The sequence below is a fragment of the Tistrella arctica genome (genome assembly GCF_039630945.1).
Lineage (GTDB): Bacteria > Pseudomonadota > Alphaproteobacteria > Tistrellales > Tistrellaceae > Tistrella > Tistrella bauzanensis.
Window position 1 is genome coordinate 288,358 of record NZ_JBBKTV010000004.1, and the last position, 230,686, is coordinate 519,043.

Below are 230,686 nucleotides of genomic sequence, written 5' to 3' on the forward strand. Positions count from 1 at the left end.
GGCGACCCCGTCGATCACGCCCCGGGTCAGGGCCTCGGCGGACTCCGAGACCGACATCGCGACCGCCGTGCCGCCCATGGCCTCGATCACGCGGATACCATAGCGCCCGGCGGTGCGCAGCTTCTGGCCCTGCACATCGGCCAGGCTGGCGACCGGCCTGGTCGCGCTGATCGAGAACGGCGGCGAGGCGAACAGGCCCAGCACCTTCAGCCCGTCGAAGCCCGTCAGCAGCCCGGCCTCATAGAGCCCCCACATGGTCGACGACGCCGCGCGCGACGACGCATACAGCCCGGGGATCTCGGCCACCGTGTTGTCGGGGAACCGGTCGGGCGTATAGGCCGGCACCGGGTAGGTGATATCCGCGACACCGTCCTCGACCATCTTCAACTGTGCCGCCGGATCACGCCCCAGCGTGCCGCCGGTGAAGGGGACGATCTTCAGCGTACCGCCGGAAGCCGCCTCGACCCGCTCGGCCCAGGGCGCGAAGACGTTGACCCATTCATGTCCCTTGCCGCTCAGCCAATAGCCGAAGCGGAGTTCGGCGGTCTCCCGCGCGACGGCGGCCACGGGCTGCATGGCCACGGCGCCCAGAATGCACAACGCAAAGGCGCTTCGTAATATCTGCATGATGTCCTCCCTTTATAAACGGCGATCGGCCGTTTTCAGAAGAACACACGCCCCCTTCTCTCAGGTCACCATCCAAAACGGAAAGACTGTTTTTCAATGATACCATTGCCTTCGCCCCATCATCGGCCGACAATGTTCGGGACGGTAAGGCCACACGCATCATATGGCGTGCGCGATATCTTGACATCGCACATCCGGACCGTGCATCTCGAAGTTCCCTGCACGGGTCGTGTGACACGATCCGACAGGTGGGCCGATCAGGACATCGCACTGCAGCAGCGGGTGCAGGCCGGCATCAGCCCGCCGGCCGCGACCAGTTCCCGCCGCAGCCCGTCGAGCGCCGGTGCCCGCCAGAGCCGATCGAGACCGGTCTCGCGGATGTTGCCGAGATCCATGCGGAAACAGCGGCCATGTGCCGGGATCGCCGCGCCATCGGCATCGATCATCAGGATGCGGAAGGCGTCGCGGCAGCGCCGGCCAACCGGACGTGCCGGGTCGTGATAATAGGTGGCAAGCCCGGCCGGATCGAGGATGCGCGGCTGGAGATGCAGGGCGAAGGGCAGATCCAGCCCGACCAGACGGGTGAGATCGCGGGAGAGCAGGTCAAGATCGATCGCCGCCGGATCTGCGGCAAAGACGTTGGAGGCTGTGGCCGCCAGCGGCGCGGCATACAGGGCGTTGTGGCGTGCGGCCATGGCCTCGTCGACGAAGTTGTTGTGAGTGACCACCAGGCTGGCGATCCGCGCACCGGCGCGATGCCGCCGGGCGAGATCCAGTGCGAAATCCGCCAGATGTCCGACATTCCATTCGGTGATGGTGCAGACCACGCCCACCGGAGGCGCGCCGGCGATGATGGTCAGCCCGGCAATCCCCGCCATTGCCCGGTCATGGCTGCCCACGCGGCCACGAATCCGGTCATGAACCTCGCCCGGCCCATCGATCGAGACATTCAGGGCCGAGATACCCGAACGGGCAAGCATGTCGGCCAGCCGCGGCAGCAGCAGACCATTGGTCGTGACCGTGGTGGTCACGCCGCGGCTGCGGGCAAGGTCGAGCGCGGCTTCCAGATGCGGCCAGGCCAGCGGCTCGGTATAGGCCAGGCCGAGACGCGCCCCCGGCGCATGTGCCGCCATCTGGTCCAGGATGTGGGCGAAGAGGTCCGGCGGCATCGATCGGGCGGTGGCACCGGTCAGGTTGCCGCCGAAATTGGTCTGGCCGTCGCCGGTGCCGACATCACACATCCGGCAGCGCAGATTGCAGAAATTGTTGACGCCAAGGATGATCCATTCCGGTGCGAAGCGCAGATGCCCGGGCAGGAACCGTTCGTTGGCGTTGCGCAGACGCGCGTGAATGGTCATGCGGCACCGTCCCGGGCCACCACCCTGAACAGCAACTTCCATTCCAGCCAGCGCCGGCGGGCATGGACGAGATCAAGGCCAAGGCCGTGCCCGGCCGCGATGGCCGCGATCCTCTCCAGATCACAATCCTCCGACAGCATCATCAGCACGTCGGTGCGATGAAGATCAAGGATAGCGAGTTGCGGGAAAAGCCGTCGGAAATAATCGAAATCCCGCCCGCAGAACCAGGCGAGTTCAGCCGCCGTGGTGGGGTTGGCGGAATAGTAAGGCGGGGTGATGGTGATCAGGTCGAAGACGGATCCGTCGATACCACCGAACTGATCGGCCACCACCACGCCGACCGACAGGCCGTTGAGGCCGGCATTCTCGGCGACGTTCGCCGCGGCGCGCGGATTGATGTCGGAGGCCGTGACCACCGCCCCCGCATGGGCGAGGGCAAGGGCGACGATGCCTGTGCCACTGCCGAGGTCGAAGGCCCGTAGGCCCCGGAGACCATCCCCCCGTGCCGACAGATGGTCGAGCAGGACGGTGGTGCTGATCGTCGGCCCGGGCGGAAAGATGCCGGGCCGGATCACGATCTCCAGCCCGCGCCACCGCCAGCGTCTGGTGACGGCATAACGGCGGTGAAAGCGCCGCTGCAGGAACGGGGACAGCCGACGGCGCACAGGGCCGCGCAGAAACCGGGCAAGCCGGCCATGACGTGGCAGGTTCCACAGGTCGTATCGGGCAGTCATGACGAGGCCCTCCCCCCGGCGCGCCAGGCGATGGCGAGTTGCAAAAGATGTCCTGCGGCAAGGGCCATCTGGACACCGGCCGGACCATGAGACGGGGCGAGCAGCAGCCCGCCCGCGAACGTGATGCCACCGGCGGCAAAGCCGGACGCGGCGACCTGAAGCTCCCGGCCCTGGCGTTGGGCCAGCAGCAACAGGGGACCATAGAGAAAGGCGAGTGTTCCCGTCGCGGTCGCCGCCAGCACCAGTGTCATGGCTGGCGCGACACCGAACAGGGCCGGCACCAGGAACGGCAGCACCATTGCGGCCATGGCCATCAGGCCGGCCCCGACCAGGACATTGCGGCCGGCGAAGCGCAGCACCGCCCGGCGGGGCAGACGCAGCAGGTCCGGCGTCGCGGCCATCACCCAGACGGCCCCCAGGGTTTGCAGATGGATCACGAAGGTCGTGACGATCTGATACTGGCCAAGCGTCTCGGGCGGCAGGGTCAGGCCGACGACATAGGAATCCGCCCGGCTGGCGAGCAGCCCCGAAAAGCCGAGCAGGAAAAACCCCCATCCGGCGCCGAGTTCGGTGAAGACGGGACGCCAGCCGCCGCCCGGCGCCGTGAGCCGATGCCGGAAGATCGCCGTTCGTCCCAGGGCGCGCAGCATCTCGGCGCCGGCCAGCACGCCCACGAGCGGTGTGATCGTGGTCTCCGCCATCCCTGAGCGAAGCGCCGCGATCAGCCCGGCCACCGACAGCCCCGCGGCGGCCAGATCGACGGTGAGCACCCATCCATAGCGGCCATCCTGCACCATCGGCGCATCGAAGCCGCGCGACCAGACCATCGCCACAAGCCAGAGCACCGCCAGGAGCCGGCTGGTGACCCCACCCGACGGATCAGACGCCGCCAGGGCCGTCACCACCACGGCCGGCGGCAACAGGAAGACCAGCCGGCTCACCGTATTGCGCCGCCAGATCATCAGTGCCTGCGCCGGCCGGGCCGCCGCCTCGCGCAGCACGAAATCCCGCGTGCCCCAGCCGACCAGATGGGCGGCAAGGCCGATCACGAGCATGTCGTGCACCACCGCCCCCCAGCCGGCGCTGCCGACGCCCCGGGTGATGATGATCGAACTGGCGGCCGCCAGCACCGGCGTCATCAGTTGCAGCCCGCCCGCGCCCGTCAGACGGCGGAGACGGCGCCTGAGGCGCACGGACTGCCGCTCAGGCGCCATAGAGCCGGAGATGGTCATCGAGCGTGCGCTCCATCAGGCATGGCAGAGAAGGGGCCGGCTGCGGTTCCGACAGGATGCGGCAGGCGGCGGCGATCAGTCCTGCCTCGTCGGCAGCGGTGACGAAGCCCGGGTCCGACAGGCCGGCGGCGATGCCGACAGGGCGGGACAGCACCACGGCGCCGCGGGCCCGGGCTTCGACCATCACCATGCAGAAGCTCTCGAATTCGGCCGTGTGGAGCAGGATCCGGGCCCGGGCCATGGCATCGAGTGCCAGCGGGCGCGGCAAGGCGCCCGACAGCTCCAGCCGGTCGCCGATACCGGCCGCCATGGCTGCGTCCCTGACCCCGGCCAGCAGCGGGCCATCGCCGATCATACGCGCCTTGAGCCCCGGATGATGCCGGGCGACCCCGGCCGCCACCCGCACGAAGGCGAGCGGATCCTTGACCGCGGTCAGGCTGCCTGCAAACAGGAGATCGATGTCGCGCACCGGCGCCACCGCCGGCACCGGCCAGGGATCGACCCCCCAGGGAATGACCAGATCGACATCCGGTCCCCCGGTCTCGCGAAGCTGTGCCCTCTGCCAGGGGCTGACCGCGACCGAGATCAGCCCGGCCCGGCCGAGCAGGCGGCGATAGCGATCATGATGCCTCACCTCCTGGCCCATCAGCGTCACCACCTGACGGGCACCGCTCAGCCGTCCGTAAAACCGGGCCAGGGCCGCGCATTCGCCAAGCCAGAAGGCATGGACCACGTCGATCGGCCCATCGCTGCGGGCGGCCAGATGCATGGCCGCGAGCGTGCGCAGCCCGCCGGCCAGACTGACGGGCAGGCGGGCGGTGCCGCCACCGGCAGGGTGAACCGGAATGCCATGCCAGAGATAGGGCCGGTGGTGACCGGGATAGCGCTGGGCGAAGATGCTGATCCGGAGCCCCGGCCGTCGGCGCCGCAGCCCCAGAATGAAGTCCTGAAGCACGGGGATGCAGATCGTGTCCTCTTCACCATTGGCAAAACCGGGGGTCAGGATCGCAAGATGGTTCAGGCTCATCCGCCGGCCCCCGCGGTATCCGGCCGTGGGGGGCCGACCCGGACCAGCCGCCAGCCGCGGCCGGCATCGGCAACAGGTTCCAGCACGTGCGTCCGCTCGGCCCGCTGCCAGTTGAGCATCGGATTGCGGCCGGCCCATTGCGCGGCCATGGCGTCCGGCGCGAACAGGATCAGGGCGCCGGGCTCGAAATCGTCGATCCGTCGGGACCAGAGATTGACCATGCGCTGTGGAACGTCGCGATTGCCCAGGGCGGGATCGACGTCGAAAGTGTAGAGCAGGCCCGGCCCCAGCGGCTGCAGAAGCGCCGCCAGATGGCGTTCGAACCGGTTCCGGTCGATCAGCGGCGACAACGCGCGCTCGGCCTGGATCATCTGTACCGCCAGCATGACGACGGGAACCGCCAGCACGACCTGCCGAATATGCCGCCGTGCCCACCCCGCAGCCCGCAGCCAGGCCGGATAGAGCAGTGCGGCGGCAAGCGGATGGAGCGGCAGTTGGAAGCGCGGGTTCTGGAAGGGAATGCCGGCAAGAAACAGCGCGTAGAGCCCGGCCGCGGCCGCCAGCAGCATCGCCTGCCGGCCGGAGAGGTCGCGCAGGCGCAGGAAGGGCAGCACCAGCACGAGCGGCAGGTGCGAGGGCCGCGCCAGCGCCGTGACCACATAGACCAGGGTCGGCAGTGGATAGTGCTGGATGCCGTCGGCGGTCGAGACGTCGCGGACAAACCAGTTCGACGCCGACCACAGGGTCAGGGAATAGTGCTGGAACAGGCCACCGGCATCCGACTGCTTCACCGCGATATGCAGCGCCACCCCCGCCGCCAGGATCATGATCGCGCCCGCAAGCCCTGCCCAGGCACGGTGGCGTATCGCCATGGCCGCGACATGCAGCCCGGGCAGCAGCAGCAGCACCGCCATGCCATAGCGGGTGCCCACGGCCGCGACCGCCATGGCGGCGAACCCCATGAGAGCCCCCGGCGACGGGCGGCGGGTGAAGCCTGCCTGAAAGACGATCGCCCAGCAGCCGAAGGCGATGGCCGTCATGTCCGACATCACCAGAACCCCGGCCTGAAGCAGGGCCGGCGTTACCGCGATGGCAAGGAACAGCCACAGGCCGCGCAGGCCCGGCCCGTCATCCGGCAGCCGCCCGTCATCCGGCAGCCCCCCGTCGTCCGGCACCCCCGACGGCCTGTTCAGCCCGTCGATGATCCGCGCGACCGCCGGCACGGTGGCCGCCAGCGACAGGGCCGCGATCATCTGCAAGGCCAGGACCACGTCACCGGTGATCCAGCCCCCGAGCGCACCGAGCAGGGTGAAGCCCACCGGCCAGGCATGCCAGCCCGGCGGCACGCCCTGCGCAATCCAGTCCTGAAGCGCGCCGGCGAACCGGGCGTATTCATGGGCGTCCTGGCCATAGAGACCATCGAAGCCCCAGATCCAGCGCATCGCGGCAAGCGCCAGCAGCGGCAGCAGCATCGCCGGCAACAGATGGCGGAACCGGATGCCGCCCTCAACCATGCCCATGCGCGCCCTCAGAGGGACCGAACCTGCGATGCCACCACATCCCCATCCGGGCACGCCCGGCGGCGAGGCGGTGGCGCAGCGCCCGCGGCCGCCACGCGGCCCCTGCCCGGTCGAGGGCGGCCGCATGGTTCAGATAGCGCAGGGCCTCGGCGTAGTAGCGGTCGCCATAGCTGCGGGGGAAGCGGTTGTCGCGATCGCTGCCGGCATCGAAGGCCGGCCCCACCACGTGATCCGCCACCGCCTGATAGAATTCGGTCCCCCGGATCGGATAGGCGAGCGTGACCGTGAACCGGTCCGGGCGGGCTGCCTGCAGATAGCGCCGGGTGGCGAGGATGTCGGCCTCGGTCTCGCCCGGATAGCCCAGCATCAGGAAGGTGCCTGTTTCGATGCCGGCGGCAGCGGCGGCACGGATCGTCGCCGTCACCTGCCCAACCGTCACCCGGCGGTCCATCGCGTCCAGAATGCGCTGCGACCCGCTCTCGGCACCGATCCAGACCCGCTTGCAGCCGGTGCGGGCAAGCAGCGCCACCACCTCGTCGGTCATCCGGTCGGCGCGGGTGATGCACTCATAGCGGATGGAAAGCCCGGCCGCATCCAGGGCCGCAGCGAAATCCGCCAGCCAGCGGTGATTGACCGTGAAGACGTCGTCGACGAACCAGTACATGTCGGGGGCATGGCGCGCTGAAAGCGCCGCCAGCTCCGCCACCACCAGCTCTGCCGAACGACGGCGATAGCTCTTGCCATAAACCGCCCGGCTGCACCAGTTGCAGGTATAGGGGCAGCCGCGCTGGGTGCTGACATTGAGCGAGGTCTCGCCATGGGCCTGGCGCCAGGCGTTGAAATAAGGCGCAAGGTCGATGCGATGGCGGGCCGGATGCGGCAGATCGTCGAGCCGCGGCAGATGGGCCCGGGCCGGCGTGGTCGTCGGCCGGCCATCGGCGTCACGATGGACCAGCCCCGCGATTCCGGCCAGAACCGCGGGATCGCGGCAATCGGCCGGATCCAGCTCGGCCAGTGCCGCCATGGTCTCCTCGCCCTCGCCCACCACCAGGATGTCGATGCCATGGTCCAGATAGTCGCCGGCATTGTAGCGGGCATCGGGCCCGCCCAGCACCAAGATCAGCCCGGCATGCGCCGGATCGGCCCTCAGCCGCCGGACGATGCCGAGGATGGCGCGCCGGGTCATCAGCGTCACATAGAAGGCGATCATCCGCGGCCGGATCGCGTCCAGTTGTGCCACGACGTCGTCGACGGTGCGGAAGGTGGTGTCGATCACCGCGTGGTCGAGGTCGCGGCCGTCGAGCCAGGCCGAGATCGACAGAAGACCGAGCGGCGGATAGGGCCGCATGATCCGCTGTTCCACCGGATCGTCGGCGAGAAAATATCCATGGCTCAGAACCAGAGGACCGCCGACGGGCGCAGGCGACCGGGTCATGCCACCCTCCGGACATCGATCAGCAGATGATCGGCGCAGCCGGCCAGCCAGGTGCATCGGGCAAGCAGGCGATCCACCGCTTCCAGCCCCGAGATCAGGCGCGGCCGGCGCGCGAAGGCCGGCTCCAGCGCCGAGGGCGGAACAGCCAGTCCGATCGGATGGACGGCGTCACAGACGAAACCCCCGGCGAAGGCCCGGCGCAGGGCTGCGGCGCCGTGATACCAGATGGTGAGCGGCTGATCGCCGATCCGGGTTGCGACCGGCCCGCGGCGAAGCCGGCGAAAGGCCGCACGCGGCCGCAGGCGAGCGAGATTCCAGCCGGCCTCCCACAGGCAGAGATGTGGCATGACCACCAGAATCACCCGGCCTCCCGGCCGCACCAGCCCGGCAAGCCGCCGTGCCAGGGCTGCCATCACATCTGGCCCGATGCAGTTCAGGCCGCCGAAATCCGAGAAGACCAGATCGAAGCCGGCGGCCTCGTCTTCTGCGTCGAGCGGCTCGCCCGCGGCCAGCGCCTCGACGGCCAGTCGCCGCATCCGCACGCCGCCGCCAGGGGCGGTTCCGGCCAGCTTCGCCTCAACCAGCTTGGCCTCCGTCCGGGCCAGCATGGCCCCGGACAGGTCGGTGGCCAGAACCTGATGGCCAAGGCCGGCCATGTGCAGGGCATCCTCGCCCGTACCACAGGTCAGCTCCAGCACCCGGAGCGACCGCCCCGGTTCTGCCAGCCGGCGGTCCAGATGTGCCCGGACCAGGCGGCGCTGGGCGGCGCCGGTCAGACTTCGGGTGAAGTCGCGGTCATAATCCGCCGCGGCCGGATCGAAGGCGGCTATGGTCATATCCTGCCCTCCCCCGCCGGTTGCGACGCCGACGGTATATCGGCCCGGGGCTGCTCCAGCCGCTTCACCCGGGTGCCGTCGAGCACCATCCGCGGCAGGTTGCGGGCAAGCCCGACCAGCCCGCGCAGCCGGCCGCCCCGCCGCGTCTCGGGCAGGCGGCCCCGCAGCACCGCCCAGGCCCGGGCGGCGCCGAAGCGGTGATGCATGTAGCGGTGCAACTGCCGATAGTATTCCGGCGAATACGTGCCCGGAAACATCAGATCGAGATCGTCGCTGTCGGTCCAGTTGGTCTTGGCGCCAAGCGCCGTGCGCACGCGGTCATGAAACACCGTGCCCGGCAACGGATAGGAGACCGAGACCCCGATCTGGTCGGGCAGCAGATCCTCGACCATGGCGATGGTCCGGCCGATATCCTCGCGGGTCTCGCCCAGATAGCCGAATTGCAGGAACAACGCACTGCGGATGCCGCGCACGCGCAGCGCCGGCACCACCTGATCGATCTGTCTGCGGCTGATCCCCTTGTCCATGGCATCGAGGATGGTCTGCGAGCCGCTCTCGGCACCGATCCAGGCCGTCTCCAGGCCCGACGAAGCCAGCGCATCGAGGGTGGTGTCGTCACGCAGCAGCAGATCGGCCCGCGACTGGATGGTGTAGCGGAAGCGCAGGCCTCGCGCCCGGACCAGCGCGTCGAAGCGCTGCACCCAGCCGGGTTTCAGCCCGAAGATGTCGTCGGTGATCCAGAAATGCTCGACACCTGTCGACCGGATCAGCCGGGCGATCTCGTCGACCACCCGCTCCGGCGAGCGGGAATTGTACCGGTTGCCATAGATCGGCTTGGCGCACCAGTTGCACGAATAGGGGCAGCCGCGCGTGGTGGCTAGATTGAGCGAGAACCGTCCATGCCGGCGCATCCAGATCGCGCGATAGGGCGCCAGATCGACCAGATCCCATGCCGGATCGGGCAACTCGTCCAGATCCCGGGTCACCCGGCGCGGCGGCTCGATCACAGGCTCGGCGCCGGCGGTTCTGGGGCGATGGGTGACACCGGCGATGCCGTCGAGCGGGCGATGGGCGCGCCAGGCGTCCAGCACGTCGTGCAGCGTGGCTTCGCTTTCGCCGCGGATCACCGCGTCGGCGCCGGCATCCAGATAGAGTGCCGCATTGTCGGTGGCATCGGAACTCGCCACCGCCACCCGTGCCCCGAAGGCACGGGCAAGCCCCACCATGCGCAATGCCGCCTGACGCATCCGGGTGAGGCACATCTTGGTCAGATAGTTGAAGCCGTCCTCGTGGATCACGACCATGGCCGGGCGATCGGCCTCCAGCCGGGCCAGCAGGTCGTATTCGCTGCGGGCAAGGCCGGCATCGAACAGCGACACCGCGAAGCCGGCTTCGCGTGCCACCGCCGCGGCATAGAGGGTTCCAAGCGGCGGATAGGGCTGGGCGATCCGCCATTGTTTGGGATCAATGCGATAGAAATAGGCCGAGGCGAACAGCACCCGCCCGGGATCGGTCCTGCGGTCGATCGGCACGCCGATCTGCGCGTCCACCGCGTCCAGCCGTGCCTGGTGCAGTTGGAGCGTCCGGTACTTCCATTCGGTCGTATGGCCCTTGAACACATGTCGACCGAGCACGAGACTGCCGCTGGCCTCGATCGCCCTGGCATGGGGGATGCGACGACGCAGATGCAGCCGGGTCAGGGCCAGCAGCGCCCTGTCGGCCAGATCCCCCACCGGTCCTGCGAACACGGCCTCGGCCACGCGCCGCGCCAGCGGCAGCGGCGGTTCGTCGACGACCGGCAACGGCGCCATGTTCGGGCGATGATCGGCGGCCCAGCCATTGGCCCGCCGCATGTCGGCCAGAATGCGATGGCCGCTCACAGGGATCAGCGTCGCCAGTTCGGTTGCCGTGAATGGATCCTGGCGCGTGAAGACCAGTGCAGACCGGTCGACCACGTAATTGGTGCACAGCCATTCGCGACTGGGCAGGCGGCGCGCATAGATCATCAGCAGGCTGCGTGCGATCCACAACCGGCCGGTGCGGGTCACCACGAAGAAGTCGTAATCCCCAGTCTCGGCCAGCACCCCTTTCGACAGCGACCCCGAGATCGCAACCGCGTCGATGAAGGGGAAGCGCATCAGTCCCCGGCCGATGGCTTCTGCCTGCGGCAGATGGTCCGCCGCTCGCTGGTTTGCCACCGCACGACGCGCCGGAAGGTCGATACCGGCGTCCATTCCGGCGATCCAGTAGCGGTCGAGGCCGGGGCGGGTCTCGACGATGCCGCGGTCGACCAGGGCATCGAGGGCCGCCGCCACCGCCGCGCGCGCAATCCCGGGACTGTCCAGAGCGTCCCAGACCTCGCTCGCCGCCAGCGGGTGCCCGAAGACCTGATGATAGGCAAGCGCCCGCAGCACCGCCGCCTCGGTGGCCGTGGGCGCGATGGTCCCGACCGTGCCGATGATGACGCCGTCCCTCATGCCTCGACCTTCCTGTCCGCAGGGCTTCGTGCGGCCTGTGGCGCTGCGATGTCGAGCAGCGGCAGCAGGGCGGCAAGGACACGGGTGGGCAGGATCTCTCGCATGCAGACAGCATCCGTGCAGGGCGTGTTGCGGTGATTGGCTGCCGAGACGCAGGGACTGCAGGCAAGGCCGGCGGTGAGTGCGATGCTCGGCCCGAGCGGCGCATAGAGAGCGGGGGTTTCGGGGCCGTAAAGCACCACGGTCGGCAGGCCCGCGACGGCCGCGAAATGGGCCGGACCGGAATCATTGGTGACCATGGCGCGGGCCAGGCGGTAGAGCGTGGGCAGGCCGGCGATCTCCACCCGGCCCGAAAGATCGATCACACGTGGATCCTCGATCATCCGGCACAGCCGGCCGGCCATGGCGGCGTCCGTGGCCGCGCCGGTGATCAGGACCGCCAGCTCCGGCCGCAGCACCAGCACCTGCCGGATCAGTCGGGCGAAATGGTCGAGCGGCCAGCGGCGCTGGGGCAGCAGGTCCGAGGCGTGGGGATTGATCAGCAGCAGCGGCGACCCTGGCTGCAACCCGGCAGGCAGCAGATCGTCGATGCGGGCGCGAAGCGCCGCCATGGCCACCGGATCTCCGGCGCGCGGGACAAGCCGGATCTCGTCATCCCTGATCACCCGCTTGGTCATCGGCCGCTCTCCGGCCGGCCGGTCCAGCGCATCGACCAGGGCCACGAAGCTCTTGGCGATGTGTTGATGCGGATTGTAGGCCACGCCATGGGTCAGAAGGTTGCCACGATAAAGGCCCTCGCCGGTGACACGGTGAAAGCCCACCCGGCGTCGCGCACCTGACAGGCCGGTGAGCAGGGCCGTAAAACGCGAGAACAACTCCAGATCGATCACCGTGTCGATACGGTTGTGCCAGGTCCAGGCAAGGAAGCGCAGAGTGTCCACGGCGACCTCGACCAGGCTGCCGGTGCGGATCGTGAAGACCCGTTCCGGCGGAATCGTGCCGGTCAGTTCCAGGCTCGCGGCATTGGATGTGAAGATCACGAACCAGGCCTCGGCGCCATGGCGCGCCTCCGCCATGCGGATCGCCGGGTCGGCGAGCACGGTGCTGCCCATTTCCGACAGCTCGACGAACAGGATCCGGCACGGTCGCGGCCCGTGCCGGCGTCGCGCCGCCAGATCCAGCAACGGCCGCAACAGACTGACGACCGCACAGAGCGGCACGCCCAGATGGCGGTCGAGCCGGCGCATGGTGGCGAGCGGGATCGCCCTGCGGGTGTCAGTTCGTCTCGGCACGAAACCCCTCCACTTCTGGCCGGGTATAGCGCCGCAACCGTTGCATCAGCTTCAGTTCCAGCGGCAACCGATAGACACCGGCGCGATAGCGCGGCGCCGCGGCGATCTGCATCAGCCGCCGTCCCCAGTTGCCGATGGTGAAATCGGTGCGGGTCGGATAGCGGGCGTTCAGCACAGTCTCGAATTCGTGGATGTGCCGGACCATCGCCGGCGTCAGCCAGGGTGTGAGCGGGTTGCGGTGCAGGTCGAAATTCTCCCAGGCCGGGCTCAGCCAGTCCTCCAGCGTCTTGGGGAAGGCGAAACCCGCCGCCAGGATCTGGTCGTGCAGGTCGCTGCCTTCGGTCGGCACCGGGCTGTAGAGGTAAAGGATGACCTCGGTCTCGGGACTCTGGTCCTTCAACCGGCGGATGAAGGCGATGTCGCGATGGATCTGCGCCCAGACCTCCGCCTCGGTCGGTCGGGGGAAACCCAGCACGAAGGAATATTCCGGAATGATGCCGAACGACAGCAGGCGCTTGGCGAAGCGCAGAATCTGGGCACCGGACTGGCGGCCGCCCTTGTCCATGCTGGCGAGCATCTCGTCATCGCCGCTCTCGGCACCGAAGAAGATCATCCGGCAACCGGCATCCCGCATCAGTGCCAGCGTCGCATCGGAATACTGGTCGATGGTGTCGATGCGTCCCTCGCCCCACCAGGTGACGCCCTGCCCGACCATCCGGCGGGAAAAGGCCACGACACGCTTCTCGGCCACGAAGAAATTATTATCGGTGAATTCGATCGCGTCGACGCCATGGGCATCGCGCATCGCCAGAACCTCGTCGGCGACGAGATCTGCCGAACGTGCCTTCCAGCGGCCCTGGTAGATCGGAACAACTGCGCAGAAGGAACAGGTAAACGGGCAGCCCATGCTGGTATGCATGGCATGGGTGTGCCGGCCCAGGAAGGTGCGCGGCAGATAGCCGGCGATGGGATAGCGCTCTGCCAGCCGGTCCAGCGGCAGGGGCGCGCGGACATCCTGGTCGGGGATCGGCGCCTTGGGCGTGCGAACCATGCGGCCGTCCCGCTCGAAGATCAGCCCGGGCACCTCGTCGACCGGCGTCCCCCCGGCCAGCGCCAGCAGCAGGGCAGGCATTGCCGCCTCTCCCGGGCCGTCGATCACGTAATCGACCCAGGGGGAACGGATCACCACGGCCGGCTGGTTGGACGGGAAATATCCGCCCCACACGGTGGTCACGTCCGGGAAGGTTTCACGCACCTGGCGGGTGATCGGCACCGCCTGCTGCAATTGCGGACCGGGCATGACCGTACAGCCAAAGACCTGAAAACGGCCGGTGGCCAGATGATCATGGATAACCGACCAGGGATCGGCTTCACGGTTACCATCGACCAACACCACCTCCGCGACTGGATCGATTGCCGCTGCGAGATGCAGGATGCTGTTTGGCACACGAAAGCTGTTTGCGGCCTTCGGGTTAAAGAGAATAACAGACGACCGTGTTTGATTATCCATATCAGCAGTTTATTTTCGCTTAATAAAAAAAGGATTAATACCTATCCAGACGATTCCATCATTCAGTAATACCATGCATATTTATGTGAGAGCAATAATAGAATGTGGACACATACTACAGAGAAATAAATCTACTTATAAGATAGAAAAACTCAGCGTCCCCGCAGCGCAGGGGCAAGCGCCGGCGTTGTCGACAAGGCGTGCGCGAAGAGCACGGCCCCGTTCACCACCCGGGGCAAGCGCATCAGCTTTGCCTTCGACGTCAGGCCGCTCGGCCAAGGCTAAAGCTCAGGGCAGCAACCCGGCCATGCCATGGCTGCCGGCCACGGCGCCCGCGACCGTGATCCAGGCCACCGCCATCAGCAGCCGGTGGGCGCGGGTGATCAGGCGGAAGACGCGGTCGGGCGCGGTCGCGGCCGCGCGGCGGAACCAGGCGTGGAGGAACAGCGGCTCAGCCACCAGCAGCACCACCGCGAACACCAGCCACAAAGCCACCATCGCGTGCATCCACCAGTATTGCGGATCGGCGAAGCGCCACCACGCATCCAGCCGCCAGGTCATATACAGCCCCGACAGCCCGGCCAGCACCACCGATATCCGCGCCTGAACCGAAAAGCGACCTTCCACCGCCTCGAACAGCGCCAGACGCTCGGCTGGCGCCGCGATACGCGCCACCGCCGGCAGCAGAACCAGGGTCACCAGCGTCAACCCGCCGATCCAGTGAACGATCGCCAGCACATGGATCGCGCGGGCCAGCATCATGTCGTCCATTGTCAGCCCCTTCGGCGGCGGCCATGTTCGTCCTGATATATGCATATTATCCGCATCTTCATCGATGCGCGACAGAATCTGAACGGCGCCACAGGGCGGGCACAGGGCGGGCGAAGATGCTATAGATACGGATCGATACCCTTCCCCAAGGATGCGCCCCCGCCATGCGTGCCGCCTGTTTCGAGACCTTCCAAGGCCCGGTCACCGTCACCACCCTGCCCGATCCGGCGCCGGCGCCCGATGGCGTGGTGATCCAGGTCGGCGCCACCGGGCTGTGCCGCAGCGACTGGCATGGCTGGATGGGCCATGATCCCGATATCCGGCTGCCGCATGTGCCGGGGCATGAACTGGCCGGCACTGTGGTCGCCGTGGGTCGCGATGTCCGGCGCTGGCGCGCGGGCCAGCGGGTGACGGTGCCGTTCGTGGGCGGCTGCGGCCATTGCGGCCAATGCGCGTCGGGCAATCATCAGGTCTGCGACAGTCAGTTTCAGCCCGGCTTCACCCATTGGGGCAGCTTCGCCGAGCATGTGGCGATCGGCTATGCCGATACCAATCTGGTGGCCCTGCCCGATGCGATCGACATGGTCACGGCCGCCAGCCTGGGCTGCCGCTTCGTCACCGCCTTTCGTGGCGTGGTCGATCAGGGCCGGCTGCGGGCGGGGGAACGGATCGCGGTTCATGGCTGCGGCGGCGTCGGGCTGTCGGCGATCATGATCGCGGTGGCCTGTGGCGCGCAGGTGATCGCCATCGACATCGACGCCGACAAGCTGGCCCTGGCCAGAAGTCTCGGCGCCGCCACGGTCATCGATGCGCGCGTCGAGGGCGATATACCGGCGGCGGTGCGCGCGGCATCGGATGGCGGGGTCGAGGTGTCGGTCGACGCGCTGGGCCACCCGGTCACCTGCGTCAATTCCATCCTGTCGCTGGCCAAACGCGGCCGCCATGTCCAGATCGGCCTGATGCTGGCCGATCAGGCCCGCCCGGCCATCCCCATGGACCGGGTGATCGCCCACGAGCTGGAAATTCTGGGCAGCCATGGCATGCAGGCCTTTCGTTATGCGCCGATGATGGCCATGATCGCCAGCGGCCGCCTGCGTCCCGACCGGCTGATCGGCGCCCGGGTGTCGCTGGACGACGGCGCCCGCCTGCTGCCGCAGATGGACCGTTTCGCCGGCACCGGCGTCACCATCATCGATCGGTTCTGACATGCCGGAACAGCCAGCAATACCAGACGGACCAACGATACCAGGGGGGCCAACGATACCAGGGGGGCCGACATCTGATGCACAGCCCGCCGCATCCGCCCCTGCCGGCCCCACGGATCGCGGCTTCGGGCTGGTGTTCACGGTGGTCTTTGCCGGGCTCGGCCTGATGCCGCTGCTGTCGGGGCGGATGCCGAACCCATGGCTGCTGGCCGCAGCCGCCGTCATCCTGGCGCTGGCGCTGTTGCGGCCGCGTGTGCTGGCGCCCGCCAACCGGCTGTGGATGGCCTTCGGGCGGGTGCTGCACCGGGTGATCAGCCCGGTGATGCTGGCGGTGATCTATTTCGGGATCATCACCCCCGGCGGCCTGATGCTGCGCCACGTCTTCCGCCGCAACAGCCTGCGCCTGGGGTTCCGATCCGGTGCCGCCAGCTATTGGGTGCGGCCCGATCCGACGGACGCTGCCCGCCACACCTTCCAAGACCAGTTCTGAACCGGACCGGGAACCCGCCGACCATGCGCATTCTGGGGCTTTCGGCCTTTTATCACGACAGCGCCGCCGCCCTGATCGAGGATGGCCGGATCATCGCCGCCGCGCAGGAGGAGCGCTTCAGCCGCCGGCGCCATGACGCCGCCTTCCCCGCCGCCGCCATCCGCTATTGCCTTGAGGATGCCGGCATCACCGCCAGCGGTGTCGACGCGGTGGTGTTCTACGACAAGCCCTTCGTGAAGTTCGAACGGCTGATCGAGACCTATCTGGCCTTCGCGCCGCGCGGTTTCCGGTCGTTCCGCACCGCGATGCCGGTCTGGCTGCGCGAGAAACTGTTTCAGAAGGACCAGATCGGCCGGGCGCTGAACGCCGTCGATCCCGGCTTCGGCGGCACCGGCCGGCTGCTGTTCTCGCGCCATCATCTCAGCCATGCCGCCTCGGCCTTCTATCCCTCGCCATTCGACGAGGCGGTGGTGCTGACCATGGACGGCGTGGGCGAATGGGCCACCACATCCGTCGCCATCGGCCGGGGCCGTGGCCTTCAGGTCTTGCGTGAGATCCATTTTCCGCATTCTTTGGGCCTGTTGTACTCGGCCGTCACCCAATATGCCGGCTTCCGGGTCAATTCCGGCGAATACAAGCTGATGGGGCTGGCGCCCTATGGCCAGCCGCGCCATGTCGACCAGATCATCGGCACGCTGATCGATCTGAAGCCCGACGGCTCGTTCCGGTTGAACATGGATTATTTCGACCACGCGACCGGGCTTGCCATGACCAACCGGCGCTTCCACGCCCTGTTCGGCCGGCCGGTGCGCGACCCCGAGGCACCGCTGCGCCGGTTTCATGCCGATCTGGCGGCCTCGGTTCAGGTGGTGCTGGAACGGGCGGTGGTGTCGCTGACACGGGCGCTCGCTGCCGAGACCGGCATTGCCAATCTGTGCCTGGCCGGCGGCGTGGCGCTGAACTGTGTGGCCAATGCCCGGCTTCGCGCCGAAAGCGGTTTCGCGAATGTCTGGGTACAGCCGGCAGCCGGCGATGCCGGCGGCGCGTTGGGGGCGGCACTGGCCGTGTGGCATCTTCAGGAAGGTGGCGCGCGGGTGATCCCCCCCGCCACATCCGCGCCCACATCCACCCCCGGCGACAACAGCCCGCGTGATGCCATGCGGGGCGCGTTTCTGGGGCCCGCCTTCGATCAGGCCCGGATCGAAGCCGATCTCACCCGGCTGGGCGCCCGCTTCACGGTGCTGGCCGATGACGCGCTGATCCCGGCCGTGGTGGCGTCGCTCACCCGTGGCGACGCCGTGGGCTGGTTCCAGGGCCGGATGGAATTCGGCCCGCGCGCGCTGGGCAACCGGTCGATCCTGGCCGATCCACGCGATCCGGCGATGCAGCGCCGCCTGAACCTTCAGATCAAGAACCGCGAGAGTTTCCGCCCCTTCGCGCCGGCGATCCTGGCCGATGCCGCCGCCGACTGGTTCACGCCCGGCGATGCCTCGCCCTATATGCTGTTCACGGCGACCCTGGCCCCGCATCGCCGCGGGGCTGCACCCGATGCGATCAGCGCCGCCGACGCGGCCGGCGATCCCGATAGCGCCCGCGATCCCGACGCGATCATCACCCCCCGGGCCGGCCCGCCCTCGCCCATTCCGGCGGTGATCCATCTGGACCATTCGGCCCGGCTGCAGACCGTCCATCCCGGCATTCACGGCCGGTTTCACGGCCTGCTCAGCGCCTTTGCCGCCGAAACCGGCTGCCCCGTCCTGGTCAATACCAGCTTCAATGTCCGGGGCGAGCCGGTGGTCTGCACGCCGGAAGACGCCTTCCGCTGCTTCATGGGCACCGGCATCGACACGCTGGCGATCGGCAACTGCCTGCTGACCAAGACCGATCAGGATCCGGCCCTGGCCGTCGCCCGGCAGTTCGCGCCGGATTGATCGACAGGTCGCCAAGGGTTCCACCCACCTTCGGATGGCGCCATGCGGGGACCGCCCGTCAGCCTGACGCGGGGGCACATTTTAGTTGTTATTTGTTCAAAATTATATACACAATGTGGCTTATATAGAACATAACGGAGCGAGCATATGAGCCCGGGATTCCGTCATGGACTGCTTGCGTTGTGGATCATCACCCTTGGAGCCCTGTCCCCAGGCCTCGCGCGGGCCGATATACCAGACACGTTCGAAATTGAGTTGCCCGTTCTCTCGGACAGCGGTGGCCGTCAGGCGAGCACCTATGCGGCAGGCATTCAAACCATCCGCCGACTCTTCGGCCGGCCGGTCCGAGCGGACATCGCGGAACTCTATGGCACGCGGTACACGTTGATGTATCTGCGGCAGCGAGGGGAGGGTCGGGTCGGTATTCTGATCGATCAGAGCAATCTGTATGCTGTGGCATATTATGTAGAAGATCAGAACACCCTATATCACGCCCAGGATTTCACCATCAATAACACCAACATCCATCTGCTGCCGCCACTGCTTCAGACCGCGACCATCGTGCCATTCCGCATGACAACCCACTATAACGACCTGGAACGTCACGCAAGACAACGGCGCGATCAGATCGAATACGATGTTCAAACACTCAATAACATCTATACCGATCTCCATGATTTGACCGACCCTAATGACCATCTGCAAACTGTCGCCCGCGCCTTCCTGCGTGTGGCCACGGCCTTTATGGAGGCCGCGCGGTTCAGAGAGACGGAACCCGGGGCGATCCAGTACGGCATCGAGCAGGCATTGCGCCGGAACGGCAACTACCGCATGGACACCACGGCGATGCGCCTGACCAACACATGGGCGGCGGCCGCGACCCTTGTGCGCGAGGACGCCGGAGCGACCGCCCCCTATCGATATGCGTTTCAGGGCGGCAGCGAGGGGCAGGTGAGCTGGACCACGGTCTACAATGCCTTGCAAAGCCTGGCATTGATGATCGCGATCAATCAGATCCGCTGCGGAAACGGGCGGGAAAAGCGCGATGCGACGATGCCGTCAGGTGTCGGCGAAACCTATTGTTTCACGCCGCCACGGGCCGCGACCCTGATCGAGACACGGGCCCTGCCGGCCCTGGTGGCGTCGATGAACGCCGCCACCTTCAACGCCCTTCACTGACACTCAGACGAATGGAGCGGAAGCAGATGATGCGCCGACATGTTTTTGGCCTGGCTATTTTTCTGGCGGCGACAGTCGCGGGCCAGACCGCCTGGGCGACCTTGTGCAAAGAGAACGTCTATATCACGCAACTCGGTGTCGGAACCCGCGACGGAACCGATTCCAACAGCGATATCGCCTTCGACCTCAGCGACGGCAGCCGGATGTATCTGGACACGTCCTACAATGCCAATGATGCGGTCGGTCGCGTTCTGTATTCGCAACTCGTGACGGCATACACGCTGAAAGTCCCGGTCAACATCTACGACAATCACGGCTCGCGTTGCGATGATGTGAGTGAGGTCTGGTTGATGCGGTTCTGACGGCCGCCAGAGCCGTTTCATGGCGGCATGGCACGATCGGAACGATGGAAGGCGGCGTCAGAAGTCGAAATAATAGAAGGTCTGCGGCCGGCCGGCGGCGATCATCGAACAGCCGATGACCACCACCAGCAGCACCGGCAGGGCCAGCGCCGCCGGCACCCGGGCCACGGCTGACCGCACACGGTCGATGGTGTCGAGCGGATGCAGCACCAGGGTGATCGCGATCAGCCCGGCGATCAGCGGCGCCTGGGCGGGGATCATGCCCGGCCCGTGACCACCGAAGGCCGAGGTCAGCACCACCAGCGCCGTATCGATCGATGGCGCGCGGAAAAAGGTGGTCAGCAGCACCCAGACCACGAGAAGCAGCATGATGCACAGCGCGCGGGACAGTCCGCGCTGGCGTCCGGCCCATTGGGCATAGCCGCTGGCGCTTTCGGCCGCCATGATCACCCCCTGGATCAGCCCCCACAGCACGAATGTCCAGTCGGCGCCGTGCCACAGGCCCGATATCACCATGGTCATCACGATCGCCGCCTGACGGGCATGGCGATAGAACCGCTTGTGCAGCGGCTTGAACACGTAATCGCGCAGCCAGAAGCTCAGCGTCATATGCCAGCGCCGCCACAGCTCGCTCATCGATGTGGCCATATAGGGCTTGTGGAAATTCTCAGGGAAGCGCACCCCGAACATGCCGGCCAGGGCGATCGCCATGTCGGAATAGGCGCTGAAATCGCAATAGATCTGGATCGAGAAGCCAGTCATCGTGAGCCAGGCCTGGATCGTGCCCATGCCGGCGCCGTCGGTCATGCCGGCATAGCTTGCATCCACCCAGGTCCCGATCGGATCGGCGATCAGCACCTTCTTCAGCATGCCCACCGCGAACAGGCCCAGATTGGCGGTGAATCCGGCCCGATCCAGCCGGATCCGATTCAATTGCGGCAGGATCTGGCCGATGCGCAGGATCGGCCCGGCGATCAGATGCGGAAAGAAGGTGATATAGACCGCGGTCTCCATGAAATTGGGCGCAGGCTGCCCCGGCCGGCGGGCGGTATCCACCAGCAGGCTGATGATGGTGAAGGTCACGAACGACACCCCCAGCGGCAGCGTCCAGTGCAGCCGCGGCAGGGGCTGGTTCAGCACCGCTTCCAGCGAGGTCAGCATGAAATCGGCGTATTTGAACAGGGCCAGCGGCAGCAGCGCCAACGGCACCAGCAGCGGCAGCAGCCCCGGCCGGCGCCGCACCAGCAGCCCCGCCACCCAGGTCGCGATCACGAACCCCAGGATCACGACCGTATAGGGCGGATACCACCAGCCATAGAAGATCAGGCTGGCCAGGAACACATAGCCGGGCACCATCGGGCGCGGGCAGATCGCGAGCCCGCCCGCGAACAGCGCCAGGAAGATCAGGAAACTGGGCAGTTGAAACAGCATCGCCGGGCCGGGCCTGTCAGCGCGCCGTATCGGCGACCGGCGTCACCAGATGCGGCACAAGCTGATCGGCGATCCGGCCATAAGCGGCGCCGTTGAAGTGGACGTCACCGGCCGCGACCCAGAAATCGGCCGCAGTCTCGCCCCGGAAGGACGCCAGCAGATCGACGAAGGTCCAGCCATGGGCGCGGACAGCGTCTTCCATGATCCTGGTCATAAACTCGAACTCATAGTCCACGAAATCATTGGGATCCGGCACTTGCGCCAGGATCACCCGCTGGCCCCGGGCAACCGCATCGGCCGCCAGCCGGTCCAGCGCCCGATCCATCGCCTCGCGTCCCGGCCCGCCGCTCCAGGCCTCGCGATAGGCGGCCACAAGATCCTCGCGGCCGGTCTTGCCGCTGCCGGCCTGCCGGATGAAGGTCACCGCCAGCGCCGCGAGTTCGCTATTGCGCACCAGCCAGCCGGCATTGTCGGGCATCTGCGGTTCCGCCGACCGCACCGTCGGCAACAGGATCACGGTTTTCACCGGAATGGCGCCAGCCGGATAGGCGCTCAACCGGTCTTCCATACGCAACCACAGGGCGATGCTCTGCGACAGGGTCATGTTGCCGACACCGGTCGTCAGAACCTGCCATCGGGCATCGGGTGCCGCCGCATCCAGCTTGGCCGCCAACTGGCCGCGCAGGGTGTCCGCCTCCTCGACCCCCCAGCCCATGGCATAGCTGTCGCCCACGATCACCACCGCCGGCCGGTCGGGATCGGGTTCAGGCCCGCGCATGCCCAGGCTGTTGATCGAGACATCCACCCCCTGCAGGCGCGCGCTCCGCCCCGGCCGGTGCTCATGGCCGATGGCGGGATCGTCGCTGCGCTGCTTCAGCAGATTGGCATAGCGCCACATCTCGATGACGTAGTTCTTCTGGTTGGCGGTGCCCAGGCGCACCAGCCCCTCGCCCGCCAGACAGCCCAGAACGATGCCGGCCAAGACCAGCAGTACCGACCGCATCATCCGGCCCCTCCCTTATCCCGGACACCGGCCCGATCAGAACACGGCATAGACGAAGGGCGCCCAGGCCGTCCCCTGCGCCACCACGAACACCACCGCGAACACCAGCAGCACCAGCACGAACGGGATCAGCACCATGCGGGACCGCCTGGAGAACAGAAACCGGAACAGTTCCGAAAGAAACGCCATATGACCCGCCAGAGATAACCGCCAGACACAAACACCAGAGACAACGGCCGCGACACTATCAGCCCCGCGCGTTCCAGACCAGTCACAGACGCATGTCGCCGTCACAGACGCATATCGGCGTCACCGGAACAGCATCACCGGCACCAGACATGACCGCACCATCTCGGCCGTGGTGCTGCCGATGATCAGGGTGCGGATGCGCGAATGGCCATAGGCGCCCATCACCAGCAGATCGATGCCACGGGTCGCCACATGATCGGCGATCACCGCATCCGCCTCGCCGGCCAGGATGTCGGCGGTGACCGCGTAATCATGCTGGCGCAGGGTCTGGACGGCATTGTCGAAGCGGGCGCGGGCATCGCTGGTGGGGTTGCCCACCATCAGAAGGTGGCAGTCCAGACCGGTGAACAGTTTACCGTGGGCGATGTGCTCCACGGCCTTCATCGCGCTGGTACCGCCATCGAAGGCGATCAGGAAGCGGTTGACCGGCCGGAAGGCGCGGGCGGCCACCAGCACCGGCCGCCGCGCCGCCCGCACCACCCGTTCCAGGTTCGATCCCAGATGCAGACGGGCGAAATCGGCGGCCTCGCCGCGCTTGCCGATCAGGATCAGGTCGGTGTCGGGCTCCACCTCGGCCACCGCCTCGATCAGGTCGCCGCCGCGCAGCCGGGGCGTGACCTCGGCGATGCCGGCCGCCTTCAGCCGTGCCACCGCCTGATCGACCACCGCCCGGCCCAGCGTGCGGGCCACCCGCGCCGTCTTCTCGTCCAGCTCCGCCAGTTCGGCCAGCAGGATCTCGCGGGCGTCCATGGTCAGGCTGCCGCTCAGATTGGCGCGGCCGCCGGCCTCGCGCCGCCCCAGCACATGCATGACGTCGACAGAGGCACCGGTGCGCGCGGCCACCCAGGCCGCATGGTCGCAGACGCTGTCGGCATAAACCGACCCGTCGATCAGGGCGAGCAGCCTGGTCATGATCATCCTCCTCAATGCCCCATCAGGCGCTCCATGGCGCCGGGCTTATCGTGGATCGCCAGCCGGTCGACGATGGTCTCGCTGGCGGCATTCAGGCCGATGATCTCGACCTCGGTGGCTTCGCGCCTGAATTTGAGCACGATCATGTCGAGCGCGGCCACACTTGATATGTCCCAGATATGCGCGCGGCTGACATCGATCACCACCCGGTCCAGCGCCTCGCGCACGTCGAAGGCAGCGGCGAAATCCTCGGCGGAGGCAAAGAACACCTGACCTTCAACCACATAGGTGCGGGTGGTGCCGTCATCCGACAGGGTCGAGGTCACGCGGAACAGTTGTGCGATCTTCCAGGCGAAGAAGATGCCCGACAGCAGCACGCCGATCAGCACCCCGATCGCCAGATTATGGGTGGCGACCACCGTGATCACGGTTGCCAGCATCACGATGCTGGAGCTTCGCGGATGGCTGCGCAGATGGCCGATCGAGGCCCAGCTAAAGGTGCCGATCGAGACCATGATCATGATCGCGACCAGCGCCGCCATCGGGATCAGGCGCACCCAATCACCCAGCACCACGATCAGGAACAGCAGAAAGACCCCGGCGCAGAAGCAGGACAGCCGGCCCCGGCCGCCGGATTTCACGTTGATCACCGACTGACCGATCATGGCGCAGCCGGCCATGCCGCCCATGAAGCCGGTGACCGTGTTGGCCAGGCCCTGGCCGATGCATTCGCGGTTGCGGTCGCTGCGGGTGTCGGTCAACTCGTCGACGATGGTGGCGGTCATCAGGCTTTCAAGCAGCCCCACCGCCGCCACCGCCGCCGAATAGGGCAGGATGATCAGCAGGGTCTCGATGGTCAGCGGGATGTCGGGCAGCAGGAACACCGGCAGGGTCGAGGGCAGCTCGCCCATATCGCCCACGGTGCGCAGATCCAGCCCCAGAGCCAGTGACACCGCGGTCAGCACCAGAATGCAGATCAGCGGCGACGGCACCGCCCGGGTCAGGCGCGGAAACAGATAGATGATCGCCAGTCCCGCCGCCACCATCACATAGGTCAGATGCGGCACGCCGATCAGCTCAGGCAATTGCGCCATGAAGATCAGGATCGCGAGGGCGTTGACGAAGCCGGTCATCACCGATTTCGACACGAAGCGCATCACATAACCCAGCTTCAGCAGCCCGGCCACGATCTGGATCAGCCCGGCCAACACGGTCGCCGCCAGCAGATATTGCAGGCCATGATCGCGGACCAGCGTCACCATCAGCACGGCGGTCGCGGCGGTCGCGGCCGAAATCATCCCCGGCCGGCCGCCGGCAATGGCGGTGATCACCGCGATCGAGAACGAGGCATAGAGCCCGATCTTGGGATCGACCCCGGCGATGATCGAAAACGCGATCGCCTCGGGGATCAAGGCCAGGGCGACGACGAGGCCCGACAGAACATCGCCACGGATGTTGCCGAGCCATTCGGACCGGGTCCGACGGAACAGGGTGGTGGACAAGCACAGGATCTCCGGACGAGCCCCGATCAGCACACGCCACCCGCACCCGACCTGGCAGGCCGGCGGCGGTGTCGACAACGGATGATCGGGTAAATTTTTCTGGGCCGCGGGGGATGAAGACAGACGGTCTGCGGGCATGACGACCGGCAGGCGACACCGGGCTGAAACAGCGGGGCGGAACCGGTCAGGGGATCAGTCATGCGGCGACGGTCGGGATCTACATCGGCTTGGGTCGCACTTTCTGGCGAGACAATCGGCAACAGGCGGCAATGCTGCGATGCAGCAGGCCTATCGATACAGCCAGACAGGCGGGGATGCAAGCCTTCAGCGCCACTGTCGCATCGGGCCATACGGGCATGCCGACGCTTTGACGGCGTTCACTGCGTCCAACACGGCACGGATACATTCTCCAGAATGACGGATTGAATATGATTTTACAGTATATCTTTTTGAAATCGATCCACAGGAGGCGTGTCATGGCCAATGGTTACTTCCAGTACATGAACTATTTCCCTGAGCCCGCGGTTCTTCAGCACCGGCTGGGGCACCTGCTCGATACTCTGATGACGCTGGATCTGAACCTTGTCGGCAAGATCACGCGGCTTCATGACGCGGCGGCACGGGCGGCGGATGGCGCATCGCTGACCGTGCCGGCGGCGGCGGCCCTGCTTGGGCGGTTGCGGCCGGGCGATCATGTCGTCTTCGTCACCGGCTGCGCGGTCCGGCCCGGGCTGGTGCCCTGGCTGGGGGAGCCGGACGGCCCCTGCGGGGTCGCGGCCCTGGCGCGGGCGCTGTATCTGGCGACGGGTGCGGTGTCGACCGTGGTCATTGCCACGCCGCTCGCACCCCAGGCGCAGGCGGCCTTGCGCGGCGCCGGCGCCACGCTGGTCGACCACCAGATGCTGGATGCCGTGGCCGCCCAGCCACGGGTGACCTTCTGTGCGACGGTGCAGCCGTTTTCACCCGATACCGATCACGGCCCGGCGATGGTCGCGCTGGTCGACCGTCTGCGCCCGGCGGCGGTGCTGTCGGTGGAACATCTGGGGCGGGCATCCGACGGACAGGCCTATTTCTCGACCGGCGTGCCGTTTCCCGGCGACGTCCTGCGATCGGACCCGCTGTTCGGGCGGGCGGCGGCGCACGGCGCGCTGCTGCTGAGCTGCCTCGACAACGCCAACGAGGCCGGAACCGCCGCCCTGCACGACCCGGCCCATGATCATTTCCCGCCCATCGCCCGCGCCTTCGATCATGTCCTGCCCGGCACCACCGCCAACTGGGCGGCCTATGCGCTGACCGCGGCACTGGCCGCCCTGGCCGGACGGCCCGATGCCACGGTCGATGGCCGGTTCGACATGAACGGCGTCACCGCCACCCTCGCCGCCGGCGCCATCGACCCGTTCGGCGGCTTCGCCGACCCGGAGGCGGGCACCGACACGATCGAGGGCCATTATCACGGGCTGGTCGTCGACCTGATGGCGCGCGCGGCCCATGGCTTCATCGATGCCCGCCGCTTCACCGACAGCCGGCCCACCGACAGCCAGGGCGCCAGGGCCTGAAACGCCGTCACCGCCGCCGTGGCAACCCCCGCGCCGGCCATGGCAGATGCGGCACGACCAGCGCCAGAACCACAAGGCCGATTCCGGCCACGGCCCGTGGTTCCGGCGCCTCGCCGAAGGCCACCGCCGCGATGCCCAGCGCAAAGACCGGTTTCAGGCATTCGACCGGCGCGGCATTGGCCAGCGGCGCCAGACGATAGGCCACGGCGGCGAGCCCGACCGCCAGAAACGTCACCACCCCCGCCGCCAGCGGCAGGGCCACCGCGACGGCCTGCGGCCCGGCCAGAACCGGCCAGGATGTGACGCACATCATCACCGCCGAGGCGATGCCGACATGGGCCAGCGACACCATGGTCGATGCGGTGGTCATCGCCGCGCGCCCCATGGCGCGGGTGGTGAGCACCATCAGCACCGTCGAGACGAAGCTGACGCCAAGGGCTGCGACCGCAAGACCGGCGTCGTCGCCATCCGGCAGCGACGGCATCAGGGCAAGGACCGTGCCGCCCAGCGCCAGCAGGCCCGCCATGCGCCGCGCGGGCGGCAGGGGTTCGGCGAAGATCACCGCGCCGATCGCCGCCGCCGTCAGCGGCGCCGCCAGATTGACCGCATAGACCACGCCCAGATCGAGCCGCGCCACGGCGGCGAAGGTGCCGAAGATCGATCCGAAGCAGAACACCGCCCGCGCCAGGACCAGGGGTTGGGCGAAGCTCGGTCGCAGCGACGGCGACAGGGCGGCCACGACCCAGACCAGCACGGATGGCAGGCCCAGCCCCACCCCCATGATCACCAGCGTGCCGGCATCGGCCACCCTGACCAGGGCACCGCTGGCGGCGACGAGCAGCGCCGACAGGGCCATCGCCATCTCGGCCGTGGATGTGGCGGTTGTATGAAGACGCATGACAGTTCCTGTCATCATTCATGTCGGAATGATGACAGTCTGCGCGCGCGCCGCGTGATATCGGAGCCTGCATTCGCGCATATATCGAAGGATGCGCCACCGACCCCCGCCGCCGCTCAGATCAACTGCATATCCTCGCCCACGAACAACTGGACGCGGTCGGCCGCGAAGCGGGCGATGGTGTAGTCGACCGGTATGCCCGCCGCATCGACCTTGACCGTCTCGGCGATCAGGATCGGCTGGGTCAGCGCCTGCTGAAGATGGCGGGCCTCGTCGTCGCCGGGCAGGCGGGCGGTGATCCGGGTCGCCCTGCGGGTGATCTCGCCCAGGGCGAAGCGGTCATAGACATCGCTGATACAGTCGAAGCCCGAAACCATGCGCGCGGCATCGGGCAGGCGCGCGGCCGGCAGATGGTGGCGGGTCAGTGAAATCGGCACCGTGTCGGCGAAGCCCAGGGTCTCGAAGAACACCACCCCCACGCCCGGATCGACCGACAGCCATTCGGCGATCTCGATGCTCGCCGGAATTTCGGCGGCACGGATGATCCGGGCCGTGGGCCGCAGGTTCTGCTTCAGCAGATTGGTGCCGAACCGGCTGCTGCGGCCGATTTCATACAGCACCGGATGTTCCTGCACAAAGGCGCCGCGCCCCTTCTCGATCCGGATCAGCCCCTTGCGCTGCAATTCCGCCAGGGCCCGGCGCAGGGTGCCCCGGTTCACCCCGAACATCTGCGACAGGGCATTCTCCGACGGCAGCCGTTCGCCCGGCTTCAGGCTTCGCCGCTCGATCTCGCGCATCAGGCTCAACTCGATCTGGCGCCAGCGCGGCACGGTGTCGTCGGCATCGTGGCGATACATCAGCTCCGGATTCCTTCCTCTCGACCGCGCCCCGCAGCACCCGCCCCTGGCGCCAATATCGGCGTCGGCGGAAAACACGGCCGGCGGTCATCAAACTTACATCGTTCGCCGACATACTCCGCATCACATCCTGATCACATGTCTATACAGGCAACCCGACAGCCGCAAGACGAAAAATCACCGAACACTGGCACCACAGGTCGAGCACCCCCGAATGCGGCGGGGCTCAGGAAACGACGCCCATGAACATTGGAGAGCGGTTCATGACACTGTCCCGACGGACATATCTCAAGGGCATGAGCGCCGCCATGGCGGCCGGCCTTGTGACCACCCCGTTCGCGGGCGTGTCCCGCGCCGCCGCCGCCGGCGGCCGGCTGGTGATCGCGGTGCAGGACAATCCGCCGCAGCTCGACCCGCTGCGCCTGACCACCAATGTGGCCTTCCGGGTGCTTGAGAACATCTATGACCGGCCGCTGGGACAGAGCGCCGATGCATCGGGCGTCGCCCGCGCCGGGCTTGCCGAAAAGGCCCGGCGCATCGACCCGACCACCTTCGAGATCACGCTGCGCGAGGGCGTGGTCTTCCACGACGGCAGCCCGCTTTCCGCCGAGGATGTCGCCTTCACCTTCGGCCCTGCGCGCATGAACACCGATGGCGCGCCCGGTGCCGCCATCGGCCGGCAGTTCTTCGGTGTGCTCGACCGGGTGGAGGCGGTCGACGACCGCCGGGTGCGGTTCGTGACCCGCGCAGCCGACCCGTTGTTCGAGGCACGCCTGTCGGGCTGGGCCGCACAGGTCATCAGCCGGCGGGCGTTCCAGGCAGTGGACGGCGACTGGGACCGCTGGGCGCTTTCCCCCGTCGGCACCGGCCCCTATAAGGTCGCGGAGGTGCGCACCGGCAGCGTGATCCGCCTGAAAGCCCATGACGCCTATTGGGGCGGCCGGCCGGCCTTCGACGAGATCGAGTTCCGGGTGGTGCCCGAGGCGTCGGCGCGGGTGAACGGCCTTGCCGCCGGCGACTGGCGGCTGGCGACCGAGCTTGGCACCGATCAGATCCCGCTGGTGGAACGCCGCGGCGGGCTTGAGGTCACCGGCGGCCCGATCGCCAACACCCGGGTGCTGAATTACGGCACCCGCGCCGGCGGGCCGCTGGCCGATGTCAGGGTGCGCCGCGCGCTGGGCCTCGCCATCGACCGTAAACTGATCGTGGATCAGTTGTTCGCCGGCCGGGTCGACGTGCCGCAAGGCTATCAGTGGCCGGCCTATGGCGAGATGTTCGTGGCCGATGCCGCCGCCCCCGCCTATGCGCCGGAAGAGGCCCGGCGGCTGCTGAAAGAGGCCGGCTATGACGGCGCGCCCATCCCCTATCGCACCCAGGTGAATTATTACACCGCCGAATTGCAGACCGCCCAGGTTCTGGTCGAGATGTGGCGCGCGGTGGGGCTGACGGTCGACCTGAACATCGTCGAGAACTGGAATCAGGTCTTCGCCAAGCCCGCGAACGCGATCTTCAACGGCTCGATCAACATGGTGCTGCCCGATGTCATGGGGTCGCTGTGGCCGCTTTATGGCCCGAACGGCTTCATTCAGCGTCAGGTCGGTGCCTGGCAGAACGATGAATTCGACGCGCTCGGCGCCGAGCTTGCCACATTGATGGACCGCGACGCCCGTCTGGCCGCGCATCGCCGGGTGCTCGACCTCTTCGGCCATGACGATCCGCCGGGCACGGTGCTGCATGCCAGCGGCATCTTCTATGGCAAGGACAAGGCGCTCGACTGGCGGGCATCGGGCACGCCGGCCATGTATTTCGGCCCGGCCACGGGCGGGCGCGCATGACCGGCGCGACGGGCGGCATGGGTCCGCGCAACACCCAGCTTCCCAATGTGCTGCTCGTCGTGGTCGACCAGTGGCGCGGCGACTGGATGCCGGCGGATGGCGGTGGCCCAAGGCCGCCGCGTCTGCCGGCGCTGGAACGGCTGATGCGCGAGGGCACCACCTTCCGCCGCCATTATGCCCAGGCGACGCCCTGCGGCCCGTCGCGCGCCTCGCTGCTGACCGGCATGTATGCCATGAACCACCGGGTGGTGCAGAACCGGGTGCCGATGGCCGGCCATATCACCAATCTGGGCCAGGAGGTCCGCAGCACTGGCCATATGCCGGCGCTGGTGGGCTATACCTCGTGGATGCCCGATCCGCGCATGACCCCGGCGGGCGATCCGCGCTATCGCATGCTGGGCGCCAACATGCCCGGCTGGACGGTGCTGGCCAGCCTTGAAGAGCCTGATTTCGAGCAGTATTTCGGCCATCTGCGCCGCAATGGCGTGGATCTGCCCGAAGACCCGTTCGACATCTGGCGGCCGGAGGACGGCATCGCCTCGCAGCCCGCGGCCGCGGTGCCGCGACAGCTATCCGACACCGCCTGGGCGACCGATGCGGCGCTCGACCACATCACAGCCCGCCGCCGGCAGCCCTGGTTCCTGCATCTGGGCTATTGGCGGCCGCATCCGCCGTTTCTGGCGCCCGCCCCCTATGACCGGCTGCATGCGCCCGACCGCCTGCCGGCGCCGGTGGCCCGCGATGCCGCCGGTGCCCATGCCGGCTGTGCCAGCGCCCACCCCTATCAGAGATGGCTGGCCGCCACGACACGGGCCTGCGATTTCGTTCAGGGTGCGCCGGGGCTTGCCGCCGACCTCGACGACGTGGCGGTGATGCGGCTGCGCGGCCAGTATGCCGGGTTGATGACCGAGATCGACGACCATCTGGGCCGGGTGCTCGACCATCTGGACCGGACCGGCGAGATCGACCGCACGCTGATCGTTTTCACCAGCGATCATGGCGAGATGCTGGGCGACCACCGGCTGTTCGGCAAGCTGACCCATCATGACGCGGTCTTTCACGTGCCCCTGGTGGTGCGCGATCCACGGGCGCCCTGCGATGCGCGCGGCCGGGTGGTCGATGCGTTCACCGAAAGCGTGGACCTGATGCCCACCATCCTCGACTGGCTGGATCTGCCGGTGCCCATGCAATGCGATGGCGCCAGCCTGCTGGCGTTCTGCCGGGGCGAGACCGTGGCGGGCTGGCGCGATGCCGCCCATTTCGAGTTCGACTTCAGCGATCCGGTGACCTCTGCGGCGGAACGGGCACTCGGTCTCTCGTCGGATCTGTGCGGTCTGGCGGTGCTGCGCGGCCAGCGGTTCAAATATGTCCATTTCGCCGGGCTGCCGCCGCTGCTGTTCGACATGGTGGCCGATCCGCATGAACGCCGCGATCTGGCCGGCGATCCCGATTACGCGGCGGTGGTGCTCGATTGCGCGCAACGCCTGCTGTCGTGGCGCATCGCCCATGCCGATCGCAGCCTCACCCGCTATCGCGGCAGTCCCGATGGTCTCACCATCGACGGCCGCCTCATCGGAACCGGCTCATGACCGACCCTCTTCTCAGCCTTGAAGGCTTCACCGTTATCTTTGACAGCGCGGGCGGTGCCGCACCCGCCGTCGCCGGCATCGACCTTGCGGTCGGGCGTGGCGAAACCCTGGGCATCGTCGGCGAAAGCGGCAGCGGCAAAAGCGTCACCTGGCTGGCGGCACTCGGCCTGCTGGGCGCGCATGCGCGGACCGGCGGCCGGGTGCGGCTCGACGGCCGCGACGTCAGCCGGCTCGATCCCGCCGCCGCCGCCGCGATCCGCGGCCGGCGCATCGCGATGATCTTTCAGGATCCGATGAGCGCGCTCAACCCCGTGCTCAGCATCGGCCGCCAGATCCGCGAGGTGCTGGCCCTGCATCGCGGCCTGCGCGGCCGCGCCGCGCGCGACGAGGCCTGCCGCCTGCTCGACCGGGTGGGCATCGCCACCCCGGCGGCGCGGCTCGGCGCCTATCCGCATGAACTCTCGGGCGGCATGTGCCAGCGGGTGATGATCGCCATGGCGCTGGCCGGCGAACCCGACCTGCTGATCGCCGATGAACCCACAACCGCGCTCGATGCCACCATTCAGGCCCAGATCCTGGATCTGCTGGCGGATCTGCGCGACGAACGCGGCATGTCGCTGGTGCTGATCAGCCATGACCTTGGCGTGGTCGCCGATCTGGCCGACCGGATCGCGGTGATGTATTGCGGCCGGGTGGTCGAAACCGCGCCCACCGATGCCCTGTTCCGGCACCAGCGCCACCCCTATACCGCCGGGCTGATGGCGGCGGTGCCCCGGCTGCATGGCCCGCGCCGGCGGCTGGTGGCCATTCCCGGCCAGATACCGGCGGCGGGGGCGGCCGGCGCCGGCGCCGCCCGGCGGGGTTGTGTCTTCGCGCCGCGCTGCGCCCAGGCCGACGCCGCCGCCGGATGCGCCGACAGCATGCCGCCGCTGGCGCCGGTCGGCATCGATCGGCGCGACACCGACCCACTCGGGGCCGGGCATCTGGTCGCCTGTTTCAAGGCAACCGCCCGCCCCCAGATCCACCGCCAGCCGATGCTGTGGGAGATGGCCGGATGACCATCGACGCTCCCTTCGTGGCCGTCGACGACCTCGCCTGCCATTTCCGCGGCCGCGCGACCGGCCTGCCGCTGCCGTTTCTGCGGCGCCCGGCGCCGACGGTGGCGCCGGTCGACGGCGTCAGCTTCCAGATCCCGCGCGGCGGCACGCTGGGCCTTGTCGGTGAAAGCGGCTGCGGCAAATCGACCACCGCCCGCGCGGTGCTGGGCCTGACCCCGATCACCCGTGGCCGGGTCACCGTCGACGGCCAGCCGGTGCCGCGCCGGCGCGATGCCGCCTGGCGCCATGCCCGCCGCCGGATGCAGATGGTCTATCAGGACACGCTGGGCGCGCTGGACCCGCGCCTGCCGGTCCTGGCCCAGTTGCGCGAACCGCTCGACATCCACCGGATCGGCGACAGCCGCGACCGCTGCGACCGGGCGCTCGCCCTGCTGCGCGAGGTGGGGCTGGATGGCGCCGTCGCCCGCCGCCGGCCGCAGGAACTCTCGGGCGGCCAGCGCCAGCGCGTGGTGCTGGCGCGGGCGCTGATCCTGGATCCGGCGTTTCTGGTCTGCGACGAGCCGGTCTCGGCGCTGGATGTCTCGGTGCAGGCGCAGGTGTTGAACCTGCTCGACGATCTGCGCCAGACGCGCGGGCTGACCACCCTGTTCATCAGCCACGATCTGAAGGTGGTGCGTCAGGTGTCGGACCGGGTGGCGGTGATGTATCTGGGCCGGATCGTCGAACAGGGGCCGGTGGACATGGTGCTGCACCAGCCTTCGCACCCCTATAGCCGGGCGCTGGTCGCTTCGGTGGCCGGCCGGCGCGATGCGGCCGGCCTGGCCAGCGGCCGGGTGCGGCTGGCCGGCGATCCGCCCGATCCGGCGCGCCGGCCGCAAGGCTGCGCCTTCCATCCCCGCTGCCCGCTCGCGACCGGTCTGTGCCGGACCACCCCGCCGCCGATGCGCCCGGCGGGCGCCGGGCGCATGGTCGCCTGCCATCTGGTCGCGGAGACCGGAAGCACCGCCGCCGTCATCCCCGGCGACCTCGACACCCGGCCGCTGGCCGCATCCGGAGGCCGGCGATGACCGGGTTCGTGGTCTCACGCCTGCTCAGGGCCGTGCTCACCCTGTTGCTGATCGTCAGCCTCGCCTTCGTCGTGCTCAGGGCCTCGGGCGATCCGGCGCTGCTGATCCTGTCGGTCGATGCCCCGGCCGAGGCGATCGAGGCCTTCCGCAAGGCCTGGGGCCTGGACCAGCCGCTATGGCTGCAATACCTGCACTATCTGCGCGCGGTGGCGACCGGCGATCTCGGCCAGTCGATGCTCGACGGCCGGCCGGCGGTGGATGTGGTGTTCGAACGCATCCCGGCGACGCTGATGATCACGGTGCCGGCGCTGGTGATGAAGCTGGCGATCGGCCTGCCGGCCGGTATCCATGCGGCACTGCACCGCGATGCCGCCGGCGACCGGGTGACCATGGCGGCGGCGATGATCGGCCATGCCATGCCGAGCTTCGTCTTCGCCCTGCTGCTGGTGCTGGTGTTCTCGGTGGAACTGGGCTGGCTGCCCTCGGCCGGATCGGGGGCCGGGTCTGGAGACTGGCGCCATGCGGTGATGCCGGTCATCACCCTTGGCATCGCCGGCGCCGCGGCGGTGGCGCGGTTCAGCCGTTCGGCGATGATCGAGGTGCTGGGCCGGCCCTATATCCGCACCGCATCGGCCAAGGGTCTGGTCTGGCGGCGGGTGGTGCGCGATCACGCCCTGCCCAATGCCGCGATCCCCACCGTCACCCTGCTGGGCTTCCTGCTGGGCGGGTTGATCGCGGGCGCGGTGGTGGTGGAAACCGTGTTCGCCTGGCCCGGCATCGGGCGGCTGATGGTGACGGCGGTGGCGAACCGCGATCTGGCCGTGGTCCAGACCATCCTGCTGCTGGCCGGCGCCACCATGGTTGCCGCCAATCTCGCGATCGATCTGGCCTATGGCTGGCTCGATCCGCGCATTCGCAGGGCCGGCGGCGCCGGCAGCCTGATCGAGGATCCGTCATGACCACTGCCCCCGATCTGCCCGCGCGCGCCGGCAGCGCCCCAACCCTTCGGCGCCGGCGGCGGTGGCCGCGATTGAAGGCCGGGCGCCTGCTGATCTGGTTCTCGGCGGGCTGGCTGGCGCTGATGCTGATGGCGGCGCTGGGCGCCGATTATCTGGCGCCCTATGCCTATGACGCGCTCGACCTGCGCCAGCGGCTGGCGCCGCCGGCGGGGCTGGGCGGCGGCATGCTCCATCCGCTCGGCACCGACGATCTGGGGCGCGACATGCTCTCGCGGCTTCTGGTCTCGATCCGGATCAGCCTGACCATCGCCTTCGCCTCGACGGCGATCGCCATGGTGATCGGCACGACCGCGGGCTTTCTGGCCGCGCATTTCCGCGGCTGGATCGAACAGGCGCTGCTGGTTCTGATCGACCTGCAGGCGGCGATCCCGTTCATGATCTTCGCGCTGGCGGTGCTCGCCTTCTTCGGCAACGACCTGCTGCTGTTCGTGGTGCTGATGGGCTTCCATGGCTGGGAGAAAATCGCCCGCATCGCGCGCGGTCTGGCGCTTTCAGCCGGGGGCCAGGGTTATGTCGCGGCGGCGGGCGATCTGGGCGCCGGACCGGTGCGGATCTATCTGCGTCATGTGCTGCCCAACATGGCGGGCACGCTGATCGTGTCGGCCACGCTCAACTTTCCCGAAATCATGCTGATCGAAAGCGGGTTGTCGTTTCTGGGGCTCGGCGTGCAGCCGCCGCTGGCCAGCCTTGGCAACATGGTGGGCTATGGCCGCGACTATCTGGAAGTCGCGCCCTGGATTCCGCTACTTCCCGCACTGGTCATCGTAACGACCGCGCTCGCGGTCGGCCTTCTGGGAGATCTGCTGCGCGACCGGCTGGATGCGCCCCTCGCCTGACCCGGCATCGGCGTGCCCGCCATCGACACGATATGCGCGCAGGATGCGACGACTGATCAGCGCCGGCAGCCGCTCGGCAAAGCCGGCGTAGTAATCCTCGATCACCACCGACCGGTGGGCGCCGGTCGCAGGCGGCACCGCCTCGATCGCGGCGGCGAAGCGCTGCATGGCGTCGACGGCGGCGTCATCCTCGCCGTCCAGCACCCGCAACAGATGCAGATGCCCCTGGATCGCCCGCAGGATCAGCCCCGCCTGAAGACCCACGACGGGGGTGAGCAGGCCATCGAGCGCCGCTTCCATCCGCGCGACCGCGGCATGACCGGGATCGGTCTCGGTGGGCGGCGGAATGATCAGCGCGTCGCCGCGCAGGCGGTTGCGCAGGGTGAACTCCACCAGCGCCTGTTCGGTCCTGAGGAAACCCAGCAGGTCGGCTTCCCGGATGTCGTTGGTGAAGAAGCCGCGGCTGGGCACCAGTTGCACCATGCCTTCGGCCCACAGCCGGAACAGGGCTTCCCGGACAGGCGTGTTGCTGACCCGCGCTGTGTCGGCGATATCGGTGATCGAGAGTTTCTGATTGGGCACCACCGGATCACGAATGAGCCAGTTGCGCAACCGTAGGTAGATCCCCTGGGGGTCGGTATCGTGAGGGCTGTCGCTCATGGTGTTTACAATCGTGGACAAGGGGGCGAGCGATCCGGTCGGCAGCCGTCGGATTCTCCGAAAATACAACCACAAGGTGCATCTCGGTATCACAAACGATATCTCTGTATGCTGACCCATCGCTTAAGGATAGACGTTTCCATTCAGAGATATATCTGTCAATGACGGAAATATGACAAATCTGAACATTTTTAAATAAAAGGGGCGCCGCCGTGGCGATTTTCCGAGCAGAGAATACAACTCACAATTCTCATTATTTCAGTTGAATTACGGTTTTATGAATATATTGCATCGTACATTCCGCAATATATCGTTCCGTGCTCCGGAATACATATCGATGCGCGTACAGGGAATAACATCTAAGAATATCAATCACCGATTTCATGACAGTTATGTGAACATCTTCATCGTTCCCTGATCGATGGAGGACGACATGCCCCTTGACATGCACGCCGACAGCCACCGGCCCGCCAGCCCCGCGACCCGATCCCGCGCATTCCGCGAACTGCTGTCATCGCCCGACCTGACCTTTCTGATGGAGGCGCATAACGCGCTCTCCGCCCGTATCGTCGAGGAGGCGGGTTTTCCCGCCATCTGGGCATCGGGGTTGTCGGTCGCCACCGCGCTTGGCCTGCGCGATGCCAACGAGGCATCGTGGACCCAGGTTCTGGACGTGGTGGAATTCATGGCCGACGCCACCCGCGTCCCGATCCTGATCGATGGCGACACCGGCTATGGCAACTTCAACAATGTCCGCCGGCTGGTGCGCAAGCTGGGCACGATCGGCGTGGCGGCCGTCTGCCTGGAAGACAAGCTGTTCCCGAAGATGAACTCGTTCGTCGGCGAGCGTCAGCCGCTGGCCGATGTGGCCGAGTTCTGCGGCCGCATCGCCGCCGGCTGCGACGCCCGCCTCGACGACAATTTCTCGATCGTGGCCAGGGTCGAGGCGCTGATCGCCGGCCACGGCATGGACGAGGCGCTGCGCCGCGCCGAGGCCTATCACCGCGCGGGCGCCGACGCGATCCTCATTCATTCCAAACGCGCCGAGCCCGATGAGATCCTGGGTTTCGCGCAGCGCTGGGGCAACCGGGCGCCGGTGGTGATCGTGCCCACGAAATACTACCGCACCCCGGCCGCGGCCTATCGCGGCGCCGGCATTTCCACCGTGATCTGGGCCAACCACAACATGCGCGCGTCGATCAGCGCCATGAGCCGCCTGTGCCGGCGGGTCCGCGACGACGAGGCGATCGCCGGTGTCGAGGACGAGATCGCCACGCTGGATCAGGTGTTCGCCATGCTCGATTACGACGAGCTGGCCCAGGCGGAAGGCGTCTATCTGCCCGCCACCTGATCCGGCCCGCCACCTGATCCGCCCCCCACCTGATCCGGCCGCTCATCCCGCGCGTCCACCAACATCGTCAAGGACCATGGCCATGACGCTCGCAGACAGCCCCGCTCTCACGCAGGACCGGGCAACCGCCGGCAGCCGGCCGCAGCGCCAGCCGCTCGCCGGCAGAACGGCACTGGTATCGGCATCGGAGACCGCGCGGATGCGGACGCTGGGCCGCGAGCTTGCCGCGGCCGGCCGGCGGATCGCCAATATGGCGGCCGGCGAACTGGACACACCCCTGGCGGCGCCGGTGCGGCGGGCGGCGATCGCCGCGATCGAGGCCGGGCACAACCGCTATACCGACACATCCGGCCTGCCGGACCTCAGATCCGCGATCGCCGGGCTGGTGGCGGAGAAGACCGGCCTTGCCTGGACCCCGGCCGGCATATCGGTGACCGCCGGCGCCAAGCAGGCGCTGTTCAACGCCGCCATGACCCTGATCGACCCCGGCTGCGAGGTGCTGATCCCCTGCCCTTATTGGACGACCTTCCCCACCCAGATCCGCATCGCCGGTGGCAGACCGGTGGCGCTCGACACCACCGCCACCGGTTATCTGCCCACACCCGCCATGATCCGGGCCGCGATCACCCCGGCCACCCGCATGATCGTGCTCAACACGCCCAACAACCCGACCGGCCGGGTCTATGACGCCGGTCTTCTCGACCAGATCGCCACGATCGCGCGGGACCATGATCTGTGGATCCTGTTCGACGAATGCTATGGCGCGCTGGTGCCGGCACCGGCGGTGCATATCAACCTGCTGCGGCTGCGCCCCGATCTGCGCGACCGCGTGGTTCTGGTCGACAGCTTCTCGAAAAGCTGCGCGATGACCGGCTGGCGCATCGGCTATCTGGCGGCGCCCGAGCCGGTGATCAGGGCCGCCAGCGCCTTTCAGAGCCACACCGCATCCAACCCCAACGTCATCGCCCAGCATGCGGTTCTGGCGGCGCTGACCACCGGCCGCGCCGAGCTTGATGCCTTTCAGGCCGATATCCGCACCCTGCTGGCGGCCAACCGGGCGCTGGCGCTCGACATCCTGGCGGGGCTCGATCGCGTGCCGGTCCGGCCGGGCGAGGGCGGGTTCTATCTCTATCTCGACCTCGGCCGCCTGATCGGCCGGCGGTTCGCCGATGGCAGCCCGGTCACCGATGCCGATGCGGTGGCCGAACGGCTGCTCGGCGAGGCCGGCGTCGCCTCGGTGCCCGGCGGCGCCTTCGGCGACCCACGCGGCCTGCGCCTGTCCTATGCGATCGATGGCGACGATCTCGCGACAGGCCTGCGCGCCCTGGTGGCGACATTGAACCGCATCGCCTGATCCCTCCATCGCCCGATCCATCCCTTGCCCGATCCCTTCACAGCCTGCCGAAAGCACCCGCCATGACCTTGACCGCCACCCCGATCAACGGCGCGCCGCGCGGCCCCACCCGCGCCGTCATCCTGGCCGCCGGCCTGGGCTCGCGCCTGCGCCCCTATACCGACAGCATCCCTAAGCCGCTGGTGCCGGTGGCCGGCCGGCCGATGCTGATCAACGCTCTGGACTGCCTGCACGCGGCCGGTGTGCGCGAGGTGGTGATCGTCACCGGCTATCGTGGCGAGCAGGTGCGCGCCGCCGCCCTGGCGCATGGCCGGCGCCTCGACAATGACAATGGCCAACGGCTCGATATCCGCTTCGTCGACGCGCCGGATTACAGCGCCAGCAACAACAGCGTCTCGCTCTGGCAGGCGCGCGCGCATCTCGATCGCGACCTGTTCCTGATCGAGGGCGATGTGATGTTCGACCGGCACCTGCTGCCCCGTCTGATCGCGGCCGGCCCCGGCAGCGTCACGGCGGTGGCGCCGTTCCTGCCGCCGATGTCGGGCTCCACGGTCGCGATCGACCATGCGTCGCGGGTGCTGGGCTTCCGCACCCGGATGCGGGCGGGCGAGCCCGGCACCGGCCGCCTGCTGAAAACCATCAACATCCACCTGCTGCGACAGGATTTCCTGCAACAGCAACTGGTGCCGGCGCTGGCGGCATCGGTCGCGGGCGGCCATGTGACCGCCTATGTCGAGGAGGTGATGGATCAGGCGCTCACCCGCGGCATGGCCGGCCTGCGGGCGGTGTCGTGCCAGGATCTGCCATGGTTCGAGGTCGACGACGCCGGCGATCTGGAGACGGCCAACCAACTGTTCCGCGACGTCGCCTAGCGCAGATCCCCGAACGGCTGCCGCCACCCGACCACCCACCACGCCACAGGAGGCCCGATCCATGATCCGTGCGCTTCTCGACCTGCCCAATCTGATCACGCTCACCGGGCTGGCGCTGGCCATCGGCGGGTTCGCGGCCCTGCTGTCGGGCGCGCCGGCGGTGGCGATCGTCTGCCTGCTGTGGGCGCTGCTCGCCGACCATTTCGACGGGCTGGTGGCGCGGCGGATGGCGAACCGCGCCGCCGACATGCCGCAGATCGGCAAGCAGCTCGACAGCCTGACCGACATGGTCACCGGCGGCGCGTTTCCGGCGGTGCTGCTGCTTCAGGCCAGCGGCAGCGCGCCCTGGGCGATCGCCATCGGCATCGCCCATGCGGTCGCGGTCGCGGTGCGCCTGGGCTGGTTCACCGTCCACGGGCTGGATGGCGGCCGGTTCCACGGCGTGCCGATGACCTGGAACCTGCCGGTGGTGGCGATCATCCATCTGGCCACCGGCGGTGCAGCACCGCTGTTTCCGGTCGCGCTGGCAGCCGCCCTGGCGATCCTGGCCGTGCTGCATCTGGCGCCGGTCAGGGTGCCGCCGATCGGCGGGGTGATGTATCTGGTCGTCACGGCCTTCGTTGCCGCCACGACCGTGTTTCTGATCGGCTGATCCGCGGAGAGGCGCATTCATGACCACGATCTATGGCATCATCGGCCCCTCGGATGCCGGGGAGATGGCGGCGATGGCCGGCCGGCTGACCCATCATGGCGCCCCCGGCCCGGTCTGGAGCCCGGCGCCGGATGTCCGCTTCGGCCGGGTCGGCCCAGGTGCCGCACCGGCACTCGATGGCGACCGCGTGCTGTTTGCCGGCCATATCGTCGGCGGTGGCGGCACCGCCGGCCAGCCCGATGGCATCACGCCCGAAGCGCTGCTGATCCAGGCGCTTTCCCTGAACGGACCCGACGCGCTGGCCGGCATCGATGGCGGCTTCGCGGTGGCGCTGGTCGACCCGTCCGGCCGATGGCTTCATCTCGCCCGCGATCCATACGGGCTGGAACCGCTGTCGTTCGCGCGGCTGGGGCGTGGCGGCATCGCCTTCGCGGGCGAATATAAGGCCCTGCTCGCTCTCGACGACGTGATCGCGCGGCCCGATCCGGATGCCATCACCCATTTCCTGCACACCGGCTATTGCCGGCCGGATGAATGCTTTCTGGCCGATATCCGGCCGATCCCGCCCGGGCACGGCATCACGTTCGGGCTCGACCGACCTGCCCCTGCCGATCGCCGCCGGTTCGCCCTGCCCGGCCCCTGCACCAGCACCCGCCCGCCCGAAGCGCATGCCGCCGGGCTGGAGGCAGCACTCACCGATGCCGTGCGCCGCCGCCTGCCGCCCGCCGGGTCACCCCCCACCGGGCCGATCGGGGTCTCGTTGAGCGGCGGGGTCGACAGCGCCTTCATGCTGGCGGCAATCCGGGCCTGCCGGCCGGACGCGGACATCCACAGCTTCACGGTCGGCCATGGCGAGGACGACCCTGAAATCGAGGGCGCCCGCCTGGCCGCCGCCCATATGGAGACCCACCACCACGAGGTGATCCTGTCGCCGCGCGATCTGGCGGCGATCCTTCCCGACGCCATCGCCCAAGTCGAGGATCCGATCGGCAACGAGGAATACCCGTGTCTTTTCGCCATGGGCCGTGTGGCGGCGGAGCATGTCGACACGCTGTTCATCGGCAACGGCTCCGACACCCTGTTCGCCGGCATGCCAAGCCACCGCGTCGCCCATGCGGCCTTTGCCCGCCCCCGCCTGCGCCGGGGCCTGGAAGAGCTGATGACCGCCGAGCGGTCGGGCATCCCGCCCGCCAGCCGGGCCGGACGGCTGCTGCTGCATGCCCGTCACGGCGACCACCCGCCGGCGGCACCGCCACCGGTCAACGGCGCACGCCATGTGGTGCCGCCCGTGTCCTTCACGCCCGAGGCACCCGAGCCGCTGACCCGCATGCTTCATCGCAGCATCGCCGATTACGACGGCCGGATGGGCGCCCAGCACATGCTGTTCGCGGGCCCGGGCCTGTCGGTGCGCATGCCCTATTGGGACCGCGACGTCATCCGGGCGGCGATGGAGATGCCCGACGGGGTGAAGATCCACGATGGCCAGGGCAAGCATGTGCTGCGCTCTGCGGCCGCCCGCCGTCTGCTGCCGCCAGCCATCGCCTGGCGACGCAAGGGTATTCAGCAACTGCGCCATGACCGGGATTTCGCCGACATGCTGGACGGGCTGGCCTGCGACCTGCTGCATCCGCAGGCGCTCGATCATCGCGGCCTGTTCACCCGCGACCAGATCGACCGGTTGCAGGCCGCCCGGCGTGATGTCTATGCCAGCGCCGACGCCTATCGGTTGTGGTCGGTGATCGTGGTCGAGATCTGGGCGCGGCTGTTCGTCGATGCCCGGGGCGCGCGGCCGGCCCGTTGATCGGCCATCACGCCATCAATTCACCCCGCGCCCCTGCCCCGCCCAATGGGGTTCGCGCAGCACCCGCTTCAGGATCTTGCCGGCGGGGTTGCGGGGCAGGCGGTCGATGAAGGCCACGTCGCGGATCATCTTGAAGGCGGCGATGGTCTCGCGGGCATGGGCCATCACGGCGGCGCGGGTCAGCCCCGATCCGGGCCGCGCCACCACATAGGCCAGCGGCACCTCGCCCCAGCGCTTGTCGGGGATGCCGATCACCGCCACGTCGTCGATATCGGGATGGGCCGCCAGCACCCGTTCAATCTCGGCCGGATAGATGTTCTCACCGGCCGAGATGATCAGATCCTTGATCCGGTCGGTGATGTGCAGATAGCCATCGGCATCGACATGGCCGGCATCGCCGGTCAGGATCCAGCCATCCACCAGGGCGCGGGCGGTGGCCTCGGGCTGGTTCCAATAGCCCAGCATGCGTGTGGGGGTGTGAAAGGCGATCTCGCCGGTCTGGCCGGGCGGCAGCGGATTGCCCTGGGCGTCGATGATCTTCAGCCCCACCCCGCGCAGCGGCCGGCCGGCGGCGGTGCTGCCGGCGGCCGCAAGCGCCGCGTGTTCCGGCGCCGGCAGGAAGATCGCCATGTTGCTGGTTTCCGACAGGCCGTAATTCTGCGCGAAGCGGCAGCGGAACAGCGCCTGGGCCGCATCCAGAATCGGCCGGGGCATCGGCGATCCGCCATAGATCACCAGCCCCACCGACGAGACATCGGTGGTGGCCGCCGCCGGTTCCGACAGCATGAAGCGCAGCATCGCCGGCACGAAGGCGAGTTTGGTGGCGCGATGGCGGCCGATCGCTGTCAGCGCCGCCGCACCGGTGAAGGCCGGCAGCACGATGTTGGCGGCACCGTTGATCAACCCCTGGATCGCCCACCACAGCCCGCCGACATGGAAGCTGGGCAGGGCCAGCAGCGACACGTCGCCCGGCCGCCAGTCGATGAAATCATCGCCCGCGCGTTCGATCTCGCGCACCAGATCGATGAAGCCGCGATGGCACAGCACCACGCCCTTGGGCCGGCCGCTGGTGCCGCTGGTATAGACCTGGATCACGGGTGCGTCGGGGTCGGCTGCGTCCCGGTCGGGCGCGGCCGCGCCCTTCTCCAGCCAGTCTTCGAACCGTGTGGCGCCGCCCGTCCCCCCATCCGTATCGGCCGTGCCATCCATCACCACCAGCCCGCGCAGGGTTTGGCAGGTATCGGCGATATCGCGCGCCACACCGGCCATATCGGCGCTGACGAACAGCAGTTCGGCGCCGCTATCGGCCATGATATAGCGCAGATCGTCGGGCTCCAGCTTCCAGTTCACCGGCACGAACACCATGCCGGCCCGCGCACAGCCGAACAACAGGGCATAGGCGCGGTCGCTGTCCAACCCCAGAAAGCCCACCCGGGCGTGCCGGCCCAACCCCGATGCCACCAGCGCCGCCGCCACCCGGTCGGCGGTGGCGCGCAGATCCGGATAGGTCGTCACGCGGTCGCCGAAGATCAGCGCGGTGCCTTCATCATGCAGGTCTGGAATGTCGGCAAGCGTGCGCGTGGCGTCATAGAAGCTCAGCATCGGCGTCATCCGGCTTGGGTGTCGATCGCGGCAAGGATCAGGTCGCGCACCAGATCGGGCGCATCGGTGTGCAGGTTATGGCTGCCGGCAATGGTCAGACTGCGCGACCCTGGCAGGTTCAAATCCGGGTCCAGCAGCACCGGCGTACCGGCGAACCGGCTCTCGGCGCCGTGAATGCGGGTGCTGGGCACGCGCAAGCCGGCCAGCAGATCCAGATAGCCCTGGCAGGACAGGCCCGGATCGGCGCCAAGCGGGTTGCGCAACCGTGTATCCCAGATCCACGACACGCCACCGGCAACCGGCCGGGTCACCCGCCGGGCCAGCGCCAGCGCCAGCGCCGCATCCAGATGCGGATGGTTCAGCCCCAGCATCCGCGCGGCGGTGGCGATGTCGGGATAGACCGGATGGGCGGGCGCCTCGGTCAGATAGCGCAGGTCGGTCGCCAGCCGCTCCACCACCGGCCGGCCATCGCGCAGCGCCGGGGTCACCGGCTCCACCAGCACCAGATGCGCCAACCCGTCGGGCGCATGGGCGGCATACAGCGCCGCCGCCAGCGAGCCGATCGAATGACCGACCAGCACATAGGGCCGCCCCTCTCCTGACAGATCCACCACCTGGCGCACGACCCTGGCCAGATCGGCCACGAAATCGAACACCGTCGGCAGCACACCGGCGGGCGCATGGTCGCTGACCCCGTGGCCGCGCAGATCCGGGGCCACCACCTCATGGCCCGCCGCCGCCAGCCGGGCCGCGACCGGCCCCCAGATCGCGCCCTGATCCAGAATGCCATGCACGCAGATGATCAGCGGCGCCGGCGCGCGCGCGGCACCGGTCGCGGCCGCCCAGCGGCACAGGCCCAGGCGCGGGCCGCCACCATCGATCACCGCGCCCTCGATCATCCCGGCCTCGATCATCCCGGCCTCCATCGCCCGGCCGCTGTCGCCATCATCATCGGATGACCGGTTATCCGAGCCCGCCGGCACTGCCGCCACCGCCGCCTCGCCGGTCAGCCCCAGCACCGCGCCGGCCAGATGCCGGCCCAGCGCCTGAAGGGTCGGGTGGTCGAACAGCAGGGTCGGGTTCAGCGTGCAGCGCAAGCCGGCCTCGATCCGGTTCTTCAGCTCCACCGCCATCAGCGAGTCGATGCCCAGCTTCAGCAGGGGCTGATCCAGGCCGATATCGTCGGGTGCCGGCAGCCCGACCACGATGGCCACCTCGGCGCGCAGGGCGGCGATCAGCAGCCGCTCACGATCGGCGGGCGCCGCCGCCTTCAGCCGGTCGAACAGCGCGCCGGTCGCGGCGCCGCCCGATGCAACCGCCTGACGGTCGACAAGGGCGAAGGTGGCGCCGGCGGCGGCGGATGGCAGGCCGCGCCGGAACCGGGGCCAGTTGATATCGGCCACCATCGCCACCGGCAGATCCGCTGTCAGCAGATGGCTGAAGACATCCAGATTATGGGCGGCCGGCATCCGGCCCAGCCCCAGCGCCGCGAAACGCGCGTGGTTGGCGGCCTGCGTGCGCGCGGCCATGCCGCCATCGGTGGCGCCGTCGGTGGCGCCCTTATCGGCGTCCCATGGTCCCCAGTTGATGCAGGTGACCGGCAGCCCCTGTGCCTGACGCAGCCGCGCCAGCGCATCCATGGCGGCATTGGCGGCGGCATAATTGGCCTGCCCCGGCGCGCCGGTCACCGATGCGATCGACGAGAACAGCACGAAGACATCCAGCGCCGGCCCGCCGGCCGCCGCCCATGCCTCGGATGCCCGATGCAGGGTCCAGGCTCCATCCACCTTCGGCGCCAGAACACGGGCGAACCGGTCCATGTCCTGACGGGTGATCACGCCATCATCCAGCACGCCGGCCGCATGGATGATGCCGCCGGGTGGCGCCAGCTCGCGCCCCATCCGCGCCAGAACCGCATCGACGGCCGCGCGGTCGGTCACATCCAGCGGCCACACCCGGATATCGGCGCCGGTATCGGCGAAGCGCGCGATCAGGGCCGCCGCCGCGTCGTCGTCGGCATGACGCCCGGCCAGCACCACATGGCGGGCGCCGTCCTCCACCAGCCGCCGGGCGATGGCGCGCCCCAGCGACCCCAACCCGCCGGTGACCAGATAGCTGCGATCGGCGCGGATCGGCCCGGCGCCACCGGCAGCGGCCTCAGCGTCAGCGTCGGGCATGGTCAGCACCACCTTGCCGATATTGCGCGCCTGGGCCAGATGGCGGAACGCGGCCTCGGCGCGGGTGATCGAAAAGCCGCGCACCGGCAGCGGCCGCAGATGGCCTGCCTCCAGCCCGCGCACCACATCGCCCAGCAATTCGGCCTGAAGCCCGCCACCGGTCTCGTCGATCTCGCCCAGATCGAAGGCCGCGTAACTGATATCGGGGCGATAGGCCGCCATCCGCTCGGCGCTCCAGATGCCGATCTTGCCGATTTCGATGAAACGGCCGCCCGGCGCCAGCACGTCGGCGCTCTTCTCGATCACCGCGCCGGTCAGGCTGTTGATCACGATGTCGACGCCGCGGCCCTCGGTCACCGCCATGATCTCGTCGGCGAAATCCAGCGTGCGGGAATGCATCACATGGGCGACACCCTGCGCCTTCAGCACCGGCCATTTCGCCGGGCTGGCGGTGCCATAGACGATGGCGCCGGCGCGCCGGGCAATCTGGATCGCCGCCTGCCCCACGCCACCCGCACAGGCATGGATCAGCACCCGGTCGCCGGGGCGGATGCCGGCCAGCCGCTCAAGGCTGTAGATCGCGGTCATGAACACGGTGGGCAAGGCTGCGGCCTCGGCGAAGCTCAATTCCCCCGACATGCGATGGCCCGCCGGCATGCGGTGGACCAGCCGCCGGTCGACGGTCACGTGGCTGGCCATCGCCGAGGGCGCCATGGCGAAGACGGCATCGCCCACCGCCAGCCCGCGCACCGCCGCGCCCAGCCGCACCACCCGGCCGGCGCATTCGAAACCCAGCGGCTGATCGGGCGCGGTCATGATCCCGGCGGCCTCGCTGAACGCGGTCAGCATGCCCAGGGCATAGAGCACGTCCTTGAAGTTGACCGCGGCCGCCCGAACCTCGATTTCCACCGCGTCATCGGCCGGCGCCACGCGGGCCGCCGGCAGCAGCCGCAGCCGGTCGAAGGCGCCATAGCCGGTCGCGCGCAGCCGGAAGCCCTGATCGGCGCCCACCGGCGGCAGCGTCAATGCCGGCCGGCCCTGCAACGACACGGCGCGGCTCAACCGCGCCACATGGCGCTGTCCCTGCCGCCAGGCCAGTTGCGGTTCGGTCGCCGGCGCCAGCAGATCGGCCAGAATCCCCGCAACCAGATCGTCGTCCAGCCGGGTTTCATGGGGCGGCAGGTCGATGCAGGTGCAGTCCAGCGCCGGATGTTCCAGCGCGATGCTGCGCCCGAAGCCCCACAACATCGCCTGCATCATCCCGGCCGGGCCGCTATCGGCGACCATCTGGCTGCCGGCGGTAACCAGCCACAGCCGCGGCAGCCGCCGGTCGGGCATCGCCGCCAGCGCCTTCACCAGTCCCAGCGTGCTGCCGCAGATCAACCGCGCCGCCGCCGCGCGCGCGGCCGGATCGTCGCTGTCGGCCACGTCCAGCGCCCACAGGTGCAGGATGCCGGCCAGCGCCATGCCCTCGGCGTCGATCCGCCCGGCGATCAGCCGCATCCAGGCCGCCGGGTCATCCACCGCACCCGCCAGATCATCCGGGCCGATCACCACCACCCGCCGACCACCGGCCGCCAGCGCCGCCGCCAGCCGGGCACCGGCGCCGCCCCGGTCGGCCAGCACCAGCCAGCCGCCATCGCCGGCAGTCGGATCGGGGGCTGGCGGATCGGCGGCTGGTCGCGGTTCCGGGTGCGGCTGCGGCACCCAGCCCGGCACATAGACCTTGTCCTTCCAGCCGGCGGTGACGAAGGCCAGCGCGCGCCGGTCCACCGGCACCGCCTGAAGCCCGTCCACCACCACCACCACCCGGCCATCGGCATCGATCAGCCTGAGATCGGCCACGGCGCGCGGGTCGCCATCCTGGCGCCGGGGGCGCAGCACGGCATGGCTCCACACCATGGCCGGCACGGCGTGCAGCACGCGGACGGCCTCGATCCCCACCGGCAGCCAGGCGGGGCCCATGCCCAGATCGGCGAAGACCGCGCCAAGTGCCTGAAAGCAGCCATCCAGCAGCGCCGGATGCACGACATGGCCGGCCATGGCCGCCGGATCGACCGCCACCTCGGCCAGGCTCTCAAGCACCGGACGATCCGGGTCCGCCGCATCCGGCATCCGGAACACCTGCCGCACGCTGCGGAAGGCCGGGCCGTATTGCAGCCCCATCGCCGCATAGCGGCCATAGAAATCATCGGCGGTCATCGCGTGGCCACCGGCCGCGAAGCGCCGGCGCAAGCCCGCCAGATCAACGGGCTGTGGCGCGTCCTGGTCATGATCCCCGGTCACGATATCGCCGGCGGCATGCAGCGCCCAGGCGGCATCCGCCTCAGCGCCGCCATCGCCAGCGGCGGTGCTGAAGATCCGGAAACCGCTGCCACCGCCATCATCGCGGGCGCCGATCACGGTCTGCACGACCTGCGGCCGATCGGCGGCCAGCACCATCGCCGCCTGGATCGACAGATTGCGCAGGGCCGGCCGCCCCCTGCCCCCCGATGCCGCGCCGCCCGCCGCCGAGCCGCCCGCCGCCAGGGCCATGTCCACATAAGCGGCCCCCGGCACCACCACCCGGTCATACACCCGGTGATCGGCCAGCAGCCGCGACCGTCCGGTCGACAGCACCGCCTGATACAGCCGGTCGCCGGCCGGCTGGGCGGCATTGATCAGGGGCTGGCCCAGCAAGGGATGATGGCCGGTCTCACCGTCGCGGGCGGCGGCGGCCGCGATCACACCGCCGCCGGCCTTGGGCTCGGGCAGCCAGTACCGGCTGCGCTGGAAGGGATAGACCGGCAGCGCCAGACGCCGGGGCAGCGGCTGATCCAGCCGGCCGGCGCGGCGCCAGTCCAGCGCCACGCCGCCCAGATGCAGCCGGGCCAGCGCGTCGAGCATCCGCAACCAGTCGTCACCATCGGCGGCAAGGCTCGCCACCGCCAGCGGCGGTGCTGCCATATCGAGGCAGGCGTGGGCCAGCCCGGTCAACGTTGCGCGCGGACCGATTTCAAGCCAGGCACCCACCCCATGCCCGGCCATGCAGGCCACGGCATCCATGAACCGCACGGGCGCCAGCACATGGCGCACCCAGTATTCCGGATCGCGGATCTCGTCGCCGGCCACCCGTCCGGTCAGGCCTGAGACGATGCCGATCGACGGCCGGGCATAGGTCACGCTGCGGGCGACCGCGCGGAAATCATCCAGCATCGGTCGCATCAGCGGCGAATGAAAGGCGTGGGAGACGTCGAGCAGGCCGCGATCGGCGACGCCATAATCGGCCTTCATCCGCGCACACACCGCCAGCACGGCATCGCGTGCGCCGGATATCACCGTCTGATCGGGGGCGTTGATGCCGGCGATCGCCACCACATCGCCCATCCGCTCCACGATCGCCGCCACCGCCGGCGCCACCTGCGCTGCACCCGCCGGCACCACCGCCATGGCGCCGCCGTCCGGCAGAGCCTGCATCAGCCGGCCGCGCGCCGCGATCAGCCGCAGGCCGTCATCCAGGCTGAACACCCCGGCGATACAGGCGGCGGCAAATTCACCCACGCTATGCCCGGCCACGAAGGCCGGCCGCAGCCCCCAGGACAGCCACAACCGCGCCAGCGCATATTCCAGCGCGAACAGCGCCGGTTGGGTGAAGCCGGTCTCGGACAGGCGATGGCCAGGATCGCCCCACAGCAGATCACGCAGATCGGCGCCGATCAGCGGTGCCAGGATCGCCGCCGCCCGGTCGATCGCGGCGCGGAACACCGGATGCAGGTCATAGAGCCGCCGGCCCATACCCGGATACTGCGCGCCCTGGCCCGAGAACAGCAGCCCCAGGCGCGGCGCCGATGCCGGCGCCTGCCCGCGCCGGCCGGCCGCGCCACCATCCGCCGCCCGCTCCAATGCCATGGCCAATCCGGCCATATCGGTCGCGGTCACCGCCAGCCGGTGGGGCAGATGGTCGCGACCGGTGGCGAGTGTCGCACTCAAGGCATCCAGCGGCAGATCGGGATGGGCGCGCAGATGGGCCGCATGGCGCGCGGCAAGCGCGGTGAGCGCCGCATCGCTGCGCGCCGACAACAGAAACAGATGCGCGGGTTGCGCTGGAACCGGCACCTCCTGAACTGGCGCCTCCTGAACCGGCACCTCCGGCGCCTCGACGATCAGATGGGCATTGGTGCCGCTGAAGCCGAAGCCGCTGATACCGGCGATCCGTGGACCCGGGGGCCAGGGCATGGGCTCGCGCACCACGTTGAACGGCAGCGCCGCCCAGGGGATATGCGGGCTCAGATCGCCAAGCTGCGGATAGCCGGGGATGATGCCGTGGTTCAGCGACAGCACCAGCTTGATCAGCCCGGCCATACCGGCCGCGACCTCCAGATGCCCGACCAGGGTCTTCACCGATCCCAGATACAGGGGCCGGTCGGCCGAATGGCTTTGGCCGAAGACCTGCCCCAGCGCGCCCACCTCGATCGGGTCGCCCAGCGCCGTGCCGGTGCCATGGGCCTCGATATAGCCGATCTGGTCGGGTGCCAGGCCGGCATTGGCCAGGGCCTGACGGATCAGCGCCACCTGTGACGGGCCGTTGGGCACGGTCAACCCGCCGCTCGCCCCATCCTGATTGACGGCGCTGCCCCGGATCACCGCCCACACCCGGTCGCCATCGGCGCGGGCGCGGCTCAAGGTCTTCAGCACCAGCACCGCCGCCCCTTCAGAGCGGACATAGCCATTGGCGCGGGCATCGAAGGTCTGGCAGCGGCCATCGGGCGACATCATATGCGCCTTGGAAAAGGCGATGGTCGGCTCGGGCGCCAGAACCAGATTGGCGCTGGCAGCCAGCGCCGCGTCGCATTCGCCGCGCCGCAGACTGTCGGCCGCGCAATGCACCGCCACCAGCGCCGACGAACAGGCGGTGTCGATCGACATGCACGGGCCGGTCAACCCGAAGCTATAGGCGATGCGCCCGGCGGCGACGCTCGGCACATTGCCGGTGCCCCAATAGGCGTTGAGGTTATCGGCATCCGCCGCCGCCATCCGGCCGTAATCGGAGGCGCAGATGCCGACGAACACCCCCGCCGGCGTGCCCTGAAGGCTGTCGGGGGCGATGGCCGCATGTTCCAGCGCGTGCCACGACAGTTCCAGCAGCAGCCGCTGCTGCGGGTCCATCAACGCCGCCTCACGCGGTGCAATGTTGAAGAACCCGGCATCGAACCGGTCGACCCCGCTGATGAACCCGCCACGCCGGGTCGACATCCGCCCCGGCCGGTCGGGATCGGGATCATACAGCGCGTCGATGTCCCAACGCTCGGGCGGCACCTCCACCACCGCGTCGCGACCTTGCGACAGCAGCGACCAGAACCCGTCCAGCCCGCCGCCGTCGCCATCGTCGCCGGCCACCCCCGGCATCCGGCAGGCCATGCCGACGATCGCCGCCGGCTCGGCCAGGGCATCCGCCGGCGCCCTGGCCCCGCGCAGCGCCGCCACCTCGGCTTCAAGGTGCTGGATGACCCTGAAGGCCTTGTTGAGCTGATCGGATCCCTGCATCATCTGGCGGCGCTCCCGGTCGTCTGGTGTCTGGTGGTCAGAGGTCGTATTTCTCTAGCATCCGGCGCAGCGCCGCGCCGGGATCGTCACCGGCCGCATCGGCATCGGACGCGGTGTCGGGCGCGGCGTCGGGCGCGGCCTCGGCCAGCCCCACCGCATCGATGATGAAACCGGCCAGCCGGTCGGGGGTGGGGTAGTCGAACATCAGCGTGGTCTGAAGCGGATGGCCCAGCGCCTCTTCCAGATCCTCCTTCATCTCCAGCGCGCGCCGGCTGTCGATGCCCAGATCCTTGAACCGGTCATCGGGGCCGATCGCGGCATCATCCTCCAGCGCCAGCGCATCGCGCAGCCGCGCCATGATGTCGTCGACCAGCATCAACCGCCGGATCGCCGGCGGCGCCTCGGCAAGCCGCACCCGCAAAGCGCCGTTTTCCGCACCCGACCAGGTCATGACAGCGTGGTCTCCATCTGCTGCGCGGCCGGCTCTCGGGCTGGGATCGCCTCGGCCACCTGATTCTCGATGATCTTGGCCAGCAGGTTCAGCCAGCCATGGACGACATCGGCCGCGAACAGCCCGGTGTCGTAATCCAGCTCGATCCGCAGGCCATCGGGCAGCGGGAACAGGTTGATCATCAGATCGCATTCGATCCGCCCGTTCACCGGCGCCACCAGTTCGGGCACCGCCCCGCCGAATGACGGCATCCCGGTCAGCGGCTCGACATTGAAGGTGATGTCGACCGGGGTTTCGCGGCCGGCCACCGCCGCCGATCCGGCAGCGGCGGCCCGTGCCTGATAGGCATCGCAGATGTCGTGATACGCATAGCGGGCATGGTTGAACAGGCGGCTGGTCGCCTCGCGGGTGGCGGCCAGCGCCGCCGCGAAATCGCCCGCCTCGGCCGGCAGCAATGGCAGCAGGTTCACGCAATTGCCCACCAGCCCGCGCAGCCGGCTGGTGCGGTTGGCGACCGGCAGGCCGATCACCGGCAGCCGGTTGCGCGATACCCGGTTCAGAAACAACTGGGTGCAGGCCAGCAGCCAGGTGAAGCTGGTGGTGCCGGCGGCGCGGGCGGCATCGCCCACCCCGCGGCTGACCTCACCCGTCAGCGTCAACCGGGCGCGGGCTCCCGGCCGCGCGCCGATGCGGCCCTGGCGGAACCGCCCGCCGTCATTGCCGGGCGGGGTGGCGGCTGCCACCTGATGCGCGATCAGCGCCTCGATCGCCGGCCCCCAGAACGCCTTGTCGGCCAGATGGCGTTCGCTGGCCCGATAGTCGTGCTCATGGGCGATCCAGTCGCCATAGGCCAGCGCCGGCGCCGGGGTGTCGCCGGTCATGGCGGCCGCGATATTGCCCAGCAGCACGCTCAGGCTCCAGCCATCGGCCACCAGATGATGCAGGGTGATGCCAAGCAGGGCGGCGCCATCCTCGAACACATCGATCCGCAGCCGCAGGGTCTCGCCGCGCGCCAGATCCAGCGGCGTCATCTGCTCGGCGGCCATCATCCGCTCCACCCGATCGGGCGAGGCCGGCCCCGCCTGATCGGCCACCACCACCGCCAGCCGTTCAGGATCGGCCGGCGCCTGGGCGCCAAGGTCGAGATCGGGCACCAGCGACAGGGCGTCATGGCGGCGGATCTCGTCGGTCACGGCGCGCGCCAGCCGTGCCGGATCGATGCCGGCCTCGAACAGAAAGCCGAAGCTGATATTGCAGGCGGCCCGGCCATCGGGCCCCGACCGGTCCAGCCGATAGAAACGCTGCTGGGCATCGGAGAGCGGCAGGCGGTCGTCCACCACCGCCAGGGCATCGCGACTGGCGGCAGTTGAACCGGTGGCAGTTGAACCGGCGGCGACTGAACCGACGGCGGTGGGCAGCGCCGGCATCAACCCCAGCGGCACCAGTTCGGCGCAGGTGGCGCGCACGACATCCACCAGCCGGTCAAGATCCGCCTGGGCATGGGCGGTCGACAGGAAGCAGTTGCGGCCTTCCCAGATATAGATGCCGTTGGCCAGCAACTGATAGAAGAACAGGTCCAGATTGCCCTTCGACGCGAAGCGGAACAGCGAGCTGAACTGTTCGATCGTCACATCGGCGCCGGTGTCGCGGAACACCTGGGTCAACCGGCCGGCCAGGGCCTCGGTGGTGGCGTTCAGGCGGTCGTGCAGGCTGCCGTCATCGGCGGCCAGATGTTCCAGCACCGCCAGCGATGCCGCCATGGTCAGCGGATGCTTGGAGAATGTCCCGGCAAAGAAGATCGTCGATCCGGCCGGATAGCTTGCATCGCCATATTGCCACCAGCCGCCGTCGATGCCGTCGAGGCAGGCGGCACTGCCGGCCACCACGCCGATCGGCATGCCGCCGCCCACCACCTTGCCATAGGTGCAGATATCGGCGCGCACCCCGAAATAGTCCTGCGCCCCGCCACGGGCGCAGCGGAAGCCCGATATCACCTCGTCGAAGATCAGCACGATGTCGCGGGCGGCGGTGATCGCGCGCAACTCCGCCAGAAACGCGGCCGGCCGCATCGCCGGCGCCCGGCTCTGCACCGGCTCCACCAGCACCGCCGCGATCCGGGCGTGGTTGTCCTCGATATGGCGCAGCGCCTCAGGGTCGCCGTAATCCAGCACCACGGTGTCGGCGACCATCGATGGCGGCGTGCCCAGGCTGGCCGGCCGGGTCTGCCCGCCGGCAGCACTGCGGGCCAGGAAGCCATCGAAACTGCCGTGATAGGAATTGCGGAAGATGACGACCTGTTCCCGGGGGGGCTGTTCCCGCCCGGCCATCGCCTGACCCGCCTTCAGCCGCGCCAGCCGCAAGGCGGTCATCGTGGCCTCGGTGCCGGAATTGCAGAACACCACCCGGTCATGGCCGGTCAGCTCGGCGATCAATTCGGCCACCCGCCCGGCCATAGGCGATTGCGGCCCGATCGCCATGCCCCGGTCGATCTGCGCGCGCACGCGGCTGGTGATGAAATCGGGCGCATGACCGAACAGATGCACACCGAAGCCCATGGTGAAATCGACATAGCGGTTGCCGTCGATATCCACCAGATGCGCGCCCTCGGCGGTCTCGGCCAGCACGGGATAGACCATGTCCTTCAGCAGCGGCCGGAACCCGGCCGATACCCGGTTGTCGGCCAGCACCCGGCGGTATTGCTGCGCCATCGCCTTCGATCCGCCGGTGCGGGCGTTATGCGTGCGGGCCAGCGCCGTGATATGGGCCAGCTTGCGCGGATCCTCGTCGCGGCCGTCACGGTCCAGCTTCACCGCAAAGGCGCTGAACCGGTCGCCATCCCCGGCCGGCGCGGCCGGCGCGGCGGTAACCGGCGCGGCGGCAACCGGTGTGGGGGTGGCCGACACGATGGGCGTCGCGGCCACGGGCGGCACCACCGCCGGCTGCCCGGCCAGCAGCCGCAACTGCCGCTCCATCAGATCGAGCTGGCGGCGGACGATGTCTTCGACCGCCCCCGCCTCTGCCGGCACAGCCCCCGCCAGTGCCGGTGCGGGCGCCATCGCCGGTGCGGGTGCCTCGACAGCCTCGCGCCCCGGAACCTTCTGCCCCGGAACCTCCCGCCCCAGAACCTCCGACCCCAGAACCTCCGACCACTGGCCATGGTTGTGGATGTAATCCGCCACTTTGGCGATGGTGTTGACGGACTCATAGATCTCGCCGATCGGCAGCGACACCCGATAGCGCTGGTTGATGTCCTGAAGCGCCTCGGCCAGCATCAGCGAATCCGCGCCCATATCCACGAACAGCACATCCGGATCGATGCTGGCCGGCGGCTGGTCCAGGCTGTGGGCCAGTTCCTGAACGATATGGTCGATGATGGCCGAAACCGCGCCCGGCCTCTGATTGTCAGCCATGACGGCCGCCCTCCCGCTGCATACTGGTCCGGTGTTTCAGGGTTTCGATCAGGCTCAACTGGTCGCGCATCACATCCAGTTGCCGGGCGATGATCTCGCGCGCCGGTGGCATCGCCACCACATCGGGCGCCGGTGGCGTCGCCGCCACATCAGGCACACATGGCGTCGCCACCGTATCAGGCACCCGTGGCGGCACTGTCGCCGTATCGGGCGGCGGATCGTCGCGCGCCACCGCCACGCCCCAGCACGGCCGGCACGCCAGATGCCGCGCCGGCAGCCGCACCGGCGGTGCGGCCGCGAACAGCGGCGTGGTGTCGAGGCCAAGCCCGGCCTCGAACGCCCGCCCCAAGGCCCCCAGCAACGTCATCACCCCATCCGCCCCGCGCTGTTGCAGGCTGATCGCGGCCACGCCGCCATGGTCGCGGGCAATCAGCGGCGCCAGCACCCGGTCGGGGCCGATCTCGATGAACAGGTCGATGCCCGCGCCGTCGAGGTCGTCGCCCGCCACCAGCCCGGCGATGCCGGGCGCGAACGCCACCGGCGCCAGCATCTGCCGGCTCCAGTAATCCGATCCGGCCGGCAGCGCCGCCAGCGGCCGGCCATCCAGGTTCGATATCACCGGAATGGCCGGGGCCGCCGGCCGGATGTCGCGGCTGGCCCGCGCCAGCCGCGCCGCCGCCGCGGCGAAGGCCGGGGAATGAAAGGCATGGCGGGTGCGCAAGGGCCGGCTGGCGATGCCACGGGCGGTCATCGCCGCCGCGACCCGCGCCACGGCCACAGCCGGGCCGCTGATCACGCAGGACCGCGCGGCGTTGATCGCGGCCAGATGGCACGGCTCGCCACCGGCATCCGCCGTAAGATGGCCGCGAACCGTGTCGGCATCGGCCGTGACGGCGAGCATGGCGCCCCCCGATACTGTTTCCTGTGCCGTCTCCTGCATGGCGGCGGCCCGCTCATGCACCAGTCGCACCGCCTGATCCGGGGTCAGCATGCCGGCGATGGCTTGTGCCACCAACTCGCCCAGGCTGTGGCCGATCAGGGCGGCCGGCACCACCCCCGCCGCCATCACCAGCCGCGCCAGCGCCTGTTCGTGGCAGAACAGCGCCAGTTGCGCCAGATGGGTATCGGCTTCAAGCCGGTCGTTGCCCCCGGCCCCGCCATGCAGCAGATCATCGGTGGTGAAGCCCGCCACCCGCCGGATCAGCGCCGCGCAGTCATCGAAGGCCGCGCGGAACACCGGGTTGCGGGCATGAAGATCGGCGCCCATGCCGGCATGCTGGCTGCCCTGGCCGGTGAACACCAGGGCCACGCGCGGTGCTGCGGCACCCGCCTGGCCGGCATCGGCCGCCATCACCCGCAGCCGGCGGACGGCATCGCCCCGGCCGGTCGCCGCCACCGCCACCCGGTGGCGCAGAGCGTCGCGGTCGCGCGCCAGGGCATGGCCATAGGCGGCCAGCGGCGCGGCGCCATCCTCGATCGCCTGGGCCAGATGCTGCATATCGGCCGCCAGCAGCCCGGCATCATGGCTGGACAGCATCAGCAGCGCCGGCCCGTCCGCAGCCGGCCCGTCCGCACCCAGGCCGTCCGCATCCAGCGCGGTGTCGTCGTCGTCGTGATCGGCCGGTGCGGCCTGAAGGATGACATGGGCATTCGACCCGCCGAAACCGAACGAGCTGATCCCGATACAGGCATCGGCACGGTCGATCGCCACGGCACTGGTCGTAATCGCCAGCCGGCCCCCCGCCCGCGCCACCACATCGTTGAACGGCGGCGGCACCGGATGCGGCGGGATCATGCCGTGTTCCAGCATCAGCATCGCCTTGATCAGCCCGCCCATGCCGGCCGCGGCCTCCATATGGCCCAGATTGGCCTTGGCCGATCCGACATGGCAGGGCGCCGCCGCACCATTGTCCCGCCCCTTGCCCTGGCCCTTGTCCGGGCCGAACACATCGGCCAGCGCCTTGAATTCGATGGCGTCGCCCAGGGTGGTGCCGGTGCCGTGGGCCTCCATATAGGCCATGTCGGCGGGGGTGACGCCGGCGCGCGCCATGGCGCGGCGGATCACCTGCACCTGAGCCAGCCCGTTGGGGGCGGTGATGCCGTTGCTGCGCCCATCCTGATTGGCGGCCGATGCCCGGATCAGCGCGCGGGCCCGGCCATGGCCGCCGCAGGCCGCAAGCCGGTCGGGATGCGCCAGGATGACGACGCCCACGCCTTCGGCGCGGCCATAGCCATCGGCACCGGCGCCGAAGCTGTCGCAGCGCCCCGATGGCGACAGCATATTGGCCTGCGAGAAGGCCAGCGTCAGATCGGGCGACAGGATCAGGCTGACCCCGCCCACGATCGCCAGATCCAGATCATCCTGTGCCAGCGCCCCCAGCGCCACATGCAGCGCGGTCAGCGATGACGAGCAGGCGGTGTCCACCGTCAGGCTGGGGCCTTTGAGGTTGTAGTAATAAGACAGCCGGTTGGCGAGCAGGCTGTGGGAATTGCCAAGGCCGTGATAGGCATCGATGCCGGGTTTGTCGCAGGCGCCCAGCAGCATGTAATCGGTGCTGCCGGCGCCGATGAACACGCCCACCGCCCGGCCGCGCAGGGCATCGCGGGTGATGCCCGCATCTTCCAGCGCATCATGGGCCACCATCATCAGCAACCGCTGCTGCGGGTCCAGCTTCGCCGCCTCGCGGGCCGAAATGCTGAAACAGGCCGGGTCGAAGCCGGCGATGTCGCGCAGATAACCGCCGGTCAGCGTGGTGATGCGCGGCCCCAGCACCGGATCCGCCGCCGCCCGCCACAGGCTTTCGCGCCGGCGGTCGGGCGCGCCCGCCAACCGGTCGCCCGCCATCAGCCGCCGCCAATAGGCCGCCGGATCGTCGGCGCCGGGAAACCGGCAGGCCGCGCCGATGATGGCCGCGGTGCCGGCGGACGGGCGGGGGTCAGAAACGGGGCTGGCGGGCATGATGGCGGGCGCTTCCGGTGCGGGGGGTATGCGGCGATCAGGCGGCGCGGCGCATCTCGCGGCCGCGGGCCAGCAGGCTGTCGAACAGCCCGGCCCAGATGTCGAGCAGCCCGGCGGTGAAGTGCTCGATCTCGTCGTAACGCGCCGGGGTCAGCGCCTGGCGGACCACGTACCAGCTATCCTCGGAATGGTCGTCATCGACGAAATGACCCTCGTCATCCTCGACATGCACCGAGTGATAGCCATTGGGCACGTTCAGCGCCGGGCAGACCTTCAGGCTGTTCATCGCCCAGGGGCTGTAATAGGGCATGAACACGGTCTCGATCCCGGCCAGCAGCACCGCCAGCTTCAGGTGGTCATCCTGGTTCTCGTCCATGGTCCGGCGGGTCGCCGCGGCCTCGGGCGATGGCTGGTGGCCGCGCCAGTCGGCCTCGGTCAGCCCCAGCGTGGTCATGGCATCGGCCAGCCGCCAGTAATGCGCCAGCGACGGATGGCCGACGAAATCGCCGGTGCCCTTGGCATCGGGCTGGAAGCCCAGTTCTTCCAGCACGTTCAACTGCACCAGGAAACGCGCCGCCAGCTTGGCCTTGTAGCCGTGGGTGGGCTCAAGCTGCGAGGTGGTCTGCATCAGTCGCAGCAGGCTTTCGGTGAACACCTCAAGGAAGGCCGCGCGCACTTCCATATGCACCAGCCGGATGCCGTCCATGGTGAATTCACCGGCCTTCCAGGCATCGAGGATCGGGTGATTGTGCAGGCGATGGGCCTGCATGGTCTGCACCAGCCGGCGGGTGAAGGCCTCGTTCTGCGCCCACAGCGCCGGATCGACCGTGTCCTTGATCAATTGGCGGGAGCTGTGGCGCGGGTCGGTGGTCAGGTCGGACATGATTGCCTCCCGGTTTTTTGTGGCACGATGTGTTTGATGGTCTATGGAGCGGGTGTGCTCGATCAGGCAGCACGGACCCGCGCGTTCAGGCCGTGCCGCGTTCAGGCCATGCCGCGTTCAGGCCGTGCGCATCCGGCCGCGGGCGCGGCGCTCGGCCAGTTGCGTGCCCCAGCCCTTGCCCTGAAGCTCGGCCGGCATCTTGCCCGCAAGCTCGGCGTGATAGGCCGGAAGCTGGCTCCAATGCAGGGCCTGGCGGAAATGATGGGCGGCGTGATAGCCGGCATTCCAGGTCAGCCAGTTATAGAACCGGCCGGTATTGGTGCGTGACCCGGTATAATCGTCGCCCATCGGCAGCCCGCTGTGATGGGCATAGGCCGCATATTTCAGCATGTAGATCATCATCAGCATCGGCACGATGAACACGATCAGCGACGCCACCGGGTCATAGATCGTCACCGCCGCCAGCAGCACCGCGCACAGCGCCGTATAGACGATGAAGTTGCGCCGCAGCGCCTTCTTGCCCCGGCTGAGCGGAATGCACGACGGGTAGTGCCACAGCGCCGCCTTGATAGTGAACTCATGCGCGCCCATGGTCGACCCGTCGGGCCGCGTCCAGTTCAGCGTGTCGAGCTTGGGATTGAAGTAGTTGGCATGGTGGCCGACGATGTGGTTCAGCGTGCCCGAGAACGGCGTGGTGCCGGTCTGGAAGAACATCATGATTTCCAGCACGCGGTTCAGCGCCGGCGACACGAAGGTGAAGCTGTGGATGTGGTTGTGGTTATAGGCCACGATCGACAGCCGCGCCGGCAGCAGCAGCACCGAGGCCGCGATCATCCACCAGATATTGTCGACATAGGCATAGATCGCGAACAGGCCCGCGAACAACGCGACGATAAGCGCGGCCGGCCATATGTCGACCGGGTTGCGGAAAAGGGTCTTCAGCACGGCTGATCTCCTGGCGACAGGTCGGTTTCGGCATCAATGTCGGGTGGCGGCGGCCTCATGACGGCCGTGGCGTCATCACTTCGCCGTGCACGAAGCCGGCGAGTTCCCGGATGCTGGGATAGTTCCAGAACACGGTCGGATCGAGATCGAGGTCGAAGCGCCGCGACAGATCGATGCTCAATTCCCCTGAATCGATCGACCCCAGCCCCAGCATGGCGAACTCGGTCTCGGGGCTGACGGCGCCGGGCTTCAGCCCGCAGCGACCGGCGATCCAGCGGGCGATGAAGGCCTCGACCTCGGTCAGACGACATGATGCGCCGGCGGGTGCTGCCATGGCGGGCGCCGGTATCTGCGGCTCGGGCACCTCGGATAGTGGCTCATCGGACATCGGCAGATCGGACATCGGCAGATCCGGCGCCAGCAGCGGATCGCAGGCGGTCTCGGGCATGGCGGCATGGCTGTGGCCCTGCCCGATGCGGTCGTCGGTCTGCCGGCCGAAATCGACCAGCGATGCCACATCCGCAAGCGGCGGCCCCGCGCCGTCAAGGCCTGCATCCAGCGCGCGCCGCGCCGCCGCCAGCCGGTCTTCGGCCCAGGCGGCGCCGGCATCGCTGTCCGCCGGCGCCGCATGCAGCACCAGTGCCGAGACATAGGTGCCCATGGCCAGCGCGCGGCCATGCAGCAGCCCGGCATCGCCATCGCCCGCGACATGGCCGATCCCCGGCCGGTCGATCACGCCATCGACATGGCGCGCCACGAAATCCTCTCCGGCCGATGCCGCCAGCCAGTCCCGCAGCCGCGCCGGGTTGCGGATCGCCGCCTGACCGATGAAATGGTGCAGGGTCTCGGTCGGCCCCTCGAAGATCCGGAAGATCCGGGCATCGCGGAACAACTGCGCCACCGGGTTGCTCTCGATATAGCCGCGCCCGCCGGCCATCTGCATGCATTGGTCGATGCTGGTCCACAACTGCTCGGTGGCGATGCATTTGCAGGCCGCCAGAATTTCGGGCAGCGGCTCGCGACCGGCATCGACCTCGGCTGCAACCCGCGCCACCAGCCGTTCGATCGCCACGATCGCGGTCATCGTGTCGCCCAGGATGCGGCGGGTCAGCGGGTTGTCGATCAGCCGGCCGGTTGATACCTCGCGCCGGTCGGCATAACGCCACATCAACTGGTAACAGCGCCGCGTGGCGCCCAGGCAGACCGCGGCAATGGTCAGCCGGCCATGACACATGGTGTCCTGCGCCACCGCCATGCCGTGGCCGGGGCTGCCCAGCACCTGATCGGCGGTGGCCGGCACATCCTCCAGGATCACGGTGTTCTGGATCATGCCGCGCATGCCCATGGTCAGCGCTTCCGGCCCCTGGCGCAGCCCGGCGGCATCTTCCGGGATCGCGAAGCCGGTGATGCCGGTCATCCGGCCGTCGCGGTCATGGGTTCTGGCGAACACGGTCAGCACCCCGGCCCAGGCGGCCGAGCCGCTCCAGTATTTGGTGCCGCTGATCCGATAGCTGCCATCCGGCATCTGGCGCGCCACCGCCTGGATGGCGGCCGGGTTCGATCCGGCGCCGGGTTCGGTCAAGGCGAAGGCGGCAAGCTGGCGGCCCTGGGCCAGATCGGCCAGAAACCGCGCGCGGGTGGCATCGGTCGCATGACGCAGGATCGGGCGGATGCCCAGCGCGTTGTTCAGCCCCACGAACAGGGCCAGCGTCAGGTCACGCGCGCCCAGCACCTCCAGCACCCGCAAGGTGCAACTGGTGGACAGCCCCAACCCGCCGGCCGATACCGGCGCCACCATGCCAAGCAGGCCGCGCCGGGCGAAATCCAGCACCACATAGGGCGGAATCGTGCGGCGTTCGTCGATCATCCGGCCGTTCACCCGGCGCGGCAGATAATCGTGCAGCCAGGCGATCAGATCGCGCGCGGTATCGGACAGCGCCAGCGGCGCCGGCATCGGCGCGGGCATCGGTTCTGGCGTCACCGCGCGCACCGGCGCCGCATCGGCCGACCAGTGCGCCAGCAGTGGCAGGTCGCCCGCAACCAGCCGCTGGCGGATCAGGCCACGCTGGATCTTGCCGCTGCTGGTCTTGGCGATCTCGCCCGGATTGACGAAACCCACGAAAGCCGGCGCAATGCCGTGCACATCCCAGACCGCGCGCCGGATGCGGCCGATCTGCTCCATCAGCGCCTCGGGCCCCAGCTTCGACCGGTTCAGCCCCTGGATCACCGCCAGCCGTTCGCCGGGCAGCGCGAAGGCGGCGCCGGCATGGCTGCGGAACAGATCGCCCAGGCCCTGAACCGTGTCCTCCACATCCTGCGGATAGTGGTTCACGCCATTGATGATGATCAGTTCCTTGATCCGGCCGGTGACGTAAAGCCTGCCATCGCGCACGAAGCCCAGATCGCCGGTGCGCATGAACGGCCCCTCACCGGTGTCGGTGGTATAGGCCTGGAAGGTCTCGGCGGTTTCCACCGGCCGGTTCCAATAGCCGCGGGCGATGCTGCGGCTTTTCAGCCAGATCTCACCCACCCGGCCGTCACCGGCCAGGGTCCAGCGGCCGGGATCGACGATCCGCAGCGCCTGATCGCGGAAACCGTGATGCACGCTCACCACCGGCGCCACCGTATCGGCGGCGCCATCCTGGCCAGCGGCCGGCGCCGCATCTTCCACCCGGCCGGCGCTCAACGCCGCGCGGTCGAGCTGCACCGCCTCGGGCGCATCGGGGCGCAGATGGCCGCCGGTCACATACAGCGTGGCCTCCGCCAGCCCGTAACAGGGAAAGAACGCCTCGCGCCGGAATCCGGCGCGCGCGAAGCGGCTGGCGAAACGGTCGAGGGTCGCGGTCCGGATCGGCTCGGAACCGTTGAACGCCGTGCGCCACGACGACAGGTCCAGCCCGTCGATCTCGGCATCGGTGATCTTGTCGGTGCACAGGTCGAAGGCGAAATTGGGCCCGCCCGAAATGGCGCCGCGATAGATCGATATCGCCCGCAGCCAGTTGGCCGGATTGCGCAGGAAGCTGAACGGCGACATCACCACCGCATGCGCGCCCACGGTCAGCGCCTGCAGGATCACGCCGATCAGGCCCATGTCGTGATAGAAAGGCAGCCAGCCGACATTGACCGCATGGCGGTCGTTGCCCATGCCCTGCGCCTGCTGGCGGGCGTTGTGGATGATGTTTTCATGCGACACCATCACGCCCTTGGGCGTGCCGGTCGAGCCGGAGGTGTATTGCAGAAATGCGATCGCCGACGGGTCGGGCGCGGTCAGCGACACCATGGCCGCCGATGCGGCCGACCCGCTGCCGCCCGACACCGATGGCCGCTCATCCATGAAAATCGGCATGCAGCGGTCGGCACCGGGCACGGCATCCAGGTCGCGGCCGAACCGCGCGGCCAGCGCCCGGGTCAGCAGCATCGCCGCCGGCTGGCAATTGCCGATCACCGCCCCAAGCTTGGCCCAGTCGCGCTTCGCCTGTGGCGGATACATCGGCACCGCCACCGCCCCCGCCGCCAGACAGGCCAGGAAGCCCAGCACGTAATCCGGCCCCGACGGCATCATGATCAGCACCCGCTGGCCCACCAGCCCGCGTGACGCCAGATCCGCCGCCAGTGCCGTCACCTCGCCGTGCAGGGCCGCGAAGGTCAGCCCGCCTTCCTGTTGGCCCCGCCCTTCCTGTTGGCCCCGACCTTCCTGTTGGCCCCGACCTTCATGGCCATCCTGGTGCAGCTTGTCGCCCAGAAAGCTATAGGCCAGGGCATCGGGCGTGACATGGCGCCAGTGCGACAGCAGGTCGACGACCGTGCGGTGGGAAACAAGGTTGGAGATGTCGTTCATGACGATCCGTCCATTCCGTCTGCATGTCTTCCAGGTTGCACGAAACGATCTTTTACCCGCTTGACGGGAAGATCCGCGCACAGGCGGTCCCGGCCGGGGTCGACCGAGCGATCTCACGGGGTGCGGTCGTCGCAGCGGATGCAGCCATCACACCGGGTGCGACCATCACATCGGGTGACTGAGCCCGGCCCGCCGCGCGAGCCATAACACGTGACTAGATTTTGATATGTCTTGAGGGCCGGTGCGCCGTTCTAGGGCGCCGGGTCTCCGCTGCCGGGCGAGGATGATGCCATGGCTGGCGCTCCGCGGTTCTGCAACAGGGGGGGATGTTGGCCGCCGCACCGGGTGGGATGCGGTGCCCGCGATCGCAGGCAGGATTGCGAATGATCCACACTCAGCAATCTGCGATTGTGGACCGAATATACTGATCGGTGCCCGCAGCCGCAACGCTAATTACCCATGGGTCGATCTTTTTCCAGAAGGTCAGCAGATTCAACCTCTTAACAGATTATGAACGAAACGCGCGGATATCACATAACCTAACGGCGTTATTTCTTCATAACATACTCGTATAAGTACTATTATACCCGCAATACGGTGCTTTTCAGCGCTTTTCCAATCTGAAACTGTGCCGCGACTCGCCGCCATGTCGCGATTTGCAACGAAAGATTTGTGCGTATCAATCTTCTGAATTGAATTTTATCGCCGGGGCCGGCATCATTCTGGCGATCAATACGCGCATACGGTGATGATCAAGCCGCCATGCCGGCCAGGCCCGCCCGCCTTGGCGGCGCGCGCCATCAACCTGAACGGGAGGGTTCTTCATGTCGTCACGGGCAGCCCACGACCATCTCGCCACCATCTTCAAATCGGTGCCGATCGCCAGATCGATGGGCCTGACGCTCAGCTATGACGAAGACGGCAATGCCGTCATCTTCATGCCGCGCAATCCCGGCTTCGACCACGGCATGAAGGACACCCATGGCGGTGTGCTGGCGGCGATGCTCGATAGTGCCGGATGGTTCACAGTTGCCGCCCAATGCGCCAAGATGATCCTGACATCGGATCTGCATGTCCGCATGCTGCAGGGGGCCAAACAGCAGGATCTGACCGCGACCGCGCGGATCGTGCGCGCCGGCGCCAAGCTGGTGGTGGCGGAAATGCAGCTCACCTCGGCCGATGGCGAACTGGTCGCCACCGGCAGCGCGTCCTTCTCGGTGCTGGGCGATCTGCCGACCGGATAGGCCGGCCCCCGCCCCAACGAATGCTCACCCCTCGCGCAGATGGGCCGCCCACTCGGCCCGCGCCTTCAGCGCATCGCCATAGCGCCGGCCGATCTTCGCGATCCGTTCCGGCGCGAAATTCTGCTGGGCCAGGGCCATACCGCGGTCGAAGACCTCGCTGTAATGCCGGATCAGGCCGCTTCCGGCATCCAGCTCCAGGCAGGCGATGCCATCGAAACAGACCCGCGCACCCTGAGTTTCATGCGCAGCCTGACCCTCACACCCGGCCTGGGCCTCGGGTGCGGTCGAGGTATAGCTGAACCGATAGCGGGCATAGCCGCGTGTGCCGACCGCCACGGCGTCGTGAAACGTCCAGCGAAACGCCCGCCCGCCCCGATAGAAGCCGGCGAGCACCCGGGCGATGCCCTCGGGGCCTTCATGGGGGCCGAAGAAATAATCGTCATACACCCCGTCCGGGGTGAAGCAGGCGGCCAGGGCTGCCGCATCATCCGCCTCCACCGCCGCCGCGAACCGCGCCAGCACCTGTTCGATCGTCACCATGTCAGCCTCCCGAACCGCATTATCCCCGCCGCATGCCATCGCCGGCGGTGCCTTGCGGTCAGTATGGCCGGGGAGGCGGCAGAATGACCAGACGGGGATGTCGGTCAGGCAGAGCGGCGCCCGCCATCCGGCGCCCGGCGGCCCGCCGCGGCGGTCAGGGCACGGTCGAAGCTCTCGGCCAGGCACATGATCACCTGCAGCAGCGGTGCCGCGCCGATATCGTGACCTTCCGCCAGGGCTGCGGCATGCAGGCCGCGGGCAGCGGCGGCGGCGGCAAGACGTTCGGCCAGAACCGGATCGCCGGCCACCCGCCGCGCCAGCCGGTCGAGGGCTGCCAGATCATCCGGATGCGCCACGGACCCTGCCCGATCGGCCGCACCGGTGGTGGCGGCTGCCGAGGCATGCAATGACATAGCCTGCGCGTTCATGGCACCAGATCCTCACGGCACGTTGTCCTGGGGGCCGGCATGGCCCGTCACCGAGTGTATCAGGCGGCCGGTCGTCGCACCCGGCGCCGCGTCTCAAAGATCAGGCCATGCGTCTCGATCGGCGGGCGTGATAGTCTTGACGGCCTGATCCTTCGCCCCCCTCTCCCGTCCCTCCGCCACCGGCCCCGCCGCCCATGACCATGCCTCCCAACCATCAACCCCCCATTGCCACCACGGTGACCGTGCAGCGCTTCGGCCCCGTGGCACCCGACATGCCCGCCGACGCCGACGTCTCAGATGCGCCCGATATCTCAGATGCGCCCGACGCCGTCGATGCAACCGACGCCTTCGATGGCTGGCGCTCTGCCCTGACCGGCGTGTTCGATGTCAGCCTGGAGCCGCGCGCGGCGCAGGATTTCCGGGCGCGCATCATCGCCCATGATTTCGGGCAGGCGGTGATGGTCGACAGCCGCGCCGGCGCCCAGCGCTTCCGCCGCGACGGTCGAACCATCGCGCGCGGCGGCCTGGATCACATCATGATCCAGCTCTATCGCCAGGGCGGATTCAGCGGCGAGGCCGAGGGCCGGGCCATGACGGTGACGCCGGCTTGCGTGAACCTGTTCGACATGTCACGGACCATGCAGTCCGATGCCGGTGCCTTCGATGCGCTGACCCTGATCGTGCCACGCATGCTGCTGATGCCGCTGCTCGACCGGCCGGAGGATCTTCACGGGCTGGTGCTGGGCGCCGACAGCGCCGCCGGCCGCATCCTGGCCGGCCATATGGAAAGCCTGTGGGCAGAAGCCGCCCGCAGCGGTCAGCCGCCGGGCGCGGCACTGATCCAGGGCACCGCCGGCCTGATCGCCGGCTGCGTCCGCGACCGCATCGCCGCCGCGCCCCTGCCCGACAGCGAGGCCGGCGCGATCATTCGTCACGGCCTGCGCGCCGGGGTGGTGTCGGCGATCCATCGCCATATCGACGCCAATCTGGCCTCGCCCGAGCTGTCGCCCCAGCAGTTGATGCGGCAGTTTCATCTGTCGCGCCCCACGCTGTACCGGCTGTTCGAAGCCTCGGGCGGGGTGATGAACGAGATCCGCAACCGCCGGCTGCGGCGCTGCTTCGCCGATATCATCGACCCGGCCCATCAGCACCGCCGGCTGGCCGATATCGCCTATGCCTGGGGGTTCAACGACGAGGCCGGCTTCAGTCGCGCCTTTCGCCGCGCCTTCGGTCTGTCGCCCCGCGATGCCCGGCGCGCGGCCAGTGACGGCCTGCCGGCCATCGGTGACGACGCATCCGAAATCGGGCCCGGCCCCCGCGATCGGGCCCTGGATCGCTGGATTCGCCACCTCAGGGCCCTCTGACCCCGCCTGTCGGATATTTTTGCTGCAAGTGCGAAGAGAAATGCATCCGGCTTCGGCAGGGCCACGCGCATTCGCTCGCGCTGGCCCCGGTAATCGAGCACACTGGGCCAAAGCAGATCAAAATGACAACCGCAACCGGTGGGGCAGAATGACCAGATTTAAAAGTGGCGGTGCCGCAGACGCGGCGCTGATGACCGGCATGATGCAATTGTGGATGGAAGCGGGGTCGGTGATCGCGATGCGCACCACCATGAGCCTGCTGCAGACGGCGCCCGATGGCGAAAACTTGCGGATGGTGACCGAAAAGCCCGCCGTTTTCCTGCGCGCACAGATTGCCGCCACCTCGGCGGCCGGTGCCTCGCTGATGCGCCGGCCCTTCGATCCGGCAGCCGCCATGGTCGCCGCCGGCCGCGCCTGGACCGGCACGGTCTCGCGCAAGACCAGCGCCAACCGCCGGCGCCTGAACAAGCACATCGCCGGGGCCTGATCCCGTCCGAAGGGGGGCTATCGCCAGGGCATCCGTCGCCAGGGCCATCCACCACCGGGGTTGATCATCCCATGATCAACCCCGCTGACCGGAACCGCCCCCGCCAGCACCCTGCCGGGTCAACGGCTGCGGGGGCTGGTCGTCAGCCATACCGCGCAACGCATCGGCGGCGCGGCCGCTGCCCGCCGCCGCCGCGCGACGCCACACGACCAGAGCCGTCGCGATATCGCCGCGCTGATGGAAATGACGGCCGGCCTGATACATGTCATCGGCCGGCAGGCTCAGGATCGCGGCCAGATCGGGCGCCATCACGGATGCGGGCCCCCTGCCCGCTTCAATCTCTGCCAGAACGTCATCGGCCAGAACGCCCTCGGCCACCGCGCCGGGCATCGGCAGCGGCATGTCCAGGCTCAAGGGCAGCGGCCCGGCCGGTTCGGCCGCCGCAGGCGGGCGCCGGTGGCTGAAGCCCAGCGCCACCAGACCAGCCAGCGCCACCGCACCCAGACCCATCAGCGCCAGCGCCCGCGGGCTCCAGCCATCGACGGCACAGGACCGGTCCGGCTGCGCGTCACGGCCAGGGCCGCCTGCCGCATCGGCACGCGGTAACGGATGAGGAGTTGAGGGCGGCGTGTCGGCCATCGGATGGCTCCAGAGACTGGGACGCCGGGTCAGGGCGCATGGGAGATGCAGACATGTCCGCCCCCTGCCTGCCCGCCAGCACGCGCCCCGGTCAGGATCGCTCTTCGGTCACAGCCCCACCGTGGCGGTGTCGCCATGGCCGGCCAGCTCCCGCGGCGGCGGGTCGCGAAACGGCTCGGGATCGCGATAAGGGGGCGGCATGTCGTCCGGATCCGGATCGGGAATGCTCTCAGGGTCGCGGATCGGCACCGGATCATGCAGCGGATCGGGATCCGGGTCTTCGACCGGCACCGGGTCGGGATCGCGTGGCGGCACCGGTGGCGCCTTGGGCGGACCGGGCGGGCGCTCCGGTATTCCCGGGCCGCCGGGCGGCACCGGCGGTGGCGCGGGCGGATCGGCCGGATCGCGTTCAGGCCCGGCCGATTGCCCGGCTCGGGCAGGCCCGCTGGCCTGTCCGTCATATGCGGCGTCACCGTCATAGGCGGGCGGCCGGACGCGGTGGCGGCATGCCTCTTCGGTCACGGGCTGCATCCTGAAGCTCCTCGTTGCGGCAGGGCGCTGCATCCAGAGCGGATCCGGCTCAGTTGAACGTCAGGCGCCCGACGCTTGTCCAGCCCACCATATCCCGATGGCCGGTCACATCCAGTGGCATAAGAGTGGCCAGGATGAGGCCAGGCCGCCCGCCGGTCACGCGGCCGGTCATAAGATGGCGCGTCTGCCGTCGCCATCACCGCCGCCGCCGGGCCCGTGAACCTCCACGATCTCGGACACCGCGACCAGGTCCTCATCGGCCAGGAAACAGCGCTGCCCCAGCCCGACCACCGGCCCACGGCCGGGCAGTCCGCTGGTGATCCAGTCGGTGCGCCGGCCCAGCTTGGCTGCGTCGTCATCGATCTCGGCAGTGCCGGCATAGATGGCCGGCATGAACAGCGCCCCCTCGGGAAGCGCGTCGACCTCCAGCACCACCGGGCGCCAGATGGCGTCGATGAACCGCCGCGGGCGCCGGAAATGCAGGCATCGGACCTGCTCCATCGGCACCCATAACAGCAGCCCGCCATCGGTGATGATCTCGAACACGCCCAGGCTGAGGTCGCAGGCATCCCGCAGGTCGGTCACATCCTGGCCATCGATGGTCATGGCCACGTGAGGCCGCAGGCTGCGGGCCTCGGCCGCCAGGGTCGCCGCCTCGACCGCGGCACCCTCGGCCAGGGCCTCATGCATTTCGATGGTCTTCTCGACATGATCGGGCGGTGGCGACAGAAAGCCCGGCCGGACCCCGCCGGTCGCCATCGACAGCCGCAATTGCTCGGCCTCGATCAGCCGGATCAGTTCGGTGGCGGCCGACACCTCGGCGGCGGCATCGCCCGGGGCGTCCAGCACGGTCTCCAGATGGCGGCGGGCATCGCCGAAGGCACCGTCGACGATCAGCAATTCCGCCAGCAGCAGCCGGGCGCCGACATCGTCGGGGCGGCTCCAGACCCGATGGGCCTGGGCGCTCAATGCAGCGCCCAGATGGCCGGCCTCGATCAGATTGATGGCGCCATGAACGTCGACCTGCCGACGCTGGCCCCTCGGTCTCCCGTTATGGGTTGATGTCGCCATACAGGCGGTTCCTTGTTGTGGCTGCTACCACGGCGTCCCCTGTCGTCCGGACGCCCCGTAACGGCGCCGGCCGGTCAGATGCCCGGCAATACGGCTCTGAATGAGCCCGCCATCGGGAATGGGGCTAGCCCTCAAACCGGCGAGACGCCATAGCGTTGCATCGACCTTACAACATCCGTCAGATGATGCCACGCCTGACGCCTGACGCCAGACGCCGACGCCGGATCGCAGCCTACCCGAATGCGCCGGCCCCGGCCGCCTCGCGGGCGAAGTCGGCAAAGTCCCGCGGCGGGCGGCCCGTCACCTGCAGAACCGTGTCGGTGACCCTGGCATTGCGGCCATCGAACAGGGTCGAGAACAACTCAGCCATCAGATCCTGAAGCGGTGCCGGAACCCCGGCCTCGGCCAATCCGGCGAGGAAATCAGCCAGCGGTATTGTGGTATAGACGATCGGCCGGCGGGTTGCCCGGGCGATCTCGGCCGTGGCATCGGCAAAGCTCAACAGGCGCGGGCCGGTCAGTTCATGAATGCGGCCGATATGGCGCCGGCGGCCGGGATCGACATCCGGGCCAACATCGAGATCGACATCGGTCAATGCCCTGACCGCCACATCGGCGATGTCGCGGGCATCGATGAACGGCTCGGGCATGTCGCCCACCGGCAGCGCCAGATGGCCAACGGCGATGCCGTCCCGCATCAGGCTTTCGGTGAAATTCTGGTTGAACCAGCTTGCGCGGATCACCGTCCAGTCCGCCCCCGAAGCGGCCAGCGCCCGTTCCGCCGCCGCCGCCGCCGGCTCCCCCCGACCCGACAGCAGCACCAGCCGCCGCACCCCCTGATCCATTGCCAGCGCCGCAAAGGCCGCGATGTCATCCACGGCACCAGCCGCCACCAGATCCGGTGCATAGGCGATATAGGCGGCGCGGCATCCGGCGAGAGCCGCCGCCCAGCCATCGCGGTCGGCCCAGTCGAAGGCCGGGCTGGTGTTGCGCGTGGCGATGCGCACCGCCTGACCGCGCGCCATCAATCCCGCCGCCACCCGCCGGCCGGTCTTGCCGGTGCCGCCCAGAACCAGCACCGGGCGCGCATCATCCGCCTGATCGATCGATGTCATGGCCGTTTCCTCCCCTGTATAAACATGAGATATCCTCATATTTGTAAATGTGAGGGTTTCTCGTATTATCAGTCAAGCGGAATGTCGCAGACCCGATCGTCGGGGCGCGGACAGCCACCATGCCGTCAAACACAGGGAACCACCGGATGACGAAGACCAAACCAATGACCGACGACGACATACCGGCCGAGGCCCCTGGCGCGGCGCGGCGCCAGCCCAGCCAGCAGCGCAGCCGCGAGCGGGTGGAACGGATGCTGGCGGCCGCGCAGCAGATTATCGCCGAGCGGGGCAGCGATGGCTTGCGCATGGCCGATGTCGCCGAGCGGGCCGGTGTCTCGATCGGATCGCTCTATCAGTTCTTTCCCGACAAGGCCGCGATCATCCGCAGCCTGGCCGAACGATGCACAAGCCAGAGCCGGGCCTGTATCGAAGACGGTCTGGCGGCGGTGACGGATGACGCTGGTCTGCGACAGGCCTTCGCAGGGCTGGTCGACGCCTATTACGCCATGTTCCTGGACGATCCGGCGATGTGCGACATCTGGTCAGGCATGCAGGCCGACAAGGGCTTGCGAGCCCTGGAGGTGGCCGAAAGCCGGATCACCGGGGCGATGCTGGGGGCGGCCATACGCCGTGTCCGGCCCGATGCCGATCCGGCCGAGACCGAACTCCGCGGCTTTCTGATCATGCATCTGGGCGAGGCGACCATGCGGCTTGCCGTTGCCGTGCCCAGGGACGAGGGCGACCGGCTGGTTGCCGCCTACAAGGCCATCGCCGACACCGCTCTTGCCCCGGGCTGACCCGTCCCGAACTGGCCAGTCACAGGCCTCACCGGTGTCGTGGCGCGCCATCGGCCGGGTTGATGGTGTTGCAGCATCGGCGGTACCAGGCATCAACCCGGCCGCCAGGTCTGCCGGCCATGGCGACGGCCAGCGCTCGCGGCCAGTCTGCATGGTCGAGGCCTCGATCGGTGTGGTCCGGCCCGTCTGCCGGCTGGTCTGATCCATCAGATCATCTCCGGATCCGGAATCCGGATCTGGAGTCTGGAAGAAGACAGGACTCTTTCCAGATGTCTCTCTGGGGGCCAGGCTGCCCTGGGAGGGGTGTCTGACAGGCTGATCTGCCCGCAGTGGACGGTCTGGGCCACGTAGCTGCGCGCGCAGATCAGCGGCCTGCGGCGGCATCGGCATCATGCCCTGATCGACCGCGTGCAGGGCCAGGGCGATGGCCGCCACCGTCTGATCGCGAAGCCCCCAGCACGGCGCCGCCCGGCCGCTTGCAACCACCAGCGCATCGAGCTGCCGCCGCCGTGCCGGATCGAGCCCGGCGATCACCACCAGGCTTTCGGCCTCGGTCTTCAGGCGTGGGGGAATGGCATCGGTTGCGGCTGTGCGGGACGGTGCCGCCATCCGGGGCGTGGCATCGGCCGGCGACAGGGGGGACAGGGTCGACAAGGCGACCGCGATCTCATAGGCCGGGCGACGCGGCTCGGCAGCCATGGCCTCGGCCAGGGCCGCCACAGCCGCGACCCCTGCCCGATCGATGGCAGCCTGGACCGCCAAGGCCGCTTTGCTGCGCTTCCATCCCGGACTTGCCGCGAGTTGCTGAACCCGGCTGATCAGCCGTTCGACCGGGTCCTGGCCGGCGTCGCGCCCGGTATCGGGCGCGATATCCTGCGCCGTGCCGATATCCTGGGCGGTGCCGGGTGTGGTGGCATCAATCTGCCGGCGTGTCGCCGCTGATGATCGCGACGGCGCCGTGCAACCCTCGGCCATCTGGCGTGCCGCCTGATCCGGGGCGCAGGCCAGCCGGTACAGCCAGCGCGGCCGATGACCGCCGGTTTCGCCGGTGCCGACCATGTCCAGCAAGCCTTCGCTGGTCAGGCGGTGGATGCGGTCATTGGCGGTTTTCGGGCTGATCCGGGCGATCTCGGCCACGTCGCGCAGGCTGGCATGGATGATGTCGCGCTCATCGGCCAGAAGCATCAATCCCGCCGCGACCGCGAGGCCATAGGCATCCGTTGACCGGTTGCGTTGCACAGCATGCAACCAGCCGGTCCGGTTCCGTGCAGGTACCGTTTGCACAGCAAAAACTCCCCATGCGGACCATATGGTCCGGGGCTTCGTTCGCAGGCAACAGGCAAAGGGATACCGTCAGCGCAGTCAGAGCGCTTGAAAGCGTTTGTCGAAACGCCTAGAATCAGACTTGTCACGGTGCTGATGAAGGCGGCTTCGGCAGTCTGTCAGTCTGAGGTTGGTCCCGTTTGCGGTGTCGCCCATAGCGGCTTCGTAAACGGGACTATCTCATGTCTGGGCCATGTCTCGATCTCCTGCCATGTCTCGATCTCCTGCATGAGAAAACCGGTGCAACTCCGGTCTGATACAAGAGAAACGCACCGCGAACCCTTGAGTCAAGACGAGTCACGGCCGCAGCCCGGGCCTGTCAACCTCCTTATTCGCCAGTTCACCTAATAGATATCGGGGTTTTGGCCCCTGCATCATTCGGGGTTTCGGCCCCCCTGCTCTTCGCTGGTATTGCAACGTTCCGTGTCGGGGGAGATGGGGCCGTCCGGGCCCTTTCCTGAGGGGCCGCTTTGTTTCAGCGGCTTGACAGGGGCGGATTTGCTGGTGATTCAGTTCGGGATGGCCATCAGCCCCTTGCGTGTGCGGGTTTTATCGGCGGGGGCCGAAACCCCGAGCCGGTTTTTCCGAGCGGGCCTTTGCGGCTGGATTGCTGCGTGACCGCCATGTCGCACGTCATATCGGGGTTTCGGCCCCGCAAAAAAAAACGTTGCCGCATACGGACCGGGCTGCCGGGCTGCATGTCTGACGCTTTGCCCGGCATGCCCGTCGTATTCCGCCGTCCGGAACCGCCGATGGTGGCGGTCGGGCCATGCTTTTGCGGGGCATTGTCGGGGTTTCGGCCCCTGATTGCGGCGATATCGGAGCATATCCACGGGGTTTCGGCCCCCGATGTCGCGGGTTCCTGACCGGATGACGGCTGCAAGAGCACGGGGTTTCGGCCCCCGGAGGGCATCGGCGTGGTGCGTGACCGCCGGCATCTATCGGGGTTTCGGCCCCCGTCTGCCTGTCTTCACCGGCGCGGCATCATGCCTGGCCGTCGCGTGAAGGCTCGGGGTTTCGGCCCCCCGAACCTGCCGCCGGCCCTGCACAGTCGCGACATCCGGTCAAGAAATCTGCTGTTGCAACAATGGGTTGCATGTGAGCACCCCTTCTGTTCCGTCCCCGGGCACAGGTCGGATCGGCGCGGTCGGCTCAGGGGCCGTGTGTGGACCTCATCCGGACGGGCATCAACCACGGGCGGTCGGCAAGGTCCGGCACAGCACGACGCCGGCATCGGCAGCCGGTCGGCCTCCATTCCAACCTCTTGAAACGACAGCGGAAGCCGTTCGGCTTGTGGCTTGTGTCCGTCGGTGTCGACAGTCGGGCCGGGGCCGTATCCGGCGCTATCGGGGTTTCGCCCCCTTGGTTGCGACGCGGTGGCTGGCCGGCTGTGGCTTGGCACGGGGTGTCGGGGTTTTGGCCCCCGTGGCGCCGCGTCGTGCGCCCGACGTGTCGGCTTTCGGCGCGGCGCTTTGTTCTGCGAGATCGGCGGTCAGGGGCTGGGCGATCGGGGCATCGGCGGTGGTGCCGGCCTTGCGTCGCGGGGCACGTGGCTTACGGGGCCGGCTGGGGCTGGCGGTTGTGGCGGTATCGGCATCAGATGCGGGGCCGGCTGTCCCGGCGACATGCGGTGCCCCATCTTCGGCTGGTCCGGCGCGCCCGCTGGTGCGTGGTGCGGGCGCGGATGATCCGCTGCCGGCCTTGCGGCGGCGTGCAGACGTGCGCGTGGTGCGGCTGGCTGGCCCCGCGCTCCCCTGGGCCGGGGGCGTTTCCGCCGCAGCGCCGTCGTCGGTGCCCGTGTCGCTGCGGGGTGCGGGACCGGCGTCGGCAGCCTCGCTGAAGCCGCCCGTCCCCGTTTCGGCCTCTGTCCTGTCGACCCCTGCCCTTTCGGCTCCAGGTTGGGGATCGGCGATCAGCGCGGGCTGGGAGGCTGCCGCCGCCTTGCGACGGCGCCCGGTGGGCTTGGTGTCGCTGTCGGGCGCCGGCAGGGCCGTTACGTCGAGATGCTCGCGGGCGATGAAATAGAGCACCTCGCCCACGCCGTTCTGGCTGCGCAGATCCAGCCAATAGCCGGGCAGGCGCTGGCGGGCGATGCTGCGGCGCAGTTCCTTGGCAAAATCGGCGTAGCGCTGGGTGCTGCCGCTGGTTTCGTGCAGGAAGCGCAGCGGCAGGGCATAGCCCTGGGTGTTGCTGGCGCTATAGCGGCGGATCAGCCGATACAGCCAGCGTTCGATGCCGCCCGACAACTGGAAGTATGACCGGTCGATGGTCAGCACCAGGCGGTCGGTGACGATGCCCTTGTACAGCCAGTCGGCGATGGTGAATTCGATGCCCAGCGAGCGGCCGTTTTCGTCCAGCGGTGCCGAATACGACTCCAGCCAGTGAAAGCCTTTCGGGTCGCGGCGCCGGCCGCTGCGGACGTTGGTGCGGATGAAGGTGGCGTTCAGCCGTTCCAGGGCCTTCAGGATCCGGCGGTATTCATCGCCGCCGGTCGGCCGGCCGATGCCGCGCAGCAATTCATACAGCGAGACGCGGATGGTCGGCGATGTCGCCTCGCCGCGATCGAGCGCTGCGCGCAGTTGGCTGGCGGCCCAGATCAGGATGTCGGCGTCCCAGATCGTGGCGATGCCGATGCTTTCCGGCGCCGTCACATTGATATGGATCTCGGTATTGCCGTCGGTTGCCCGATAGTCGATGGCCGCGCGCCGCGAGGTCGGCGTCGGTTTGGCCAGCGAGAAGAAGGGCAGTTCCATCGTGTCCTGCTGGTCATAGGTCGGGATGGTGCCCGGCAGTGCCACAAACAGGTCGATCTGAGTATCCGTTCGTTTGGTGGGTCGCTTCATCGGTCTCGCCCGGCGGCCGCGGTGGTCGCGACCTGACGCCATGTCGACTATGGCCCATCCGCCCGGTGGAACCGGTTGGGCAAGCGCTGACCGGCAGATTAGCACAGCACGAGGCGGGGGCACAGTCGGCCTGTGCGGGGCGGGATGACTGCCGCCTCGATCGGGAGCCGGCCCGTTGCTGCCGTATCAGGCGATATCAAGACAGATCACGCTGGAACGATCCTGATAAAAATTGCGCGAGGCGATGCCAGCCACCAAGGCTGACCTGACCCCGCCATATCGGCTCGGGGTCGGATATTCGGCACGCTATATCAAGGATATACCGATTATACGGCATCCTCCGGCCACTCCATTCATGCAGGTGCAATCAGGAAATAGAAAAGACATGCAATAAACAGAGTGAACCAGTTTGCTCATTGTGGGGTGGGCCGGCTGAGACGCGACAGGTTGCGGGTGCCCTGCCCTCCCTCCCCCGCCCTTCCGTTCGTCCGGCCGGTCTTGTCGGCCCGCCGCCATGTCGCTCCCCCGGCTGATGACGAGGGATTTGGTGGTTGACGGCTCGATCACTCAGCGGCCGGATCGCTGAATCCGGCGCCACGCCCACCGGCCTGAAATCACCGGCTGATGTTGGGGCCAGGCGGTGGATCATCTTCCAGATCATGCACAGCCGCCGATAGGGCGGGCTTGGCGCCCGATGCATCGTCCTGCCATGACGTGGCTGGTGGTATGAGCCGCGCCATTGCGGGCTGGGCTCGTATCGGCGCCGGACTGATGCTGTATGCGGGCGCTTTATAGAGAGGGCTGCGGCTTTCCCCGCCGGCCCCCGGCCATGGCTATGGCCGGTGATCTGGTGCGTCGACCGGCCCGGGTGCCGGATGAGGGGCTGACGGCGACAGCGACGCGCAGGGTTCCCGCGTATAATCAGCGAGAGTCCGGTCGTTCAGGCCGCGCCTTGGTGAAAATGAATCAGCTCCCCTTTCAATCAGGCGCAATCAAGAAAGAGCCAGATAAAACAATCAGTCGCGCCCCGCCCTGCGGCGGGACTGAGGCGAATGGTGCGCGCCTGCCTCCCGCGGAATGGACTATCACCCTGAGCGCTGGATTGCCCGGACCCGCAGTAAATCGACGGATGAGGGCGGTGCCGTGCATACCGTTGACAGATGAATTGTGTCACCGTGCCTGGCGGGTTGGTTGAAAAGCTGCGGGGATTAATGGCCGTCCATTTCTATCAAGCTCAATCATGAAACAGACTGATATAGCAGTCTCTGGCGGTCGGTGGTCATGCTGGGCGGCGGCGTTGGAAGTGGACGTCCGGGGGCGTCGCTGGGTGGAGAAGGGTATGACCCCGGTCGCCGGCGCCCTCCTTGACGCGGATGCATCGGCAGCCAATCCGGCCGAATGCCGGCGGCTTGGCGGGTACCTTCGGTGGATGAACTGTCGCCCTGCCCGGTGCTCGGATCGCACGGCCGCAAGACCCGAATGGCCACCGATTTCTATCAAGCGCAATCATGAACTGGCTGGTTGAAACAGGCACTGATGGCGGATGGCAGCCGCTGGCTGCAGGCGTTGGAGGTGGACGGCGAGGGCCGCTCGGCGGAAGCGGGTATGGACTCCGACCGTCGACCTGCGCCATGGCTCGTCCGCATCGGCAGCCAATCCGGCCGATGGTGGCGGCTGAATGCATGCTGGTCGGGGACGGGTCGTGTTGCCCTGCCCGGTGTTCAGGTCGGACAACCGCGAAGCTCGAATGGCCGCCAATTTCTATCAAGCGCAATCATGAACTGGCTGGTTGAAACAGGCACTGATGACGGATGGCGACGCTGGGGTCGCGGTGTTGGAGGTGGAGGGTGAGGGCCGCTCGGCGGGAATGGGGATGATTCCGACCATCGACCTGCGCCATGGCTCGTCCACATCGGCAGCCAATCCGGTCGATGGTTGCGGATTCATGCGCGCTGGCGGGGGACGGGTCATGTTGCCCTGCCCGATGTACAGCTCGGACAGCCGCGAGAGCCGAACGGCTATCGATTTCTGTCAAGCGCAATCATGAAACAGATGGATCAAACTGGTGATGGTGTCGCGCCGGGGCTTGGGCGTGGGCGGAGCCGAGGGTCTGGCTAGCCAATGAGCAGCCGGCGGCGTGGCTGGTTCTGGACGTCTCCGTTGCCGGTGGCCGGGCCGTATTTCGCCCGGTCCGTCGTGCATGGGACCCGATGCCTGGTGGCAAGACACGTTGGGGGGCAGTGTGACCTGCAATATTGGCTTTCGCAGGTCTTGAGGTGTAACTGCGGCAGCGTGCCATGGGCATCGTGCGGCGCCGACGCAACGGTGCGGTGGATGGTCTGGAAGGGGACGGGTGATTGCCGGCCCGATGTCGTCGTCGTGGCAGATTGCAATTGCCCTCAGGATCGTGTGGCGCGCGGTTGGATGGCGATTGGACCACCTGATGGTGGGCGATGAATGATGGTGCCGGGCCCCGGACCGGTGGCCGGACGGCGATGGCTCGGGCTATCGGTCGTGTGGCGCGCGTGAATGAGCCATCGATGGTTTGGGCATCGGCGGCGGGGATCGTATCGATCACCCGGTCCTTACATCAGCAGGACGAATTACGGCCGTCGGTGCCGGCATGGCCAAGGCGGGACATGCCGGAGGGAGGCGAGGGGGCAAGTTCTTGCAGGAACAATCTCGAAATAACTTGATAAGGCGGGATCATACTGTAACGACAGGTCAGCTCCGGACGCTGGTCAGCCGCCGCGGCGGGTGTTGAAAACAGCGATGGCAACTCACGTATAAAGTATTGATTATCAAACAGATATTATGGCACATGCCTGGTTCGTGACATCATGGTTATACCAGCGCTGCAGATGACGGATTGGCAGCGGCAAGGCGGTTGGTCGGCGGGTATGGTCGGTCGTGCTGTTGCGAGACTATTCCTGCAAGCGCAATCAGGAAACAGCCATATACAGCGAGATCAAATGCCAAAAGCCAGCGATGCCGCAGAACGTGTCAGGCGGTCGGCGGTCAGCGGACAGAGGGCGTGGGCCATGGGGAGGTGTGGCCTGCGAATTCGTCGCCGCATCCGGCCGCGATGCTGCAGGTAGACGCCAGCGCAGGGGAGGGGCCGGCCGCGCGACCGGCTGGCCCCGGGGCCGGGGGCAGACCAGCGCCATGCAGATGCCCGTGTGTCGAGAAGGCCGCAGATCCAGCCGGCGCCGCCAGGGTGGTGGCGGATGGCTGGTTGTGTGGCGCCCGCGCGGCAGCGGTCCCCGATCGGGCGACGTCATCGGATCGGGTGACGATGCCGGCCCCACCTATGTCGGCCGGATGATGGCGGCGGCGACGCCGGATGGGGCAGGGCGGGTGATGGCGATGCAGGGGGAGGGAGGGGATAAGGACGACACTGTGTGCGTCTGGCGCATTGGATGCAACCGGGTGCCCGGCAGGTCTGCCGGACGCCGTGGGGTCGGACTATGAGCCTGCGGCAGGCTGTGGGGCACCACGCGGCACCGGGTGACGGCCACCGGTCGATGTAACGGGGTCGGAGATGGCGCACTGCCGATGGCGGGCCGGCCGGTGCATCGATGGTGTCGTCGCAGGCGTTTGGGTCGGTGGATCGTTGGCATGGACATGCCGGCGCCGAAGGCCGCGCCTGTGGCGAGGATGCCCAGGATGGCGGGCGGGATGGGCCGAGCGGGATGGCATGGTCACCGACGCGTCTGAGCGGATGTCAGGCGGTCCCGCCTCGCCCGGAGCATTCCGGACCACGGGCAGAAGGCTCGATGGCGCATGCCATGGCGGTCCGATACCGGGCGAGGGGTGCAGCGCGCGACCGTGGGAATGACTGTCGGAACCAGGATCAGGACCGCAGATGCAGATACGACGGAGCGGGTGCGACATCATGACGGCCGGCATGCCGGTGGCCGACTCTCGCAAGATTGGATCGACCGATCTGTTGGCCAGCTTTTTGATGCAGGAAACAGCTTGAAAGATCATGCGCAATACAGATCAAACAGGATCATGTGTGATAGGCGCCAGCTTACAGGCGGCGCCCGGTTCCCTCACCCCGCTGAAACTCTGAAGAAAGTGCCAATGCGCAGCGATAAATGCCAGATAAAAACAGATCAATCAGGAAACAGCAGGCGGAAGCTGGTTGCCGCTTGTTCATGCGGCCCGGTGCGGTATCATGCAGCCGGCAGGTCGTGGCGGCGATGGCGCGACCGCACCCGGCGCCGCCCCTGCCGCGGCAACCGGTGTGGCCGCATGATGCGGGCCGGCCGGCCAGCGCCTGAGCGGGGCTGTGCCAGAGTCGGGCGGCCCGTGCCTGGGTCGGGCCGTGCATAACCAGATCGAGGGATCCCCAAAGATGGCGATCATCGCGTTCGCAAACCCCAAAGGTGGCGCCGGCAAGACCACGTCGGCGCTGGTTCTGGGCACGCAACTGGCGGCGAAGACGCGGGTGGCGGTGATCGACGCCGACCCCAATCACCCGATCACCGATTGGGCCAAGCTGCCGGGCAAACCCGACACCCTGACCGTGCTGGGCGATATCGGCGAACACAATGTGGTCGAGGTGATCGATGCCGCCGCCGAGGACCATGCCTTCGTTCTGGTCGATCTGGAAGGCACCGCTTCGACCGTGGTCGCCTATGCCATCGGCCGCGCCGACCTGGTGATCATTCCGCTTCAGGCCAAGCAGCTCGACGGCAAACAGGCGGTGCGGGCCATACAGTTGGTCAAGCGCCAGGAAAAGGCCTTCCGCCGCCGCATCCCGCATACCGTGCTGCTCACCCGCACCAGCGCTGCCATCCGCTCGCGGGGCTTGCGCGCCATACTTGAGGATCTGCAGGCCGCCGAGGTCAACGTTCTGGGCGTGGAGTTGATCGAGCGCGGCGCCTTCGATGCCTTCCTCGCCTATGGCGGCACGCTCGACCAGCTCGACCGCAAGGAGGTCTCGGGCGTCGACAAGGCGATCGAGAATGCCCGCGCCTATGCTGCCGCCGTGGTGCAGCTTCTGCGCGACAATGAACGTGCTGATCAAGACCATGCCGCACAAGGAGGGCAGGCCCGGTGACCGAACGCAAACGTCCGCGTCTGTTCAGTGACGACGATGCCACGACGCCTGAGACCGCCGGCGCCGATCCGCTGCGGGATCTGAGCGACTTCCGCCCCGGCCGCCGCCATGCCGACGACCCGCGCGCCACCCGCGATCTGGTGCGCCCGGTGGCCGAGGAATCGGGCTTCCGCAGCCGCGACCCGCGCAACTGGGCCGACGACACCCCGCGCCCGCGCGGCCGCCCGCCCGGCCCGCCGACCGTGGCGGTCAGCCTGCGGGTGAATGTCCGCACGGCGGCCCTGCTCGACCAGATCGCCGCCGACCGCGAATGGACCAAGACCCGCACCTTCGAACGCGCGGTCGCGGCCCTGGAACGTCTGCTGGCCGAAGGCGTGGACCCGAAGACGCTGGGCTGAGGCGATGACGGGGCAGGGCGCCTGCGGCGGCAGACGCCAAGCACCGGGCGGTCTGACGAATTGACCGCCCGGTTCGCCGTTCACAGGCTTCGGGCGATGATCATCCGCATGATTTCGTTGGCGCCACCATAGATGCGCTGGGCGCGCGCATCGGTATAGGCCCTCGCCACCGGGTATTCAGACATGTAGCCGTATCCGCCGAAGAATTGCAGGCAGGTGTCGATGACGCGGGACTGCATCTCGCTCAGCCACATCTTGGCGGCGGCCGCCTCCGCATCGGTCAGTCGGCCCTCCAGGCGCCTGGTTATGCAACGGTCGACATAAGCCTCGCCGACCATGATCTCGGCCCGACACTCGGCCAGCTTGAACTGGGTGTTCTGGAACGTCATCAGGGGGTTGCCGAAAACCTGCCGGTCGCGGGCGTATCGCACCGTGTCGGCCAGAACGCCTTTGGCCCAGCCGATCGCGCTGACGGCGACGGCCAGCCTTTCCTGCGCCAGTTGCCGCATCAGATAGCTGAAGCCCTGATTCTCGTCTCCGATAAGGTTCGATGCCGGAACCCTGACCTCGTCGAAGAACAGTTCGACGGTATCCTGAGCTTTCTGTCCCATCTTTTCCAGAATCTGTCCGCACCGGAACCCCGGGGTCGTCGTCTCCACCACAATGAGCGAAACGCCGTGAGCACCCTTCTCTGGCGCGGTCTTGGCGACGACGATGACCAGATCGGCGAGATAGCCGTTGGTGATGAAGGTCTTGGCCCCATTGATGATGAAATCGCAGCCGTCGCGGCGGGCATGGGTTCTGATCGCTTTCAGATCGCTGCCGGCGCCGGGCTCGGTCATCGCGATGGCGGCAATCGCATCGCCCGAGGCCATCCGGGGCAGCCAGCGCCGCTTGAGTGCCTCGCTGCCAAATTCGAGAATATAGGGCGCAATAATATCAGAATGCGTGTAGAAGCCGGGCGCCGAGTATCCCTGCCGCATCTGCTCTTCGATGATGACGCTGGCTGTCAGGAAGTCACCGCCGGGTCCGCCATATTCTTCCGGCACCGTTGAGCAAAGCAAACCCAGAGATCCGGCCTTACGCCAGACCTCTCTATCAACATAGCCTCGCTTTTCCCAGGCCGTATAGTTCGGAGCGACCTCGCTCTCGAAGAAGCGCTGCACGGAGTAGCGTAGAGCATCATGCTCCGGCCCATAGTTCGCACGGTCTGCCAGCATGTCATGCCTCCTGTTTCTTATACGGCTTTAAGGCTTGATGGCTTCGGTTGTCAAGAAAAATGAACTATGGTTCGCGGTTCACATTTATTGACGCGGCCGGCACAGGCGCTATGGTGACAGCTCTCCCCCCCGGACATGAGGAGATCGGGCGATGTACAAGGCGATTGAATGGCGCCAGGACGGACGCACCCTCTATTTGACGATGAACAGGCCCGAGAGCCTGAATGCCGTGGATGCCGCCCTTCACACCGAGCTTGCGCAGGTGTTCACGGATGCGGCCCGGGACGAGGCGTCCGACGTCATCGTTCTGACCGGCGCGGGGCGGGCCTTCTGCGCCGGCGGAGATCTTGCCTGGCAGCAGCAGGCCGCCGACGACCCTGACTCCTTCGAACAGACAGCGGTCGAGGCGAAACAGATCATCTTTTCGATACTCGACTGCGAAAAGCCGATCATTGCCAAGGTGAACGGCCCGGCGGTCGGGTTGGGATGCACCATGGCGCTGTTCTGCGACGTGATCTTCGCCAACGAAGACACGTTTCTGTCCGATCCGCACGTGTCGGTCGGCATGGTCGCGGGCGATGGCGGGGCGGTCATCTGGCCGCAACTGATCGGCTATGCGCGCGCCAAGGAATATCTGATGACCGGCGATCGGATTCCGGCGCGGAAAGCCGCCGAGATGGGGTTGATCAACCATGCGGTTCCCGCCGCGGAGCTGGATGTGGCGGTCTCGGATTTCGCGCGGCGCCTGGAGGCGTCTGCGATCAAGGCCGTGCGGTGGTCGAAGGTCAGCGTCAATATCGGGCTGAAGCAACTGGCGCACACGATCATGGATACCTCGATCGCCTATGAAGCGCTGACCAATGTGAGCGCCGATCACCGGGAGGCACTGGCGGCGCTGCGCGAAAAACGCGCGCCGGTTTTCGGCGCGCGGAGGGGGAAGACCCATGGCTGACAATGTGATCGACCTGTCGCAGAAGGTCGCGCTGGTGACCGGCGGCGCCAACGGCATCGGCCGTGCCATCTGTATCAGGCTGGCGGCCTGCGGCGCGCGCGTCGCGGTGTGCGACCTGTCGCCGGGCGATGCCGAACGGACCGCCGGAGAGATCGGCGAGGGCGCGCGCGCCTTCGCCCTCGATGTCGGCCAGGAAGCCAGTTGCGCCGCCTGCGTCGATGCCGTCGCCGGGGCGATGGGCGAGATCGACATCCTGGTGAACAATGCCGGCATTGCCGAGCCCGTCGTCGGCACGCTGAAGCAGACGTCCACAGACTGGCAGCGGGTCATGGACGTCAATCTCAGGGGCGTCTTTCTGATGTCCCAAGGTGTCGCCCGCCGCATGGTCGCGGCCGGCCGCCCCGGCGCCATCGTCAACCTGTCCTCGATCACCGGTCTGATGGCGCATCGCGCGTCCAACGGATATGGCGTCTCGAAAGCCGGGGTGGTCATGATGACCAAGACCATGGCCGCGGATTTTGCCAGACGCGGCATCCGGGTGAATGCCATCGCGCCGGGGGTGATCCGAACCGCTCTGTCAAAAGACCTCGTCGAGGGCGGCAAGGTCGCGCGGGCGGCATTCCTGAACCGCATCCCGATGGGCGATTTCGGCGATCCCGACGACATCGCGCGCGTCGCGGCCTTTCTCGCCTCGGACTGGGCCTCCTACATCACCGGCGCCACGCTGCCGGTGGACGGAGGCTGGTGCGCATTCGGCGGTCCGTCCAGCGGCGCATGACCGCATGGCGGCGGTGATTTCCGCCGGCGACCATCCTGCCCGCAGCGCACGAAAGCAGTTTTTTGATGGCGCGCGAATGTGTACCCTTACGTCAACCCAAGTGAAAATAAATATAGTATTGACGAGTCTATGAAGCAAAAGCTGACGCGATCTGAGAAAACCGAACGAAATCGCGCTGCATTGATCGATGCCGCCGCAGTCGTGGTCGGCAGGGTCGGATATCTGAATGCATCCGTTGCCAAGATCACCCAGGAAGCTGGTCTGGGGCAGGGAACGTTCTATCGCTATTTCGACAATCAGCAGGAACTATTCGATCTTCTCCTGCCGCTCAAAGGGCGGGAGGCGCTGGATCATATCGGAAAGGCCGTGAAAGGGGCGGACTCGTTCATCGAGGTGGAGCTTCGCGCCCTCCGCGCCTTTATTTCCTGGGCGCGCGAACGGCCATGGTTTTTCCGCCTGCTCCACGAAGCGCATATCGCGGCACCTGAAGGATACCGCCTTCATATGGACCATATCAGGACGCGGTTCAGAAGTTCGCTGCGCCGCAGTTGGCAGAACGGCGAATTTCCATCCTTCGGTGAGCATGAGCTGGATACGATTACAGTCACCCTGACGGCGGCACGGGACTATCTGTACAACGAGTTCGCGGCCCAGAGCGATCAGAGCGACGCGGCGCTGGACGACGTTCTGAACACCTACAGGAAGTTGATCACCTTCGGTTTGAGCGGTGCGCCCGGTTTACACGGCGCACCTGGGGCAACCGGGGCGTAAACCCGGCGATCCTGCCGGCACAGGGGTCGCGGCCGATCGCGTCGGCGTCAGCGATCCGCCGCGACCCGGCGGCCTGCCCATCTATTCAAGGCCGAGCCATTCGCGCGCGGTCACGCGAAGCTCGGTTTTGAGGATCTTGCCCATCGGGTTGCGCGGCATGCTGGGGATGGCCACGACATGGCGTGGCACCTTGTAATCGGCGAGCATGTCGCGGCAATAGGCAAGCAGAGCCGAGGTGTCGAGCGTCCGGCCGTCTTTCATCACGACGAAAACGAAGACATCCTCGCCCAGTTTCGGATGCGGCACGGCGACGGCGGCCGCTTCCTCGATGTCGGGGAACTTGTAAATCACGTCCTCGACTTCCATCGAACCGATATTATGGCCGCCCCGGATGATGATGTCCTTCTTCCGGTCCGTGTGGTGGAAGAACCCATCGGCATCGCGATAGCCGATATCCCCCATCAGTACCCAGCCATCCTTCAGGGTGGCCCGGCTGGTTGCGGGATCGTCGAGATAACCCGCGAAGACTGCCGCAGACCGCACCGCGAATTCGCCCTGCACGCCATCGGCAACCTCGGTTCCGTCGTCGGCGACCAGTTTGACCGCGGTATAGGGCCCGGCGCGGCCCACGGACCCCATCTTGGACAGCGTATAGCGCGGATAAAGAATGGTGCCGGTGGCGCCGGTTTCCGTTGAGCCGAAGGTCTGAGCCAGCCCGACCTCCGGAAAAAATTCGGCAAGCTGCCGGATCGGCGTCAGCGGCATCGCGGCACCGCCATAGATAAACAGGCGCAGCGCGGGCGGGCGTTCCGGTTGAACCCGCATATGCTCAAGAAGGAAGATATAAAAGGCGGGGACGCCATAATATATCGTCGAACCATAGGTCTTCATGCGGGCGAGACTGTCGGGGATCGACATGCCGGCATCGATGATCGCGGCGCCGCCTGCCGAGAGGATTGGCAGGATCACGCATTTCGTGCTGGCGGTCGTGAAGATCGGGAAGAAACTCTGGAGTCGGTCTTCCGGCCGGAGGTCCAGCATGGTTCTGTAGATATGCGCCGCGGCGGCGGTGCGGCCATGAGTGACGATCGCGGCTTTGGGCGCGGCGGTTGTCCCGGACGTGAACATGATCTCGCTGATGTCGTCCGGCGCGAGCTGCGGCCAACCGTCCGCATCGGGGGCGCCCAGGTTGAGAATGGACTTGAAATCAGCGGCGCCGTTGCCGTTCTCCATCAGAATGATCTCGCGAAGCGCCGGCAGATCGCCGCGGACGCGGTTCACCGTCGGGGCCAGCCGGTCGGCCGCCAGAATGACCGAACAGGCGGCACGCCGTGCGGCGTCGAGCAGCTCGCGCGCCGTATAGCGGGCATTGAGCGGGACGAACACGGCACCCAGCAGGTTCGCCGCCAGGATCGCCACGATGGCCTGACAGGCATTCTCGTTGTCGGCGAAGATCCCGATCCGGTCGCCCCGCGCCACCCCTCGGCGCCGCAATCCGTCGGCAAACCGCAGGATGTCTGCACGCAGCGCGCCATAGCTCCGACTGACCTCGACACCGGCGCTCGCCGTCGCCACAAGCGCCAGGGCATCCGGAGACGTCTCCGCATGCGCCAGAATCCTGTCGACAACGGGTCGGGCGATGACCGTCGCAGGCATGTCCTCGGGACCGGGTAAATAATCGTCTTGCATTGGCACCTCCCGTCTGCACCGAAATCTTTCCACTTGGTGCATTGTCTTTTCGAAATGCATCCTCCAGGCCAGAACGACCTGAAGTTTCAGACGCGCCGCGAATCTCCACGCCGACGGTCAAGTATTGCCGGGCGGCCCTGTCCGTCAACAATAAAATGAATTGCGAACCGCCATTCATTTTGATATGCCAATCAGGGTGCGAGGAGGAACCGCAACGACGGCGCACCATCTGGGAGGAAAAAAAATGAAGCGATTTATGACAGGAATTGTGGCTGCACTGACCGTCGGTCTGGGAGCGACCAGCGGTTGGGCGGAAGAGTATCCGGCGATGACGCTCAACATGGCGCATTTCCTGCCCGAGACTTATGCGGGCGTGGAATGGGAACGATGGTGGGCCGATCAGGTCGCCGAACGATCGGGCGGCGCCATCACCATCGAGATTTTCTGGGGCGGCACGCTGGGGGGCGCGACCGAGATCCTGGAACTGGTCGGCTCGGGCGCGGTGCCTCTTGGGGTGACGGCGCAGGGCTACTTCATGTCGGACCTGCCGGTGGCGGGAACCGCCGGCAATCTGATGATGCGGACCCATGCCGATCCTGCCGCGGCGCTCGACACCTGGCGGCAGTTCCAGCAGGACCCCCAGGTTCAGAAGGAACTCAAGGATGCCGGGGTCATCGAGCTGACGGCACAGGCCCCGAATCCTTACAAGCTGACCTGTGCCAAGCCGGTGCGCACCCTGGAGGACATCAAGGGGCTGCGGATCCGCGTGCCCGGCGCCTATATGCCGGAATGGTGGGCGTCGCTGGGTGCTGTGCCGGTGAACGTCCCGCTGGCCGAGCAGTACGAGGCCATCCAGAAGGGGACGGTCGATTGCGCCTATTCCCCCCATGACCAGATCTTCTCGACCAAGCTCGACGAGGTCGCGAAATACGCCATCGATCTCAGCACCGGTTCGCATGTCACCTGGAATATTTTCATGAACCGGGATGCCTATGAGGCACTGCCCGAGACCGTGAAAACGCTGTTCCAGACTGTCAGCGACGACATGATGGCCCGGATGGTCGCGGCGTATGACAAGCTCGCGCGCGACACCGTCGAGGTCACGATGCCCGCAAAGGGTGTCGAACTGGTGCATTTCGACGATGTCGACAAGGTCGACGCCGCGGCCCTGGACACCATCGATCTCTGGGTCCAGCGACTTGGCGAGCAGGGCCTTGGCGATGCGGCGGAACGCCTTGCCCCGATCCTGCGTGAAAAGCGCGAATCCTTCGATGATTAAGACGGCGGCTCGCCTGATTGAGGCGACGTCTCTGGTGGTGTGCGGTCTTCTGATCGCCGCCACCATGATCATTGGCGCGCTGGATGTGGTGTTGGGCCTCGGCTTCAATCATTACATCGCCGGCAAGGTGGAGCTGAGCGAAGTCATGATCGCTGCGGCCACCTTCCTGGCGCTGCCCGGCGTGACCTGGCACGCGACCCATATCCGGGTCGATATCGTGTCCCGGAATTTTCGGGGGTGGTTCAGGGTGTTCGGCGACGTCGTCGTGACCGTGGTCGCGTTGGCGACATGCGCATTCTTCTCCTATACCTCGTGGCTCGCGTTCGAAAGCAGTTGGGCCAAGACCGAAACCGCGCAAGGCCTGCTGCCTGTGCCGGTGTATCCGGTCAAGTTCGCGGCTTTCGCGGCATTCGCCATATGCGGCCTGATCGCGATCGTCCAGTTCCTGCGTCTCGTCGTGAAGCACCGATCTCATAAGAAAATCGTCTAACAGAGGCGGAACATCATGGATGCCCTGACGAATGGTGGCCTCGCGATCGCCGCCCTGTTGCTCCTGTTGTCTTTTGGCGTGCCGATCGTATGGGCCATGTCCCTGGTCGCGGCGTCCGGAATGTATCTCGTCGCCGGCCCGGTCTTTGCCATCGCGACGTTCAAGACGCTGCCGGTGGCCACGGTTTCGAACTACTCGCTGGTCGTGATCCCGATGTTCCTGCTGATGGGGTCGTTCTGTTTTCGCGCGCGGATTATCGAGGGCCTGTATGACGCCGCGCACCGCTTTACCGCCCGCACCAAGGGCAATCTGCTGATCGCGACGGTTCTGGCCTCCGCGGCCTTTGCCGCCGCATCCGGCTCCAGCCTGGCGGCATCGAGCATGTTTGCGCGCGTGGCGATGCCACAGATGCTGAAATACAAATATGCGCCCGGCGTGGCCGCCGCCTGCATCGCGGCCACCGGCACCCTGGCCGCCATCATTCCCCCGTCGGTCGCGATCGTCATCGTCGCGTCCCTGACCAGCCAGTCCGCCGGCAAACTGCTGATCGCCGGGGTTCTGCCGGGCCTGCTGACGGCCGCGGTCTATGTCGTCGGGATCAAACTCTTTCTGCTGCGCTTCTCCGACTGGGCGCCGGATACCGACGAACGGTTTTCCTGGCGGGAAAAGATCGTCGGGCTCAAATCGGTGTGGAGCGTGGTGGTCCTTGGCGGTTTCGTCATGGGCGGGATCTATGTCGGCTGGTTCTCGCCGTCTTCGGCGGGTGCCGTCGGCGCCGCCGGCGCGCTGCTGATCGGCCTGTCGACGCGCACGATAAAACTGCCCGGCATCTGGGACTCGCTGGCGGAATGCGCCTATGGCACGGCGCGCCTTCTGGCCATCATCGTCGCGGGGCTGCTGTTCAGCCGGTTTCTGGCGGTCAGCGGTTTCATCACCACAATGAACACGACGATCGCCGAGCTCGGGGTCTCGCCGTTCACACTGATGGCCTGCATGATCGCCATCTATCTGATCCTCGGCATGTTCGTGGACTCTCTGTCGCTGCTCGTCATCACCTTGCCGACGCTTTTCCCGATCTCTCAATCCGTCGGGCTGGATCCGGTCTGGTTCGCGATCATCTCCATCAAGCTCGTCGAGATTGCCGCGATCACGCCCCCGGTGGGGTTGAACCTGTTCGCGGTCCTTGGCGCCACGGATGCAGTCTCGTCGGCTCAATTGTTCAGGGGGATCGTGCCCTTCATCGTTCTGGAACTGGTCACATTGACCCTGCTGATCGCGTTTCCTGTGATCGCAACCTGGTTGCCGAGCCAGATGTAGCGCCCGGCATGCGGGCTTCAAAAGCGGTGCCGTCAAAAATACAATTCGCCTGTAGGCATAGCCGATCTGTCCGCAGTATCGTCTTACGGGACAAATGCGCGTGACCGGCGGGTGGCGCGCCGGGGATCGATCGGGGCGGGTGCGTGGTTCAGGTACGGGCGGGGCAGACAGAAGAGGCGGACGGGCCGGTGGGGGCCGGCCGACAGATCCGGTTGAACGCGTTCGAGATGAACGCCGTCGGGCATATCGCCCATGGGTTGTGGCGGCATCCGCGCGACCGGGCCACCAGCTATACCGATATCGGCTGGTGGCAGGATCTGGCGCGGTGTCTTGAACGCGGGCTGTTCGACGGCCTGTTTCTGGCCGATGTCAGCGGCATCTACGACGTTTACAAAGGCGGGCCGGAGACGGCGATCGCCCATGCCATGCAGGTGCCGGTGAACGACCCGGCGATGCTGGTGCCGGCGATGGCGGCGGTCACCCGTCATCTGGGCTTCGGCATCACCGCCAATCTGTCGCAGGAGCCGCCCTATCTGTTCGCGCGGCGGATGTCGACGCTGGATCATCTGACCCGCGGCCGGATCGCCTGGAACATCGTGACCGGCTTTCTCGACAGTGCCGCGCGCGGGGCGGGGCAGGGCGCGCAGATGGATCACGACGCCCGTTACGACCGCGCCGACGAATATATGGAGCTGGTCTACAAGCTGTGGGAGGCAAGCTGGGACGACGACGCGGTGGTCTCGGACCGCGTGGCCGGCATCTATGCCCGGCCTGATCGGGTGCGCGCCATCCACCATCACGGCCGGTTCTTCGATCTGGACGCGATCCATCTGTCGGAGCCGTCGCCGCAGCGCACGCCGGTGCTGTTCCAGGCCGGGGCATCGGCGCGCGGGCTGGCATTCGCCGCCACCCATGCCGAATGCATCTTCATTCCCACCACCGGCCGCGGCAGTGCCGCCACCCTGACCGCGCGGATCCGCGCCGCGGTCGCCGCCGCCGGCCGGCACCCGCGCGACGTGAAGATCTTCGCCTCCCTGATGACCGTGATCGGCCGCACCGAGGCCGAGGCGCGGGAGAAATTCGAAGACTATGGCCGCTATGCCGCCGCCGAGGCGGGGCTGGCGCAGCTTGCCGCCGCCACCGGCATCGATTTCGCCCGCTTCGCGCCCGATGAGCCGATCGTGGTGACGGGCGAGGCCGGCAATGGCATCCGGTCGCTGGTGGCGCAGCTTGGCGCCGGCGATGACGGGCCGCCGACCGTGAACCGTCTGCTGGCGGGCATGACCCTGGGCGGGCGGTTCAAGCCGGTGGTCGGCACCCCTGAGCTGGTGGCCGACGAGATCGCCGCCTGGATCGCCGAGGCCGATATCGACGGCTTCAACCTGATCCGCACCGTCACCCCTGATTGTTTCGCCGATGTCGCCGACCTGCTGGTGCCGGTGTTGCAGGAGCGCGGGTTGTACAAGCACGGCTATGGCGACGGCACCCTGCGCGACCGGCTGTTCGGCCAGGGGCCGCGCCCGGCGCCCGGCCACCCTGCCGCGGCGTTGCGACAGCCGGCCACGCCCTCGACACCTGCCGCGGAGGACCGCCCATGACCAGCCTGTCCGAGGGGGATATCGGCCCCCGCAGCCATGATGCCTGGATGGCACTGGCCGGCGAGGTGGCGGCAGTTCTTGCCGCCGACATCGCCCGCCGCCACCGCGACCACACGCCACCGCATGACCAGATCCGGCTGTTGAAGGCAAGCGGGCTTGCCACCATGGCGGTGCCGGCAGCGTCTGGCGGCGGCGGCGCCCGCTGGTCGACGGTGGTGGCGGTGGCGCGTGAACTGGCGGCTGTCGACGGCTCGGTCGGCACCCTGTTCGGCTATCATTCCATGGGGGTGCTGCATCAGAGCATCGGCCGGCCGGCGCTGGCCGGGCCGCGCCTGGCCGAGATCACGCGCGACCGGCTGTGGCTGGCCGGCGTCACCAACCCGCGCGACGACGATGTTCGGGTGCGGCCCGATGGCGGCGATGTGGTGCTGGATGGTACCAAGAGCTTCTGCACCGGGGCCGCCTTCGCCGACCGGCTGGTGGTCTGGGGCCGGCGCACCGATACCGGCGCGCCGGTTCTGGTCTATCTGCGCGGCGACGCGCCGGGGCTGCGCTGCCATCACGACTGGGACAGCCTGGGGCTGGACCGCGCCGACAGCGGCGGCTTCACGCTCGACGGGGTGCGGGTGCCGGCCGCCGACATGCAGATGGAAGACCGCGACGGCGTCGACGCCTTCGCGGTGGCGGCCCGCACGCCGGTGAACCAGCTCACCTTCGCCAATCTGTATCTGGGCTTCGCGCTGGGCGCCTTCCGCGCCGGCCGCGACTATGTCCGCACCAGCACCCGGGCATGGCCGGCATCGGGTGTGGCGCGCGCGGCCGACGACCCGCTGGTCGTGTCTCAATTCGGCGAATTCTGGATCGCGATACAGGCGGCCATGGCCCTGGCCGATCGCGCGGCGGGCAAGGTCGATGCCATGCTCGGCGCAGCCCCACGGTTCGATGCCCAACTCCGGGGTGACGCGGCGGTTGATGTCGCAACCATAAAAGTATTATCTAGCCGCTTGAGTCTTGACGTCGCGACCAGAATCTACGACGCCATGGGGGCGCGTGCGACCCATAACCGCCATGCCTTCGACCGGTTCTGGCGTGATGCCCGCACCCATACGCTGCACGACCCCCTGGCCTACAAGATCCTGGAGATCGGACACTTCGCTCTGAACGCGCGCCTGCCCGAACCGCAGGCCTATAGCTGAGATGACATCAGACCGGCTGAACCGGTCGAGCTGGAGACGTTAGAGAATGATGGATCGGCGCGATTTCCTGAAGACCGGCGCTGCCGCCGGCTTGTTTCTGTCGGTGGGTGGTGTCGCCATGCCGCTGGGCCGGGCCTTTGCCCAGAGCGCCGACGGCGCATCCCTGCGGGTTCTGGCCGAGGACGGCCCCAATTCCCGCGACCCGCATGGCGACGGCGTCAACCGGGCGTCGCTCGGCGCCTTCACCAACATCTATGACCGGCTGATCAATTTCGACCGGATCGAGGTGTCGCCGGGGCTGTATCGCTATGACTACAGCCGCTTCAAGGGCGAGCTGGCCGAACGGTTCGAGGTGCTGGAAGACGGCAAGGTGCTGGTCTTCCACCTGCATCCTGATGCCACCTTCCATGACGGCAAGCCGGTCACCGCCGCCGATGTCGTCTGGTCGCTGGAACGCGGCATCAACCTGCCGGCATCCAAGCGCCAGCTCGGCACCGGCTCGATCGTCTCGGCCGATCAGTTCGAAGCGGTCGACGACCACACCGTGCGGCTGAGCTTCCCGCGCGCCGACCGTTACACCCTGCCCAATCTGGCGCTGACCTTCGCCTCGGTGCTGAACAGCGAGCTGGTGCGGTCGCATGCCACCGAGGCCGATCCCTGGGGCACCGAATGGCTGCGCAACAACGCCGCCGGCAGCGGTGCCTTCAAGGTCGAGAGCTGGACCGCCGGCCAGCAGGTGATCTACAGCCGCTTCGACGACTGGAAGGGCGGCGCGCTGCCGCAGATCCGCCGGGCGCTGGTCCAGGTGGTGCCGGCGGCCCCCGGCCGGGTGGCCGCGGTCACCCGCGGTGACGCCGATGTGGCGCTGCAACTGCCGCCCAAGGATGTGGCCGCGATCGATGCCGATCCGAAGGTGAAGCTGATCTCGCTGCCGGTCACCAACAGCTTCCGCTTCGTTGCCTTCAACACCCGCACGGCCCCCTTCGACGATGTCCGCGTGCGCCAGGCCATCGCCTGGGCGCTGCCTTACGACGACATGTTCCAGGGCGCGATCTTCGGCCGTGGCATGCCGCTTTATGGCGCCGCATCGGGGACACCCGAAGGCTCGGCCTTCCCGCAGCCCTATCCCTATCAGACCGATCTGGACCGGGCGCGGGCGCTGCTGGCCGAAGCCGGGCTCGGCGACGGCTTCGAGACCACCTTCAGCTACAATGTCGCCGATGCGGTGACCGCCGATCCGATCGCGCTGCTGGTGCAGGAACAACTGGGCCGGATCGGCATCAAGGTGACGATCGAAAAGGTGCCGACCGCCAATTGGGGCACGCTGCTGACCGAAAAAAAGGTGCCGTTCTATGTCGAGGGTTCCTCGGCCTGGTTCAACGATCCGGACTATTTCTTCCGCATCTTCTTCCAGGGCGACTGGCGGTGGAATTTCGGGTCGTTCCAGAATGCGGAACTGGCGGTGCTGGTCGAGAAGGCGCGCTGGGAAACCGACAAGGACACCTATGACGATCTGATCAAGCAGGCGATCGAAATCGTGTTCCGCGAGCTGCCGATCATGCCGCTGTGGCTGCCATCCTTCGATGCCGCGATGCAGCCGGCTGTGGACGATTTCACCTATTACATTCATGGTCAGGTCGACTTCCGGCCGCTGACCAAATCCGCCTGACCTCTGCGGTCCGGCCTTCACCGTCAACCGGAGCCCGTGCCACCCGTGCCTGCCCTTCTGAGCTTCATCGGCAAGCGCAGCCTGGCGACCCTGCCGATCCTGGCCGGCGCCCTGGTGTTCACCTTCGTGGTGATGCGGTTGCTGCCGGCGGACCCGGCCGCTTTCCTCGCCTCGGGTCCCGGCATGGGGCCCGAGGAGATCGAGGCGATCCGGGTCAATCTGGGGCTGGACCGCAGCATTCCCGAACAATTGCTGATCTATGCCGGCGATATACTGCGCGGCGATCTGGGCCGGTCGTTCACCACCGGCGAGACGGTGGTGGACGATCTGGCGGCCCGGCTGCCGGCCTCGCTGGAACTCACCGTCACCGGCTTTCTGCTGGCGATGCTGGTGGCGCTGCCGCTTGGCATCGCCGCCGCGGCACGGCCGGGGTCGTGGATCGACCATCTGTGCCGGATCATCGCCACCGCCGGCACCTCGCTGCCCAGCTTCGTGATCGGGCTGCTGCTGATCCACATCTTCTATTTCAACCTGGGCTGGGCGCCGGAACCGGTCGGCCGCTTCGACATGATGCTGTTTCCGCCGCCGGTGGTGACCGGATCGATGGTCATCGATGCGGTGCTGGCGGGGGATGGCGCGGCCGTGCGATCGGTTCTGGGGCGGATGGTGCTGCCCTGCCTGACCATGGCGCTGTTCGCCCTGGCGCCGCTGGCGCGCATCACCCGGGGTGCGATGATCGGCGTGCTGGCATCGGATTTCGTGGTGGCGGCGCGGGCGGCGGGGCTGCCGCGCCGGATGGTGCTGTGGCACTATGCCCTGCACAATGCCGCGGTGCCGATCGTCACCACGCTGGGGCTGGTGTTTTCGTACATGCTGGGGGCCAATGTTCTGGTGGAAAAGGTCTTTGCCTGGCCGGGCATCGGATCTTATGCGCTGGATGCGGTGATGAATGCCGATTACGCGCCGGTGCAGGGTTTCGTGCTGCTGGTGGCGGTGGCCTTCGCGCTGGTCAACCTGCTGATCGATATCCTGTACGGGCTGATCGATCCACGGGTGGGGCGGATGGGATGACCGTGACCGCCGATCCCCACCCCCCCGCGCCCGCCACCACCCGCAGCCGCGTCCGCCGGTTGCTGGCGCTGGCCGTGGATAATCCGCCCGGCTTCCTGGCGCTGCTGGTGGTGGCGCTGATGGTGTTCGCCGCGGTTTTCGGGCCGGCGATCGTGCCGCATGATCCGCTGGCGACCAATGTCGCCCACGGGCTTGAGCCGCCATCGGCCGGCCACTGGTTCGGCACCGACCAGCTTGGCCGCGACATCTTTTCGCGCGTCGTGGTCGCCACCCGGCTGGATCTTGCGATCGCGATCTCGGCGGTGGGGCTGTCCTGTGTGGCCGGCACCGCCGTGGGCGCGCTGTGCGGCTGGCGGGGCGGCTGGCTGGACCGGGGCGTCGGCCGGCTGGTCGACGTGCTGATGGCATTTCCGCTGTTCGTGGTGGCGATGGCGATGGTGGCGGCGCTGGGCAACACGGTTGCCAACATCGTCTGGGCGACCGCGATCATCAATCTGCCGTTCTATATCCGCGTCACCCGCGCCGAGGTGGCGGCACGGCGCGATGCGGCCTGGGTGCAGGCGGCGCGGCTGGGCGGTTACGGCGATATGCGGCTGCTGTTCACGGTTCTGCTGCCGGCGCTGCTGCCGGTGCTGGCCATCCAGGTGTCGCTGAACCTGGGCTGGGCGGTGCTGAACGCGGCCGGGCTGTCGTTCATCGGCCTGGGCGTGCGCCCGCCCGCCGCCGAATGGGGCATCCTGACCAGCGAGGGCGCCCAGTTCATCATGACCGGGCAGTGGTGGGTGGCGGTGTTTCCGGGGCTGGCGCTGTTGATGGCGGTGTTCGCCTTCAATCTGGCCGGCGATGCGCTGCGCGATCTGCTGGACCCGAGGCGCCGGTGACAGTGCCGCTGCTGGACATCCATGATCTGGCCATCGGTTTCGCGGGCAGTCCGCGCCCGGCGCTGGATGGCGCCAGCCTGTCGATCGGCCCCGGCGAGACGCTGGGGCTGGTGGGGGAAAGCGGGTCGGGCAAATCGGTGACGGCGCTGGCGGTGCTGGGGCTGCTGCCGCCGGCCGGCCGCGTTATCCGCGGCCGGATCAGTTTCGATGGCGTGGACCTGACCGCGGGCGGCGAGGCGGCCGTGGCGCCTTTGCGCGGCCGGGCGATCTCGATGGTGTTCCAGAACCCGCGCCGGGCGTTGAACCCGCTCAGGCGGGTGGGGCGGCTGATCGGCGACGTGCTGCGCGCCCATGCGGGCCAGGGAGAGCAGGGGCGGGGGGACCACCGGCATCTGCGCGGCGCCCGGCTGCGCGCGCGGGTGGTGGAGCTGCTGGCCGCGGTCGGCATTCCCGATCCGGCCCGGCGCGCCGATGCCTATCCGTTCGAATTGTCGGGCGGCATGTGCCAGCGGGTGATGATCGCGATCGCGCTGGCCGGCAATCCGCGGCTGCTGATCGCCGACGAACCCACCACCGGGCTCGATGTCACCACCCAGGCGATCATTCTGGATCTGATCGACGATCTGGCGCGGGCGCGCGGCATGGCCACGATCCTGATCACCCATGATCTGGCGGTGGCGGCCGAACGCTGCCGGCGGCTGGCGGTGATGCGCGATGGCCGGGTGGTCGAGGCCGGGCCGACCGCCCGGTTGCTGGCAGCCCCCGCCCATCCCTATACCGCCGCCCTGATCCGCGCCACCCCCGGTCCCACCACCCGGATCGAGGATCTGGGCGCATGACCATCGCCATCACATCGCAAGGGGCGCCGCCGCTTCTGGCGGTCACCGGGCTGGTGAAGACCTTTTCAGCCGGCGGCCGGCCGCCGCAGCGGCTGCATGCGGTGGATGGCGTCGATTTTACCCTGGCGCGGGGACAGGCGCTTGGGCTGGTGGGGGAAAGCGGCTGCGGCAAATCCACCCTGGCGGCGATACTGGCCCGGCTGACCGATCCGGATCGTGGCCGGATCCTGTTCGATGGCGTCGACCTGACGGCGGTGCCGGCGCGCCGTGCCGCCCACGCGCCCTGGCGCCGGCGTATCCAGATGGTGTTCCAGGATGCCGGCGACAGCCTGGACCCAAGGCTGACCGCGATCGAGGCCGTGGCCCGGCCGCTCGCCCGGCTCAACGGCCTGCGGGGTGCCGCACTCACCCGTGCGGCGGCCGAGGCGCTCGACCGGGTGCACCTGCCGGCCGCCCTGTTCGGCCGGCTGCCGCATCAGCTCTCGGGCGGGCAGTTGGCGCGGGTCGGGCTTGCCCGCGCCATCGCGCCGGGGCCCGAACTGTTGATCCTCGACGAGCCGACCTCGGCGCTGGATGTCTCGATCCAGGCGGTGATCCTGCGGCTGATCGACGATCTGCGCCGCGAACTGGGCCTCGCCTGCCTGTTCGTCTCTCACGACCTGAACGTGGTGCGGATGATGTGCGGCGAGGTGCTGGTGATGTATCTGGGCCGGGTGGTGGAGCAGGGGCCCGCCGATGCGGTTTTCGACCACCCGGCGCATCCCTATACCGCCGGCCTCGCCGCCGCGATCCCGCGGCTCGACGGGCTGAGGCACGAGAGCGCCGCCCCCGCCGCCCGCCGCCGCATGACCGGCGAACCGATGAGCCCGATCGACCCCGATCCCGACCGCTGCCGCTTCGACCCGCGCTGCCCGCTGGCCTTCGACCTCTGCCGTCAGCGGATGCCCGTGCTCACGCCCCAGGCCGGCACGCCAGCCGCCCCCGACGCACCCCCCCATCTGGCCGCCTGCCATCTGGCCGGCGGCACCGGCGGTTGAGGTGCCGCTCAAGAACGGGCACGGCGCTTCCTGTCGATCAGCGCCTGTGCCTCGTCCATGACCTGTTGGTGTGCCATGGTCTGTGCGTGTAACTTTGTCGGCCGAATGTCATCCAGCGCTTCCAGTACCTTGTCTCGAAACCAGGCATCATAGGCAACGGGATCTGCGGTCAGGCTGGCCGGAAGTGCCTTCTCCCGGACCACGCGGGTCAGCAGGATCCGCACGGCGTCCGAGACCGTCAGGCCCAGCCCTGCCAGCGTCTCGGTGGCGTCGGCCTTCAGTTGCTCGTCGACGCGAATATGAAGCATGGTGGTCCGCGCAGGCATAAACGCCTCCCTTGATGACGTCTTATCATGCATCTCGATTGAGATGCATGATAAGAGAGGCGCGGCGCCAGGGCAGCGCGCAGGCGGCGGACGGGTCGCGCCGTCAGCCGGTGTCCTCGCGGCCGGTGGCGCGGAACTCCAGATGGGCCAGCAGCACGCCGCGCAGGTTTTCGGCCAGCCATGCGGCCATGGCGCGTTCTTCCGACAGGCTGGTCTGCAACAGCTTGGCGGCCTCGGCCTGATCGGCGGCGGTGGCCAGGATCACCAGGCTTTCATAGGATGCGATCTCGAAATTCGCCATGCCGAACATCGCCAGGCTGTTCTTCAGGATTTCGTCATCCTTGGTGGCGTTCATCCGGGTTGCCAGATCCCCGGCGGTCGCCATCATCATGTCCTTCATCGACGACCGGTCGTGGCCCAGCCCGTCCAGTATGGCCTCCACCCGCTTCAACTGGGCGGTCTTGTCCTGCTGATGGGCCTGCAGCCGCTCGGCCATCTGCGGATAGCGCTTCAGGCGGGGCAGTTGCGCCTGAAGCATCGCTTCGCCCTGGCGGATGGCGGCATGAATGTCGCGCAGGCCCTTGATCAACAGGTCGCGGGCGTGGTCGCGGGTCTCGCTCATGGCTTTCTCCAACGGGTCATAGCCGCTGTCCTGCACCCGGCCGTCGCTGCGCCGATATAGCAGCGCCACCTTGCGCGCGGCCAGCCGGCGGCCGACCGCTGCCAGATCCAGGCCGCTCTTGCGGACAGTCGGGAACATCTCGTCTTCCTCATCCTCGACGTGATGTTCGATGGCGTGGCGCAGCGCATGCACGTCCTGATCCGGCGGCTCGCCGCGGCCCAGGGCATTGTCGATGCGCAGCATGATCTCGCGCGCCTCGCCATGCTCCTTGCGGCCGTGTTCGGTCAGGTCGTCGCGGCCGGTCGCGGCGGCGGCTGCGGGATAGAAGATCTCTTCCTCGATCTCCATATGCCGCAGCAGGGCGCGGCACAGCCTGCGCACCAGCGCGGCCTTTTCGGCCGGATCGGTCTGTTCGTCACAGGCATCGAACATCGCCATCGCCTCGCGATGGTCCTGTTCCAGCAGCAGGGTGGCGTCGGGCGCCACCTTCTTGCCCGCGATCAGCATGGCCGACAGCGACACCGGGTCGCCCATATGCCAGTCGACCGTGTGGTCGGTCACCTCGGTCACAGTCATGATTGTCGTCCCTGTTCCGGTTCAGCGCAGGCGGCGGGCATAGGCGGTCTGCGCCGCCCCGGCATCGGCGCGCAGCGCCTCGACCGGATGCGGCCCCTCGGTCTCCAGCCGGTATTCGCCACCGTCGCGCCGGGCGCGATCGATGACGTCCTCGGTGGGCACGCCTTTCGCGTTGACGGTGCGGTTCCATTTGAAATAGCGGTCGTTATCGGGCAGATCGGCGACCGGCACGAAGGCGCTGTCCTTCGACGTCAGATCGACCTGACGCGCCAGCACGTCGCGGATGAAGGCCTTGTTCTCCTTGAACGCCACCGTCTGGCCGATGTCCTGGGGCAGCAATGCCTCAGGGTCGCGCTTCTCCACCTTGCGCATCAGCTCGCAGGCGACGCGCAGATGTTCGATCTCCATGGCCAGATGCAGCTCATAGATCGCCTTGACCCGGGGGTCGATCTCGTCCTGCATGAACGAATAATACATCCAGCATTCATGATACTGATGCAGGACCAGATTCTCGAACCAGCCGACGGTCGGGTCCAGAATGCTCTCGTAATGGGTGACGTGCTGTTCCTCGATCTGGGCGATTTCCAGATAGGTCGCGCGCGCCAGCGGCTCCATATAGCGGTTGCCGATGTTCATGTAGAAATTCATCGTCTGCTGTTCGGCCGACATGATGGTCAGCGCGTTCAGCACCGATTGCGGATCGGCGGCAAGGGCGGTCATCGGCCGGCGCAGTTCGTCGCGCGGGTCGCGATGCTCATAGATCGTCGGCCGCCCGGGCATGATCTCGGTCAGCCGGTCGGTGATCTCGTGGGCCTTGCGGCCTTCCAGCATGCCATAGAGGTTGGCATAGCGGTAAAGATGGTCGAAATCCTCCAGCAGACCGAATTCATAGACCTGTCGCAGATAGGGGTCCGGCTCGTGCTGGGCCACCCAGGCGGTCAGATCCACCGCCACCTGTTCATAGCCCAAGGTCACCTCCAGCGTGGTTTCGTCGCCGGGGATCAGCCAGTTCATCACCTTCTGCTGCTGCGCCTCGATCCGGCGCATCAGTGACAACTGCTTCTTGATCTCGGGGTCCAGCGTGTTGCGCGCCATCTGGTGCGAGAACATCACCGCCTCGACCTCAATGCCGTTCATCACGATGCCGCGGCAGCGGCTATAGGGGTGGACCGCGTCTTTCTTGTAGGGCTCGACGTTCAGCTCCGCCCAGTCGCGGCACTGCTTCTCAAGAGGAATACCCTTTTCCTTCAGCGGATTGAATGCCATCGGTCGTCTCCGGTCGGAATGGTAAGGGGCGGATCGGGATGTCCGGGCCGGGCGAGGGCTCAATAGCCCTGGCCGCGGGCCATGTCGCGCACCGCGTCCAGATGGCGCTCCACCGTGTCGGCGATGTCCTCGGCCACGTCGCGCAGCGCTTCGTTCTCGCCATTGCCGGCATAATCGCGATGCAGCTTCAGGGCCTGTTCATGGGCCGTTACCTGCATGTCGACATACAGCCGGTCGAACTGCCCGGTCGGGATCTCGTTCAACCGCTCAAGAAGCGCCATGCGGCGGTCGTCGAGCTGTGTCGGCACGCTGATATCGCCGCCGATATCCGCCAGGGTCTTGCGCAGTCGCTCGCTGGAATTGGTGTGGTCCAGCACCATCCGGCCACCGAATGCGCGGATGTCGTCGTTCTGCGATTTGTTGCGGGCAAGCTTGCCCGACTGGATCTCGAAGATGTCCGACAGGGTCGCCTGGTCGATATAGCTCTGGGTCGACATCGGCGCGGTCTGGGCGTCTGCCGCAACCGCCATGCCGGCCATCCCGGTGGCGAGGGCGATACCCGCCGCACCGGCTGAGGGCAGCCGGCTGAGGGCGGCCCGCAGCGACGCTGCGGCGATCAAGCGGGGGAACATGATGGCGCCTCCGGTTGCGTGGTGATGATGTGGGCTGTTCATGGCCAGTCCAACGCGGTCCGGCGGCGGCGGTTCCGATGCCGGGGAACGGAATCGGGTCGCCCACGGTTTTGTCAGCATCTTCAACCGGCCGGTGCATCCGGGCCTTCAGGGAGGTCGGAGGTGAGCCGATCGGAAACGGGCGATGCCAACGCGGTGGCGACCGGCGATCACACGCTGTTGATCGGTCTCGGCCGTGCCGCCGCCGGCGCGCTGCTGTTCACGCTGCCGATCCTGATGACCATGGAAACCTGGTGGCTGGGCTTTTCTGTCGAGCCGCTGAGGCTGGCGCTGCTGCTGGTGATGACCCTGCCTTTGCTGGTCGGGCTGTCGCGGATCGGCGGCTTCCGCCGGACCAGCAGCATTCTTCAGGACGGCGCCGATGCCTGCATCGCCATCGCCATCGCGGCATTGGCCGCTACGGGCCTGCTGTGGGTGTTCGGGGTGCTGTCGCCCGAGATGCCGCTGTCGGAAATCATCGGCAAGATCGCGGTCCAGATCACGCCGGGCGCGATCGGCGCCATGCTGGCGCGCAGCCAGCTTGGCTCCAGCGGCAACGACGCGAAGCGATACCAGATGGAAGATAGCTATCCCGGCGAATTGTTCGTGATGGTGGCCGGCGCGCTGTTTCTGTCGTTGAACATCGCCCCCACCGAGGAAGTCCTGCTGATCGGCTATCAGATGTCGATCTGGCAGCAACTGGGCCTGCTGGTCCTCACGCTCGCCCTGATGCATGGCTTCGTCTATGAGCTGGACTTCTCCGGCAGTGCCAGCGTCACCCGCACCGGCGGGTTCTGGAGCCTGTTCCTGCGTTTCACCATCGCGGGCTACGTTCTGGTGGCCCTGGTCAGCCTGTATGTGTTGTGGACCTTCGGCCGGCTGGACGGCACCTCGGCAATCGACATCGTCAGCATGGTGGTGGTGCTGTCGTTTCCCGGCGCCATCGGCGCCGCCGCCGCAAGGATCATTCTATGACCGATGGCACAGGCGATGGCCGGCATGACCCGCGACCGCGCGGCGATGCGCCGGATGACGACGCGCCAACCCCGCCGGGGCCCTGGGAATGGGCGATCGGCGCGATCGGCGCCGCCCTGCTGGTGGCGATGGTGGTCTGGCTGCTGGTCCAGGCGATCACCACGCCTGCGGGCGTGCCGGCGATCCGGGTGCAGCCGACCGTGGTCGCCGCCGCCGGTGAGGGCTGGGTGGTGACCTTCGAGGCCTGGAATGACGGCCCGCGCACGGCATCGGCGGTGGAGATCGAGGGTGTCATCACCGATGGCGGCGCGGTGGTGTCGCGCGGCCGCAGCCGGCTGGATTATCTGCCCCCGGGTTCGGTCCGCAAGGGCGCGATCCTGTTCGACCGCGATCCGCACGGGCTGCGGGTGGAAATGCGGGCGCTGGGCTATGCCGACCCGTGATCCGGCCAGCATCCCTGTGTCACCCGCATCCATTTGTCACCCGCATCGATGGGTCAATGGTTCTGGATCAGGTAGTGCAGGCTGAACAGGCGCTCGGGGTCGGTCCAGCAGGCATCGGTGCGCCAGCCGCCGCGACGCGCCAGCCGGGCGAACCCGGCCGGCGTGTATTTATGGCTGTTCTCGGTGTGGATCGTCTCGCCTTTCCGGAAGCGGATGCCGCGCCCGGCCACCTGCACGATCTGGTCGGCCAGGCTTTCCAGATGCATCTCGATCCGGCCGGCATCGGCGCGCCAGATGGCGCGATGGGCGAAGCGGTCCAGCCTGAAATCGGCCGCGGCCTCGCGGTTCAGCCGGGTCAGCAGGTTCAGGTTGAAGGCGGCGGTGACGCCCTCCGGGTCGTCATAGGCGGCGATCAGCCGGGCGGGATCTTTCTCAAGATCCACGCCGACCAGCAGATGGCCGTCATGGCCCAGCATGCAGGCGGCGCGGCGCAGGAAGGCGACCGCCTCGTCGGGCAGCAGGTTGCCGATGGTCGATCCGGGGAAGAAGCCCAGCCGGCGGCCGGCCGTGCCGGCTGGCGCATCGTCCAGAGGCAGGGTGGTCATCTGCATGAAATCGCCATGCACCGGTCGCACCGTCAGCCCCGGATGGTCGCGGGCGAGCGCCGTGCTTGCGGTCATCATGTGGTCGGCTGAAATGTCGATCGGCACATAGACCGCCGGATCGCGCAGCGCATCCAGCACCAGCCGGGTCTTGACCGACGCGCCGCTGCCGAATTCGACCAGCGTGGTGCCGCGTCCGGCGCGGGTGGCGATCTCGGCCGCCTGCATATGCAGGATCCGGCTCTCGGTGCGGGTGGGGTAATAGGCGGCGAGGCCGGTGATGCGGTCGAACAGGCGTGAGCCGGCGGCGTCATAGAACAGGCGGGGCGGCAGACATTTGGGGGTGGCGGTCAGGCCCGCCAGGGCGATCGCCGCAATGTCGTCGCCGGCGCCGTCTGCGGCGGTCGGCCTGTCTGGAGCGGCCGCGGCCGGCGGTGGCGTGTCGACGCGGGGGGCAGTGGTGGTCTGGCGCATGGGACTGGTCCTCGACGAAGGCGTGGCAAGGGGCTTGCGGCATGCGGGTTCAGGCATCGGCGGCCAGCCGCAGCCCGGCAAAGGCCCAGCGCTGCCGGGGATAGAAGAAGTTGCGATAGCTGGGCCGGATATGGTCGCCGGGCGTGACGCAACAGCCGCCGCGCAGCACCATCTGATTGGCCATGAATTTGCCGTTATATTCGCCGATCGCACCGACCGGCGGCTTGAAGCCGGGATAGGGGCCATAGGCGCTGCTGGTCCATTCCCAGACATCGCCATAGATCTGCGCGGGCCAGGTGGCGGCGTGATCGGCCGGCATCGGCCGCAGCGTGCCCTGCGGCAGCAGATTGCCGATAACCGGTGCCTGTGCCGCCACCACCTCCCATTCAGCTTCCGTCGGCAGCCGGCAGCCCCGGAAGCGGGCGAAGGCGTCGGCTTCGTACTGGCTGACATGCACCACCGGGGCGTCCAGATCCACGGGCTCGGGGCCGCGCAGGGTCATCGTCCACCACGGACCATCCTGTTCGGGACGGAACCAGTAGAGCGGCGCGGTCCAGCCTTCGGCCTCGGCCTCGGCGATGCCGTCGGACAGCCAGAATTCGGCGCGGCCATAGCCGTCCTCGGCGATGAATTCCAGCCAGTCGCCATTGGTCACCGGCCGGCTGGCCAGCCGGAACGGCCGCAGCAGCACGTCGTGGCGTGGTCCTTCGTTGTCATAGGCGAAGTCATCGGCATCACCGGCCGCCGGATCATGGCCGATGGCGTGGATGCCGCCGTCATGGTCGATCCAACCCGGCGCCTGTGGCCTCGATGCCACGGCCATCGTCGCGGCGCTGTCCATGGCCCCGGCACTGTCCATCGTATCGGCCGGCAGATAGGCGGGCCGCAGCGGGTTGCACGAAAACAGGTGCAGGACGTCCATCAACAGCAGTTCCTGATGCTGCTGTTCGTGATGAATACCGGTTTCGATCAACGGGTCGATGCGGGCGCGCAAGCCTGCATCCGCCCGGTCCAGCAGCCCGGTCACGGCATGGGTCACGCTGTCGCGCCAGGCCAGCACCCGCGCCAGCGGCGGCCTTGTCAGCAGGCCACGCTGCGGCCGCGGATGGCGGCTGCCCAGGCTGACATAATAGGAATTGAACAGATGGTCGAAACCCGGGTCGAACGGCCGGTAGCCGGGCAGGAACGACATCAGCACGAAGCGTTCGAAAAACCAGGTGGTGTGCCCCAGATGCCATTTGGTCGGGCTGCAATCGGGCATCGACTGCACGACCTGATCCTCCGGATCGAGGGGGGCGGCCAGGGCCTCGGTCTGGCGACGGACCGCCCGAAACCGCGCGGTCAGATCGGCGCGGGCGATGTCGGATGGCGCGAAAGGCAGGGTCGTGTGCGGGCTTGGTCCGTCCATGGTCATCATCTCCACCGGCAGGGGCCGGAGATGAACCCCTTGATCCGGCCCTTGTTCCACCGCCACAGGGCATCGCCGGCTCCGGCCGGCCTCGGATCGCCGTGGAACAAATCGCTTGGCCATCCGTTATGGGGGTCGAACCGCGTCGGTCACGGCGCGGACGCCATAGGTTTCGGAGAGTGACATGACCGACGACCGGACAGCCACCAATCGCCTGAACGAGGATCTGTCCGCGCTCAAGCGGCAGGTCCGTGATCTCGCCGACCGGCTGAGCCACACCGCCCATGACAGCACCTCGCCTGAGGCGATGCGCGCGGCCCGCCGCCGCGCCGCCCAGTTGAGCGGCGGCGCCCGCCGGATGACCCGCGAGCACCCGCTGACCACTGGCCTGGTGGTCGCCGGTGTGGTGGGCCTTGCCGCTTATTGCCTGGCCTGCAGCCACCATGACGACGACGACGGGCCGGGCGATGGCCGCCGTCACTGGTACTGATCGCGGCATCGCCGCCATTCGGACCCCCCTATTCAATGCCTGAACGGAGTATCTCCATGCGCAAGCTCGCTTTGATGACCGCCACTATTCTTGCCGCCGGAACCCTGGCGGGCGCCCCGGCCTTCGCCGCCGGCACCAGCGGCACGCCGGTCGGCAATCAGCCCGACGCGGCGGCCATGCCGACCACCCGCGATCCGGGCAACACCACGGCCGAGCGCAGCGAGGTGAACCGCACCGCGGTGGCCGACGAAGATCCCGAGGATCGGGCCGAGGACCGCGCCGAGGCGCAGGAACTGGTGTCGCGTGCCACCGACGTCGTCCAGCAGATGACCCAGGACGGCAATGTCATGACGCTGCTCGCCAAGGCCAAGGGCGTGTTCATCATTCCCGATTACGCCGAGGGCGCGCTGATCGCCGGCGCGCGTGGCGGCGAGGGCGTGTTCGTGGCCAGGCAGGGCGACGAATGGAGCAACCCCGCCTTCTATGACATGGGCGGCATCAGCCTTGGCGCCCAGGTCGGCGGCCAGTCGGGCCCGGTTGCCTTTCTGCTGATGAATGACGAGGCGGTGGACCGCTTCAAGCGCGGCGACAGCTTCTCGCTGAACGCCGAGGCCGGCTATACCTTCGCCGATGCCAGCGACGGCGCCCGCGCCTCGACCGGTGAGCGTCAGGTGGTGATCTGGTCGGGTGTCGAGGGTGCCTTCGCCGGTGCCGCCGTCAGCGTCGGCGACATCTCATGGGACGAGGAGCAGACCGCGGCCTATTACGGCGACACGATCGGCACCGACGCCACCGCCGGCGACATCATCGAGGCCAACCCCGACAGCGAGCGGGGCAGCGAACTCCGCCAGGCGCTGAGCAGCTGAGCGCCTTCCCGCTGACGGTGACGGCCGGCATCCCGCTCTCCGGGTGACGGCCGCCGCCCTATGCCGCGCGCCCTCGCCGCACGGCAGACAGAACCCGCCCGGATCCGTGCTCCGGGCGGGTTTTTATGGGACAGGGTGGGCGGTACGAGGGCGGGTGGTGCCAGCGCAGGCGACGGCAGGATGGGGGGCTCAGGCCGGCTCGTCCTGGCCCGCCACGCCGGGGTTGCCGGCCATCCAGCCGGCGCCATCGGCCGATCCCAGGATCAGCCCGCCCCGCCAGTCGCGCAAGGGTGTGGCGACGAAGCCCTCGAAGGGCTGCCATCGCTTGCCGCGCCCGCGCGTCAGAACCTGACCGCCGGATTCCTGGACCAGCAGAATGCCGCCGGCAACATCCCAGATATTGGGGCTGTTGAAGCTGGCGGCTTCCAGCAGCCCCGCCGCCACGAAGGCGCATTCGATGGCGGCCGACCCGGTCTTGCGCAGGTCGTATGGATGGCGGCCGCCGCGGAATTGCGGCACGCCGGCCAGCCGGCGATGGACCATGGGGTTCGACGCCCGCGCCAGGGGCTGGCGGTCGAAATGCAGCCCGCCGCCCAGGCGGGCATGATACACGCCCGATCGCAGCGCATGGCTGGTGGCGCACCACACCGCCGCCACCACCGGCCGGCCGCGATGCAGCACGCCGATCGATGCCGCGAACAGCGGAAAGCCATTGATGAAATTGCTGGTGCCGTCGACCGGATCGACGGCCCAGATCATGTCGAGATCGGTGTCGTGGCTGTCGGCCATCTCTTCGCCGATCACGCCATGCTCGGGGAACCGCGCGGCCAGGCGCTCGCGGATCACGCCTTCCACCTGTTCGTCGACCTCCGACACCGGATTGCGCAGGGTCGCCTCGGTCTCGGCGCCGGTCTTGTAGCGCACCGACAGCAGCGAGCCGAGCCGCGAGGTGATCGCCGCGCCGGCCTGTTCCGCCAGCTCCACCGCCAGCATCTCGATGTCGCGCAGAAGGGATGTGTCCAGTGATTGCCCGGTCGTGGCCAGTGGGCGGTCGGTCATGGCCAGTGGTCGCTCGGTCATTGACTGCCTCTGGCGGTTGGGGGTTGGTCGGGCAGCCGGCCGCGCACCGGCCGGTGCGACGGGTCGGTGACGATCCGGAACGGTTGCGGGTCGCGGTCGACGACCAGTCTGGCACCGGCCGCATCGTCGGTCAGGCGGTCGTCGTCGATGCGCAGCGGGCCATGCAGCCCCGCGACCATGATCATATCACCGATCCAGGGGGACAAGGGCGGTGCCGCCATCGCTTCCCGATCGGGCGTCTCTGGCGCCGCCAGCCAGGCGACCGCCGCGTCGCGATCCGCCGGGCCGATCAGGGCCGCGACGGCACGGCGGTCGTCGGGCCGGATCTCGGGGCCCAGCCACAGCCACGGACCGGTCCAGGGCAGGCAGGGCAGTTCAAGGGCGATCGCCTGAGCATGCCTGTGTATGCCATCGACGGCGATGTCGCAGGACAATGACGGGGCACGCGCCAGAGCCTGGGCCAGCGCCGCCCGGCCGAAGGTGACCTTGGCGATGCCGTGCAGCGGGCGGGGCGGCTGCATCTCCATCGCGGTGATCGTGGCGCCGGCGCCGATGCTTTCAAAATAGGGGATCGGCGGATTGGACCCCAGGCGCACCCGTCCGGCATGAAACGGGCGGGTGTCGCCGGCCAGCAGCCATCGGCGCAGATCGCCCGGCGTGGCCGGCATCCGGGCACCCAGCGCGCCGGCGATGTTGTTGGCGCTGCCGGTGGGCAGGATCGCTACCGGCAGCCGCCGGTCGGGCAGGCGCGCCAGCACCTTGGCGACGGTGCCGTCACCGCCGGCGACGATCAGCGGCCCGGTGGTCGCGGCCACGGCGTCGTCCAGACCATCGGCCTTGGTCGACTGCCACCCGGCGGCCTGGATGCCCTCTGCCGCCAGAACCGCCATCAGCCGCGCGGCTGGCCAGTCGCCACCGCCGGCGGTGGGGTTGTGAAATACCCGCACCACCGGTTGCATCGCCGCGTCAGGGTGCTGCATGACCGACCATCCGGCCGGCGGCCACGACATGAGAGGTCATTGCATCCAGCACCGCCTGACGGCCGGCCATCGGCGGCACGTCCAGGCGCTCCACATCCAGCGCCAGCACCGTGATCTGATAGGGGTGAGGCCTGTCGCCGGCGGGCGGCCGCGGCCCGGTATAGCCGATCGAGCCCCGGCTGTTGGTGCCCTGGCGGGCGCCTTCGGGGTCCTGCAATCGCGGATGGGTCGGCAGGCCCTCGCGCAGCGCCGACAGGTCGGCCGGGATGTCATGAATGATCCAGTGCACGAAGGGCACCTGACCGCTGGGCGCGGCCGGGTCGGTCGCGGCCGCGTCTTCCATGATCACCGCGAAGGACCGCGCGCTTTCAGGCGCGCCCTCCCAGGTCAGTGCCGGCGAGGCATCGTCGCCCCGGGCGCGGTTGGTGTCGGGGATGGTGCCGCCATCGCTGAACCCGGCGGTCAGGGCCAGTTCGGCGGCGCCATCCGGCGCCAGATGATCCAGCGCCATCACCGGTTCGGCCATCGCTGGATTCTGTGGTGCCAGTTTCTGCGGCACGGGCTTCTGCGGCACGGGCGTCCGCGGCGGGGCCGTCGGCGCGCCATCCTTACCCTCGGCGCTGATCCGATAGATCACGCCCTGGGTGTCGTCGGCCACCATGATCGCGCCATCGGGGGCGATGGCGATCCCGGTGGGGCGTCCCAGCATGCCATGACCGCCATCCTGGCCACTGACCAGGAAGCCGGTCAGAAACGGCGTGATGCCGCGCAGTTTGCCGTTGTCGAAATCGATGCGCACCACCTCATAGCCGCTGGGTGGCTGGCGGTTCCACGATCCGCGCATGGCGGCGAAGGCGTCGCCGGCCACGTCGGCGGGCATGCCGTGGCCATCATGGAAGGCCATCTGCATCGGCGCCGCATGGGCGGTATAGCCGGCGACCGCCGGGGTCGACAGCCGGATCCAGTCGTCGATGCTCATCCCCTGCGGCGGATCGGCGCGCGGGGTGGGGTTGTTGAAATCCACCACATGCGGCCAGCCATAGCGGCGGCCCTGCTCGATGCGGTTCACCTCCTCCATCTGGCCGTCATCGCCCAGCCAGTCGATGCCGTGATCCAGGCCATAGAGCGCGCCGGTGCCCGGCTGCCAGTCGAAGCCGATGGTGTTGCGCAGGCCCGAGGCGAAAATCGTCCGCGACCGGCCATCGGGCGTGGCACGCAGGATGGTGGCGTGTTCGGGGTTGGTCTCGTCGCAGGCATTGCAACTGGACCCGACCGAGATATACAGCATGCCGTCGGGGCCGACCGCCAGGCTGCGGTTGGCATGCTGGCCGCCATCGGGCAGGTCGTCGATGATCCGCTCCAGCCGCCCGAAGCTGCCATCGGCCAGCACGTCGGCGACATAGACATCGCGCACCGTCGCCAGATACACCCGGTTGCCGTCGAAGGCGATGCCGTGCAGCCCCGGCCGGCTGGCGACGGTGACCGGCGCCCGGGTGGCGCCGTCATCGCCCTGCCGCAGCATCACCACGTCGCCAAGCTGGCGCCGGGTGACATACAGAACGTTATCGGGCAGCACGCCATCGGGCGAATAGGCCAGCATGCGCGGGTTGATCAGGTCGCGGGCATAGACCTCGACCTCGAAGCCCTCGGGCACCGACAGCCGGCCGGCCAGATCCTGGTCCGAGGGGGGCAGGGGGATGGCCGCAGGCTCGACCACCGATCCGGTGATGCGCACCGCACCGGGTGTCGCGCCGCGGGTGGCATCGGGGGCGGCCGATGAACCGGCGCTGTCGGCGCCGGGGGCGGGGGCCGACGCTGCCGGGGCCGCTGCCGCCAGCAGAAGCGCCAGCGCCAGACCGATGGCCGCGCCGCCGGGCGCCGGCCATCGCTTCGGATATCGGGGACGGGCACAGATCATGGCATCCTCTCGCCTTGCAGAGCGTGATCAGGATGCAACCGGCGATGCGCCGGATTGATCCCCGGCGGCGCAAGATCCGCTCAGATCAGCAACTGGCTGACCACCAGCCAGAAGCCGCCCAGGCTGACCACGAAGGCGATCGCCGCCAGCAGCCCGTCATGGGCGATCAGCGCCAGACCGAAGATGGTGATCGCGGCCGACGGCACGGCGGCGCCCATCGGCACGATTTCCAAAGGCGGCATGATGGCGCCCAGCGCCACACACACGGCCGCGATCACCCGGTTGGCGGGGGTCGTGGTCAGCCGGGTCAGGCGCGGCTTCAGGATGCGGTCCACCACCCGTGCCACCGGGCGCGACCATGCGACGCTTTTGGTCAGCCGGGATTTGTCGGTGCGGATGCGCAGGATGAAACCGGGCAGCCAGAAATGCGACATGCCCAGCAGCAACTGGCCGGCGATCAGGCAGACGATGACGCCGAAAATCGTCGGCACGCTGGGAATGCCGCCGATCGGCGTGATCACGACCAGCCCGCAGACCAGCAGCAGCGGCCCGAAGGATCGCTGGCCGATGGTCTTCCAGATGTCGCCGACCGAGACCTTGCCGCCATCCTCGCCGGCCTCGCACAGCCGGTCGAGCATGTCGTTCAGGCTGCCGGGATCCTGCCGGTCGTTGTCCTCGCGGCCGCGTCCGGCGGCGGTCTGGTTGCGCGGCTCGTGGCTCCGGGTCTGGTCCGTCATGGCTCCGATCCATTGGCGGTGTGCGGGGCCGCGGGGCCCTCGCGGGCGGTTGAAAGATCTTCGACCAGTTGACGCCAGGCGCGGTCACGCCCCGGGCGGTCGCGCTGTCGCAGAATGAACGAGGGGTGCACGGTGACCAGGGCAATGGTCGCGGGCACCTCGGTCGCGGGCGCGACCTCGCGGGCGTCCAGCGGCCAGAACCGGCCCCGGCTGCGCGAGATGGTGACCGCGCGGCCCAACACCGCACGCGCGGCGCTGGCGCCCAGCGCCACGATCACCCGGGGGCGCACGAATTGCCGTTCCAGATCCAGCCACCAGCGGCAGCGGTCGATCTCGCCGGCATCGGGCCGGCGGTGCAGCCGGCGCTTGCCGCGCGGCTCGTTCTTGAAGTGCTTCACGGCATTGGTCAGGTAGATCCGGGCGCGGTCGATACCCGCCGCCTCCAGCGCCTGATCCAGAATCCGCCCCGCCGGTCCCACGAACGGATGGCCGGCCAGATCCTCCTTATCCCCCGGCTGTTCGCCGACCAGCATCAGATGCGGGCTGCGGTCGGCCGGCGGTGCGGCTTGGCCGTCGGCGCCTTCGCCGAACACCGTGCGGCTGGCGCCGCGCCACAGGTCGCACCGCCGGCACCCGGCGGCCAGCCGCCGTGCGGCGGCAAGCGAGGCGACCGGCTGTACCGGCGGGTCGTCGGGCCAGTCGGCATGGCGGTCGGCAGGGCACATCGTCGCGGGCTCCGTCGGTATCGGTCGTGTCCATCGATGGCTGAACGCCCGGCGCGTGCTGCGGTTCCAGCCGTTGCGACGCGCGGCGATCCGGACGGAACCATGGCGCCCGCAAGCGGTTGCACAGAGCACGTACCCACAGAGCACGTACCCACAGAGCACGTACCCACGGAGCACGCATCCGAAGCACGGCGTCGGCGCGGCATGCGAAACGCCCGGCCCGCCCGTCGAGACGGAGATCAAGAGTCATGCAGGTCCAGAAGATCATGAACCGCAATGTCGAGATGGCGCGCCCCGACGAGACACTGCGCGAGGTGGCGCGCCGGATGGCGGAGCAGGACATCGGCTATATGCCGGTCGGCGACGACGACCGGCTGGTCGGGGCAGTGACCGATCGTGACCTGGTGGTGCGCGGGCTGGCCGATGGCCGGGACGGCAGCGCCACGGTCCGCGACGTCATGACCCCCGACGTCAAATACTGCTTCGAGGACGAGGATGTGGAGCATGTCGTTCAGAACATGGGCGACATCCAGTTGCGTCGCATCCCGGTGATGAACCGCGACAAGCGTCTGGTCGGCGTGCTCTCGCTGGCCGATACGGCACTGGCCTATTCCCCCGACAGCACCGGCACCGCGATGTCGGGTGTGGTGGTGCCGGGCGGTGCCCATAACCAGCGCGGCCCCGGCCATGGCTCCGCCGGCAATGGCGGTGGCGGTCGCTGACCGGCGCCTCTCTTCTCATGTTTCAATCCTCCGGAGACCAGACCCATGCCCAGCACCACCGACCCCCAGGCCCGCAAGACCGTGACAATCCATGATCAGACATTGGAACGCGGACCGGGTGGCGAGCTGCACCAGACGGCCGGCGCGGATACCCCCGCGCTGACCACCAGCCAGGGGATGCCGGTGGCCGACGATCAGTCGTCGCTGAAGGTCGGGCCGCGCGGGCCGACCCTGCTGGAAGACGTGCATCTGCGCGACAAGATCTTCCATTTCGATCATGAGCGCATCCCTGAGCGGGTGGTGCATGCGCGCGGCATGGGTGCCCATGGCTTCTTCGAGGCGTATTCGTCTCTGGCCGACATCACCATGGCCGATCCGTTCCAGGAAGCCGGCCGGCGCACCGAGGCCTTCGTGCGGTTTTCCACCGTCGCCGGCAACAAGGGCTCGTCCGATCTGGCGCGCGACGTGCGCGGCTTCGCGGTCAAGCTGTATACCCAGGCCGGCAACTGGGATCTGGTCGGCAACAACATCCCGGTGTTCTTCATCCAGGACGCGATCAAGTTTCCCGATCTGATCCACGCCGCCAAACAGGAACCGGATCGCGGCTTCCCGCAGGCTCAGACCGCCCATGACAATTTCTGGGACTTCATCTCGCTGACCCCGGAAAGCCTGCACATGATCATGTGGATCATGTCGGACCGGGCTATACCGCGCTCGTTCCGGTTCATGGAAGGCTTCGGCGTTCACACCTTCCGGCTGGTGAATGCCGATGGCAAATCCACCTTCGTCAAGTTCCACTGGAAGCCGAAGCTGGGCATGCAGTCGGTGGTGTGGAACGAGGCGCTGAAGATCAGCGGCGCCGATCCCGATTTCCATCGCCGCGATCTGTGGGACGCGATCCAGTCGGGCGACTTCCCGGAATGGGAGCTTGGCATGCAGCTTTTCGACGAAAGCTTTGCCGAAGCCTTCGATTTCGACGTGCTGGACGCGACCAAGATCATTCCGGAAGAGGTGGTGCCGGTGCGCCGGGTCGGGCGGCTGGTGCTCGACCGCGTGGTCGACAACTTCTTTGCCGAGACCGAGCAGGTGGCGTTCTGCACCCAGAACATCGTGCCCGGCATCGACTTCACCAATGATCCGCTGCTTCAGGGACGCAACTTCTCGTATCTCGATACCCAGTTGAAGCGGCTCGGCAGCCCCAATTTCACCGAGATTCCGGTCAACCGGCCGCGCTGTCCGATGCATAATTTCCAGCAGGACGGCCATATGCGGATGGCGGTCAACAAAGGCCGGGCCAATTATCAGCCGAATTCCTGGGGTGAGGGGCCGCGCGAGACCCCGAATTCCGGCTTCTCAAGCCTGCCGGTCGCCGAGACCGAGCCCACCAAGCTGCGCATCCGCCCTGAGAGCTTCGCCGATCATTACAGCCAGGCGCGGCAGTTCTTCATCAGCCAGACGCCTGAGGAACAGACCCATATGGCCTCGGCGCTGGCCTTCGAGCTGAGCAAGGTGGAGCGGGCCGATATCCGGGTGCGGATGGTGGCGCATCTGCTGAATGTGCACGAGGATCTGGCCGAACGGGTGGCCAAGGGGCTGGGCCTTCAATCGATGCCCGATCCGGCGCCGGCCGCGAAGCCGACCCGCATGGACCTGCAGCCCTCGCCGGCCTTGAGCATCATCCTGAACGGCCCGGGCAGCTTCAAGGGCCGCAAGCTGGGCGTGCTGCTGGCCGACGGTGCCGATGCCACGCTGTTCAACGCCCTGACCAGGGCCGCCGGGGCCGAGGGCGCGATGGTCGAGGTGGTCGCCCCCGAAATCGGCGGCGCCACCCTGGACGACGGCACTCTGGTGCCGGCGAAACAGAAAACCGATGGCGGGCCGTCGGTGCTGTATGACGCGGTGGCGGTGCTGATCGGCGCCGATATGGTGAAGAGCCTGGCGCGCGATCCGTCGGTGCTGGATTTCATCGGCGACGCCTTCGCGCACCGCAAATTCCTGGCCTATGCGCCGGCGGCCGACGGCCTGCTGGATGCGGCGGGTGTCGACAAGGCGAAACGCGACGACGGCATCGTCGCGCTCTCTGCCGCGGCCGATGCCGACGATTTCATCGCCACCTGCCGCAAGCTGCGCTTCTGGCCGCGCGAACAGTCGATCAAGCCCGTCTGAGGCAGACCCGTGTGAGGCAGGCCGGTGTGACGCCCGGCTGTCCATCCCCTGTCAGACGACAGAACGCCCGGTACCCGATTTCAGGTGCCGGGCGTTTCACATGACTGCCTGCGCGTGCCGCCGGTTCAGGACACAACCAGGAATTTCGGCATCGAGAACAGGTCCGACAGGGCCTCGGCATCGCGCATGTCGTCGCAGGTCAGAACCGGCGCCTGCCAGAGCTTGCGGGCCGGGTTGGTCCGCGGCTGATCGGAAGTGCGGATGGTGGTCATTGGCTCGTCCCCTCTGGCTGGTGCGGTGTCGCGACTTATGAGGGCGGACCGTAACCTGATGGCGTCCGCATTGTCAATTCATCTGGCGATCCGCCATCATCAGACGACGGAACGCCCGGCATCTGACGTCAGGTGCCGGGCGTTTCACATGACTGCCTGCGCGTGCTGTCGATTCAGGACGCGATCAGGAATTTCGGCATCGACAACAGGTCCGACAGGGCCTCGGCATCGCGCATGTCGTCGCAGCTCAGAACCGGGGTCTGCCAGAGCTTGCGGGCCGGGTTGGTCTGCGGCTGATCGGAAGTGCGGATGGTGGTCATTGGCTCGTCCCCTCTGGCTGGCGCGGTGTCGCGATTTATGAGGGCGGACCGTAACCTGATGGCGCCCGCGTTGTCAATTCATCCGGCGATCCGCCTCTGCCCTCAAGGCTGCCGTCCTGTGGAGCTGGCCGAGAGGCGGTCCCTGCCCATTGACAGGAGGCGCGGCCGGCAGCTTCCGACCATTATTTCACCGGGCGCAATGATGAAGTGTCCAGCTCGATCATTCTCGTCGCGCCGGCAATGCAGCAGTCTGGCGACGCGGAACGGGAGGCGCCCGTTCAGAGGATCGGAGGACCTGGAAATGAAACTCTACCACCACCCCCTGTCGGGCCATTCGCATCGCGCGCGTCTGTTCGTCTCGCTTCTTGGCCTGCCCCATGAACTGGTCGAGCTCGACCTTAAGGCCGGCGCACACAAGACCCCGGAATTCCTGAAGCTCAACCCCTTCGGGCAGGTACCCCTCCTCGATGACGGGGGCGTCATCGTCGCGGATTCCAATGCGATCCTGGTCTATCTCGCCAAGAAGGCGGGGCGTGCCGATTGGCTGCCGGAAGATCCAGGCGGCGCTGCCGCCGTTCAGCGGTGGCTTTCCGTCGCAGCCGGAGAGGTGGCATATGGTCCCGCGGCGGCCAGGCTCATCACGGTGTTCGGGGCGACCTACAATGCCGACGAGGTCATCGCCCGCGCTCACGTCCTCCTGAAGCGGCTCGAAAGCCAGCTCGACGAGCATGACTGGCTGGTGGGCGAACGGCCGACCGTCGCGGATATCGCCATCTACAGCTATGTCGCGCGGGCACCGGAAGGCAATGTCGACCTCCAGGATTATCCCTCGGTCAACGCCTTCCTTCGCCGGGTCGAGGATCTGCCGGGCTTTGTGTCCTTCGTCCGGACACCGGTTGGCCTTGCGGCATGACCCCTTAAGCGGGCGCGTCTGACGCGCCCGCACCCTTGAGCCGGACAGGACATGAGCGATGACCGCGACCCTGGCGACGCTGCCCACGTGGCACGAAGGTGAGACGTTCATTCAGGAAAGGGTGGGTGTCGCCGAACGCATGGCGGCCGTCGGCGAGCGCGTGGTTCGCGACCACATGCCGGACCAGCACCGCGAATTTTACGCGCAGCTCCCCTTCATCGTGCTGGGCAGCGTCGACCCGGACGGCGATGCGTGGGCGACGGTCCTGACCGGCGCGTCAGGCTTCATGTCATCGCCAACGCCGACCACCCTCGACATCGCCGCTCATCCCGACCCCGGCGACCCGGCGAGCAAAGGCATGATGGACGGTGATGCGATCGGTCTCCTGGGGATCGAGATGCACACCCGCCGCCGCAACCGCATGAACGGTATCGCCACGGTCGGCGCGGCCGGGCTTCGGGTCGCCGTCGACCAGAGCTTCGGGAACTGCCCTCGCTATATCCAGCGTCGCGATGTCGAGGTTGCAAGGGATCCCGCCGAGGGGGATACGGGTGCCGTGGAAGACGCGGGTGCCTCGGAAGACGCGAGCGCCGTGGAAGACCTGGCGCAGTTCGATTCCGCGGCGCGCGCCATGATCGCGGCGGCCGATACCTTCTTTGTCGCGACCTATGCCGATCGCACGGAGCGTCGGCAGGTCGACGTGTCCCATCGCGGCGGCAAGGCGGGTTTCGTCCGCATTGCCGAGGACGGCGGCCTCACGATCCCCGATTTCAACGGTAATCTCTTCTTCGCGACGCTCGGGAACATCGTTCTCAACGGCAAGGCCGGGCTGGTCTTCGTCGATTATGCGAGCGGCGACATGCTGCAGATAACCGGCGATGCCGAGGTGGTTCTGGAGTCACCCGAGATCGCAGCGTTCCAGGGCGCCGAGAGACTATGGAAATTCCGGCCGCGCCGCATTGTGCGCCGTTTGGGCGCACTGGCGCTTCGCTGGTCCTTCCGAGAGGATGGCTGGTCACCCAGCTCTCTGATGACCGGAGATTGGGATCAGGCGGCTGCTCGCCTGCAGGCGGCCGAACTCTCGACGCGCTGGCGGCCCTACAAGGTGACCGGGATCGTCGACGAGAGCCCGTCGATCCGCTCCTTTCATCTTCAGCCGGATGATGGGGCCGGCCTTCTTCCATACGCCGCCGGTCAGCATCTGCCGATCCGCGTGACCGTTGCAGGCGCAGACAGGCACACGATCCGGACCTATACGCTGTCCGCAGCACCGTCCGATGGCCTGTACCGCATCAGCGTCAAGCGCGACGGTGCGGTGTCGCGTCACCTTCACGACACCATAGGCGTGGGCGACCGCATCGAGGCGCGTGCGCCGGATGGGCAGTTCACCATCGACGCTGACGTGGCGCGGCGCGCGGTGTTGCTGGCCGGGGGTGTCGGGATCACACCATTGCTCGCGATGCTGCGTCACGTCGTCTACGAAGGGCTGCGCAGGCAGCGAATGCGGCCGGTCATCCTCGTCCAGGCCGCGCATTCGAAGGTGGATCGGCCGTTCGATCGGGAGATCGCCGCGCTTGTGGATGCAGCACAAGGGGCGGTGACCTGGATCAGGGTGCTCAGCGATCCCGGCGGCGCCGACGAGGCCATAGACTATGATGCGGCCGGCCGTATCGACATGGCCCTGCTGACGCGCTTTCTGCCGTTCAACGACGATGACTTCTATCTCTGTGGCCCGCCCTCTTTCACCCAGGCGCTGTATGACGGGCTGCGACGCTATGGCATCGCCGACACGAGAATTTACGCCGAGACGTTCGGGCCGTCGTCATTGAAACGCGCTGTGGATGTTGGTGCCGGCACGCCTGTTCGCCGTCCGCCGTCGACCAGGGCGGTGCCGGTTGTCTTCATGGGCTCGTTGAAGGAGGCCCGCTGGGCGCCGGGGGCGGGCACGTTGCTCCAGCTCGCGGAAGCGCGCGGGCTGGAGCCGGCGTTCGGCTGCCGCGAGGGGACATGCGGAACATGCCGGACCAGGCTGCTCAAGGGTGCCGTCACGTACATCCGGGAGCCGACCGCCCGTGTCGCCGCCGACGAAGTCCTGATCTGCTGCGCCGTGCCGGCCGAGCCGGAGTCGGATGACGACGATCGGATCCAGCTCGCCCTCTGACGCATGTTTCGCGCCGTCGATGGCGTGGTGATCCTGATCCAAGGGTCTTGTGCCGGTCCGGATGGTGCTGCACTGTCCCTCGACAGCCGCGAAACGGGCGAGGCAAGACCATGGATCGCTGGCAAGCCATGCGGATCTTCGTAAAGGTGGCGGAGACGGAGAGTTTCACGGAGTCCGCGCGCCACCTGCACATGAGCGCGCCGGCGGTGACGCGCGCGGTCGCCGCACTCGAAGACCTGATCGGAGCGCGCCTGTTCGTTCGCACGACCCGTTCCGTGAAGCTGACGGAGCCGGGCAGTCGCTACCTGGATGACTGCCGCCGGATCCTGTCGGACATTGCCGAGGCGGAGGCCGCCGCGGCAGGCTCCTATGCGACGCCCTCTGGAACGCTGGCCATCACAGCCTCGGCGTTGTTCGGGCAGATGTACGTGCTCCCGATCGTGCACGACTATCTCAAGGCCCATCCCACCCTGTCGGGTCGACTCCTTTTCGTCGATCGACTGGTGAACATTGTCGATGAGGGCATCGACGTGGCCATCCGTATCGGCCGCCTTCCGGATTCGGGATTTTCCGCAACCCGGGTCGGCTCCGTGCGGCGTGTGGTTTGCGGAGCACCGGCCTATTTCGAAGAGCATGGCGTTCCGTCCTCTCCGGCCGACCTCAAGGACCATCGCATCGTGGCCTCGACGAGCGCGTGGACGTCGCCCGAGTGGAGATTCGCGCGCGACCAGCGGGTGACGATCCATAGCTGGCTGCAATGCAACACCAACGATGCCGCGATCGCGACGGCTGTGGCTGGTTCGGCCCTGACAAGGATCCTTCACTATCAGATCGGTCCGGCCTTGCTCGAAGGCCGGCTTCAGATCGTGCTCGCCGACCATGAGGAGCCGCCACTACCGATCCACGTGCTTTATCCGGAGGGCCGCCATGCACCCGCCAAGGTGAGGGCTTTCGTCGATCTGGCGGTGGCGCGGCTTCGTGAGAACCGGCTTCTCAACTGAGAACGGGACAGGCGCCGGCGCCATTCGGTGCGACGGCCCAAAAGCGGTGTCGGTCCGACGGCCGGCCGATTTCGATCCAGATCGTCACAGCTATCGCCCGTCGATCTCCGCCACATCCGCCGCGGTCACGTCGCCGGGGCGGCCGCCCCAGCGGGTGCGGAGGTCATTGACCAGCGTTGCCATCTCGTCGTCGCTCAACCGGTCGCCGAAGGGCGGCATTTCCTGAAGCCGTTCCTGATTGGCCAGCCGGCGGGCCGGCACGCCGTCGCGGATGATCTTCACCAGATTGATCGGGTCGTCGAGCATCAGGGTGGTGTTGGTGTTCAGCGGCACCGAGGCATGGGGGCGGCCCTCGCCGTCGGTGCCGTGGCAGCCGGCGCAGAGGCCCACATACAGCCGGCGGCCGTCGTCGCCGTCCGGTGGTGGCCCGGCATCCCGCGTCGGGGCTGCCGGGCCGCCGCCCTCGGCCCCGGCCCCGGTCGCGTCATCGATCAGATAGCCGGCCATGGCGGCGATGTCGGCATCGGTCAGGAAGCGGGTGGAATGGTTCAGCACCGGATACATCCGGAAGGTCATGGTGCCCTGCGGGGCCAGACCGGTTGACAGGAAGGCTTCCAGATCCGGCCGGGTCCAGCCGCGCGCGGCCAGGCCGTCGGCGCTGATATCGGGGGCAAGCGCGCCCTCGATCACCTCGCCCTTCAGATGGCGGTCGTCGTCCTTCGCATAGGCGATGGTGCGCGGGGTGTGGCATTCGCCGCAATGGCCCAGCACCTCGACCAGATAGCGGCCGCGCCGCCAGTCCTGGGGGGCGCCCGCCGCATTGCCGGTTCCGGGGGCGACATCGTCCTCGCCGTCGGGATCGTCTTCGTCGTGGGGCCGGAACACCATGTTCCACAGGGCGATCGCCGGGCGGATGTTGAACGGGAACATCATCTCGGCCGGCCGGTCGGGCTTTTCAACCGCAGGCCGGCTCATCAGATACAGCCACAGCGCGTCGACATCGGCGCGGGTCATGGCATGATACGAGGTATAGGGCATGGCCGGGTACAGCCGGGTGCCGTCGGGCATGATGCCATAGGCCAGACTGCGATACAGGTCGTCGGCCGACCAGCCGCCGATGCCGTGATCGGCCGATGGCGTGATGTTGCTGCCATAGATGGTTCCGAACGGGGTTTCCATCGGCAGCCCGCCGGCATAGGCCAGATCATCCTCGGATGTGTGGCAGGCGGCGCAGTCGGCGGCGCGGGCGACATAGCGGCCGCGCGCCACCAGCTCGGCGCGGCTGTCATCGTCCAGCCGGTCGAAATCGACGGTCGCCACGGGGATCGGGCCGGGGCCCGTCAGCGCGAATACCGCCACCCCGCCCGCGACGACGATCACCGCGCCGGCGGCCAGTGTGATGCCAAGCCAGCGTTTCATGGCCCATCCCCCTGGCTGTCACGCCCCTGGCCGCCACGCCCCTGGCCGCCACTGGGCCGGGCCGGGCCATCGACCGTCAGGCCCGGCGTCGACAGGATCACGTCCTTGACGGCGGTGAGATAGCGGACATAGCCGGTGCAGCGGCAGATATGCCGGTTCATGCCGTCCAGCACCACCTGTTCCACATCCGCCCGGTTCACCGGTTCGCGGGCCAGCCGCTCGACCAGCACCGTGGCGCCGTTCACGAAACCGGGCGTGCAATAGCTGCACTGGAACGAGAAATGCTCAAGATAGGCCTGCTGGATCGCCGACAACGCGGTCACCGTGCCGGCATCGTCGCGGGTGGCGTGGCCCTCGATGGTGCGGATGCGGGCGCCGTTCAGATAGGCGGCACCGGTGATGCAGCTTGCCACCGCCTCCGAGCGGCCGTCGGGATGATCGATGATGATGGTGCAGGCCCGGCACACGCCTTGGCCGCAGCCATAGCGGGTGCCGGTCAGGTTCAGATATTCCTGCAGGAATTCCAGCATCATCAGATCCTGTGGCACCTCCACCGGCCCCACCGGGCGGCCGTTCACGGTCAGGCTGACGGCTGTGGTGGCGATGGTCATGACAGCACCTCGCGGATCTTGTCGGCGGTGACCGGCAGGTCGCGGAACCGGTGGCCGATCGCGTGCGCGACGCCATTGGCGATCGCGGCCACCACCGGGATCATCGTCACCTCGGCGATGCCTTTGGGCGGGTCGGATGGCGACAGCGGCGGGATCACCTCGCCGGTCTGGCGCCACACCGCCACATCGGCCGCGCGCGGCAGGCGATAGCGGTTGAAATTCCAGGTGCCGTTGCCGGGGCCGTCCTCATAGAGCGGCAGGTCTTCATACAGCGCATGGCCGATGCCCATGGCGATGCCGCCCTGCAACTGGCCCGAGACCAGCTCGGGCACGATCATGTTGCCGCATTCCATCCAGGAATGATGCGACAGCAGGGTCACCTCGCCCGATCCGCCATTCACCGCCAGTTCCACCAGCGTCGCCACCGGCGCGTAATAGACCACGGCGGCGTTGTTGCGCTGCACCGGCGGATAGAACACCCGCCGGCGTGGCTGAAAGGCATAGCCGGCATCGGTCATCAAGGCCCGGCGGTCGGCCGGCGCGCCCTCGCCCCAGCGCAGCGCCAGGGCATCGATCGGCCAGCGCACCACCGCGCCGTCCAGATCGAATTCGGCCTCTGTCCAGGCCCAGCGATTGAAGGTGTGCACCACCGTGCCGGTCACCAGCCCCATGGCATGGGCGCGCGCGGCCAGCCGGTCGAGCGACAGCGGTTCCAGCGACAGCGCCCGCAGCATCCCGCCCTGCCAGACCGCGTGGCGGCGATCCACCGCCAGGGGGGCCGCCTGACCGCCGCCGATGCCCTCGCCCCAGATCGACAGCGCCGCCGGCCACAGCCCGCGTTCGAACAGCACCCGTGCCGCCTCACGCGTCGCATGCGACAGATAATAGGCCGAGTTCGAGGCACTGCGCGGCGAGGTGATCCGGGGCACCCAGTGGGGATCGCGCGCCCGCTGGTCCTGGTCGTCCTGGGTCATGCTGTATGGTTCGTCATTCGAGGTCAGCTTCAGGTTCGGCCAGTCGATCACCGCGAAATCGGCATCATCGGCCGGTCGGCCCAGCCAGTCGGCCACCACCAGCATCTGCGACGAGGTGGCGCCGTTGCCGATTTCGGTACAGACATGGCGCAACAGGATGCGGCCTTCCGGGCTCACCTCGACCTGGGCGATCGCGGCCTCGGCGCCGGTGCCGTAATCCTTGTGCACGCAGGCGAAGCCGACGCCATAGCGATAGCCGGGGTGGTCGGCCTCATATTGGCGCTTGCGGTTGGCGCGGCCGGTCCACAGCGGATGGCGGGCGGCGCGGTCCAGCAATTCATGGGCGCGGATCGATCCGGCGGGGATGGCGCCCTGCGTGTTCTTCATGCCGGCGCGCAGCACATTGCGCCGGCGCAGCTCGATCGCGTCGATCCCCAATGCCTCGGCCACCTCGTCGACCAGCATCTCGGTCGTGGCCATCGATTGCAGGGTGCCATAGCCGCGCATCGACCCGGCGGTGGGGGCGCGCGATGCCTCCATCCGCACCGCCAGATCGCTTCTGGGCAGGTAATAGATCGATTGCAGCGCCGTCGCCGCCACCTGACCCACCGAGGCGCTGAAATTGGCCCGCCCGCCGCCATCGCCGGTCAAGGCGCTGCGCAGGGCCAGAAACCGGCCGGTGTCGCGGTCGACCGCCAGCGTGGTGTCGATGGTGAAGGGATGGCGCTTGATCGCGCTCTGGAAATGCTCCCACCGGTCCAGCGCCATCCGCACTGGCCGGCCATCGCCGTAAAGCGCCGCCATCGCCACGTAATAGGGGAAGGAATGATGTTCCTTCTGGCCATAGCCCACCGTATAGCCGGGATGGAAGGTCAGCCCGTTCAGCGCGAAGCGGCTGCCTTTGACCATGGTCATGATGTGATCGGCATTGGTATAGGGCGACTGGGTGCCGGTCACCACATGCAGCCGGCCGCTCGCCGGATCGTACCAGGCGTTGCCGTTATCGGTTTCCATCGCCGCCGGATCGACATATTGCGAGGAAAACCGCCGCCGGATGACCAGATGACCATCTTGTGGCGCGTCGAGGTCGCGGGCGATCTCGCCCGCCCAGTACATCGCCTGTTCGGGCGGGCCGCCGCTCTGGTTCCGGTCGGGCCACGCCTCGCCCCGGTTCTGCACCGCCGGCATCAGCATGGTGTTCTTCAGGGCCGAGAACCGGTCCTCGTCGTAAGGCGTGGCGCCGCCGACCCGGACATAGCGCGCGCGGCCATAAGGGTCGCGCTGCCGAATGCCGGTGTCGCGGCCATAGCGCACGGCGCGGTGGTCGAACTGCACCAGTCGTTTCGCCGCCCGGAAGCGGGCATAATCGTGATAGATCAGCAGCGCCACCGGATGGCCCAGAAAAACCGGCGTATCACCGCGCGCCAGCAGCAGATCGCCATAGAAGTCGCGCTCCGGCATGGCGACGCCATCGGCCTTCAGGTCGGCGTCGCGCACGATCCGGTCGGGCGCCAGATCGTCCGGCAGCATCGCCAGGTCGATATCCTCGAAAACCCGGTCGGCGCGGGTCGCGCGGATCAGGAAGCCATGGGCCTGTTCGTCCGGCCAGCCCGGCATGTCGCGGGCGCGGATGTCGATGGCGAACACCTTGTCGCCGGTCACCTTGGTGATGCCGTCGCGACGGAACCGGATGCGGCCGGCCTCGTCCAGCCAGTGCGGCGGCTGGGCGACCCTGGCATCGGCCATGGCGCCAAGTGCCTGGTGCAGCGGAATGACGGCCGCGGTGACACCGGCGGCGGCGGCGGCCTTCAGAAACGACCGGCGCGAGATGTCGGCGGGCCGCTGGGGCGATCGGTATGGGGTGCGGGGCATAAGGGGCGGGGGCTCCCTGTCGTCGGTATGTGCTGTGTCATGGCGGGGCGCGTGGAGTGGTCTGCGGCATCATTGTCGTCGGTTCAGCCGGTCCAGCGCCGCCTGGGTCAGGGGCTCCTGACCCTCCGGCGGCGGGGTGCCGCCCGGTTCCTCACCATTGGCGCGGCCACGCGGATACAGGTCGCTGCGCAGGCGTGGCATGGCTTCCGGGCATTCCTGCTGCATCCAGACCAGCATCTTCTCGCGGATCTCGCAGCGCAGATCCCAGGCGGTGGGCGAGGTGCCGGCGCTCATCAGCGCGCGGATGGTCACCGTGCGCTCGGTGGTGTCGATGACCTGCAACACCCGGACATTGCCGTCCCATAATTTGCTCTCGTCCAGAAACGCGTTCAGTTTCGCGCGCATGCGGTCAAACGACATGCTGTAATCCACCTGCCAGACCACCGATCCGATGATCGCGGCGCTGTGGCGGGTCCAGTTCTGGAACGGCTTCTGAATGAAATACGACAGCGGCAGCACCAGCCGCCGCCAGTCCCACAGCCGGATCACCACATAGGTCGAGGTGATCTCCTCGACCCAGCCCCATTCGTTCTCCACCACCACCGCGTCTTCCAGCCGGATCGGCTGAGTGATGGCGATCTGGATGCCGGCGATCAGGTTCGACAGGATCGGCTGTGCCGCCAGACCGAAGATGATGCCGGCAACGCCGGCCGATGCGAACAGGCTGACACCGAACTGACGCACCGACGGAAAGGTCATCAGCATGGCGGCGATGGTCAGCACCACGATCAGGCCGATGACCACCCGTTGCAGCAGCATCAACTGGGTGCGGTGCTTGCGGGCCAGCAGGTTGTCGGCGACATCGATCCGATAGCGGCGCTTGTTGATGTCGACCACGGTCTGCACGATGGTGATCGCGATCCAGCCGATCAGCCCGATCACGCCCAGTTGCAGCACCCGGGCGATGATCACGCTCTGGCTTTCCTCGGGCGCCACTTCCGGCGCCACGGCGCGCAGCGCCAGCAGGATCAGCGCCAGCCGCACAGGCCCCTTCAGGCGCCGGATCATCTCGGTGCGCAGGCCGATGCCGGTATGCGGGATCACCAGCCGCAGAACCCGGAAGAACAGCCGGTGGGCGATCAGGGCCAGCCCGATCGCCACCACCAGCAACATCAGGGCGCCGGTGCCGGCCGGCATCGACGCCGCCAGCGCCGCCAGCCATTCAGGGGTCTGCAGGCGGTCCACCGGTCGTCAGCCTTTGATGCCGTGGCCGGCCGCACCGTTGGCGGCCGGTGTCAATGCCACCTTCAGCCAGCCGTCGCCCTGGCTGTCGAAGGCCTGATAGGCGTCGATCGCCGACAGGATCGGCCGGTGGCGGGTCAGCACCTTCGCCGGGTCGACCGCGCCGCTCTGCACCAGGTCGATCAGCCGCGGCAGATAGCGGCGGTGGTTGCAGTTGCCCATGTTGATGGTGACGTTGCGGTTCATCGCCTGGCCGATGGGGAAGCTGCGGATCTGCTGTGGATAGACGCCAATGATCGCCAGCGTCCCGGCCTTGGCCATGGCCGGGATCGCCCAGTCCAGCACCTGGGCGCTGTCGGCGCCGGGCGGACTGCCGGGTGCGGCGGCATCCACGCCCACCGCGTCGATCACCCGGTCGGCGCCGATGCCGCCGGTCAGGGCGCGGATCGCCTCGACCGGGTCTTCCTCTTCGAAATTCACGATCTCGGCGCCCTGGGCGCGCGCCGCCTCCAGCCGGTCGGGCAGGCGGTCGACCGCGATCACCCGTTCGGCCCCAAGCAGACGGGCCGAGATGATCGCGAACTGGCCCACCGGCCCGCAGCCGAACACCGCCACGGTGTCGCCCTCGGTGATCTCGGCGATGTCGGCACCGAAATAGCCGGTGGGGAAGATGTCGGACAGCATGATCGCCTGATCGTCGCTGATCCCGTCGGGCAGCCGCATCAGCCCGACATTGGCATGGGGCACGCGGGCATATTCCGCCTGCAAGCCGTCGAACGGTCCGGTCTGTTCCGGTCCGCCGAAGAAGGCGGTGCCGGCCTGCGGCCCGTTGGGGTTGGCCGTGTCGCATTGCGCCAGATAGCCCGAGCGGCAATAGGCGCACCAGCCGCAGCCGATGGTCGACGGGATGACCACCCGGTCGCCGACTTTCAGGTTGCGGACGTCGGCGCCCAGTTCCTCGACGATGCCGATCCCCTCATGGCCCAGGATCGTGCCGGGCTTCATCCCCGGCATGGTGCCGCGCACCATATGCAGATCGGTGCCGCAGATCGCGCTGGTGGTGATGCGCACGATCGCGTCGGTCGGGCCGCGCAAGGACGGCTCGGCGACCTCGTCCAGCCGGATGTCGCCGATATCGTGGAACACAACGGCTTTCATGATGGGATATCCTCGGTCTGTCGGTGTATCAGGTGGCGTCCGGGCGGTCGGGCGCGGTGGCGACGAACAGCCGGTCCGGCCGGATCGGCAGCCGTCGCTGGCGTCGCCCGGTCGCATGATGAACGGCATTGGCGATCGCGGCGGTCATGCCGACATTGCCAAGCTCGCCCAGGCCTTTGATGCCCGACGGGTTGCCGGCGGTGTCGTGTTCGGGCATCAGGATGACGTCGACCGCGCCGATATCGGCATTGACCGGCATCAGATAATTTTCCAGATCGCGGTTCACGATCCGGGCGGCCCGCCGGTCCAGAACCGTCTCCTCCATCAGCGCCGCCGACAGGCCCCAGATCATCCCGCCCTGCAACTGGCTGCGGGCGGTCAGCGGGTTCATGATCCGCCCGGCGGCAAAGGCGCCCACCATCCGCGGCACCCGGATATCCAGGGTGCGGCGGTGGATGCGGATTTCCGCGAACACGGCACCCATGGCATAGCGGGCCATGTCGCCCGAACCGCCGCCGCGCATCGGCGTGCCGCCCTGGCGCAGTTTGTCGACGGCGTCGGGCGTCATGCCGTCGGGCACGAATTCGCCCAGATGGTCGATGGCGGCGATGCCGGCCGCGGCCATGGCGTCGTGCAGGCTCATCGACGGGCCATCGGCGGTGACGCGGCCGTCCGTCAGGTCCAGGGTGGCCGCATCCATGCCGGCGAAGGGGCCGGCGCCGGGGGCGGTCAGCCGGGCGAACAGATCGGCGCGCACCGCGTCGCAGGCGCGCGCGATCGCCGAACACACGCTGGCGGTGGAATTGGATCCGCCTGAGACGGGGGCCGGCGGCAGGTCGCTGTCGCCGACCTGGATGGTCACGGCATCCAGCGGCGCGCCCAGGCATTCCGCGGCCATCTGGCTGGCCACCGTGCGCAGACCGGTGCCGATCTCGTGGCTGGCGGTATCCACCAGCACCGCGCCCGATGCCAGCAGCCGCACCCGCGCGGTGGCGGCGGCGATGTTGGCCGGATACACGGCACTGGCGCAGCCCATGCCCACCAGCCAGTCGCCATCCTGCATCGATCCGGGGCGCGGATCGCGATCGGCCCAGCCGAAGGCCAGGGCGGCGGCGTCATAGCAGGGCATCAGCATGCGGCTGCTATAGGCCCGGTTGGTCAGCGGATCGATCAGGGTGTCGTTGCGGCGCCGGAAATCGATCGGGTCCATCGACAGCGCCTCGGCCATCTCGTCCATGGCGCTTTCCAGCGCGAACAGATAGGGCGTCTCGGGCGGCGATCGCATATAGCCCGGCGTTGCCCGGTCGGCCCGCACCAGATCCAGCCGGGTGGCGACACTGCCATAACCATACAGGCGGCCGGTCACCGAATTGCCGCCGACCAGATACGGATCGGCGCGTGAGGTGACCTCGGCGCCGTTATGGACGAAGCCGGTGATCCGCGCCTCGCCATCCACCGCCATGCGGATCGTCTGGCGGGTTTCCGCGCGATAGGTGGTGGTGGTGAAGCCCTGCGCGCGGGTCGCCACGCAGCGCAGCGGCCGGCCGACATGACGGGCGGCAAAGGCGATCAGCGCCGTGCGGCCGGTCATCGGCCCCTTGCCGCCGAAGGCGCCGCCCACGAAGGTGGACACCACCCGCACGCGGCCCGGGTCGATGCGCAATTGCCGGGCCAGCTCGTGGCGCCAGCCGTTCACGTTCTGCGACGGGTCATGGACCGTCAGATGATCGCCATCCCAGACCGCGGTGGTCGAGAACAGCTCGATCGCATTGTGGTGCTGGGTCGGGGTTTCGTAATCGGCCTCCAGCACCCGCGCCGCCGTGGCGAAAGCGGCCTCGACATCGCCCATCGCCGGATCGCGGCGGCCGGCGGCATCTTTGGCCGCCACGGTTTCGGCGCCGGGGCTGTCGAAACCGGTTGCGGGTTCCTCGGTCTCATAGTCGGGCCGCAGCAAGGCCGCCGCCTCCACGGCGATCTCGGGCGTTTCGGCCACCACCACCGCGATGATCTGGCCGTCATGCCGGATCATCCGGTCGTGCAGCGGCGCCATCGACGATGCGGCGACCCCGAAGCGGGGCGTTTCCATCCGGCCGGCCACGTCGTCATGGGTCAGCACGCCGATCACGCCGTCAAGCGCCGTCGCGGCGGTGGTGTCCAGCCGCAGCAGCCGGCCACGGGCGATGCCGGCGGTCACCAGCATCGCATGGGCCAGCCCGGCAATCGGCGTGTCGGCGGGATAGACGGCGCCGCCGGTCACCTTGGCGCGTCCATCGACGCGCGGCGCCGGGGTGCCGATCGATCGCGGTGCTGGCGGGCGGGGCTGGCCGCCGGCTGCCGGATCGGGGGTGTCGGTGGGGTCGCGCGGGCTCATGGCTGTGCCTCATCGCTGGTGGCGGGCGGCGTGATGGCAGGCGGCAGATCGCGGGCCGCCAGCAGGGCGCGGGTGATGGCGGCGATGCCCAGATCGCGTTTGAAGGCGTTGTCGGGGCGCAGCGCCGCGCCGGTGAACGCGTCGACTGCCGCGGCATTGGCGGCGTCTTCGGTCAGCACCTCGCCCTTCAGCAGCGCCTCCGACGCCGGCAGCCGCCAGGGCACGGTCGCGACCCCGCCCAGGGCCAGCCGCGCCTCGCGGACATGGCCGGTGGCGTCCAGGTCCAGCGCACAGGCCACCGACACCAGCGCGAAGGCAAAGGATGCCCGGTCGCGCAGTTTCACGAACACCGACCGTGCCGCCCAGGCCGGCGCCGGTACCTCGATCGCGGTGATCATCTCGCCGGGCGCCAGCGTGGTCTCGACGTCCGGCCGGTCGCCCGGCAACAGGTGCAGATCGGCGATCGGCAATGGTCGCCTGCGGCCGTCTGCCCCCAGGATGTCGAGCACCGCATCCATCGCCACCAGCCCTTGCGCGAAATCGCCGGGATAGCTGGCGATACAATGGCGGCTGGTGCCCAGGATCGCCGCTTGCCGGCTGCAGCCGTCGATCGCCGCACAGCCGCTGCCGGGCGCGCGCTTGTTGCACGGCCACGAGGTGTCGCGGAAATACATGCAGCGGGTGCGTTGCAGGATATTGCCGCCCAGGCTCGCCATGTTGCGGATCTGCGGGCTGGCGGCCAGTTCCAGGGTCTGGGCCAGCATCGGCAGGTGCCGGCGCAGCAGCGGATCGGCGGCGGCATCGGCCATGCGGGTCAGCGCCCCCAGCCGCAGCATGTCGGGCCGGGGCCGGGTGATGCCGCGCCGGGCCTGCGCGGGATCGTCGGCCGCATCCTCCGCCGCGTCCAGATCCAGCAGCCGGGCGGGTGTCGCCACGCCCAGATGCATCAGATCGACCAGATTGGTGCCGCCGGCGATGAACTGGCCTTGGTCGGCCCCGGTCGGCGTCATGGGCGGCCCTGCATCCGGGTCGCGGCCGGTCGTCGCGGGTTCAAGCTGGAACGGCTGCATCATCCATCTCCACCGGCTGCGGGGCGGCGCCATCCACGGCGTCGTCGGCGGCGATGTCGCGTCCGGCGCCGGCCGCGCGCATCCGCGCACCGCCGTCGCGCACCGCCGCCAGAATGTTGGGATAGGCGGCACAGCGGCACAGATTGCCGCTCATATAGTCGCGGATGGCGTCGTCGCCGCGATCGGCATGGCCTTCCTCGACACAGGCGATCGCTGACAGGATCTGCCCCGGCGTGCAATAGCCGCACTGGAAGGCGTCGTGGTCGATGAAGGCCTGCTGCATCGGGTGCAGCGGCGCGTCGCCGTCTGCCCCGGCGCCGGCCAAGCCCTCGATACTGGTCACCGACCGGCCGCCCATCCGGGCGGCCAGGGTCAGGCAGCCCAGCACCCGCCGGCCGTCGACCAGCAGGGTGCAGGCGCCGCATTGGCCGTGGTCGCAGCCCTTCTTGGCGCCGGTCAGCCCCAGATGATCGCGCAGCGCATCCAGCAGGCTGGTGCGCGGGTCCAGGCTCAGGGTCCAGTCCTGGCCGTTCACGGTCAGAGAGACGGCGATCCTGTGGGGGGCGTGCATCCTGTCCAGGCGGATATCTGTCGGGGCATCCATTGGGGGGGCTCCTGTGGCGGCGGCTCAGGGCGGCAGGGTGTGCGGATCAATCGGTGTCGCGCCGGTCGGGTGGCCAGCCTTCGGGAAAGCGGTCCTCGTGCTCGTCCTCGTCCTCGATATCCGCAAGGTCCGATCCGGGATCGTCGGGGTCGCCGGTGTCGGTGATCTCGTCGAACACGTCCTCGGCGTTGTGGCGGATGCTCTCCTCCGTCGCGTCCAGCCCGTCGGTTTCCCCGGTGACCGGGTCGTGATCGGTGTCGTCGGGCGCGGTCGGCGCGTCATCGCGCGCGACACCGGCGAACCGCCCGCCATCGGGCGCGCGGGTGTCGCGGGCATCCGGGTCGCGACCTTCGGCGCTGCCGATCAGTGGGGCTTCATCGGCCGTCACCTCGGTTGGCCGGTCGGTCGACAGCTTGGGTCTGGCCATGCGAAACGGTCTCCTCAACAGGTGCCGGGCACTGTTGGTCAACGCGGCAGCATCGGTTGGGTTCCGTGGCGCCGGGCTTTCAGCCCGCGCCACCGATGACCGCGGCCAGCCCGTCCAGCCCGCGCGCCAGTTCGTCGTCGGTCAGGGTGGCGAAGCCCAGAACCAGCACGCGCCGGCAGGCACGCCGGTCGGCGCCGGGGTGCAGATAGCTGCCAAGGGTGGGGGCGGCGATGTCCAGTTCCGCCAGCCGCCGGCTGGTCTCGTCCTCGTCCAGGGCCACGCCGCCGGGCCAGCCGGCCGGGTCGTCGGGCAGGGTTGCCAGCAGATGAAAGCCCGAATCGGTGGTGGCGATCGGCAGGCGGTCGCCGAAGCGGCGGGCCAGACCGTCGACCAGCGCCTGTTGCCGGCGCCGGTACAGATGGCGCATCCGCCGGACATGGCGGGCGAATTCGCCGGTCTCGATCAGCCGGGCCAGCATCGCCTGGGTGGCCGTCGGCACAACCTTCTCGTGGGCCAGCGCCCGTCCCAGTGGCCCGGCCAGCGCCTGCGGCACCACCAGATAGCCGATGCGCAGCGCCTGGGTCAGCACCTTGCTGAGCGAGCCCATATAGATCACCGATCCGTGGCGATCCAGGCTCTGCAGGGGCGGCAGCACCCGGGTGGTGTACTGGAATTCGCTGTCGTAATCGTCTTCCACGATCCACGACCGCTGATCATGGGCCCAGTCCAGCAGTTCCAGCCGGCGGCCCAGCGACATCGCCATGCCCAGCGGATAGTGCCGCGACGGCGTGACCAGCGCCAAAGCGGCATCCGGCGCCGTGCGGCGGCCGGCCTCGACCACCAGCCCCTCGCCATCGACCGGCAAGGGCACCGGCTGCACCTGATGGGCCGCGAGCGTCTGGCGTCCGGTGGGCCAGCCGGGATTCTCGGTCCAGGCGCGGCTGCCGGGGGCCGCCAGCAGCCGCGCCAGCAGGCCGATGGCATGGGTGCCGCCGGCGGTGATCAGCACCTGATCGGCGGTGCAGACCAGGCCGCGGGCGGTGCGCAGATATTCCGCCAGCGCCGCCCGCAGGCCGGCATGGCCGGCGGGTGGCGCCTTGCGGAAGTCATGCGGCGCGGCCATCCGCCAGTGCCGTGCCGCCAGCCGGGCGAACACCGCGCGCGGGAACTGGTCGGCCGCGGGCAGGGTGGGGGAAAAGGCACCGGTCGACCGGGTGTCGAAACCTGTGGTCTCAGTCAGCGCCCGGCCGCGTGCCGGCAGGCGGGCGATCATCGCGTGATCGTCGGGGCCTGCCGGCGTCGTCGCCGCCGCTGCCGCCGGCAGCCGGCCATCGGCGCGCGCCCGCACCACGGTTCCGGCGCCCTGGCGGGCGTCCAGCAGGCCCTCGGCGGTCAGATGGTCGAAGGCTTCGCGCAACGGGCGGCGCGACACGCCAAGCTCGGCCGCGATCGAGCGGGTGGATGGCAGGCGGGTGCCCGCGGCCAGCCGCCCCGACAGGATGCCCCGGCGCAGTTCGGTATAGATCTGGTGATACAGCGGTATCGGGCTGTCGCGGTCGATGTCGAGGAAATCGAGCACCGGACCGCCGGAATGCCGCGTCATACCATCGCCCTTTCCGCGCCGGCCCGGAATGGGCCCTTGGATCTGGGGAAAATGGGCACGAATTCCGCCCACTCTGTCAACAAGCCATCATCGATCGCGGGGTATCAAGGCGTCAGCGGCCGCAATGCAGATCCAGCGGGCCGGCCACCGTCTCGGGGAGAACAGTGATGCAGCGCATGACGATCAGGGCCCTTCTTGCCACCGCGACCGCCGTTCTGGCGCTTGCCACCGCCACCACCGGGCCGGCGGCGGCGGGGGAACTGGTGCTCTATACCGCCTCGAACCCGGAAATCGAGAAGGATGTGATGGCGGCGTTCCAGGCGGCCCATCCGGACATCACGGTCAAGGCGGTCAACATGTCGACCGGCCCGATCACCGAGAAGGCGATCGCCGAAAAGGGCAATCCGCAGGCCGACGTGATCTGGATGGTCAATGATTTCGCCCTGGCGAAGCTGAAGCAGGACGGCGTGCTGGCCCCCTATACCCCGCGCGGCATGATCATCGACGATGCCTTCAAGGACACCGACGGCTTCTGGTACGGCCACAACGCCACGATCATGGCGATGGCGGTCAACACCCGCGTGCTGACGGAAAAGGGCCTGCCCGAGCCGACCGACTGGGTCGATCTGATTCGCCCCGACTATAAGGATCAGGTGACCGTGGCCGCGCCGACCAAATCCGGCACCGGCTTCACCATCTTCACCGCCATGGACGACATGTTCGGCTGGAACTTCATCGACAACCTGCATCAGAACGTCGTCCAGTACAATTCCAGCGGCAGCGCCGCCGCACGGCAGGTCAGCGCGGGTGAGAACGCCATCGGCCTCAGCTATGACACCGCCATTCTTCAGCAGGTGCAGGCCAACCCGGATGTGAAACTGGTGATCGGCCGGATGTCGCCGAACATCATCGAAGGCGCCGGTCTGGTCGCGGGCGGCCCCAACCCGCAGGACGGCCAGGTGTTCATGGACTGGCTGTTCGGTCGGGGCGGCATGACCGCGCTCGCCCCCCATGTCGGCATCGGCGCCGCACCCGGCTTCGGCAATGTGCCGCTGGATCAGGTGCATCTGTGGAAGACCCGCCGGCCGATCGACCAGGACGGGTTCAAGCAGGCCTGGGCCAAGCGCTACGAGAACTGATCGGGCCTTCTGCATCACCGGTCTTCCGCATCACCCGAACCGGACGGAGCCCCCTGATGGCCGTGCTCGATCTTCGTGGCATCACCCGCCGCTTCGGCGCCACCATGGCGCTGGACGGTGTGGACCTTACCGTGCCATCGGGCGGCTTCTGTTCCCTGATCGGCCCCAGCGGCTGCGGCAAGACCACGCTGCTGCGCATCGCCGCCGGTTTCGTCGCCGCCGATCGGGGCCAGGTGCTGCTGGATGGCCGCGACATCGCCGGTCTGCCGCCGCATCGTCGCGGGCTGGGTTTCGTGTTCCAGAGCTATGCCCTGTTCCCCACCAAGACCGTGGCCCAGAACATCGGCTTCGCGCTGATGCTGCGCGGCGACAGCCGCCGCGCCATCGACCGGCGGGTCGCCGATCTGGCGGCCATGGTCCGGCTGACCGGGCTGGAAGACCGGTTTCCGCATGAATTGTCGGGCGGCCAGCAGCAGCGGGTGGCGCTGGCACGGGCGCTGGCGCCGGAACCGCCGGTGCTGTTGCTGGATGAACCGCTCTCGGCGCTGGATGCCGGCATCCGGGTGCATCTGCGCGCCGAAATCCGCCGCATCGTCGACAGCCTGGGCATCACCACGGTCTATGTCACCCATGATCAGGAAGAGGCGCTGGCGATTTCCGACACCGTGGTGGTGATGCGCCACGGCCGTATCCTGCAATCGGGCACGCCCCAGGCGGTCTATCTGCGCCCGGCCCACAGCTTCGTCGCCGGCTTCGTCGGCACCGCCAATCTGCTGCCCTGCACGATCGATGCCGCCGGCGCGGCCGTCCGCGTCGGGCGCATGACCGTCGCGGTGGACGATATGACGGCGGCCCGTGGCGGCGCCGGTCTGCTGGTCTGGCGGCCGGAACACACCACACTGACGCCGATGGACCACGCGGTGCCGGGCGAGGGCCTTGCCGGCACGGTCGAGGCCAGTGCCTTTCTGGGGCCGGTGGTGCGGCTGACCCTGCGGATCGACGCCGGCGGCACGGTCACCGCCGATATCGCGACCCGCGCGTGGTCTATAGCGGGCGGCACCATGGCCGCGCGTGGCAGCCGGTTCCGGATCGGCATCGACCCGGCCTTCGCCCGCGTGCTGCCCGCCGACGACGCGTCGCCACCGCCGCCGGAGGCGCTGCCCCATCCGGTCGCGGCCGGCGGCATCACCGGCCGGATGCTCGCCGATGCATAAATCAGCGTCCGATCGCATCCTTCTGGTTGTAATGCTGGCCCTGGTGGTGCTGTTCATCGCCTGGCCGATCGGCAGCATGCTGATCCGCAGCGTTCAGGTGCCGGTGCCGCTGTCGACGGCCCGGCTGGCCGACATGACCCGTGCGGCGCTGGCGGCATTGCCCGACGACCGCGGCACCACCCTGCGGGCGCGCTGGGCGGCAGAGGCCGCGCCGCGCCCGCGGATGGAGGCGATCGCCGCCGCCTTCACGTTGAACGGGCTGGAGGTGCCCTGGGACCGGACGGCCGCCTTCGACCGCCAGATCCCGGCGGCGGAGCAGGCGCTGGCCGGGCTCGCCCCGGACCTGCGGGCGCGGGTGACCGGCGACCTGCCACTGGCGGTGGCCATGCTGCACAAGCGCGCGGTGCTGGTGCATCTGGCGGGCGAGGCCCTGGCGCCCGCCATGCGTGAGGCCCTGCGCAGCGGCCAGACCACCACCATCGGCATCGATCATTACAGCCGGGTCGCCCGCGAACACCGGCTGCGGGCCGCCGGGCTGAACGCGTTGCTGCTGGCCACCACCACGACCGTCATCACCACCATGCTCGCCTTTCTGGCGGCCTTCGGCATCAGCCGCGGGCTGGTGGTCGGCGCCGGCCTCGCCCGGTTCGGCCTGCTGGTGCCGCTGGTGTCGCCGCCGGTGGTGGTGGCGACGGCGGCGGTGCTGCTGTTCGGCCGCAATGGCGTGGTCACCCACGACCTGCTCGACCGCACGCTCGGCTGGACCGATGCCGCGCATGACAATCTCTATGGCCTGGGCGGGGTGCTGGTCGCCCAGGTGCTCAGCTTCCTGCCGGCGGCGTTCATCGTGTTCGACAACCTGTTCACCCGCCCCGACGGGCGGCTGGACGAGGCGGCGGCCAGCGCCGGGGCGTCGCCCTGGCAGCGCTTCCGCCATGTCACCCTGCCGATGGCGCAGCCCGGCATCGTGCGGGCGGCGACCCTGGTCTTCATCCTGTCGATGACCGATTTCGGCAACCCGATGGTGATCGGCCGCGATCTGCCGGTGCTGGCGGGCGTGTTGTATGACGAGATGATCGGCTTCCACAACACCGCCTTCGCCGCGGCGATCGCGGTCTGGCTGATCGTGCCGGCGCTGGCGATCGCGCTTGCCCTGAACCGGATCGGCGGCCGGCGGCGCTTCACATCAGGCTTCGGCGGCGGCGATGGCGGCGGCAACCGGCAGGCCGCGATGGCGCCGCCGCCGGCCTTGCGGCGCGGGTTCAGCCTGCTGGTCTGGTCGGTCATCGCCGCCACCGGCGTGATCTATGCCACCATCATCGCCGGCGCCTTCGTGAAGGTCTGGGGGCGCGACTGGGGGCTGACACCGCATCATTTCACGGCAGTGGAGGCGGTGCCCGGTTTCGTGTCGTCGGTGGTTGGGGTCACGCCGGTCTGGACCAGCCTTGTGGTCGCCGGCATCGCGGCGCCGCTGGGCGGCCTGCTGGCGGTGATCGCGGCCTATCTGGCCGAACGCCACCGCTCCACCCTCACCGAATGCATGGCGCTGATCATCCTGCTGCCGGCGATCCTGCCGGGGGTGGTGTTCGGCATCGGCTATCTCACCGCCTTCAACGCGCCGTTCGGGATCAGGGCGCTGTCGTTGAACGGCACCCATGCGGTGCTGGTGCTCAACATCCTGTTCGGCAACATGTTCGTGGGCGTGCTGGCGGGCCGCGCCCTGCTCAGGCGCATCGACCGGTCGATCGACGAGGCGGCGGCCGCCCTCGGCGCCAGCCCGGTGCAGCGCATCCGCCATGTCGTGCTGCCGGTGATGCGCCATGCGGCGATCCTGGGGGCGCTCTATGTCTTCGTCGACGGGTTGTCGACCGTCTCGGCCGTGGTCTTCCTGCAAGGGCCGGACATCGATCTGGCGGCGGTCGCCATCCTCAATGCCGCCGAGGGCACCTATTACGGAGCCGCCTGTGCGATGAGTGTCGCCATTCTGATCATCGTTTTCACCGTCATGGCCGCGATCCGGCTGGTGGAGCGCGGCCGCCTGCCCGCCAGGGCTGCCGGCACGAACCCCGCCGCCGCCATGGGTGCGGCATGACCGGGCCGGAGCCGGCCATGCTGGTCGCGCGCGATGCGGCGGCCTTCCTGCATCAGCGCGGCTCGACGCCGGTGGCGCGCGCCGTGGTGGCGGCCGAGGGGCCGTGGCTGACCGATGGCGATGGCCACCGGGTGCTGGATGGCCATGGCAATGGCTGCCACCATATCGGCTATCGCCATCCCCGGCTGGTCGATGCGCTGACCCGCCAGCTTGCCACGCTGCCCTTCGCGCCGCGCCGCTTCACCAATGCGCCGGCGGTGGCGCTGGCCGAACGGCTGGCGGGCCTGTGGCCATACGGGCCGGCGCGGGTGCTGTTCGCGCCCAGCGGCAGCGACGCGATCGAAATCGCGCTGAAGCTTGCCTATGTCGCCACCGGCCGCCAGGGCAGCATCGCCTTTGCCGGTGCCTGGCATGGCGCGGGGCTGGGGGCGCTGTCGGTCGGCGGCCGGTTCGCCGAGGCGGCGCCGATGCCGCGCCTGTCCGGCTGCCGCCATGTGCCGGCCTATTGGCCCGCCGACGGGCTGAGCGATGCCGATGCGGCGGCGCGGGTGTCGTATCAGGCACTGGTCGCGGCCTTCGCCAGCGCCCCGCCGCCGGCGGCGCTGCTGGCCGAACCGGTGCATTCGGCGCCCGGCCTGCCGCCGCCCTGGTTCTGGCCGGCGGTGGCGCGGCTGGCGCGCGACCATGGCAGCCTGCTGATCTTCGATGAAATCCCGACAGGTCTTGGCAAGACCGGCCGCTGGTTCGCGTCGCAGCATTTCGATGTGACGCCCGATATCACCGTGCTTGGCAAGGCGCTGGGCGGGGCGGTGATGCCGCTGGCGGCGGTGATCGCGCGCGAGGATCTGGACCGCGCCGGCCATCTGGCGATCGGCCATGTGACGCATGAGAAGAACCCGATGCTGGCCACGGCCGGTCTGGCCACGCTCGACGTGCTGGCCGATGGCGATCTGGTGGCGCGAGCGGCGGAACTGGGCGCGCGGCTGGCGGCCGGGCTCGACCGGCTGGCGGCGGCGGGGGGCGCTTTGCGCGGTGCGCGGGTGGCGGGGCTGCTGGCGGCGCTGTGGCTGCGGGCCGATCAGGATCCGCTGGCGGTGGAACGGCGCTGCTATGCGCTGGGGCTGAACCTCACCGCCGACCGCGCCGGGCGGCTGTCGCTGTCGCTGCCGCTGATCGTGACCGCGTCGGATATCGACCGGGTGGTGGCGGTTCTGGCCCAGGCGCTGCCGGCTGTGGAACCCGTGGCGCTGCCGGTTATGGAACCCGTGGCGCTGCCGGTTATGGAACCCGTGGCGCTGCCGGTTATGGAACCCGTGGCGCGGCCTGGCGATTGACCGCACACCGGCGCCAGCGCCTTAAAGCCACATGGAGTGCCACCATGCCAAGCCCCTCCCATCCCCGCGGCGGCTTCACCGATGCCGAACGCGCGCGCCGCATCCGCGACCACATGCAGCAATTGTGGCGCGACGAGGGCGCCATCCCCGGCCGGGAAGAAGACTATCGCGGCCGGGCCGCCGAGCTGGTCGCGATCGAGGAAAACCAGTCGCTCGCCACCATCCGGCCCGGATCGGAGACCGACCGCATCCGCAACGATCCGGTCGAACCGCTGGAGGCGGTGGAAAATCAGGGCGATTTCCCCACCATGACCGACCAGGGCAACCGCCGCACCAGCCCCCGCCCGGTCCCGCCAGAGGATGATGCCGGGCGGTGATGCCGCCGCCGGGTGCAGATACCGGGCGACCAGCCAGGGGATGACGGCGACGCCACCGGCGCCTGCCTCCCGCGTCATGGAGCCTTCGGACCCTTGAAGTTTTAGAATGCTAGCATATTATATGCTGACATACATAAAGCTGACGCCAGATAGAGGAAAGAGGGCCAATGCCAGGATTGTATTACGACGAGATGAAACTGGGCGCGACGTTCCGTCACGATATAAGACGAACCGTGACAGAAGCGGATCACGTGTTCTTCTCGGCGCTCACACACAATCCCGCCCGTCTTCATCTGGATGAAGACTATTGCAGAACCCAGACCGAGTTTGGCGCGCGGCTGGTGAACTCGGCATTTACCCTTGGCCTCATGGTGGGTATTTCAGTGGGGGACACGACGCTTGGCACCGCCATTGCCAATCTTGGCTGGGATGAGGTGCGCTTTCCCAAGCCCGTGTTCCACGGAGATACGCTTCGGGTCGAGACGGAGATCATCGGGCTCCGCGACAGCCGTTCGCGACCGGATGCCGGTATCGTGACCTTCCTGCATCGCGCCTATAACCAGCACGGAGATCTGGTGGCGAGCTGCAAGCGATCGGGGCTTCAGCTCAAACGACCTGAGGCGGACAAAGGAAACGTGCGGGCGGCATCATGACGCTCCGCTCGTGGTTGTTCGTGCCCGCCGATAGTGAACGCAAGCTCGCCAGATCCGACGACAGCGCTGCCGACGCCTTGATCCTGGATCTGGAAGACGCCGTGGCGCCCGGCCGCAAGGCGGTCGCCCGGGATCTGCTGCGGGATTTCCTGACGGCGCGGCCGCGCGCCGGGCGCCACCGGCAGCTCTGGGTCCGGATCAACCCCCTCGATGACGCCGCCCTCGCCGATCTGACCGCGGTCATGGCCGGCGCGCCGGACGGGGTGGTCGTCCCCAAGGTCAATGGCCCGGCAGACGTCGTCCGGCTCTCGCACTGGCTGGATGCCTTCGAGGCGGCCGCGGGCCTGCCGGCCGGGTCGACACCGATCCTGCCGGTCGCGACCGAGACGCCGGCGGCGCCCTTTGCCCTTGGCGACTATGCCCGCCAGCCGCTTCCCCGGCTCGCCGGTCTGACCTGGGGGGCCGAGGATCTGAGCACCGCGCTTGGCGCCTCGACCAATCTCGACCCCGCCGGCGGCTGGGCCTTCACCTATCGCATGGCGCGCAGTGCCACGCTTCTGGCCGCCAGGGCGGCGGGGGTGATGGCGATCGAGACCCTCTATACCGATTTCCGCGACCCGGACGGTCTGCTCGCGAGCTGCCGTGCGGCGGCGGCGGAAGGCTTCGACGGCCGCATCGCCATCCATCCATCCCAGGTGCCGGTGATCAATGCCGGGTTCGCGCCCACGGATGACGCCGTCGACCATGCCCGTCGTATTGTCGAGGCCTTCGCCGTGTCTCCCGGTCTGGGCACCGTCGGGCTCGACGGCCGCATGCTCGACATTCCGCATCTGCGTCAGGCCGAACGGGTGCTGGCCCGCCACGAGGCCATCATCCGGCGCGCCGCCGACGAGCGTTCGGGCCTCGGTTCCAAGTGAGGATGGCATTCATGGACAAGATCATCATCAGCTGCGCGGTCACCGGCTCGATCCACACCCCCAGCATGTCGCCCCACCTGCCGGTGACGGCGCACGAGATCGCCGATCAGGCGGTGGCGGCCGCCGAGGCCGGGGCGGCGGTTCTGCACCTGCATGCCCGCAACCCCGCCGACGGCCGGCCGTCACAGGATCCGGCGCTGTTCGCGGCCTTCCTGCCCGCCATCCGCGACCGCTGCGATGCCATCATCAACATCACCACCGGTGGCGGGCTGGGCATGAGCCTGGACGAGCGGCTGGCGCCGGCGAAATGGGCGGCACCGGAAATCGCCTCGCTCAACATGGGGTCGCTGAATTTCGATATTTCAGGCGCCGCCGCGCGTGTCCCGGCCTTCCGCCACGACTGGGAGCGGCCCTATCTGGAGATGACCCGCGACTTCATCCTGTCGAACACCTTCGCCCAGATCGAACGCGGCCTGCGCGATCTGGGCGCGCTCGGCACCCGGTTCGAATATGAGTGCTATGACGTCGGCCATCTCTACAATCTGGCCCATTTCGTCGATCGGGGCCTGGTGAAGCCGCCCTTCTTCGTTCAGGCGATCTTCGGCATTCTGGGCGGCATCGGCGCCGATCATGCCAATCTGATGCACATGAAATCCACCGCCGATCGCCTGTTCGGGGCCGATTACCGCCTGTCGGTGCTGGCCGCCGGCCGCCACCAGATGCCGTTCGTCACCATGGGCGCGATCCTGGGCGCGAATGTCCGGGTCGGGCTGGAGGACAGCCTCTATATCTCGAAGGGCCGGCTCGCCACATCGAATGCCGAGCAGGTGGCGAAGATCCGTCGCATCCTCGACGAACTGTCGCTGGAGGTGGCGACCCCAGACGAGGCCCGGGCGATGCTGCGGACCAAGGGCGCCGGCGGCGTCGCCTTCTAAGTCCGGAACCTCAGACATGCCACGAATGCTTGCCCCCGGTGGGTTGCCCGACCATCTGCCACGGGGCGGGCTGGTCTGGGTGCAGGGATGTTCGGCCTGGTCATCGGCGGTGGAGGCGGCGATCGCCTCGGCCGGCGACCGGCTTGCCGGCACCACCTTCACCGGCATCTTCGTCCCCGGCCTCAACCCCGCCGCCCGCCTGCTCGGCGGCGGGCGGCGGCTGCACGGCTTCTTCACCACGCCGGACCTTGAGGCGGCAGGTCCGGCGGCCAGGTTTCTGCCGCTCTGCTATGGCGCCGTGTCGGATCATCTGCGGCGGCTGACGATCGATGCCGCCTGTTTCATGGTCGCGCCGCCCGATGATCACGGCATCTGCAGTTTCGGGCCGGTCTGCGATTTTCTGCCGGATCTCTGGGCACGGATTCCCATCCGGATCGGGGTGATCAACCCCCGCCTGCCGCGCAGCCATGGCACCGCCGGCATTCCGCTTTCAGACCTCACGCTGGCGATCGAGGACGATCAGGAGCTTCCCGTCGCCAGCCCCGGCGGCGACGACGCCACCCGCGCGATCGCCCGCCGGCTGGCCGGTCTGGTGCCCGACGGCGCCACCCTTCAGGTCGGCCTTGGCCGCACGCCCGAAGGGGCGCTCGCCGGGCTTCGCGGCCATCGCGGGCTCGCCATCCATTCGGGGCTGATCGGCGACGCGGTGGTCGATCTGCTGGAGGCGGGCGCCCTGCGGCCGGGCGTGTCGGTCACCGCCGGCGTGGCGATCGGCACGCGCCGGCTCTATGACCTGACGGGCGATCCCGCCATCCGGTTCCGGCCGGTGTCATACACCCATGCGCCGGCCGTGCTGGCCGGGATCGAGGGGCTGGTGACCGTCAACGCCGTCAACGAGGTCGATCTGTTCGGGCAGGGATATGCCGAGATGCGTGTGGGCGGCTTCATCTCGGGGCCGGGCGGGGCGGTGGATTTCGCCCAGGGTGCCGGGGCCGGTGGCGGATTGCGCGTGGTCGTGCTGCCGGCGACGGCGGCCGGCGGCGGCATCAGCCGGATCGTGCCGCCGGGGGCCGGGCAGGGGCCGGTCTCGCTCGGGCGTTTCGACATCGACGTGGTGGTGACGGATCACGGCATCGCGGATCTGCGCGGGCTCACCCATGATCGCCGCGCCGAGGCCCTGATCGCCGCCGCCGCGCCGGCTTTCCGGCCGGCACTGGCGACGGGGTGGGAGGATTGGCGTCGCCACGCCCTGCCCATCGTCCGAGATGGTGCCAGCCCCGGGTGATCAGCCCCCAGGAGCCGGCGGGCAGCGCGTACATGAACACCACCACGAAGACGCCGAAGACCACCCCGGTCGCCGCGGTCGACACCTGGGTTGCCAGATTGGGGGCGAGAACGATGAAGGCGGCGCCCAATACCGCGCCGGGCACCGTTCCGACGCCGCCGACGACCAGCCCGACCAGCAGGAAGACCGACAGGTAGATCGGGAAGCTCTCTGGCGCCACGAATTCGATGGCAAGCGCGCTGACACCGCCGGCAAGCCCGGTCAACAGGGCGCTGATCCCGAAGGTGAGGCATTTGTAGACATGCAGATCGATCCCCATGGCCTCGGCGGCCAGCGGGTTGTCGCGGATGGCGGTCAGCGCCCGGCCGATCCGGCCGGAGAGCAGGTTGTGTGTGGTCACGAACGCGATCACGGCGACCGCGAGGGCGATGTGATAGATCCAGCGGTCGGCATCCAGCGGCAGCCAGCCCGGCACCTCGGGACGGGTGACATAGAGGCCGGCCACGCCGCCGGTCCAGTCTGCCAGCGCGTCATGCTTCAGCAATTGGGGGATGGCTATGGCAAGGGCGAAGGTGGCGAGCGCCAGATAGTGACCCTCCAGGCGCAGGGCCGGCAGGCCCAGGGCCAGACCCGCCAGGAAGGCCAGGGCGGCGGCGGCGGGCACGGCCGACCACCAGGACCAGCCACCATGAACCATCAGGATCGCCGTGCCATAGGCGCCGATGGCATAGAAGGCGCCATGGCCGAGGGAGATCTGACCGCTATAGCCGGTGAGCAGATTGAGCCCCAGGATCGCGACCGCGTAGATCAGGATCTGGGTTGCCTGAAAGACCTGGAAGCCGCTCAGGCACCAGGGCAGCAGCAGGCCCGCGAGGACCGCGGCGGCGAGCAGGCGGAACGAGGCGGTGGATGCGGGCATCGTGATGATTTTCCCAAGGAATGATGCGGCCGGGGAGGGCGGCCCGAAAGACGCGACGCGGCGACAGGTGACTCGGGGGCGTTGAGACCGGCCGGGCGTCAGACCCGTTTGACGCCCGGCCGTCCGAACAGCCCGTTCGGACGGATGACCAGCACGGTGACGACGACCGCCAGGGCGAAGCTCAGCTTCAGGTCGTTGCCGATCACATAGGTGCCGGCCAGATTTTCGAGCACGCCGAACAGCAGGCCGCCCGCGACCGCGCCGGCGGGGCTGTTCAGCCCGCCGAGCATGGCCGCCGCGAAGGCATAGAGCAGCACGCTCATCATCATGCCCGGTTCAAGATAGGTGACCGGGGCGATGAGCAGTCCCGCGACGGTGCCAAGGATGCCGGCGAGCCCCCAGCCGAGGGCGAGCATGCGCTCCACCCTGATGCCGATCAGCCGGGCCGATGCGGGATTGCGGGCCGCGGCCCGCATGGCGAGACCGAGTAATGTGAAGCGGAAGAAGACGAACAACACCCCCAGAAGGGCGAACGACACCAGGATGACGAACAGGTCATGCGCCCCGATCAGGGCGCTGCCCGTGGACATGCCGCCCACGGGGCTGGGGAATTCCTTGATCGTGTACCCCCAGATCCAGCCCGCGCTGGCATTGAAGGCCAGCAGCAGGCCCACGAACACCACGACCAGCGCCAGATGCGGCGCGTTGCGGAAACGTCGGATCACCAGCCTGTCGACCGCGACGCCGAAGACGAAGGCGGCCACCATGGTGATCGGGAACACGGCCCAATAGGGCAGTCCGATCGCGAGCAGCGTCCAGGCGACATAGGTGCCGAGCAGGGCCATTTCGCCCTGGGCGAAATTGATGTGGCCGGTCGTGTTGAAGATCATCACCAGGGCAAGGGCCAGCGCCGCATAGATGGCGCCGTTCGAAATGCCCGCGAGCGTCTGCTGGAGGAAGAGGTCCATGGGCAGGGTATCCTTCAGTTCCCCAGATAGGCACGGCGGATGCCATCATCGTTCCGCAGCATCGCGGCCGGTCCCGACAGGGCCACGCGGCCGTTTTCGAGCAGCACCGCGGTATCGGCGAGGCCGAGCGCCAGGGCGGCGTTCTGCTCGACCAGCAGGATCGCGATACCGTCCTCGGCGTTGATCCGGCGCATGATCGTGAAGATCTCGGCGACCACCAGCGGGGCCAGGCCGAACGAGGGCTCGTCGAGCAGCAGCAGCCGCGGGGCGCCCATGAGGGCGCGCGAAATGGCCAGCATCTGCTGTTCGCCACCGCTGAGCGTGCCGGCCATCTGCCGGCGACGCTCGGCCAGACGCGGGAAATAGCCGAAGACGCGGTCGAGATCGCGGGCGATCCCGGGCGCATCCCGCCTTGTCCACGCGCCGAGGCGGAGGTTCTCGTCGACGCTGAGGTCGATGAAGGTGCCGCGACCGTCCGGAACATGGCCGATCCCGCGACGGACCCGGTCCTCGGTCGCGAGCCGGTCGACCCTTGCCCCGCTCAGAACAATGTCTCCCGTGGTCCGGATCGTTCCGCAGATCGCCCGCAATGTGGTGGTCTTGCCGGCGCCGTTGGCGCCGATGATCGTGGTGATGCCACCGGCCGTGACGGTCAGGTCGATGCCGAACAGCGCCTGGGTGCCGCCATAGAAGGCTTGCAGGTTCTTGACGTCGAGAAGGATGGTCATCAGCCGCCCATCCCCAGATAGGTGCGGATCACCTCGGGATCCTGTGCGATCTCGGAGGGCAGACCCTCGGCGACCTTGCGGCCGAAATTCATCGCGACCACCTTGTCGGATACCGACATGACCAGGTTCATGTGATGTTCGACCAGCAGGATGGCCGTCCCCAACCGGTCGCGGATGGCGCGGATCTGGTCCTTCAGCACCTCGACCTCTTCATGGTTGAGGCCGGCCGCCGGTTCGTCCAGCAGCAGCAGATGCGGCCTGGACATCAGCGCGCGCGCGAGTTCCACCCGTTTGCGGACCGGGAAGGGCAGGTCCGCCACCCGGCGATTGTCGAGGCCGGCGAGTCCCATGAACGCGATCATCTCGGAGGCGCGGTCATGGAGCTCCGCTTCTTCCCGCGCCACCCGGCCAAGGCGCAGCGTGTGCGCAAGAAAGCCCGCGCGGCCCAGCACATGGCCGCCGACCAGGATGTTGTCGCGCACGTCGAGATGATCGAACAGCGACACGTTCTGGAAGGTGCGGCCGATGCCGGCCCCGGCGATGCGGTGACGCCGCAGGCCCGACAGCGGTTTCCCCCGGAACAGGATATCGCCGGCATTGGGCCGGCACAGCCGGCTCAGGCAGTTGAACACTGTGGTCTTGCCGGCGCCGTTGGGGCCGATCAGCCCCAGGATCCGGCCGGCCTCGGCGGTGAAGCCGACGGAATCCAGCGCCAGGATGCCGCCGAACCTGACGACCAGATCGCGGATATCGAGAATGACCGTGGGGGTGGCGGCGGGGGCGGGGTGTGTGGCGGGGGCATGCGGCAAGGCCGGTCCTCCATGCGTCACGCGCCGTGCGTCATGCGCCGACGGCGCTGATGTCCATAGGCCGAGCGCCGGCGGCGCGGCGCGCGCGGGCGCCGTGGTGTCAGCGTGCCGTCGAGGAGATCGGCGCGCCGAAGCTCTGCCAGCGTTCGCCGTCGAAGCGGATCATCTGGAAGGTCTTGATGGGGTCCAGATCCTGTGGCGTCACCGTATAGCGCACGCCATCGATGTACATGCCGGGCTGGACGTCGATGTCGCGGGCGATGTCCCGGATGTTCGTGCGGGTCAGGTCGTCGCCGGCACGCCGCAGAATCTCGACCAGAACCTCGTTGGTCGCATAGGCGAGCACATTTGACAGGCTCGCGACCTCCCCCGACGGGAACCAGGTCTTCATGAAGTCGAGATAGCGCGCCATGTCCGCGTCATCCTTCCAGCGCGGATCGTCGGGATGTTTGGCGATCGCGGTGCTGATCACACCCTCCGCGTTGTCGAGGCCAGCGGGCTTGAGCACATAGTCGATGCTCGTCGACGCCCAGCCGAGATACACCGTGGGATGCCATTGAAGGTCGCCGATCTTGCGGATGGCCTGCGCCGCATGCTTGGCCAGGGCCGCGACGATCACGACGTCGACGCCGCGCGCCTTCAGGTTCAGGATCTGCGTGTCGACGGTCGGATAGGCCAGGTCGAAGGTCTCGATCGCGACGATATGGTCGTCCGCCGTGTCGCCGAAGCCCTCGCGCAGGCCCGCGACATAATCCTTGCCGTAATCATCGGCCTGCTGAAGCAGGCCCACCTTGGCGTCGGGCATGGTCTCAAGGATGTGGCGGGCGAAGATCACCGCCTCGGTCCGGTTCTGCGGCAGGCCGGTGGTGACCCAGGGGTTCTCGGCCGGCACCAGCCATTTCGACGCGCCGGAATTGATCAGCACCTGTGGCACCTTCCTGGCCGCCAGATAGGGCCGCACGGCCGTGTTCGCCGAGGTGCCGAGGGCGTTGTACAGGAACAGGACGTTGTCCTGCTCGACCAGCTTGCGGGTCTGTTCGATCGTCCGTGGTGGCGAGAAGCCGTCATCCTCGCACAGTAGTGTCAGCGCGCGGCCGTTGACGCCGCCATCATGGTTCACCTTCGCGAAGAAGGCCTGGGTCGCGGCGCAGGCGATCCCATAGGCCGAGGCGGGCCCGCTGAGCGGCACCGTCATGCCGATCAGGATCTCGTCGTCGTCTGCCCCGGGGCTGTGGGACGCCGCCGAACCCGCCGCCGGGCCGAACCCGATGCACGACATGACCGCCATGGCCGCCAATGGCGCCAATCTTCTCTTCATCTGCCTTGGTCCTCCCCGTTGGTGCTCGCGGGCACGGTCTGCGCCGCATTAAGTACGCAAGCTTATCGTTTTTAACAGTATGATATGCATGAGACCAGCGCAACGGCCGAGTGCACTTTTATTTGCTTGCATATGATATGCTATATAATTATCCATGAACCGAAGCCGGAAAGCGGCACGGCCCGCCACAGCCAGGGAGGATATGATGGCGCCATCACCCATCGCCCGATCACAGCCGCCATCCCGGCCGCCCCTGTCGGGGGAGATCGTCGCCAGCCCCTGGCATCATGCGCGGGAGCGGCCGGACCGGCCGGCGGTGATTGTGGCGGATACCGGCGAGATCCTGAGCTATGGCGACATGACCCGCCGGGCGAACCGGCTCGCCAATCTGTTTGTGGGGCTGGGGTTGAATCCGGGCGATTGCGTGGCCTTCTGCCTTGAGAACCACGTCCGCTATTGCGAGCTGGTCTGGGCGGCGAAGGCGGCCGGCCTCTATTACGTCTGCATCGCCCGGCAATCGGGTGTCGACGATCTGCGCTATGTGCTGACCAATTGCGGCGCCCGGGTGTTCATCGCCTCGGCCGCCGTCGCGGACACGGCCGCCGCCGCCATCCAGGGGATTTCCGGGCTGCGCGCGTTCATGATCGATGGTCAGGCGCCGGGCTTCGCGTCATATGAGGCCGCCGTCGCGGGGCAGGATGATCAGCCGGTTGAGGGCCGGCCGCGCGGCGCGTCGATGCTCTATTCGTCCGGCACCACCGGGCGGCCGAAGGGCATACGGCATCCGCTCCAGCAGGTGTCGCCCCATGTCGCGCCGCCGCGCCATCGGCAGATGGTCGAGACCTACGGCTTTGGCGAGGACATGGTCTTCCTCAATCCGGGGCCGCTCTACCATACCGGTCCGCTCAGGTTCATGATGCATGCCCAGCGCGCCGGCGGCACCGTCATCGTGTTCCGAAAGTTCGATGCCGGGGCGGTGCTTCAGACGATCGGCCGCCATCAGGTCACCCATGGCCTGTTCGTTCCCACCATGTTCGTGCGCATGCTGGCCCTGCCCGACGCGGTGAGGGCGGCGGCGGTGCTGGACAGCCTGCGCGTGGTGATCCATCTGGCGGCGCCGATCTCCATCGCGACCAAGCGGCGGATGATCGACTGGTTCGGGCCGATCCTCCACGAGATGTATGGCGGGACGGAATCGGTTGGAACCACCGTCATTACCTCGTCCGAATGGCTCACCCATCCGGGGTCGGTGGGCCGGCCATCGGCGGGGACGGAGCTGCACATCGTCGACGACCAGGGCGAGGAATGCCCGGTCGGGACGCCGGGCCTGATCTACATGTCGAGTGGCAAGGGCTTCGAGTATCACGGCGAGGCGGCGAAGACCGCCGCCAGCCGTCATCCGAGGGGATGGCACACCCTGGGGGATGTGGGCTATGTCGACGGCGAGGGTTATCTCTATCTCACCGACCGGCAGTCGAACCTGATCATCTCGGGCGGGGTCAACATCTACCCGCGCGAGGTCGAGATGGTGCTGGCCGATCATCCGGCGGTGGCCGATGTCGCCGTGCTGGGCGTGCCCGATCCGGATTTCGGCGAGGCGGTCAGGGCGGTGGTCGTGTGCCGTCTTCCGGCCGTCGGCGGCGAAGACCTTGCGCGCGCGCTGGTGGCCTTCTGTCGTGAGCGGCTCAATCCGGTGAAATGTCCGCGCGTGATCGACTTCGTGGATGCCCTGCCGCGCAGCGAGGCCGGCAAGATCCTCCGCGCCGAGCTGCGCCGCCGGTACTGGCCGGAGGGCGCCGGGCTGGTCGTGTGAGGCTTGGCGCGGTTATATAGTAATCTTATGTATCATATACAAATGAACCGCTATCCTGGCGGTCCGTCTGACGGGAGTGTCATATGCATCTGGCGAAGGTGAGGGACCACCGCTTCGCGCCGGTCGAGCATCGGTTCGATTTCAGGGACACGATCCTCTATGCCCTGGGCCTTGGTTTCGGCGCCGATCCTCTCGACCCGGCCGAGCTGCCCTTCGTCTATGAGGATGGGCTGAAGGCGGTTCCGTCGATCTGCGTCATCCTGGCCCATCCGGGCTTCTGGGCGAAACGGCCGGAATTCGGGATCGACTGGGTGCGCATTCTGCACGGCGAGCAGAGCTTCCAGATCCACAAGCCGATCCCCGTCGCGGGCGTCGTGCATGGCGATTATAAGATCGAGGCGGTCGAGGACAAGGGGGCGGGCAAGGGCGCCCTTCTCCATCAGGTCAAGCACCTGCGCGACGGGGCTGGTGATCTGGTCGCCACCGTCCGCAGCGTGCTGTTCCTGCGCGGCGATGGCGGATCGGGCGGCTTCGGCACACCGCCCGCCGCGCCGGCGCCCCTGCCCGACGGCACGCCCGACGCGGTGGTCGACCTTTCGACCCTGCCGCAACAGGCGCTGATCTATCGGCTGAGCGGTGACTACAACCCCATCCATGTCGATCCGGCCCCGGCACGCGCCGCCGGCTTCGACCGCCCGATCCTGCATGGATTGTGCACCATGGGCATTGCCACGCGGGCATTGCTGCGGGCGCGGGCCGGCAATGATCCCGCCCGTCTGACCGCGATGGCCGTCCGGTTCAGCAAGCCGGTCTTCCCCGGCGAGACCATCATCACCGAAATCTTCGACCAGGACGACGGCGGGGTGCGCTTCCGCTGCCGGTCGAAGGAACGCGACGTCGTGGTTCTGGATCGCGGTCATGCCGCGATCACGGGCTGACGACATGCCTCTGGCCTTCCTTCCCCCTCTCAAGGACATGACAGAATGACCGACAACACGCTTCTCGCGGGCAAGGTCGTGCTCGTGACCGGTGCCGGCGGCGGCATCGGATCATACATCGCCAAACTCGCGGCCAGCCGCGGCGCCAAGGTGGTCGTGAACGATCTGGGCGGCTCCCCCAGCGGCGACGGCAACGATACCGGGCCGGCGCGCATCGTGGCGGGCGAGATCAATGCCGCCGGCGGCGAGGCCGTCGCCGACACCGGCAACATTGCCGACTGGGACGACGCGCAGGCCATGGTGCAGCGGGCGGTCGACAGCTTCGGCCGGATCGACGTGGTGGTGAACAATGCCGGCATTCTGCGCGACCGCATCTTCCACAAGATGACCAAGGACGACTGGGACATCGTCGCCCGGGTCGACCTCGACGGCTATTTCTATGTCTCGCGGGCGGCCGCATCCTTCTTCAAGGAACAGCAGAGCGGCTGCTATGTCCACATGACCTCGACCAGCGGTCTGATCGGCAATATCGGTCAGGCGAATTACGGCGCCGCCAAGCTGGGCGTCGCCGGCCTGTCGAAGATCATCGCCCTCGACATGCAGCGCTTCAACGTGCGGTCCAACTGCATCGCGCCCTTCGCCTTCACCCGCATGGTGGGCACCATTCCGCAGAACGACGAACGCAACCGCAAGCGGCTGGAGGTGGTCCGCCGGATGACCCCCGACAAGATCGCGCCGCTGGCCGTGGCGCTGATGTCTGATGCGGCCGCCGATATCAACGGTCAGATCTTCGGCGCGCGCAATAACGAGCTGATGCTGTTCAGTCAGCCGCGCCCGATCCGCACGGTTCAGGTGTCCGAAGGCTGGACGCCCGAGACGACGATCGAAACGGCGCTGCCGGCGCTGCGCGGCAGCATGGTGTCTGTCGACACCTCGCCCGACGTGTTCCGCTGGGATCCGATCTGACGAAAGGGATCTATGCCCATGAGCCCGATCACCGAAGCCCCGGGCTTGTCGTCGTCGCTGGACGACGGCGTGCTCCGTATCACCTTCGATCGTCCGGGTGCCCGCAACGCGATCTCCCGCGAGATGACGGTGCCGCTCACCCGGATCCTCGTCGCCGCGCGCGCGGATGACCGGGTGCGCTGCATCGTCTTCGGCGGCGCGGGCGGGGTGTTTTCGGCCGGCGGCGACGTGGCGGGCTTCCGCCGCGCGCTCGCCGAGCCGGTGGCCGAACGGCAGGCCGGGTTCCGGGCCCGGCTGGATGACGCGGCGGCGATGGTGGAGGCGCTGCTCCAGGTCGACCGGCCGGTGGTGGCGGCCCTGCGTGGCCCGGTGGCCGGGGCGGGGCTCGCCTTCGTGCTGGCGGCCGATCTGGTCGTCGCCGACGAGACGGCGCGGCTCATCTTCGCCCATCGCGCCATCGGGCTGACACCTGATGGCGGCGTCACCTGGCTGCTGCCGCGTGTCGTTGGCTGGCGGGTCGCCCGGCGCCTGGCCCTGACGGCGGCGACAGTGGCGGCGCCAGAGGCGCTGGCTCTGGGGCTGGTCGACCGGATCGTGCCGGGTGCCGCCTTCGATGACGAGGTGGCGGCCGCGGCGGCCGGCTTCGCCCGCGCACCGCGTGACGCCATCGCCCGTACCAGACGGCTGCTGGATGCGGCGATGGATGCGACGCTTTCAGCGCAGCTTGCCCGGGAACGCGATGCGATCGCAGACAGCGTCGCCACCGCGGATTTCGAGGAAGGTGTTTCGGCCTTCCTCGAAAAACGGCCGGCCCGCTTCCCGTCGGCCCGGTGACTGCGGCGGCCGGCGGGGCTCAATCGACCCCGCCGGCCTCCGGATCGATCAACTGGCGCAGATTCTCCTTCATCTGCGCCAGAACCGCCTCGGCGGTGGCGATGTCGTCGGGGGAGATGCCCTTCAGGATGCTGATGTTCAGTTGCCGGCCGATCGAGGTCATGGCCTCCAGGATCTCATAGCCGCGCTCCGTGATGATCACCCGCTTGGCGCGGCGATCCCGGCCGTCGGGCAGACGCTTGACGAAGCCGCCCGCTTCCAGCCGGTCGATCAGGCCGCCGACGGTGACCTTGCCGACATCCAGGATCCGCGCGAGATCGGTCTGCAGCATGCCGTCCTGGCCATGCGAGAGACTGCGCGAGAGCTGGGCCATCACCCACCATTGCGAGCGGGTGATGCCGAGCGGCTTCATCTCCGCGTCGAACAGGGTCCGTCGCATCCGCGAGACGTCGTGCACATAGAAACCGATCCTGAATTCATGCGGCCCCACCAGGCCCGGGGGCGGTGGGGCGACGGTTTCGGACGGGGCCTGCGGCTGTGCCTGCTTACGCTTCATTCGTGACTCCGGGATGGAAGACAAGGCCACGCCCCGCGCTGTGCCCATTGTCACCGGGGAGTCCGAGGCCATGCATATCGATCACAAGCTTACCACATCAGCGGCGATCGCCACATCCCGCCGGCCGGCAAGTTGGCGATCGCCGGACGACGAAGCATGAGGTCAAAGCTGAAGCCCGCCATCCACCGCCAGGCTCTGTCCCGTGATATAGCCGGCCGCGTCCGAGAGCAGGAAGGCCGCCGCCGCGGCGACGTCCCGGGGCGTGCCCATGCGGCCCAGCGGCGTGCCGGCCAGAAGCCGGTCGAGCTTGGCGGGCGTGAACTGCGCCGCCACCACGCGGCGACCCATGCCGCCGTCGATCCAGCCCGGGCCGACACAATTGGCGCGGATACCGTTGCGGCCCTCTTCCTTGGCGATGCCCCGGAACAGCGTCTCGATCGCGGATTTCGGTGCCGCCGACAGGATGTCGGCCTTGGGCACGCGCGCCACGGCGGCGGTGGTGATCGCCACCATTGCCGAGGATGGCTGACGGCGCAGATGCGGCAGGGTGGCCGCCACCAGATGGAAGGCGCCCTTCACGTCGACATCGATCACATGCGACCATTCGGCCGGGGCGAGCGCCGAAATCGGCTTGAGGCTGAGATTGGGGCCAGCGGCATAGACCACGGCATCGATACGGCCGAGGATATCGGCCACATGATCGGCGAAGGCGGCGACGGCCGCGGCATCCTCCAGCGGGACGGCGCGGTAGACATGGCGGGCACCGGCCGCGGCCAGTTCGGCGGCAAGCGTTTCGGCGCCGTCGTGGTTGCGGCCATAGGTGAAGGCGACGTCGAAGCCATCGGCCGCAAGGGCCGTACAGACGGCATGGCCGATGCCACCCGTGCCGCCGGCGACGAGCACGGATTTCCGGTGTGAAGGCGTCATGGGGCGATCCTGTTGACGGAAAGGAAGGGCGTGCCCGGCAATGGGTGGGCGTGCCCGGCAATGGGTGGCGGGTTCAGGGGCGGCGGGATGCCAGCCGCGCCCGGACGGCGGCGATGCTCTCGCGGTATTCCGGACCCATGACCAGGCTGCTGACGGCCAGTCGCTCGACATTGCGGCCCTGCGCGCGATCGAGATCCGTGGCGAGTTCGATCGCGAGCTTGCCGGCGGCGACCGCTTCGGCGGGAAGGGTGGCGAGATGCCTGCAGAAGCGCATCGCCGCCTCGTCCAGCCGGTCGTCGTCGTGGACGTCATGGACGAGGCCGGCGGCGAGCGCCTGATCCGCATCCATCTGCATGTTGGCGATCACCAGCCAGCGCGCCCAGTGCGGCCCGACGATGCGGGTGAGGCGACTGATGCCGCCCGATCCCGGCAGGCCGCCCAGGGCGATCTCGGGCAGGCCATAACGCGCGGCACGGCCGGCGATCCGGAAGTCGCAGGCGAGCGACAATTCAAGCCCGCCGCCCAGGCAGGGGCCCTGATGGATCACGACGACCGGCTTTTCCACCGCCTCGATCATGTCGAACAGCGGATGCAGGCTGCCGCGGCCGCCCCGATACCAGCGCCGGAACGCGGCCGGGCCGGCGAGATCGGGATCGGGAAACAACGGGCTGTCGAGATCGGCGCCGGCCGAGAAAAATCGGCCCTCGGATCTGATCGCCATGACCCGCGATGCCGGGTCGGCCGCGAAGCACTCGACGGCGCGGAACAGGCCGTCGGCGATGGTGAGATCGATGGCATTGTGTTTTGCCGGGCGACGGATGGTGACGGTCATGACGCCGTCGGACAGATCCGTGGCAACCGTGTCTTCAGCCATGGAGAGCCTCCGTTGGCGGCGGGATCAGCGGGCGGTGACGCCGCCATCGACCGGCAGGGCCACGCCGGTCACGAAGGATGCCGCGTCCGAGGCGAGCCACAGGGCCGCCTCGGCGATTTCCTCAGGCCGCCCCAGTCGGCCCATGGGAATGGAGGCGAGCAGCCGGGCGCCGATCTCCCGGCCGCGCTCGCCTTCGGTCAGCGCGCGGAGCATGGGCGAGTCGACCGGTCCCGGGCAGATCGCGTTGACGCGGATGCCGTCGGGCGCATAGCGGATCGCGAGGGATTTCGCGAGGCCGACCAGGGCGGATTTGGCGGCCGAATACAGCGGGTTCTGGATCGACCCCACCAGACCGGCGACCGAGGAGGTGAGCAGAATGGCGCCGCCGCCGGCCGCCCGCATCAGCGGCACCGCCTCGCCGCAGGTCACGACCGTGGCGGTCAGATTGATGGCCATCATCGTGTCGTAACCGGCAAGGTCGAGGGACTCGAAGGCGGGACCGTTGATGCCGGCATGGTTCCAAAGCACGTTCAGCCCGCCGAGCGATCCGGCGGCCTCGGCCACCAGGCCACGGACCCGCGCCGGATCGGACAGATCGCGCTGGATGGCCACGGCGTGGCCGCCCTGATCGCATATCCCGGCCGCGAGGGCCTCGACGCCGGGGCCGTCGATATCGACCAGGGCGAGCCGGGCGCCTTCGCGGGCGAAGGCCAGCGCGCCGGCGCGGCCCATCCCCGACGCGGCCCCGGTGATCAGCACCTGTCGGCCCTGCATCTGCATTCGCCCCCGCATCCGGCTGTCCTCCCGGTTGTTTGCTACAATAGCTTATAGTAAGCTTGCATATCTAAAATACGATAACAATAGACAGATGGAACAACCACCATCCGAGGGGGAGGATCTTCATGCGCGTGAGTGGCCCACCGATCGACCGGACAGCGGTGGCGTGGATCGCCGATCTGCCGGCGCGCTTCGCCGCCGACACGCCGGACAAGCCGGCCATCGTCTTCGATGGCCGCGAGACCAGCTTTCGCGCGCTCGAAGACGGCAGCCGGCGGCTGGCCGCCCGATGGCAGGCGGAGGGGTTCGAGCCGGGGACCGTCATCGCCTATTTCGGCCGGAACAGCGACCTGTTCTATCAGGCCCTGTTCGCCTGCGCGCGTGGCGGTTTCGTGCTGGCGAGCCTCAACTGGCGCTATGCGGTGGCCGAGCTTGCCTATGTGCTCGACGACGCGCGGCCCGCGCTTCTGATCCATGATCCGGATTTCGCTGATCTGGTGGCGAAGGCGCTCGACGGCCAGGCATCGCGGCCGGCCCTGCTGCCGACCACGGCCGAAGCCGGGTCAAGCCTGGCGGCGGCGCTGCACGGCCCGGCGGGACGTCTGGTCGAGGCGCCCCGGCACTATGACGACCCGCTGCTGCGGATCTATACCAGCGGCACGACCGGGCGGCCCAAGGGGGTACTGTTCAAACATGGCGCGGTCAGCGCCTTCCAGTCGGCCTATGACGCCTCGCCGCAATGGGATGACTGGCGGCGCGACGATACAGGCCTGTCGGCCATGCCCAATTTCCACATGGCCGGCATCGGCTTCATGATGATGGGGCTCGCGGTCGGCGCCACGATGATCCACACCGCCGATCCGTCGCCGGCCAGCCTGATCGCCCTGTGTAACCGCCACGCCGTGACACGGATATTCATGGTGCCGACCGTGATCCGGATGGTGCTCGACGACATTCGTCGGACCGGCGCGCCGGCCCCAAGGCTCGCCGGGCTCTATTACGGAGCCTCGCCTGTCGGCTCCACCCTGTTGAACGAGGGGATTGCCGCCTTCGGCTGCGGCTTCACCCAGTTCTATGGCATGACCGAGGCCTGTTCGACCCATGCGCTGGGGCCGGCGGAGCACGATCCGGCACGGCCGCATCTGATGCGCTCGGTCGGTCGTCCGCTCGCGGGGGTCGCCTGCGAGATCCGGCGGCCGGATGGCGCCGTCTGCCCGCCGGGCGAGCATGGTGAGATCTGGATCCGCAGCGACATGCTCATGGCCGGTTATGCCAACCGGCCCGAGGACACGGCGGAGGCGATCGTGGATGGCTGGTTCCGGACCGGCGATGGCGGCTATGTCGACGCGGACGGCTATCTGTATCTGACCGACCGGCTGAAGGACATGATCATCACCGGCGGCGAGAACGTCTATCCGATCGAGGTGGAGGACGTGATCATCGATCATCCGTCGGTCGCGGCGGTTGCCGTGGTGGGTGTGCCGGATCCGGTCTGGGGGGAACGGGTGACGGCGGTGGTGGAGCCGGCCGGCGGCGGGGCCGGCCCCGATCTCGACCAGCTTCGAGACTTCGCCCGCCACCGGCTGGCCGGCTATAAATGCCCGCGCGCCGTGGTGGTGGTCGAGGCTCTGCCCCGCACGGCATCGGGCAAGATCCAGCGGGCCACGGTCCGCGATATGCTAAGATCCCGCGCATGACGGCCTGAGCCTGCCGGCAGCCAAGGCGCCTGCGTCAGACGACGCCGCCCCATCGCCACCGGTCTGGTGGTGATGGGGCGGCGGGCCCAGCGGCCGGGCAGAGGGGGGTGACCGGCCGTGGTGCCGGGTGGGCCGAAACCGTCAGAGGACGGTTTTGGCGATGATGTTGCGCTGGATCTCGTTGGTGCCGCCGAAGATGGACCAGCACCGGCCATAGAGGTAGTGATGGGCCATGGCCGATGCCTCATGGGCGGCGGTTTGCGGCAGGTCCGGCGCATCGTGCAGCATGGCCGGGTCATGCACGGCGCCATAGGGGCCGGATAGATCGAGGGCGACCTCGGTCATGGCCTGGAGCACCTCTGTGCCACGGATCTTCAGCATCGATCCATCGGCGCCGACCGGCCGGCCATCGGCCCAGGCCGCAACCAGCCATGCCTCAAGCGCGACCAGGGTCCGCAGGCGGACCGACAGGCCGGCGACCCGGTCGGCAAGCCGCGCGCGCAGGCCGGCCGGAACCGCCGGGTCGGCCTGGATGGCCGCGTTCATGGCGCGGATGCGCTGCATCAGCCGCAGTTTGGGGCCGGTATCCGCGATCGACATGCGCTCATGGCCAAGCAGGAATTTCGCGATCGCCCAGCCCCGGCCTTCTTCTCCGACCAGATTGGCCGCCGGCACGATCACGTCGTCGAAGAAGATCTGGTTGGTGTGATGCTGGCCATCGATGGTGATGATCGGGCGGATCGTGATGCCGGGGGTGGTCATGTCGATCAGCAGAAAGCTGATCCCGTCCTGCTGCCGGCCGCCATCGGATGTCCGCACCAGGCAGTGCATCCAATCCGCCCAATGGGCCTCGGTGGTCCACATCTTGGTGCCGTTGACCCGGTAGACATCCCCCTCGCGCACGGCCCGCGTTCCAAGGGCCGCCAGATCCGATCCGGCGCCGGGCTCGGAATAGCCCTGACACCACCAGACGTCGGAGGTGACGATGCCCGGAATGTGCCGCGCCTTCTGGGCGGGCGACCCGAAGACCTGGATCACCGGCCCGACCATGTTGACGCCATAGGGAATGATCATCGGGGCGCCGGCCAGCGCGCTTTCCTGCAGGAAGGCAAGCTGGCGGGCCGGCTCCCAGCCGCCGCCGCCCCAGGCCTCGGGCCAGGCGCCGGTCAGCCAGCCCCGCTCATGCAGGATCTTCTGCCAGCGGACATGGTCGGATTTGCCCGGCGCGCGGCCCCGCGCGACCGTGGCCGCGATATCGGCCGGCAATGCATCATGGACAAAGGCGCTGACCTCGGCGCGGAAGGTTCGGAGTTCGTCGGTGGTCATGCCAGGGCCTCCAGGTCGATCAGCCGGGCGGCCCGGGCATCATGGCTGCCGGCCTGACCGCGGATGGCGGCGATACGGCGGAGATAATGGCTGACGACAAGCTCGTCGCTCACCCCCATGCCGCCATGCAGTTGAACCGCCTCATGCACGCAGTGCCGGGCGTCGGTGTCGGTGGCGAGGCTGGCCGCGAGGATCGTCTGTTCCCGGTCGGAGCCCGGAGGCAGGTCGAGCGCCGCGATCGCGGCGGCGGCCATGGCGGCCGCCTCGGTGGCGGCGATCTCCATATCCGCCGCCCGGTGCTGAAGCGCCTGGAAGGTGGCAAGCGGCCGCCCGAACTGTTCGCGGATCGCCAGATAGGCAAAGGTCGCGTCGGTGGTGGCCCTGGCCAGCGCCGCCGCCTCGACCGCCAGACCGGCCAGGGTCCAGTCGAGGGCGTCGCGGATGGCGGCATCGGCGGCGGCGCCCTGAAGCAGAGCCGCCGAGGCCGGCAGCGACGTGTCCGCGAAGACGAGGTCGGCGGCACCGGCGCCGTCGATCAGCCGCAGCGCCGTCTGGCCTATCCCCGGCGTCGTCATCGGGCAGAGCAGGATCACCGTGCCGGCTGTGGCGTCCCGGCCGGTGACGAGGACATGGCTTGCCACATCGCCATGGCGGACAGCGGGCTTGCGACCGGTCAGCCGCCAGCCATCGGGCGTGGCGGTGACGGCCAGCCGTGGCGGCTGCCAGGGATCGAAGCCTTCGGTATGGGCAAGAACCGGGATCATCCGCCCGTCGAGCACCGCATCGATCGCATCGGTGGCGCCTGCCGCCGCCAGGATACGGCCGCAGGTGACGGCGGCGGTGAGCAGCGGCTCGACCGGCAGGAAACGTGCCAGCGCCACCTGCATGGCGGCGAGATCGGCCGGGCCGCCGCCGCATCCGCCATGGGCATCGCCGAAGGCCATGGCCGGCGCCCCCGCCTCCAGCAGCGCCGGCCATGCCGCCAGACGGCCGGGGATGTTCGCGCCGCCTGTCGCCGCCATCACGCGTTCCAGCGTGGCGGCCATCAGGCGATGATCTTCCGTCTGGTTGGGCAGAAACATCCGGGCACCTGAAGAGATGAAGGAGGGGGTCACGATCCGCCGTCGGGCTCGGCACGAAGCTGGTCACGCAGCACCCGGCGCAGCAGTTTGCCGATGTCGGAGCGCGGCAGACGGTCGACCACGCGGATCTCGCGTGGCTGCTTGGTCCGGCCGAGCCGGTTCCGGCAGAAATCCGCGACCGCATCGATGAAGGCGGCCTCATCGGTCACCGCCTGCGATGGCACCACGAAGGCGATCGGGGTTTCGCCATAGTCGGCGTGCGGTTTGGCCGCCACCGCGCATTCCGCGACCAGCGGCAGTTCCTCGATCGCGTATTCGATTTCCTGGGGATAGACGTTCACTCCCCCTGAGATGATCAGATCGCCCTGACGGTCGGCGAGGAACAGATAGCCGTCATCATCGACCCGGCCGATCTCGCCCAGGGTCTGGAAGCCCTGGCGGCTGGTCTGGCCCGCGGTCTTCACCGGATCCTTGTAGTATTGAAAGGCGCTGATGCCGCTGAAGAACACCCGCCCGGTCCCGCCCGGGGGCAGTTCCCGATCGTCGTCGTCGAGGACATGGAGCACACCTTTGACCGCGCGCCCCACCGATCCGGGCTTGCGCAGCCATTCGGCGGTATCGAGGCAGGTCAGGCCCACACTTTCGGTGCCGGAATAGTATTCGGTCAGGATCGGCCCCCACCAGTCGATCATCGCCCGCTTCAGATCGGGCGAGCAGGGGGCGGCGGCGTGGATGGCGGTGCGGTGCCAGGGGGCGTGGAAGGCCGCCCGGCGCGCGGCGGGCAGATCGAGCAGGCGCCGGAACATGGTCGGCACCCATTGCGACATGGTGATGCCGCGGGTTTCGATCAGGTGCAGCGCGTGTTCGGCATCGAATTTGCGCATGATGACGGCGGTGCCGCCGGCCGCGGTGATGGCCAGCGACCAGCGGAGCGGCGCCGCGTGATAGAGCGGCGCGGGCGAGAGATAACGCAGTTCGGAGGTCAGGCCGAAGATCTGGATCAGATCGCGCGCGAAAACCGGCGGGCCGTCGCCGGCTTCCTCACATGTCCACAGCGGTCGCCAGATGCCCTTGGGGGCGCCGGTCGTGCCCGAGGAATACATCATCAGCGCGCCGGGGGTCTCGTCTGCCACCGGCGTCGTCGGCATCGCCGCCAGGGCCGGCCCGACGGGGGCGAAGCCCGCGATGTCCCCGATGGCATAGTGTTGCCGGGGGTGGGGGGGCTGCCGGCCGAGGGGGGGCTGCCGGCCCTGGTCGGGCATCGTTGCCAGCGCCGCCGTGGTGTCGGCATAGCGGGCGTCCGCCAGAACCATGCGCGCATCGCAATTGTCGACGACATAGGCGATTTCGCTGGCCGAGAAGGTGTTGGCCACCGGGGTATAATAGAGCCCGCAGCGGTAGGCCGCCCAGACGAGGGCGATGGAATCGGCCGTGTTGCCCAGGATGGCGGCGACATGGTCGCCCCGGGCCAGACCGTGATGGCGGAACAGCTGGGCATAGCGGTTGGCGAGCGCTTCGAGGTCGCCATAGGAGACCGGGCCCTCGTCGAATTCAAGCGCCGGCCGCCCCGGCTCGCGAAGCGCCCAGTCTCTTAGTCCGTACTGCATCTTTGCTGCCCTTTTCGGCCGGTTCCATCCCGATACGGTCTCTGTGCCGCTGATCGATTTATAACATATAGTATGCAAGGTTACTAGTGAGTCGACGAGGAGACAAACGGCTTGCGCCGCCTCCGGCATATGATAGTCTATAATATAATATACTAGCATATCAATTTCGTTGACGGAGATGCCATCCACCATCCGCCATCGGGCGCGCATCGCTTATCCGATCGATGAGAAAGTGCCGACCGAGGTCATCGGAGAACCGCTCAGCGAGCATCTCCCATGCCGATCGGTCGGGGCACAAAAAAACCCAGGGGGGACTACCACATGACCAGCGCCTTCTACGTCAGGGCCATCCTGCCGACCGCCATCGCGGTGACTACTGTCGCGATGGCTGCAAGTATCACGGTGGCTTCGGCGCAGACCACGCTCAGATATACAGATTACAGCCCGAATCGCGGCATTCGTGCCGAGATAGTCGAGGACTTTCTGAAGCGGATCGAAACCGGATCGGATGGTCGCATCAAAATCGAACGCTATTGGGCGCAGTCGCTGCTTCCGGGAACCAAGACGCTGGAAGGCCTGCGTAATGGTGTGGCGTCGTTTGGCACCATCACCGCCGACTACACGCCCAACGACCTGTTCGCGTATCGCGTCGGCGATCTGCCGGTCGACAATCCGCACGAGGTGGCGGGCGCGCTTGCACTTTACGATCTCGCGACCACCAATCCGGTCCTGCAGGCGGAATTCGACCGTCTCGGGGTCGTCTATGTGGCGAATTACAGCCTCGGGCCGATCCAGATGATGTGCAACAACGTGGATATCGTGTCGGCCGACGACTTCGCCGGCAAGAAGGTGCGTGCCGTCGGCAACTGGAGCCAGATCTATGCGGCGCTCGGCGCCGTCCCGGCCATGGTTCCACTGTCGGAAGCCTATCAGGCACTTGGCTCGGGCATGATCGACTGTTCCCAGGCCTATGGCTATATCGCCGAGGCGTACAAGCTCTACGAGGTCGGAACCAGTTTTACCGTGATCGATGGCGGGACGATCCAGGCCAATGGCATGTTCTTCGGCAAGCGCGACTTCCAGCGCCTCACCCCCGGCGACCAGGAGATGATCCTCCGGCTCGGGCGTGAGCTGACCGGAGAGATCGCTGCCGCAACACGCGCACGCAACCAGGACGTGATCGCCCGAATGGAGACGGGTATCGATGGCCACGTCATCACCGTCCATCGCTTCAACGACGCCGATCGGGCCAGGATCGACCAGGCCAGCCAACCTTTCCTCGACGCCTTCGTGAAGGATGCTGCTGCGCGGGGAATAGACGGTGCCGCCTTGCTCGCGGACTATCGCGCCCGGCTCGCAGCCCATCTTGAAGCCCTTCAGCGCTAGAGTATCCGATCCCGATCAGGTGGAACCACCTGATCGGGTTACGCTCTCGCCGACGGCTTCCATCCGATCGTGGCCCGGAAAGGCCTTTTCCCTATGGTCCAGAATGTGATCTCCGCCGGGCACCGTGTGCTCGGCGGTGTCGAACGTTGTCTGCTCGTCGTCGCGTCGACGGCCCTCGTCATGATCGCGGCGCTGATCCTGATCGAGATTGTCGGGCGCTGGCTGCCGATCTTCCGGATTCCCGACAATGTCATCATCGTCCGCCAGCTCATGGTGGTGTCGATCGCCTGCGGCCTTGGCTGGGTCACCGGTCGCAACGGCCATATCGCGATCGATCTCCTCTACCGGCACATGGCACCGCGATGGCAGCGCCTCTGTCACGGCCTCGCCCTCGTGGCCGGGCTGGTCATGGCGGTGCCGCTGGTGATCTGGGTCGCCGAGGATGTCGCCGCGCTCCATGCGTCGAACAGCTTCTATTTCGGCGAACTCAAACTGCCGGAATGGCCGGTGCGGACGGCGTTCCTGCTCGGGCTTCTGGCGCTGGCGGCCCGGCTGTGCCTGCAACTCGCCGGCCTGATCGCCGGGGTCGACGAAACCGTGCCGGCCGATGCCGGACACGAGGGGTGATCGCTGATGGATCCCTACCTTCTCGGCCTCGCCGGTCTCGGCCTCTCGCTGGTGCTCATCGCCCTCAGGGTGCCGATCGCCTTCGCGCTGGGCGCCGTCGCCCTGGTCTGCATCTTCCTGTTCTTCGCCCTGGCGGGTGGCGGCGCGCCGCGCTTCGCGATGGCGGTCACGCCGGCGATGACGCTGGCCTCGGGATCGCTGTTCGAACTGTTTCACAGCTATGAACTGACCGCGATCCCGATGTTCGTGGCGCTTGGCCATGTCTGTTTCCGGGCGGGGATCACCAGCGACATCTATTTCGCCGCCCGGGTCTGGCTCGGCCGGGTTCCAGGCGGGCTCGCGATGGCGTCGGTTCTGGGGTGCGGCGGATTCGCGGCGATCTCTGGCTCCAGCCTCGCCTGCGCCGCCACGATGGGCCGGGTCGCGGTTCCCGAGATGCTCCGCTATGGCTATGACCAGCGGCTCGCCACCGGCTCGGTCGCGGCGGCGGGCACGCTGGGATCGCTGATCCCGCCCGGTATCCTGTTCATCCTCTATGGTCTGTTCGCCGAGCAGTCGGTCGCCAGACTGTTCATGGCGGGGGTCGTGCCGGGCATCATCTCGCTGGTCGGCTATTGGGTGGTGATCGGTATCTGGACCAGATTGCGGCCCCATCATGCGCCGGCGGCGACCGAGCGGTTCGACCTGTCGGCGCGTGGCCGGGCCATGCGCCACGCCTGGCCGGCCGTCACCATTTTCGTGATCATCATCGGCGGCATCTATGGCGGCGTCTTCACCGCCACCGAGGCGGCCGCCGTCAGCTTCGTGACCGGAACCGTGATCGCCTTCGCCACCCGCCGCATCACCATGGCCGGTTTCGTCGCGGCGCTCGCCGAAACCGCCAGCCAGACGGCGGCGATCTTTCTGATCGCGGGGGCGGCGAAGATCTTCGTGTCCTTCGTGTCGCTGACCGGCATCGCCCATGTGATGGTCGATCTGGTTCAGGTCGCCGATCCCGGGCCGGTCCTGCTGCTGCTGGGGGTGGCCGCGGTCTATCTGGTGCTCGGCATGTTTCTGGATCCGCTTGGCATCCTGCTGCTGACCCTGCCCTTCGTCCTGCCGCTGATCGAACAGAACGGCTTCGATCTGATCTGGTTCGGCGTGATCCTGGTCAAGCTGCTGGAGATGGGGCTGATCACGCCACCGGTGGGCCTGAACGTCTTCGTGCTGGCCAGCGTCACGCAACCCAAGGTCGCGATCGACAAGGTCTTTGCCGGTGTGATGCCGTTCTTCCTGATGGACATCGTCGTGCTGGGGCTGCTGCTCGCCTTCCCGGTGCTGTCGCTCTGGCTGGGTCAGGCGCTCTGACACCGGCTGGCCGGCTCCCGGTCCCGTAACGCAACGCCCCGACAAAAAAGACGCCCCGCAGGACAAACCCGCGGGGCGTTCATCCGCGTGCCATTCCGGGGGAGGCGCCGGGTGGCCATGGCGGAAAGTCGATGTCTCAGGAGAGCTGGATCAGCACCTTGCCGCGATTGTGCCCGCCATAGAGCAGGGTCAACGCGCCGGGGGCGGCCTCGATGCCGGGCAGGATGTCATAGTCGATGACCAGCCGGCCTTCGCTGTGCCGGTAAGGCCAAGGGTTGTGCAGCCCAGGATGTGGCCGACCAGACTGCCGACCGCGCCCGCGGCGGTGGACACCAGGACGACGTCTCCCGGCCCCGGCCGGCCCAGCCGCGCTGGGCCGGGTCGACCGAGAGATAGATGTTGCGCACCAGGAAGCTGCCAGCGCCGGCGGTTGGCGGTGGGCAGGCTCAAGGGCGGAATCCGGTCCGGGACGGCGTCTGGCGTGCCGTCTGTCACGACCGGTCCTCCCGCGTGAACAGGTCGCGGCCGATGATCTGCTTCATCACCTCGGCGGCGCCGCCGGCGATCCGGGTGATGCGCGCATCGACATAGGCGCGGGCGATCGGATATTCCTCCATATAGCCATAGCCGCCAAAAAATTGCAGGCACTGGTCGACGGTCTTGCAGTGCAGATCGGTCGCCAGCAGCTTCACCTTGGCGGCATCGACCGGGTCCAGATCGCCGGCGACGAAGCGGGCGATGCACCAGTCGACGAAGACCCGGACGCCGGTCACCTCGGCGTCGAGCGCCGCCAGCACGAACTGCGTGTTCTGGAAGTCGGCGATGGTGCCGCCGAAGGCCTTCCGTTCCCGCGTGTAATCGACCGTCCAGCGGATCGCGCGTTCGGCGACGACGATGCTGCGGATCGCCTGGGTCAGACGTTCCTGGGCGAGCTTGGTCATCATCATCGCGAAGCCGCGGTTCTCGTCGCCGAGCCGGTTGGCGACCGGCACCCGCACATCGGCATAGAACAGTTCCGAGGTGTCCTGTGCCTTCAGGCCGATCTTGTCGAGATTGCGGCCGCGCTGGAAACCGGCTGTGTCGGTCGGCACCACGATCAGGCTGACGCCTTTCGCCCCGGCCTCGGGATCGGTCTTGCAGGCGGTCACGACCAGATCGGCGTTCTGACCGTTGGATATGTACACCTTCTGGCCGTCGAGCACATAATGGTCGCCGTCGCGCCGCGCCCGGAGGCGGATGTTCTTGGCATCGCTGCCGGCGCCGGGTTCCGTTATGCCGATGGCGCCGATCGCCTCGCCCCGCGCCATGCGCGGCAGCCAGTGGCGTTTCACCTCCTCGCTGCCCCAGGCGAGGATATAGGGCGCCACCATTTCGGAATGGACCATGAAGCCCGGGCCGGACAGGCCGGCGCGGGCCAGTTCCTCGATGACGACGACGTTATAGAGCCAGTCGGCCCCGGCGCCGCCATAGGCCTCGGGCAGGTTGCAGCAGAGCATGCCCATCTCGCCGGCGCGTCGCCACACCGCGCGCGGGACGATCTTGGCGGCTTCCCATGCGGCATGATGCGGCACGAGTTCCGTTTCGACGAACCGCCGCACCGAGGCCCGGAACTGGTCGTGCTCCGGAGAGAACAGGCTTCGCGCGGCGGTCATGCGTGGAGCCCCAGGATCGAGATGGCGGCGATGCCTTGATAGGGAACGCCCCCCAGATTGTGGGACAGTCCGAATGCCGGGGCGGACAATTGCCGGGGGCCGGCGCGGCCGAGCAGTTGATTGTAGTTCTCATAGGCCATCCGCAGGCCCGAGGCGCCGATGGGGTGGCCGAAGCATTTGAGCCCGCCATCCACCTGGCAGGGCACGCCGCCACCCTCGCGGTCGTAGAAGCCGTCGAGCACGTCGTGGACCGCGCGGCCATCCTCGGAAATGAACAGATCCTCCATGGTCACCAGTTCGGTGATCGAGAAGCAGTCATGCACTTCCATCAGGCCGAGCTGCCGGCGCGGGTCGGTGATGCCGGCCTCCTGATAGGCCCGGCGGGCCGCGACGCGGGTGTTGCGGACGTGGCTGCCATCCCAGCCGCTGGTCGCGGTCTCGACGCCTGAACTGATCGCGAGCTGGATGGCCTTGATGGTGACCATGTCGCGGTGGCCGAGGGCGCGCGCGATCTCGGGCGTGGTGACGATCGCGGCCGCGGCCCCGTCGCTGACGCCGCAGCAATCGAACAGGCCCAGAGGCTCGGCGATCATGGGTGCCTGAAGGATGGCCTCCATCGTCACCGCCTTGCGCAGATGCGCCTTGGGGCTGAGCACGCCGTTCTGATGGCTCTTCCACGACACATGGGCGATGCCGCGCTTCAAATCCTCTTTCGAGATGCCGTGCCGCGCGCGATAGCCGGCGGCAAGCTGGGCGAAGCCCGCCGGGGCCGAGCCCATCGGCAGCCAGAGGTCGTTGAAGGTGCCCTTATACGGCGGCGGCAGGCCGCCATAGCCAGTATCCTTGAGCTTTTCAGCACCGACGGCGAGCGCGATGTCGACGGCACCCGAGGCGACCGCATAGGCGGCCCCGCGCAGCGCCTCGGTGCCGGTCGCGCACATGTTCTCCACCCGCGAGACCGGGATGCCGTCCAGGCGCAGGGCCATCGAGGCTGGGATGGCCGAGTTGCCGACGTTCACCTGATCGATGCACGAGCCGAACCATGCGGCCTCGATACGGTTCTTCTCGATGCCCGCATCGGCAAGGGCCTCGTCGAACGCCTCGGCGAGAAGGCCGTCGGTTCCGACGTCCCAGCGCTCGCCGAATTTAGAACAGCCCATCCCGATGATGGCGACTTTGTCCTTGATGCCGGTGGCCATATCTTCCCCTTTCGAACTCTGTCGGCTGATCTCAACCAGGAAGGGCGACCGGTGTCGCCTTCCAGAAATAGCGCCGGAATCCCCGGGCGGTGTCGGTCTGCTTGATCCGGCAGACCATGCGCAGCGCCATGCCCACCTCAAGCGCACCCACGGGCACGTCCACCACCTCCATCATCAGTCGCGCTCCGTTGTTGAACTGGACGAAGCCGACATGGAGCGGCGGTGACGGATGGTATGACAGCCAGTCGGCCGTGAAGGTCATGAGGTCCGCGGGCACGTCGGCGAGCGATACCTGCCCGAAATCCCGGGCGGAGGCGCCGCAGCCGGGGGTCACGCAATAGGCGAGCTGCGGGAACTGCACGGCCCCGCAGGCCGGGCAATGGCCGGCCTTGAAAGCCGCGAGCTGCCGGGACGTGCGATAGGCCTCCGTCAGCGCCGGCTTGTCGTTCTTTTCGCCGCGCATGCCCCAGTCCAGGCGGATCCCGCCATAGAACGACAGCATGCGCAGATAGTCGTCGGTCGCCAGCCGGTCCGCCAGAACGGCCGCGACGCCGCGAGCGCCGGCCATTGCCGGCGTCCGGCCGCTCGCTTCCAGCACCAGGGCGTCGGCACCCTGGCCGAAACCCACCAGCAGGATCCGGTCTCCCGCCGCCGCCACCTCAAGCACCGCCCCCAGCATCAGCAGGGCATGGGCGGTGCCGGTATGGCCGCAATCCGCGTCGAGCGCATCGGCGATCTCGCCCTTGAAGCCCAGGGTCCGCGCGACCGATACCGCCGCGCCACGGATCGTCGAGGGCATGACGAAATACCGGATATCCCCGATGGTGAGCCCGGCCGAGGCGAGGGCGGCGGCGACCGCCTGCGGCACGATCTTTCCGAACCCTTCGTCGCGGATCCAGCGCTCCTCCCAGACATAGTCATAGGGCAGGTCCGCGGGGCGGAAATGATCGGCGAAGGTGGCATTGACGCTCGCGGCGCCCACAAGGCGGGCGATCACATCGCCGCCGCCAAGGATCACCGAGGCGGCCCCCGCGCCGCAGATCTGTTCCAGCGGGCTTGCCGGCTGCGCGCGCGGGCGGTCGGCGGCGACGATCAGCGTGCCGTCCCGTGCCTGGGTGAACGCGTCGATCAGCGCGGTGGTCGCCGCCCGTTGAGAGCCGGTGCGGTCGTCGGCGCGGATCGACGGGTCCAGGTCCAGCGCCGCGGCGACCTGCCCGGCATTCGAGAAATCCGCATAGGGCAGGGTGGTCGATGCGAGGGTCAGCGACGAGACCACCGCATGGCGGCCGGCGGCGCCGGCGAGGGCATCTCTGGCAGCCTCGACCGCCATGGTGACGCTGTCCTCGTCCCAGCTACAGAAGGCCCGGTGTCCTGTCGCCCTGGGCGGTCCGCCGGTCATCCACCGGTGAGCCGTGGCGATCGCCTGTCGCGACAGCCTGAGGCGTGGGACATAGGCCCCGAACGCGGTGATGCCGAAGGTCATCTTGTCCTCCCGGGATATGTGCGGGCCTGACGCCCGTCGTGCCGGCCGGCCGCTCCGGTCCGTTCAATATAAGTACACTAGCGAACTATTAGCTAGCATTTCCAGATCGGCGCTGCCACCATAAAACACGAACGAACCGGGCCGGGCGGCGGTTGTCCCCGGCCAGAGGCGGTTGCATGACTGGAAGGAAATGCGGGGTGAACCCGGATCCGACAACGGCTGTTGGCGGGCCGCTCAGCGGTCTGCGTGTGGTGGAATTCGCCGGCATCGGCCCGGCACCGTTCGCGGCGATGCTGCGCGCGGATGTGCTGATCGAAGGCCATCGGCCGGGCACCGACCTGCTCGATGACGGCGCGCCGTTCTACGACACCTATCGGTGCGCCGACGGCAGATACGTCGCGATCGGCCCGCTGGAACCCCGGTTCCACAGCCGAGCTGTTGCGGCGGCTCGGCATCGATGACGCGGGCTTCGCGCATCGCGACGATCCGGCATGGTGGCCCGAATTGAAGGCCGCCTTCGCCCGCGTGTTCGCCACCCGTGACCGCGATGCATGGTGCGCGCTGCTGGATGGCGGCGATGCCTGTTTCGCGCCGGTGCTGGAACTCGACGAGGTGCCGGATCATCCGCACCACCAGGCGCGGGCGGCCTTCTATGACGACGACGGCGCGCGCTATCCCGCTCCGGCGCCACGTTTCCCGGCCTTTCCGGCGGCGCGTCCGTCGGCGGGCAGGCCGATCGATCTGGATGACCTCATGGACCGCTTGCCGGCGGTGGCCAGCGATTGAGACGGCCGGGGATCGAGGCTGTCGGACTATCTGCGAAAAACTTCGGGAGGATATCAATGGACATGGCCCTGACGGAAGAACAGGCCGCGATCGATGCCGCCGTGCGCAAGATCTGTGGTAATTTTACCGATGAGTACTGGACGGCATGCGAGACCGAGCTACGCTTCCCTGAGGAATACTATCAGGCGATGGCGGGGGCGGGTTTTCTTGGCATCACCATGCCTGAAGATCTGGGCGGCGCCGGGCTGGGGGTGACGGAAGCGGCGATCATGATGCAGGCCGCATCGTCGAGCGGCGGCGGATATTCGGCGGCCTCCGCCATTCACATCAACCTGTTCGGACCTCATGCCATCGTCGTCCACGGCACCCCTGAGCAGAAGCAGCGCTTTCTGACGCCGCTGATCCGGGGCGAGGAAAAGGCCTGTTTCGGCGTGACCGAGCCGGATGCCGGCCTCGACACGACCAGTATCACGACCTTCGCGAAACGGGCCCCCGGCGGCTATCGCATCACCGGCCGCAAGATCTGGACCTCGACCGCACAGGTCGCCTCGAAGATCCTGATCCTGGCCCGCACCACGCCCAAGGACGCGTGCCGCCGGCCAACCGACGGGCTGTCGCTGTTCTTCACCGATCTCGACCGGTCCCGGATCGAGGTCCGGCGCATCCACAAGCTGGGACGGAACGCGGTCGATTCGAACGCGGTCTTCATCGACGATCTGTTCGTGCGGGAAGAAGACCGGATCGGCGAGGAAGGGCGCGGCTTCCACTACCTGCTCGACAGTCTCAATCCCGAGCGCATCCTGGTCGCGGCGGAATCCATCGGCCTTGGCCGCGATGCCCTGGCACGGGCGGCCCGCTATGCGCGTGAGCGGGTGGTCTTCGGCCGGCCGATCGGACAGAATCAGGGCATCCAGCACCCCTTGGCCGAATGCTGGATCCAGCTTGAATCCGCGTGGTGGACCTGCATGCGGGCGGCGTCGCTCTACGATGCCGGCAAGCCCTGCGGTGCCGAGGCCAACGCCGCCAAGTTCCTGGGCGGGCGGGCCGCGTTCGACGCCTCGACCCGGGCGGTGCTCACGCATGGCGGGATGGGTTATGCCCGGGAATATCAGGTCGAGCGGCTGTTCCGCGAATCGATCCTGCCGCGCATCGCGCCGGTGACCGAGCAACTGATCCTGTCGTTCATCGCCGAGAAGGTGCTGGACCTGCCGAAATCCTATTGAACGGCCCGGCCTGATACCGGGACCAGCCTGCCGGGAGAGCGACCATGACCACACCCACCTGGACCACCATCCAGGCCGATCTGCGCGACGAGATCCTCACCCTGACCCTGAACCGTCCGGAGCGGTTGAACGCGTTCGACCGGGTCATGCACCGCGAACTGGGGGAGGCGATCGGCCATGGCGCCACCGCGGCCGGTATCCGCGTGATCGTCCTCACCGGTGCCGGCCGGGCCTTCAGTGCCGGCGGCGATATGTCGGCGGCTCCTCCGGATGCGGGGGACTTCGCCGCCGAGGCCGAAGATGCCCGCCGGATCGTGTTCGGCATGCTGGATTGCGACCGGCCGATCGTCTGCCGGATGAACGGCGACGCCATCGGCCTGGGCGCCACCATCGCGCTTCTGTCAGATGTCGTGGTCGCCACCGAGGATGCCCGGCTGGCCGATCCCCATGTCCGGGCAGGGCTGGTCGCCGGGGATGGCGGCGCGTTGATCTGGCCGCTGATCTGCGGGGTCATGAAGGCGAAATACTATCTGCTGACCGGCGACATGATGCGGGCCACGGAAGCGGAACGCCTGGGGCTGATCACCCGCGTCGTCGCCAAAGACGGTCTCGACCGCGAAACCGCGCGCATCGTCTCGATGCTGCGGGCCAACGCGCCTCTCGCGCTCAAATGGACCAAACGGGCGATCAATGCCCATATCGACGCCACGGGACGGGCCATATTCGAAATGTCGCTGGCCCATGAGGGCCTGACGATCATGTCCAGCGACCATCTTGAATTCAGAGCGGCCTTCAGGGAAAAACGGACGCCTGTCTTCACCGGCAGATGAGGGATCGCCCGTGCCCGTGCCCGTGCCCGTGCCCGTGCCCGTGTCCTGCCATCGAGCCGCGAGGGCATTGTTTCGGTGGAGACAATCCGGCACCGGCGTAGACTGCCCAAAAGAGGTTTTGGGCAATGCAGGACGCAACGCATGTCGTCGTTGTCGACGATCACAACGACGTTCGAATGACCCGTCTTTGGCGAAGAAGCCTGGCCGCCCTTCGTCCGGCTGGAAACGTCGCGGAACCGGCAGACCGGCGGTATCGGCCTCGGCCTGTCGATCGCGCGCCCGGTCGCGTTCCTGTTGTCGGGTCTGATGGCCTTCGCCTATGTCATCGTTCACAGCCCGCAGGGGTTCTGTCCCGTTCTCAATCATGGCGAAGCGGCCATGCTGTACTGCTTCTTCTTCCTGTATATCGCAGCCGCCGGCCCGGGTTCGCTCAGCATCGACGCGTGGGTCGAGCGCGGCCACGAGCCGGCGCCGGCGGAATCACGCTGACCGCCGCGTGCGGTACCGGCGCTATCGCCTTGGCCACAGCACGTCCCGAAACGCGGTGGCGAAGCGCGCGTCGGGGCTCAGCGACAGCAGGCCGTGGCCGACCCGTTCGCCATCGATGGCCGATCCGGCATGGGTCAGGCACGCGGTCAGTTTGGCGATCAGTCTGTGGTCCGGCACCGGGGCGGCAGCACTGCCGTCGAGGGTTTCCACCGTTCGCGAGACACTGGCTCCCGCCCGCGAACCACCGGATCCCGCTCTCAGGCGGACCGTCACACGCGCCCAGCGTGGCAGCGGCGCGCCGTCGGCTTCCGTCGTGGTGACGCGGGGCAGAAGCGCCTGCACCGCCGGCCGGGCGACCTGCCGATCGGTGAAGCTCGCAAGCGTAACCGCGCCGTCGATCAGTGCCGCCGCCATCGCATACTGCATGCTGAACTTGCCTTCCAGCCCGGTGCGCGGCCGGGCGAAGACCAGCGGCGCCTGGGCGGCAGCACTGGTGACGACCTCGACCGCCGCCACGTCATCCGGCCCGATCCCGTGTTCCCGGCGAAGCGACAGCATTGCCTGTACCGCCCGATGGGTGGCATAGCAGTTGGGATACAGCTTCACGTCCAGGCCCGAGCGGTGGATCTCCAGCAGGGTGTGGCCCATATCCGCCAGTGCCGGCGCCAGGGCTTCGCCGCCGCAATAGAGCCGGACGAAGCCCGAGGGGCCGTCGAGTGCGTCGGCGCCGGCGGTGAAGCCCAACCGGGCGAGGCCTGTTGCCCGAAGAGCGGCGGCGGCGGCCTGCCCGGCCTGAAAGGCTTTGGCCATGGCGCCGAAATTGGCCCGCGTGCCGGCGGCCTGGGCGACGGCAAGGCCCAGCGCCGAGATCGTGGTCGCACGGTCCGCCGCGATCAGATGGCAACAGGCGGCCGCGGCCCCGATCACGCCCAGTGTCTGGGTTGAATGCCAGCCACGGCCGACATGGCCGACCGCCACCGCCCTGCCCAGCCGGGCGATGACCTCCATCCCCACCGCGAAGGCGGCGAAAACCTGCCTCACCGTCGATCCCTCGGATGCGGCGAGGCTGGCGAGGGCGGGCAGGAGCACGACGCTGGGATGGCCGCGCATGGGTGAGGTGACGTCGTCATAATCGGCCAGATGGCCGATGGTGCCGTTGACCAGGGCCGCGGCCTCGATCGACAGCGCGCGGCCGGATGTCCAGACCATCGCCGTCGGGGCCGAGACCATGCTGCCCGCATAGCGCATCACCAGTGCCGCCGCCGGCTCGCGGCTTCCGGCGACGGCGGCGGCATAGGTGTCGAGCAGTGCCCGCCGGCCGGTATGGAGTGCGGCATCGTCCAGCGCGTCGGCAGGCCACGTCGCCACGAATTCGGCGATGCGCGCCGATGCGCCTACAGCCGGCATGTCTGCCGGGCTCCAGGCCGGGGGCGGGTTCATCTTGTCATCCTCCGTATCATCCGACCGGGTTGACCAGCGTGCCGAGGCCGGTCGCCTCGATCCGCACCACATCGCCGGCCTTCAGGAATTTCGGCGGCGTGAAACCGATGCCCACGCCATCGGGGGTGCCGGTGGCGATAACGTCGCCCGGCTCCAGCGTGATCCTGCGCGAGATCGTGGCGATGATCGTCGGGATGTCGAAAATCAGATCCGCCAGCACCGCGTTCTGGCGCAACTCGTCGTTCACCCAGGTCTTCAGGCGGATGTCGGCCAGTGGCCCCAGCTCGTCCGGGGTGGCCAGCCACGGGCCCATCGGGCAAAAGCCGTCGATCGACTTGCCCAGCAGCCACTGCTTGTGATCGCGCTGCAACTGGCGCGCGGTGACATCGTTCACCAGCGTATATCCCCAGACATGCTCCAGCGCGGTCGCAGGCGTGATGCCCCGGCCGCCCTTGCCGATCACCACGGCGATCTCGCCCTCGTAATCGGTGGTGGCGGTGTCGTCGAGGAAGCCGGGCACCGTCTCACCGGCAGCGATCACGGTCGATGGCGCCTTCGAGAAGATGATCGGCGCCTCGGGGACCGCACTGGCAGCCCCGGCCGACGAGGCGTCGAAGCCGCTGCGATGGAATTCCTCGGCGTGGGAGTGATAATTCTTGCCGACGCAGAAGATATTGCGCCCCGGCCTTGGCAGCGGCGCCGCGAGCCGGACACCGTCGAGCGGGATCCATTCGTCGCCGCGCGCCGCGGCCACCGCCGCCGCGGCACGGACAAGGCCGTCGGCACCGTCGGCGATCAACCCGGCCATGGTCTCAGGGCATCCACGGGCGGTGAGATCGACCACCCGTTCGGCCGTGGCATCGAGGGCGCCGATCCTGGCACGGGCTGTGTCGGTGGTGGTGAAGGTGACGAACTTCATGAGCGGCATCCTGACGGCATGTGACGAGGTACATATAAATTTTGTTCGATCTTCGAAAATATGGCAAGGCGGAAATCCAGCCCTCGAACGCACCCCGAGCCGCGATGACGGCCGGCGGAGCATGCTTTCCGGGGGCGGCCGCGCGGTGCGGCCCGTGTGCCAGAGCCCGAATGCCGGCGGCCCGGCGCCGGGTGGCGGCACCAGGCGGCGGCGCCGACTGGCCGCGCGCCGGGCGCCGCATACGGGAAAAGCCCGGCGGATCTTATCTTTCAGCGCGGTAACCGGCGTTCCCAGGGCAGTCGTGCAGGCCGGAGCGGTCGATCCCGGGGCCGCGACGATATAGAACAGGCTGCCTGCGCGCCCGAAACATGACAACATCATTGCAGCGGGCGCCCAGAGGTCGGACGGCACCGCCCCATCTGCGGCGGGCGGTCACGGCCGCCGCGGAACCGCTGATCCCCACGCTATCGGCACAGCGGTTCTATAGGTCGGAGCAAAGTTTCGAATCTATTTGACATATTCGAATATCGGACCCACCATTCTTGGCAACGGGGCGGCCGCGGGAACGGCACGCCCACGACGCCAGGCGCAAAGGCTGGCACCATAATCAAAAAAACGGGATGGCTGATCATGAAGGTACGGGATCATCTTGTATCCGCCGTGGCCGTGCGGCTCGCCGCCGGCCTGCTTGCCTGCACGGCGCTTGCCGGTGGCGTGGCGCTGGCGGACGAGGCCCGCAAGCGGGGCGGCGCGGTCACGATCGCGCTCGGCAACGAGCCGAGCAACCTCAATCCGGATCTGTCGAGCGACTACGCCAATCAGATCCTGGGCTGCATGGTCTATCAGGGCCTGGTCCAGGTGACCCGCGATGGCGAGATCGAGCCGCTGCTCGCGCGCTCGTGGACGGTGTCGGATGACGGGTTGACCTATACGTTCGATCTGGTGACGGCCAACTGGCATGACGGCAAGCCCTTCACCTCGGCCGACGTCAAATACTCGCTCACCGAGGTCAGCGCCAAATTCGGCCCGATCTTCTCGTCCGCGGGCAAGATGATCGAAAGCGTCGAGGCCCCCGCCGCCGACAAGGTGGTGGTCACGCTGCGCAAGTCGTTCGGGCCGTTCCTGATGTCGCTCGCCTGCCCACAGAACGGCGCCATCATGCCCGCGCACATCTTCCAGGGCACCGATCCGGTCACCAACCCCGCCTCTCAGGCGGCACCGGTCGGCACCGGCCCGTTCAAGCTGGCGGAATGGCGTCGCGGCGAGTTCATCCGCATGGAACGCAACGACGACTACTGGGAAGACGGCAAGCCCTATCTGGACGAAGTCTACGCCCGGGTGATTCCCCAGCCGTCGTCGCGCCTGCAATCGCTGCGCGCGGGCGAGATCGACTTCATCGGCGGCTATTATCTGCCGGCCAGCGACTATTCGGTCGTGCAGTCGACGCCGGGCATCAAGCTGGAGAATTCCGGATTCGCGCCGGGTGCCAAGGTCCTGTTCCTGAACACCACCCATAAGCCGCTCGACGACAAGCGCGTGCGTCAGGCGCTGATGATGGCGACCAACCGTGACTTCCTCTACAAGGCGGTCTGGTTCGGCACCGGCGGGCTCGGCATCATGCCCTTCACCAGCAAGCTGCCCTGGTCGGCCAATTTCGACATCGACTACCGCAAGATGTATCCGCTGGATACCGACCGCGCCAATGCGCTGCTCGACGAGGTGGGGTTGAAGCCCGGCGCCGACGGCAACCGCTTCTCGATCACCTTCGTCTATCGCTCGGGCGATGCCGATGTGGGCCAGGTCGCCGAGGCGCTGAAGAGCATGTGGCGCAAGATCGGCGTCGATGTGAAGCTTGAGGTGACCGAAGGCTCGTCCTTCGCCGGCCGGATCTATGACAAGGCCAATTTCGACATGACCATGGTCGGCTATACCAGTTTCGGCGATCCGGCGCTGGGCATCAGCCGCATGTTCACCACTTCGGCGATCGGCCGGCCCTTCGGCAACGCGTCGCGCTATTCGAACTCGAAGGTCGACATGCTGTTCGAGAAGGGCGTGGCCGCGACCGCCCAGGCCGACCGTGCCGGCTATTACAAGGAGGTTCAGGTCATCCTGGCCGATGAACTTCCGGTGCTGACCTTCCACGAATACCAGCACGAGGACGCCGCCACCGAACGGCTGAAGGGCCTGTGGGGCGGCCAGGGCTATGGCATGTGGAACAACGCCTGGGCCGATGACTGACCCCCGCCTGCCCCCGGCGCCGGTTTCGCCGGCGCCGGGGGCAGGCACCGATGACCGCCCCGCTGACCGCCCCTGCAAGACGGCGCCAGACCGTCACGCGCGCGCACCGTGTTGAGGACAGATGAAGCCAGGCAGTTTCGAATATGTGAAGGCCACGACGATCGAGGCCGCGCTCGACGCGCTCATGCGCTTCGACGGCGAGGCACGGCTGATCGCCGGCGGTCAGAGCCTGATGCCGCTGATGAACATGCGCATGCTGCGGCCGGCGGGGCTGATCGACGTCAACGGCATCGACGGGCTGGCGGGTATCCGCATCGAGGCCGGAGCGGTGCATATCGGCGCGCTGACCCGCTATGTCGATATCGAACGCTCCGACATCGTCGCCCGCCATCTGCCGCTGGTGTCGCATGGCATCCGCAAGGTCGCCGACCGCCAGGTCCGTAACCGGGGTACGCTGGGCGGCAGCCTGTGCCATGCCGATCCCGCCGCCCAGATGCCGCTCTGCGCGCTGACCATGGATGCCCGCATGCGGCTGGTCGGCCCCGACGGCCCGCGTGAGGTGCCGGCGCGATCCTTCTTCCTGGGCGCCTATGCGACCGCGGCCGACCCGCTGGAGATGCTGGTCGAGATCATCTATCCCGATGCGGAGGGCAGTGTCGGGACCATCGCCCAGCAGATCCGACGCCATGGCGATTTCCCCTCGGTGAGCGTGGCCGCGAGCGCGCGCCCCGCCGGCGATGGCCGCTGGGTCGACTGGCGCATCGGCGCCTGCGGCCTCGACGACCACGCCATCCGTCTCGACGACGTCGCGGCGGCGCTGGAGGGCATGCGGCCCGATCCGGCGCTGATCGGCCGGGCCGCGCGCCTGCTGGGCGACGATCTGGATCCGCCCGAGGATGTGCGGGCCTCGGCCGAATACCGCCGCCATCTGGCCCCGATCTATGTGGAACGGGCTGTCAACGCCGTCGTCGAGGAGGCCCGGGCATGAACGAGCTGCACGAGATCGACATGCACGACATCACCATCACCGTCAATGGCGAGCGGCACCGCGCCCGCGTCTCGTCGCGCCGGACCCTGGTCGACTTCCTGCGTCACGATATGCAGTTGTATGGAACCCATGCCGGCTGCGAGCAGGGCGGCTGTGGTGCCTGCACCGTGCAGGTCGACGGCCGGGCGATCAAGTCCTGCCTGATGCTGGCGGTTCAGGCCGACGGCCACGAGGTGCGGACGGTCGAAGATCTGGCCGGGCACGGACCCCTGCACCCGGTGCAGGAAGCCTTCCGCGACGCGCACGGCCTGCAATGCGGCTTCTGCACGCCGGGCTTTCTGATGGTCGCCGAGGCGCTGGGCCGTCAGGGCAGGGTGCTGTCCGGCGAGGCGCTGCGCAAGGAGCTTGCCGGCAACCTCTGCCGCTGCACCGGCTATGTGAATATCGTCGCGGCCGTTGAACGTTACCTGAAGACGGTGGCCGACAGTGCCGCGGCGGAGGCGGAATGATGGTGAAGGACAGCCTGATCGGCCGGAGCGTGCCGCGCAAGGAAGACGAGCGCCTGCTGCGCGGCGCCGGCCGCTTCGTGGATGATTGCGACGATCCGCGCATGGGCCATGTCGCGATCCTGCGCAACCCGTTCCCCCATACCCGCATCCTTCGGATCGACGCCAGTGCCGCCCTGGCCATGCCGGGTGTCTTCGCGGTGCTGACCGGCGAGGAGGTGGTGCGGCGCACCGACCCGATCACCGTGCTCCGCCCCCTGCCGGGTCTGCGCAAGCACGATTATTTTGCCATGGCCCACCGGATCGCCCGCTTCGAGGGCGAGCCGATCGCGGCCGTGCTGGCCGCCGACCGCTATCTGGCCGAGGATGCGCTGGAGGTGATCGAGGTCGATTTCGACCCGCTGCCCCATGTGGTCGATGCCGAGAGCGCGGTGGCGCCCGGCGCGCCGGTGCTCCACGAGCATCTGGGCAGCAACGTGCTGGTCGACAACACCACCAGCGGTGGCGATGTCGAGGCGGCACAGGCCGGGGCCGTGGCCACGGCCGCCGACCGCTTCACATTGGGCCGGGTGCTGGGGCTGGCCATGGAGACGCGCGGCGTGGTCGCCCGCTACGACATCGGCTCGCATGCGCTCGACATCGTCTCGTCCAATCAGTCGCCGCATATCACCTGCACCCAGCTCGCGACCGCGCTGCGCATGCCGGAAGGTCAGATCCGCTATCGGGCCGGGGCGATCGGTGGCAGCTTCGGCAACAAGCTGGGTCTTTATCCCGAAGACATCATCTGCGCTCTGTTCGCGATCGATACCGGCCGGCCGGTGAAGTGGATCGAGGATCGGCTGGAGCATTTCCGGTCCTGCGTCCACGGCCGCGAAGCGGTGCACCGGATCAGCCTGTCGGCCGCGGCCGACGGCACGCTGCTGGCGCTCGACGACGACTATATGATCGACATCGGCGCCTATAACGGCCCCTGGGGGCCCAGCGTCCTGGTCCATGTCACCCTGCCGGGGCCTTACAACATCCACAATTTCCGCGCCCGGCGGCGGGTGGTCGCCACCAACAAGGTGCCGATGGGTGCCTATCGCGGCTATGGCCCGCCTGAGTCGAATTTTGTCCGCGAGGTGCTGATCGACCGGCTGGCGCGGCAGTTGTCGCTCGATCCGGCGGCGATGCGGCGGGCGAATTTCGTCGGGCCGGAGCAGATGCCCTATACCTCGGCCTCCGGTGCCATCTATGACAGCGGCAACTATGCCGCCTGCTTCGATCTGGCGATCGCGGCGATCGGCTATCACGACATGCGCGAACGCCAGAAGGCGGCGCGGGCCGAGGGCAGGCTGGTCGGCATCGGCCTGTCCTGCTATGTCGAGCATTCCGGCTATGGCGCGGCCTATGTGCCGCGCAATTCCGGGCGGCGCTTCGGCAGCTACGAGGCGGTGACGGTGCGGCTCGATGCCTCGGGGCAGGCGACCGTGTCGACCGGCATCCCGAATTTCGGCCAGAGCGTCGAGACCGCCTATGCGCAGATCTGCGCCGAGGCGCTGGGTCTCGCGACCGCGCAGGTACTGGTGGTGGCGGGCGACACGCTGGGCACGCCGCAGAGCGTCGGCGCCATGGGCAGCCGCGGCACGCTTGCCGGCGGCGGTGCCATCGTCACGGCGGCTGGAACCATCCGGGCCAAGATCCTGCGTCTGGCGGCCCATGAATTCCAGGTCGATGCCGGCACGCTCGACATCGTCGACGGTGTCGTGGTGTCGACGACCGATCCGGAGCTGCGCATGACGGTGGCCGAGATCGCCGAATGGGCGATGCTGGGCCAGGCGCTGCCGCAGGGCGAGGAACCCGGGCTGGAGGCCACCTCCTATTGGCCGCAGCCGGCGCCATCCTTCGGTTTCGGCACGGTCGCCACAGTGGTCGAGGTCGACCGGCGCAGTGGCGAATTCAAGCTGGAGCGGTTCCTGATCGCCCATGACTGCGGCACCATGCTGAACCCGACGCTGGTCGAGGGGCAGGTGGCCGGCGGCATCGTGCAGGGGCTTGGCGCCACCCTGATGGAAGAGATCGTCTATGACCGCGACAGCGGCCAGATGATCAATGGCAGCATGGCCGACTACATGGTCCCGACCGCCGCCGATCTGCCGCGTTTCGAGATGGCGCATATGGAAACGCCGTCGCCCTTCAGCCCCTTCGGTATCAAGGGCGTGGGCGAGAGCGGGGTGATCGGTGCCGCGGCCGCGGTCGCCAACGCCATCGCCGATGCCTTGCAGCCCTATGGCATCGAGATCGACCACATTCCGATCAAACCGGAAACCATCTGGCGCGCCCTGGCCGAGGCTGAAGCCGCCGCCGCCGAGTGATCCGCCGCCCGCCGCAGGCCCCGGCCGCGGCGGGATGCATCAGGAGTCATCATGGAAATCCGCGAATCCTTCGTCGTCCCCACCCCGGTCGACACGCTCTGGCGCTTTTTCGAGGACGTCGAGAGCGTCAGCACCTGCGTGCCCGGCCTGCAATCGCTGACCATCCTCGGGCCCGACGAATACAAGGTCGTGGTCAAGCAGAAGGTCGGCTATTTCTCGGCCACCTTCGAGATCACGACCAGGCGCGAGGAGGCCGAACCCGGCCGCTATATGCAGTTCTCGTCGGTCGGCCGCACGGTGCGCGGCGCCATGGGCAATCTCCGCTCGAAGGACCGGGTCGAATTCGAGGTGCTGGACGATGGCGGCACCCGCGTGCACGTGCTCTGCCATCCGGCGCTGGGCGGTGTGCTGGGGGCCGTCGGCCACAAGGTGATCCTGTCCAAATCGCGCGAGATGACCGAACAGTTCGCCGCGGCACTCTGCGAACGTCTGGGCGGCACCGCCGGCGGCGGCGACGGCGGCGAGACGGGTGCCCTCGGCAATGACGCGACCTGACCGCGAGGCCGGCCAGGGCGCGCGGGCACCGGAGATGCGGGGAGAGGGCGCGAGACGATGGTGAGATTTCTGATCAGCCGGCTGGTCTGGGCGGTGCCGGTGGTGCTGGTGATCCTGGTGTTCAACTTCGTGCTGACGCGTCTGGCGCCGGGCGATCCGATCACCGCGATCGTCGGCGAATATCCGGCGCCCGAGGCCTACATCGCGCAACTGCGCGAGGCGCTGGGCCTGGACCAGCCGATCTGGGTGCAGCTCTGGCTCTATCTGGGCAACGTGTTTCAGGGCGATCTGGGTTATTCCTTCGCCAACCGCCAGCCGGTGCTGGACCTGATCATGGTTCGGGCCGGCAACACGCTGGCGCTGATGGTGCCCGGGTTGATCCTGGCCTCCGTCCTGGGGGTGGTGCTGGGCCGGCTGTCGCTGCTGGCGCAGGGCAGGTTCCTCGACAATCTGCTGACCGGCATCTCGCTGTTCGGCTATTCGGTGCCGGTGTTCTGGTTCGGCCAGATCCTGATCATCCTGTTCGCCGTGGAACTACAGGTGCTGCCGGCACAGGGGATGCGGTCGCTGCGCCCCGACGGCCCGGTCTGGCTCGACTATCTCGCCCATTGGGCGCTGCCTGGCTTCGTGGTCACGATCTTCTACGCGGCGATCGTCGCCCGGGTGGCGCGCGCCAGCCTGAAGGATGCCGCCACCGGCGATTATGTGCTGACGGCGCTGGCCAAGAGCGGCAGCGACCGGCGGGTGTTCTGGCGCCATGTGCTGCCCAACGGGCTGATCCCGATCATCAGCGTCATCGGCTATAATTTCGGCCTCGCGCTGACCGGCGCCATCCTGGTCGAGTCGGTCTTTGCCTGGCCCGGGCTCGGCAGCCTGTTCATGCAGTCGATCATCACCCGCGACTATGCAACCTTGCAGGGCATCTTCATCCTTGCCGGCGCGTCGGTCGTGTTTGCCAACATCATCACAGATGCCCTCTATGGCGTCGTCGATCCGAGGGTGCGTCATGGCAGCCATGGCCGGTAATCGTGCGCTTGCGCGCCTTGGCGGCTCCAGTGCCGCCTGGGCCAGCGCCGGCTTCATCCTGATCCTGCTGGTGGCCGCGATCTTCGGCCCCCTGCTCTATGGCAGCGCCAACCCCGACACCATCTCGATGGATGTGCTGGCGCCGCCGTCGTCCGAAGCATGGCTCGGCACCGACGAGCTTGGCCGCGATGTCTTTCAGTACATCGTCTATGGCACGCAGGTCTCGCTGCATGTGGGTTTCTCGGCCGCCTTCGCCGCTACCCTGGTCGGCGTTCTGGTCGGCGCGCTGGCGGGATATCTGGGCGGCCGGGTCGACATGGCGATCATGCGGGTGACCGAGATCTTCCAGTCGATGCCCAATTTCGTGCTGGCGGCGCTGATCGTGGCCCTGATGGGGCCGGGCGAGAGCCGGGTGATCTTCGTGATCGCGGCCCTGTCGTGGCCGCAGACCGCGCGGTTGATGCGCGGCGAGGTGATGCGGGTCAAGCAGTTGGAATTCGTCAAGGCCGCCCGCTGCCTGGGCAAGAGCGAGAGCCGGATCCTGTTTTCCGAGGTGGTGCCCAACTGCCTGGCACCGGTGATCGCGATCGGCACGCTGACCATCGCGCAGGCCATCCTGCTTGAAGCCTCGCTCAGCTTCTTCGGCCTCACCAACCCCGACACCATCAGCTGGGGGCGCATCCTGACATCGGGGCAGCGCTTCATCTTCCAGGCATGGTGGCTGTCGCTCTTTCCCGGCCTCGCGATCTTTCTGACCGTGCTCGCCTTCAACATCCTGGGCGATGCGCTGCGCCAGGCCTTCGATCCGAAATCCTGACGGGAGACGGCATCATGACCGCAACCATGCCGGTACCGGCCACCGCGTCGCCCGCCTTGCTCGACGTCCGCGACCTCACCGTCGTCTACGAACTGTCCGCCCGCACGGTCCATGCGGTCACCGGTGCCTTCCTCGACGTCCGGCCGGGCGAGGGCGTCGGCATCGTCGGCGAAAGCGGATCGGGCAAGTCGACCTTCGTGCGGGCGCTGATGGCACTGCTGCCCGGCGGCAATGCCCGGGTGGTGTCGGGCCGGCTCAGCATCGGCGGCAAGGACTATGCGATGGCCGATGGCGCGCGCATGCGGCGCCTGCGCGGACGCACCATGGCGATGGTGTTTCAGGATCCGCTCAGCTACCTGAACCCGCTGATGACCATCCGCACCCAGATCGTCGAGGCGATCCGCCTCAACGATCCGGGGGCCGCGATGGACAAACGGGTGCGCGAGCTGCTCGACCTCGTCCGGCTGCCGCATCGGGTTCTGGCCTCGTATCCGCACGAGCTTTCGGGCGGCATGCGCCAGCGGGTTCTGATGGCGATCGCGCTGGGCTGCCGGCCCAGGCTGCTGATCGCCGACGAGCCGACCACGGCACTGGATGTCACCACCCAGGCCGAAATCCTGGCCCTGTTGAAAGACATCATGCGCGAACTCGACATGTCGCTGGTGCTGATCAGCCACGATCTCGGCGTGGTGTCGAGCCTGTGCGAGCGGGTGTTCGTGATGTATGGCGGCCGCACCATCGAATCCGGTCCGCGGGACGCGATCCTGTCGCGGCCCGGCCATCCCTATACCCGGGCGCTGGTCGATGCCGCCCGATCGGTGCGGGGGCCGGACGGCCGGTTCGTCACCCTGACGGGCGATGCGCCAAAGCTTCAGGACGGGGCGGAGGCCTGCCCGTTCATCACCCGATGCACGTCGGCGATGCCGGCCTGTGCCGCGGCGGTGCCCGAGCTGTTCGTCGTGGCCGATACCGGCGGACATGTGGCGCGCTGCCTGCTGCACAGCCCAGCCGCACACTGATCCCGTCCCGGGCCCGGCCTCGGCCGGGCCACCGACACAGCATGGGAGACAGGACGATGCCGAACGACCCTATGCCGGTCCTTCAACTCGAACAGGTCCGGCGGACCTTCATCCAGCGCGACGGCAGCCGTGTCGACGCCGTCCGCCCCACCGACCTGGTGGTGGCTGAGGGCGAGGTGGTCGCCCTGGTCGGCGAGAGCGGGTCGGGCAAGAGCACGCTTGCGAACATCGCGCTCGCACTTGAAACGCCCGATTCAGGCCGGGTGCTGCTCGATGGCCACGATCTGAGCCGGCTGTCGCCGCGCGATCTCCGGCGCAGCCGCACCGCCATGCAGCCGGTGTTTCAGGATTCGACCGCCGCGTTCAACCCGCGCCGCACCGTGTTCCAGATCCTGCACGAGGCGCTGGAATGCCGCCGGGGCAAGGTCGAAGCCCCGCGTGAGATGGCGGCCGACATTCTTGAACGGGTGGGTCTGCATCCCGGCGCCAGCTTCCTCGACCGCTATCATCACGAACTGTCGGGCGGGCAGCGCCAGCGGCTGGGCATCGCCCGTGCCATCGCCGCCAAGCCTCGGGTGATGATCGCCGACGAGCCGCTGTCGGGGGCCGACGTCTCGATCCGCGGCCAGATCCTGAACCTGCTGCTCGACCTGCAACGCGCCGAGCGGCTGTCGATCCTGTTCATCACCCATGACATCTCGATCGCCGAGGTGTTTGCCGACCGGGTGGTGGTGATGTATCGCGGCGAGGTGGTGGAAGAAGGGCCCGCCGGCGCCGTGCTTTCGGCGCCGGCCCATCCCTATACACGGCTGCTGAAGGCGGCGGTGCCGTCGATGGATGCCGGCGACGTCGCCATCCGCGACCTGCTGGTCTCGCGGCCGGCCGGCCATGGCTGCACGTTCAACGCCCGTTGCGCCGTCGCCATGGAGCGCTGCGCCACCGAGGTGCCGGATTACGGCCCGCGCCGCCATGGCCGGCGTTACAAGTGCTTCCGTGCGGCCGACAGCGCATCGGGCGACGATCCCGATCTCCGGCCGGCCACGGTGGCCCATGCGCCGGCACTCGGTATGGCCTGAGCCCTTGGCCGGCCCGCCGCCGCTCCGTCGTCGTCGACGCCCATCCACCCCGGCCCGCGCCATGCGGACCGGGGTTGCGTCGTCTCGTCACGGTACTCCCCGGCGCCTGTGGCGCGCGGCCATGAAAAATCCCGGCAGCCCCATGCGGGATCTGCCGGGGCAGCGGTGGGGCCATCCGCCCGGTGGCGGGCGGATGGCCCGCGGGTCAGCGCGGCACGGCGCGGCGCGGCTCGCTCTCCAGCGGCAGGAAGCCGGCGGTCGATGTCCGGTCGATGACGCGGCCGTCCTTGATCACCGCCTTCAGCCGCTCGGGCTGTTGCAGAACGGTGATGTCGGCCAGCGGGTCGGCGTCCCAGATGATCACATCGGCCAGCATGCCCTGGGCGACCACCCCCACCTGGCCGTCCAGGCCGATGACCTTGGCATTGCGGCTGGTATAGGCGGTCAGCACCTCCATCGGGCTCATGCCGATCTCGCGGACCAGGATCTCGCCTTCGCGGCCATGATGGCGGCCATGGTGGAAGGCGGCGGCGTTGCCGGAATCGGTGCCGACCAGAATTTCGATGCCGCGGGCGCGGGCGCGCCGGATGGCCTCGAAATTGGTGTCGAGCTGCGCCTTCACCCGGTCGCGCATCTTCGGATCGAAGCCTTCGGCCACCGACAGTCCGGTGATGATCTGGCACTGGGTGAAGACCGGCATGATCGGAACCCCGCATTCCGCCACCGTGTCCAGATCCTCGTCGGTGGCGAGGTCGGCGTGGAAGATCCAGTCGACGCCGGCCAGGGCCGCATCGCGGGTCGATCCCGAGCCGCGGGCATGGATCGAGACCTTGCGGCCGCGACGATGTGCCTCGTCGACCACGGCCGCGATCTCGTTGCGGGCAACCGTCTGGGTGTCGCCCCAATAGCTGTCGGCGATCTTGATCATGTCGACGCCGCGGCGGCATTGCAGGCGGGTCTCGCGGATATAGTCGTCGGCGGTGTTGCACAGCACGCCGACGGCGTCGTCGCTGCCCTTGCCGGTCAGCGGGTTCGAGGTGTCGAAGATCCCGCCATAGGGGGTCAGCGCCCGGCCGGCGCAGAAGACCCGCGGGCCTTCGATCAGCCCGCCATTGATCGCCTCGCGCACGGTTGCGTCGACGTACCACTTGCCGCCGGGCACCGAAATGCCGGTGACGCCGGCATGCAGCACATTGGCCACGATCCGGGCGGTCCACAGCGTGGCATATTCCGGCGTGCTGGTGAACGGCACCCCCGGAATGAAGCCCTGATGCGAGGAGAGGTGAACATGGCCGTCGATCAGCCCTGGCATGATCCAGCCGCCGGCGGCATCGATCACCCGGTCGCCCGGTGCCGGGTCGAGCGGTGCCTGCGGCGCGTCGCCCGCGGTCACGACTTCCGTGATCCGGTTGCCCTCGATCACGATCCGCGCCGACGCCACCGGGTCCGCCCCGGTGCCGTCGATCAACGTGCCGTTCCTGATGATGAGGCGTCCGCCTCCCGTGCTGGTCATGGTTTTGTCATCCTGATGGTGCTGCGGTCGTGGTTGTCGCGGTGCGTGCTCAGGCCGAAATTGATGCCGGGCACGAAGCCTGCGATCTTGAACGGGTGGCGTGGGTTTGAACGGGCGACGTGGAGCCGGCATCCGGCCCTTGCCGCCGGATGGCCCCGTGCCGGTCCCGTCGGAGGTTGGCCGATCAGAGGTGCGCCGGGCCGGTCTCGGGCCAGGCATCCCGCGCGGCATTGTGCGCCGCAAAGGAATATCATATAAATTCAAACGCAAAATCGAATATAGAGCAAGCTGAATGTCAACGGGGGAGACGGAGCCGATGGCGACCATCACACCTCTGCACGCCGCAGAGGATTCGCGCACGCTGGGATCGCGGGTCTATGACCTGCTGCGCGACGATATCATTTCGGGCGAGCTGGCGCCGGGGCAGAAGCTGACCCTGGACGCGCTGAAGCTGCGCTATTCGGTGGGCATCACGCCGCTGCGCGAGGCGCTCTACCGGCTGTCGACCTCGCTGCTGGTGCTGGCCGAGGATCAGCGCGGCTTCCGGGTGGCGCCGGTCTCGCCCGAACACAAGGCCGAGATCGTGGCCGCGCGCCAGCATATCGAGGTCCTCGTGCTCCGCGATGCGCTGGAACACGGCGACGTCGCCTGGGAAAGCCGTATCGTATCGGCGTTCCACCAGTTCAAGAACACGCCGATGTACGACGAAACGACCGGGGCCATCACCCGCGCCTGGGAAATCGCGCATCGCAATTTCCACAGCGCCATTTCGTCGGCGGCCAAATCCACCATTCTGCTGCACTTCCAGGCGATGCTCTGGGACCACGCCGCCCGCTATCGCAACCTGCGCAAACCCACGGCCATTCAGCCGACACTGCATGACGAGCATGAGGGTCTGGTGGCGGCGATTCTGGATCGCGATGTCGAATTCGCCTGCCTTCTCATGCGCCGGCATGTGATGGGCACGGGCGAGCCCGCCACCGTGCCGCTCAGGCGGCTGGGCGGGGCGGTGCCGGCGGAATGATGTCAAATCTTCGAAGATATTTGACATCATCGAAATTATGACCGATCCTTGGTGCTGAGCCAATCAGCCAAGGGAACGAGGCATGCCATATCTTGAGCGCGGGGTCTTTCTGCGGTTCGACCCCACGGTGCCGCCGGTGCCGGTGATGGTCGACGTGTCACGCAGCGGACGGGAATATCCGGCGGAATTCCGGTCGGCTGTCCCGTTCACGGTGCTGCACGATAACGTGTCGATGTATGTCGACGATCTGTGGGGCGAAGCGCCGGAGATGGGCGCGACGATGCTGTATGCGATGTTCCCGAGCTTCTGGGTGGATGCGAACCGCAATGAACTCGACATCGATCCTGACCTGATTGACGGCGAGTGGCCGGTGCCGCTCAACCCGACCGTGTCGAAGCGGGGGTTGGGTCTTTTGAAGTCGAAGTCCCGCTATGGTGAGCCGGTGCATGAGCGCAAGCTGACCGTGGCCGAGGTCATGGAGCGGCTTGAGAAGTACCATCGGCCATATTATCGGGAACTGGGCCAGAACATCGACCGGCTGAAGCAGGCCTATGGATTCGTCTATCACCTGAGCTGCCATTGCATGTCGGCCGTCGGCGCCCCGACCCATCCGGATGCCGGCCAGGAGCGTGCCGATTTCTGCGTCGGCAATCTGAACGGCCAGACGTCGTCGGATGCCTTCATCAATTTCGTCGCCGAGACGATCCGGGCGCGCGGCTACAGCTGCACCATCAACACCCCCTATACCGGCGGTGAACTGAATGGCCGTTTCGGCGCCCCGGCCGATGGCGTCGAGAGCATCATGGTCGAGATCAACAAGAAGCTGTTCATGGACACGAAGACCTTCCGCAAGACCGAAGGCTTCGACCGCGTGAAGGCCGATGTGTCGGCGATCCTGAAGATCGTCGCCGACGAGGCGCGCGCCCGGGTCGCCGCCGGCTCCCGCGCGGCCTGACACCGGCCACCGACGTCCCCCATCACCGTCCGCCGCGCCGGCCGGCGCCTCCGGTTCACACCTCCCGGCCGGTCGTCTCCCCCCCGGCCGGCATGCGCGGGCAGTGTCTTGAGGGCAACTTTCCGGTCCTCCTCCACCGGGGCCCCCGCATCCATACTCCCCAACCTGCTCCCCGGATGCGGGGGTCGTCTTTTTCAGTCATGTCCGGCACGCCGGATCCCGCCGAGGTCCAGATCATCATGACCGCGATCACCGAACGTGACGTGCCCTTCGAAGGCACCACCATCCATCTTTACGAAGGTGGCGAGGGGTTCCCCATCTGCCTGTTCCACGGATCGGGCACAGGTGCGGCAACGCTGTCGAACTTCCGGGCGATCCTGGGGCCGCTGGCCTCGACCTTCCGGGTGATCGCGGCCGACCTTGTCGGTTATGGGCAGTCGGGCCTGAAGCCGGCCGAGCCCTATTTCGACATGGCGATGTGGAGCCGGCAGGTGGCGCATGTGATCGGGCTTGCCGATGCACCGCGCGTCGGCCTGATCGGTCATTCGCTGTCGGGCGCCCTGGTGCTCAAGGCGGCGGCAATATGCCCGGCCGTGGCCGGTGTCGTCACCACCGGCACCATGGGTGTGGCGGCGCCACGCCGTCATGGCAGCCGGGGCTGGGTTTTTCCTGAAACGCAGGATCAGTTGCTTGCCCAGGTGCGCAACACCGTCACCGACCCGTCGCTGATCGACGCCGCCGAACTCGACCGGCGGCGCGCGGTGCTCGACCGGCCCGGATACCGCGACTATTTCACCCGCATGTTCGACGGCCAGCAGGAGAGCTTCATCGGCGCCTCGGCGGTGACGGCCGGGGAACTGGCCGCGATCCGCTGCCCGGCGATCCTGTTTCACGGCAATGACGACCGGTCCTTCGCGCCGGAGGCCACCTCGATACCGCTTGCCCGCGGGATCGCCGATGCCGATGTCGTTCTGCTCGCGAACTGCGCGCACAGCGTGGCGCTGGAGCGGCCGGAGCGGTTCCTCGACATCGTCACACCATTCTTCCGGCGGTGCGCCACCGCCGCCTGAGGCGTCTCAACCGGCCGAAAGCGTGCCCTTTGCCTGGCCAGGAGTGGTGGATGAAGCGCGGTCTGCCCGAAGGCGCGTTGCCCGCAGGCCGGGCCTCGGCCTTCTCACCACTCAGACACCGGCTGTTCCGGACCATCTGGCTGGCACTGCTCGCCTCCAATCTCGGCATCTGGATCCAGACCGTCGCCGCCGGATGGCTGATGACGACACTGGTCTCCGCGGCCGACATGGTGGCTCTGGTCCAGTCCGCGACCGCTCTGCCGGGGCTGCTGTTCTCGCTGCCCGGCGGCCTGATGGCCGATTGGTGGGACCGCCGCAAGGCCCTGCTGGTCAGTCAGGCGCTGTTGTTCGCTGGCGCCGCGCTGCTTGCCCTGCTCGATGGCACCGGCGGCATGACGCCCTGGCTGCTGCTGTCCCTGATCTTCGTGACCGGCGCCGGTGCCGCGCTGCGCCTGCCGGCCTATCAGGCGGTGCTGGGCGATATGGTGCCGCCGCGCGACGTGCCCCAGGCCGTGGCGCTGGGGGCTGTCGCCTATAATCTTGCCCGTGCCGCCGGCCCGGCGCTGGGCGGTGTCATCGTCGCCAGTTGTGGCGTGTTCACGGCCTTTGTCGTCGGTGCGGTGCTCAATGTGGTTCTGTGCGTGGTTCTGCTCGCCTGGCGACCGGAACGGCCGGTGTCGGATCTGCCGCGTGAGCCCTTCGGCCGCGCTCTTGCCGGCGGCTTCCATTATCTGCGTCAGACCCGGCCGGTTCTTGCAACCATGGCGCACTGCGCGGCATTTACAACTTTCGCGAGTGCACTCTGGGCGCTGCTGCCGCTGGTCGCGCGTGACGATGCGCCGGATGCGCCATCGCGTTACGGCGTGCTGCTGGCCTGCATGGGCGCGGGGGCCACACTCGGGGCGATCGGTTTCCCGCGCCTGCGCGACCGTCTGTCCGGACCACCGCTGATCGCCGTGGGGCTGGTCGCTTTCGCGGCCGGCACGGTGCTGCCGGCGGTGAGCCCGTCGCTCTGGCTGCAGGTGCCGGGATTGGTGCTGGCCGGCGCTGCCTGGATGACGACGCTGACCAGCTTCAACGTGATGGTGCAGTTCTCGTCGGCCAGTTGGGTCCGCGCCCGCATGCTGGCGCTCTATTACATCTCGATGCATGCCGGCATCGCCTTCGGAAGCTGGGTCTCCGGCGTTGTCGCCGACAGGGCCGGGCTGGAGACGGCCCTGCTCGCGGCGGCCCTGGCGCTGCTGGCGTCGCTCGGCCTGTTCCCCCTGTTCAGGCTGCCGCGCCACAGCGCCGACGACCTGGCCCCGATCGACGATCTGCCGCCGGCCGACCTGGCCCCCGGTGTCGAGCCCGGCCGGGACCCTATCGTGGTTCAGGTGACATATCGGGTGGTCGCCGAGGATGGGGCCGGCTTCCGCCGTGCCATGGACGGCATCCGCCGCATCCGCGCCCGCGACGGCGCGCGCCGCTGGACGCTTGCCCAGAATGCCGGGCGGCCGGAATGCTGGGTCGAATCCTTCGAGGTCGGCACCTGGGTCGAGGATCAGCGCCGCCGGCGCCGGATGACGATGTCCGACCGCGAGACCTTCCTGGCCGCCCGCCGCTTTCATCGGGGCGCCGACAAACCCCGGGTCGGCCGCTGGATCATACGCGGCCCCAGGTGAGGCCCTGAACATGCAAAGACCCCATACCTGACGGGCAGGTATGGGGCCTCGGAAGGCAGCCATCGCGGCGACAGGTCACCGCGATGGCTTATTCCGGCAGGGCGTCATCCGCGAGATGCGGGTGTCAGCCCAGAACCTTCAGGCTGTCGGCCGACATCTTGCCGCTCTTGCGGTCGGATACCAGCTCGTAGCTCACCTTCTGGCCTTCGCGGAGGTCGCTGAGGCCCGAGCGCTCGACAGCGCTGATATGGACGAAGGCATCATTTCCGCCACCATCGGGCGCAATGAAACCAAAGCCCTTCTGGGCGTTAAACCACTTCACGGTTCCCGTCGCCATGGGAATCCCTTTCACATCGATTTATGTATCCGCGTCGCCACGGATCGTCGAAATCATATCTCGGATCAGAAAATTTTCGGCCTTGGACGAATTTTCTTCAGAGAGAGGCCAAGTCATCTGGCCATGGATCGACTTCCGACACTGTGGCCCGGTCGCGCCGGAAAGACAAGGATGAAGACTCGGGCGCCGGTGCATCTTGCAATAATTTTGCGTTGCAGCATGATGAAGGGTCGAAGGTCTGTCGCGCCCTCGTACCCCCGCATCCCCACGCCCCGCACGCGCGCGCCGGTCATGGCGGATCCGCCATGGGGCCCCATATCCCAGCAGACGCCCCCATATCTCAGCAGACGCCCCCATACCTCAGCAGACGCCCCCATACCTCAGCAGACGCATCGCATCCGGAGACAGGCGCCGTGACCATCCTCACCATTCAGCACACGACCAGCTATCGCTATCGCCAGCCGGTGGAGCCCTGGCCGCACCGGCTGATGCTGCGCCCGCGCGAAAGCCGCGACCTGCGGTTGATCGCGCATGACGTGACAGTTTCGCCGCAGGCGAGCGTCACCTGGGCGCATGATGTCGCGGGCAACGCCGTGGCCACCGCCAGTTTCGCGGGCCCCACCGACCGGATGGCGTTCTACAGCCGCGCGGTGGTGGAACTGACCGCGCCGGCCTGGCCGGTCTTCGCCATCGACGTGGCGGCGATGCGCTATCCGTTCCGCTACAGCGACGACGACTGGACCGATCTGGGGCCGCTGGCGGTGCGACAGTATGAAGACCGCGCCGGCAGCCTGGCCCGCTGGGCACGGGCTTTCGTTGCCGGCGAAACCACCGACACGCTGGCGCTGCTGAAGGATATCAGCGCCGGTCTGGGCGGCTGGGTGTCGTATGAGATCCGCGACGACGAGGGCACCCAGTCGCCCAACGAGACGCTGGAGCGCGGCCGCGGGTCGTGCCGCGATTATGCGGTGCTGTTCGTCGAAGCGGTGCGCAGCCTGGGCTTCGGCGCCCGGATCGTGTCGGGCTATCTCTACGACCCCGATGCCAGCCTGCTGGGATCGGCCGGTGCCGGTTCCACCCATGCCTGGGCCGAGGTGTTCGTGCCGGGGGCGGGCTGGATCACCTTCGATCCCACCAATCGCAGCGTTGGCGGCGCCAATCTGATTCCGGTCGCGGTCGCCCGCGACATCCGCCAGACCCTGCCGGTTGCCGGCAGCTATGCCGGCGCCGCCGATGCCTTCGACGACATGACGGTCGAGGTCAGCGTGACGGCCTGAGCAAAGCGCGCCAGGATCAGCCTGTCAATGGCGCGGGTCCGCGCCGCTCCAGCCGGCCCACCAGCACCAGCAAGACGCCGGGCACCAGCAGGCAGTACAGGCCCATGGCGGTGATCTGGGCGGGGAAAGCCACGCCCAGATCGATCAGCGCGCCGCCGATCCCCGGCCCCAGGGCCGATGCGAACACCATCAGCGCCACCACCGCGGCGCGGATCGCGCCCAGAAAGCGGGTGCCATAGATTTCCGGCCACAGGCTGCCGAACAGCGCCAGTGACGCGCCGTCCGAGATGCCATACAGCATCATGAAGCCAAAGGCCGCCCATGGGGCATCGACCAGCCCCAGCAGCAGGCAACCGGCCCCCATCGGCAGCAGATAGGCCGGCAGCAGGGCGCGGGCCGAGAACCGGTCGATCAACTGGCCCGCCAGCAGCACGCAGGCCACCGTCACCAGCGCATAGCCGGTGAAGGCCGAGGCGAAGACATCCGCCGGCCAGCCGCGCAACCGGCCAAGATGCACCTGATGAAAGAAGATGGTGTTGCTGATGAAGGCCGGCGGCAGCATGCCCAGCAGCAGGCCATAGAAACACGGGTCGCGCAGCACCTGTGCCCGCGTCCAGCCCGAGTCCGGGGCGGGGGCCGGGGCCGGGGCGGGGGCGGGGCCTGTTTCGGCGAGGCGGCCGGCAGGGCCACCTGTCACCGTCTGGCCCGGCACCCGCTCCACCCGGGCCAGCCACACCGCCAGCGGCATCACCACCAGCAGCAGCAGGGCGGCGGCCACCAGCCAGTTGATCTGCCAGCTTCCGGCCGCCATCCCGGCCACGAAGGCCAGCGGCAGCACCGCCTGCCCCAGATTGAGCCCCAGTGCCGACAGCGACACCGCCAGTCCTCGCCCGGCCGTACTGCCTCGCCCGGCCGTACTGCCTCGCCCGGCGGCACTGCCATGACCGGCGGCGAACCAGCGGCCGATGGCGGTATAGGCGATATGCACCATCATCCCCTGCCCGAACAGCCGCAGCAGGCACAGCGCCAGAAACAGCACGGGCAGGGCAGGCAACACGGGCAGGGCAGGCAGCACCGGCAGGGCAGGCGCCAGGGCGATCGTCACCATGCCCGCCGCCAGCGCCGGCATCGCGATCAGCATCACCCGCCAGGGCGCCATGCGGTCGACGATCGGCCCCAGCCAGACCAGCCCCAGCGCGCCGGTCAGGGTGGCCGCCATATAAAGCGCGCCGAAACCGCCATCCGACAGGCCGAACTCCGCGCGGATCGCGCCACCCGACAGGGCGATGAAGAAGGTCTGGCCGAAGGATGACGCGAACAGCAGCAGAAAGCCGGCGGCGATCCAGCGCAGGTTGGCGATGATGAAGGGTCGCATGCGGTCTCGGCCCCGGTTCGGGTGGTTCCCGCGCCGAGCTTAGCGGCATGGACCGGGCCGGCGCTACCGCCGGTTGGCGTCATGGCCGATGGTCTGGTGTCGCGCCGCCTGCATATCAGCCCGGCTGGCGTGGATCCACCCCCAGCGCCCGCAGCGCCGCGGCCGACAGGCTCTGGCGGATGCCGTCATAGCCGGCCCAGGGGTCGGCACCGGGCAGGGGATCGGTGATGCGGAAGGCGTCGGCGCGGTCGATATCGGGCAGATCCGCCCAGGTGACCGGCCGCGCCACCGGCGCGCCGGGGCGGGCACGTGGCGACCAGGGGCAGATGGCGGTGGCCGATCGGGCGTTGCGGAAATGGTCGATGAAGATCCGGCCCCGGCGCTTGGCCTTGCTCATCGTCGCCACATAGCGCGCCGGGTCGTGGTCGGCGAAGCGCTGGGCCAGCGCCTTGGCGGCGGCGGCGATCACCGGCCAGCCGTGGCGCCGGCCGATCGGGGCCACGACATGAATGCCCTTGCGGCCGGTCAGCAGCGGCAGGCTGCGCAGGCCCAGGGCGTCAAGCGCGTCCCGCAGGTCGAAGGCCGCCTGACGCACGGCTGGAAAATCCACCGCCGGGTCGGGGTCCAGATCGAAGACCAGCCGGTCGGGCCGGTCCGGCCGGTCGACATGCGATCCCCAGATATGGAATTCCAGCACGCCCATCTGGGCGGCGCCGATCACGCCGGCGGTGTCGCGCAGATACAGATACGCGGCGGTGCCGCCGTCCTTTTCCGCCATGGCTTTGCGGGCGATGCTGCGGGGCAGGCCGGCGCCGGCATGACGCTGAAAGAAGCAGGCCTTGTCGTGGCCGTCGGGGCAGCGCACCAGACTGACCAGCCGGTTGCGCAGATGCGGCAGCATCAGATCCGATGCCGCATCCAGCCAGCGCGCCAGCGCGCCCTTGGTGACGCCCTGTTCCGGGAACAACACCTTGTCGGGGTGGGTCAGGCGGATGCCGGCAATGGTGGTCTCGGCCGTGTCGGTCATGTCCAGGGCCTCGTCGATGGGGCGGGCGGTTTCGGGGCCGACCTCGCCGGCGGGTTTATCGTCGCGCAGGCCCAGAAACCGCGCCTGACGCGCCTGCCCATCGCCGGTGAAGCCGGCGAAGGCCACCTGAACCACCAGGTCGGGGTCCACCCAATGGGCGGTGCGGCGGATGGACGGATCGATATCGCCGGCATCCACCGGCGGGTGGGCGCGTTCCAGCGCCGCCAGCCGCCGGGCCAGATCGGCCATGCTGCGGCTGGTGAAGCCCGATCCGACCCGGCCGGCATAGCGGCACCGGCCGCGGTCTTGCAATCCCAGCAGCAGCGACGCGAACGGCCGCATGGCGGTCGATGGCGACCAGCCGATGACGATGAATTCCTGGGTGTGGCCGCATTTGATCTTCAGCCATGTGCGGCCGCGGCCCGGTCGATAGGGGGCGTCGATGCGTTTGGCGATCAGTCCTTCATGGCCGCCGGCGCAGACGGCGTCGAGCAGCGCCGCGCCCGGGCCGGGGGCGTGGTCGATGACATGGATGCCGTCGCCCTGCGGGTCGTCGGCGTCCAGCAGCGCCCGAAGCCGCACCTTGCGGCTGGACAATGGCAGATGCAGCAGGCTCTGGCCGCCCTCGGCCAGCAGGTCGAACACGCCGAAGCTCAACGCATCGGCCGCGCCATCGGTCAGCACCGCCTGAAGGGTGGCGAAATCGGGCCGGCCGTCGCGGTCCAGGGCGGTGATCTCGCCGTCCAGCAGCACGCGGTCCAGGGGTTTGGCCGCGCCGCGCCGGGCCAGGGCGCTCGCGATCCCCGGATAGCGCGCGGTCCAGTCCAGGCCGCTGCGGGTGCGGATGATCACCCGATCGCCCGAAATCGAGGCCAGGGCGCGATAGCCGTCGAGCTTGATCTCGAACACCCAGCCATTGCCGCGCGGCGGCCGGTCGACCAGGGTTGCCAGCGCCGGTTCGACGAAATCCGGCGGCGCCGCCGATGGTGGTGGCGGCTCGTGCCCGGCTTTCACGCTGGTCTGGTGGGTGCGGGTGATGTCGCGGCCCGGATCGGCATCGGCGTCGTCGCGCTTGATCAGCAGCCAGTTCTCGCGCTTTTCGGGCTTTCTTCCCGCGCGCGGCGCCATCTTCACCAGCACGAACCGGCCGCGCAGCCGTTCGCCATGGATGACGAAATCCAGCCGGCCCGCTTCCAGCCCCGCCCCGGCATCGCCCAGCGGTTCCCAACCGCCGCGATCCCACAGCAGCACGTCGCCGCCGCCATATTCGCCCTGGGGAATCCGGCCCTCGAAGCCCGCATAGCTCAACGGATGATCTTCGGTGCGCACCGCCAGCCGCTTCTGTGCCGGATCGAGGCTGGGGCCGCGGGTGATGGCCCAGCTTTTCAGCACGCCGCCCCATTCCAGCCGCAGATCGTAATGCAGCCGCCGGGCGGCGTGTTTCTGAATGGCATAGGTCAGGCGCCGGGCCGGCGCCGTTGCGGGTTTTGCCGGCCCGGCATCAGGCTCTGGCGTCCGGCTGAAATCGCGCCTGGCACGATAGCGGGTCAGCGGATCGTCGGGTGGCGGCGTGCTGGCCATTGCCGGTCAGCCCGCCTTGCGGCGCCCGCTGCCGCCGCCCTTGCCGCCGCCGCTCTTCTTGCCGGCGCCCTTCACCGAGCGGCGCAGCGCCTCGACCAGATCGATGACCTTGGCGCCGCCGCCGGTCGCCTCGTCGGTGCCCTCGTCGATCTCGACCTGCTTGTCGTGGGATTTGGCCTCGATCAGCTCGCGCACTGCCGCGGTGTAATGATCCTCGAAGCGTTTCGGGTCGAAGGGCGCGGTTTTGCGGTCGATCAGCTCGCTCGCCATGTCCAGCAATTCGGGGTCGCCGGCATCGTCGTCGATTTCGGTGAAGAACGGGGCCGCGCGGCGGACCTCGTCGGAAAAACGCAGCGTTTCCAGAATCATGCCGCGGCCGCAGGGCTTCAGCGCGGCGACATATTCCCGGCCCCGCATCACGAACTGGCCCAGCCCCACCCGGCCGGCGCGGGTCAGCGCGTCGCGCAGCACGCCATAGGCCTCCATCGCCAGATCGCCGTCGGGGACGACGTAATACGGCCGGTCATACCAGATCGGGGCGATCTCGCCATGGTCGACGAACTGCACCAGATCGAGGGTGTGGCGGGTCTCGATCTTCAGGGCGTCGATGTCCCGCGGGTCGACCAGAACATAGCGGCCCTTCTCCAGCTCGAAGCCCTTCACGATCTCGTCGGTGTCGACCGGGCCGATGCCGGGGACGATCTTCTGATAGCGGATGCGCTTCTGCGACGGCTCATGGACCTGATGAAAGCTGATCCTGGGCCCGCTGCTGGTGGCCGCGTACAGCTTCACCGGCACCGAGACCAGCGCCAGGCGCATATGCCCCGTCCAGACCGGCCGCGAGGCCGGGGCATCGGTTCCGGTGGCGCCGGTTCCTGTGGCGGGCTTCCGGGCTCTGGCCATGGTGTCTGCCTCCGTGGATCCGGGCAACTGCGATCGGGCATCAACCGCGATCGGGCATCAACCGCGATCGGGGGGCGCCGGTTCCGGGAACCCTGTGGGGGGGCAGCGGATTGTCGGGGTGCACCATCTGCACAAGGAGGTTCGGACATGTCCGACAGCCAGACCACCACCGACCACGACACGATCCGGAAATGGGCCGAGGCGCGGCAGGGGCATCCGGCCGCGGTCAAGGCCACCCATAAGGGCAGGGACGCCGGGATATTGCGGATCGATTTCGACGATGGCGAGCCGGACGAGGGGCTGGAGCGGATCGACTGGGATCTGTTCTTCCGCAAGTTCGACGACAGCGGCCTGAGCTTCCTGTATCAGGACAAGACCGCCGACGGAAACACCAGCCGGTTCTTCAAATTCATCCGGGCCGATGACAGCGGTCATACCGGCCATACTGGTAATACCGGTAGTGCCAACCGGGGGGATCGGGTATGACCACCGAACGGCCATTGCGGGCGGTTGCGATCAATTGCACGTTGAAGGGCGTTGACGCCGCATCGGGGAAGCCCAACTCGTCGACCGAGAAAATGCTGCAACTGTTCATGAAGGCGTTGGCCGAACAGGGGGTGGTGACGGCGCCGGTCATCCGCGCGGTCGACCACGACATCAAGCCGGGCATCACCTCGGACGAGGGGCCGGGCGATGCCTGGCCGGCGATCCGCAAGGCGGTGCTGGACGCCCGGATCCTGATCATCGGCACCCCCATCTGGCTGGGCCAGCCGTCGAGCGTCTGCAAGCGCGTGCTGGAGCGGCTGAACGCCTTTCTGGGCGAGACCGACGACCATGGCCGGCTGGTATCCTATGACCGTGTGGCCGGCGTCGCCGTGGTCGGCAACGAGGACGGCGCCCATCATGTGACGGCCGAACTGTATCAGGGGCTGGCGGATGTGGGCTTCACCATCCCGCCCAACGCCGCCGCCTATTGGGTGGGCGAGGCCATGGGCCGCATCGATTTCAAGGATCTGGACCAGACACCCGACAAGGTGGTGGAGACCGTGGGGCTGGCCGCCCGCAACATCGTGCACCTGTCGCGCCTGCTGGCCAGCAACGGCTATCCGCCCGAAGGCCAGCCGGCGAAGTTCCGTGACGGGTGAGGCCCGCGATCAGAGGGCCACGATGCCGCCGCCATTGGGATGCAGCACCTGGCCGGTCATATACGAGGCCTCGTCGCTGGCCAGGAACACATGGCAGGCGGCGACCTCGTTGGGCTGGCCGGGGCGCCCCATGGGCGCGCAACCGGCCTGCTCCGCACCCGGCTGTGTGAGGGGGGTCTGGACCGGCCCCGGCGCCACCGCGTTCACCCGGATGCCCCGCTCGATCAGCAGGGTGGAGAGCGAGCGGGTGAAGGCCACGACCGCGCCGCGGGTGGCGGCGTCATCGGTCATGGTGGGATAGCCCTCACAGGCGCCGCCCCGATACTGCATGATGGAGGTGGTGTTGATGATGGCGCCGCCGCGCGGCAGATGCTGCAGCGCCGCCCTGGTCATGAAGAAACAGCCGAAGACATTGGTCCTGAAGGCCTCTTCCAGCCGCTCGGCCGACAGTGCGGTGAAATCGACCACCTCGTGCTGCTCGGCGGCGGCGTTGACCAGGATGTCGAGACGCCCGAAGGTCTTCACCACCTCGTTGACCGCGTTGCGGCAGATGGCTTCCTGGCCGACATCGCCGGCGATATGGATGGCGTTGCGGTCCTCGGTCTCGACCAGCCGCACGGTTTCCTCGGCATCACGATGGTCGTTCAGATAGACGATCGCGATATCGGCACCCTCACGCGCCATCGCCACGGCCACGGCGCGGCCGATACCGCCGTCACCACCGGTAATCAGCGCCACCTTGCCGGTCAGGCGTCCGGCCCCCGGAAAGCGTGGGGAGTAGTCGGGCTTCGGGCGCATATCCTGCGCGCGTTCGGGCCGGGTCGACTGCTTCCGTGGCGGATGAAGATGATCCGACATATCCTGCTCCGACGCGATGAAGTGTTGCAGACACGTCGCATCAACAGACGCTTATCGCATTGGTTCCAAACGTAGGAGCAACCCTCTTCGGCCGTATATGTTTAGATGATGACCATCGGAGTCCCGATGGTACCTGTGGCCTCCGTTGCAGATTGCATCATCCGAAGGCTGTCTGCTTCGCCGGGCAGGCCGATACCGCCCGTGTCTGCCGCGATGAGGCGTGGCGACACGGTGAAAAATGACCTGAAGGGCCGCTGATCCGGTGCAACTCCGGCATCGTGCAACAATCGGCAGTCTTGTTATTCCAGCAGCCGCCCTGGTGGGGCTGGCGGGGTGAACCGGCCGGCGGAGCGATCCGGCGGTGGATCTCATTGCCGGCGCCGCGACCGGGCCGAGCCGCAGACTGAAGGAACACCCTCAACTCATGGCCAGCGCAAACCCCGACAGCCGCAAGAGCCGTATCGACACCAGCCATGCGGACAACGGCGACGCGGCCGCGATCGATACTGAGCTTCAGGATCTTTACGCCGCTTATGGAACCGAAAGCGACACCCCGCCCGAGATGCTCAATCTGGCACGCCAGGCTGCCGCGGCGTTGAGTGCTTATGGCGCCGGGGCCGACGACCGCCCGCTGGCGGCCGATACGGCTCGGGACGGCACCGGCGGCACGCAGGCGGACGCCGCGCCGATGCCTGCCGACGACGAGGTCGAGGGCGGCACCGGCAGCGGCGCCGCCGGCCGGACCTGAGTCCGGTTCAGCGACGGCGGCAGAGTGTGATTTCTGCCGCCGGCCGCGCCAGAATGTCGAATCCGGCGCTGCGCAGCATGGCTTCGGCGCAGGCGCGGTTGGGCAGCCACCAATTGGTCGGATCGCCGCAATAGCGATGCTCGATGAAATGCAGCCGGGGGAAATCCGGCTGGTCGAAAACATCTCGATTATAAAAATCATAGTTTTCAGCAACCTCTGCGGGTGATGCGCCCACCGTGCCGGATGCGGGGCCGCCACGTTCCATCGACTGCATCACCAGCAGATCATCGGCCACGTGTTCATGGATCAGGTCCAGCGCCAGCAGCGGGTGGCGCAGGTGATAGAGCACGCCCATGAACAGCACGATATCGAACCGCGCGCCCAGTTGGCCGATGTCATAGACCGACAACTGCCGGAAGCTGATATCCAGATCATGCACCTCGGCCGCCAGCTTCGCCTGGGCCAGATAGCGCGGATCATGATCGACCGCCACCACCTGATCGGCACCGAGCTGCTTCATCTGGATGGAGAAGAAGCCGGCATTGCAGCCGATATCCAGCACCCGCATGCCGGTCAGATCGGCGGGCAGCGCCGGACGCAGCCGTTCCCACTGGAAGGCCGGATAATCCCCCAGAAAATGGTTGGGCGCGGTCTGGACACCGCCCAGATCCATGTTGTGGAACCAGTCTCCCAGCGCCGCGATGCGCTGGCGAAGGGCGTCGGTGCGGGCATGATCTGGCATCTATGATTGCTTCCGTTGCTGGCGGGAAGGGTCAGCCCCGGCCGTTGCCGGCCTGGCCGAACAGGGCGTCGACCAGCGCTTCGGCGCGGGTGCGCCGTCCGCCGGCGCGCATCCGCGCGTAAAGCCGCTTGAGGCCGCCGGCTTCGAACCGGTCGACCAGACGGCGATGCACATAGCTTCTGGCCGCGACCGCGGGCGTGTTGCCCAGCATGGCCGCCACCTCGCGCATCACCGCCGCGATCTGGCGGCGCCGCGCGGTCTTCGACCCCGCCGGATCGATCAGGGCCAGCCGCGTGCCGGCGGCGGCGGTGGCGGCAAGGGTGCGGAAGTCCTTGGCGGTCACGCGGGCCGGGGCGTTCGCCGCCACCCGCGTCCGGGCGATCTCGGCCAGATAGGCGTTCACATCCGCCGCCGTGACCTGACGGGGCCGACCGTCGGACCCGAGATATTGGAACAGCCTTGGGCCTTTCAACCCGCCGAGCCGCCGTATGGCATCGGCGAGCGGGCCATGGTCGAGCGTGCAGGCGATGTTGCGGCCGCTCTTGCCCCGGAAATCGAGCGCCACATGGCTGCCGTCGACCATGACCTGCCGCTTCAGCAGGGTGGCGGCGCCCCGGCTGCGGCCGGTCTGGACATAATCCTCGCAGCCGATCCGGATATGGGTCTGATCGATGATCGACACCACCGCCGCCAGGGCGCCGTCGCGGCTGTGGCCGGCGCTGTCCAGGTCGCGGGCGACCCGGGCGCGGATGCGGCCGATGCCGGTGGCCAGCGCGGCAAGCCGGTCGATCTTCTCGGCTTCGCGGACCCGCTCCCAATCGGGATGATAACGGTATTGCAGCCGCCCGGCACGGTCGCGGCCGGTGGCCTGAAGATGGGCCTGGGGGTCGGCGGCGATGCGGACGTCGCGGTAATCGGGCGGAATGGCCAGCGCCTTGATCCGCCCGATCACCTGGGGCTCGGTGATCCTGTCACCATGCTGATCGAGATAGATGAACCCGCGGCCGGCACGCCTGCGGCCGAACGGCAGATCATCGGCCGCCGCCTTGTGCAGCCCGGCCGCCCGCATCCGGGCCGACCGCCGGCGTTTCACGCGCCGGGGATCGGCATCGGCCGCGACCGCCATGGTGGTCAGGCGCGACGTTCAGGGGCAGCCAGCCCCAGCGCCACACTGCCGGCGGCGGCCCCCCGGTCTGGAGAGGCCGCGCCCGGAGAGGCTGTGGCCGGAGAGGGTGGGACCGGAGAGGCCGAAGACGGCATCACCCCGGCGGTGTCGATCTGGCCCGCGAACCAGGCGATGGTCGCGGCCAGCCCTTTGCGCAGCGGCACGGTGGGCTGCCAGCCCAGCAGGCGGCGGGCGAGGGTGATGTCGGGGCGGCGGCGGCGCGGATCGTCGGCGGGCAGCGGATCATGGGTCAGGCTGATCTCGCGGCCGGTGAGACGGCCGATCAGATGGGCCATGTCGATGATGCTGTATTCTTCCGGATTGCCGATGTTCACCGGCCCCTCGGGTCGCGGGGTCACCCGCATCAGCCGGACCAGCCCCTCGATCAGATCGTCGACATAGCAGAACGACCGGGTCTGGCGGCCGGTGCCATAGATGGTGAGCTTGCGGCCGGTCAACGCCTGGGCCACGAAATTTGACACGATGCGGCCATCATCCAGCCGCATGCGGGGCCCATAGGTGTTGAACACCCGCGCCACCCGGACATCGGTCTGATACTGGCGCACGAAATCATAGCACAGCGATTCCGCCATCCGCTTGCCCTCGTCATAACAGGCACGCGGACCGATGGTGTTGACGCAGCCGCGATAGCTTTCCGGCTGCGGATGCACCTCCGGGTCGCCATAGATTTCCGATGTCGAGGTCATCAGGAACCGCGCGCCCAGATCATGGGCCAGTTCCAGCAGGTTCAGCGTGCCGACGACACTGGTGGTGGCGGTGCGGATCGGCTGATCCTGGTAATGGGGCGGCGAGGCCGGGCAGGCCAGATTATAGACCTCGGTGACGCCGCTGATCCGCGGCAGCGGCCGGCGGATATCATGGTCCATCAGCACGAAATCGGGATGATCGGCCAGATGATCCAGATTGTCGGCGAGGCCGGTGTGGAAATCATCGACCGCGTGCACCCGATAGCCGTCATCGATCAGCCGCGTGCACAGATGCGAGCCCAGAAATCCGGCGCCGCCGGCGACGATTGCTACCGGTCGTGGCGCCGCCGGTCGTGGCGCCAGCCGGCGCCGGGCGCGCAGGGCGCCGTTGGCGGTATGGCTGCCGTTCACCGGGCGGGGGCCGTTCTGCGGCCGCTGATCAGGCAGGTGTATGCGCTTCATCTCCGGTCCTTTCGGTTGGCCCCGCCAGATCCAGGCTGCGTGTTTCGGGCTTGCCCCCTGTTGCCGCCGGTCGCCGATGCCACAGCCCCGCCGCCAGCTCCCGCGCCCGATGCAGGCCGGTATGGCCGTCGAGCACGATTGCGCGGGCGCGCGCGGCGAGCCGGCGGCCGGTGTCGCCGTGGTGATCGGACAGTGCCGCCACCACATCATCGGTGCCGTGCGCGACCAGGATCGCCTCTCCCTCTGGGAAGAACGCCTCGATCCCGTCCCACGGGTCGGTGATCACCGGCGTGGCGCAGGCGGCCGCTTCGAACAGCCGCACGCTGGGCGACCAGCCGGTCGCCAGCATGTCGGCGCGGGTGATGTTCAGGGCATAGCGCAGGCTGGCATAGAAGGCCGGATGGTCGGCCGGTGCGACATGGTCGAGCCGGGTGACATTCGCCGGCCAATCGATGTCGGCGGGATATTGGGGACCGGCGACGATGAACCGACGGTCGGGCATCCGGCGCGCCGGCTCGATCAGCAGGCGGTTCAGGGCGGGCTGGCGATCGGGGCTGTAGGTGCCCAGATAGCCAAGGTCATAGAGCGGTCGCGGCGCGTCTGCCGCATCGGCCGGGGCATAGCGGGTGGCATCGACCGCGCAGTACAACGGCCGCGCCCGGCGCGCGCCATACTGGCGTTCCAGCCGGTCGAGCAGCGGCCCGCCGGTGAAGCTGAAATAGACGTCGAAGGCCGGGATCAGCCGCCGGCTGAGATAATCGCAATCGTCGCGCGCCAGCCGGGCAAGGGTGACGGGCGTGTCGATGTCATAGAACCCCACCACACCGCCGGCGATGGTCAGCACTTTGCGGATCACCTCGATGCCGTCGGGAACATAAGACCCGACCAGCACCGCATCGGCATTGGCGATCGCCGCGCGATGGGTGGTCAACAGCTCCGACGGGTGCCGATAAAACGCCAGCCGGCAGAAATCGGGATCGGGCAGATCGCGGGCGGCGGCGTACCACGGCACGTCGCGTTCCAGAAAGGTGATGCTGTGGCCGCAGGCAGACAAGCCCCGGATCAGCGCCCGGAAGGTGGTGGCGTGGCCATTGCCCCAGGATGAACTGAGCGACAGCCCCAGAATGGTGATGGTCATCGGCGGCACGTCGCCCACCGGCGACAGGGTATGCGACAGCACGTCGCCCACCGGCGACGGGGCATGCGAAGGCATGTCGCCCCCCGGCGACGGGGCATGCGACGGCATATCGGGCCCGGCTATGGTCGCGGTCATGCGGCCGTCTCCTTGCGTTTGGCGGCCAGACGCGCGCGGAACAAGTCGTCGACGGTGTCGGCGCGGCGGGCATAGGTATGGCAGGCCAGCATCCGGGCGCGGGCCTTCTGACCGATCGCCTGCGCCCGTTCCGGTGTCAGACCGTTCAGGATCGACAGCACCTCGCGGCCGTCATGGGCGACCAGCACCTCGGCATCGGGTTCAAGGAAGGTCTCGATTCCGGGCCAGGCATCGGTGATCAGGCAGGCGCCGGCGGCGGCGGCCTCGAAGATCCGGGTGGGTGGCGAAAAGCCGCTGGTCGCCATGCTGTCGCGGTTGATGTTCAGCACCGCGCGCGGCGAGACGTTGAAGGCATTGTGGTCGGCGGTGCGGACATGGCCGATCGCCCGGACATTGGGCGGCAGGTCGGCCTGCACCCAGCCCGATCCGCCCAGCAGCATCGTCAGATGCGGTGCCTGACGGGCGGGTTCCAGAAAGAAGTCGTGCACCCGGGCCTCGCGGTCGGGCAGGCGGTTGCCGAGAAAGGCCAGATCGCAGGCGAAACGCGGCTCCGGCGGCACCGGGAAATGGGTGTCGGCATCGACGGCGTTATAGACCGGCGTGCAGTCTTTCGCGCCGAAGCCGGCATAATCGGCCGCGACCCCCGGGCCCCCGCCATAGGTGAGCACCCCGTCGAGCGCCGGCAGCACCCGGCGCAGCACCGGTTCACGGTCGTCGCGCATGGCGGCCAGGGTGGCCGGTGCGTCGACATCCCAGAACATCCGCAGCGCGTCGGGCCGGGTGGCGGCGGTGACGGCGGCAAGCAGGGCGTCGTCGAACACGCCGACGCCGCTGGCCTTGATCACCACATCCGCCCGTGACGCCTGGGCGGCGGCATCGGCCATGCCGGCGGGGGTTGCCGGATAGACCACCACCTCGCACCAGGATGGCGGGTCGATGTCGCGGTTCTCCTGGCGGCCCAGCGCGTCGGGCTCATAGAAGGTCACCTGCCAGCCATGGGCGGCCAGGGCGCGGATGATGCCGCGATAATAGGTGGCGGCGCCGTTCCAGTAGCTGGACAGGATGCTGGAGCCGTAAAAGGCGATCTTCATCACTCTGCGACCTCCCTGGCGTCTTGATGACCGGCGTCGTGATGTGCGGCGTCGTGATGTCCGGCGTCGAGATGTCCGGCGTCGAAACGGTGAGGCGCCAGGCCGCTCAGGATCTTCAGCAGCTGGTCCACCCGGTGGTTGCAACCATGACGGGCCAGGATTGTTTCACGGCCCCGCGCCGCCAGATCTGCGGCGAGGTCGCGATCGGCCAGGATCCTGCGGATCTGCTGGCGCATCCGGGGTCCGGTGTCGGCGGTGAGATAGTCGGTGCCGGTGCGGAACAGCCCCTCGGTGTCGGTCCACGGCGCCGAGACCAGCGGAATGCCAGAGGCCAGCGCCTCGAACATCCGGATGGTGGGGATGCCGGGCAGGTCGGTCGCATAGAACCGCCTGGGCACGTGCACGGTCATCCGGTGGCGGGCAAAGGCCCGGGGCACATCGGCATTGGCGATCCAGCCGGCGTAATCGATGCCGGCCCGGGCCAGAGCCTGGCGCACCGGATCGGGATAGCGCACGCCGTGGATGGTGGCGGTCAGAGCCAGGGCCCGCACCGGCTCGACCAGAAATTCATCCAGTTCGGCACCGCGTTCGCCATCGCCCCAATTGCCGATCCAGACCAGATCGCGCCGGTGTCTGTCATGATCGGGCCGGCTATCGGGGCGCGGCCCGAACAGCCGCAGATCGGCGGCTTCATGCCAGACATGGACATTGCGGCCCCAGCCATGGCGCCGCCAGGTTTCGGCCAGAACCGCGCCGAAGGCCAGCACCGCGTCATAGCCATCCAGATCCAGCGCCGCCATCTCGTGCGGGGCTGAAACCGCGCGGTGATGGGTGTCGTGGAACAGCAGCAGAAAGGGTGCGCCGGCGATGCGCCGCCGGCCCAGATCGGCGACCAGCGCCGGATCGGTCCATTCATGCACGATCACCACGTCGGCGCCGTCGAGCATCGGGTCGATATCGGCGGGGCCTGTATAGGAAACGGCGCGGATCTCGGGGAAGGTGTCGTGGAACCGGGCGACCGCCTCCGGCCCCTGGCTGGCCACCAGATTGGTCCGGCTCCAGCCGTCGGCGGGTTCCAGCACCACGACCTCGTGGCCGCGTGCCGACAACTCGCGCACGATGCCGCGCTGGAAATGGGCGTTGCCGTGATTCCAGCACGACACCACGGAATGACTGAACAGAACGAATTTCATGGTCGGGCGGCTCCTGACTCCGGGCTGGCGGGGGCCGGGGGTGATGCATCCGGTTGCGGCCGGCCGGCATGGCGTGCCAGAACGCCGCCATAGAGCGCGAGCAATGCCTCGGCCTGTCGCGCCGGCGAGAAGGTGGCGGACCGGGTCATCGCCAGCAGCCCCATGCGGCCGCGCGCCACCGGATCGCCGGCCAGCCGGTTCACGGCATCGCGGGCCGCCGCCGGATCGTTGGGGTCGACGAACAGGGCGCAGTCCTCCCACAATTCGCGATGGGTGGGGATGTCCGACAGCACCAGGGCGGCACCGGCGGTGGCGGCTTCCAGCACCGCCAGCCCGAAGGGTTCGTAAAGCGACAGCGAGACGAAGACCGGCGCCCGCGCCAGCCGGCGGCGCAGCGTGTGATGATCGAGCACGCCCAGCGCCGTGACATGCGACACCGCCACCGCATGGCCGGCGGGATCGTCGAGCGGTCCCGCTATGTCCAACGGCCAGATCATGCCTTGGGCGGCGGCATCCAGCACGGCGAGGTTCTTGGCCGGATCCCACCACCGCGCCGCCGCCAGCACCCGCTGATCCTTGGGCGCCGCCATCACCGGCCGGGACGCGTTCGCCACCACATGCAGATCGGGCAGGGCGCCATAGATGGCGGTGAGGTCATCCGCGAAAGCCTGCGACGGGCACAGCACCGCATCGGCGGCGGCAAGCCCGCGCGCGGTGGCGTGATTGTGCCAGACGAGATCGGCCGGCAGCGTCTGGCCGCGCACGGCGCGCCACCATGTGGCCATGCAGGAATGGGCGGCGGCGATGCGCGGCAGTTGCGGATCGACGAACGGCAGAAAGGGCGGGTTGTTCAGATGCAGGATATCGGGTGCCGCCTGCGCCACGGCATCGGCGACGATCCGGCCGCTTCGCGCCAGCGCCTCGGCTCCGTCGACCTGCCAGTCGAGCGGCGTGTGCGCCCAGGACAGCGCGATCCCGGCCTCGGCCGCCTCGGCGGACTGGCGCTGTGACGGATCGGGGCCGATGCCGAGCAGGCTGGCGGCGATGGTTCGGGGGGCGGCCCCCGGCACCGCCAGCGCGCGGCCGTTCAGCGCGCGCGCGGCATCCATGGCATAGCGCCAGACGCCCCCCACCGCATCGGCGGTGATCAGCAGGCGCAGTGGCGGGGTCAGCGACCGCATGCCGCCTCCAGACGCGCCAGCGCCACCGGCCGCTCGTCCTGAATGTCGCTGAACCGGTCGAAGGCCGCGAGGTAGTGGTCATGCGCCCGTTCCCAGGCATGATCGTCGGGCAGGCCCCACATCTGGCGGTATTGCGGCGAGGCGGGATAGGGATAGAGCGGCACCGGATCATTCGCCCAGACACCCTTGCCCTGCACCAGATTGCGCCAGGCTGCGACCTCGGCCGGGTCATCCTCAGGCGTGCCGATCAGATTGGCCTGGACGAAGGGCACGTGTTCGCGCGCCGTGATCAGCAGCCGGGTCAGCTCGTCGGTGCCGATCTTGCAGCGCTTGTCGAGCGCCGCCCGGCCGGCGACGGTGAGGCTTTCGACCCCGGCCTCGATCGACACGCAGCCGGCCCGGCCCAGCAGCGCCAGCATGTCGGGCTTCCACAGATCGATGCGGGTCTGGATGCCGAAGCGGATATCGCGGGCGGCCAGCGCCTCCAGCAGCGGCGTCTGCGGCAGGAAGATCTCGTCGATGAAATAGAGATAGGTTACGCCCTGCGCGATCAGCCGGTCGATTTCGGCCAGCAGCAGGTTCAGGTCGCGGCGGCGATAGCGGTCGCGGAAATCCAGCTTGGCGCAGAAGGTGCAGGCATAGGGGCAGCCGCGCGAGGCTTCCACTTCGGCGCCGGGGCCATCAGGGGCGGCATCGAAGCGGTGATGATGATGGCGGTGGCGCTGCACCCAGTCATCGGGCCAGGCGAGCGGCGGCAGATCGGTGAAGCGGCTGGCATGGCCGGTGCCGTTGACCCGGAGCGTGCCGTCGCGGTCGATCCAGGCGGTGGCGGCGATGCGGGTCATGGCCGCACGGCCGCCGGCTTCGGCCAGGGCCGCCACCACCTCTTCGCATTCGCCCATCACCACGGCATCGGCCTTCAGCTTGCGCAAAGTGGGGCCGGGGGTGGTGGAGCCATGCGGCCCGACCGCGACGACCAGCCCGCCCCGGCGGTTCAGATCGCGGATGAAGGTCGCCGGCACCCGCAGTTCCGGCTGGGCGCAGCGCCAGAACAGATAGGTGGGTGCGGTGGTGACCACGGTCATCGCGGGGCTGAAATCCGCGACCATGGCCGCGGCATCGGCGCTGTCGATCGCCTGAAGATGGGCGTCGATCAGCAGCACCTGGTGGCCGGCGGCTTCCAGCATCGCGCGGGTATAGCCCAGTTCCAGCGGCAGATGGGGCTCGCGGCAGCCGAAATAGATGCTGCCGTCGAAGGTCCAGGGCGGATTGACGAGCGCGATCTTCATGCCATGAGACTCCATTGCTTGCCGCCGCCATCGGCGCCGGCTGCCCGCTCCGCCAGGGCGGCGGGGGGTGCGGCGCCGGTGATGGCGGTGCCGTCTTCGACCAGCCAGTCGTGCAGGCTGGTCAGCCCCGCCTTCCACTGGATCTGGCGGCGCCAGCCGGTGGCGGCCTCCAGCCGCCGGGTATCGGCCACGAACCACAACTGGTCGCCGGTGCGCGGCGGCTCGAACCGGGTGGTCACCGGCCGGCCGGTCAGGCGGGCGATTTCGTCCAGCACCGTCATCAGGCTGACGGCGTTGGTGGGGCCGCCGCCCAGATTGAAGGCGCGGCCGGCATGGGTGGTGATCTGGTCGCGCAGCAGCAGATAGGCCGCGACCGCGTCGTGCACATGCAGGATGTCGCGCACCTGATGGCCATCGCCGAACAGGGTGATGGTCTCGCCTTTCAGCGCCCGGATCAGGAAATGCGCCACCCAGCCCTGATCCTCGGTGCCGAACTGGCGGGGGCCATAGATGCAGCTCATCCGCAGCACCGCCGCGGGCAGGCCGAAGGAGCTGGCGTAATCCAGCACATACTGATCGGCGGCGCCCTTGGAACAACCATAGGGCGTGGCAAGGTCCAGGCTGTGGCCTTCGTCGATGCCGCCCTGGCGCAGACGGGCGTCGACCGGCAGATGGCCTTGCGGCCCCTGTTCCAGCGCCAGATGGGTCAGATGGCCATAAACCTTGTTGGTGCTGGCGAAGACCAGCGGGGTCGGGCAGGGCTTGGCGCGCAGCGCCTCCAGCAGATGGAGCGTGCCGGCGGCGTTGATGGTGAAGTCCTCGACCGGTGCCGTCAGGCTTTCGGTCACCGCCACCTGGGCCGCCAGATGAAACACCGATCCGGCGTCGCCGGCGGCCTCGCTCAAGGCATCGAGGTCGCGGATGTCGGCGGCATGCAGCGCCACATGGTTGCCGTGGCGGGCGCGCAGCCAGTCGACATTGGTGCTGACCCCCGGCCGGCTGAGGTTGTCGAACAGGATGACGTCCTCGCCCCGCGTCAGCAGCGCGTCGGCCAGATTGCTGCCGATGAAGCCGGCGCCACCGGTGATCAACACCGGAGACGCGGCCCGGCGGCGGGTGGTGCCACGGGTGGTGCCGGCGGGGTCGGCATCGCCATCATCGGCGCGGCGCGGGCTGTCTTCGCTGATCGCGATCTTGCGGCGCACGGCGGCCACCCCGCCCTGGCGCAGCAGCCGGGCCAGAAGCTTGTCGCGGCCGCGATCGTCCAGCATGCCCATGTGGTAATGGCGGATGTCGAACTGGCGGCCTTCCTGCACCGCCACATCGGGCGGCAGGTCGCGCAGGCCGTACCAGTACAGCCGGTCGGCCGGCGCATCCAGTGCCTGAAGGAAGCGCCGGGCCTGTTCGCGCTGGTCGTGGCGCCAGGTGGAATAGCCGCCTTCGGTGATCCAGATCCCGGCCCGGGGATTATGACGGTCCAGCAGGCCGCGCAGAGCGGTGATATGCCGGGTCCAGCCTTCCCAGCCGCCGGCCTCGCTGTCCCATGTGCCGGGAAAGCCGTGGATGCCGACGGCGGACACCGTGCCCAGCACGCCGCGCTCGCCCATCAGTTCCAGCCAGTTCAGATCGAACGGGCAGGGGCCGCCCAGCACCACCGGCCAGCCGCGATGTTCGGACCACCAGGCGGCGGCGCCGATCATCTCGCAGAAGATCTGCCAGTCGGGATCGGCCCGCCAGTCCCAGTCCAGCAGGTTGTTGGGTTCGTTCCACAGTTCGATGCGCGGGAAATGGCCGCCATAGCGGGTGAGGACCAGATCGACGAAATCGGCCAGATCCTGCGGCCGGCGCGGCGGGCCGGCGCTGGTGCCGGTGCGCGACAGCGATGGCGGGGTGTAATGGATGCAGGGCAGCACCTCCACCCGGGCCGCCAGGGTCGGGATCAGCCAGTCATACCAGTCCTGGCCGCCGGGCGCGTGGAAATCCGCCCACGAGAGATGCGTGCGCAGCCACGAGGCGCCCAGCGCCTCGACATGGTCCAGGCTGTCCAGCACCCGCATATGATCGCCGGGGCGGAACCATTCGGCGACCCCGAAGGCCGGTGCCGCGCTGGTCTGTGCCGCCCTGGTTTGCGAACGGGCCGATGTCATACCACCAGCCCCCGCGTCTCAAGCTCCTGATGGGCCTGACGCACGCGGTCCTGAGCCCGCTGGGTCGATACCCAGTCGACCAGTTCCAGAACCGTGTCTTCCAGCGGCAGTTCGGGTTGGAAACCCAGCCGGGCGCGGGCGCGGGTGATGTCGGCGAAACAGTGCCGCACATCGCCGACCCGCGATTTCTGCAGAATCTGCGGCGCCAGATCCTCGCGGTCCATGGCGCCGGCCAGCAGCCGCGCCACCTGCGACACGGTATAGATCCGGCCGCTGGCGATGTTCAGGATCTCGCCGCCAAGGCCCGGGGTTTCCAGGGCCAGACGGAAGGCGCGGGCGACGTCGCGGACATGGACGAAATCGCGATGCTGCTCGCCATCCTCGAACACCATCGGTGACTGGCCGTTCAGCAGCCGGCCGGCAAAAATCGCCAGCACCCCGGTATAGGGGTTCGACAGCATCTGGCCGGGGCCGAAGGTGTTGAACAGGCGCAGGCTGACCGCCTCGATGCCATAGGCGGCACCCAGGATCAGGGTCATCTGTTCCTGATCGAACTTGGTCAGGGCATAGATCGAGGCGAGGTCCGGGCGCTTGGTCTCAGGGGTCGCGGCCGGAATCAGCGGCCGGCCGCAGGCCATCACCGGATCCCAGCGGCCGGCCTTCACGGCCTCGGCCGTGCGACGGACATCCTCGACGGCGGCGCCTTCAGGGGTGAGGTACAGGCCCTCGCCATAGACGCTCATCGACGAGGCGACGATCACCTTGCGCACGCCGCTGTTGACCACCTGCTGCATCAGCACGGCGCTGCCCAGCGTGTTGACCGACACATAGCGGTCGATCTCGTACATGCTCTGGCCGACACCCACGTCGGAGGCCAGATTGATCACCGCATCGGCGCCGTCCAGCGCCGTGGTCACCGCTGCGGGGTCGCGCACATCGCCCAGGATGAACTCGACCGCCGCGGGCAGGCCCCCGGCTGGCGACGGCGACGGGCCATGCGCCTGTTCGATCAGGCTGTCCAGAACCCGGACCCGGTGCCCGGCCCGCAGCAATTCGGTGCAGACGTGCCGACCGATGAAGCCGGCACCCCCTGTGATCAGGACTGTGCTCATGCGGTTGTCTTCCCGGTATCAGTCCGGCGGGCGTCGGGCCGCCGGCTCGTGATGTCAGGAGGAACAACTGCTCGGGCAAGAAAAGGTTTCCTGCTGTTGTAGATGATCCGGCAGCAGAAGAAGCAGGGGGCGGAGAAGAAGAAGATGAAGAAGGCGGCCGGGCCGCCGACAGCCTTAGCTGTCGGCGATCCCCGGCCTGGCGGGCTGGTTCTGTTCGCGCGTCGTCAGGCGGTCGTGCCGCCGACTGCTGCCGCCGACCACGTCATCAAGAAAATCATGCTCGTCGTCGCTGTCGAGCAGGCGCAGCAGAGCGGTCCGCGCCCGGCTGACCCGGCTCTTGATCGTGCCGAGGGCGCAACCGCAGATCTCGGCCGCTTCCTCATAACTCATGCCACCACCACCGACCAGCATCAGCGCCTCGCGCTGATCGGGTGGCAGCTTCTGCACCGCCTCGTCGACCAGCCGCAGCTTCAGCGACCATTCCTGCGAGGGCTTCACATGCACACCGGGCAGGTCTTCGACCACCAGAACCGGCTCGCGCTGCTGCTTGTGATACAAGGTGTAGAATGTATTGCGCTGAATGGTGAACAGCCAGGCGCGGAGATTGGTACCGGCGGTGAACTGACGGGCGTTGGCGATCGCCTTGGTCAGCGTTTCCTGCACCAGATCATCGGCTTCGCACGGGCTGCGGGTCAGGGATCGAGCGAAGGCGCGCAGGGACGGGATCAGATTGACGATCTCATCATGGAGAGTGGGCTCGTCCTGGAGAGATGGTTGATGTTGTTCCATCATGCGTGGCCTTTGTCCGTTGCTTGTCGCGTCAGATGCACTGGATGGCGTTGGCCTGCTCCTGCGTTGGAACACCGCAACGCGACCGGCGGGTGATTGCCCGGTCGTCGAGGTCAGATCAGTCTGCACTGGTTGTCGTGGCATCCGTGTGTCCTCCCTGTTCCAACGGGTGGTTGCGGAGTGATGCGTGCAAATGACCCGGTGTCGTAATTGGTTAAAATTGACTCTTTCCTCACCTGAGCCAATTTCACCGGTGGTCCGTGAAACACATCTTATGCGAATTGCTTCGTGAGCTGTTCAAGAGGTAGTGGTTCCCGTGGATTTCTCAACAACCCTAGCCGCAAAAGCCCCGAGGTTCTTTAATCTGCATTAATGCCACAGGTGCGCACCTGACGTATGTATGGCGGGCGGCGCATTGATTTCGACGCGCCCGGTATTAACCTTGTGGGCGGGGTGTCGTGCGGCCGGCGGGACGGTGAGGTGCGATGTACCATATGCCGGACCCGGCGCGCGCGGCAGGCTCTCACGCGCGAAACGGCCGCAGCCCGCCGGTTGGGCGCCGGCAGGCTGCGGCCGTTTCAAAGCGGGTGAGTGGTGCATGCCGGGTGGTGGAACAGGCGCCGTCCAGGTGTCCCTCAGCGCACCAGCGCTTCGACCAGGACGACGACACATATAAATAATATTGTCAGGACGGCGACGACGATCAGCCCGCGCGGAACCCGGCGCGGCCGGCCGCCTCCATGGCGCGCGAAGCGGTCGCCGCTCAAGCCCGGGGCGTTCACCGGATCGGGGCGCCCGCGGGTTTCCTCCGCCATCGCGGCGCCGGCCGCCGCGGCATCGGGTGGCGCGCCCGCGGCCTCGTCGTCGGTGCCCAGGCCGGCCGCGGCCGGATCGACCAGCGGCACCTTATCGCCGGTGTCGCCACGGTCGATGCGGTCGCGGAGCTGGGCCGCATTGGGTGGGCCCGATGCAGGCGGAGCCGATGCGGGCGAGAGTGGCGCCAGATGTTCGCCGGCCGGCCGGGTGGTCCGTGGGTCACGGGAGGGCTGGGGGTCGCGGGACGGGCTTGTGTCAGACATGTGGCAACTCCGCTGCGGCCCCCGACTTTCCGTATGGGCCTCACTTCCGGCAGGGGCCTGTACTCTGTCAACGGCTTGCGGACAAGCGTGTTCCACGGTCGCCGGCGCCGGCATAGAAGGCGGCCACCGCCGCGATGTCGGCGTCGGTCAGACCGTGGGCGGCGCGGGCCATCAGATGCGCATGGCTGCCGCCGCCGCGCACGGCCGCGCGCCACAGATATAGCTGGGTTTCCAGATAGGCCCGGTCCTGACCGGTGAGGCGCGGAAAGCCGGGGCGCGGTTGCGTGACGGCGCCATCGACGACAATCCCGCCATGGCAACTGCCACAGGCCGGTACCCGCTGATCGGGCAGACCGTCGGCGGCGATGGCGCCGCCACGGTCGGCGATCTGCCGGCGGACGTCATCCGGCACGGCGGCCGGCTGCGCCGGCTGTTGTGGCCGCCGGCCGGCGTAATGCCGGGCGAGGCGGGCGATCTCGTCGTCGCTGAGCCCGCTTGCCGCCAATTGCATGATCCCTGAGCCGCGCCGGCCATCGCGATAAGCGGCGAGGCTGGTGGCCAGATAGTCGGCCGACTGGCCGCCGATCACCGGAAACGCACCGCCATCCGAGCCGCCATCAATGCCGTGACAGGCGACGCAGCCGGCCAGGGCCGGATCGGCGCCGTCTGCCGCATCGGCGGCTGGTAGCGCCGGTGCGGTGGCGCCCCGCAACCGGTCGTAGCTGACCTCGTCCATCTCGGGCAGGGCGCGCAGAAAGGCGACCATCGCCCAGACCTCGTCATCGCGCGGCGGCGCCGGCCAGGCCGGCATGCCGCTGAACTTCACGCCATGTTTGACGATGGTGAACAATTCCGCCGGCGTCCAGGCATCGGCGGAATTGCCCAGGCCCGGCGGCGCCGGGGTCATCTGATAGGGCACGGGACCGGTGGCCTTGCCCGGTGCGCCATGGCAGAAGCGGCAGGACGCCTCGAAATGCCCGGCGGCGCGCCGGACCAGCGCCGGGTCGTCGACGATGGCGGGTTCTTCCACCGACATGGCGTTCAACCGCACGGAATTCTGCATCACCCAGTGCAGGAACCAACTGGTGATCCGCCAATGCCCGGAACTGGCCGAAATCGGCATCAGCCCGACCCAGAGCCCGATGGTGACCACGGCGGCAAGCACGACCAGCCCCGAGGCCAGATGGCGGATATGGATCTTCATGATGCCGTCTCCCCGGTCTGGCGGAACATCCGCGCCATCAGCACCACGCCGCCGGCCAGATAGGCCGCCCCGCCCATCAACAGCATGATGATGCCGCCGAACTGCTGGTCGGCGATGACCGCGAGCGGATCGACATCGGTGCCGTGCAGCCCGCTGAGCGCATGGGTATAGAGCGGCCGGCCGGCGAAGGCGATCAGCGCGCCGAGCAGGGTCATGTGAATGGAGGTGAGCAGCAGGCCCAGCGTGCCCAGCAGGCTCTGGCCCCGGGGCCCGCGCGCGCCCCGGCCCAGACAGGCGATCCAGACCAGCAGGCCGGCGGCAAGAAAGCTGCCTTGTTCAAGGATATAGCCGGTGCCGCTTGTGCGCGCCCAGCCATGCAGCAGCGGCGCATGCCAGCCCCAGACCACCAGCAATTCGACCAGCGAGGCCGGCAGCGGCCCGAACAGACGCGGATGACGCGGGGTCGGATCATACCGGCTGCCGGCGATGCCGATGGCGATCAGCGGCGCCACGATTGTGACCAGCCCCATATGCACCGCCATATGGGCGGCGAAGGACGTGGCCGAGGCCCGCGCCAGCGGCCCCGCCCACAACGCCGCCAGCACGACCAGCCCGGCCGCCACCGGCAGCCAGATGGCGACGGGCGGGCGCACCGATGCCGATGATGGCGTGGCGCGGGGTATCGGCGCGGCCATCACCGGCAATCCGTCATGAACACGGCCGGCAGGCCGCTATAGATCACCGCGACGAAACTGAGCGCCGCGACCAGAAAGGTCGCCGCCCCCATCTGGCGCCGGCGGTCTTTCAGCGTGGGGGCGTCGTGGGGGCTGGTCTCCATGCTGAAGCCGGTATAGCGGTGCGCGGCCACGGCCGCCGCCAGAATGAACACCAGCGCCAGCCCGGTGGCGATGGCGATGGCCAGACGCACCACGCCCAGATCCCAGCCCTTGGCACAGGCGATGGCGGCGAAGACATAGGCGAACAGGAAATGCAGCGCCCAGACCGTGGGCGGTGCGATCAGCGTGATCAGATTGGCGCGGTCTGGTCTGGTCAGCATGATGATCCGGTCCTTGGGCCTCGTCTTCTTCGGGTCGGGGTGGGTCTTCGGGTGAGGGTGGGGCTTCGGGTGGGGGGCATCGTCAACTGGCCAGCGGGAACAGGCCGGTCACCGCGACAGTGACCACGGCGGTGATGACTGCGAAATGCCAGTAGAGCACGATGTTCTGAAGGTCGATGTCGTGGGTGGCGCTCAGATGGCCGGCATGGCTGCGCGCGCAGCAATAGAGCTGCATGATCACCCCCACCACCAGATGCAGCGCCGTCCACAGCGCGATCACCCAGACGGTGGCGTCATAGACATGCGCCGCCGGATCGAGCCCGGTCATGGTGATGGCCATCACCAGCGCCGCGCCCGAACCCAGTGCCGCGGCGGCGGCCAGAACCAGGGCCGCACGGGTGCGCGCACCAAGTCCTGCGGTGTTGGCGCGGCGCGCGGCGAGGGTGAGGCCCCAGGCGATCACCGCCAGCAGCCCGGCGATCGCCGGCCAGACCTGCCCCGGCCCGGTGGTGCCGGCGGGCGGGAAATCGGTGTGGATGGTCCAATAGAAGAAATAGCCGAAGATCAGGCTGGCGAAGGCGGTGCTGTCGCCGACCATGGTGATGAACATCGCCCACCAGCCGACGGATCGCGGGCCCGAACCATAGAGCGGCAGCGTCAGCCCGCGCCCGGCATCGATGGTGGCGGCCTCAGGAATGCGGGCGGTGCCGGTCCACAGCCAGACGATGATCACGCCGATGCCGATCACCCCCGATATCAGCGCCGGCATCCACCAGTGGAAGGTGGCGCCGATGAACGAGAAGCCGACGAAGATGGCGGCGAGCATCGGCAGGAACGAATTGGCCGGCAGGCGCAGCACCTGTTCGGGTTCGGCATCCAGCACGCTGGTGATCAGGGTTTCCCGCCGGCCGGCGGCGGCATCGGGCAGATAGCCGCGGCCCTGGTCGATCTCGTCGGAAATCCCCGGCTGGTCCCAGAGGGGATAGCGGCTGGTGACATGGGGCACCGACCGCACGCCCCAGGCCTCGTCGTCCATGGTCGACCATTCCAGTGTGCCGGCCTTCCACGGGTTGGGCGGGGCGGCGCGCTTGCCTGGGCGCAGAAGATCCCACACCACCACCAGCACCCCCGCCGCCATCACGAAGGCGCCGACGGAGGAGACGAGGTTCAGCCAGTCCCAGCCATGGCCGGCCGGATAGGTGAACACCCGACGCGGCATGCCGCGCAGGCCGGTGAAATGCATCGGCAGGAAGGTGATGTTGAAGCCCGCGAACATCAGCCAGAAGGCCCATCTGCCCAGCCGGTCCGACAGCATCTTCTTGGCGACGAAGGGATAGAAATAATACAGGCCGCCGATCAGCGGAAAGAACATGCCGCCGATCAGGGTGTAGTGCAGATGGGCGACGATGAAATGGGTGTCGTGGGCCTGCCAGTCGAAGGGCGCGATGGCGACCATCACCCCGGTCAGGCCGCCGAAGACGAAGATCGCGAGCGAACCCGCCGCATAGAGCATCGGCACCGCGAAGATCACCCGCCCCGCCAGCATGGTGGCCAGGAACACGAAGATCTGCACACCGGTCGGGATCGCCACGGCTTCCGATGCCGCCGAGAAGAAGCCCAGCGAAATCGCCGGCAGCCCGATGGTGAACATGTGATGCGCCCACAGGCCGAAGCTGAGAAAGCCGGTGCCGACGGCGGCCAGCACGATCCAGCCATAGCCGACGATCGGGGTCTGCGCGAAGGTGGGCACGATCATCGCCATCAGCGCGATCGAGGGCAGGAAGATGATGTAGACTTCCGGATGTCCGAAGATCCAGAACAGATGCTGCCACAGCACCGGATCGCCGCCGCGCGCCGGATCGAAGAACGGCCAGTCGAGCAGGCGCTGGGCTTCGAACAGGATGTCGCCGGCGATCAGCGGCGGGAAGGCGAACAGGATCATCCCGGCGACGATCAGCACATACCAGCAATAGAGCGGCATCAGATGGATGCGCATGCCCGGCGGCCGGCATTTCAGCACGCCGACGATGAGTTCCACCGCCGCCGCGATCGAGGCGATCTCGATGAACGACAGACCCAGCAGCCAGATATCGGCGCCGATGCCGGCGGTGTCCTTGTTGGTCGCCAGCGGCGGATACATGAACCAGCCGCTGTCGGGGGCCGCCCCGAAGAAGATCGACCCGGCGACGAACACGCCGCCGATGACGAAGCACCAGAAGCCGAAGGCCGACAGCCGGGGAAACGGCAGATCGCGCGCCGCCAGCATCTGCGGCATGATCAGGATCGCCACCGCCTCGAAGATCGGCACGGCGAACAGGAACATCATCATCGTGCCGTGCAGGGTGAACAACTGGTTGTAGAAACCCGGCGTCACCAGATCGTTGTCGGGCACCGCAAGCTGCGCGCGCACCACCAGCGCCAGCACGCCCGCGAACAGGAAGAAGAAGAAGGCGGTGACGCTGTACCACACGCCGACCTCGGTGTTGTTGACCGCCGACCAGTAGCGCCAGCCGCGCGGCGTGAGCCAGGCCCGCCGGAGCCGCGCCGCCTGGGCCAGCCGCGGATCGTCGTCGTCCTGGCGCTGCTGCTGGTCGTGCGCGGTCATTCCAGGCTCTCCAGATAGGCTGAGAGGTCGGCCAGGGCCTGCGGCGCCAGCATGCCATAGGGCGGCATCAGCACCCCCGGCTTGACCGTGGTGGTGGCGCTGATGAAATCGGCCATGCGCGCGGGTGTGTTGGGTAGGATGCCGGCGCCGATGCTGTGGCGCCCGCCGATCCGGGTGAGATCGGGGCCGATCCTGCCCTGGGCTTCGGTGCCGCGCACGCTGTGGCAGGCGCCGCAGCCCTGATCGGCGAACACTCGGGCCCCGCGCGCGGCCGGCGTGCCGGGGGCCGGGGTCCGCGCGGGGCCGGCCTGATCGGCCAGCCAGCGGTCGAAATCGGCCTGCGGCATCACCTCGGCCGTCAACGCCATCAGGGCATGGGCGGTGCCGCAGAATTCCGCGCAGGCGCCACGATAGATGCCCGGTCTGGTCGGCTTCAGCGTCAGCCGGGTGGTGCGGCCAGGGATCATGTCGATCTTGCCGCCGATCGCCGGGATCCAGAACGAGTGGATCACATCGGGGCTGTTCAGCACCAGATCGACCTCGGCCCCGGCCGGCAGGCGGAGTTCATTGGCCGACACCACCGGCGTGCCGGCGGCCGGATGGCCGGCGGGCGGGTGATAGACCACCCGCCACCAGAACTGTTCGCCCACCACCTCGATCGTCAGATCGCCGCCGCCCGTGCGCAGTTCGGGCATCAGCCGCAGCCCATGGACCAGCAGCGCGGTCAGCACCACGGTTGGAAAGATGGCGCCCATGGCGATGATGAACCGCTTGGCGGTGAACAGGCTGATCGGGCGCTTGCGGCGGGCGGCATGGATGGCGATCGCCATCACCATCACCCAGATGATGCCGGCACCGGTCAGCATCACCCAGAACAGCGACGCCACCCGTTCGGCGCCGATGCCGGCCGGGTCCAGCGTCGATTGAATGCCGGTGCAACCGCCAGTCAGTAATATGACGGCTGATACACCAATAGCGATCAGATATCGCCTGCGATCCGGGCGGTCAGCCATTCGGCGACGCCTCGCTGTCCGGCAGCGCCAGGTTTTCCGGTAGCGTATAGGCGATGACCGCATCGCCGGCATCGGTGCCGAGCGAGCCATGGCCGCCGGCCACCACCAGCAGATATTGCCGGCCATCGCGGCCCAGATAGCTCATCGGCGTTGCCTGACCGCCGGCGGGCAGGCGGTCTTCCCACAGCTTGCGACCGGTTTCCAGGTCATAGCCGCGGACGTAATTGTCGATCGTGCCGCTGATGAAGGCGGTGCCGCCGGCGGTGATCAGCGGCCCGCCCAGATCGGGCACGCCCATCTCGAAGGGCAGCGGCACCGGCGCGCGGTCGCGGACCGTGCCGTTGCGGCGCATCCAGGCGATGTCGCCGGTGCGCAGATCGGCGCCGGCGACATAGCCCCAGGGCGGCGCCTGACAGGGCAGACCCAGCGGCGACAGCATCGGGCCGATATCGACCGCGAAGGGCGCGCCGAAATTCTCGTTCAGGCCGGGGGGGCCGTCGGAGACATAGGTCTCGGTGTCGTTGTCGCGCGGGATCAGGCGGATGACGAAGGCGAGATAGGCCGGCGTCGCGAACACCACCTGTCGTTCCGGATCGACCGCGACGCCACCCCAGTTGAACACCCCGAAATTCCCCGGATAGACCAGGGTGCCGCGCACCGAGGGCGGGGTATAGGCGCCGTCGTAATCGAGACTGCGATAGCGGATGCGGCAGGCGAGCTGATCGAACATGGTGGCGCCCCACATGTCGCGTTCCTGAAGCGGTGGCGGGCGGAACGACAGGGCCGATGCCGGCTGGGTGGGGGCGGTATGGTCGCCCTCGGCCGCCCCCTGCGGGGCCGGTTCTTCGGTCACCGGCAGCAGCGGATCGCCGGTGCGGCGGTCGAGCACGAAGATGTCGCCCTGCTTGGTGGGCTGAACCAGCGCCGGCACCGTGCCGTCGGGCCGGGCGCGCGGGTTGTTCGGCATCGACAGGTCGATCAGGGTCGGCTGGGCCGGCACGTCGCGGTCCCACAGATCGTGATGCACGGCCTGGAACACCCAGCGCACCTGACCGGTGGCCAGATCGAGGGCGGTGACCGAGGATGAGAACCGCTCGACGCTGTCGGACCGGCGGCCGCCCCACTGGTCGGGCGGCTGGTTGCCGATCGGCAGATAGACCAGCCCCAGCGCTTCGTCGACGCTGCCGATCGACCAGCTGTTGGGCGAGTTCTCGGTATAGGTCCGACCATCCTCGATCGGCTGGGTGGCATCGGGATTGCCGGTGTCGAAATTCCACACCAGCGCGCCATTGTCGATGTCATAGGCGCGGATGACGCCCGAGGGGTCGCTGGTCGAGACATTGTCGTTGACCGCGCCGCCGATGACGATCAGCTCCCGCGTCACCACCGGCGGCGAGGTGGAATAATAGAAGCCTTCCTTCAGGTTCGGCATGCCGCGCCACAATTGTATGGCGCCGTTCTCGCCGAAATCGCGGCAGACGTCGCCGGTGCGGGCATCCAGCGCGATCAGCCGGGCATCGGCGGTGGGCATGAAGATCCGGGCCACACAGGGGGCCTGCTGGTCGGGGGGCGTGGCGGGGTCGGCGGCGTCGCCCAGATGGTATGACACACCCCGGCAGGTGAGGTGCTGGCGGTTGGCGCTGTCGGGCACCGCGGGGTCATAGCGCCAGCGCTCCCGGCCGGTCACCGCATCCAGCGCGATGACGTAATTATGCGGCGTGCACAGATAGAGCGTGTCGCCCACCTTCAGCGGCGTGACCTGATAGGTGGTCTCGTTGGGGTCGGTGGGCTTGCGGACATCGCCGGTATGATAGGTCCAGGCGACTTCCAGCCGGTCGATGGTCTGCGGCGTGATCTGGTCGAGCGGGCTGTAACGCTGGCCGCCTTGCGTGCGGCCATAGGCGTGCCAGTCGCCGGCCGGCACGCCGCCGCTGTCGGGTGGGACATCGGCCACGGCCTGCATGGGCAGGCGGCCATCGATGCCATGCGACGGCACGGCCATGGCGATCACCGCCACGACGATGGTGGCCGCCAGAGCCAGCGGCAGCGGCAAAGCCCGTGGCGCCAGCGCCCGCACACCCAGCCGCCGGGTCGTCCACGGCATCGCCAGCCACAGCCCCAGCACCACGATGACGTCGCCGCGCGGCGCCAGTTGCCACCAGTCGAGCCCCACTTCCCCGACCGCCCAGACCAGCGATGCCAGGGTGAGCAGGGCATAGGTCCAGAGCGCGGCGGCGTGGCCGCGAAACAGCAGCCATGCGACGATCAGGAAGCCCAGCCCGGCGGCGACGTAGTACCAGGAGCCACCATGCGCCGCCAGCCAGCCGCCGGCCGCGACCAGACCCAGACCGATGATCAGAAACACCAGCGCGGTCAGGACCAGCAGGGTCGATCGCCGATGGGTGGGGATCTCGGGCATGGGCTGTCTCCGCGTCGGGGTGGGGGCGCGTCTGCCCGGTCAACCGGGTTGGCCACGCGCAGGTTCCACAACCGGTCGCGGAAAATGCCGGCTCATGCATGACGTGGTCGTGAGGCGGAGGTCAGCCGCTGACCAGAACCGCCACCGGCAGCCGGGCGAGCAGCCCTGCGACCGCGACGCCGCCGGCGGTAAGCCCGATGCTTTCGCCGGTCAGCGCGTCGTGGTGATGGCCGGCCAGATCGTCGGGGACCTCGATCAGCGTATCGGCCCAGCCTTCACGCGGTACCAGCGGCAGACCGCCTTCGGGCAGCAGGCGGTCGGCGAGGCGCGAGACCAGCACGATGACATGGCCGATCGGCCCCGGCTGGCCGGTTTCAGGGGCGTGTTGCGTCTCAGGGCCGTGTTGCGTGTCAGGGTCGTGCTGGCGGGCGAAGGCCAGGACATGGGCGGCGGCGGGGCCGGTCGCGGTCAATGGCCGATATGCGCCTTGAGTGAACAGCAGCGGGTCGCGCGCCCGCAAGGCCAGGATGGCCGCCAGCACCGCCTGTTTGGCGGCGCCATGATCGCGCGGCATCTCGATCAGGTGATCGGGCGGGATCTGCTGGTTCAGCAGGCCCGCCAGCGCCTCGTGATCGACCGGCCGGCGATTGTCGGGGTCGACCAGCGACAGATCCATCACGTCGGTGCCCTGATAGATGTCGGGGATGCCGGGGGTGGTGGTGTGCAGCACGCACTGGGTCAGGCTGTTGATCAGGGCGGCGGGGGCAAGCCGGCGCACGAACCGGTCGAGTGCCGCCGGAAACTGCGCCTCCGGCCCCAGAATGGCGCGCAGGAACGCCGTGCAGGCGGCTTCATAGGCCGTGTCGGGCACCACCCAGTTCGACCGGCGCTTGCCTTCGCGCAGCGCCTTGACCAGCCAGCCTTCCACCCTGGGCAGGATATCGGCCGCCACCGCGGCCAGACTGTCGGCGGTGCTGTCGGTGCCCTCGGGCCAGACGCCGATCAGGGTCTGATACAGCATCACCTCGTCGGCCGGATGGGGGGCCGTCAGCGTGCCGTCGCCGGGATCGCCCTGGCCATCGACCTCGTGTCCGTGCCGCAATGGCGCGTTCATCCGCCGCCACGCCCGCAGGGTCTGCGCCCATTCATCGGTCATCTGGCTGAGCACGGCGATGCGCATCCGGGCATCGGCGCCGCGCTTGTGGTCGTGGGTGGCGGTGGCCAGCAGCCCGCGCGGGTGGCGCGCCTGCCGCTCCAGGCAGACAGCGTGGAAGTCTTCGGGCGTCAGGGTCGGCGCATCGGGGTCGGCGCCGACCTCGTTGCACGACAGCAGCGGCGCCACGCGATAGAACAGCGTGTCTTCCACGGCTTTCGCGGCCAGGGGCGCGGTCAACTGCTGGAACCGGATCAAGGCGATCCGGCGCAGATCGGCGGGGGATGCGGCAGCACCCTCGCCGGCCTCGGATGCCGCATCGATCCCGCCCTGTTCCACCGCCCTGCCGCCATGCAGCCAGTCGGCCAGCCGCTCCAGCGTCAGCCGGTCGCCAGCCACGACATGGGGACGGGCCTGATCGACCGCGAAGGCGATGGTGGCGTCGCAGGCGGCGCTGTGGCCCTGGCCGTCATCATAGATCCGATAGACCGGGAACTGTGCCAGCACCTCGATCAGCACCCGGCGGATGGCGGCGCGGGTGATGTCGCGGTCGCGACGGCGGCTCTGCGCCAGATCTGTGAAGGCCCGCACGCAGCGCTCAAGATCGCTGTCGAAGGCGGTGGCCAGCATCTGCCGGCGGGCGAGGGCCAGTTCGTCGAGGGGGGCGCCCGGGCTGGTGGCATCGCCGGCGCTGGCGGTGATCTCTGTCCACAAACGGCGCAGCGGCCCCCGGCCCGACGGGTCGTGCAGCAGGCACGACACGTCGTTCATGAAATCATAGCCGGTGGTGCCGTCGACCGGCCAGTCTTCGGGCAGCCGCTCGCCGGCCGCCAGGATCTTCTCGACCAGGATCAGCGGGGCGTGGGCGCGGGCGGTTTGGGGCCGTTTGCCGCGCAGGTGGTCCAGCCGTGCCCGCACTATCCGGCAATAGGCGCCGGGATCGGCCAGACCGTCGATATGGTCGATGCGCAGGCCATCGATCAGGCCGGCGGCATACAGGTCGAAGATCGTGGCGTGGGTGGCCTCGAACACCGCCGGATCCTCGACGCGCACCGCCGCCAGTTCGCCGATATCGAAGAACCGCCGCCAGTTGACCTCGTCGGCCGCCGTGCGCCACCAGGCCAGCCGGTAATGCTGGCGGTCGAGCAGGCGGTGCAGGGCGCGCGGGCCGCTTTCGGGTTCGCGGAAATCGGCCAGCACCGTGGCGATGGTGTCTTCGGTGGCGGCGCCATGGCGGTCGGCGCCGATCAGCAGGTCGTGATCCTCGGCCCGGACGGGAAAGCGGTTGCCGTGAACATCGATGAAGAACCGGCCGGCGTCGCGGTCGTAATCCAGTCGGATATCGCCATTGGCCAGCGCCGTGTCGTAATCGCTGCCAAGGAAGGGGGCGTGGACTTTTTGGCCTCGCAGGCGCGGATCGGCCCCCCGCAGGCGCGGATCGGGCGACCGCCAGTCGATATCGAACACCCGGGCATGGGGGCTGGCCTCGCCTTTCTCCAGCACGTCCAGCCACCATGGGTTTTCAGCCCCCACCGCCATGTGGTTGGGCACGATGTCGACGATCAGCCCCATATCGTGGCGGCGCAGCGCGGCCACCAGCCGTTCAAGGCCGTCGCGGCCGCCGAGCGCGTCGCTGACCCGGGTGGGGTCGACCACGTCATAGCCATGGGTGGACCCGCGCCGCGCGGTCAGGATGGGCGAGGCATAGACATGGCTGATGCCCAGCCGGGCCATATAGTCGACGATCGCCACGGCATCGTCGAAGGTGAAGCCGCTGTGGAATTGCAGGCGCATGGTGGCGCGGGGGTGGATCATGACGGGTCACCTTCGGGACGGCGGCCGGCACGAAGCATCGACAGCCGCCGGCGCGCGGCCGGGGTTTCAAGCAGATCGGGCACCGGGGCGGGCATCCGTCGGCGCCAGTTGGGGTGCTCGGCGATGGTGCCGGGCAGGTTGGGCTGATCGCCCAGACCGGCCAGATCCTCCAGCGGCGCCAGCACCAGCGGCGTCGGGGTTTGCCCCAAAAAGTTGAGTGTTCCATCAATTACTGGATCTGCGGAGGCATGTGGCGCGGGCGCGATGCCATCGACACTGCCGGCGGCGCCCAGCGCCGACCACAGCCGGCTCCGGTCCAGCGCGCGCAGTTCGCGCAGGCTTTCCGCGGTCTCACCCGGGCCGAACAGGCCCAGACGCTCGCGCCAGTCGATATCGGCGCCGGCCCACCAGCCGGCGGTGGTCGGCAGGTCATGGGTGGTGGCGGTGGCGACCACCGGCCGCTCCCAGCGATCGGGCGGCAGGAAATCGCCGCCGGCGTCGCGTTCGAACCACAGCACCCGGGTGCCCAGAATGCCATGGGCGCCAAGCATGTCGCGGAAGCCCGCCGGCACGGTGCCCAGATCCTCGCCGATCACCACCGCGTTGTGGCGGCGCGATTCCAGCACCGTCGCATGCAGCAGATCCTGCAGGGGATAGCGCAGATAGGCGCCCTCGGCGGGGGCCGCACCCTCGGGGATCAGCCACAGCCGCATCAGCCCCAGAATGTGGTCGATGCGGATGCCGCCGGCATGGCGCAGGGCGGCGCGCAGCATCTGGATATAGGCGGCATGACCGCTGGCGGCGAGCGCGCGGGGTGAAAAGGCGGCAAGCCCCCAGTTCTGGCCCAGCGGGTTGAACAGATCGGGCGGCGCGCCGATGGTGGCGCCGATCAGCATCTGGTCCTGATGGCTCCACGCCTGGGCGCCGCTGCCATCGACGCCGATCGCCAGATCGGCGATCAGCCCCACGGGCATGCCGGCATCGCGCGCGGCCTGATGGGCGGCGCCGAGGCCCCGGCTCGCCTGCCATTGCAGCATCTGCGCCCGCGCCACGGCGCCTTGATGGTCGCGGGCGAAGGCCGCCACGGCCGGCGAGCGCGGATCGCGGAATGCTTCGGGCCAGCCGCGCCAGCCATGGGGGGTATGGCCGTCGGCACCGTGGGTGGCGCGCATATGGGCGTCGATCGCCTCGAACCGGGCATGGTCGGCCAGGGCGTCACCGCCGGCGGCGATGACGCCACGGTAATCGGGGTCGGCCTCGATCCGCGCGCCATGGCGGGCCAGCAGATCGTGCATCACCGCCTGCTTGACACGTGCCACCGCCGGCCAGTCGATCAGCGGTTCCGCCGCCACGCGCCGTGCCTCGGCTCCAAGGCCCAGCCGGTCGAGGCTGCGGGCGGTTTCGTCCGCGCCGGCGATGGCATCGGCATCGATGATCATGGTGTTCAGGAACAGCCGGCTCGACGGCGAATAGGGGCTGTAGCTCAACGGGTCGGCATCGAACAGCGCATGCACCGGGCTGACGCCGATACAGGCGGCACCCTGGGCGGCGGCGGCGCGGGCCAGGCTGGCGAGCGCCGTGGTATCGCCGCAGCCGAGATCGCCATGTGTCGCCCCGTGCCGTCCCGCCGCGTACCCGGCGCCGTCATGGCGCCTGAGACCGTAGAGCTGCGCGGCGATGCCCCACAGCCTGGGGTCGCCGTGCCTGGGGTCGCCGGCGCCGGTGGCATCGGCGAGGCTGAAACAGCGATCGGGCACCGGCGCGGCCAGTGGTGGCACCTGTGACGGCGCCACCGGTTCGCGGGCGAGGCGGTCGTGGCTTTCGCGGATCTGGGCCACCGAGCCGGCGGGCAGGTCCAGCACCGCCAGCAGCGCGCGCAGCGTGTCGGGCGATACCTCATGGGGCTGGCCGGCGGCATCCTCCCAGGCGGTGGCGATGCCGGCGGCGGTGGCGAGGGCTGCGAGCGCGGTGTCACGATCCTTCATCGGCGGCGCCCTCCGGATCTGACGGGGTGGGGTCCGACAGGATGACGGCGCTGGTGCTGGGGCGCAGTTCGCCCGCTTCCAGCGCGTCGATCGCGCCGGGCACGACATAGAGCCAGCGGCCATCGGGACGGCCCTGAAGGGCGACCGGCTCGGTGCCCAGATTGCACAGCACGGTCAGGATCTGGCCGTCGCCCAGCCGCCAGCGGGCGCGCACCGCCGCCGGGCCGATCGCCTCGGCACCGATCGAGGCGGCGCCGGGCAGGCGCGGCATGATCTCGCGCGCCCGCAGTGCCAGCAGGCCGGCGACCAGCGCGCGGCGTGCCCGGGCCGCGCCGTCATCGGCATCGTCGGGCTCGACGCGTGAGGTCTCGAAGGTCAGCGGCGCGTTGGGGTCGGGGATACGCGCGCGGCTGTGGTCGTCGGCGAAGCGGCTGAACCGGGCGAATTCGCGCCGCCGCCCGTCGCGCACCAGCGGCGCCAACGCGTCGTTGTGGTCGGTGAAATACAGGAAGGGCCGGGTGCTGCCCCAATCCTCGCCCATGAACATCAGCGGGATCGGCGGCGACAGCAGCAGCAGCGCGATCGCCGCCGCCAGGGCGTCCGGATCGGCCAGCGTGGTCATCCGGTCGCCGAAGGCGCGGTTGCCGATCTGGTCGTGGTTCTGGATGAAATTGACGAAGGCGGTGGGCGGCAGATGGCCGCTGGGCTGGCCGCGCGGCGTGCCGTCGCGATAGGATGACGGGTGGCCCTGATAGACGAAGCCCTCGGCCAGCGCGCGCGCCAGCTTGTCCGCCGGATCCTGGGCGTAATCGGCGTAATAGCCGTCGGTCTCGCCGGTCAGCAGCACATGCAGCACGTGATGGGCGTCGTCGTTCCACTGCGCGTCATAGCGGCCCTCGCCCAGATGGGCGGCGATATTCTCGTCATGCTCCAGCACCAGATGGACATGGCGGCCGGGCTCGACCGCGCGGCGGACGATCTGCGCGCATTCGTCCAGCCAGTCGGCCTCGCTGATCGCGTGGACGGCATCGAAACGCAGGCCGTCGAAGCGGTATTCCATCAGCCAGTACAGGGCGTTCTGCGTGAAGTACTGCCGCACCTCGGGCCGGCGGAAATCGATCGCCCGGCCCCAGGGGGTGTCGATGTCGTCGCGGAAGAAGCCCGACGCATAGGCGCCCAGATAGTTCCCGTCCGGGCCGAAATGGTTGTAGACCACATCCAGGAACACCATCAGCCCCAGGCCGTGCGCGGTGTCGATCAGGGTCTTCAGCGCCTCGGGCCGGCCATAGGCGCTGTCGGGTGCGAAGGGCAGCACACCGTCATAGCCCCAGTTGCGGCTGCCGGGGAAATCGTTCACCGGCATCAGTTCGATGGCGGTGAAACCCATCGCCGCCACCTCGCGCAGCCGCTGGGTGACGCCGGCGAAGCCGCCCCACAACCCGACATGAACCTCCAGCAGCACCACCTCGTGCCAGGGGCGGCCCTGCCAGTCGCCATGACGCCAGGCGAAGGCGCGCGGGTCGACGACCTCGGACGGCCCGTGGATGTCGTCGGGCTGGAAACGCGACAGCGGGTCGGGCACCGCCAGCACCCGATCGCCCTGGCCGGCATCGCCGATGCCATAGTGATAGCGGCTGCCGGCGCCGCAATCGGCGGTCAGCTCGAACCAGCCATCGCCCGCCGGCTGCATCGGCTGCGGCGCGCGGCC

At 68.2% G+C, this 230,686-nt stretch carries 189 protein-coding genes and 2 pseudogenes (2 of these 191 running past the window's edge); 87 read left to right on the forward strand and 104 right to left on the reverse strand.

All coding sequences use genetic code 11. The features are described from left to right. The 12 genes from WG924_RS10855 to WG924_RS10910 form a co-directional block, all read right to left on the reverse strand. Positions 1-627: the 5' portion of a TRAP transporter substrate-binding protein gene (locus WG924_RS10855; protein ID WP_345933048.1), read on the reverse strand. It extends 408 nt beyond the left edge of the window; the window shows 627 of its 1,035 coding nt (coding positions 1-627); the start codon lies at positions 625-627; the stop codon falls past the left edge of the window. 257 nt (positions 628-884) lie between these two features. Further along, positions 885-1,985 (reverse strand): radical SAM protein, encoded by a 1,101-nt coding sequence (locus WG924_RS10860; protein ID WP_345933049.1) that lies wholly within the window; start codon positions 1,983-1,985, stop codon positions 885-887. Continuing rightward, on the reverse strand, positions 1,982-2,719 hold the full coding sequence (locus WG924_RS10865) for a methyltransferase (RefSeq protein ID WP_345933050.1): 738 nt from the start codon (positions 2,717-2,719) through the stop codon (positions 1,982-1,984). The genes WG924_RS10860 and WG924_RS10865 overlap by 4 nt, the downstream gene beginning before the upstream one ends. Further along, positions 2,716-3,951, reverse strand: coding sequence for a lipopolysaccharide biosynthesis protein (locus WG924_RS10870; RefSeq protein WP_345933051.1), 1,236 nt, complete (start codon positions 3,949-3,951; stop codon positions 2,716-2,718). The genes WG924_RS10865 and WG924_RS10870 overlap by 4 nt, the downstream gene beginning before the upstream one ends. Beyond that, entirely contained in the window at positions 3,923-4,978 is a 1,056-nt protein-coding gene (locus tag WG924_RS10875; protein ID WP_345933052.1) for a glycosyltransferase family 4 protein, read from the reverse strand. Before WG924_RS10875 ends, WG924_RS10870 begins: the two co-directional genes overlap by 29 nt. Beyond that, entirely contained in the window at positions 4,975-6,498 is a 1,524-nt protein-coding gene (locus tag WG924_RS10880) for a hypothetical protein (RefSeq protein WP_345933053.1), read from the reverse strand. The genes WG924_RS10875 and WG924_RS10880 overlap by 4 nt, the downstream gene beginning before the upstream one ends. Continuing rightward, positions 6,485-7,933 (reverse strand): B12-binding domain-containing radical SAM protein, encoded by a 1,449-nt coding sequence (locus WG924_RS10885; protein ID WP_345933054.1) that lies wholly within the window; start codon positions 7,931-7,933, stop codon positions 6,485-6,487. Before WG924_RS10885 ends, WG924_RS10880 begins: the two co-directional genes overlap by 14 nt. Beyond that, positions 7,930-8,769 carry a class I SAM-dependent DNA methyltransferase gene (locus WG924_RS10890; protein ID WP_345933055.1) on the reverse strand — a complete coding sequence of 280 codons (840 nt, stop codon included), beginning with the start codon at positions 8,767-8,769 and terminating at the stop codon, positions 7,930-7,932. Before WG924_RS10890 ends, WG924_RS10885 begins: the two co-directional genes overlap by 4 nt. Further along, positions 8,766-11,246 (reverse strand): B12-binding domain-containing radical SAM protein, encoded by a 2,481-nt coding sequence (locus tag WG924_RS10895; RefSeq protein ID WP_345933056.1) that lies wholly within the window; start codon positions 11,244-11,246, stop codon positions 8,766-8,768. Before WG924_RS10895 ends, WG924_RS10890 begins: the two co-directional genes overlap by 4 nt. Continuing rightward, positions 11,243-12,538, reverse strand: a complete 1,296-nt coding sequence (locus WG924_RS10900; RefSeq protein ID WP_345933057.1) for a glycosyltransferase family 9 protein — start codon at positions 12,536-12,538, stop codon at positions 11,243-11,245. The genes WG924_RS10895 and WG924_RS10900 overlap by 4 nt, the downstream gene beginning before the upstream one ends. Then, positions 12,522-13,931: a B12-binding domain-containing radical SAM protein gene (locus tag WG924_RS10905; RefSeq protein WP_345933058.1), complete on the reverse strand. Its 1,410-nt coding sequence runs from the start codon at positions 13,929-13,931 to the stop codon at positions 12,522-12,524. Before WG924_RS10905 ends, WG924_RS10900 begins: the two co-directional genes overlap by 17 nt. A 405-nt stretch (positions 13,932-14,336) precedes the next feature. Then, the gene (locus tag WG924_RS10910) at positions 14,337-14,819 is read right to left on the reverse strand and encodes a hypothetical protein (protein ID WP_345933059.1); all 483 of its coding nucleotides are present in this window, start codon (positions 14,817-14,819) and stop codon (positions 14,337-14,339) included. A 164-nt stretch (positions 14,820-14,983) separates the two neighbouring features. Here WG924_RS10910 and WG924_RS10915 point away from each other — a divergent pair, with 164 nt between their 5' ends. From WG924_RS10915 to WG924_RS10935, 5 genes are all read left to right on the forward strand, one after another. Continuing rightward, positions 14,984-16,024 carry a zinc-dependent alcohol dehydrogenase family protein gene (locus tag WG924_RS10915; RefSeq protein ID WP_345933060.1) on the forward strand — a complete coding sequence of 347 codons (1,041 nt, stop codon included), beginning with the start codon at positions 14,984-14,986 and terminating at the stop codon, positions 16,022-16,024. 1 nt (position 16,025) lies between these two features. Continuing rightward, positions 16,026-16,514 carry an SxtJ family membrane protein gene (locus WG924_RS10920; RefSeq protein ID WP_345933061.1) on the forward strand — a complete coding sequence of 163 codons (489 nt, stop codon included), beginning with the start codon at positions 16,026-16,028 and terminating at the stop codon, positions 16,512-16,514. A 23-nt stretch (positions 16,515-16,537) separates the two neighbouring features. After that, on the forward strand, positions 16,538-18,445 hold the full coding sequence (locus WG924_RS10925) for a carbamoyltransferase family protein (RefSeq protein WP_345933062.1): 1,908 nt from the start codon (positions 16,538-16,540) through the stop codon (positions 18,443-18,445). 147 nt (positions 18,446-18,592) lie between these two features. Further along, positions 18,593-19,624: a ribosome-inactivating family protein gene (locus WG924_RS10930; protein WP_345933063.1), complete on the forward strand. Its 1,032-nt coding sequence runs from the start codon at positions 18,593-18,595 to the stop codon at positions 19,622-19,624. A 26-nt stretch (positions 19,625-19,650) separates the two neighbouring features. Beyond that, a complete protein-coding gene (locus tag WG924_RS10935; RefSeq protein WP_345933064.1) occupies positions 19,651-19,986 on the forward strand; it encodes a hypothetical protein in 336 nt (111 codons plus the stop codon). A 57-nt stretch (positions 19,987-20,043) separates the two neighbouring features. Here the strand turns inward: WG924_RS10935 and WG924_RS10940 are convergent, their stop codons facing one another. The 5 genes from WG924_RS10940 to WG924_RS10960 all read right to left on the reverse strand — a co-directional run bounded on the left by WG924_RS10940 (position 20,044) and on the right by WG924_RS10960 (position 25,071). After that, positions 20,044-21,417: an MBOAT family O-acyltransferase gene (locus WG924_RS10940; protein WP_345933065.1), complete on the reverse strand. Its 1,374-nt coding sequence runs from the start codon at positions 21,415-21,417 to the stop codon at positions 20,044-20,046. Between the two features lie 16 nt (positions 21,418-21,433). Further along, complete coding sequence (locus WG924_RS10945; protein ID WP_345933066.1) at positions 21,434-22,423, reverse strand: SGNH/GDSL hydrolase family protein; 990 nt, start codon at positions 22,421-22,423, stop codon at positions 21,434-21,436. Positions 22,424-22,456: 33 nt separating this feature from the next. After that, positions 22,457-22,609 carry a DUF5989 family protein gene (locus WG924_RS10950; protein ID WP_345933067.1) on the reverse strand — a complete coding sequence of 51 codons (153 nt, stop codon included), beginning with the start codon at positions 22,607-22,609 and terminating at the stop codon, positions 22,457-22,459. Between the two features lie 120 nt (positions 22,610-22,729). Continuing rightward, positions 22,730-23,581 carry a universal stress protein gene (locus tag WG924_RS10955; RefSeq protein ID WP_345933068.1) on the reverse strand — a complete coding sequence of 284 codons (852 nt, stop codon included), beginning with the start codon at positions 23,579-23,581 and terminating at the stop codon, positions 22,730-22,732. Between the two features lie 11 nt (positions 23,582-23,592). Beyond that, positions 23,593-25,071, reverse strand: a complete 1,479-nt coding sequence (locus tag WG924_RS10960; RefSeq protein ID WP_345933247.1) for a SulP family inorganic anion transporter — start codon at positions 25,069-25,071, stop codon at positions 23,593-23,595. A gap of 488 nt (positions 25,072-25,559) precedes the next feature. Here WG924_RS10960 and WG924_RS10965 point away from each other — a divergent pair, with 488 nt between their 5' ends. After that, positions 25,560-26,639, forward strand: coding sequence for a glutamate cyclase domain-containing protein (locus tag WG924_RS10965; protein WP_345933069.1), 1,080 nt, complete (start codon positions 25,560-25,562; stop codon positions 26,637-26,639). Between the two features lie 7 nt (positions 26,640-26,646). Here WG924_RS10965 and WG924_RS10970 read toward each other — a convergent pair whose 3' ends face one another. After that, entirely contained in the window at positions 26,647-27,537 is an 891-nt protein-coding gene (locus WG924_RS10970) for a DMT family transporter (RefSeq protein WP_345933070.1), read from the reverse strand. A 116-nt stretch (positions 27,538-27,653) separates the two neighbouring features. Further along, positions 27,654-28,394: a phosphonate metabolism transcriptional regulator PhnF gene (gene phnF, locus WG924_RS10975; RefSeq protein WP_345933071.1), complete on the reverse strand. Its 741-nt coding sequence runs from the start codon at positions 28,392-28,394 to the stop codon at positions 27,654-27,656. A gap of 263 nt (positions 28,395-28,657) precedes the next feature. On the opposite strand from phnF, the gene WG924_RS10980 reads away from it, so the two are divergent. From WG924_RS10980 to WG924_RS11005, 6 genes are read left to right on the forward strand one after another with little or no spacing between them, the layout of a single operon-like run. Continuing rightward, on the forward strand, positions 28,658-30,229 hold the full coding sequence (locus WG924_RS10980) for an ABC transporter substrate-binding protein (RefSeq protein ID WP_345933072.1): 1,572 nt from the start codon (positions 28,658-28,660) through the stop codon (positions 30,227-30,229). After that, complete coding sequence (locus WG924_RS10985) at positions 30,226-31,818, forward strand: alkaline phosphatase family protein (protein ID WP_345933073.1); 1,593 nt, start codon at positions 30,226-30,228, stop codon at positions 31,816-31,818. Before WG924_RS10980 ends, WG924_RS10985 begins: the two co-directional genes overlap by 4 nt. Continuing rightward, a complete protein-coding gene (locus WG924_RS10990; protein ID WP_345933074.1) occupies positions 31,815-32,876 on the forward strand; it encodes an ABC transporter ATP-binding protein in 1,062 nt (353 codons plus the stop codon). The genes WG924_RS10985 and WG924_RS10990 overlap by 4 nt, the downstream gene beginning before the upstream one ends. 2 nt (positions 32,877-32,878) lie before the next feature. Beyond that, positions 32,879-33,943, forward strand: coding sequence for an ABC transporter ATP-binding protein (locus tag WG924_RS10995; protein WP_372044700.1), 1,065 nt, complete (start codon positions 32,879-32,881; stop codon positions 33,941-33,943). Further along, a complete protein-coding gene (locus tag WG924_RS11000) occupies positions 33,940-34,902 on the forward strand; it encodes an ABC transporter permease (RefSeq protein ID WP_345933076.1) in 963 nt (320 codons plus the stop codon). Before WG924_RS10995 ends, WG924_RS11000 begins: the two co-directional genes overlap by 4 nt. After that, positions 34,899-35,798, forward strand: coding sequence for an ABC transporter permease (locus WG924_RS11005; protein WP_372044696.1), 900 nt, complete (start codon positions 34,899-34,901; stop codon positions 35,796-35,798). The genes WG924_RS11000 and WG924_RS11005 overlap by 4 nt, the downstream gene beginning before the upstream one ends. Here WG924_RS11005 and WG924_RS11010 read toward each other — a convergent pair. Next, positions 35,706-36,458 (reverse strand): GntR family transcriptional regulator, encoded by a 753-nt coding sequence (locus WG924_RS11010; protein ID WP_345933077.1) that lies wholly within the window; start codon positions 36,456-36,458, stop codon positions 35,706-35,708. The genes WG924_RS11005 and WG924_RS11010 overlap by 93 nt on opposite strands. Positions 36,459-36,903: 445 nt before the next feature. Here WG924_RS11010 and aepX point away from each other — a divergent pair. The 5 genes and pseudogenes from aepX to WG924_RS11035 all read left to right on the forward strand — a co-directional run. Next, a pseudogene (gene aepX / locus WG924_RS11015) lies at positions 36,904-37,806 on the forward strand (phosphoenolpyruvate mutase); the annotation flags it as partial. An 85-nt stretch (positions 37,807-37,891) separates the two neighbouring features. Then, on the forward strand, positions 37,892-39,163 hold the full coding sequence (locus tag WG924_RS11020) for an aminotransferase class I/II-fold pyridoxal phosphate-dependent enzyme (RefSeq protein ID WP_345933078.1): 1,272 nt from the start codon (positions 37,892-37,894) through the stop codon (positions 39,161-39,163). Between the two features lie 62 nt (positions 39,164-39,225). Continuing rightward, the gene (locus WG924_RS11025; RefSeq protein ID WP_345933079.1) at positions 39,226-40,035 is read left to right on the forward strand and encodes a phosphocholine cytidylyltransferase family protein; all 810 of its coding nucleotides are present in this window, start codon (positions 39,226-39,228) and stop codon (positions 40,033-40,035) included. Between the two features lie 61 nt (positions 40,036-40,096). After that, complete coding sequence (locus tag WG924_RS11030; protein ID WP_188580776.1) at positions 40,097-40,687, forward strand: CDP-alcohol phosphatidyltransferase family protein; 591 nt, start codon at positions 40,097-40,099, stop codon at positions 40,685-40,687. Positions 40,688-40,706: 19 nt separating this feature from the next. Further along, positions 40,707-42,488, forward strand: coding sequence for an asparagine synthetase B family protein (locus tag WG924_RS11035; protein ID WP_345933080.1), 1,782 nt, complete (start codon positions 40,707-40,709; stop codon positions 42,486-42,488). 15 nt (positions 42,489-42,503) lie between these two features. On the opposite strand, the gene WG924_RS11040 is transcribed toward WG924_RS11035, so the two are convergent. The 8 genes from WG924_RS11040 to WG924_RS11075 form a co-directional block, all read right to left on the reverse strand. Next, the gene (locus WG924_RS11040) at positions 42,504-44,090 is read right to left on the reverse strand and encodes a long-chain-fatty-acid--CoA ligase (RefSeq protein WP_345933081.1); all 1,587 of its coding nucleotides are present in this window, start codon (positions 44,088-44,090) and stop codon (positions 42,504-42,506) included. 5 nt (positions 44,091-44,095) lie between these two features. After that, complete coding sequence (locus WG924_RS11045; protein WP_345933082.1) at positions 44,096-51,793, reverse strand: alpha/beta fold hydrolase; 7,698 nt, start codon at positions 51,791-51,793, stop codon at positions 44,096-44,098. Positions 51,794-51,827: 34 nt separating this feature from the next. Continuing rightward, positions 51,828-52,241, reverse strand: a complete 414-nt coding sequence (locus tag WG924_RS11050; RefSeq protein ID WP_345933083.1) for an acyl carrier protein — start codon at positions 52,239-52,241, stop codon at positions 51,828-51,830. Beyond that, positions 52,238-55,651 carry an aminotransferase class III-fold pyridoxal phosphate-dependent enzyme gene (locus tag WG924_RS11055; protein ID WP_345933084.1) on the reverse strand — a complete coding sequence of 1,138 codons (3,414 nt, stop codon included), beginning with the start codon at positions 55,649-55,651 and terminating at the stop codon, positions 52,238-52,240. Before WG924_RS11055 ends, WG924_RS11050 begins: the two co-directional genes overlap by 4 nt. Next, entirely contained in the window at positions 55,644-58,610 is a 2,967-nt protein-coding gene (locus tag WG924_RS11060; RefSeq protein WP_345933085.1) for a type I polyketide synthase, read from the reverse strand. The genes WG924_RS11055 and WG924_RS11060 overlap by 8 nt, the downstream gene beginning before the upstream one ends. A 37-nt stretch (positions 58,611-58,647) precedes the next feature. Beyond that, positions 58,648-59,493 carry a hypothetical protein gene (locus tag WG924_RS11065; protein ID WP_188580762.1) on the reverse strand — a complete coding sequence of 282 codons (846 nt, stop codon included), beginning with the start codon at positions 59,491-59,493 and terminating at the stop codon, positions 58,648-58,650. Between the two features lie 117 nt (positions 59,494-59,610). After that, positions 59,611-60,438 carry a fatty acid desaturase gene (locus WG924_RS11070; RefSeq protein WP_188580760.1) on the reverse strand — a complete coding sequence of 276 codons (828 nt, stop codon included), beginning with the start codon at positions 60,436-60,438 and terminating at the stop codon, positions 59,611-59,613. A gap of 55 nt (positions 60,439-60,493) precedes the next feature. Then, positions 60,494-64,276 (reverse strand): AMP-binding protein, encoded by a 3,783-nt coding sequence (locus WG924_RS11075; RefSeq protein ID WP_345933086.1) that lies wholly within the window; start codon positions 64,274-64,276, stop codon positions 60,494-60,496. Between the two features lie 824 nt (positions 64,277-65,100). Here WG924_RS11075 and WG924_RS11080 point away from each other — a divergent pair. After that, positions 65,101-65,520 carry a PaaI family thioesterase gene (locus WG924_RS11080; protein ID WP_188580757.1) on the forward strand — a complete coding sequence of 140 codons (420 nt, stop codon included), beginning with the start codon at positions 65,101-65,103 and terminating at the stop codon, positions 65,518-65,520. A 24-nt stretch (positions 65,521-65,544) separates the two neighbouring features. On the opposite strand, the gene WG924_RS11085 is transcribed toward WG924_RS11080, so the two are convergent. Then, positions 65,545-66,060, reverse strand: coding sequence for a nuclear transport factor 2 family protein (locus tag WG924_RS11085; RefSeq protein ID WP_345933087.1), 516 nt, complete (start codon positions 66,058-66,060; stop codon positions 65,545-65,547). A gap of 104 nt (positions 66,061-66,164) precedes the next feature. Beyond that, positions 66,165-66,488, reverse strand: coding sequence for a hypothetical protein (locus WG924_RS11090; protein WP_345933088.1), 324 nt, complete (start codon positions 66,486-66,488; stop codon positions 66,165-66,167). Positions 66,489-66,682: 194 nt separating this feature from the next. Between WG924_RS11090 and WG924_RS11095 the strand changes: the two genes are divergently transcribed. Together WG924_RS11095 and WG924_RS11100 are read left to right on the forward strand one after the other, a co-directional pair. Continuing rightward, positions 66,683-67,852: a helix-turn-helix domain-containing protein gene (locus WG924_RS11095; protein ID WP_345933089.1), complete on the forward strand. Its 1,170-nt coding sequence runs from the start codon at positions 66,683-66,685 to the stop codon at positions 67,850-67,852. A 148-nt stretch (positions 67,853-68,000) separates the two neighbouring features. Then, the gene (locus WG924_RS11100) at positions 68,001-68,339 is read left to right on the forward strand and encodes a hypothetical protein (protein ID WP_345933090.1); all 339 of its coding nucleotides are present in this window, start codon (positions 68,001-68,003) and stop codon (positions 68,337-68,339) included. A 75-nt stretch (positions 68,340-68,414) separates the two neighbouring features. Here WG924_RS11100 and WG924_RS11105 read toward each other — a convergent pair whose 3' ends face one another. The 4 genes from WG924_RS11105 to WG924_RS11120 form a co-directional block, all read right to left on the reverse strand. Next, on the reverse strand, positions 68,415-68,978 hold the full coding sequence (locus WG924_RS11105) for a hypothetical protein (protein WP_345933091.1): 564 nt from the start codon (positions 68,976-68,978) through the stop codon (positions 68,415-68,417). A 108-nt stretch (positions 68,979-69,086) separates the two neighbouring features. Continuing rightward, positions 69,087-69,509 carry a hypothetical protein gene (locus WG924_RS11110; RefSeq protein WP_345933092.1) on the reverse strand — a complete coding sequence of 141 codons (423 nt, stop codon included), beginning with the start codon at positions 69,507-69,509 and terminating at the stop codon, positions 69,087-69,089. 168 nt (positions 69,510-69,677) lie between these two features. Then, entirely contained in the window at positions 69,678-70,580 is a 903-nt protein-coding gene (locus WG924_RS11115) for a type VI secretion system accessory protein TagJ (RefSeq protein ID WP_345933093.1), read from the reverse strand. A gap of 232 nt (positions 70,581-70,812) precedes the next feature. Continuing rightward, a complete protein-coding gene (locus WG924_RS11120; RefSeq protein ID WP_345933094.1) occupies positions 70,813-71,694 on the reverse strand; it encodes an NAD(P)H-binding protein in 882 nt (293 codons plus the stop codon). Positions 71,695-71,858: 164 nt separating this feature from the next. Here WG924_RS11120 and WG924_RS11125 point away from each other — a divergent pair, with 164 nt between their 5' ends. The 3 genes from WG924_RS11125 (at position 71,859) to WG924_RS11135 (ending at position 73,715) form a co-directional block, all read left to right on the forward strand. Continuing rightward, a complete protein-coding gene (locus WG924_RS11125; protein ID WP_345933095.1) occupies positions 71,859-72,491 on the forward strand; it encodes a TetR/AcrR family transcriptional regulator in 633 nt (210 codons plus the stop codon). 408 nt (positions 72,492-72,899) lie between these two features. After that, positions 72,900-73,433: a hypothetical protein gene (locus WG924_RS11130; protein ID WP_345933096.1), complete on the forward strand. Its 534-nt coding sequence runs from the start codon at positions 72,900-72,902 to the stop codon at positions 73,431-73,433. A gap of 87 nt (positions 73,434-73,520) precedes the next feature. Then, the gene (locus WG924_RS11135; RefSeq protein WP_345933097.1) at positions 73,521-73,715 is read left to right on the forward strand and encodes a hypothetical protein; all 195 of its coding nucleotides are present in this window, start codon (positions 73,521-73,523) and stop codon (positions 73,713-73,715) included. A 1,442-nt stretch (positions 73,716-75,157) separates the two neighbouring features. Here the strand turns inward: WG924_RS11135 and WG924_RS11140 are convergent. After that, positions 75,158-76,657, reverse strand: a complete 1,500-nt coding sequence (locus WG924_RS11140) for a replication initiator protein A (protein ID WP_345933098.1) — start codon at positions 76,655-76,657, stop codon at positions 75,158-75,160. A gap of 1,789 nt (positions 76,658-78,446) precedes the next feature. Between WG924_RS11140 and WG924_RS11145 the strand changes: the two genes are divergently transcribed. From WG924_RS11145 to WG924_RS11155, 3 genes are all read left to right on the forward strand, one after another. Next, a complete protein-coding gene (locus WG924_RS11145) occupies positions 78,447-78,704 on the forward strand; it encodes a hypothetical protein (RefSeq protein ID WP_345933099.1) in 258 nt (85 codons plus the stop codon). Between the two features lie 2,313 nt (positions 78,705-81,017). Continuing rightward, positions 81,018-81,725 (forward strand): AAA family ATPase, encoded by a 708-nt coding sequence (locus WG924_RS11150; protein ID WP_188574936.1) that lies wholly within the window; start codon positions 81,018-81,020, stop codon positions 81,723-81,725. Then, a complete protein-coding gene (locus WG924_RS11155) occupies positions 81,722-82,123 on the forward strand; it encodes a hypothetical protein (RefSeq protein WP_188574934.1) in 402 nt (133 codons plus the stop codon). The genes WG924_RS11150 and WG924_RS11155 overlap by 4 nt, the downstream gene beginning before the upstream one ends. Before the next feature lie 80 nt (positions 82,124-82,203). Here WG924_RS11155 and WG924_RS11160 read toward each other — a convergent pair whose 3' ends face one another. Next, complete coding sequence (locus WG924_RS11160) at positions 82,204-83,340, reverse strand: acyl-CoA dehydrogenase family protein (RefSeq protein WP_372044707.1); 1,137 nt, start codon at positions 83,338-83,340, stop codon at positions 82,204-82,206. Positions 83,341-83,494: 154 nt separating this feature from the next. Here WG924_RS11160 and WG924_RS11165 point away from each other — a divergent pair, with 154 nt between their 5' ends. The 3 genes from WG924_RS11165 to WG924_RS11175 all read left to right on the forward strand — a co-directional run bounded on the left by WG924_RS11165 (position 83,495) and on the right by WG924_RS11175 (position 85,844). Further along, complete coding sequence (locus tag WG924_RS11165) at positions 83,495-84,295, forward strand: enoyl-CoA hydratase/isomerase family protein (protein ID WP_345933101.1); 801 nt, start codon at positions 83,495-83,497, stop codon at positions 84,293-84,295. After that, positions 84,288-85,073 (forward strand): SDR family NAD(P)-dependent oxidoreductase, encoded by a 786-nt coding sequence (locus tag WG924_RS11170; protein ID WP_345933102.1) that lies wholly within the window; start codon positions 84,288-84,290, stop codon positions 85,071-85,073. Before WG924_RS11165 ends, WG924_RS11170 begins: the two co-directional genes overlap by 8 nt. 129 nt (positions 85,074-85,202) lie before the next feature. Continuing rightward, entirely contained in the window at positions 85,203-85,844 is a 642-nt protein-coding gene (locus tag WG924_RS11175) for a TetR/AcrR family transcriptional regulator (protein WP_345933103.1), read from the forward strand. 81 nt (positions 85,845-85,925) lie between these two features. Here the strand turns inward: WG924_RS11175 and WG924_RS11180 are convergent, their stop codons facing one another. After that, positions 85,926-87,500: a class I adenylate-forming enzyme family protein gene (locus WG924_RS11180; protein ID WP_345933104.1), complete on the reverse strand. Its 1,575-nt coding sequence runs from the start codon at positions 87,498-87,500 to the stop codon at positions 85,926-85,928. A gap of 193 nt (positions 87,501-87,693) precedes the next feature. Between WG924_RS11180 and WG924_RS11185 the strand changes: the two genes are divergently transcribed. From WG924_RS11185 to WG924_RS11230, 10 genes are all read left to right on the forward strand, one after another. Continuing rightward, entirely contained in the window at positions 87,694-88,812 is a 1,119-nt protein-coding gene (locus tag WG924_RS11185; protein ID WP_345933105.1) for a C4-dicarboxylate TRAP transporter substrate-binding protein, read from the forward strand. Next, a complete protein-coding gene (locus WG924_RS11190; RefSeq protein WP_345933106.1) occupies positions 88,805-89,302 on the forward strand; it encodes a TRAP transporter small permease in 498 nt (165 codons plus the stop codon). The genes WG924_RS11185 and WG924_RS11190 overlap by 8 nt, the downstream gene beginning before the upstream one ends. A 15-nt stretch (positions 89,303-89,317) precedes the next feature. Continuing rightward, entirely contained in the window at positions 89,318-90,619 is a 1,302-nt protein-coding gene (locus tag WG924_RS11195; protein ID WP_345933107.1) for a TRAP transporter large permease, read from the forward strand. 188 nt (positions 90,620-90,807) lie between these two features. Further along, positions 90,808-92,217, forward strand: a complete 1,410-nt coding sequence (locus tag WG924_RS11200) for an LLM class flavin-dependent oxidoreductase (protein ID WP_345933108.1) — start codon at positions 90,808-90,810, stop codon at positions 92,215-92,217. After that, on the forward strand, positions 92,214-93,413 hold the full coding sequence (locus WG924_RS11205) for an acyl-CoA dehydrogenase family protein (protein WP_345933109.1): 1,200 nt from the start codon (positions 92,214-92,216) through the stop codon (positions 93,411-93,413). The genes WG924_RS11200 and WG924_RS11205 overlap by 4 nt, the downstream gene beginning before the upstream one ends. Positions 93,414-93,459: 46 nt before the next feature. Continuing rightward, entirely contained in the window at positions 93,460-95,082 is a 1,623-nt protein-coding gene (locus WG924_RS11210) for an ABC transporter substrate-binding protein (protein ID WP_345933110.1), read from the forward strand. 45 nt (positions 95,083-95,127) lie between these two features. Then, positions 95,128-96,153 carry an ABC transporter permease gene (locus tag WG924_RS11215; protein WP_345933111.1) on the forward strand — a complete coding sequence of 342 codons (1,026 nt, stop codon included), beginning with the start codon at positions 95,128-95,130 and terminating at the stop codon, positions 96,151-96,153. Continuing rightward, positions 96,150-97,034 (forward strand): ABC transporter permease, encoded by an 885-nt coding sequence (locus tag WG924_RS11220; protein WP_345933112.1) that lies wholly within the window; start codon positions 96,150-96,152, stop codon positions 97,032-97,034. The genes WG924_RS11215 and WG924_RS11220 overlap by 4 nt, the downstream gene beginning before the upstream one ends. After that, a complete protein-coding gene (locus tag WG924_RS11225; RefSeq protein ID WP_345933113.1) occupies positions 97,031-97,873 on the forward strand; it encodes an ABC transporter ATP-binding protein in 843 nt (280 codons plus the stop codon). The genes WG924_RS11220 and WG924_RS11225 overlap by 4 nt, the downstream gene beginning before the upstream one ends. Next, positions 97,870-98,910, forward strand: coding sequence for an oligopeptide/dipeptide ABC transporter ATP-binding protein (locus WG924_RS11230; protein ID WP_345933114.1), 1,041 nt, complete (start codon positions 97,870-97,872; stop codon positions 98,908-98,910). Before WG924_RS11225 ends, WG924_RS11230 begins: the two co-directional genes overlap by 4 nt. An 8-nt stretch (positions 98,911-98,918) precedes the next feature. Here WG924_RS11230 and WG924_RS11235 read toward each other — a convergent pair whose 3' ends face one another. The 4 genes from WG924_RS11235 to WG924_RS11250 all read right to left on the reverse strand — a co-directional run bounded on the left by WG924_RS11235 (position 98,919) and on the right by WG924_RS11250 (position 102,332). Then, positions 98,919-99,236: a type II toxin-antitoxin system RelB/DinJ family antitoxin gene (locus WG924_RS11235; RefSeq protein ID WP_345933115.1), complete on the reverse strand. Its 318-nt coding sequence runs from the start codon at positions 99,234-99,236 to the stop codon at positions 98,919-98,921. 103 nt (positions 99,237-99,339) lie between these two features. After that, on the reverse strand, positions 99,340-100,434 hold the full coding sequence (locus WG924_RS11240) for a DUF892 family protein (RefSeq protein ID WP_345933116.1): 1,095 nt from the start codon (positions 100,432-100,434) through the stop codon (positions 99,340-99,342). A gap of 21 nt (positions 100,435-100,455) precedes the next feature. Further along, entirely contained in the window at positions 100,456-101,700 is a 1,245-nt protein-coding gene (locus WG924_RS11245) for a hypothetical protein (RefSeq protein ID WP_345933117.1), read from the reverse strand. Positions 101,701-101,759: 59 nt separating this feature from the next. Next, on the reverse strand, positions 101,760-102,332 hold the full coding sequence (locus tag WG924_RS11250; protein WP_345933118.1) for a DUF4142 domain-containing protein: 573 nt from the start codon (positions 102,330-102,332) through the stop codon (positions 101,760-101,762). Positions 102,333-102,608: 276 nt separating this feature from the next. Here WG924_RS11250 and WG924_RS11255 point away from each other — a divergent pair, with 276 nt between their 5' ends. After that, positions 102,609-103,346: a TIGR02587 family membrane protein gene (locus WG924_RS11255; RefSeq protein ID WP_345933249.1), complete on the forward strand. Its 738-nt coding sequence runs from the start codon at positions 102,609-102,611 to the stop codon at positions 103,344-103,346. Continuing rightward, positions 103,343-103,789 carry a hypothetical protein gene (locus WG924_RS11260; protein ID WP_345933119.1) on the forward strand — a complete coding sequence of 149 codons (447 nt, stop codon included), beginning with the start codon at positions 103,343-103,345 and terminating at the stop codon, positions 103,787-103,789. The genes WG924_RS11255 and WG924_RS11260 overlap by 4 nt, the downstream gene beginning before the upstream one ends. Before the next feature lie 53 nt (positions 103,790-103,842). Here WG924_RS11260 and egtD read toward each other — a convergent pair whose 3' ends face one another. Then, positions 103,843-104,865 carry an L-histidine N(alpha)-methyltransferase gene (gene egtD, locus WG924_RS11265; RefSeq protein ID WP_345933120.1) on the reverse strand — a complete coding sequence of 341 codons (1,023 nt, stop codon included), beginning with the start codon at positions 104,863-104,865 and terminating at the stop codon, positions 103,843-103,845. Between the two features lie 49 nt (positions 104,866-104,914). Then, positions 104,915-106,273, reverse strand: a complete 1,359-nt coding sequence (gene egtB, locus WG924_RS11270) for an ergothioneine biosynthesis protein EgtB (protein ID WP_345933121.1) — start codon at positions 106,271-106,273, stop codon at positions 104,915-104,917. Between the two features lie 184 nt (positions 106,274-106,457). On the opposite strand from egtB, the gene WG924_RS11275 reads away from it, so the two are divergent. Beyond that, positions 106,458-106,763 carry a hypothetical protein gene (locus WG924_RS11275; protein ID WP_345933122.1) on the forward strand — a complete coding sequence of 102 codons (306 nt, stop codon included), beginning with the start codon at positions 106,458-106,460 and terminating at the stop codon, positions 106,761-106,763. 56 nt (positions 106,764-106,819) lie between these two features. Further along, positions 106,820-107,629 (forward strand): lipid-binding SYLF domain-containing protein, encoded by an 810-nt coding sequence (locus tag WG924_RS11280; RefSeq protein WP_345933123.1) that lies wholly within the window; start codon positions 106,820-106,822, stop codon positions 107,627-107,629. 189 nt (positions 107,630-107,818) lie between these two features. Here WG924_RS11280 and WG924_RS11285 read toward each other — a convergent pair whose 3' ends face one another. From WG924_RS11285 to WG924_RS11305, 5 genes are all read right to left on the reverse strand, one after another. Beyond that, entirely contained in the window at positions 107,819-108,709 is an 891-nt protein-coding gene (locus tag WG924_RS11285) for an inositol monophosphatase family protein (RefSeq protein ID WP_345933124.1), read from the reverse strand. Continuing rightward, a complete protein-coding gene (locus WG924_RS11290; protein ID WP_345933125.1) occupies positions 108,706-109,689 on the reverse strand; it encodes a diacylglycerol/lipid kinase family protein in 984 nt (327 codons plus the stop codon). The genes WG924_RS11285 and WG924_RS11290 overlap by 4 nt, the downstream gene beginning before the upstream one ends. Continuing rightward, positions 109,676-111,607, reverse strand: a complete 1,932-nt coding sequence (locus tag WG924_RS11295; protein ID WP_345933126.1) for a YbhB/YbcL family Raf kinase inhibitor-like protein — start codon at positions 111,605-111,607, stop codon at positions 109,676-109,678. Before WG924_RS11295 ends, WG924_RS11290 begins: the two co-directional genes overlap by 14 nt. 80 nt (positions 111,608-111,687) lie before the next feature. After that, positions 111,688-112,344 carry an exopolysaccharide biosynthesis protein gene (locus tag WG924_RS11300; RefSeq protein ID WP_345933127.1) on the reverse strand — a complete coding sequence of 219 codons (657 nt, stop codon included), beginning with the start codon at positions 112,342-112,344 and terminating at the stop codon, positions 111,688-111,690. After that, positions 112,341-113,090, reverse strand: coding sequence for a UdgX family uracil-DNA binding protein (locus WG924_RS11305; protein ID WP_372044706.1), 750 nt, complete (start codon positions 113,088-113,090; stop codon positions 112,341-112,343). The genes WG924_RS11300 and WG924_RS11305 overlap by 4 nt, the downstream gene beginning before the upstream one ends. A gap of 227 nt (positions 113,091-113,317) precedes the next feature. On the opposite strand from WG924_RS11305, the gene WG924_RS11310 reads away from it, so the two are divergent. Then, the gene (locus WG924_RS11310; RefSeq protein ID WP_188574885.1) at positions 113,318-113,791 is read left to right on the forward strand and encodes a CBS domain-containing protein; all 474 of its coding nucleotides are present in this window, start codon (positions 113,318-113,320) and stop codon (positions 113,789-113,791) included. A gap of 45 nt (positions 113,792-113,836) precedes the next feature. Then, positions 113,837-115,957 carry a catalase gene (locus WG924_RS11315; RefSeq protein ID WP_345933129.1) on the forward strand — a complete coding sequence of 707 codons (2,121 nt, stop codon included), beginning with the start codon at positions 113,837-113,839 and terminating at the stop codon, positions 115,955-115,957. 125 nt (positions 115,958-116,082) lie between these two features. Here the strand turns inward: WG924_RS11315 and WG924_RS11320 are convergent, their stop codons facing one another. Together WG924_RS11320 and WG924_RS11325 are read right to left on the reverse strand one after the other, a co-directional pair. Beyond that, positions 116,083-116,229 (reverse strand): hypothetical protein, encoded by a 147-nt coding sequence (locus WG924_RS11320; RefSeq protein WP_345933130.1) that lies wholly within the window; start codon positions 116,227-116,229, stop codon positions 116,083-116,085. A 173-nt stretch (positions 116,230-116,402) separates the two neighbouring features. After that, positions 116,403-116,549, reverse strand: coding sequence for a hypothetical protein (locus tag WG924_RS11325; protein WP_345933131.1), 147 nt, complete (start codon positions 116,547-116,549; stop codon positions 116,403-116,405). A gap of 301 nt (positions 116,550-116,850) precedes the next feature. Here WG924_RS11325 and WG924_RS11330 point away from each other — a divergent pair, with 301 nt between their 5' ends. The 3 genes from WG924_RS11330 (at position 116,851) to WG924_RS11340 (ending at position 120,624) form a co-directional block, all read left to right on the forward strand. After that, positions 116,851-117,462 (forward strand): glutathione S-transferase family protein, encoded by a 612-nt coding sequence (locus WG924_RS11330; protein WP_345933132.1) that lies wholly within the window; start codon positions 116,851-116,853, stop codon positions 117,460-117,462. A 58-nt stretch (positions 117,463-117,520) separates the two neighbouring features. Beyond that, on the forward strand, positions 117,521-119,623 hold the full coding sequence (locus WG924_RS11335; RefSeq protein WP_345933133.1) for a 2Fe-2S iron-sulfur cluster-binding protein: 2,103 nt from the start codon (positions 117,521-117,523) through the stop codon (positions 119,621-119,623). A gap of 110 nt (positions 119,624-119,733) precedes the next feature. After that, the gene (locus tag WG924_RS11340; RefSeq protein ID WP_345933134.1) at positions 119,734-120,624 is read left to right on the forward strand and encodes a LysR family transcriptional regulator; all 891 of its coding nucleotides are present in this window, start codon (positions 119,734-119,736) and stop codon (positions 120,622-120,624) included. Positions 120,625-120,714: 90 nt separating this feature from the next. On the opposite strand, the gene WG924_RS11345 is transcribed toward WG924_RS11340, so the two are convergent. The 10 genes from WG924_RS11345 to pdxR form a co-directional block, all read right to left on the reverse strand. After that, positions 120,715-122,043, reverse strand: coding sequence for a c-type cytochrome (locus WG924_RS11345; protein WP_345933135.1), 1,329 nt, complete (start codon positions 122,041-122,043; stop codon positions 120,715-120,717). Then, the gene (locus WG924_RS11350) at positions 122,040-122,654 is read right to left on the reverse strand and encodes a (2Fe-2S)-binding protein (RefSeq protein ID WP_345933136.1); all 615 of its coding nucleotides are present in this window, start codon (positions 122,652-122,654) and stop codon (positions 122,040-122,042) included. Before WG924_RS11350 ends, WG924_RS11345 begins: the two co-directional genes overlap by 4 nt. Next, on the reverse strand, positions 122,651-125,500 hold the full coding sequence (locus WG924_RS11355) for a xanthine dehydrogenase family protein molybdopterin-binding subunit (RefSeq protein ID WP_345933137.1): 2,850 nt from the start codon (positions 125,498-125,500) through the stop codon (positions 122,651-122,653). Before WG924_RS11355 ends, WG924_RS11350 begins: the two co-directional genes overlap by 4 nt. A gap of 69 nt (positions 125,501-125,569) precedes the next feature. Further along, a complete protein-coding gene (locus WG924_RS11360) occupies positions 125,570-126,745 on the reverse strand; it encodes a mechanosensitive ion channel family protein (protein WP_345933138.1) in 1,176 nt (391 codons plus the stop codon). A gap of 6 nt (positions 126,746-126,751) precedes the next feature. Continuing rightward, positions 126,752-127,900 carry a zinc-dependent alcohol dehydrogenase gene (locus tag WG924_RS11365; RefSeq protein WP_345933139.1) on the reverse strand — a complete coding sequence of 383 codons (1,149 nt, stop codon included), beginning with the start codon at positions 127,898-127,900 and terminating at the stop codon, positions 126,752-126,754. Positions 127,901-127,928: 28 nt separating this feature from the next. Further along, complete coding sequence (locus WG924_RS11370; protein WP_345933140.1) at positions 127,929-130,271, reverse strand: xanthine dehydrogenase family protein molybdopterin-binding subunit; 2,343 nt, start codon at positions 130,269-130,271, stop codon at positions 127,929-127,931. Beyond that, positions 130,268-131,341 carry an FAD binding domain-containing protein gene (locus tag WG924_RS11375; protein WP_372044705.1) on the reverse strand — a complete coding sequence of 358 codons (1,074 nt, stop codon included), beginning with the start codon at positions 131,339-131,341 and terminating at the stop codon, positions 130,268-130,270. Before WG924_RS11375 ends, WG924_RS11370 begins: the two co-directional genes overlap by 4 nt. Continuing rightward, the gene (locus tag WG924_RS11380) at positions 131,322-131,945 is read right to left on the reverse strand and encodes a (2Fe-2S)-binding protein (RefSeq protein WP_345933142.1); all 624 of its coding nucleotides are present in this window, start codon (positions 131,943-131,945) and stop codon (positions 131,322-131,324) included. The genes WG924_RS11375 and WG924_RS11380 overlap by 20 nt, the downstream gene beginning before the upstream one ends. 46 nt (positions 131,946-131,991) lie before the next feature. Further along, the gene (locus WG924_RS11385; RefSeq protein WP_345933143.1) at positions 131,992-132,372 is read right to left on the reverse strand and encodes a hypothetical protein; all 381 of its coding nucleotides are present in this window, start codon (positions 132,370-132,372) and stop codon (positions 131,992-131,994) included. Positions 132,373-132,451: 79 nt separating this feature from the next. Beyond that, entirely contained in the window at positions 132,452-133,975 is a 1,524-nt protein-coding gene (gene pdxR, locus WG924_RS11390; protein ID WP_345933144.1) for a MocR-like pyridoxine biosynthesis transcription factor PdxR, read from the reverse strand. A 167-nt stretch (positions 133,976-134,142) separates the two neighbouring features. Here pdxR and WG924_RS11395 point away from each other — a divergent pair, with 167 nt between their 5' ends. The 9 genes and pseudogenes from WG924_RS11395 to WG924_RS11435 all read left to right on the forward strand — a co-directional run. Next, positions 134,143-135,114: an extracellular solute-binding protein gene (locus WG924_RS11395; protein ID WP_345933145.1), complete on the forward strand. Its 972-nt coding sequence runs from the start codon at positions 134,143-134,145 to the stop codon at positions 135,112-135,114. A gap of 56 nt (positions 135,115-135,170) precedes the next feature. Then, positions 135,171-136,328, forward strand: a complete 1,158-nt coding sequence (locus tag WG924_RS11400) for an ABC transporter ATP-binding protein (protein ID WP_345933146.1) — start codon at positions 135,171-135,173, stop codon at positions 136,326-136,328. Further along, entirely contained in the window at positions 136,321-138,420 is a 2,100-nt protein-coding gene (locus WG924_RS11405; RefSeq protein WP_345933147.1) for an ABC transporter permease, read from the forward strand. Before WG924_RS11400 ends, WG924_RS11405 begins: the two co-directional genes overlap by 8 nt. Positions 138,421-138,437: 17 nt before the next feature. Next, positions 138,438-139,754 (forward strand): aminotransferase class III-fold pyridoxal phosphate-dependent enzyme, encoded by a 1,317-nt coding sequence (locus tag WG924_RS11410; RefSeq protein ID WP_345933148.1) that lies wholly within the window; start codon positions 138,438-138,440, stop codon positions 139,752-139,754. Between the two features lie 44 nt (positions 139,755-139,798). After that, positions 139,799-140,131: a DUF2934 domain-containing protein gene (locus WG924_RS11415; RefSeq protein WP_345933149.1), complete on the forward strand. Its 333-nt coding sequence runs from the start codon at positions 139,799-139,801 to the stop codon at positions 140,129-140,131. A 167-nt stretch (positions 140,132-140,298) separates the two neighbouring features. Then, on the forward strand, positions 140,299-140,784 hold the full coding sequence (locus WG924_RS11420) for a MaoC family dehydratase (RefSeq protein ID WP_345933150.1): 486 nt from the start codon (positions 140,299-140,301) through the stop codon (positions 140,782-140,784). Continuing rightward, positions 140,781-141,701 carry an HpcH/HpaI aldolase/citrate lyase family protein gene (locus tag WG924_RS11425; RefSeq protein ID WP_345933151.1) on the forward strand — a complete coding sequence of 307 codons (921 nt, stop codon included), beginning with the start codon at positions 140,781-140,783 and terminating at the stop codon, positions 141,699-141,701. The genes WG924_RS11420 and WG924_RS11425 overlap by 4 nt, the downstream gene beginning before the upstream one ends. An 11-nt stretch (positions 141,702-141,712) precedes the next feature. Next, complete coding sequence (gene kce / locus WG924_RS11430; protein WP_345933152.1) at positions 141,713-142,636, forward strand: 3,5-dioxohexanoate:acetyl-CoA acetone transferase; 924 nt, start codon at positions 141,713-141,715, stop codon at positions 142,634-142,636. Between the two features lie 343 nt (positions 142,637-142,979). Further along, a pseudogene (locus WG924_RS11435) lies at positions 142,980-143,795 on the forward strand (acetyl-CoA hydrolase/transferase C-terminal domain-containing protein); the annotation flags it as partial. Here the strand turns inward: WG924_RS11435 and WG924_RS11440 are convergent. The 5 genes from WG924_RS11440 to WG924_RS11460 all read right to left on the reverse strand — a co-directional run bounded on the left by WG924_RS11440 (position 143,788) and on the right by WG924_RS11460 (position 148,663). Continuing rightward, a complete protein-coding gene (locus WG924_RS11440) occupies positions 143,788-144,840 on the reverse strand; it encodes a branched-chain amino acid ABC transporter permease (protein WP_345933153.1) in 1,053 nt (350 codons plus the stop codon). The pseudogene WG924_RS11435 and the gene WG924_RS11440 overlap by 8 nt on opposite strands. A 98-nt stretch (positions 144,841-144,938) precedes the next feature. Continuing rightward, the gene (locus WG924_RS11445; RefSeq protein WP_345933154.1) at positions 144,939-145,808 is read right to left on the reverse strand and encodes a branched-chain amino acid ABC transporter permease; all 870 of its coding nucleotides are present in this window, start codon (positions 145,806-145,808) and stop codon (positions 144,939-144,941) included. Positions 145,809-145,822: 14 nt separating this feature from the next. After that, positions 145,823-146,536: an ABC transporter ATP-binding protein gene (locus tag WG924_RS11450; protein ID WP_345933155.1), complete on the reverse strand. Its 714-nt coding sequence runs from the start codon at positions 146,534-146,536 to the stop codon at positions 145,823-145,825. Continuing rightward, positions 146,536-147,345: an ABC transporter ATP-binding protein gene (locus tag WG924_RS11455; protein ID WP_345933156.1), complete on the reverse strand. Its 810-nt coding sequence runs from the start codon at positions 147,343-147,345 to the stop codon at positions 146,536-146,538. Before WG924_RS11455 ends, WG924_RS11450 begins: the two co-directional genes overlap by 1 nt. Before the next feature lie 100 nt (positions 147,346-147,445). Continuing rightward, on the reverse strand, positions 147,446-148,663 hold the full coding sequence (locus tag WG924_RS11460) for an ABC transporter substrate-binding protein (protein ID WP_345933157.1): 1,218 nt from the start codon (positions 148,661-148,663) through the stop codon (positions 147,446-147,448). Positions 148,664-148,868: 205 nt separating this feature from the next. Here WG924_RS11460 and WG924_RS11465 point away from each other — a divergent pair, with 205 nt between their 5' ends. The 4 genes from WG924_RS11465 to WG924_RS11480 all read left to right on the forward strand — a co-directional run bounded on the left by WG924_RS11465 (position 148,869) and on the right by WG924_RS11480 (position 153,214). Further along, the gene (locus WG924_RS11465; RefSeq protein ID WP_345933159.1) at positions 148,869-150,476 is read left to right on the forward strand and encodes an AMP-binding protein; all 1,608 of its coding nucleotides are present in this window, start codon (positions 148,869-148,871) and stop codon (positions 150,474-150,476) included. Positions 150,477-150,559: 83 nt separating this feature from the next. After that, positions 150,560-151,414, forward strand: a complete 855-nt coding sequence (locus tag WG924_RS11470; RefSeq protein ID WP_345933160.1) for a MaoC/PaaZ C-terminal domain-containing protein — start codon at positions 150,560-150,562, stop codon at positions 151,412-151,414. Positions 151,415-151,459: 45 nt separating this feature from the next. Then, positions 151,460-152,380: an SDR family NAD(P)-dependent oxidoreductase gene (locus WG924_RS11475; RefSeq protein WP_345933161.1), complete on the forward strand. Its 921-nt coding sequence runs from the start codon at positions 151,460-151,462 to the stop codon at positions 152,378-152,380. A gap of 18 nt (positions 152,381-152,398) precedes the next feature. Beyond that, positions 152,399-153,214 carry an enoyl-CoA hydratase/isomerase family protein gene (locus WG924_RS11480; protein WP_345933162.1) on the forward strand — a complete coding sequence of 272 codons (816 nt, stop codon included), beginning with the start codon at positions 152,399-152,401 and terminating at the stop codon, positions 153,212-153,214. A 19-nt stretch (positions 153,215-153,233) separates the two neighbouring features. Here the strand turns inward: WG924_RS11480 and WG924_RS11485 are convergent, their stop codons facing one another. The 4 genes from WG924_RS11485 to WG924_RS11500 form a co-directional block, all read right to left on the reverse strand. Then, positions 153,234-153,770, reverse strand: a complete 537-nt coding sequence (locus WG924_RS11485; RefSeq protein WP_345933163.1) for a MarR family winged helix-turn-helix transcriptional regulator — start codon at positions 153,768-153,770, stop codon at positions 153,234-153,236. A gap of 162 nt (positions 153,771-153,932) precedes the next feature. Next, complete coding sequence (locus WG924_RS11490) at positions 153,933-154,697, reverse strand: SDR family NAD(P)-dependent oxidoreductase (RefSeq protein ID WP_345933164.1); 765 nt, start codon at positions 154,695-154,697, stop codon at positions 153,933-153,935. A gap of 73 nt (positions 154,698-154,770) precedes the next feature. Further along, entirely contained in the window at positions 154,771-155,571 is an 801-nt protein-coding gene (locus WG924_RS11495) for an enoyl-CoA hydratase/isomerase family protein (RefSeq protein ID WP_345933165.1), read from the reverse strand. A gap of 24 nt (positions 155,572-155,595) precedes the next feature. After that, positions 155,596-156,351 (reverse strand): SDR family NAD(P)-dependent oxidoreductase, encoded by a 756-nt coding sequence (locus tag WG924_RS11500; protein ID WP_345933166.1) that lies wholly within the window; start codon positions 156,349-156,351, stop codon positions 155,596-155,598. A 122-nt stretch (positions 156,352-156,473) separates the two neighbouring features. Here WG924_RS11500 and WG924_RS11505 point away from each other — a divergent pair, with 122 nt between their 5' ends. Continuing rightward, on the forward strand, positions 156,474-158,045 hold the full coding sequence (locus WG924_RS11505) for a class I adenylate-forming enzyme family protein (RefSeq protein WP_345933167.1): 1,572 nt from the start codon (positions 156,474-156,476) through the stop codon (positions 158,043-158,045). Positions 158,046-158,186: 141 nt separating this feature from the next. Here WG924_RS11505 and WG924_RS11510 read toward each other — a convergent pair whose 3' ends face one another. Genes WG924_RS11510 through WG924_RS11520 form a run of 3 tightly spaced genes read right to left on the reverse strand, consistent with a single transcriptional unit; the run spans position 158,187 to position 162,060 of the window. Continuing rightward, complete coding sequence (locus tag WG924_RS11510; RefSeq protein ID WP_345933168.1) at positions 158,187-159,371, reverse strand: acyl-CoA dehydrogenase family protein; 1,185 nt, start codon at positions 159,369-159,371, stop codon at positions 158,187-158,189. Then, a complete protein-coding gene (locus WG924_RS11515; RefSeq protein WP_345933169.1) occupies positions 159,368-160,453 on the reverse strand; it encodes an acyl-CoA dehydrogenase family protein in 1,086 nt (361 codons plus the stop codon). The genes WG924_RS11510 and WG924_RS11515 overlap by 4 nt, the downstream gene beginning before the upstream one ends. A gap of 29 nt (positions 160,454-160,482) precedes the next feature. Further along, positions 160,483-162,060, reverse strand: coding sequence for an AMP-binding protein (locus WG924_RS11520; protein WP_345933170.1), 1,578 nt, complete (start codon positions 162,058-162,060; stop codon positions 160,483-160,485). 321 nt (positions 162,061-162,381) lie between these two features. Here WG924_RS11520 and dctP point away from each other — a divergent pair, with 321 nt between their 5' ends. The 3 genes from dctP to WG924_RS11535 all read left to right on the forward strand — a co-directional run bounded on the left by dctP (position 162,382) and on the right by WG924_RS11535 (position 165,420). After that, positions 162,382-163,446 carry a TRAP transporter substrate-binding protein DctP gene (gene dctP, locus WG924_RS11525; RefSeq protein ID WP_345933171.1) on the forward strand — a complete coding sequence of 355 codons (1,065 nt, stop codon included), beginning with the start codon at positions 162,382-162,384 and terminating at the stop codon, positions 163,444-163,446. Positions 163,447-163,539: 93 nt separating this feature from the next. Further along, positions 163,540-164,073, forward strand: a complete 534-nt coding sequence (locus WG924_RS11530) for a TRAP transporter small permease (RefSeq protein ID WP_345933172.1) — start codon at positions 163,540-163,542, stop codon at positions 164,071-164,073. A gap of 6 nt (positions 164,074-164,079) precedes the next feature. After that, positions 164,080-165,420 (forward strand): TRAP transporter large permease, encoded by a 1,341-nt coding sequence (locus WG924_RS11535; protein ID WP_345933173.1) that lies wholly within the window; start codon positions 164,080-164,082, stop codon positions 165,418-165,420. 491 nt (positions 165,421-165,911) lie between these two features. On the opposite strand, the gene WG924_RS11540 is transcribed toward WG924_RS11535, so the two are convergent. From WG924_RS11540 to WG924_RS11550, 3 genes are read right to left on the reverse strand one after another with little or no spacing between them, the layout of a single operon-like run. Further along, positions 165,912-167,072, reverse strand: coding sequence for an acyl-CoA dehydrogenase family protein (locus WG924_RS11540; RefSeq protein WP_345933174.1), 1,161 nt, complete (start codon positions 167,070-167,072; stop codon positions 165,912-165,914). Next, entirely contained in the window at positions 167,069-168,271 is a 1,203-nt protein-coding gene (locus WG924_RS11545; protein WP_345933175.1) for an acetyl-CoA acetyltransferase, read from the reverse strand. The genes WG924_RS11540 and WG924_RS11545 overlap by 4 nt, the downstream gene beginning before the upstream one ends. Before the next feature lie 31 nt (positions 168,272-168,302). Beyond that, a complete protein-coding gene (locus tag WG924_RS11550; RefSeq protein WP_345933177.1) occupies positions 168,303-169,754 on the reverse strand; it encodes a 3-oxoacyl-[acyl-carrier-protein] synthase III C-terminal domain-containing protein in 1,452 nt (483 codons plus the stop codon). Positions 169,755-169,951: 197 nt separating this feature from the next. Here WG924_RS11550 and WG924_RS11555 point away from each other — a divergent pair, with 197 nt between their 5' ends. The 5 genes from WG924_RS11555 (at position 169,952) to WG924_RS11575 (ending at position 173,082) form a co-directional block, all read left to right on the forward strand. Further along, the gene (locus WG924_RS11555; RefSeq protein ID WP_345933178.1) at positions 169,952-170,215 is read left to right on the forward strand and encodes a hypothetical protein; all 264 of its coding nucleotides are present in this window, start codon (positions 169,952-169,954) and stop codon (positions 170,213-170,215) included. Then, entirely contained in the window at positions 170,193-170,540 is a 348-nt protein-coding gene (locus tag WG924_RS11560; RefSeq protein ID WP_345933179.1) for a CoA transferase, read from the forward strand. The genes WG924_RS11555 and WG924_RS11560 overlap by 23 nt, the downstream gene beginning before the upstream one ends. Before the next feature lie 56 nt (positions 170,541-170,596). After that, positions 170,597-171,763, forward strand: a complete 1,167-nt coding sequence (locus WG924_RS11565; protein WP_345933180.1) for an acyl-CoA dehydrogenase family protein — start codon at positions 170,597-170,599, stop codon at positions 171,761-171,763. A 44-nt stretch (positions 171,764-171,807) separates the two neighbouring features. Further along, positions 171,808-172,593, forward strand: coding sequence for an enoyl-CoA hydratase/isomerase family protein (locus WG924_RS11570; RefSeq protein WP_345933181.1), 786 nt, complete (start codon positions 171,808-171,810; stop codon positions 172,591-172,593). A 306-nt stretch (positions 172,594-172,899) separates the two neighbouring features. Further along, positions 172,900-173,082 carry a DoxX family protein gene (locus WG924_RS11575; RefSeq protein ID WP_372044694.1) on the forward strand — a complete coding sequence of 61 codons (183 nt, stop codon included), beginning with the start codon at positions 172,900-172,902 and terminating at the stop codon, positions 173,080-173,082. A 21-nt stretch (positions 173,083-173,103) separates the two neighbouring features. Here WG924_RS11575 and WG924_RS11580 read toward each other — a convergent pair whose 3' ends face one another. Further along, positions 173,104-174,489: an MmgE/PrpD family protein gene (locus WG924_RS11580; protein WP_345933182.1), complete on the reverse strand. Its 1,386-nt coding sequence runs from the start codon at positions 174,487-174,489 to the stop codon at positions 173,104-173,106. A 49-nt stretch (positions 174,490-174,538) separates the two neighbouring features. After that, the gene (locus WG924_RS11585) at positions 174,539-175,441 is read right to left on the reverse strand and encodes a fumarylacetoacetate hydrolase family protein (RefSeq protein ID WP_345933183.1); all 903 of its coding nucleotides are present in this window, start codon (positions 175,439-175,441) and stop codon (positions 174,539-174,541) included. A gap of 630 nt (positions 175,442-176,071) precedes the next feature. Here WG924_RS11585 and WG924_RS11590 point away from each other — a divergent pair. The 9 genes from WG924_RS11590 to WG924_RS11630 all read left to right on the forward strand — a co-directional run bounded on the left by WG924_RS11590 (position 176,072) and on the right by WG924_RS11630 (position 186,020). Continuing rightward, positions 176,072-177,679: an ABC transporter substrate-binding protein gene (locus tag WG924_RS11590; protein WP_345933184.1), complete on the forward strand. Its 1,608-nt coding sequence runs from the start codon at positions 176,072-176,074 to the stop codon at positions 177,677-177,679. A 121-nt stretch (positions 177,680-177,800) separates the two neighbouring features. Beyond that, positions 177,801-178,667 (forward strand): FAD binding domain-containing protein, encoded by an 867-nt coding sequence (locus WG924_RS11595; RefSeq protein WP_345933185.1) that lies wholly within the window; start codon positions 177,801-177,803, stop codon positions 178,665-178,667. Positions 178,668-178,687: 20 nt separating this feature from the next. Further along, on the forward strand, positions 178,688-179,176 hold the full coding sequence (locus tag WG924_RS11600) for a (2Fe-2S)-binding protein (protein WP_345933250.1): 489 nt from the start codon (positions 178,688-178,690) through the stop codon (positions 179,174-179,176). Then, positions 179,173-181,527, forward strand: coding sequence for a xanthine dehydrogenase family protein molybdopterin-binding subunit (locus tag WG924_RS11605; RefSeq protein ID WP_345933186.1), 2,355 nt, complete (start codon positions 179,173-179,175; stop codon positions 181,525-181,527). Before WG924_RS11600 ends, WG924_RS11605 begins: the two co-directional genes overlap by 4 nt. A 51-nt stretch (positions 181,528-181,578) precedes the next feature. Further along, positions 181,579-182,082 (forward strand): SRPBCC family protein, encoded by a 504-nt coding sequence (locus tag WG924_RS11610; RefSeq protein WP_345933187.1) that lies wholly within the window; start codon positions 181,579-181,581, stop codon positions 182,080-182,082. A 57-nt stretch (positions 182,083-182,139) separates the two neighbouring features. Continuing rightward, on the forward strand, positions 182,140-183,108 hold the full coding sequence (locus WG924_RS11615; RefSeq protein WP_345933188.1) for an ABC transporter permease: 969 nt from the start codon (positions 182,140-182,142) through the stop codon (positions 183,106-183,108). Then, the gene (locus tag WG924_RS11620; RefSeq protein ID WP_345933189.1) at positions 183,089-183,925 is read left to right on the forward strand and encodes an ABC transporter permease; all 837 of its coding nucleotides are present in this window, start codon (positions 183,089-183,091) and stop codon (positions 183,923-183,925) included. The genes WG924_RS11615 and WG924_RS11620 overlap by 20 nt, the downstream gene beginning before the upstream one ends. Before the next feature lie 14 nt (positions 183,926-183,939). After that, positions 183,940-184,944 carry an ABC transporter ATP-binding protein gene (locus WG924_RS11625; RefSeq protein WP_345933190.1) on the forward strand — a complete coding sequence of 335 codons (1,005 nt, stop codon included), beginning with the start codon at positions 183,940-183,942 and terminating at the stop codon, positions 184,942-184,944. A gap of 56 nt (positions 184,945-185,000) precedes the next feature. After that, on the forward strand, positions 185,001-186,020 hold the full coding sequence (locus WG924_RS11630) for an ABC transporter ATP-binding protein (RefSeq protein ID WP_345933191.1): 1,020 nt from the start codon (positions 185,001-185,003) through the stop codon (positions 186,018-186,020). Positions 186,021-186,225: 205 nt separating this feature from the next. On the opposite strand, the gene WG924_RS11635 is transcribed toward WG924_RS11630, so the two are convergent. Beyond that, positions 186,226-187,533: an amidohydrolase family protein gene (locus WG924_RS11635; RefSeq protein ID WP_345933192.1), complete on the reverse strand. Its 1,308-nt coding sequence runs from the start codon at positions 187,531-187,533 to the stop codon at positions 186,226-186,228. A gap of 316 nt (positions 187,534-187,849) precedes the next feature. Between WG924_RS11635 and WG924_RS11640 the strand changes: the two genes are divergently transcribed. The 4 genes from WG924_RS11640 (at position 187,850) to WG924_RS11655 (ending at position 192,246) form a co-directional block, all read left to right on the forward strand. Beyond that, on the forward strand, positions 187,850-188,557 hold the full coding sequence (locus WG924_RS11640) for a GntR family transcriptional regulator (protein WP_345933193.1): 708 nt from the start codon (positions 187,850-187,852) through the stop codon (positions 188,555-188,557). Between the two features lie 82 nt (positions 188,558-188,639). Beyond that, complete coding sequence (locus WG924_RS11645) at positions 188,640-189,512, forward strand: N-formylglutamate amidohydrolase (RefSeq protein ID WP_345933194.1); 873 nt, start codon at positions 188,640-188,642, stop codon at positions 189,510-189,512. A gap of 239 nt (positions 189,513-189,751) precedes the next feature. Then, a complete protein-coding gene (locus WG924_RS11650) occupies positions 189,752-190,582 on the forward strand; it encodes an alpha/beta fold hydrolase (RefSeq protein WP_345933195.1) in 831 nt (276 codons plus the stop codon). Between the two features lie 50 nt (positions 190,583-190,632). Next, positions 190,633-192,246: an MFS transporter gene (locus WG924_RS11655; RefSeq protein WP_345933196.1), complete on the forward strand. Its 1,614-nt coding sequence runs from the start codon at positions 190,633-190,635 to the stop codon at positions 192,244-192,246. 124 nt (positions 192,247-192,370) lie between these two features. On the opposite strand, the gene WG924_RS11660 is transcribed toward WG924_RS11655, so the two are convergent. Then, positions 192,371-192,583: a cold-shock protein gene (locus tag WG924_RS11660; protein WP_188574779.1), complete on the reverse strand. Its 213-nt coding sequence runs from the start codon at positions 192,581-192,583 to the stop codon at positions 192,371-192,373. Positions 192,584-192,996: 413 nt separating this feature from the next. Between WG924_RS11660 and WG924_RS11665 the strand changes: the two genes are divergently transcribed. Continuing rightward, entirely contained in the window at positions 192,997-193,860 is an 864-nt protein-coding gene (locus tag WG924_RS11665) for a transglutaminase family protein (RefSeq protein WP_345933197.1), read from the forward strand. A gap of 16 nt (positions 193,861-193,876) precedes the next feature. Here the strand turns inward: WG924_RS11665 and WG924_RS11670 are convergent, their stop codons facing one another. From WG924_RS11670 to ku, 3 genes are all read right to left on the reverse strand, one after another. Continuing rightward, on the reverse strand, positions 193,877-195,235 hold the full coding sequence (locus WG924_RS11670) for an MFS transporter (RefSeq protein ID WP_345933198.1): 1,359 nt from the start codon (positions 195,233-195,235) through the stop codon (positions 193,877-193,879). A gap of 115 nt (positions 195,236-195,350) precedes the next feature. Continuing rightward, positions 195,351-197,843: a DNA ligase D gene (gene ligD / locus WG924_RS11675; protein ID WP_345933199.1), complete on the reverse strand. Its 2,493-nt coding sequence runs from the start codon at positions 197,841-197,843 to the stop codon at positions 195,351-195,353. A gap of 6 nt (positions 197,844-197,849) precedes the next feature. Beyond that, positions 197,850-198,746 (reverse strand): non-homologous end joining protein Ku, encoded by an 897-nt coding sequence (ku, locus tag WG924_RS11680; protein WP_345933200.1) that lies wholly within the window; start codon positions 198,744-198,746, stop codon positions 197,850-197,852. Between the two features lie 147 nt (positions 198,747-198,893). On the opposite strand from ku, the gene WG924_RS11685 reads away from it, so the two are divergent. Both WG924_RS11685 and WG924_RS11690 read left to right on the forward strand, forming a co-directional pair. After that, positions 198,894-199,232, forward strand: coding sequence for a hypothetical protein (locus tag WG924_RS11685; RefSeq protein WP_345933201.1), 339 nt, complete (start codon positions 198,894-198,896; stop codon positions 199,230-199,232). Beyond that, entirely contained in the window at positions 199,229-199,891 is a 663-nt protein-coding gene (locus tag WG924_RS11690) for a flavodoxin family protein (RefSeq protein ID WP_345933202.1), read from the forward strand. Before WG924_RS11685 ends, WG924_RS11690 begins: the two co-directional genes overlap by 4 nt. Positions 199,892-199,900: 9 nt before the next feature. On the opposite strand, the gene WG924_RS11695 is transcribed toward WG924_RS11690, so the two are convergent. Further along, complete coding sequence (locus WG924_RS11695) at positions 199,901-200,749, reverse strand: SDR family oxidoreductase (protein ID WP_345933203.1); 849 nt, start codon at positions 200,747-200,749, stop codon at positions 199,901-199,903. A 424-nt stretch (positions 200,750-201,173) separates the two neighbouring features. On the opposite strand from WG924_RS11695, the gene WG924_RS11700 reads away from it, so the two are divergent. Further along, entirely contained in the window at positions 201,174-201,497 is a 324-nt protein-coding gene (locus WG924_RS11700; RefSeq protein ID WP_345933204.1) for a hypothetical protein, read from the forward strand. A gap of 7 nt (positions 201,498-201,504) precedes the next feature. On the opposite strand, the gene WG924_RS11705 is transcribed toward WG924_RS11700, so the two are convergent. The 21 genes from WG924_RS11705 to glgX all read right to left on the reverse strand — a co-directional run. Then, positions 201,505-202,239 (reverse strand): TIGR04290 family methyltransferase, encoded by a 735-nt coding sequence (locus WG924_RS11705; protein WP_345933205.1) that lies wholly within the window; start codon positions 202,237-202,239, stop codon positions 201,505-201,507. A gap of 31 nt (positions 202,240-202,270) precedes the next feature. Then, positions 202,271-203,365 (reverse strand): DNA topoisomerase IB, encoded by a 1,095-nt coding sequence (locus WG924_RS11710; RefSeq protein ID WP_345933206.1) that lies wholly within the window; start codon positions 203,363-203,365, stop codon positions 202,271-202,273. Between the two features lie 5 nt (positions 203,366-203,370). Continuing rightward, entirely contained in the window at positions 203,371-204,573 is a 1,203-nt protein-coding gene (locus WG924_RS11715) for a UDP-glucuronic acid decarboxylase family protein (protein WP_345933207.1), read from the reverse strand. Beyond that, positions 204,551-205,711, reverse strand: a complete 1,161-nt coding sequence (locus WG924_RS11720) for a CgeB family protein (protein WP_345933251.1) — start codon at positions 205,709-205,711, stop codon at positions 204,551-204,553. The genes WG924_RS11715 and WG924_RS11720 overlap by 23 nt, the downstream gene beginning before the upstream one ends. A 131-nt stretch (positions 205,712-205,842) precedes the next feature. Continuing rightward, the gene (locus WG924_RS11725) at positions 205,843-206,937 is read right to left on the reverse strand and encodes a CgeB family protein (RefSeq protein ID WP_345933208.1); all 1,095 of its coding nucleotides are present in this window, start codon (positions 206,935-206,937) and stop codon (positions 205,843-205,845) included. Continuing rightward, positions 206,937-208,130: a CgeB family protein gene (locus WG924_RS11730; protein WP_345933209.1), complete on the reverse strand. Its 1,194-nt coding sequence runs from the start codon at positions 208,128-208,130 to the stop codon at positions 206,937-206,939. Before WG924_RS11730 ends, WG924_RS11725 begins: the two co-directional genes overlap by 1 nt. Beyond that, positions 208,127-209,311 carry a glycosyltransferase family 4 protein gene (locus WG924_RS11735; protein ID WP_345933210.1) on the reverse strand — a complete coding sequence of 395 codons (1,185 nt, stop codon included), beginning with the start codon at positions 209,309-209,311 and terminating at the stop codon, positions 208,127-208,129. The genes WG924_RS11730 and WG924_RS11735 overlap by 4 nt, the downstream gene beginning before the upstream one ends. Then, positions 209,299-210,600, reverse strand: coding sequence for a TIGR04295 family B12-binding domain-containing radical SAM protein (locus WG924_RS11740; protein WP_345933211.1), 1,302 nt, complete (start codon positions 210,598-210,600; stop codon positions 209,299-209,301). The genes WG924_RS11735 and WG924_RS11740 overlap by 13 nt, the downstream gene beginning before the upstream one ends. After that, positions 210,597-212,747 (reverse strand): NAD-dependent epimerase/dehydratase family protein, encoded by a 2,151-nt coding sequence (locus WG924_RS11745; protein WP_345933212.1) that lies wholly within the window; start codon positions 212,745-212,747, stop codon positions 210,597-210,599. Before WG924_RS11745 ends, WG924_RS11740 begins: the two co-directional genes overlap by 4 nt. After that, positions 212,744-213,859 (reverse strand): NAD-dependent epimerase/dehydratase family protein, encoded by a 1,116-nt coding sequence (locus tag WG924_RS11750; protein ID WP_345933213.1) that lies wholly within the window; start codon positions 213,857-213,859, stop codon positions 212,744-212,746. Before WG924_RS11750 ends, WG924_RS11745 begins: the two co-directional genes overlap by 4 nt. A gap of 174 nt (positions 213,860-214,033) precedes the next feature. Further along, entirely contained in the window at positions 214,034-214,651 is a 618-nt protein-coding gene (locus WG924_RS11755) for a sigma-70 family RNA polymerase sigma factor (RefSeq protein ID WP_345933214.1), read from the reverse strand. Positions 214,652-215,283: 632 nt separating this feature from the next. Further along, a complete protein-coding gene (locus WG924_RS11760) occupies positions 215,284-215,727 on the reverse strand; it encodes a hypothetical protein (RefSeq protein ID WP_345933215.1) in 444 nt (147 codons plus the stop codon). Between the two features lie 67 nt (positions 215,728-215,794). Next, positions 215,795-216,931: a c-type cytochrome gene (locus WG924_RS11765; RefSeq protein ID WP_345933216.1), complete on the reverse strand. Its 1,137-nt coding sequence runs from the start codon at positions 216,929-216,931 to the stop codon at positions 215,795-215,797. Beyond that, complete coding sequence (locus WG924_RS11770; RefSeq protein ID WP_345933217.1) at positions 216,928-217,626, reverse strand: cytochrome c oxidase assembly protein; 699 nt, start codon at positions 217,624-217,626, stop codon at positions 216,928-216,930. The genes WG924_RS11765 and WG924_RS11770 overlap by 4 nt, the downstream gene beginning before the upstream one ends. Beyond that, the gene (locus WG924_RS11775; RefSeq protein ID WP_345933218.1) at positions 217,626-217,988 is read right to left on the reverse strand and encodes a transmembrane prediction; all 363 of its coding nucleotides are present in this window, start codon (positions 217,986-217,988) and stop codon (positions 217,626-217,628) included. Before WG924_RS11775 ends, WG924_RS11770 begins: the two co-directional genes overlap by 1 nt. 82 nt (positions 217,989-218,070) lie before the next feature. Continuing rightward, a complete protein-coding gene (locus WG924_RS11780) occupies positions 218,071-220,593 on the reverse strand; it encodes a cbb3-type cytochrome c oxidase subunit I (RefSeq protein ID WP_345933219.1) in 2,523 nt (840 codons plus the stop codon). Next, entirely contained in the window at positions 220,590-221,606 is a 1,017-nt protein-coding gene (gene coxB, locus WG924_RS11785; protein WP_345933220.1) for a cytochrome c oxidase subunit II, read from the reverse strand. The genes WG924_RS11780 and coxB overlap by 4 nt, the downstream gene beginning before the upstream one ends. After that, positions 221,599-224,025, reverse strand: a complete 2,427-nt coding sequence (locus tag WG924_RS11790; RefSeq protein ID WP_345933221.1) for a glucose/quinate/shikimate family membrane-bound PQQ-dependent dehydrogenase — start codon at positions 224,023-224,025, stop codon at positions 221,599-221,601. Before WG924_RS11790 ends, coxB begins: the two co-directional genes overlap by 8 nt. A gap of 121 nt (positions 224,026-224,146) precedes the next feature. Next, the gene (gene treY / locus WG924_RS11795; RefSeq protein WP_345933222.1) at positions 224,147-226,993 is read right to left on the reverse strand and encodes a malto-oligosyltrehalose synthase; all 2,847 of its coding nucleotides are present in this window, start codon (positions 226,991-226,993) and stop codon (positions 224,147-224,149) included. Further along, positions 226,990-228,978: a 4-alpha-glucanotransferase gene (malQ, locus tag WG924_RS11800; RefSeq protein ID WP_345933223.1), complete on the reverse strand. Its 1,989-nt coding sequence runs from the start codon at positions 228,976-228,978 to the stop codon at positions 226,990-226,992. Before malQ ends, treY begins: the two co-directional genes overlap by 4 nt. Continuing rightward, a protein-coding gene (glgX, locus tag WG924_RS28235; protein WP_372044693.1) for a glycogen debranching protein GlgX crosses the window boundary here: on the reverse strand, positions 228,965-230,686 show its final stretch. It continues 2,241 nt past the right edge of the window; the window shows 1,722 of its 3,963 coding nt (coding positions 2,242-3,963); the start codon falls outside the window, past its right edge; the stop codon is at positions 228,965-228,967. Before glgX ends, malQ begins: the two co-directional genes overlap by 14 nt.

Bases quoted from the DNA above. Each gene is read 5' to 3' on its own strand.
- WG924_RS11735 (WP_345933210.1), bottom strand. From the start codon at position 209,311: ATGCGGTCGCTGACCCCGCCACTGCGCCTGCTGATCACCGCCGATGCG.
- WG924_RS11250 (WP_345933118.1), bottom strand. From the start codon at position 102,332: ATGTTCCCCCGCTTGATCGCCGCAGCGTCGCTGCGGGCCGCCCTCAGC.
- WG924_RS11205 (WP_345933109.1), top strand. From the start codon at position 92,214: ATGACCAGCCTGTCCGAGGGGGATATCGGCCCCCGCAGCCATGATGCC.
- WG924_RS11005 (WP_372044696.1), top strand. From the start codon at position 34,899: ATGACCACTGCCCCCGATCTGCCCGCGCGCGCCGGCAGCGCCCCAACC.
- WG924_RS11490 (WP_345933164.1), bottom strand. From the start codon at position 154,697: ATGACGCCTTCACACCGGAAATCCGTGCTCGTCGCCGGCGGCACGGGT.
- WG924_RS11280 (WP_345933123.1), top strand. From the start codon at position 106,820: ATGCGCAAGCTCGCTTTGATGACCGCCACTATTCTTGCCGCCGGAACC.
- WG924_RS11235 (WP_345933115.1), bottom strand. From the start codon at position 99,236: ATGCCTGCGCGGACCACCATGCTTCATATTCGCGTCGACGAGCAACTG.
- WG924_RS11755 (WP_345933214.1), bottom strand. From the start codon at position 214,651: ATGATGGAACAACATCAACCATCTCTCCAGGACGAGCCCACTCTCCAT.
- WG924_RS10945 (WP_345933066.1), bottom strand. From the start codon at position 22,423: ATGATGCGGTCGGTACTGCTGGTCTTGGCCGGCATCGTTCTGGGCTGT.
- WG924_RS11175 (WP_345933103.1), top strand. From the start codon at position 85,203: ATGAAGCAAAAGCTGACGCGATCTGAGAAAACCGAACGAAATCGCGCT.
- dctP (WP_345933171.1), top strand. From the start codon at position 162,382: ATGACCAGCGCCTTCTACGTCAGGGCCATCCTGCCGACCGCCATCGCG.
- WG924_RS11485 (WP_345933163.1), bottom strand. From the start codon at position 153,770: ATGAAGCGTAAGCAGGCACAGCCGCAGGCCCCGTCCGAAACCGTCGCC.
- WG924_RS11350 (WP_345933136.1), bottom strand. From the start codon at position 122,654: ATGACCATCGCCACCACAGCCGTCAGCCTGACCGTGAACGGCCGCCCG.
- WG924_RS10865 (WP_345933050.1), bottom strand. From the start codon at position 2,719: ATGACTGCCCGATACGACCTGTGGAACCTGCCACGTCATGGCCGGCTT.
- WG924_RS11135 (WP_345933097.1), top strand. From the start codon at position 73,521: ATGACCGCCGGTTTCGCCGGTGCCGACCATGTCCAGCAAGCCTTCGCT.
- WG924_RS11095 (WP_345933089.1), top strand. From the start codon at position 66,683: ATGACCATGCCTCCCAACCATCAACCCCCCATTGCCACCACGGTGACC.
- WG924_RS11105 (WP_345933091.1), bottom strand. From the start codon at position 68,978: ATGGCCGACACGCCGCCCTCAACTCCTCATCCGTTACCGCGTGCCGAT.
- WG924_RS11425 (WP_345933151.1), top strand. From the start codon at position 140,781: ATGACGCTCCGCTCGTGGTTGTTCGTGCCCGCCGATAGTGAACGCAAG.
- WG924_RS11210 (WP_345933110.1), top strand. From the start codon at position 93,460: ATGATGGATCGGCGCGATTTCCTGAAGACCGGCGCTGCCGCCGGCTTG.
- WG924_RS11750 (WP_345933213.1), bottom strand. From the start codon at position 213,859: ATGAGCACAGTCCTGATCACAGGGGGTGCCGGCTTCATCGGTCGGCAC.
- WG924_RS11310 (WP_188574885.1), top strand. From the start codon at position 113,318: ATGCAGGTCCAGAAGATCATGAACCGCAATGTCGAGATGGCGCGCCCC.
- WG924_RS11090 (WP_345933088.1), bottom strand. From the start codon at position 66,488: ATGAACGCGCAGGCTATGTCATTGCATGCCTCGGCAGCCGCCACCACC.
- WG924_RS11055 (WP_345933084.1), bottom strand. From the start codon at position 55,651: ATGGCTGACAATCAGAGGCCGGGCGCGGTTTCGGCCATCATCGACCAT.
- malQ (WP_345933223.1), bottom strand. From the start codon at position 228,978: ATGAAGGATCGTGACACCGCGCTCGCAGCCCTCGCCACCGCCGCCGGC.
- WG924_RS11450 (WP_345933155.1), bottom strand. From the start codon at position 146,536: ATGACCATCCTTCTCGACGTCAAGAACCTGCAAGCCTTCTATGGCGGC.
- WG924_RS11645 (WP_345933194.1), top strand. From the start codon at position 188,640: ATGCCATATCTTGAGCGCGGGGTCTTTCTGCGGTTCGACCCCACGGTG.
- WG924_RS11420 (WP_345933150.1), top strand. From the start codon at position 140,299: ATGCCAGGATTGTATTACGACGAGATGAAACTGGGCGCGACGTTCCGT.
- WG924_RS11190 (WP_345933106.1), top strand. From the start codon at position 88,805: ATGATTAAGACGGCGGCTCGCCTGATTGAGGCGACGTCTCTGGTGGTG.
- WG924_RS10880 (WP_345933053.1), bottom strand. From the start codon at position 6,498: ATGGGCATGGTTGAGGGCGGCATCCGGTTCCGCCATCTGTTGCCGGCG.
- WG924_RS11240 (WP_345933116.1), bottom strand. From the start codon at position 100,434: ATGACTGTGACCGAGGTGACCGACCACACGGTCGACTGGCATATGGGC.
- WG924_RS11355 (WP_345933137.1), bottom strand. From the start codon at position 125,500: ATGCCCCGCACCCCATACCGATCGCCCCAGCGGCCCGCCGACATCTCG.
- WG924_RS10860 (WP_345933049.1), bottom strand. From the start codon at position 1,985: ATGACCATTCACGCGCGTCTGCGCAACGCCAACGAACGGTTCCTGCCC.
- WG924_RS11460 (WP_345933157.1), bottom strand. From the start codon at position 148,663: ATGAAGAGAAGATTGGCGCCATTGGCGGCCATGGCGGTCATGTCGTGC.
- WG924_RS11315 (WP_345933129.1), top strand. From the start codon at position 113,837: ATGCCCAGCACCACCGACCCCCAGGCCCGCAAGACCGTGACAATCCAT.
- WG924_RS11400 (WP_345933146.1), top strand. From the start codon at position 135,171: ATGGCCGTGCTCGATCTTCGTGGCATCACCCGCCGCTTCGGCGCCACC.
- WG924_RS11370 (WP_345933140.1), bottom strand. From the start codon at position 130,271: ATGAGCCCGCGCGACCCCACCGACACCCCCGATCCGGCAGCCGGCGGC.
- WG924_RS11770 (WP_345933217.1), bottom strand. From the start codon at position 217,626: ATGGCCGCGCCGATACCCCGCGCCACGCCATCATCGGCATCGGTGCGC.
- WG924_RS11595 (WP_345933185.1), top strand. From the start codon at position 177,801: ATGAAGCCAGGCAGTTTCGAATATGTGAAGGCCACGACGATCGAGGCC.
- WG924_RS10920 (WP_345933061.1), top strand. From the start codon at position 16,026: ATGCCGGAACAGCCAGCAATACCAGACGGACCAACGATACCAGGGGGG.
- kce (WP_345933152.1), top strand. From the start codon at position 141,713: ATGGACAAGATCATCATCAGCTGCGCGGTCACCGGCTCGATCCACACC.
- WG924_RS10935 (WP_345933064.1), top strand. From the start codon at position 19,651: ATGATGCGCCGACATGTTTTTGGCCTGGCTATTTTTCTGGCGGCGACA.
- WG924_RS11080 (WP_188580757.1), top strand. From the start codon at position 65,101: ATGTCGTCACGGGCAGCCCACGACCATCTCGCCACCATCTTCAAATCG.
- WG924_RS11075 (WP_345933086.1), bottom strand. From the start codon at position 64,276: ATGAACGACATCTCCAACCTTGTTTCCCACCGCACGGTCGTCGACCTG.
- WG924_RS11140 (WP_345933098.1), bottom strand. From the start codon at position 76,657: ATGAAGCGACCCACCAAACGAACGGATACTCAGATCGACCTGTTTGTG.
- WG924_RS11040 (WP_345933081.1), bottom strand. From the start codon at position 44,090: ATGCTGAGCTTCTATGACGCCACGCGCACGCTTGCCGACATTCCAGAC.
- WG924_RS11790 (WP_345933221.1), bottom strand. From the start codon at position 224,025: ATGCCCGAGATCCCCACCCATCGGCGATCGACCCTGCTGGTCCTGACC.
- WG924_RS11575 (WP_372044694.1), top strand. From the start codon at position 172,900: ATGGCCTTCGCCTATGTCATCGTTCACAGCCCGCAGGGGTTCTGTCCC.
- WG924_RS11110 (WP_345933092.1), bottom strand. From the start codon at position 69,509: ATGCAGCCCGTGACCGAAGAGGCATGCCGCCACCGCGTCCGGCCGCCC.
- WG924_RS11630 (WP_345933191.1), top strand. From the start codon at position 185,001: ATGCCGAACGACCCTATGCCGGTCCTTCAACTCGAACAGGTCCGGCGG.
- WG924_RS11685 (WP_345933201.1), top strand. From the start codon at position 198,894: ATGTCCGACAGCCAGACCACCACCGACCACGACACGATCCGGAAATGG.
- WG924_RS11020 (WP_345933078.1), top strand. From the start codon at position 37,892: ATGACGCTCGCAGACAGCCCCGCTCTCACGCAGGACCGGGCAACCGCC.
- WG924_RS11760 (WP_345933215.1), bottom strand. From the start codon at position 215,727: ATGTCTGACACAAGCCCGTCCCGCGACCCCCAGCCCTCCCGTGACCCA.
- WG924_RS11780 (WP_345933219.1), bottom strand. From the start codon at position 220,593: ATGACCGCGCACGACCAGCAGCAGCGCCAGGACGACGACGATCCGCGG.
- WG924_RS11330 (WP_345933132.1), top strand. From the start codon at position 116,851: ATGAAACTCTACCACCACCCCCTGTCGGGCCATTCGCATCGCGCGCGT.
- WG924_RS11275 (WP_345933122.1), top strand. From the start codon at position 106,458: ATGACCGACGACCGGACAGCCACCAATCGCCTGAACGAGGATCTGTCC.
- WG924_RS11405 (WP_345933147.1), top strand. From the start codon at position 136,321: ATGCATAAATCAGCGTCCGATCGCATCCTTCTGGTTGTAATGCTGGCC.
- WG924_RS11515 (WP_345933169.1), bottom strand. From the start codon at position 160,453: ATGTTTCTGCCCAACCAGACGGAAGATCATCGCCTGATGGCCGCCACG.
- WG924_RS11385 (WP_345933143.1), bottom strand. From the start codon at position 132,372: ATGGCCAGACCCAAGCTGTCGACCGACCGGCCAACCGAGGTGACGGCC.
- WG924_RS11065 (WP_188580762.1), bottom strand. From the start codon at position 59,493: ATGTCCGACCTGACCACCGACCCGCGCCACAGCTCCCGCCAATTGATC.
- WG924_RS11125 (WP_345933095.1), top strand. From the start codon at position 71,859: ATGACCGACGACGACATACCGGCCGAGGCCCCTGGCGCGGCGCGGCGC.
- WG924_RS11705 (WP_345933205.1), bottom strand. From the start codon at position 202,239: ATGCCAGATCATGCCCGCACCGACGCCCTTCGCCAGCGCATCGCGGCG.
- WG924_RS11000 (WP_345933076.1), top strand. From the start codon at position 33,940: ATGACCGGGTTCGTGGTCTCACGCCTGCTCAGGGCCGTGCTCACCCTG.
- WG924_RS11775 (WP_345933218.1), bottom strand. From the start codon at position 217,988: ATGCTGACCAGACCAGACCGCGCCAATCTGATCACGCTGATCGCACCG.
- WG924_RS11050 (WP_345933083.1), bottom strand. From the start codon at position 52,241: ATGACCTGGTCGGGTGCGGAAAACGGCGCTTTGCGGGTGCGGCTTGCC.
- WG924_RS11180 (WP_345933104.1), bottom strand. From the start codon at position 87,500: ATGCCTGCGACGGTCATCGCCCGACCCGTTGTCGACAGGATTCTGGCG.
- WG924_RS11670 (WP_345933198.1), bottom strand. From the start codon at position 195,235: ATGCGACCCTTCATCATCGCCAACCTGCGCTGGATCGCCGCCGGCTTT.
- WG924_RS11710 (WP_345933206.1), bottom strand. From the start codon at position 203,365: ATGGCGGTCGCGGCCGATGCCGATCCCCGGCGCGTGAAACGCCGGCGG.
- WG924_RS11535 (WP_345933173.1), top strand. From the start codon at position 164,080: ATGGATCCCTACCTTCTCGGCCTCGCCGGTCTCGGCCTCTCGCTGGTG.
- WG924_RS11725 (WP_345933208.1), bottom strand. From the start codon at position 206,937: ATGAAGATCGCCTTTTACGGCTCCAGCATCCTGTCCAGCTACTGGAAC.
- WG924_RS10890 (WP_345933055.1), bottom strand. From the start codon at position 8,769: ATGACCATAGCCGCCTTCGATCCGGCCGCGGCGGATTATGACCGCGAC.
- WG924_RS11290 (WP_345933125.1), bottom strand. From the start codon at position 109,689: ATGCAGCACCCTGACGCGGCGATGCAACCGGTGGTGCGGGTATTTCAC.
- egtB (WP_345933121.1), bottom strand. From the start codon at position 106,273: ATGGACGGACCAAGCCCGCACACGACCCTGCCTTTCGCGCCATCCGAC.
- WG924_RS11030 (WP_188580776.1), top strand. From the start codon at position 40,097: ATGATCCGTGCGCTTCTCGACCTGCCCAATCTGATCACGCTCACCGGG.
- WG924_RS11545 (WP_345933175.1), bottom strand. From the start codon at position 168,271: ATGGCCACCGGCATCAAGGACAAAGTCGCCATCATCGGGATGGGCTGT.
- WG924_RS11415 (WP_345933149.1), top strand. From the start codon at position 139,799: ATGCCAAGCCCCTCCCATCCCCGCGGCGGCTTCACCGATGCCGAACGC.
- WG924_RS11700 (WP_345933204.1), top strand. From the start codon at position 201,174: ATGGCCAGCGCAAACCCCGACAGCCGCAAGAGCCGTATCGACACCAGC.
- WG924_RS10965 (WP_345933069.1), top strand. From the start codon at position 25,560: ATGGCCAATGGTTACTTCCAGTACATGAACTATTTCCCTGAGCCCGCG.
- WG924_RS11495 (WP_345933165.1), bottom strand. From the start codon at position 155,571: ATGGCTGAAGACACGGTTGCCACGGATCTGTCCGACGGCGTCATGACC.
- WG924_RS11245 (WP_345933117.1), bottom strand. From the start codon at position 101,700: ATGGCATTCAATCCGCTGAAGGAAAAGGGTATTCCTCTTGAGAAGCAG.
- WG924_RS11730 (WP_345933209.1), bottom strand. From the start codon at position 208,130: ATGAAATTCGTTCTGTTCAGTCATTCCGTGGTGTCGTGCTGGAATCAC.
- coxB (WP_345933220.1), bottom strand. From the start codon at position 221,606: ATGGCTGACCGCCCGGATCGCAGGCGATATCTGATCGCTATTGGTGTA.
- WG924_RS10985 (WP_345933073.1), top strand. From the start codon at position 30,226: ATGACCGGCGCGACGGGCGGCATGGGTCCGCGCAACACCCAGCTTCCC.
- WG924_RS11690 (WP_345933202.1), top strand. From the start codon at position 199,229: ATGACCACCGAACGGCCATTGCGGGCGGTTGCGATCAATTGCACGTTG.
- WG924_RS11660 (WP_188574779.1), bottom strand. From the start codon at position 192,583: ATGGCGACGGGAACCGTGAAGTGGTTTAACGCCCAGAAGGGCTTTGGT.
- WG924_RS11150 (WP_188574936.1), top strand. From the start codon at position 81,018: ATGGCGATCATCGCGTTCGCAAACCCCAAAGGTGGCGCCGGCAAGACC.
- phnF (WP_345933071.1), bottom strand. From the start codon at position 28,394: ATGTATCGCCACGATGCCGACGACACCGTGCCGCGCTGGCGCCAGATC.
- WG924_RS10950 (WP_345933067.1), bottom strand. From the start codon at position 22,609: ATGGCGTTTCTTTCGGAACTGTTCCGGTTTCTGTTCTCCAGGCGGTCC.
- WG924_RS11165 (WP_345933101.1), top strand. From the start codon at position 83,495: ATGTACAAGGCGATTGAATGGCGCCAGGACGGACGCACCCTCTATTTG.
- WG924_RS11580 (WP_345933182.1), bottom strand. From the start codon at position 174,489: ATGCCGGCTGTAGGCGCATCGGCGCGCATCGCCGAATTCGTGGCGACG.
- WG924_RS11120 (WP_345933094.1), bottom strand. From the start codon at position 71,694: ATGACATCGATCGATCAGGCGGATGATGCGCGCCCGGTGCTGGTTCTG.
- WG924_RS11745 (WP_345933212.1), bottom strand. From the start codon at position 212,747: ATGACATCGGCCCGTTCGCAAACCAGGGCGGCACAGACCAGCGCGGCA.
- WG924_RS11655 (WP_345933196.1), top strand. From the start codon at position 190,633: ATGAAGCGCGGTCTGCCCGAAGGCGCGTTGCCCGCAGGCCGGGCCTCG.
- WG924_RS11335 (WP_345933133.1), top strand. From the start codon at position 117,521: ATGACCGCGACCCTGGCGACGCTGCCCACGTGGCACGAAGGTGAGACG.
- WG924_RS11510 (WP_345933168.1), bottom strand. From the start codon at position 159,371: ATGACCACCGACGAACTCCGAACCTTCCGCGCCGAGGTCAGCGCCTTT.
- WG924_RS11565 (WP_345933180.1), top strand. From the start codon at position 170,597: ATGGACATGGCCCTGACGGAAGAACAGGCCGCGATCGATGCCGCCGTG.
- WG924_RS11365 (WP_345933139.1), bottom strand. From the start codon at position 127,900: ATGAAAGCCGTTGTGTTCCACGATATCGGCGACATCCGGCTGGACGAG.
- WG924_RS10875 (WP_345933052.1), bottom strand. From the start codon at position 4,978: ATGAGCCTGAACCATCTTGCGATCCTGACCCCCGGTTTTGCCAATGGT.
- WG924_RS11720 (WP_345933251.1), bottom strand. From the start codon at position 205,711: ATGACCATCACCATTCTGGGGCTGTCGCTCAGTTCATCCTGGGGCAAT.
- WG924_RS10980 (WP_345933072.1), top strand. From the start codon at position 28,658: ATGACACTGTCCCGACGGACATATCTCAAGGGCATGAGCGCCGCCATG.
- WG924_RS11765 (WP_345933216.1), bottom strand. From the start codon at position 216,931: ATGAAGATCCATATCCGCCATCTGGCCTCGGGGCTGGTCGTGCTTGCC.
- WG924_RS11230 (WP_345933114.1), top strand. From the start codon at position 97,870: ATGACCATCGCCATCACATCGCAAGGGGCGCCGCCGCTTCTGGCGGTC.
- WG924_RS11440 (WP_345933153.1), bottom strand. From the start codon at position 144,840: ATGCCCGCATCCACCGCCTCGTTCCGCCTGCTCGCCGCCGCGGTCCTC.
- WG924_RS11170 (WP_345933102.1), top strand. From the start codon at position 84,288: ATGGCTGACAATGTGATCGACCTGTCGCAGAAGGTCGCGCTGGTGACC.
- treY (WP_345933222.1), bottom strand. From the start codon at position 226,993: ATGATCCACCCCCGCGCCACCATGCGCCTGCAATTCCACAGCGGCTTC.
- WG924_RS10990 (WP_345933074.1), top strand. From the start codon at position 31,815: ATGACCGACCCTCTTCTCAGCCTTGAAGGCTTCACCGTTATCTTTGAC.
- WG924_RS11295 (WP_345933126.1), bottom strand. From the start codon at position 111,607: ATGATCTGTGCCCGTCCCCGATATCCGAAGCGATGGCCGGCGCCCGGC.
- WG924_RS11500 (WP_345933166.1), bottom strand. From the start codon at position 156,351: ATGCAGATGCAGGGCCGACAGGTGCTGATCACCGGGGCCGCGTCGGGG.
- WG924_RS11410 (WP_345933148.1), top strand. From the start codon at position 138,438: ATGCTGGTCGCGCGCGATGCGGCGGCCTTCCTGCATCAGCGCGGCTCG.
- WG924_RS11195 (WP_345933107.1), top strand. From the start codon at position 89,318: ATGGATGCCCTGACGAATGGTGGCCTCGCGATCGCCGCCCTGTTGCTC.
- WG924_RS11010 (WP_345933077.1), bottom strand. From the start codon at position 36,458: ATGAGCGACAGCCCTCACGATACCGACCCCCAGGGGATCTACCTACGG.
- WG924_RS11060 (WP_345933085.1), bottom strand. From the start codon at position 58,610: ATGCCCGCCAGCCCCGTTTCTGACCCCCGCCCGTCCGCCGGCACCGCG.
- WG924_RS11585 (WP_345933183.1), bottom strand. From the start codon at position 175,441: ATGAAGTTCGTCACCTTCACCACCACCGACACAGCCCGTGCCAGGATC.
- WG924_RS10955 (WP_345933068.1), bottom strand. From the start codon at position 23,581: ATGACCAGGCTGCTCGCCCTGATCGACGGGTCGGTTTATGCCGACAGC.
- WG924_RS11625 (WP_345933190.1), top strand. From the start codon at position 183,940: ATGACCGCAACCATGCCGGTACCGGCCACCGCGTCGCCCGCCTTGCTC.
- WG924_RS11505 (WP_345933167.1), top strand. From the start codon at position 156,474: ATGCGCGTGAGTGGCCCACCGATCGACCGGACAGCGGTGGCGTGGATC.
- WG924_RS11620 (WP_345933189.1), top strand. From the start codon at position 183,089: ATGGCAGCCATGGCCGGTAATCGTGCGCTTGCGCGCCTTGGCGGCTCC.
- WG924_RS10910 (WP_345933059.1), bottom strand. From the start codon at position 14,819: ATGGACGACATGATGCTGGCCCGCGCGATCCATGTGCTGGCGATCGTT.
- WG924_RS11530 (WP_345933172.1), top strand. From the start codon at position 163,540: ATGGTCCAGAATGTGATCTCCGCCGGGCACCGTGTGCTCGGCGGTGTC.
- ligD (WP_345933199.1), bottom strand. From the start codon at position 197,843: ATGGCCAGCACGCCGCCACCCGACGATCCGCTGACCCGCTATCGTGCC.
- WG924_RS11465 (WP_345933159.1), top strand. From the start codon at position 148,869: ATGGCGCCATCACCCATCGCCCGATCACAGCCGCCATCCCGGCCGCCC.
- WG924_RS11340 (WP_345933134.1), top strand. From the start codon at position 119,734: ATGGATCGCTGGCAAGCCATGCGGATCTTCGTAAAGGTGGCGGAGACG.
- ku (WP_345933200.1), bottom strand. From the start codon at position 198,746: ATGGCCAGAGCCCGGAAGCCCGCCACAGGAACCGGCGCCACCGGAACC.
- WG924_RS11045 (WP_345933082.1), bottom strand. From the start codon at position 51,793: ATGATGCAGGGATCCGATCAGCTCAACAAGGCCTTCAGGGTCATCCAG.
- WG924_RS11085 (WP_345933087.1), bottom strand. From the start codon at position 66,060: ATGGTGACGATCGAACAGGTGCTGGCGCGGTTCGCGGCGGCGGTGGAG.
- WG924_RS11600 (WP_345933250.1), top strand. From the start codon at position 178,688: ATGCACGACATCACCATCACCGTCAATGGCGAGCGGCACCGCGCCCGC.
- WG924_RS11610 (WP_345933187.1), top strand. From the start codon at position 181,579: ATGGAAATCCGCGAATCCTTCGTCGTCCCCACCCCGGTCGACACGCTC.
- WG924_RS11445 (WP_345933154.1), bottom strand. From the start codon at position 145,808: ATGGACCTCTTCCTCCAGCAGACGCTCGCGGGCATTTCGAACGGCGCC.
- WG924_RS10870 (WP_345933051.1), bottom strand. From the start codon at position 3,951: ATGACCATCTCCGGCTCTATGGCGCCTGAGCGGCAGTCCGTGCGCCTC.
- WG924_RS11740 (WP_345933211.1), bottom strand. From the start codon at position 210,600: ATGAAGATCGCGCTCGTCAATCCGCCCTGGACCTTCGACGGCAGCATC.
- WG924_RS10940 (WP_345933065.1), bottom strand. From the start codon at position 21,417: ATGCTGTTTCAACTGCCCAGTTTCCTGATCTTCCTGGCGCTGTTCGCG.
- WG924_RS11540 (WP_345933174.1), bottom strand. From the start codon at position 167,072: ATGACCGCCGCGCGAAGCCTGTTCTCTCCGGAGCACGACCAGTTCCGG.
- WG924_RS11100 (WP_345933090.1), top strand. From the start codon at position 68,001: ATGACCAGATTTAAAAGTGGCGGTGCCGCAGACGCGGCGCTGATGACC.
- WG924_RS10915 (WP_345933060.1), top strand. From the start codon at position 14,984: ATGCGTGCCGCCTGTTTCGAGACCTTCCAAGGCCCGGTCACCGTCACC.
- WG924_RS11650 (WP_345933195.1), top strand. From the start codon at position 189,752: ATGACCGCGATCACCGAACGTGACGTGCCCTTCGAAGGCACCACCATC.
- WG924_RS10970 (WP_345933070.1), bottom strand. From the start codon at position 27,537: ATGCGTCTTCATACAACCGCCACATCCACGGCCGAGATGGCGATGGCC.
- WG924_RS11590 (WP_345933184.1), top strand. From the start codon at position 176,072: ATGAAGGTACGGGATCATCTTGTATCCGCCGTGGCCGTGCGGCTCGCC.
- WG924_RS11640 (WP_345933193.1), top strand. From the start codon at position 187,850: ATGGCGACCATCACACCTCTGCACGCCGCAGAGGATTCGCGCACGCTG.
- WG924_RS11345 (WP_345933135.1), bottom strand. From the start codon at position 122,043: ATGAAACGCTGGCTTGGCATCACACTGGCCGCCGGCGCGGTGATCGTC.
- WG924_RS11260 (WP_345933119.1), top strand. From the start codon at position 103,343: ATGACCGATGGCACAGGCGATGGCCGGCATGACCCGCGACCGCGCGGC.
- pdxR (WP_345933144.1), bottom strand. From the start codon at position 133,975: ATGACGCGGCATTCCGGCGGTCCGGTGCTCGATTTCCTCGACATCGAC.
- WG924_RS11375 (WP_372044705.1), bottom strand. From the start codon at position 131,341: ATGCAGCCGTTCCAGCTTGAACCCGCGACGACCGGCCGCGACCCGGAT.
- WG924_RS11300 (WP_345933127.1), bottom strand. From the start codon at position 112,344: ATGACGGACCAGACCCGGAGCCACGAGCCGCGCAACCAGACCGCCGCC.
- WG924_RS11320 (WP_345933130.1), bottom strand. From the start codon at position 116,229: ATGACCACCATCCGCACTTCCGATCAGCCGCGGACCAACCCGGCCCGC.
- WG924_RS11570 (WP_345933181.1), top strand. From the start codon at position 171,808: ATGACCACACCCACCTGGACCACCATCCAGGCCGATCTGCGCGACGAG.
- WG924_RS11550 (WP_345933177.1), bottom strand. From the start codon at position 169,754: ATGACCTTCGGCATCACCGCGTTCGGGGCCTATGTCCCACGCCTCAGG.
- WG924_RS11470 (WP_345933160.1), top strand. From the start codon at position 150,560: ATGCATCTGGCGAAGGTGAGGGACCACCGCTTCGCGCCGGTCGAGCAT.
- WG924_RS10925 (WP_345933062.1), top strand. From the start codon at position 16,538: ATGCGCATTCTGGGGCTTTCGGCCTTTTATCACGACAGCGCCGCCGCC.
- WG924_RS11380 (WP_345933142.1), bottom strand. From the start codon at position 131,945: ATGGATGCCCCGACAGATATCCGCCTGGACAGGATGCACGCCCCCCAC.
- WG924_RS11325 (WP_345933131.1), bottom strand. From the start codon at position 116,549: ATGACCACCATCCGCACTTCCGATCAGCCGCAGACCAACCCGGCCCGC.
- WG924_RS11285 (WP_345933124.1), bottom strand. From the start codon at position 108,709: ATGACCGAGCGACCACTGGCCATGACCGACCGCCCACTGGCCACGACC.
- WG924_RS11035 (WP_345933080.1), top strand. From the start codon at position 40,707: ATGACCACGATCTATGGCATCATCGGCCCCTCGGATGCCGGGGAGATG.
- WG924_RS11475 (WP_345933161.1), top strand. From the start codon at position 151,460: ATGACCGACAACACGCTTCTCGCGGGCAAGGTCGTGCTCGTGACCGGT.
- WG924_RS11635 (WP_345933192.1), bottom strand. From the start codon at position 187,533: ATGACCAGCACGGGAGGCGGACGCCTCATCATCAGGAACGGCACGTTG.
- WG924_RS10930 (WP_345933063.1), top strand. From the start codon at position 18,593: ATGAGCCCGGGATTCCGTCATGGACTGCTTGCGTTGTGGATCATCACC.
- WG924_RS11715 (WP_345933207.1), bottom strand. From the start codon at position 204,573: ATGAAGCGCATACACCTGCCTGATCAGCGGCCGCAGAACGGCCCCCGC.
- WG924_RS11605 (WP_345933186.1), top strand. From the start codon at position 179,173: ATGATGGTGAAGGACAGCCTGATCGGCCGGAGCGTGCCGCGCAAGGAA.
- WG924_RS11395 (WP_345933145.1), top strand. From the start codon at position 134,143: ATGCAGCGCATGACGATCAGGGCCCTTCTTGCCACCGCGACCGCCGTT.
- WG924_RS11025 (WP_345933079.1), top strand. From the start codon at position 39,226: ATGACCTTGACCGCCACCCCGATCAACGGCGCGCCGCGCGGCCCCACC.
- WG924_RS11220 (WP_345933112.1), top strand. From the start codon at position 96,150: ATGACCGTGACCGCCGATCCCCACCCCCCCGCGCCCGCCACCACCCGC.
- WG924_RS11520 (WP_345933170.1), bottom strand. From the start codon at position 162,060: ATGCAGTACGGACTAAGAGACTGGGCGCTTCGCGAGCCGGGGCGGCCG.
- WG924_RS11255 (WP_345933249.1), top strand. From the start codon at position 102,609: ATGACCATGGAAACCTGGTGGCTGGGCTTTTCTGTCGAGCCGCTGAGG.
- WG924_RS11115 (WP_345933093.1), bottom strand. From the start codon at position 70,580: ATGGCGACATCAACCCATAACGGGAGACCGAGGGGCCAGCGTCGGCAG.
- WG924_RS10885 (WP_345933054.1), bottom strand. From the start codon at position 7,933: ATGACCCGGTCGCCTGCGCCCGTCGGCGGTCCTCTGGTTCTGAGCCAT.
- egtD (WP_345933120.1), bottom strand. From the start codon at position 104,865: ATGCGCCAGACCACCACTGCCCCCCGCGTCGACACGCCACCGCCGGCC.
- WG924_RS11695 (WP_345933203.1), bottom strand. From the start codon at position 200,749: ATGTCGGATCATCTTCATCCGCCACGGAAGCAGTCGACCCGGCCCGAA.
- WG924_RS11615 (WP_345933188.1), top strand. From the start codon at position 182,140: ATGGTGAGATTTCTGATCAGCCGGCTGGTCTGGGCGGTGCCGGTGGTG.
- WG924_RS11480 (WP_345933162.1), top strand. From the start codon at position 152,399: ATGAGCCCGATCACCGAAGCCCCGGGCTTGTCGTCGTCGCTGGACGAC.
- WG924_RS10895 (WP_345933056.1), bottom strand. From the start codon at position 11,246: ATGAGGGACGGCGTCATCATCGGCACGGTCGGGACCATCGCGCCCACG.